General features: G+C 39.6%; 248 protein-coding genes, 1 tRNA gene, 1 other RNA gene, 1 pseudogene and 2 riboswitches (2 of these 253 only partly in view). Of the genes and pseudogenes, 201 read left to right on the top strand and 50 right to left on the bottom strand.

Features of this window, described 5'->3' with window-relative positions:
- The 3 genes in view from DWZ33_RS06120 to DWZ33_RS06110 are tightly spaced (at most 35 nt apart) and all read left to right on the top strand, a layout consistent with a single transcriptional unit that may run on beyond the window.
- Nucleotides 1-1,068, top strand: the 3' portion of a protein-coding gene (locus DWZ33_RS06120) for a beta-glucoside-specific PTS transporter subunit IIABC (protein WP_022937198.1). Its footprint begins 756 nt before the window's first position; the window shows 1,068 of its 1,824 coding nt (coding positions 757-1,824); its start codon lies beyond the left edge, outside the window; its stop codon occupies nt 1,066-1,068.
- Between the two features lie 22 nt (nt 1,069-1,090).
- Nucleotides 1,091-2,578, top strand: coding sequence for a family 1 glycosylhydrolase (locus tag DWZ33_RS06115; RefSeq protein WP_118454181.1), 1,488 nt, complete (start codon nt 1,091-1,093; stop codon nt 2,576-2,578).
- Nucleotides 2,579-2,613: 35 nt separating this feature from the next.
- Nucleotides 2,614-4,086 (top strand): family 1 glycosylhydrolase, encoded by a 1,473-nt coding sequence (locus DWZ33_RS06110; RefSeq protein ID WP_118454180.1) that lies wholly within the window; start codon nt 2,614-2,616, stop codon nt 4,084-4,086.
- A 531-nt stretch (nt 4,087-4,617) separates the two neighbouring features.
- Here DWZ33_RS06110 and DWZ33_RS06105 read toward each other — a convergent pair.
- On the bottom strand, nt 4,618-6,195 hold the full coding sequence (locus DWZ33_RS06105) for a carbohydrate-binding domain-containing protein (RefSeq protein ID WP_118454179.1): 1,578 nt from the start codon (nt 6,193-6,195) through the stop codon (nt 4,618-4,620).
- 136 nt (nt 6,196-6,331) lie between these two features.
- Between DWZ33_RS06105 and DWZ33_RS06100 the strand changes: the two genes are divergently transcribed.
- The 8 genes from DWZ33_RS06100 to DWZ33_RS06065 all read left to right on the top strand — a co-directional run bounded on the left by DWZ33_RS06100 (nt 6,332) and on the right by DWZ33_RS06065 (nt 16,541).
- On the top strand, nt 6,332-6,553 hold the full coding sequence (locus DWZ33_RS06100; protein ID WP_022937193.1) for a hypothetical protein: 222 nt from the start codon (nt 6,332-6,334) through the stop codon (nt 6,551-6,553).
- 118 nt (nt 6,554-6,671) lie between these two features.
- Nucleotides 6,672-8,366, top strand: a complete 1,695-nt coding sequence (locus tag DWZ33_RS06095) for a phospho-sugar mutase (protein ID WP_022937192.1) — start codon at nt 6,672-6,674, stop codon at nt 8,364-8,366.
- Nucleotides 8,367-8,485: 119 nt separating this feature from the next.
- Nucleotides 8,486-10,366, top strand: coding sequence for a 1,4-alpha-glucan branching protein GlgB (gene glgB / locus DWZ33_RS06090; RefSeq protein WP_118454178.1), 1,881 nt, complete (start codon nt 8,486-8,488; stop codon nt 10,364-10,366).
- 108 nt (nt 10,367-10,474) lie between these two features.
- Nucleotides 10,475-12,892 carry a glycogen/starch/alpha-glucan phosphorylase gene (locus tag DWZ33_RS06085; protein WP_118454177.1) on the top strand — a complete coding sequence of 806 codons (2,418 nt, stop codon included), beginning with the start codon at nt 10,475-10,477 and terminating at the stop codon, nt 12,890-12,892.
- A gap of 167 nt (nt 12,893-13,059) precedes the next feature.
- A complete protein-coding gene (locus tag DWZ33_RS06080) occupies nt 13,060-13,443 on the top strand; it encodes a hypothetical protein (RefSeq protein WP_022937189.1) in 384 nt (127 codons plus the stop codon).
- Between the two features lie 242 nt (nt 13,444-13,685).
- Nucleotides 13,686-15,800, top strand: a complete 2,115-nt coding sequence (pulA, locus tag DWZ33_RS06075; RefSeq protein ID WP_118454176.1) for a type I pullulanase — start codon at nt 13,686-13,688, stop codon at nt 15,798-15,800.
- Nucleotides 15,801-15,802: 2 nt separating this feature from the next.
- A complete protein-coding gene (locus DWZ33_RS06070; RefSeq protein ID WP_118454175.1) occupies nt 15,803-16,159 on the top strand; it encodes a DUF4234 domain-containing protein in 357 nt (118 codons plus the stop codon).
- Nucleotides 16,143-16,541: a DUF2752 domain-containing protein gene (locus DWZ33_RS06065; RefSeq protein WP_118454174.1), complete on the top strand. Its 399-nt coding sequence runs from the start codon at nt 16,143-16,145 to the stop codon at nt 16,539-16,541. Before DWZ33_RS06070 ends, DWZ33_RS06065 begins: the two co-directional genes overlap by 17 nt.
- A gap of 51 nt (nt 16,542-16,592) precedes the next feature.
- Here DWZ33_RS06065 and DWZ33_RS06060 read toward each other — a convergent pair whose 3' ends face one another.
- Complete coding sequence (locus tag DWZ33_RS06060; RefSeq protein WP_118454173.1) at nt 16,593-17,255, bottom strand: site-2 protease family protein; 663 nt, start codon at nt 17,253-17,255, stop codon at nt 16,593-16,595.
- Nucleotides 17,256-17,377: 122 nt separating this feature from the next.
- On the opposite strand from DWZ33_RS06060, the gene DWZ33_RS06055 reads away from it, so the two are divergent.
- Nucleotides 17,378-18,577, top strand: coding sequence for a hypothetical protein (locus DWZ33_RS06055; protein WP_118454172.1), 1,200 nt, complete (start codon nt 17,378-17,380; stop codon nt 18,575-18,577).
- A gap of 61 nt (nt 18,578-18,638) precedes the next feature.
- On the opposite strand, the gene DWZ33_RS06050 is transcribed toward DWZ33_RS06055, so the two are convergent.
- Nucleotides 18,639-19,310: a uracil-DNA glycosylase gene (locus tag DWZ33_RS06050; RefSeq protein ID WP_118454171.1), complete on the bottom strand. Its 672-nt coding sequence runs from the start codon at nt 19,308-19,310 to the stop codon at nt 18,639-18,641.
- Between the two features lie 194 nt (nt 19,311-19,504).
- Here DWZ33_RS06050 and DWZ33_RS06045 point away from each other — a divergent pair, with 194 nt between their 5' ends.
- The 37 genes and pseudogenes from DWZ33_RS06045 to ssrA all read left to right on the top strand — a co-directional run bounded on the left by DWZ33_RS06045 (nt 19,505) and on the right by ssrA (nt 60,662).
- Nucleotides 19,505-20,746 (top strand): bifunctional folylpolyglutamate synthase/dihydrofolate synthase, encoded by a 1,242-nt coding sequence (locus DWZ33_RS06045; RefSeq protein WP_118454170.1) that lies wholly within the window; start codon nt 19,505-19,507, stop codon nt 20,744-20,746.
- A gap of 125 nt (nt 20,747-20,871) precedes the next feature.
- A complete protein-coding gene (locus tag DWZ33_RS06040; protein WP_022937181.1) occupies nt 20,872-21,696 on the top strand; it encodes a folate family ECF transporter S component in 825 nt (274 codons plus the stop codon).
- Between the two features lie 80 nt (nt 21,697-21,776).
- Nucleotides 21,777-22,742: a phosphate acetyltransferase gene (pta, locus tag DWZ33_RS06035; protein ID WP_022937180.1), complete on the top strand. Its 966-nt coding sequence runs from the start codon at nt 21,777-21,779 to the stop codon at nt 22,740-22,742.
- A 331-nt stretch (nt 22,743-23,073) separates the two neighbouring features.
- The gene (locus DWZ33_RS06030; protein ID WP_118454169.1) at nt 23,074-23,478 is read left to right on the top strand and encodes a hypothetical protein; all 405 of its coding nucleotides are present in this window, start codon (nt 23,074-23,076) and stop codon (nt 23,476-23,478) included.
- 269 nt (nt 23,479-23,747) lie between these two features.
- Nucleotides 23,748-25,037, top strand: a complete 1,290-nt coding sequence (locus DWZ33_RS06025) for a helix-turn-helix domain-containing protein (protein ID WP_118454168.1) — start codon at nt 23,748-23,750, stop codon at nt 25,035-25,037.
- A 92-nt stretch (nt 25,038-25,129) separates the two neighbouring features.
- Nucleotides 25,130-25,342 (top strand): annotated as a pseudogene (locus tag DWZ33_RS06020) (phosphate acyltransferase); the annotation flags it as partial.
- Between the two features lie 1,150 nt (nt 25,343-26,492).
- On the top strand, nt 26,493-27,623 hold the full coding sequence (locus DWZ33_RS06015; RefSeq protein ID WP_118454167.1) for a glucose-1-phosphate adenylyltransferase: 1,131 nt from the start codon (nt 26,493-26,495) through the stop codon (nt 27,621-27,623).
- Nucleotides 27,624-27,630: 7 nt separating this feature from the next.
- Entirely contained in the window at nt 27,631-28,746 is a 1,116-nt protein-coding gene (gene glgD / locus DWZ33_RS06010; protein ID WP_022937175.1) for a glucose-1-phosphate adenylyltransferase subunit GlgD, read from the top strand.
- Nucleotides 28,746-30,185, top strand: a complete 1,440-nt coding sequence (gene glgA / locus DWZ33_RS06005) for a glycogen synthase GlgA (RefSeq protein WP_022937174.1) — start codon at nt 28,746-28,748, stop codon at nt 30,183-30,185. The genes glgD and glgA overlap by 1 nt, the downstream gene beginning before the upstream one ends.
- A 124-nt stretch (nt 30,186-30,309) precedes the next feature.
- On the top strand, nt 30,310-31,059 hold the full coding sequence (srtB, locus tag DWZ33_RS06000; RefSeq protein ID WP_118454166.1) for a class B sortase: 750 nt from the start codon (nt 30,310-30,312) through the stop codon (nt 31,057-31,059).
- Between the two features lie 389 nt (nt 31,060-31,448).
- Nucleotides 31,449-34,817, top strand: a complete 3,369-nt coding sequence (locus tag DWZ33_RS05995; protein WP_118454165.1) for an MSCRAMM family protein — start codon at nt 31,449-31,451, stop codon at nt 34,815-34,817.
- A gap of 191 nt (nt 34,818-35,008) precedes the next feature.
- Nucleotides 35,009-35,956: a transglutaminase-like domain-containing protein gene (locus tag DWZ33_RS05990; RefSeq protein ID WP_022937171.1), complete on the top strand. Its 948-nt coding sequence runs from the start codon at nt 35,009-35,011 to the stop codon at nt 35,954-35,956.
- Nucleotides 35,957-35,971: 15 nt separating this feature from the next.
- Nucleotides 35,972-37,021, top strand: a complete 1,050-nt coding sequence (locus DWZ33_RS05985; protein WP_118454164.1) for a type II secretion system F family protein — start codon at nt 35,972-35,974, stop codon at nt 37,019-37,021.
- Between the two features lies 1 nt (nt 37,022).
- Nucleotides 37,023-37,325: a hypothetical protein gene (locus DWZ33_RS05980; protein ID WP_022937169.1), complete on the top strand. Its 303-nt coding sequence runs from the start codon at nt 37,023-37,025 to the stop codon at nt 37,323-37,325.
- Nucleotides 37,325-37,795, top strand: coding sequence for a DUF4860 domain-containing protein (locus DWZ33_RS05975; protein ID WP_118454163.1), 471 nt, complete (start codon nt 37,325-37,327; stop codon nt 37,793-37,795). Before DWZ33_RS05980 ends, DWZ33_RS05975 begins: the two co-directional genes overlap by 1 nt.
- A gap of 1 nt (nt 37,796) precedes the next feature.
- The gene (locus DWZ33_RS05970; protein ID WP_022937167.1) at nt 37,797-38,165 is read left to right on the top strand and encodes a hypothetical protein; all 369 of its coding nucleotides are present in this window, start codon (nt 37,797-37,799) and stop codon (nt 38,163-38,165) included.
- Nucleotides 38,162-38,587, top strand: coding sequence for a hypothetical protein (locus DWZ33_RS05965; RefSeq protein ID WP_118454162.1), 426 nt, complete (start codon nt 38,162-38,164; stop codon nt 38,585-38,587). Before DWZ33_RS05970 ends, DWZ33_RS05965 begins: the two co-directional genes overlap by 4 nt.
- Before the next feature lies 1 nt (nt 38,588).
- Nucleotides 38,589-39,647, top strand: a complete 1,059-nt coding sequence (locus DWZ33_RS05960) for a type IV pilus twitching motility protein PilT (RefSeq protein WP_118454161.1) — start codon at nt 38,589-38,591, stop codon at nt 39,645-39,647.
- Nucleotides 39,648-39,763: 116 nt separating this feature from the next.
- Nucleotides 39,764-40,960, top strand: a complete 1,197-nt coding sequence (locus DWZ33_RS05955) for a phosphoglycerate kinase (protein ID WP_022937164.1) — start codon at nt 39,764-39,766, stop codon at nt 40,958-40,960.
- 2 nt (nt 40,961-40,962) lie between these two features.
- On the top strand, nt 40,963-41,706 hold the full coding sequence (tpiA, locus tag DWZ33_RS05950; RefSeq protein WP_118454160.1) for a triose-phosphate isomerase: 744 nt from the start codon (nt 40,963-40,965) through the stop codon (nt 41,704-41,706).
- A gap of 400 nt (nt 41,707-42,106) precedes the next feature.
- A complete protein-coding gene (locus DWZ33_RS05945) occupies nt 42,107-46,513 on the top strand; it encodes an S-layer homology domain-containing protein (RefSeq protein ID WP_118454159.1) in 4,407 nt (1,468 codons plus the stop codon).
- Nucleotides 46,514-46,745: 232 nt separating this feature from the next.
- A complete protein-coding gene (locus DWZ33_RS05940) occupies nt 46,746-47,948 on the top strand; it encodes an ABC transporter substrate-binding protein (RefSeq protein ID WP_022937161.1) in 1,203 nt (400 codons plus the stop codon).
- A gap of 81 nt (nt 47,949-48,029) precedes the next feature.
- Entirely contained in the window at nt 48,030-48,908 is an 879-nt protein-coding gene (locus DWZ33_RS05935; protein WP_022937160.1) for a branched-chain amino acid ABC transporter permease, read from the top strand.
- Nucleotides 48,909-48,912: 4 nt separating this feature from the next.
- On the top strand, nt 48,913-49,872 hold the full coding sequence (locus DWZ33_RS05930) for a branched-chain amino acid ABC transporter permease (protein WP_022937159.1): 960 nt from the start codon (nt 48,913-48,915) through the stop codon (nt 49,870-49,872).
- A complete protein-coding gene (locus tag DWZ33_RS05925) occupies nt 49,869-50,645 on the top strand; it encodes an ABC transporter ATP-binding protein (RefSeq protein WP_118454158.1) in 777 nt (258 codons plus the stop codon). Before DWZ33_RS05930 ends, DWZ33_RS05925 begins: the two co-directional genes overlap by 4 nt.
- A 7-nt stretch (nt 50,646-50,652) precedes the next feature.
- Nucleotides 50,653-51,357, top strand: a complete 705-nt coding sequence (locus DWZ33_RS05920) for an ABC transporter ATP-binding protein (protein ID WP_026880814.1) — start codon at nt 50,653-50,655, stop codon at nt 51,355-51,357.
- 2 nt (nt 51,358-51,359) lie between these two features.
- Nucleotides 51,360-52,016 carry a CBS and ACT domain-containing protein gene (locus tag DWZ33_RS05915; protein WP_118454157.1) on the top strand — a complete coding sequence of 219 codons (657 nt, stop codon included), beginning with the start codon at nt 51,360-51,362 and terminating at the stop codon, nt 52,014-52,016.
- Nucleotides 52,017-52,191: 175 nt separating this feature from the next.
- Nucleotides 52,192-52,695 (top strand): CarD family transcriptional regulator, encoded by a 504-nt coding sequence (locus tag DWZ33_RS05910; RefSeq protein WP_022937155.1) that lies wholly within the window; start codon nt 52,192-52,194, stop codon nt 52,693-52,695.
- A gap of 5 nt (nt 52,696-52,700) precedes the next feature.
- Nucleotides 52,701-53,162 carry a hypothetical protein gene (locus DWZ33_RS05905; RefSeq protein ID WP_022937154.1) on the top strand — a complete coding sequence of 154 codons (462 nt, stop codon included), beginning with the start codon at nt 52,701-52,703 and terminating at the stop codon, nt 53,160-53,162.
- Between the two features lie 65 nt (nt 53,163-53,227).
- Nucleotides 53,228-53,410 carry a LiaF transmembrane domain-containing protein gene (locus DWZ33_RS05900; RefSeq protein WP_022937153.1) on the top strand — a complete coding sequence of 61 codons (183 nt, stop codon included), beginning with the start codon at nt 53,228-53,230 and terminating at the stop codon, nt 53,408-53,410.
- Nucleotides 53,411-53,475: 65 nt separating this feature from the next.
- On the top strand, nt 53,476-54,774 hold the full coding sequence (eno, locus tag DWZ33_RS05895) for a phosphopyruvate hydratase (protein WP_022937152.1): 1,299 nt from the start codon (nt 53,476-53,478) through the stop codon (nt 54,772-54,774).
- A gap of 345 nt (nt 54,775-55,119) precedes the next feature.
- A complete protein-coding gene (locus DWZ33_RS05890; protein ID WP_118454156.1) occupies nt 55,120-55,929 on the top strand; it encodes a class I SAM-dependent methyltransferase in 810 nt (269 codons plus the stop codon).
- A gap of 190 nt (nt 55,930-56,119) precedes the next feature.
- Nucleotides 56,120-56,341 carry a preprotein translocase subunit SecG gene (secG, locus tag DWZ33_RS05885; protein ID WP_022937150.1) on the top strand — a complete coding sequence of 74 codons (222 nt, stop codon included), beginning with the start codon at nt 56,120-56,122 and terminating at the stop codon, nt 56,339-56,341.
- Between the two features lie 49 nt (nt 56,342-56,390).
- Nucleotides 56,391-58,613: a ribonuclease R gene (gene rnr, locus DWZ33_RS05880; protein ID WP_118454155.1), complete on the top strand. Its 2,223-nt coding sequence runs from the start codon at nt 56,391-56,393 to the stop codon at nt 58,611-58,613.
- Nucleotides 58,610-59,773: a CapA family protein gene (locus tag DWZ33_RS05875; RefSeq protein ID WP_118454154.1), complete on the top strand. Its 1,164-nt coding sequence runs from the start codon at nt 58,610-58,612 to the stop codon at nt 59,771-59,773. Before rnr ends, DWZ33_RS05875 begins: the two co-directional genes overlap by 4 nt.
- 14 nt (nt 59,774-59,787) lie before the next feature.
- Nucleotides 59,788-60,237 (top strand): SsrA-binding protein SmpB, encoded by a 450-nt coding sequence (smpB, locus tag DWZ33_RS05870; protein WP_022937147.1) that lies wholly within the window; start codon nt 59,788-59,790, stop codon nt 60,235-60,237.
- Between the two features lie 45 nt (nt 60,238-60,282).
- Nucleotides 60,283-60,662: a transfer-messenger RNA gene (gene ssrA / locus DWZ33_RS05865) on the top strand.
- Nucleotides 60,663-60,763: 101 nt separating this feature from the next.
- Here the strand turns inward: ssrA and DWZ33_RS05860 are convergent.
- The 3 genes from DWZ33_RS05860 to DWZ33_RS05850 form a co-directional block, all read right to left on the bottom strand.
- Entirely contained in the window at nt 60,764-61,981 is a 1,218-nt protein-coding gene (locus DWZ33_RS05860; RefSeq protein WP_118454153.1) for a site-specific integrase, read from the bottom strand.
- A 156-nt stretch (nt 61,982-62,137) separates the two neighbouring features.
- The gene (locus tag DWZ33_RS05855) at nt 62,138-62,593 is read right to left on the bottom strand and encodes an ImmA/IrrE family metallo-endopeptidase (protein WP_182425548.1); all 456 of its coding nucleotides are present in this window, start codon (nt 62,591-62,593) and stop codon (nt 62,138-62,140) included.
- Nucleotides 62,594-62,657: 64 nt separating this feature from the next.
- On the bottom strand, nt 62,658-63,026 hold the full coding sequence (locus DWZ33_RS05850) for a helix-turn-helix transcriptional regulator (protein ID WP_118454151.1): 369 nt from the start codon (nt 63,024-63,026) through the stop codon (nt 62,658-62,660).
- Nucleotides 63,027-63,166: 140 nt separating this feature from the next.
- Between DWZ33_RS05850 and DWZ33_RS05845 the strand changes: the two genes are divergently transcribed.
- Nucleotides 63,167-63,379, top strand: a complete 213-nt coding sequence (locus tag DWZ33_RS05845; RefSeq protein WP_182425546.1) for a helix-turn-helix transcriptional regulator — start codon at nt 63,167-63,169, stop codon at nt 63,377-63,379.
- 154 nt (nt 63,380-63,533) lie between these two features.
- Here DWZ33_RS05845 and DWZ33_RS17945 read toward each other — a convergent pair whose 3' ends face one another.
- Nucleotides 63,534-63,710, bottom strand: coding sequence for a hypothetical protein (locus DWZ33_RS17945; RefSeq protein ID WP_182425544.1), 177 nt, complete (start codon nt 63,708-63,710; stop codon nt 63,534-63,536).
- Between the two features lie 164 nt (nt 63,711-63,874).
- Nucleotides 63,875-64,216, bottom strand: a complete 342-nt coding sequence (locus DWZ33_RS05840) for a hypothetical protein (protein ID WP_118454149.1) — start codon at nt 64,214-64,216, stop codon at nt 63,875-63,877.
- A 48-nt stretch (nt 64,217-64,264) separates the two neighbouring features.
- On the opposite strand from DWZ33_RS05840, the gene DWZ33_RS05835 reads away from it, so the two are divergent.
- Nucleotides 64,265-64,684 carry a hypothetical protein gene (locus DWZ33_RS05835; protein ID WP_118454148.1) on the top strand — a complete coding sequence of 140 codons (420 nt, stop codon included), beginning with the start codon at nt 64,265-64,267 and terminating at the stop codon, nt 64,682-64,684.
- Nucleotides 64,685-64,700: 16 nt separating this feature from the next.
- Nucleotides 64,701-64,856 carry a hypothetical protein gene (locus tag DWZ33_RS17940; RefSeq protein ID WP_182425542.1) on the top strand — a complete coding sequence of 52 codons (156 nt, stop codon included), beginning with the start codon at nt 64,701-64,703 and terminating at the stop codon, nt 64,854-64,856.
- Here DWZ33_RS17940 and DWZ33_RS05830 read toward each other — a convergent pair.
- Nucleotides 64,853-65,065, bottom strand: a complete 213-nt coding sequence (locus DWZ33_RS05830; protein ID WP_220452406.1) for a DUF3892 domain-containing protein — start codon at nt 65,063-65,065, stop codon at nt 64,853-64,855. The genes DWZ33_RS17940 and DWZ33_RS05830 overlap by 4 nt on opposite strands.
- Nucleotides 65,066-65,152: 87 nt before the next feature.
- Between DWZ33_RS05830 and DWZ33_RS17890 the strand changes: the two genes are divergently transcribed.
- Complete coding sequence (locus DWZ33_RS17890) at nt 65,153-65,398, top strand: hypothetical protein (protein WP_147352871.1); 246 nt, start codon at nt 65,153-65,155, stop codon at nt 65,396-65,398.
- Here DWZ33_RS17890 and DWZ33_RS05825 read toward each other — a convergent pair.
- On the bottom strand, nt 65,361-65,786 hold the full coding sequence (locus DWZ33_RS05825; RefSeq protein ID WP_118454147.1) for a hypothetical protein: 426 nt from the start codon (nt 65,784-65,786) through the stop codon (nt 65,361-65,363). The genes DWZ33_RS17890 and DWZ33_RS05825 overlap by 38 nt on opposite strands.
- Nucleotides 65,787-65,883: 97 nt before the next feature.
- Between DWZ33_RS05825 and DWZ33_RS17935 the strand changes: the two genes are divergently transcribed.
- The 48 genes from DWZ33_RS17935 to DWZ33_RS05580 all read left to right on the top strand — a co-directional run bounded on the left by DWZ33_RS17935 (nt 65,884) and on the right by DWZ33_RS05580 (nt 97,752).
- Nucleotides 65,884-66,039: a hypothetical protein gene (locus DWZ33_RS17935; protein ID WP_182425540.1), complete on the top strand. Its 156-nt coding sequence runs from the start codon at nt 65,884-65,886 to the stop codon at nt 66,037-66,039.
- Between the two features lie 32 nt (nt 66,040-66,071).
- Nucleotides 66,072-66,371 (top strand): hypothetical protein, encoded by a 300-nt coding sequence (locus DWZ33_RS05820; protein ID WP_118454146.1) that lies wholly within the window; start codon nt 66,072-66,074, stop codon nt 66,369-66,371.
- A 77-nt stretch (nt 66,372-66,448) separates the two neighbouring features.
- The gene (locus tag DWZ33_RS05815) at nt 66,449-66,661 is read left to right on the top strand and encodes a hypothetical protein (protein WP_118454145.1); all 213 of its coding nucleotides are present in this window, start codon (nt 66,449-66,451) and stop codon (nt 66,659-66,661) included.
- Nucleotide 66,662: 1 nt separating this feature from the next.
- Nucleotides 66,663-66,908 carry a hypothetical protein gene (locus DWZ33_RS05810; RefSeq protein ID WP_118454144.1) on the top strand — a complete coding sequence of 82 codons (246 nt, stop codon included), beginning with the start codon at nt 66,663-66,665 and terminating at the stop codon, nt 66,906-66,908.
- Nucleotides 66,909-66,944: 36 nt separating this feature from the next.
- Complete coding sequence (locus DWZ33_RS05805) at nt 66,945-67,322, top strand: glucosaminidase domain-containing protein (RefSeq protein WP_118454143.1); 378 nt, start codon at nt 66,945-66,947, stop codon at nt 67,320-67,322.
- Complete coding sequence (locus DWZ33_RS05800) at nt 67,297-67,539, top strand: hypothetical protein (RefSeq protein ID WP_118454142.1); 243 nt, start codon at nt 67,297-67,299, stop codon at nt 67,537-67,539. The genes DWZ33_RS05805 and DWZ33_RS05800 overlap by 26 nt, the downstream gene beginning before the upstream one ends.
- Complete coding sequence (locus tag DWZ33_RS05795; RefSeq protein WP_118454141.1) at nt 67,536-68,489, top strand: Sak single strand annealing protein; 954 nt, start codon at nt 67,536-67,538, stop codon at nt 68,487-68,489. Before DWZ33_RS05800 ends, DWZ33_RS05795 begins: the two co-directional genes overlap by 4 nt.
- A 282-nt stretch (nt 68,490-68,771) precedes the next feature.
- The gene (locus tag DWZ33_RS05785; RefSeq protein ID WP_118454139.1) at nt 68,772-69,281 is read left to right on the top strand and encodes a hypothetical protein; all 510 of its coding nucleotides are present in this window, start codon (nt 68,772-68,774) and stop codon (nt 69,279-69,281) included.
- Nucleotides 69,282-69,284: 3 nt separating this feature from the next.
- Nucleotides 69,285-69,650 (top strand): hypothetical protein, encoded by a 366-nt coding sequence (locus tag DWZ33_RS05780; RefSeq protein WP_118454138.1) that lies wholly within the window; start codon nt 69,285-69,287, stop codon nt 69,648-69,650.
- Nucleotides 69,644-70,009 (top strand): RusA family crossover junction endodeoxyribonuclease, encoded by a 366-nt coding sequence (locus DWZ33_RS05775; protein WP_118454137.1) that lies wholly within the window; start codon nt 69,644-69,646, stop codon nt 70,007-70,009. The genes DWZ33_RS05780 and DWZ33_RS05775 overlap by 7 nt, the downstream gene beginning before the upstream one ends.
- A 1-nt stretch (nt 70,010) precedes the next feature.
- The gene (locus DWZ33_RS18250) at nt 70,011-70,748 is read left to right on the top strand and encodes a DnaD domain-containing protein (RefSeq protein ID WP_244925856.1); all 738 of its coding nucleotides are present in this window, start codon (nt 70,011-70,013) and stop codon (nt 70,746-70,748) included.
- On the top strand, nt 70,735-70,932 hold the full coding sequence (locus tag DWZ33_RS05765; protein WP_118454136.1) for a hypothetical protein: 198 nt from the start codon (nt 70,735-70,737) through the stop codon (nt 70,930-70,932). The genes DWZ33_RS18250 and DWZ33_RS05765 overlap by 14 nt, the downstream gene beginning before the upstream one ends.
- Nucleotides 70,929-72,425, top strand: coding sequence for a DNA (cytosine-5-)-methyltransferase (dcm, locus tag DWZ33_RS05760; protein WP_118454135.1), 1,497 nt, complete (start codon nt 70,929-70,931; stop codon nt 72,423-72,425). The genes DWZ33_RS05765 and dcm overlap by 4 nt, the downstream gene beginning before the upstream one ends.
- A gap of 20 nt (nt 72,426-72,445) precedes the next feature.
- Nucleotides 72,446-73,336 carry a DNA-methyltransferase gene (locus DWZ33_RS05755; RefSeq protein ID WP_118454134.1) on the top strand — a complete coding sequence of 297 codons (891 nt, stop codon included), beginning with the start codon at nt 72,446-72,448 and terminating at the stop codon, nt 73,334-73,336.
- Complete coding sequence (locus DWZ33_RS05750; protein ID WP_118454133.1) at nt 73,333-74,721, top strand: SNF2-related protein; 1,389 nt, start codon at nt 73,333-73,335, stop codon at nt 74,719-74,721. The genes DWZ33_RS05755 and DWZ33_RS05750 overlap by 4 nt, the downstream gene beginning before the upstream one ends.
- Before the next feature lie 11 nt (nt 74,722-74,732).
- Nucleotides 74,733-75,173 (top strand): single-stranded DNA-binding protein, encoded by a 441-nt coding sequence (ssb, locus tag DWZ33_RS05745; protein ID WP_118454132.1) that lies wholly within the window; start codon nt 74,733-74,735, stop codon nt 75,171-75,173.
- A gap of 9 nt (nt 75,174-75,182) precedes the next feature.
- Nucleotides 75,183-75,608 carry a hypothetical protein gene (locus DWZ33_RS05740; protein WP_118454131.1) on the top strand — a complete coding sequence of 142 codons (426 nt, stop codon included), beginning with the start codon at nt 75,183-75,185 and terminating at the stop codon, nt 75,606-75,608.
- The gene (locus tag DWZ33_RS05735; RefSeq protein WP_118454130.1) at nt 75,598-75,837 is read left to right on the top strand and encodes a hypothetical protein; all 240 of its coding nucleotides are present in this window, start codon (nt 75,598-75,600) and stop codon (nt 75,835-75,837) included. The genes DWZ33_RS05740 and DWZ33_RS05735 overlap by 11 nt, the downstream gene beginning before the upstream one ends.
- Complete coding sequence (locus DWZ33_RS05730) at nt 75,824-76,216, top strand: hypothetical protein (protein WP_118454129.1); 393 nt, start codon at nt 75,824-75,826, stop codon at nt 76,214-76,216. The genes DWZ33_RS05735 and DWZ33_RS05730 overlap by 14 nt, the downstream gene beginning before the upstream one ends.
- A 149-nt stretch (nt 76,217-76,365) precedes the next feature.
- Entirely contained in the window at nt 76,366-76,584 is a 219-nt protein-coding gene (locus tag DWZ33_RS17930; RefSeq protein WP_118454128.1) for a hypothetical protein, read from the top strand.
- The gene (locus DWZ33_RS05720; RefSeq protein ID WP_118454127.1) at nt 76,562-76,993 is read left to right on the top strand and encodes a hypothetical protein; all 432 of its coding nucleotides are present in this window, start codon (nt 76,562-76,564) and stop codon (nt 76,991-76,993) included. Before DWZ33_RS17930 ends, DWZ33_RS05720 begins: the two co-directional genes overlap by 23 nt.
- Before the next feature lie 159 nt (nt 76,994-77,152).
- Nucleotides 77,153-78,181: a DUF4417 domain-containing protein gene (locus DWZ33_RS05715; protein WP_118454126.1), complete on the top strand. Its 1,029-nt coding sequence runs from the start codon at nt 77,153-77,155 to the stop codon at nt 78,179-78,181.
- Entirely contained in the window at nt 78,182-78,577 is a 396-nt protein-coding gene (locus DWZ33_RS05710) for a hypothetical protein (RefSeq protein ID WP_118454125.1), read from the top strand.
- Nucleotides 78,578-78,973: 396 nt separating this feature from the next.
- Entirely contained in the window at nt 78,974-79,720 is a 747-nt protein-coding gene (locus tag DWZ33_RS05705) for a hypothetical protein (protein ID WP_118454124.1), read from the top strand.
- A gap of 16 nt (nt 79,721-79,736) precedes the next feature.
- On the top strand, nt 79,737-80,198 hold the full coding sequence (locus DWZ33_RS05700) for a KGG domain-containing protein (protein WP_118454123.1): 462 nt from the start codon (nt 79,737-79,739) through the stop codon (nt 80,196-80,198).
- Entirely contained in the window at nt 80,185-81,477 is a 1,293-nt protein-coding gene (locus DWZ33_RS05695) for a PBSX family phage terminase large subunit (protein ID WP_244925855.1), read from the top strand. The genes DWZ33_RS05700 and DWZ33_RS05695 overlap by 14 nt, the downstream gene beginning before the upstream one ends.
- Nucleotides 81,478-81,488: 11 nt before the next feature.
- Nucleotides 81,489-82,916 (top strand): phage portal protein, encoded by a 1,428-nt coding sequence (locus tag DWZ33_RS05690; protein WP_118454121.1) that lies wholly within the window; start codon nt 81,489-81,491, stop codon nt 82,914-82,916.
- Nucleotides 82,916-84,565, top strand: coding sequence for a phage minor capsid protein (locus tag DWZ33_RS05685; RefSeq protein WP_118454120.1), 1,650 nt, complete (start codon nt 82,916-82,918; stop codon nt 84,563-84,565). The genes DWZ33_RS05690 and DWZ33_RS05685 overlap by 1 nt, the downstream gene beginning before the upstream one ends.
- Entirely contained in the window at nt 84,562-84,759 is a 198-nt protein-coding gene (locus DWZ33_RS05680) for a hypothetical protein (protein ID WP_118454119.1), read from the top strand. The genes DWZ33_RS05685 and DWZ33_RS05680 overlap by 4 nt, the downstream gene beginning before the upstream one ends.
- Before the next feature lie 332 nt (nt 84,760-85,091).
- A complete protein-coding gene (locus DWZ33_RS05670; RefSeq protein ID WP_118454117.1) occupies nt 85,092-85,661 on the top strand; it encodes a phage scaffolding protein in 570 nt (189 codons plus the stop codon).
- 14 nt (nt 85,662-85,675) lie between these two features.
- Nucleotides 85,676-86,644, top strand: a complete 969-nt coding sequence (locus tag DWZ33_RS05665) for a major capsid protein (RefSeq protein WP_118454116.1) — start codon at nt 85,676-85,678, stop codon at nt 86,642-86,644.
- A gap of 11 nt (nt 86,645-86,655) precedes the next feature.
- Entirely contained in the window at nt 86,656-86,874 is a 219-nt protein-coding gene (locus DWZ33_RS05660) for a hypothetical protein (protein ID WP_118454115.1), read from the top strand.
- Nucleotides 86,875-86,876: 2 nt separating this feature from the next.
- Complete coding sequence (locus DWZ33_RS05655) at nt 86,877-87,266, top strand: hypothetical protein (RefSeq protein WP_118454114.1); 390 nt, start codon at nt 86,877-86,879, stop codon at nt 87,264-87,266.
- Nucleotides 87,263-87,631, top strand: coding sequence for a hypothetical protein (locus tag DWZ33_RS05650; protein WP_118454113.1), 369 nt, complete (start codon nt 87,263-87,265; stop codon nt 87,629-87,631). The genes DWZ33_RS05655 and DWZ33_RS05650 overlap by 4 nt, the downstream gene beginning before the upstream one ends.
- Complete coding sequence (locus DWZ33_RS05645) at nt 87,628-88,035, top strand: minor capsid protein (protein WP_118454112.1); 408 nt, start codon at nt 87,628-87,630, stop codon at nt 88,033-88,035. Before DWZ33_RS05650 ends, DWZ33_RS05645 begins: the two co-directional genes overlap by 4 nt.
- On the top strand, nt 88,032-88,484 hold the full coding sequence (locus tag DWZ33_RS05640) for a hypothetical protein (protein ID WP_118454111.1): 453 nt from the start codon (nt 88,032-88,034) through the stop codon (nt 88,482-88,484). Before DWZ33_RS05645 ends, DWZ33_RS05640 begins: the two co-directional genes overlap by 4 nt.
- Nucleotides 88,485-88,970, top strand: coding sequence for a hypothetical protein (locus tag DWZ33_RS05635; RefSeq protein ID WP_118454110.1), 486 nt, complete (start codon nt 88,485-88,487; stop codon nt 88,968-88,970).
- A gap of 9 nt (nt 88,971-88,979) precedes the next feature.
- Complete coding sequence (locus DWZ33_RS05630) at nt 88,980-89,429, top strand: hypothetical protein (RefSeq protein ID WP_118454109.1); 450 nt, start codon at nt 88,980-88,982, stop codon at nt 89,427-89,429.
- The gene (locus DWZ33_RS05625; RefSeq protein ID WP_118454108.1) at nt 89,429-90,007 is read left to right on the top strand and encodes a bacteriophage Gp15 family protein; all 579 of its coding nucleotides are present in this window, start codon (nt 89,429-89,431) and stop codon (nt 90,005-90,007) included. The genes DWZ33_RS05630 and DWZ33_RS05625 overlap by 1 nt, the downstream gene beginning before the upstream one ends.
- Entirely contained in the window at nt 90,000-92,906 is a 2,907-nt protein-coding gene (locus tag DWZ33_RS05620; RefSeq protein ID WP_118454107.1) for a cell envelope integrity TolA family protein, read from the top strand. The genes DWZ33_RS05625 and DWZ33_RS05620 overlap by 8 nt, the downstream gene beginning before the upstream one ends.
- Entirely contained in the window at nt 92,906-93,298 is a 393-nt protein-coding gene (locus DWZ33_RS05615; RefSeq protein ID WP_118454106.1) for a hypothetical protein, read from the top strand. The genes DWZ33_RS05620 and DWZ33_RS05615 overlap by 1 nt, the downstream gene beginning before the upstream one ends.
- On the top strand, nt 93,295-94,905 hold the full coding sequence (locus DWZ33_RS05610) for a hypothetical protein (protein ID WP_118454105.1): 1,611 nt from the start codon (nt 93,295-93,297) through the stop codon (nt 94,903-94,905). The genes DWZ33_RS05615 and DWZ33_RS05610 overlap by 4 nt, the downstream gene beginning before the upstream one ends.
- Nucleotides 94,895-95,371 carry a hypothetical protein gene (locus DWZ33_RS05605; protein WP_118454104.1) on the top strand — a complete coding sequence of 159 codons (477 nt, stop codon included), beginning with the start codon at nt 94,895-94,897 and terminating at the stop codon, nt 95,369-95,371. The genes DWZ33_RS05610 and DWZ33_RS05605 overlap by 11 nt, the downstream gene beginning before the upstream one ends.
- Complete coding sequence (locus DWZ33_RS05600; RefSeq protein WP_118454103.1) at nt 95,368-95,766, top strand: hypothetical protein; 399 nt, start codon at nt 95,368-95,370, stop codon at nt 95,764-95,766. The genes DWZ33_RS05605 and DWZ33_RS05600 overlap by 4 nt, the downstream gene beginning before the upstream one ends.
- A 51-nt stretch (nt 95,767-95,817) precedes the next feature.
- A complete protein-coding gene (locus DWZ33_RS05595; RefSeq protein WP_118454102.1) occupies nt 95,818-96,654 on the top strand; it encodes a hypothetical protein in 837 nt (278 codons plus the stop codon).
- Nucleotides 96,655-96,663: 9 nt separating this feature from the next.
- The gene (locus DWZ33_RS05590) at nt 96,664-96,984 is read left to right on the top strand and encodes a hypothetical protein (RefSeq protein WP_118454101.1); all 321 of its coding nucleotides are present in this window, start codon (nt 96,664-96,666) and stop codon (nt 96,982-96,984) included.
- Between the two features lie 136 nt (nt 96,985-97,120).
- Nucleotides 97,121-97,486 (top strand): hypothetical protein, encoded by a 366-nt coding sequence (locus DWZ33_RS05585; RefSeq protein ID WP_118454100.1) that lies wholly within the window; start codon nt 97,121-97,123, stop codon nt 97,484-97,486.
- 17 nt (nt 97,487-97,503) lie between these two features.
- Nucleotides 97,504-97,752 carry a hypothetical protein gene (locus DWZ33_RS05580; protein WP_118454099.1) on the top strand — a complete coding sequence of 83 codons (249 nt, stop codon included), beginning with the start codon at nt 97,504-97,506 and terminating at the stop codon, nt 97,750-97,752.
- On the opposite strand, the gene DWZ33_RS05575 is transcribed toward DWZ33_RS05580, so the two are convergent.
- The gene (locus DWZ33_RS05575) at nt 97,741-98,013 is read right to left on the bottom strand and encodes a hypothetical protein (RefSeq protein ID WP_118454098.1); all 273 of its coding nucleotides are present in this window, start codon (nt 98,011-98,013) and stop codon (nt 97,741-97,743) included. The genes DWZ33_RS05580 and DWZ33_RS05575 overlap by 12 nt on opposite strands.
- Nucleotides 98,010-98,789, bottom strand: coding sequence for a glycine-rich domain-containing protein (locus DWZ33_RS05570; RefSeq protein ID WP_118454097.1), 780 nt, complete (start codon nt 98,787-98,789; stop codon nt 98,010-98,012). Before DWZ33_RS05570 ends, DWZ33_RS05575 begins: the two co-directional genes overlap by 4 nt.
- A 54-nt stretch (nt 98,790-98,843) precedes the next feature.
- Between DWZ33_RS05570 and DWZ33_RS05565 the strand changes: the two genes are divergently transcribed.
- The 6 genes from DWZ33_RS05565 (at nt 98,844) to DWZ33_RS05540 (ending at nt 102,638) form a co-directional block, all read left to right on the top strand.
- Complete coding sequence (locus DWZ33_RS05565; RefSeq protein ID WP_118454096.1) at nt 98,844-99,023, top strand: hypothetical protein; 180 nt, start codon at nt 98,844-98,846, stop codon at nt 99,021-99,023.
- Complete coding sequence (locus DWZ33_RS05560) at nt 99,020-99,430, top strand: carbohydrate-binding protein (protein WP_118454095.1); 411 nt, start codon at nt 99,020-99,022, stop codon at nt 99,428-99,430. The genes DWZ33_RS05565 and DWZ33_RS05560 overlap by 4 nt, the downstream gene beginning before the upstream one ends.
- A gap of 2 nt (nt 99,431-99,432) precedes the next feature.
- Nucleotides 99,433-99,933: a phage holin family protein gene (locus DWZ33_RS05555; protein WP_182425538.1), complete on the top strand. Its 501-nt coding sequence runs from the start codon at nt 99,433-99,435 to the stop codon at nt 99,931-99,933.
- An 81-nt stretch (nt 99,934-100,014) separates the two neighbouring features.
- Nucleotides 100,015-100,851: an LptM family lipoprotein gene (locus DWZ33_RS05550; RefSeq protein WP_118454093.1), complete on the top strand. Its 837-nt coding sequence runs from the start codon at nt 100,015-100,017 to the stop codon at nt 100,849-100,851.
- Between the two features lie 12 nt (nt 100,852-100,863).
- A complete protein-coding gene (locus tag DWZ33_RS05545) occupies nt 100,864-101,931 on the top strand; it encodes an N-acetylmuramoyl-L-alanine amidase family protein (protein WP_118454092.1) in 1,068 nt (355 codons plus the stop codon).
- Nucleotides 101,932-102,305: 374 nt separating this feature from the next.
- Complete coding sequence (locus DWZ33_RS05540; RefSeq protein WP_022937087.1) at nt 102,306-102,638, top strand: hypothetical protein; 333 nt, start codon at nt 102,306-102,308, stop codon at nt 102,636-102,638.
- A gap of 49 nt (nt 102,639-102,687) precedes the next feature.
- On the opposite strand, the gene DWZ33_RS18245 is transcribed toward DWZ33_RS05540, so the two are convergent.
- From DWZ33_RS18245 to DWZ33_RS05530, 3 genes are read right to left on the bottom strand one after another with little or no spacing between them, the layout of a single operon-like run.
- Nucleotides 102,688-102,882 (bottom strand): LbetaH domain-containing protein, encoded by a 195-nt coding sequence (locus DWZ33_RS18245; protein WP_244925854.1) that lies wholly within the window; start codon nt 102,880-102,882, stop codon nt 102,688-102,690.
- Nucleotides 102,883-103,314 (bottom strand): PglD-related sugar-binding protein, encoded by a 432-nt coding sequence (locus tag DWZ33_RS05535; RefSeq protein WP_244925853.1) that lies wholly within the window; start codon nt 103,312-103,314, stop codon nt 102,883-102,885.
- Nucleotides 103,315-103,323: 9 nt separating this feature from the next.
- Nucleotides 103,324-104,115, bottom strand: coding sequence for a PHP domain-containing protein (locus DWZ33_RS05530; protein WP_118454091.1), 792 nt, complete (start codon nt 104,113-104,115; stop codon nt 103,324-103,326).
- 461 nt (nt 104,116-104,576) lie between these two features.
- On the opposite strand from DWZ33_RS05530, the gene DWZ33_RS05525 reads away from it, so the two are divergent.
- The 14 genes from DWZ33_RS05525 to DWZ33_RS05460 all read left to right on the top strand — a co-directional run bounded on the left by DWZ33_RS05525 (nt 104,577) and on the right by DWZ33_RS05460 (nt 118,551).
- The gene (locus tag DWZ33_RS05525; protein ID WP_118454090.1) at nt 104,577-106,352 is read left to right on the top strand and encodes a flavocytochrome c; all 1,776 of its coding nucleotides are present in this window, start codon (nt 104,577-104,579) and stop codon (nt 106,350-106,352) included.
- Between the two features lie 174 nt (nt 106,353-106,526).
- Nucleotides 106,527-108,110 carry an ATP-binding protein gene (locus tag DWZ33_RS05520; protein ID WP_118454089.1) on the top strand — a complete coding sequence of 528 codons (1,584 nt, stop codon included), beginning with the start codon at nt 106,527-106,529 and terminating at the stop codon, nt 108,108-108,110.
- Nucleotides 108,107-108,775 (top strand): response regulator, encoded by a 669-nt coding sequence (locus DWZ33_RS05515; protein WP_118454088.1) that lies wholly within the window; start codon nt 108,107-108,109, stop codon nt 108,773-108,775. Before DWZ33_RS05520 ends, DWZ33_RS05515 begins: the two co-directional genes overlap by 4 nt.
- Nucleotides 108,776-109,281: 506 nt before the next feature.
- Complete coding sequence (locus tag DWZ33_RS05510) at nt 109,282-109,977, top strand: hypothetical protein (RefSeq protein WP_147352870.1); 696 nt, start codon at nt 109,282-109,284, stop codon at nt 109,975-109,977.
- 88 nt (nt 109,978-110,065) lie between these two features.
- Nucleotides 110,066-110,263 (top strand): DUF4177 domain-containing protein, encoded by a 198-nt coding sequence (locus tag DWZ33_RS05505; RefSeq protein WP_022937079.1) that lies wholly within the window; start codon nt 110,066-110,068, stop codon nt 110,261-110,263.
- 409 nt (nt 110,264-110,672) lie between these two features.
- Nucleotides 110,673-111,440: a sulfite exporter TauE/SafE family protein gene (locus DWZ33_RS05500; RefSeq protein WP_118454086.1), complete on the top strand. Its 768-nt coding sequence runs from the start codon at nt 110,673-110,675 to the stop codon at nt 111,438-111,440.
- Nucleotides 111,441-111,683: 243 nt separating this feature from the next.
- Nucleotides 111,684-113,204: a BglG family transcription antiterminator gene (locus tag DWZ33_RS05495; protein ID WP_118454085.1), complete on the top strand. Its 1,521-nt coding sequence runs from the start codon at nt 111,684-111,686 to the stop codon at nt 113,202-113,204.
- Between the two features lie 15 nt (nt 113,205-113,219).
- Complete coding sequence (locus tag DWZ33_RS05490; RefSeq protein WP_118454084.1) at nt 113,220-113,690, top strand: PTS sugar transporter subunit IIA; 471 nt, start codon at nt 113,220-113,222, stop codon at nt 113,688-113,690.
- A complete protein-coding gene (locus DWZ33_RS05485) occupies nt 113,687-114,004 on the top strand; it encodes a PTS fructose transporter subunit IIB (RefSeq protein ID WP_022937075.1) in 318 nt (105 codons plus the stop codon). Before DWZ33_RS05490 ends, DWZ33_RS05485 begins: the two co-directional genes overlap by 4 nt.
- A gap of 11 nt (nt 114,005-114,015) precedes the next feature.
- Nucleotides 114,016-115,113 carry a PTS fructose transporter subunit IIC gene (locus DWZ33_RS05480; RefSeq protein ID WP_244925852.1) on the top strand — a complete coding sequence of 366 codons (1,098 nt, stop codon included), beginning with the start codon at nt 114,016-114,018 and terminating at the stop codon, nt 115,111-115,113.
- A 57-nt stretch (nt 115,114-115,170) separates the two neighbouring features.
- A complete protein-coding gene (locus DWZ33_RS05475; protein WP_118454083.1) occupies nt 115,171-116,058 on the top strand; it encodes a ketose-bisphosphate aldolase in 888 nt (295 codons plus the stop codon).
- Nucleotides 116,055-116,717, top strand: coding sequence for an aspartate/glutamate racemase family protein (locus DWZ33_RS05470; RefSeq protein WP_022937072.1), 663 nt, complete (start codon nt 116,055-116,057; stop codon nt 116,715-116,717). The genes DWZ33_RS05475 and DWZ33_RS05470 overlap by 4 nt, the downstream gene beginning before the upstream one ends.
- Complete coding sequence (locus tag DWZ33_RS05465) at nt 116,714-117,754, top strand: transaldolase family protein (protein ID WP_118454082.1); 1,041 nt, start codon at nt 116,714-116,716, stop codon at nt 117,752-117,754. Before DWZ33_RS05470 ends, DWZ33_RS05465 begins: the two co-directional genes overlap by 4 nt.
- The gene (locus DWZ33_RS05460; RefSeq protein WP_118454081.1) at nt 117,751-118,551 is read left to right on the top strand and encodes an HAD family hydrolase; all 801 of its coding nucleotides are present in this window, start codon (nt 117,751-117,753) and stop codon (nt 118,549-118,551) included. The genes DWZ33_RS05465 and DWZ33_RS05460 overlap by 4 nt, the downstream gene beginning before the upstream one ends.
- 26 nt (nt 118,552-118,577) lie before the next feature.
- Here the strand turns inward: DWZ33_RS05460 and DWZ33_RS05455 are convergent, their stop codons facing one another.
- Together DWZ33_RS05455 and DWZ33_RS05450 are read right to left on the bottom strand one after the other, a co-directional pair.
- Nucleotides 118,578-119,159: a TetR/AcrR family transcriptional regulator gene (locus tag DWZ33_RS05455; protein WP_118454080.1), complete on the bottom strand. Its 582-nt coding sequence runs from the start codon at nt 119,157-119,159 to the stop codon at nt 118,578-118,580.
- 38 nt (nt 119,160-119,197) lie between these two features.
- Nucleotides 119,198-119,800 (bottom strand): hypothetical protein, encoded by a 603-nt coding sequence (locus DWZ33_RS05450; RefSeq protein WP_118454079.1) that lies wholly within the window; start codon nt 119,798-119,800, stop codon nt 119,198-119,200.
- A gap of 204 nt (nt 119,801-120,004) precedes the next feature.
- Here DWZ33_RS05450 and malQ point away from each other — a divergent pair, with 204 nt between their 5' ends.
- Complete coding sequence (gene malQ, locus DWZ33_RS05445; RefSeq protein ID WP_118454078.1) at nt 120,005-121,444, top strand: 4-alpha-glucanotransferase; 1,440 nt, start codon at nt 120,005-120,007, stop codon at nt 121,442-121,444.
- Nucleotides 121,441-123,069, top strand: a complete 1,629-nt coding sequence (locus tag DWZ33_RS05440) for a GGDEF domain-containing protein (RefSeq protein ID WP_118454077.1) — start codon at nt 121,441-121,443, stop codon at nt 123,067-123,069. Before malQ ends, DWZ33_RS05440 begins: the two co-directional genes overlap by 4 nt.
- 65 nt (nt 123,070-123,134) lie before the next feature.
- Here the strand turns inward: DWZ33_RS05440 and DWZ33_RS05435 are convergent, their stop codons facing one another.
- The 3 genes from DWZ33_RS05435 to DWZ33_RS05425 form a co-directional block, all read right to left on the bottom strand.
- The gene (locus tag DWZ33_RS05435; RefSeq protein ID WP_118454076.1) at nt 123,135-125,396 is read right to left on the bottom strand and encodes a glycogen/starch/alpha-glucan phosphorylase; all 2,262 of its coding nucleotides are present in this window, start codon (nt 125,394-125,396) and stop codon (nt 123,135-123,137) included.
- Nucleotides 125,397-125,475: 79 nt separating this feature from the next.
- A complete protein-coding gene (locus DWZ33_RS05430; protein WP_118454075.1) occupies nt 125,476-125,901 on the bottom strand; it encodes a DMT family transporter in 426 nt (141 codons plus the stop codon).
- A 10-nt stretch (nt 125,902-125,911) separates the two neighbouring features.
- Nucleotides 125,912-126,331: a DMT family transporter gene (locus tag DWZ33_RS05425; protein WP_118454074.1), complete on the bottom strand. Its 420-nt coding sequence runs from the start codon at nt 126,329-126,331 to the stop codon at nt 125,912-125,914.
- 90 nt (nt 126,332-126,421) lie between these two features.
- Between DWZ33_RS05425 and DWZ33_RS05420 the strand changes: the two genes are divergently transcribed.
- From DWZ33_RS05420 to DWZ33_RS05305, 24 genes are all read left to right on the top strand, one after another.
- Nucleotides 126,422-127,129, top strand: coding sequence for a cyclic nucleotide-binding domain-containing protein (locus DWZ33_RS05420; RefSeq protein WP_118454073.1), 708 nt, complete (start codon nt 126,422-126,424; stop codon nt 127,127-127,129).
- 308 nt (nt 127,130-127,437) lie between these two features.
- Nucleotides 127,438-127,938, top strand: coding sequence for a PTS sugar transporter subunit IIB (locus tag DWZ33_RS05415; protein WP_022937062.1), 501 nt, complete (start codon nt 127,438-127,440; stop codon nt 127,936-127,938).
- Nucleotides 127,939-127,953: 15 nt separating this feature from the next.
- The gene (locus DWZ33_RS05410; RefSeq protein ID WP_022937061.1) at nt 127,954-128,742 is read left to right on the top strand and encodes a PTS sugar transporter subunit IIC; all 789 of its coding nucleotides are present in this window, start codon (nt 127,954-127,956) and stop codon (nt 128,740-128,742) included.
- Nucleotides 128,742-129,560 carry a PTS system mannose/fructose/sorbose family transporter subunit IID gene (locus DWZ33_RS05405; protein ID WP_022937060.1) on the top strand — a complete coding sequence of 273 codons (819 nt, stop codon included), beginning with the start codon at nt 128,742-128,744 and terminating at the stop codon, nt 129,558-129,560. The genes DWZ33_RS05410 and DWZ33_RS05405 overlap by 1 nt, the downstream gene beginning before the upstream one ends.
- A gap of 21 nt (nt 129,561-129,581) precedes the next feature.
- Nucleotides 129,582-130,517: a class I mannose-6-phosphate isomerase gene (locus tag DWZ33_RS05400; protein ID WP_118454072.1), complete on the top strand. Its 936-nt coding sequence runs from the start codon at nt 129,582-129,584 to the stop codon at nt 130,515-130,517.
- 1 nt (nt 130,518) lies between these two features.
- Nucleotides 130,519-131,475: a phosphotriesterase family protein gene (locus tag DWZ33_RS05395; protein WP_118454071.1), complete on the top strand. Its 957-nt coding sequence runs from the start codon at nt 130,519-130,521 to the stop codon at nt 131,473-131,475.
- 44 nt (nt 131,476-131,519) lie between these two features.
- The gene (locus DWZ33_RS05390) at nt 131,520-132,734 is read left to right on the top strand and encodes a mannitol dehydrogenase family protein (protein WP_182425536.1); all 1,215 of its coding nucleotides are present in this window, start codon (nt 131,520-131,522) and stop codon (nt 132,732-132,734) included.
- Between the two features lie 8 nt (nt 132,735-132,742).
- Nucleotides 132,743-133,159 (top strand): PTS sugar transporter subunit IIA, encoded by a 417-nt coding sequence (locus DWZ33_RS05385; protein WP_118454069.1) that lies wholly within the window; start codon nt 132,743-132,745, stop codon nt 133,157-133,159.
- Between the two features lie 74 nt (nt 133,160-133,233).
- Nucleotides 133,234-134,076: a MurR/RpiR family transcriptional regulator gene (locus DWZ33_RS05380; protein WP_022937055.1), complete on the top strand. Its 843-nt coding sequence runs from the start codon at nt 133,234-133,236 to the stop codon at nt 134,074-134,076.
- Nucleotides 134,077-134,279: 203 nt separating this feature from the next.
- Entirely contained in the window at nt 134,280-135,791 is a 1,512-nt protein-coding gene (locus DWZ33_RS05375; protein WP_118454068.1) for a hypothetical protein, read from the top strand.
- Nucleotides 135,788-137,206 carry a hypothetical protein gene (locus DWZ33_RS05370; RefSeq protein WP_118454067.1) on the top strand — a complete coding sequence of 473 codons (1,419 nt, stop codon included), beginning with the start codon at nt 135,788-135,790 and terminating at the stop codon, nt 137,204-137,206. Before DWZ33_RS05375 ends, DWZ33_RS05370 begins: the two co-directional genes overlap by 4 nt.
- Nucleotides 137,207-137,235: 29 nt before the next feature.
- Nucleotides 137,236-137,994, top strand: coding sequence for a DeoR/GlpR family DNA-binding transcription regulator (locus tag DWZ33_RS05365; RefSeq protein WP_022937051.1), 759 nt, complete (start codon nt 137,236-137,238; stop codon nt 137,992-137,994).
- 296 nt (nt 137,995-138,290) lie between these two features.
- Nucleotides 138,291-138,869: a hypothetical protein gene (locus DWZ33_RS05360; RefSeq protein WP_118454066.1), complete on the top strand. Its 579-nt coding sequence runs from the start codon at nt 138,291-138,293 to the stop codon at nt 138,867-138,869.
- Nucleotides 138,866-139,264, top strand: coding sequence for a PTS sugar transporter subunit IIA (locus tag DWZ33_RS05355; protein ID WP_118454065.1), 399 nt, complete (start codon nt 138,866-138,868; stop codon nt 139,262-139,264). Before DWZ33_RS05360 ends, DWZ33_RS05355 begins: the two co-directional genes overlap by 4 nt.
- Before the next feature lie 57 nt (nt 139,265-139,321).
- Nucleotides 139,322-140,950 (top strand): PTS system mannose/fructose/sorbose family transporter subunit IID, encoded by a 1,629-nt coding sequence (locus DWZ33_RS05350; RefSeq protein ID WP_022937047.1) that lies wholly within the window; start codon nt 139,322-139,324, stop codon nt 140,948-140,950.
- Between the two features lie 21 nt (nt 140,951-140,971).
- Nucleotides 140,972-141,991 carry a dihydroxyacetone kinase subunit DhaK gene (locus DWZ33_RS05345; protein ID WP_244925851.1) on the top strand — a complete coding sequence of 340 codons (1,020 nt, stop codon included), beginning with the start codon at nt 140,972-140,974 and terminating at the stop codon, nt 141,989-141,991.
- Between the two features lie 4 nt (nt 141,992-141,995).
- Entirely contained in the window at nt 141,996-142,628 is a 633-nt protein-coding gene (locus DWZ33_RS05340) for a dihydroxyacetone kinase subunit L (protein WP_118454064.1), read from the top strand.
- Nucleotides 142,625-142,867, top strand: coding sequence for a hypothetical protein (locus tag DWZ33_RS05335; protein WP_118454063.1), 243 nt, complete (start codon nt 142,625-142,627; stop codon nt 142,865-142,867). The genes DWZ33_RS05340 and DWZ33_RS05335 overlap by 4 nt, the downstream gene beginning before the upstream one ends.
- 19 nt (nt 142,868-142,886) lie before the next feature.
- Entirely contained in the window at nt 142,887-143,912 is a 1,026-nt protein-coding gene (locus DWZ33_RS05330; RefSeq protein ID WP_118454062.1) for a serine aminopeptidase domain-containing protein, read from the top strand.
- Between the two features lie 12 nt (nt 143,913-143,924).
- Nucleotides 143,925-144,785, top strand: a complete 861-nt coding sequence (locus DWZ33_RS05325; protein ID WP_022937042.1) for a class II fructose-bisphosphate aldolase — start codon at nt 143,925-143,927, stop codon at nt 144,783-144,785.
- A 15-nt stretch (nt 144,786-144,800) separates the two neighbouring features.
- Nucleotides 144,801-145,301, top strand: a complete 501-nt coding sequence (locus tag DWZ33_RS05320) for a PTS sugar transporter subunit IIB (protein ID WP_022937041.1) — start codon at nt 144,801-144,803, stop codon at nt 145,299-145,301.
- Nucleotides 145,302-145,319: 18 nt separating this feature from the next.
- Nucleotides 145,320-145,595, top strand: coding sequence for a cupin domain-containing protein (locus tag DWZ33_RS05315; RefSeq protein WP_022937040.1), 276 nt, complete (start codon nt 145,320-145,322; stop codon nt 145,593-145,595).
- Between the two features lie 98 nt (nt 145,596-145,693).
- Nucleotides 145,694-146,587: a glycoside hydrolase family 43 protein gene (locus DWZ33_RS05310; RefSeq protein ID WP_022937039.1), complete on the top strand. Its 894-nt coding sequence runs from the start codon at nt 145,694-145,696 to the stop codon at nt 146,585-146,587.
- Nucleotides 146,588-146,657: 70 nt separating this feature from the next.
- Complete coding sequence (locus tag DWZ33_RS05305; protein WP_022937038.1) at nt 146,658-147,539, top strand: ribokinase; 882 nt, start codon at nt 146,658-146,660, stop codon at nt 147,537-147,539.
- Nucleotides 147,540-147,689: 150 nt separating this feature from the next.
- Here the strand turns inward: DWZ33_RS05305 and DWZ33_RS05300 are convergent, their stop codons facing one another.
- The gene (locus DWZ33_RS05300; protein ID WP_118454061.1) at nt 147,690-148,181 is read right to left on the bottom strand and encodes a PTS sugar transporter subunit IIA; all 492 of its coding nucleotides are present in this window, start codon (nt 148,179-148,181) and stop codon (nt 147,690-147,692) included.
- A gap of 291 nt (nt 148,182-148,472) precedes the next feature.
- Between DWZ33_RS05300 and DWZ33_RS05295 the strand changes: the two genes are divergently transcribed.
- From DWZ33_RS05295 to DWZ33_RS05285, 3 genes are all read left to right on the top strand, one after another.
- Entirely contained in the window at nt 148,473-149,300 is an 828-nt protein-coding gene (locus DWZ33_RS05295; protein ID WP_118454060.1) for a PRD domain-containing protein, read from the top strand.
- 106 nt (nt 149,301-149,406) lie between these two features.
- Nucleotides 149,407-150,963, top strand: coding sequence for a PTS transporter subunit EIIC (locus DWZ33_RS05290; RefSeq protein ID WP_118454059.1), 1,557 nt, complete (start codon nt 149,407-149,409; stop codon nt 150,961-150,963).
- Between the two features lie 21 nt (nt 150,964-150,984).
- The gene (locus tag DWZ33_RS05285; protein WP_118454058.1) at nt 150,985-152,334 is read left to right on the top strand and encodes a family 4 glycosyl hydrolase; all 1,350 of its coding nucleotides are present in this window, start codon (nt 150,985-150,987) and stop codon (nt 152,332-152,334) included.
- A gap of 63 nt (nt 152,335-152,397) precedes the next feature.
- Here the strand turns inward: DWZ33_RS05285 and DWZ33_RS05280 are convergent, their stop codons facing one another.
- Complete coding sequence (locus tag DWZ33_RS05280; RefSeq protein WP_118454057.1) at nt 152,398-153,906, bottom strand: hypothetical protein; 1,509 nt, start codon at nt 153,904-153,906, stop codon at nt 152,398-152,400.
- A 297-nt stretch (nt 153,907-154,203) separates the two neighbouring features.
- Between DWZ33_RS05280 and DWZ33_RS05275 the strand changes: the two genes are divergently transcribed.
- Entirely contained in the window at nt 154,204-155,964 is a 1,761-nt protein-coding gene (locus DWZ33_RS05275; RefSeq protein ID WP_118454056.1) for an FAD-dependent oxidoreductase, read from the top strand.
- 81 nt (nt 155,965-156,045) lie between these two features.
- Nucleotides 156,046-156,630: a TetR/AcrR family transcriptional regulator gene (locus DWZ33_RS05270; protein WP_118454055.1), complete on the top strand. Its 585-nt coding sequence runs from the start codon at nt 156,046-156,048 to the stop codon at nt 156,628-156,630.
- A 61-nt stretch (nt 156,631-156,691) separates the two neighbouring features.
- Here the strand turns inward: DWZ33_RS05270 and DWZ33_RS18125 are convergent, their stop codons facing one another.
- The 6 genes from DWZ33_RS18125 to DWZ33_RS05240 all read right to left on the bottom strand — a co-directional run bounded on the left by DWZ33_RS18125 (nt 156,692) and on the right by DWZ33_RS05240 (nt 159,843).
- Nucleotides 156,692-156,862 carry a P-loop NTPase family protein gene (locus tag DWZ33_RS18125; protein ID WP_220452403.1) on the bottom strand — a complete coding sequence of 57 codons (171 nt, stop codon included), beginning with the start codon at nt 156,860-156,862 and terminating at the stop codon, nt 156,692-156,694.
- 180 nt (nt 156,863-157,042) lie between these two features.
- The gene (locus DWZ33_RS05260; protein WP_118454054.1) at nt 157,043-157,453 is read right to left on the bottom strand and encodes an arsenate reductase ArsC; all 411 of its coding nucleotides are present in this window, start codon (nt 157,451-157,453) and stop codon (nt 157,043-157,045) included.
- A 2-nt stretch (nt 157,454-157,455) separates the two neighbouring features.
- Entirely contained in the window at nt 157,456-157,782 is a 327-nt protein-coding gene (locus DWZ33_RS05255) for a thioredoxin family protein (protein WP_118454053.1), read from the bottom strand.
- Nucleotides 157,783-157,801: 19 nt separating this feature from the next.
- Nucleotides 157,802-158,815 (bottom strand): permease, encoded by a 1,014-nt coding sequence (locus DWZ33_RS05250; protein WP_118454052.1) that lies wholly within the window; start codon nt 158,813-158,815, stop codon nt 157,802-157,804.
- Between the two features lie 71 nt (nt 158,816-158,886).
- Nucleotides 158,887-159,192: an ArsR/SmtB family transcription factor gene (locus DWZ33_RS05245; RefSeq protein WP_118454051.1), complete on the bottom strand. Its 306-nt coding sequence runs from the start codon at nt 159,190-159,192 to the stop codon at nt 158,887-158,889.
- A gap of 285 nt (nt 159,193-159,477) precedes the next feature.
- Entirely contained in the window at nt 159,478-159,843 is a 366-nt protein-coding gene (locus tag DWZ33_RS05240; protein ID WP_118454050.1) for a type II toxin-antitoxin system HicB family antitoxin, read from the bottom strand.
- Between the two features lie 211 nt (nt 159,844-160,054).
- Between DWZ33_RS05240 and DWZ33_RS05235 the strand changes: the two genes are divergently transcribed.
- The 7 genes from DWZ33_RS05235 (at nt 160,055) to lpdA (ending at nt 167,357) form a co-directional block, all read left to right on the top strand.
- Nucleotides 160,055-160,531, top strand: coding sequence for a signal peptidase II (locus DWZ33_RS05235; protein ID WP_022937024.1), 477 nt, complete (start codon nt 160,055-160,057; stop codon nt 160,529-160,531).
- Between the two features lie 81 nt (nt 160,532-160,612).
- Nucleotides 160,613-160,693: riboswitch (glycine riboswitch) on the top strand.
- A gap of 122 nt (nt 160,694-160,815) precedes the next feature.
- On the top strand, nt 160,816-161,889 hold the full coding sequence (gcvT, locus tag DWZ33_RS05230) for a glycine cleavage system aminomethyltransferase GcvT (protein WP_118454049.1): 1,074 nt from the start codon (nt 160,816-160,818) through the stop codon (nt 161,887-161,889).
- 22 nt (nt 161,890-161,911) lie between these two features.
- Nucleotides 161,912-162,295 (top strand): glycine cleavage system protein GcvH, encoded by a 384-nt coding sequence (gene gcvH, locus DWZ33_RS05225; RefSeq protein WP_022937022.1) that lies wholly within the window; start codon nt 161,912-161,914, stop codon nt 162,293-162,295.
- 7 nt (nt 162,296-162,302) lie between these two features.
- On the top strand, nt 162,303-163,631 hold the full coding sequence (gene gcvPA / locus DWZ33_RS05220; RefSeq protein WP_118454048.1) for an aminomethyl-transferring glycine dehydrogenase subunit GcvPA: 1,329 nt from the start codon (nt 162,303-162,305) through the stop codon (nt 163,629-163,631).
- Nucleotides 163,615-165,051 (top strand): aminomethyl-transferring glycine dehydrogenase subunit GcvPB, encoded by a 1,437-nt coding sequence (gcvPB, locus tag DWZ33_RS05215; protein ID WP_118454047.1) that lies wholly within the window; start codon nt 163,615-163,617, stop codon nt 165,049-165,051. The genes gcvPA and gcvPB overlap by 17 nt, the downstream gene beginning before the upstream one ends.
- Nucleotides 165,044-166,018 (top strand): lipoate--protein ligase, encoded by a 975-nt coding sequence (locus DWZ33_RS05210; protein WP_220452401.1) that lies wholly within the window; start codon nt 165,044-165,046, stop codon nt 166,016-166,018. The genes gcvPB and DWZ33_RS05210 overlap by 8 nt, the downstream gene beginning before the upstream one ends.
- 1 nt (nt 166,019) lies before the next feature.
- Nucleotides 166,020-167,357, top strand: a complete 1,338-nt coding sequence (gene lpdA / locus DWZ33_RS05205) for a dihydrolipoyl dehydrogenase (RefSeq protein WP_118454046.1) — start codon at nt 166,020-166,022, stop codon at nt 167,355-167,357.
- A 460-nt stretch (nt 167,358-167,817) separates the two neighbouring features.
- On the opposite strand, the gene DWZ33_RS18415 is transcribed toward lpdA, so the two are convergent.
- Nucleotides 167,818-167,940, bottom strand: coding sequence for a hypothetical protein (locus DWZ33_RS18415; protein WP_276330528.1), 123 nt, complete (start codon nt 167,938-167,940; stop codon nt 167,818-167,820).
- Nucleotides 167,941-168,404: 464 nt separating this feature from the next.
- On the opposite strand from DWZ33_RS18415, the gene DWZ33_RS05195 reads away from it, so the two are divergent.
- The 8 genes from DWZ33_RS05195 (at nt 168,405) to mcrC (ending at nt 178,403) form a co-directional block, all read left to right on the top strand.
- Nucleotides 168,405-169,367: an outer membrane protein assembly factor BamD gene (locus DWZ33_RS05195; protein ID WP_118454044.1), complete on the top strand. Its 963-nt coding sequence runs from the start codon at nt 168,405-168,407 to the stop codon at nt 169,365-169,367.
- Nucleotides 169,368-169,457: 90 nt separating this feature from the next.
- Nucleotides 169,458-170,321, top strand: coding sequence for an aminoglycoside 6-adenylyltransferase (locus DWZ33_RS05190; RefSeq protein ID WP_118454043.1), 864 nt, complete (start codon nt 169,458-169,460; stop codon nt 170,319-170,321).
- Between the two features lie 64 nt (nt 170,322-170,385).
- Nucleotides 170,386-171,453, top strand: coding sequence for a CobW family GTP-binding protein (locus DWZ33_RS05185; protein WP_118454042.1), 1,068 nt, complete (start codon nt 170,386-170,388; stop codon nt 171,451-171,453).
- A 2-nt stretch (nt 171,454-171,455) separates the two neighbouring features.
- The gene (locus DWZ33_RS05180; protein WP_118454041.1) at nt 171,456-172,397 is read left to right on the top strand and encodes a TIGR03943 family putative permease subunit; all 942 of its coding nucleotides are present in this window, start codon (nt 171,456-171,458) and stop codon (nt 172,395-172,397) included.
- An 11-nt stretch (nt 172,398-172,408) separates the two neighbouring features.
- Nucleotides 172,409-173,737, top strand: a complete 1,329-nt coding sequence (locus DWZ33_RS05175; RefSeq protein ID WP_118454040.1) for an MATE family efflux transporter — start codon at nt 172,409-172,411, stop codon at nt 173,735-173,737.
- 10 nt (nt 173,738-173,747) lie between these two features.
- Entirely contained in the window at nt 173,748-175,076 is a 1,329-nt protein-coding gene (locus DWZ33_RS05170; protein ID WP_118454039.1) for an RsmB/NOP family class I SAM-dependent RNA methyltransferase, read from the top strand.
- Between the two features lie 133 nt (nt 175,077-175,209).
- Complete coding sequence (locus tag DWZ33_RS05165; protein ID WP_118454038.1) at nt 175,210-177,384, top strand: AAA family ATPase; 2,175 nt, start codon at nt 175,210-175,212, stop codon at nt 177,382-177,384.
- Complete coding sequence (mcrC, locus tag DWZ33_RS05160; RefSeq protein ID WP_118454037.1) at nt 177,381-178,403, top strand: 5-methylcytosine-specific restriction endonuclease system specificity protein McrC; 1,023 nt, start codon at nt 177,381-177,383, stop codon at nt 178,401-178,403. The genes DWZ33_RS05165 and mcrC overlap by 4 nt, the downstream gene beginning before the upstream one ends.
- 117 nt (nt 178,404-178,520) lie before the next feature.
- Here mcrC and DWZ33_RS05155 read toward each other — a convergent pair whose 3' ends face one another.
- Nucleotides 178,521-178,979: a GNAT family N-acetyltransferase gene (locus DWZ33_RS05155; RefSeq protein WP_118454036.1), complete on the bottom strand. Its 459-nt coding sequence runs from the start codon at nt 178,977-178,979 to the stop codon at nt 178,521-178,523.
- Between the two features lie 173 nt (nt 178,980-179,152).
- Here DWZ33_RS05155 and DWZ33_RS05150 point away from each other — a divergent pair, with 173 nt between their 5' ends.
- On the top strand, nt 179,153-179,821 hold the full coding sequence (locus tag DWZ33_RS05150) for a TlpA family protein disulfide reductase (protein ID WP_022937001.1): 669 nt from the start codon (nt 179,153-179,155) through the stop codon (nt 179,819-179,821).
- A 35-nt stretch (nt 179,822-179,856) separates the two neighbouring features.
- Here the strand turns inward: DWZ33_RS05150 and DWZ33_RS05145 are convergent, their stop codons facing one another.
- Nucleotides 179,857-181,485, bottom strand: a complete 1,629-nt coding sequence (locus tag DWZ33_RS05145; RefSeq protein ID WP_118454035.1) for a putative manganese-dependent inorganic diphosphatase — start codon at nt 181,483-181,485, stop codon at nt 179,857-179,859.
- Between the two features lie 221 nt (nt 181,486-181,706).
- Between DWZ33_RS05145 and DWZ33_RS05140 the strand changes: the two genes are divergently transcribed.
- The 9 genes from DWZ33_RS05140 to DWZ33_RS05100 all read left to right on the top strand — a co-directional run bounded on the left by DWZ33_RS05140 (nt 181,707) and on the right by DWZ33_RS05100 (nt 192,158).
- Nucleotides 181,707-183,293, top strand: a complete 1,587-nt coding sequence (locus DWZ33_RS05140) for an ABC transporter ATP-binding protein (protein WP_118454034.1) — start codon at nt 181,707-181,709, stop codon at nt 183,291-183,293.
- A gap of 115 nt (nt 183,294-183,408) precedes the next feature.
- On the top strand, nt 183,409-183,966 hold the full coding sequence (locus tag DWZ33_RS05135) for a GNAT family N-acetyltransferase (RefSeq protein ID WP_118454033.1): 558 nt from the start codon (nt 183,409-183,411) through the stop codon (nt 183,964-183,966).
- The gene (locus tag DWZ33_RS05130) at nt 183,959-185,293 is read left to right on the top strand and encodes a TldD/PmbA family protein (RefSeq protein WP_118454032.1); all 1,335 of its coding nucleotides are present in this window, start codon (nt 183,959-183,961) and stop codon (nt 185,291-185,293) included. Before DWZ33_RS05135 ends, DWZ33_RS05130 begins: the two co-directional genes overlap by 8 nt.
- A gap of 42 nt (nt 185,294-185,335) precedes the next feature.
- Nucleotides 185,336-186,547 carry a metallopeptidase TldD-related protein gene (locus DWZ33_RS05125; RefSeq protein ID WP_118454031.1) on the top strand — a complete coding sequence of 404 codons (1,212 nt, stop codon included), beginning with the start codon at nt 185,336-185,338 and terminating at the stop codon, nt 186,545-186,547.
- 81 nt (nt 186,548-186,628) lie between these two features.
- Nucleotides 186,629-186,991, top strand: a complete 363-nt coding sequence (locus tag DWZ33_RS05120) for an FMN-binding protein (protein WP_118454030.1) — start codon at nt 186,629-186,631, stop codon at nt 186,989-186,991.
- Nucleotides 186,992-187,261: 270 nt separating this feature from the next.
- Nucleotides 187,262-188,734 (top strand): IS200/IS605 family accessory protein TnpB-related protein, encoded by a 1,473-nt coding sequence (locus DWZ33_RS05115; RefSeq protein ID WP_118454029.1) that lies wholly within the window; start codon nt 187,262-187,264, stop codon nt 188,732-188,734.
- Between the two features lie 349 nt (nt 188,735-189,083).
- Complete coding sequence (locus DWZ33_RS05110) at nt 189,084-189,899, top strand: hypothetical protein (protein WP_147352869.1); 816 nt, start codon at nt 189,084-189,086, stop codon at nt 189,897-189,899.
- Between the two features lie 195 nt (nt 189,900-190,094).
- Nucleotides 190,095-190,949, top strand: a complete 855-nt coding sequence (locus DWZ33_RS05105) for a DegV family protein (RefSeq protein WP_118454027.1) — start codon at nt 190,095-190,097, stop codon at nt 190,947-190,949.
- A 150-nt stretch (nt 190,950-191,099) separates the two neighbouring features.
- The gene (locus tag DWZ33_RS05100) at nt 191,100-192,158 is read left to right on the top strand and encodes a DUF6709 family protein (protein WP_118454026.1); all 1,059 of its coding nucleotides are present in this window, start codon (nt 191,100-191,102) and stop codon (nt 192,156-192,158) included.
- Nucleotides 192,159-192,247: 89 nt separating this feature from the next.
- On the opposite strand, the gene DWZ33_RS05095 is transcribed toward DWZ33_RS05100, so the two are convergent.
- Entirely contained in the window at nt 192,248-192,970 is a 723-nt protein-coding gene (locus DWZ33_RS05095) for an AAA family ATPase (RefSeq protein ID WP_022936991.1), read from the bottom strand.
- A 72-nt stretch (nt 192,971-193,042) separates the two neighbouring features.
- Between DWZ33_RS05095 and map the strand changes: the two genes are divergently transcribed.
- From map to DWZ33_RS05035, 12 genes are all read left to right on the top strand, one after another.
- The gene (gene map / locus DWZ33_RS05090; RefSeq protein WP_022936990.1) at nt 193,043-193,912 is read left to right on the top strand and encodes a type I methionyl aminopeptidase; all 870 of its coding nucleotides are present in this window, start codon (nt 193,043-193,045) and stop codon (nt 193,910-193,912) included.
- A gap of 15 nt (nt 193,913-193,927) precedes the next feature.
- A complete protein-coding gene (locus DWZ33_RS05085) occupies nt 193,928-194,449 on the top strand; it encodes a cysteine hydrolase family protein (RefSeq protein ID WP_118454025.1) in 522 nt (173 codons plus the stop codon).
- Between the two features lie 82 nt (nt 194,450-194,531).
- Entirely contained in the window at nt 194,532-195,347 is an 816-nt protein-coding gene (locus tag DWZ33_RS05080) for a DUF1835 domain-containing protein (protein ID WP_118454024.1), read from the top strand.
- 143 nt (nt 195,348-195,490) lie between these two features.
- The gene (locus tag DWZ33_RS05075) at nt 195,491-196,108 is read left to right on the top strand and encodes a hypothetical protein (RefSeq protein ID WP_118454023.1); all 618 of its coding nucleotides are present in this window, start codon (nt 195,491-195,493) and stop codon (nt 196,106-196,108) included.
- Between the two features lie 12 nt (nt 196,109-196,120).
- Complete coding sequence (locus tag DWZ33_RS05070; RefSeq protein WP_118454022.1) at nt 196,121-196,732, top strand: hypothetical protein; 612 nt, start codon at nt 196,121-196,123, stop codon at nt 196,730-196,732.
- A 1-nt stretch (nt 196,733) separates the two neighbouring features.
- Nucleotides 196,734-196,940 (top strand): helix-turn-helix domain-containing protein, encoded by a 207-nt coding sequence (locus tag DWZ33_RS05065; protein WP_118454021.1) that lies wholly within the window; start codon nt 196,734-196,736, stop codon nt 196,938-196,940.
- Nucleotides 196,941-197,161: 221 nt separating this feature from the next.
- Nucleotides 197,162-197,659, top strand: coding sequence for a helix-turn-helix transcriptional regulator (locus DWZ33_RS05060; RefSeq protein WP_118454020.1), 498 nt, complete (start codon nt 197,162-197,164; stop codon nt 197,657-197,659).
- Nucleotides 197,660-197,661: 2 nt separating this feature from the next.
- Entirely contained in the window at nt 197,662-197,913 is a 252-nt protein-coding gene (locus DWZ33_RS05055) for a hypothetical protein (RefSeq protein WP_118454019.1), read from the top strand.
- 104 nt (nt 197,914-198,017) lie between these two features.
- Nucleotides 198,018-198,186, top strand: a riboswitch (Lysine riboswitch).
- Between the two features lie 66 nt (nt 198,187-198,252).
- Nucleotides 198,253-199,095 (top strand): transporter substrate-binding domain-containing protein, encoded by an 843-nt coding sequence (locus DWZ33_RS05050; protein ID WP_118454018.1) that lies wholly within the window; start codon nt 198,253-198,255, stop codon nt 199,093-199,095.
- Between the two features lie 12 nt (nt 199,096-199,107).
- Nucleotides 199,108-200,223 carry an amino acid ABC transporter permease gene (locus tag DWZ33_RS05045; RefSeq protein ID WP_118454017.1) on the top strand — a complete coding sequence of 372 codons (1,116 nt, stop codon included), beginning with the start codon at nt 199,108-199,110 and terminating at the stop codon, nt 200,221-200,223.
- A gap of 9 nt (nt 200,224-200,232) precedes the next feature.
- Nucleotides 200,233-200,964, top strand: a complete 732-nt coding sequence (locus DWZ33_RS05040; RefSeq protein WP_022936983.1) for an amino acid ABC transporter ATP-binding protein — start codon at nt 200,233-200,235, stop codon at nt 200,962-200,964.
- A gap of 9 nt (nt 200,965-200,973) precedes the next feature.
- Complete coding sequence (locus tag DWZ33_RS05035; RefSeq protein WP_118454016.1) at nt 200,974-202,365, top strand: M20/M25/M40 family metallo-hydrolase; 1,392 nt, start codon at nt 200,974-200,976, stop codon at nt 202,363-202,365.
- Nucleotides 202,366-202,391: 26 nt separating this feature from the next.
- On the opposite strand, the gene DWZ33_RS05030 is transcribed toward DWZ33_RS05035, so the two are convergent.
- The 7 genes from DWZ33_RS05030 to DWZ33_RS05000 form a co-directional block, all read right to left on the bottom strand.
- Nucleotides 202,392-204,095: a GNAT family N-acetyltransferase gene (locus tag DWZ33_RS05030; protein WP_118454015.1), complete on the bottom strand. Its 1,704-nt coding sequence runs from the start codon at nt 204,093-204,095 to the stop codon at nt 202,392-202,394.
- 48 nt (nt 204,096-204,143) lie between these two features.
- Nucleotides 204,144-205,016, bottom strand: a complete 873-nt coding sequence (locus DWZ33_RS05025; RefSeq protein ID WP_118454014.1) for an NAD(P)/FAD-dependent oxidoreductase — start codon at nt 205,014-205,016, stop codon at nt 204,144-204,146.
- Between the two features lie 94 nt (nt 205,017-205,110).
- Nucleotides 205,111-205,386 carry a DUF3795 domain-containing protein gene (locus DWZ33_RS05020; RefSeq protein ID WP_118454013.1) on the bottom strand — a complete coding sequence of 92 codons (276 nt, stop codon included), beginning with the start codon at nt 205,384-205,386 and terminating at the stop codon, nt 205,111-205,113.
- Between the two features lie 59 nt (nt 205,387-205,445).
- Nucleotides 205,446-206,351: a helix-turn-helix transcriptional regulator gene (locus DWZ33_RS05015; protein ID WP_118454012.1), complete on the bottom strand. Its 906-nt coding sequence runs from the start codon at nt 206,349-206,351 to the stop codon at nt 205,446-205,448.
- Between the two features lie 70 nt (nt 206,352-206,421).
- Nucleotides 206,422-207,216, bottom strand: coding sequence for an ABC transporter ATP-binding protein (locus tag DWZ33_RS05010; RefSeq protein ID WP_118454011.1), 795 nt, complete (start codon nt 207,214-207,216; stop codon nt 206,422-206,424).
- A complete protein-coding gene (locus DWZ33_RS05005) occupies nt 207,209-208,105 on the bottom strand; it encodes an ABC transporter permease (protein WP_022936976.1) in 897 nt (298 codons plus the stop codon). The genes DWZ33_RS05010 and DWZ33_RS05005 overlap by 8 nt, the downstream gene beginning before the upstream one ends.
- Before the next feature lie 23 nt (nt 208,106-208,128).
- On the bottom strand, nt 208,129-209,130 hold the full coding sequence (locus DWZ33_RS05000) for an ABC transporter substrate-binding protein (RefSeq protein WP_022936975.1): 1,002 nt from the start codon (nt 209,128-209,130) through the stop codon (nt 208,129-208,131).
- Nucleotides 209,131-209,677: 547 nt separating this feature from the next.
- On the opposite strand from DWZ33_RS05000, the gene DWZ33_RS04995 reads away from it, so the two are divergent.
- From DWZ33_RS04995 to DWZ33_RS04975, 5 genes are all read left to right on the top strand, one after another.
- Nucleotides 209,678-210,853, top strand: a complete 1,176-nt coding sequence (locus DWZ33_RS04995) for a GGDEF domain-containing protein (RefSeq protein ID WP_118454010.1) — start codon at nt 209,678-209,680, stop codon at nt 210,851-210,853.
- Nucleotides 210,854-210,923: 70 nt separating this feature from the next.
- Nucleotides 210,924-211,241, top strand: a complete 318-nt coding sequence (locus tag DWZ33_RS04990) for a PadR family transcriptional regulator (RefSeq protein WP_118454009.1) — start codon at nt 210,924-210,926, stop codon at nt 211,239-211,241.
- Nucleotides 211,234-211,815, top strand: coding sequence for a DUF1700 domain-containing protein (locus tag DWZ33_RS04985; RefSeq protein ID WP_182425534.1), 582 nt, complete (start codon nt 211,234-211,236; stop codon nt 211,813-211,815). The genes DWZ33_RS04990 and DWZ33_RS04985 overlap by 8 nt, the downstream gene beginning before the upstream one ends.
- Nucleotides 211,812-212,858: a DUF4097 family beta strand repeat-containing protein gene (locus tag DWZ33_RS04980; protein ID WP_182425532.1), complete on the top strand. Its 1,047-nt coding sequence runs from the start codon at nt 211,812-211,814 to the stop codon at nt 212,856-212,858. The genes DWZ33_RS04985 and DWZ33_RS04980 overlap by 4 nt, the downstream gene beginning before the upstream one ends.
- A 405-nt stretch (nt 212,859-213,263) precedes the next feature.
- Nucleotides 213,264-213,782 carry a CpXC domain-containing protein gene (locus DWZ33_RS04975; RefSeq protein WP_118454006.1) on the top strand — a complete coding sequence of 173 codons (519 nt, stop codon included), beginning with the start codon at nt 213,264-213,266 and terminating at the stop codon, nt 213,780-213,782.
- Between the two features lie 36 nt (nt 213,783-213,818).
- Here the strand turns inward: DWZ33_RS04975 and DWZ33_RS04970 are convergent, their stop codons facing one another.
- The 7 genes from DWZ33_RS04970 to DWZ33_RS04940 all read right to left on the bottom strand — a co-directional run bounded on the left by DWZ33_RS04970 (nt 213,819) and on the right by DWZ33_RS04940 (nt 218,954).
- A complete protein-coding gene (locus DWZ33_RS04970) occupies nt 213,819-214,562 on the bottom strand; it encodes an ATP-binding cassette domain-containing protein (protein WP_118454005.1) in 744 nt (247 codons plus the stop codon).
- An 11-nt stretch (nt 214,563-214,573) separates the two neighbouring features.
- Nucleotides 214,574-216,112 carry an ABC transporter permease/substrate-binding protein gene (locus tag DWZ33_RS04965; RefSeq protein ID WP_118454004.1) on the bottom strand — a complete coding sequence of 513 codons (1,539 nt, stop codon included), beginning with the start codon at nt 216,110-216,112 and terminating at the stop codon, nt 214,574-214,576.
- On the bottom strand, nt 216,109-216,723 hold the full coding sequence (locus DWZ33_RS04960; protein WP_118454003.1) for a 4Fe-4S binding protein: 615 nt from the start codon (nt 216,721-216,723) through the stop codon (nt 216,109-216,111). The genes DWZ33_RS04965 and DWZ33_RS04960 overlap by 4 nt, the downstream gene beginning before the upstream one ends.
- A gap of 225 nt (nt 216,724-216,948) precedes the next feature.
- Complete coding sequence (locus DWZ33_RS04955) at nt 216,949-217,278, bottom strand: hypothetical protein (protein WP_118454002.1); 330 nt, start codon at nt 217,276-217,278, stop codon at nt 216,949-216,951.
- Nucleotides 217,271-217,786: a flavodoxin family protein BilS gene (gene bilS, locus DWZ33_RS04950; RefSeq protein WP_118454001.1), complete on the bottom strand. Its 516-nt coding sequence runs from the start codon at nt 217,784-217,786 to the stop codon at nt 217,271-217,273. Before bilS ends, DWZ33_RS04955 begins: the two co-directional genes overlap by 8 nt.
- A gap of 25 nt (nt 217,787-217,811) precedes the next feature.
- Complete coding sequence (bilQ, locus tag DWZ33_RS04945) at nt 217,812-218,252, bottom strand: bilirubin utilization transcriptional regulator BilQ (protein ID WP_118454000.1); 441 nt, start codon at nt 218,250-218,252, stop codon at nt 217,812-217,814.
- 105 nt (nt 218,253-218,357) lie between these two features.
- Nucleotides 218,358-218,954 carry a TetR/AcrR family transcriptional regulator gene (locus tag DWZ33_RS04940; protein ID WP_022936963.1) on the bottom strand — a complete coding sequence of 199 codons (597 nt, stop codon included), beginning with the start codon at nt 218,952-218,954 and terminating at the stop codon, nt 218,358-218,360.
- 304 nt (nt 218,955-219,258) lie between these two features.
- Between DWZ33_RS04940 and DWZ33_RS04935 the strand changes: the two genes are divergently transcribed.
- Genes DWZ33_RS04935 through DWZ33_RS04920 form a run of 4 tightly spaced genes read left to right on the top strand, consistent with a single transcriptional unit; the run spans nt 219,259 to nt 224,119 of the window.
- On the top strand, nt 219,259-220,047 hold the full coding sequence (locus DWZ33_RS04935) for a histidine phosphatase family protein (protein ID WP_118453999.1): 789 nt from the start codon (nt 219,259-219,261) through the stop codon (nt 220,045-220,047).
- Nucleotides 220,048-220,066: 19 nt separating this feature from the next.
- Nucleotides 220,067-221,869, top strand: coding sequence for a PTS transporter subunit EIIC (locus tag DWZ33_RS04930; RefSeq protein ID WP_118453998.1), 1,803 nt, complete (start codon nt 220,067-220,069; stop codon nt 221,867-221,869).
- 9 nt (nt 221,870-221,878) lie between these two features.
- Nucleotides 221,879-223,267, top strand: a complete 1,389-nt coding sequence (locus tag DWZ33_RS04925; RefSeq protein ID WP_118453997.1) for a glycoside hydrolase family 1 protein — start codon at nt 221,879-221,881, stop codon at nt 223,265-223,267.
- Between the two features lie 15 nt (nt 223,268-223,282).
- Nucleotides 223,283-224,119: a PRD domain-containing protein gene (locus DWZ33_RS04920; RefSeq protein WP_118453996.1), complete on the top strand. Its 837-nt coding sequence runs from the start codon at nt 223,283-223,285 to the stop codon at nt 224,117-224,119.
- Nucleotides 224,120-224,123: 4 nt separating this feature from the next.
- On the opposite strand, the gene DWZ33_RS04915 is transcribed toward DWZ33_RS04920, so the two are convergent.
- The gene (locus DWZ33_RS04915; RefSeq protein ID WP_118453995.1) at nt 224,124-224,582 is read right to left on the bottom strand and encodes a hypothetical protein; all 459 of its coding nucleotides are present in this window, start codon (nt 224,580-224,582) and stop codon (nt 224,124-224,126) included.
- 10 nt (nt 224,583-224,592) lie between these two features.
- A complete protein-coding gene (locus tag DWZ33_RS04910; RefSeq protein ID WP_118453994.1) occupies nt 224,593-225,030 on the bottom strand; it encodes a LytTR family DNA-binding domain-containing protein in 438 nt (145 codons plus the stop codon).
- A gap of 201 nt (nt 225,031-225,231) precedes the next feature.
- Here DWZ33_RS04910 and DWZ33_RS04905 point away from each other — a divergent pair.
- Nucleotides 225,232-225,307: transfer RNA gene (locus DWZ33_RS04905), tRNA-Ala, on the top strand.
- Between the two features lie 148 nt (nt 225,308-225,455).
- On the opposite strand, the gene DWZ33_RS04900 is transcribed toward DWZ33_RS04905, so the two are convergent.
- Nucleotides 225,456-226,415: a helix-turn-helix transcriptional regulator gene (locus tag DWZ33_RS04900; RefSeq protein WP_022936962.1), complete on the bottom strand. Its 960-nt coding sequence runs from the start codon at nt 226,413-226,415 to the stop codon at nt 225,456-225,458.
- Nucleotides 226,408-227,124 carry an SDR family oxidoreductase gene (locus DWZ33_RS04895; RefSeq protein ID WP_118453993.1) on the bottom strand — a complete coding sequence of 239 codons (717 nt, stop codon included), beginning with the start codon at nt 227,122-227,124 and terminating at the stop codon, nt 226,408-226,410. The genes DWZ33_RS04900 and DWZ33_RS04895 overlap by 8 nt, the downstream gene beginning before the upstream one ends.
- Nucleotides 227,125-227,187: 63 nt before the next feature.
- Between DWZ33_RS04895 and DWZ33_RS04890 the strand changes: the two genes are divergently transcribed.
- Both DWZ33_RS04890 and DWZ33_RS04885 read left to right on the top strand, forming a co-directional pair.
- The gene (locus tag DWZ33_RS04890) at nt 227,188-228,645 is read left to right on the top strand and encodes an MATE family efflux transporter (RefSeq protein ID WP_338067199.1); all 1,458 of its coding nucleotides are present in this window, start codon (nt 227,188-227,190) and stop codon (nt 228,643-228,645) included.
- Nucleotides 228,646-228,793: 148 nt separating this feature from the next.
- Nucleotides 228,794-230,686, top strand: partial view of an excinuclease ABC subunit UvrA gene (locus DWZ33_RS04885; protein ID WP_118453991.1) — the 5' portion only. 639 nt of this gene lie beyond the right edge of the window; only the first 1,893 of its 2,532 coding nucleotides appear in the window; it begins with the start codon at nt 228,794-228,796; its stop codon lies beyond the right edge, outside the window.

Raw genomic sequence — 230,686 nt, 5'->3', positions numbered from 1 at the left:
ATTGGGCCGGTTTCTAATTTACTGGGTGATTTCATCAATCAATGCATCCAAGGTGTTTATGGCTTCAGTCCGATCATTGCCGCGGCTTTATTGGCTTTCTTATGGCAGATCTTAGTTATGATGGGCTGTCATATGTTGGTTATTCTGCCAATTTTGATGGGTTTGATGGCCGGTGTCGAACAGCCTTTAATGGCCGTTATCGGTGTATGTTCATTCGTTCAGACTGGTTCTGTATTTGCAATCTGGCTGAAAACAAAGAATAAAAAATTAAAACAAATCGCATTGCCTGCATGGATTTCTGGCATCTTTGGTGTTACTGAACCAGCTATTTATGGTGTCACACTGCCAAACGGCAAACAGTTCCTGCTGACTTGCTTCGGATCAGCTGTTGCCGGTGCGTTATCTGTAATTCTTGGTGTTTCTGCTTATACGATGGCAGGCATGGGTGTTTTCCAGATCCCAGGTCAAATTAATTCAGCTAACGCTGGCGGTTCATTAACTGTTTCATTAATTCTAACGGTTGCCGCAACCGTTATCGGTTTTGTGATTGCCTTTGTGACTTATAAAGATAAAGCTGAAGCAGCTAAACCAGAAGTTAAAAAAGTAAGTGCAGAAAAAGAAGTTATCAGTTCACCAGTTAAGGGCAATGTTGTTCCTTTGGAAAAAGTTGAAGATGCTGCTTTCTCAGCCGGTGCTTTAGGTAAAGGGATTGCTGTTGATCCAACTGAGGGTAAGGTAGTAGCTCCATGTGATGGTACTGTAATGACCTTATTCCCTACAAAACATGCCATCGGAATTGTTTCAGATAATGGCTGCGAAGTTTTAATTCATATCGGTATGAATACGGTTAAATTAGAAGGTAAAGGGTTTGAAGCGCATATTAAACAAGGCGATAAAGTAAAAAAAGGTGATGTCTTAGTTACTTTTGATATAGAGAGTTTGAAGAAAGAAGGTTATTCATTAGTTACACCAATTATTGTTACGAATACAGCTGATTATTTAGATGTTGTGGAAGTGGCTAACGGATCTGTAAAATTGGGTGATGATTTATTGACTTTATTGAATTAATCAAACGAAAAGGAGCGTAATTATGAGTTTTCCAAAAAATTTCTTATGGGGCGGCGCAACGGCTGCTAATCAATACGAAGGTGGTTATAAGGATGGCGGTAAGGGTGTCAATACAAGTGATGTATTGACGGCTGGAAGCCATACAACACCAAGAAGAATCACATGGATTAAACCGGATACTAAGGAAACAGGCTCTATCAATATGGATTTAGGTTCAGGTTCACCTATGGTATTTCCTGAAGGGGCTGTTCCGGCAATTGTAGAGGGTGAATATTATCCTAGTCATGTGGCAACCGATTTTTATCATCATTTTAAAGAAGATATCGCTTTGATGGGTGAAATGGGCTTTAAGACATTCCGTTTATCAATGAACTGGGCGCGTATTTTCCCAAATGGCGATGATGAGACACCGAATGCAGAGGGTTTAAAATTTTATGATGAGGTTTTTGATGAATGTAAAAAGTATGGTATTGAACCGCTGGTTACATTATCACATTATGAAACACCATTAAATTTGACTATAAAATATGGCGGTTGGAAAAGCCGTAAGCTGATTGATTTCTTTGTACGTTATTCCACAACCGTAATGAAGCATTATCAGGGCAAGGTTAAATATTGGCTGACCTTTAATGAGATTAATATTATGCAGTGGGGCTGCTTTATGGCTGGTGGTCTGATTGATGATAGTGATCAGGCTAAAGCACAGGGTGCTCATAACCAATTTGTCGCCAGTGCGTTAACCGTTAAGGCGGCTCATGAAATCAGTGATGAAATTAAAGTTGGACAGATGCTGGCTTATCAGCCGATGTATGCTTATACATGTGATCCAGCGGATCAATTGTATGTATTGAAAAACGCTCAAAATACATTGTGGTTCTCAGATGTACAGACAGGCGGTAAATATCCGGCATATAAATTAAAGGAATATGAAAGAAAAGGTATTGTTTTAGAAACTGAAGCTGATGATTTTGAATTATTGGAGAAATATTCCGCAGACTTTTTAAGTTTCTCTTGTTATGGCTCTTCTACTTTCACAACTCATGAGAATGTAGAAGCAGGCAGCGGTAATATGATTATGGGAATTAAAAATCCTTATCTGCAGACAAATGCATGGGGTTGGGGAACTGATCCTAACTGCTTAAGAATTGCATTAAATACATTGTATGATCGTTATCATAAACCTTTATGGATTGTTGAAAATGGTATTGGCTGGGATGATCAAAAGGAAGCAGACGGTTCTGTGCATGACAGCTACCGCATCGATTATCTGCGTCAAAATATTCAATCCATGAGTGATGCAATTAATCTGGATGGTGTAGATTTAATGGGTTATACAATGTGGGGATGCATTGACCTTGTCAGTGCCGGTACCGGTGAAATGAAGAAGCGTTATGGTTTTGTTTATGTAGATCGTGACGATAAAGGGAATGGTACATTAGCAAGAAGCAAGAAAGACAGCTTCTACTGGTATAAGAAAGTGATTGCCAGCGATGGGGCAGATTTAGATTAATTAGATTATAAAAAATCATAAAGGAGGTATTGTTTATGAGTTTTCCAAAAGATTTTTACTGGGGCGGCGCAACCGCTGCTAATCAGTGTGAGGGTGCATGGAACGCAGATGGCCGCGGCATGGCTTTGACGGATGTCACTACCGGCGGTTCAGTCAAGGAACCAAGAATGATCACTTATATCGGTGCTGACGGCAAACCGGGAAAGATCAGAAGTATGGGTGAAGCGCTCCCTGAGGGTGCCAAATATGCCGTGCTTGATGATTGCTATTATCCAAATCATGAGGGCATCGATTTCTATCACCGCTATAAAGAGGATATCGCTTTGTTTGCGGAAATGGGCTTTAAAATGTTCAGAATGTCAATCTCATGGTCTCGCCTCTATCCTAACGGCGATGAATTAGAGCCTAATCAAAAGGGGATTGAATTCTATCGTTCAGTATTTGAAGAATGTAAAAAGTACAACATCGAACCGTTGGTTACGATCCACCACTTTGATACGCCGTTATATTTAGAGGAGCATTATGATGGCTGGAACAATCGTAAACTGATCGAATTCTATGACCGTTTTGCGGAAACGTGCTTTAAGGAATACAAAGGGTTAGTAAAATACTGGCTGACGTTCAATGAAATCAATAACACGGTCATGTTCCTTGAAATGTTTGGCAATACAGCAAGTGATGAAATGTATCAGCGAGCTTATCAGCAGCTGCATTATCAGTTTGTAGCAAGCGCGCATGCGGTAAAGAAGGCACATGAAATCGATCCGGACTATGTGGTAGGCTGCATGATCTGCGGCATCACGTTCTATCCGGGAACATGTGATCCTGAAGATATCCTGCTGAACCGTCATACATGGGAAAAGGGAATCTTCTATTGCGGCGATGTGCAGTGCAAGGGAAAATATCCAACCTTTGCGAAACGTTTGTGGGATGAGCATGATGTGCATTTAGATATCACGGATCAGGACTTGATCGATTTGCAAGAAGGTAAAGTAGATCTGTATACGTTCTCTTACTACATGTCAACCGTGGTAACGAGCCATGAAGTAAAGGAAACAGTAAGCGGCAATTTCTCAGCCGGAGCAAAGAATCCATATCTGACGTATTCAGACTGGGGCTGGGCCTTAGATCCAAAGGGACTGCGCTATTATCTGGAAATGATCTATGACCGCTATGAGCTGCCGTTAATGGTGGTAGAGAATGGTTTGGGAGCTTATGATGAAGTGGAAAGTGACGGAGCGATCCATGATCCATACCGCATCGACTATATCCGAGAACATATCCTCGACATGGATAAGGCAATCGAAGCGGGAGTCAACCTGATCGGGTATACGACATGGGGCTGTATCGATCTGGTATCCGCAGGAACCGGCGAGATGCGGAAGCGATATGGATTCATATATGTAGATAAAGATGATGAAGGCAAGGGAAGCTTTGACCGCAGCAGAAAAGACAGCTTCTATTGGTATAAAAAGGTTATCGCCAGCAATGGTAAGGATTTAGATTAAAACATACAGGTGTCTGAAAAGGCACCTTTTTTGCATATTATAAAAGACTTCTCGTTAAAGAAGTCTTTGTTTTACTATTGTCAGTATTAGAGGTGCACAGTTTCTGTTTATCTCAGCAGAAAATAACCAAACAATATATAAATAACAGAAAAAAATAATTGATATGATTTTTTTGTGTTGGACTGTATCGTTAAAGCAATCGATAAACACAGTGCCGCTAAAATATTTTGATACTGCGGTAATAGACGATTGCCAATAATAAAACCAGCAATGCAGAAATGAAAACTATGGCTCTACTTAACTCTTTCATTTTTAAATGAGATAAACAATTATATCTACCTCCTCCGTGTCGCCATTATAGAGAGGTATCTTGAATTTATCAATCAATGAAATGATGAAAAATCATCAAAATTATGATTATCTATATGATTCATTTTTATATAAAAGTATTTTCTGTGTTTGAGGTAGAGTAAATAAAATTGTCACCGTGCTTATTGAAAAAGGCTTCTCGCTAAAGAAGCCTTCATTTATTTATTTTTGTTCCGCCACTGAGTAGAGAAAAGTACCGCCTTTACTTAGCGTGAAGCTTGTCAGTTTTTCACTATCATCATCCTGACCATTGAAGTCAGGCAACCCTTGCGGCATTTCACCTCCGTTTTCAGGCGGTTCTTTCATATCGCCTTCCGGTTTGCCCATTCGATTTTCATCCTTTTCACCATCTGGCTTTTTCAAGTCGTCCTCATTCATGCCCTCTGGTTTCATACCAAAGCCGCCATGTCCCATGCCGCGTCCGCCGCTTGTACTGTATTCAAGCTGGGCAGTAATGTCTGCGTCACTGATTTTCGTATAAATGCTGCCATTTAATTCACCGGTAACCGAAGCTGCTTTCGCAGCAGTATAATCACCCTCGGCAAGCTGATCTGAAGAATAGACTAAGACTGTGTAATCATTAACTGCATAGAAGGCCGCAATAGCTTCATCATCACTGTTTTTTAAAACAATGAGATCTTCTTCATGCTGTTTTTCAGTGAAATTTAATACAATAAAATTTTGTGCTGACTCTGCCGCTATTTCATCGTACATATTGCCGCTTGCCAGTAAAGTACCGCCATTGATATAAATACCTAAATCTGAATCAACCCCGCTGTCCATGCTTGATGGATTAGCGGATGCGATAATTGTACCGCCGTTAATTACAATCCAGCCGTTTGAATCAATGCCGTCACCCTCTTCGCCATTACCCGCATCACAGGTAATTGTACCGCCATTGATTGTGATAACAGAAATATTGTCTTCATTGGCATTCAGGGAATCGTCCGCTGAGTTGACAGTAAGTACACCACCATTAATGGTAAGATGCATGTAAGTTTCAATACCTTCATTATCCGCATTGACAGTCAGCTGACCATTGCCCTTTTCTTCACCATTAATATTCATAGAAACCTTAGATTCAATGGCACCGTCAAATTTATATTTTTTCTTAGTAGTTCCTTCTTTGTAAATCTTTGCGACATGTGAACCATTAATTACATTGACTGAATCATCTGCCAGTATCAAATTAAAACCGGCATCCGCAGTATCGACATCCTTACTTGGTTCAGCTGCTGACTCTGCGCTGCATTCATAAGCATTCAAAGCAACAATTGCACTGCTGACTGTACTGGTAAGATTAACATTGTTTAACGTCAGATTTACAACTGCCTCTGGATTCTCGTTCGCATCCTCACCCAAGTCAATCAAAATCTGGCCATAGCTGAGCGATCCGCTGACAGAATAATTACCCGGCTCCGTAATATTAACGACCGTATGCTTAGCTGCTTCTTCAGCACTATGTTCATCAGCCGTTGATCCTTCACCATAGCTGTCATCCTTGCCTTCCTCATAATAAATAATATCATTGCTGACATAGACCTTGCTGCTGCTGTCAGTTGAGGCGGCTTGACCATCTACCAGCACCCCCTCATCAGCAAGCGTGATAACCGTGCCATCAAAGCTGTTATCAGTTTGGCTCAAATCTGTATTGGTATTTGCTGAGCTGCAGCCGCTGAGCGTACCGGCTAATGCACCGGCAATCAGCCATGCTGTCAGTCTTTGTTTTGTTGAATTCATGAAATTTCATCCTTTCTTGCATTTAACTGAAGTATAGCGAAGCAATATGTGCAACAGGTGATGAATAAATGAAAATTATGTGGTATTGACAATAAAATAAGCATAACAGGGAAGGCTAAAGACAAGGAGGTAAACTATGCAACATAAAACTAATCAACATAAAGGATTTAATAAGCAGCAAAAGACAGGCTTGCTTGGTTTCATTTTAGGAGCTTTCATTCTCAGCCCTTTAGTCAAGGATGCGGCGTCGGCTCTTCTTGGCATGCGTAATTATCCGGTTTTCGCCTTTGTTTTAGGCTGCGTCGGTCTATTCATGCTGCCGCTTTTGGTTAATACTTTCAGTCCATCACAGCACTGATTTCAGTTGTTTTTATCATTCATTATAAGATTTCGTAAGCTCTTACAAAAAAGTGCATTTTCAACAGATTTTTTATGTGGTTTGTTGTATAATTGATGTAGATTGAGGAGGAAATCTTATGATTGAAGAAAAGTATAATAAGTGGGTGAATCATCCAAATATCGATCCGGCATTAAAAGCTGAACTGCTGGCTATGGATGAAAAACAGAAAGTGGATGCTTTCTATACAAACATTGAATTTGGTACAGCGGGTATGCGCGGTCTGCTGGGGGCTGGAACGAATCGCATTAATTTACATACGATCCGTAAGGCAAACGCCGGTTTTGCTCAATATATCACAGCTAATGGTGAAGCGGCTATGCAGCGCGGGGTAGCCATCGGCTATGATAATCGTCATATGTCTTATGAGTTTGCGATGGATTCCGCTAAGGTTTTGGCTTCTTATAACATTCGTTCTTATGTTTTTGAAAGTCTGCGGCCAACCCCGGAGTTAAGCTTTGCAGTTCGTACTTTAAACTGCTTTGGCGGCATCATGGTAACAGCTTCTCATAATCCTAAAGAATATAATGGCTATAAGCTGTATGATGAAAAAGGCTGCCAATTGATTCCTGATTTAGCGAAACAGGTTATTGACCGTGTTAATGCTGTTGAGGATGAGCTGGCAATCAGAGTGGATCTGACACCGGAACAGGAAAAGCTGATTACGGTGATCGGCAAAGAAATCGATGAACAATATTATGCCAAGGTATTAGGCATTCAATTAAATCCAGAGGTTAAGAAAACTGATGTGAAAATTATTTTCACGCCGCAGCACGGCACAGCGAATATTCCTGTGAAGGAAGTATTTACCCGCGCTGGTTATCAGTTTGTACCGGTTGAGGAACAATGCACACCTGATCCTGATTTTTCTAACACACCAACGCCGAATCCTGAAGAAACCGCTTCTTATAATTTAGCGTTAGAGTATGCGAAACGTGAAGACGCTGATATCGTACTTAGCTGCGATCCAGACGCTGACCGCATGGGGGTAGCCGTGAAGCATCATGGCGAATATGTTTTACTGACTGGTAATCAAAGCGGTTCAGTATTGATTGAGTACATCTTATCACAATTAAAGGCCAAGGGAAAAATGCCTGCAAATCCAGTGATGTTTAATACGGTTGTTACGAGTGATCTCGGTGAAAAAATTGCGGCTAAGTATGGTGTTGAAACAGAAAAAACGCTGACTGGTTTCAAATTCATCGGTGAAAAGGTAGCTAAATATGAGCTTACTCATGAAAAAGAATATGTATTTGGTTATGAGGAAAGCTATGGTTCACTGATTTCACCGTTTGTCCGCGATAAAGATGCGCCGCAGGCTTGTCTGATGCTTGCGGAAGCTGCCTGCTTCTATAAGGCACAGGGCAAGACCTTAGTGGATGTTCTGGATGGTTTGTATGACGAACTGGGAACTTATCAGGAGAGTCAGACATCAATTACACTGGCAGGCAAAGAGGGTGCTGAGCGAATCAAAGAAATCATCGCTACCTTCAGAAATGAAGCGCCAAAAGAAATCGGCGGCTTAAAGGTTATTGCCAGTGAAGACTACGGCTGTCTGAAACGCTATGAGAATGGTAGTGAACAGGCATTGATCGGCTTTACGAAGTCAGACGTATTAAAATTCTATCTTGAAGACGGCAGCTGGATTGCAGTGCGGCCAAGCGGTACTGAACCAAAGTGTAAATTCTACTATTGTGTCCGCGGTACCAGCAAAGAGAACGCGAAGGAAAAGACAGAGATTCTGCAGGCTGCCATGAAAAAAGCCATCGAATAGCTGACTAATTATGACTGATAGTCAAAGCCTGAATTATTCAGGCTTTTTCTTTTTTAAAAGGCTTTCAGAATAGTCTGAAATAGAGTAAAATAAGGATATATGAAATGGGGTAAATGATTATGAAAAAATCATCATTAGAACAATTTTATAACGGCATGAGCTTAACCGCTTATGAGTATTTTGGCGCGCATTGTATTGAAAAAGGCGGACAGAAGGGTGTTATGTTCCGTACTTATGCGCCGCATGCAAGAGATATTTCTGTCATTGGCGAATTTAATGAATGGCAGGGTACCAAAATGAAACGCGTTGATGCCAAGGGTGTCTATGAAGTCTTCATTCCACACGCAAAACGCGGTCAAATGTATAAGCTGCGTGTTCATCAGGCCACTGGCCGCATTGTTGATAAGGCAGATCCTTATGCTTTTTACAGTGAACTCAGACCAAATACGGCAAGTATTATTGAAGAGGTTCACCGCAATCTATTCACTGATGATGAATGGATGAAAAACCGCACGAAGAATTTTGATCAGCCAGTCAGCATCTATGAGGTACATATCGGATCATGGAAAAAACCAGATGAAGACAATGTTTGGTATACCTATGATGAAATCGGTGATGATTTGATTAAATATGCCAAGAAGGTTGGTTATACTCATCTTGAACTGATGCCGCTGAATGAATATCCTTTTGATGGATCATGGGGTTATCAGTGCAGCGGTTATTTCTCAGCGACGAGCCGCTATGGAACAGTGGAACAGCTGATGCGTTTTATCAATAAATGCCATCGGCATAATCTGGGTGTCATTATCGATTTTGTACCGGTACATTTTGTAAAGGATGACTATACACTCGGCTATTTTGACGGCACACCGCTTTATGAATATGAAAAGGGTGAAGATGCCAACAGTCAGTGGGGTACCAGTAACTTTAACCTCAGCCGTGAAGAGGTGCGTTCTTTCCTGATGTCAGCAGCTAATTTCTGGTTAGAGGTATATCATGTAGACGGTTTGCGCATGGATGCTATCAGCAATATCATTTATTGGCATGGCAATAAGGATAAGGGTGAAAATAAAGGTGCTTTGGATTTCATTAAACGTCTGAATTACCATTTGTCAGAAAAGCATCCAACTTGTATGCTGATCGCGGAGGATTCAAGTGATTTTCCTAAGGTTACCAAACCAACGGTTGACGGCGGCTTGGGCTTTGATTATAAATGGGATCTTGGCTGGATGCATGATACATTGAAATATTTTGAACTTGATCCGATTTATCGTCAGTATCATCACAATCAGCTGACTTTCTCAATGGCTTATTTTTATTCAGAAAAATTTATGATGCCATTCTCACATGATGAAGTAGTCCATGGCAAGCATACGATTATTGATAAAATTTGGGGAACTTATGAACAGAAATTCGCGCAATGCAGGGCTTTATACACCTACATGTTTACGCATCCGGGCAAAAAGCTGAATTTCATGGGAAATGAAATTGCGCAATTCAGAGAATGGGATGAGAATCGTGAAAATGACTGGTTCCTTCTTGATTATCCGATTCATGATGCATTCTTAAAATTCTTTACTGATCTGCATAAGCTGATGCGCAAATATCCGGCGATGTATGAGCTGGATTATCAAGGTGAAGGCTTCAGATGGATTGATGCTGATAATAAATCACAGAATGTTTTTGTTTATACCCGACGCAATAAGAATCAGAAATTCCTTGTCGTACTGAATCTGTCACCGAATCATTATGACAATTTCTGTATCGGTTTGGAAAATAAGGGAAGCATTAAGGAGATCTTAAATAGTGATCAGGATATTTACGGCGGCAGCGGAATTGTAAATCCAAAGGCTATCCGTACGCATAATGAACCGTATAACTTCCTGCCTTATTCAGTAAGGATTGATCTGGCTCCGTTTGCCGGTGCTGTTTTTGAGATCAAGGAAAGTGCTGTAAAGAGCGAAAAGGCGAAAGCAGCCGGCACCAAAGCGGCAAAATAAGAATAAAATAGTGTAAATAATAGCATGTTAAGGGTTACATTGGCTACTATTATTAGGTTATTTATGCTAAAATCTATGTGGCTTTATGGAAAAAGAGGGAACTAAAAAATGTATATTGATAAATTTAAGAACAAAGAAGAGTTCAAAGAAGAGTTTAAACGAAGAATTATTGAGAAATATGGCCGTTCAATCGAACAAGCCCATGTTACTGAAAAATACATGGTGCTGGGTACGATGGTTCGTGACTATGCGTCAGTTAACTGGAAGGCGAGCAAGGAGGAGATTGCCCGTGTTGAAGGAAAACAGATGTACTATTTCTCCATGGAGTTTTTGATTGGCAGACTGCTGACAAGCAATCTGATGAATCTGGGCATTTATGATATCGTTAAAGAAGGTCTGGCTGATCTGGGTCTTGATATTAATAAGCTTGAAGATATGGAAAGCGATGCTGGTTTAGGAAACGGCGGTCTTGGCCGTCTTGCGGCTTGCTTCCTCGATTCACTGGCCTCATTAAACTATGCTGGCCACGGAAACTGTATCCGTTATGAATATGGTTTATTTAAGCAGAAAATTATTGATGGCAAGCAGGTAGAGGTACCTGATCAGTGGCTGCGTTTAGGAAATGTTTGGGAAGTCCGCAAACCAAAGCACAGCGTGGATGTGAAATTCTGGGGACATATTGAAATGTCAATGGATGAACATGGCAAAGCGCGTATTAATCATGCCGACGCGCATATCATCAGAGCTGTGCCTTACGATATGGAAGTTATCGGCTATGATACGAAGCTGACAAATACACTGCGTCTGTGGAGTGCAGAGCCGGCTGAGGATGCCAGCAATTCTCAGGGCTTCTCTGAATATATTCGTGAAGTTAATGAAATCAATCAGAATGTATATCCTGATGATTCAACGGAAGCTGGCCGTTATCTGCGTTTAAAACAGCAATATTTCTTTGTATCAGCGGGTTTAACAGCAATGATCAAGGCACATCTGCGCGTATATCCTACCTTGGATAATCTGGCGGATAAGAATTGTGTTCAGCTGAATGATACCCATCCAGTATTGGCTATCCCTGAAATGATGCATCTTTTAATGGACGATTATCTGTATGAATGGGATGACGCATGGCGGATTACGACGGAAACTATGGCTTATACCAATCATACGGTACTTGCGGAAGCCCTTGAAAAATGGCCGATTCAGTTTATTCAGACGATGCTGCCGCGTATTTATATGATTATTGAGGAAATCAATAAGCGTTATATCTATGCATTAAATCATGTATATTACCGCCCGGATCTGATTAATGATACAGCAATTATTAAAGATGGTCAGGTGCATATGGCAAATCTTGCAATCATTGGTTCTCATTCAATTAATGGTGTTGCGAAGCTGCATACACAGATTTTAGTTAAGGATGTATTTAAGAACTATTATGCAATTATGCCAGAGAAGTTTAATAATAAGACAAACGGTATTACACACCGCCGCTGGCTTGTTTATTCTAACCCGCAGCTGACAGAGCTTTTAAAGGATACAATTGGTGATTCCTTCATCAAGCATCCGCAGGATTTAGTTAAGCTGATGGATCATATCGATGATGCGAAGCTTCAGCAGCGTTTCTTAGATGTGAAGATGGAAAGAAAACAGATTCTGGCTGATTATATCAAAAAGAATGTCGGCATTGAGGTTGACGTTAATTCGATTTTTGATGTGCAGGCAAAACGTCTGCATGCCTATAAGCGTCAGCTTTTGAATGTAATGCATATTATTTATCTGTATCAGCGAATGAAGGCAGACAGCAGCTTCAGAATTTATCCGCGTACATTTATTTTCGCGGCTAAGGCAGCACCGGCTTATCACTTTGCGAAGAAGGTCATCGAATTGATTAATTCAATCGCAGCTGTGGTAAATAACGATCCGGAAATCAACCGCTATATGAAGGTTGTCTTTATTCCTAATTACAGTGTATCTATCGCGGAAATTCTGATGAATGCCGCTGATGTATCGGAACAAATCTCAACGGCTGGCAAGGAAGCCAGCGGTACCGGCAATATGAAATTCATGATGAACGGAGCAATTACGCTGGGAACGCTTGATGGCGCGAATGTGGAAATTGTTGAACGTGTCGGTTATGAAAATGCGGAAATCTTCGGTTTGCGTGCTGAAGAGGTTGAAGAGATCAAACGTGCTAATTCATACCATGTTTGGGACTACTACAATACTCATGAAACACTGAAGCGAATCGTTGACAGCTTTATTGATGGTACATGGTCACAGAATAAGGATGAATTTAAACTGATTTATGATGAATTAATGTTTAAAAATGATGAATATCTGCTGTTGGCGGATTTTGATGAATATGAAAAAGCTCAGGCTAATATCCGCAAGCGTTATGAAGACCGCAGCGGCTGGGCTAGAATGTGTCTGCTGAACATTGCTCAGTCAGGCTATTTCTCATCAGACCGTACAATTGAAGAATATGTCAGAGATATTTGGCATATTGAAAAAATCAACGTTAAATAATCGAAAAAGCGATGTTTCAGATAAGCTGAGACACGCTTTTTATTATATTATGCGGCCTTGACATCAGAATTCTAAGCAAGATAAAATATGAATGAAGGAACTATGCTGCAGCTTTTTGTTTTTGGGTTGGCTTATGAACGATTTTATTCATAAAAAGGAGGGCACAGATGAAGAAAAAACTATGCTTGTTTGTTATATGGGTTATAATCGGTTCTGGTATTGAGGCAGCTGTTAATCCAATTGGCAGTACATGGTCAGGCTTAGGACATCTTTTTGTCAATTATATTGTACTGCTTTCACTGTTTCCATTTGGGGCAGGCTTGATCCTATTCTATGATGAAACAAAAAAGGATGAACCTATTCCTTGTCTAATTTTAACAATTCTATTATTATTGCTTGCTAACGCATCAATACTTCTCTTATGGATCATTCCTAATTTATTCAATCTTGAGTTCAATCTTCCCCTATTAAGCAGCTTCACTCAATGCTATCGTTATATTCCGGTACTATCATTTGGAGCCGCATATTTCGCATCAAAGATTAGAAAATAATACAAAAAAGGCTCGTTTCAATTGAATGAAATGTGCCTTTTTTCTGTTTTCACCACTTTTCTTATTAAACTAAGTAAGATAAAATTGGTCCCAGTGCCATCATTGCGCAAACAATCAGCACGAGAATAATCACTATTTTCTTTTTCATGACATTATCATAACAGGAAAAAATCAATTCGTAAAGCTAAGGTACGACTGGTACAACCTCTAAAAATAGTTTATACTATAAATTAGGTGATAATATGCGAGCTGTTGATTATTTTGAAGCTTATTTAGACGATTTTGATAAAATCGTAATTTTTTTCTCAAAAGAAAGCTATGACGGGGTCAGCCGTCAATTTTATCTGCGTGATGATTTCGGCAATATTGATGAATTGCAGATTCTGTCCGTGGAGCCTTTAACGACTCACATCAAATATACATGCCGTGTGCTGCATGAAATTGAAATTGGCAGAGAGTATCAGGTACTTCATCAATTTGCCCGGTCGACGATTCTGCAATACTCTTATATCGTAAAGCGGCCGCGCTTTGATGCGATGTTTGCTTATGATGGAAATGATCTTGGGGCTAATTATACGCCGGCTGCTACAACCTTTGTGATATGGGCGCCGACGGCAGCTAAGGTCTGCTTGGAAATTCAGCGCAAGGATCAGCCAGAAATACATATGATGGAGAAGAGTGAAAAGGGTACGTTCAGATTAACCTTAAAGGGTGATTATGAACTTGCTAAATACGTTTACCATGTTCGTGTTAATGGCATATGGAATGAATCTATTGATCCTTATGGTAAATCATCAACTATTAACTCTACACGTTCTATCGTAGTAGATTTATCTAAAATTAAAATGGCTGAGGGTCAGCTGCCAATCATGCATGGTAATACAGAAGCTATTATTTATGAAACCAGTGTCCGTGATTTTACGATGAAACCGAATATCGGTGTCAGTCATCCAGGCAAATTTAAAGGTTTTGTGGAAGAAAATGAAACAACCAAGTCATTAAATACTGGGTTTAGTTATTTAAAAACATTAGGGATTACCCATGTTCAGCTGATGCCGGTGCTGGATTTTGGTTCGGTAGATGAATACAACCAGCGTTTGTTCTATAATTGGGGTTATGATCCTTTGCAATATATGACATTAGAAGGCAGCTATGCCAGCAATTCATTTGATCCGATGTCCAGAATCAATGATTTTTGTGAGCTTGTTGATAAGCTGCATGAAAATGGAATGCGTATTGTGCTTGATGTGGTATTCAATCATGTTTTTGATCTGCCGACCAGTTCTTTTCAGAAAATTGTGCCTGGTTATTATTTTCAAATGAATGAGCTGGGTCATTATTCTAATGGCACATGGTGCGGCAATGATTTTGATTCCACCGGCTTTATGGCGAGAAAATTTATCGTTGATGCCTGTGTTTATCTGGCAAAAACTTTCCGAATTGATGGCTTCCGCTTTGATTTGATGGGAATTCTTGATGTGGATACGGTGAATGAGGTGTATCGCCGCTGCCGTGAAATTAATCGAGATTTTATCATTTATGGTGAGGGCTGGGATATGCCTTCCTACCTTGATCCAAATCGCCGCGCGTCGATTGCCAATCATGATAAAATGCCGATGATCGCGCATTTCTCTGATCGTTTCCGCGACGTTATCAAGGGACGAACCAGTGTTGAAGAAATTGATGTGAAAGGCTACTGTTCCAATGATCTGTCACTGATCCAGGTAGCCAAAGATGTGTTAAGCGCCAGTGTAACAAATAAGAATAATATCACGGCTTATTTCTCAAGCCCTCAGCAGGCGGTAAACTATGTCGAATGCCATGATAATATGACATGCTGGGATAAGCTGAAAAGCTGCTGCCGTGAAGATACCCGTGAAACAAGAATAAAACGTCAGCAATTATGTCTGGCGGCCGTACTTTTTGCGCAAGGCATACCGTTTATTCACAGCGGTCAGGAATTTGCGAGAACAAAGCATGGCAAACCAAATACATATTGTGATTCTGATTCGATTAACCGTATTGACTATGAGCGCCGCAACCGGTATCTGTCGATTGTGGAATTTGCCAAAGACTGTATTGCTTTGCGAAAGTCACTGCCTTGTTTCTCCTATGCTACAACTCAGGATATACTTGAATATGTAAGCTTTGAGGAAATCAATCACAGCGCGCTGGTTTATCGTATGAAGGATGAAATCAATGATGTGGCGGTTATTTTTAACCCAACTCAGAATTATTACGAATATGATATGAAGAATAATTATCAGCTGATATTTAAAGATGGTAAAATAACACCTGAAGAGCAGCGGATTGTTAAAGTTGAACCATTATCTGTTTTGGTATTGAAAAGAGGTTAATTATGAATGTTAGAAAAAGAAGTGTAGGGGCAGTCCTCTGTTTAAGTATATTTACATGCGGTATATATTATATTTATCTGATTTATAAGCTTGGTGAAGAATTAAATGAAGTCAGCTGTTCCAATTCCAATAACGGCGTCATCGATGTTTTGCTGACCTTCTTTACTTGCGGCTTATATGGAATCTACTGGCACTATAAAATTGCCCGTCAGATTGAAGATATGGAATATAATCTGGGAATGCGGGTTGGTTCAATATCTATTATCTGTCTGATTTTGGCTGTTTTAATGCTGCCGCTGATTTCGATGGCAATTAATCAAAGCGAATTAAATCACGTATTGGATGAAGTCACTTACTAAACAGCTGCTGCCGATTCTGCTGATCGTAGGATGTATAGCAGTTATTGGCTGGTACTGCCCGATTCAGGAAATTACCGGTATTCCCTGTCCGGGCTGCGGCATGAGTACCGCATTCTATTATTTTGTGCAGGGCAGGTTTCAAGAAGCCTATTTCTTTAACCCAGCTTTTTATGTGCTGCTGGTATTTGCTTTAATCAGCGGTGTTGGCTGGCTTAAAAACCGACAGTTTTTACAATCAACGCTTTGGCGATGGTTATTCTGGTTGGTGATGCTGATTTGGTTTAGTATCTGGCTGCTGCGGATGATTTATATCTATCCTAACTGGCCGATGATTTATATGGAAGATAATCTGCTTCAAAGATTCATTTTGTGGATGCACTGACAAAGGGCTTTATGCCCTTTTTATTTGTAATAAAAAAAGCCGCATAGCAGCTTAAAGTCGAAGAATTGTCAGACTGATATTCTTCATAAGATTAAATAACGCGTCATTCACAAAATCTAATGGAATATTAAGAATCCCTGTATAAAGCAGTAGAATCAAGATCGGCGCAAAGTAACGTTCATAACGCATAATGCCGAAATAAAGCTGTTCAGGAAGCAGGGCATTTAAAAATTTAGAACCATCAAGCGGCGGAATCGGAATAAGGTTAAAGATACCTAAACCTAAATTATAGCTAAGCAGGAAAGGCAAAAATTCTAACAGATAATCAAAGATTGAAGTGATTATGCCGCTATGCATTGGAATCAGCCCGATACGCAGCATTTTTATAATCCCATAATAGGCAAAAATACTGATAAAGGCTAGCAGGAAATTCATCATCGGCCCTGCCATTGCTACATTTACCATACCTTGTTTTTTATTCTGGTAATAATTTGGATTCACCATCACCGGCTTTGCCCATCCGAAGTGAAACAGAAACAGCGACAGGGTGCCGAGCGGATCAAGATGACGCAGAGGATTTAATGATAAGCGGCCATTACGTCTAGGTGTTGGATCACCCAGTTTATCCGATACCCAGCCATGGGCAAACTCATGCAGTGTCAGCGCAATCAATAAAGCCGGAATGGAATAGATGAGTGTTGATAACTGATCCATATAGCTCCTCCTTAAATTCACATATCTTAATTATGGCAAAATATCTCTGCTTGTCAATGGTAAATCCCTGAATATCAATTGCCAATCGGCAGAAAAATGTGTACAATTACAACGGTGATAACGTGAAAAAATGGATCTTACTCGCGATGACATGCCTGCTTACTGCATGTTCAGCAGAGATAAAAATAGAAGAATCCGCGGTTTTAAAGGTTGCGGTAGAAAATGAGGCATATGGTGAAGGCTTAAAAGCATTATGGAATGAGACATATCCAGAAAATGCCGATGCACTTGAAATCAGTGTAATCAATGAGTATGAAATTCTTGAGGACGTACTAAGCTTTAAAGGGATTCCTTATGATGTGTTTTTAATCAAGGATGAAGATGTAGCAACAGCATTATCCCATTTATATGAAATACCTTCATCATTTCATGAGAATTTTGAAGCTGGTATCCGTGAGGACTTTGCATCAACAATCAATACGGTAAAGAATTGCTACTATCCAATGATTGCGGATGGCTTTCTTTATGCGCTGAATTTGACTGCGATTGAGGAACAGGGGCTAAAGCCTGAAGTATTTGAAAGCTTTGAATCAATGGCAGCTGCGGATGTCGATAATTTATTTTATTATTATGATAACCCGCTCTTTCTTTTGCCGCTGTTAAGCAGTGATGGTAGTTATTTCCCGGGAAAAGAAGAAGCCGTAGTTAATTTTAAAAGTGAAGCATTTCTTCACTCACTGAATGATTACATAACCATTAAAAAAAGTCTGAAGCTTGAAAGTGATCCGGCGCAGTTTGACCAATGGTTTATTTCACAGTCTTATCTAAGCGGTTTGATTGGACCTTGGATGCAGTATGAAAAAAGTGAGGAAATCAATGAGATTACTCTGCGTTTTCAAAAACTGCCGCTGATCGATGGTCAGCAGCTGAAGACGCTTGCTGTTTCCTATGGTTATAGTATTAATGCTGATACAATCTATCCCAATGCATCTTTAAAATTATTGGAATTGATGCATTCAGTTAAAGGTATGCAGCTATTGTTAGACACAACAGATTTAGTTCCGTTAATCCTTGAGGAAGAAATGGAAAATTTCAATTATTCAAAGGGACATCAGAAAGAAAAAGTAACTGCAATGAATGGTGCTATGCAGCAGGATCTTGTCGGCTTGAAAGAGAATGCCAATGTCATTGCCATGGGTATCTTTGATGAAGAAAGCGTGCGCGCGCTTATTGATCATGAGTGTATGAAGGATGCAGAGACTTGTACGGATTTATTAAGTGAGAAAAACGCCGAGTGGATCAAGGCACAGGCTGGACATTAAAATTTGTCAAATAAAAAGGAACTGAGTGAAGGCTTCCCCTCAAATCAGTTCCTTATTAATTTTAATTTTCAATCTGCCAGTCAATTTCTTTTAAACCATGTTCCTTCAAAAAGGCATTGGTCATTTTAAAATGGTTACAGCCAAAGAAGCCGTTGTATGCAGAAAATGGACTTGGATGAGCGCATTTCAATATTAGATGCTGAGGGTTGGTAATTAGTTTTTCCTTGCTTTGCGCATTGCGCCCCCAAAGCAGGAATACAACAGGATCTTCTTTATCATTAATCAGCGATATAATTTTATCCGTAAGAATTTCCCAGCCCTTACCCGCATGAGAATTTGGCTGACCACGGCGAACCGTCAAACAAGTGTTCAGCATCAGTACCCCTTGGCTTGTCCATTTAGTTAATTCACCATGCTCTGGTATGGTACAGCCAAGCTCATTTGCTAATTCTTGATAGATATTTCTTAATGAAGGCGGCGGTGTTACACCTTTTTTTACTGAAAAACAAAGCCCGTGTGCCTGATTAGGGCCATGATAGGGGTCTTGACCTAATAATAAGACATGGGTGTTTTGATAAGAGGTATAACGCAATGCATTAAAAATGTCATGCATGTTTGGATATACCGTATTATGATTATATTCTTCAACTAAAAACTTACGCAGCTGAAGATAATAGTCCTTTGAAAATTCTTCTTTTAATAATTCATCCCAGTCATTGCCGATATTTACCATAGCTGCTTCCTCACTTTTATTTCTGAATCTATTGTAGCATAAAACTGATTAAGAGCGAAGATGCAGCTTCTATTACACAGTGACTTATGATTAATATATTTGTTTTACAGTTCTTGTATGATACAATAGAGTGCGGAGTTTGTAAGGCAGCAAATAAGTTTTACGGTTCATTATGAAAGAGATGAGGATGTTTTATGCGTAAATTTCAGAGTGCTGATGAAGTCATTGAATTAATTGAGGGACGAAAAAACAACCATAAAGGATTGGTGAAGTTTTCTTCTGCGTTGCATATTCTTGATGATCCCCAGCTAAAGCTGAAATGCGTGCATATCGGCGGTACAAATGGTAAAGGCAGTACCACTGATTATCTGCGCAGTATTCTTCAGCAGGCAGGCTATCGGGTTGGAACATTCACATCCCCTTATCTTGAAGTTCATAATGATCGCATCCGAATCGATAATGAATTTATCAGTGATGATGAACTGCTGGCCTTGGCAAATGAAACAGCTGATTTATGGGAGCAATATGATTTAAGTATGTTTGAAATCGATATGCTGCTTGCCAGCTTATATTTCCTGCGCCATGATGTTGATATTGCGCTCTTTGAGGTAGGCATGGGCGGCCGTCTTGATGCTACAAATGTGGTTGATCCGCTGTTCAGTATTATTACCAGTATCGGTCTTGATCATATGCAGTATCTTGGCAATACTCACGCGCTGATTGCGAAAGAAAAGGCGGGAATTATCAAGGCTGAGAAGGATTGTATAACTGCTGAGACTAGAGAGGATTGTCTGAATGTCTTTAAACAAACATGTGATTCATTAGGATCACAATTAATCCGCTGTCAGGAAGTCATGAATTTACATGTTGATCAAGGAGTTGTTTTTGATTATCGAAATTTTAAAGGCATCAAGCTTTTGTCTAAGGCAAGTTATCAGGCAAAGAATGCTTCGCTGGCGATTGAAGCCGCGTACAAGTTAAGAAGTCTAGGTTATGAAATCAGTGATGAAATGATTACTGAAGGTTTGGCCGCTACATTCTGGAAGGGGCGCTTTGAACAAGTGCATACTCATCCGGATGTTTATATAGATGGCGCCCACAATGAGCAGGGTATTAAAGCACTTGTGGATGCCGCCAGAATTTTTCCGAAGGTCAGGATTATCTTTAGTGCCCTGAAGGATAAGAATACAAAGAGTATGATTGAACAGCTGCTGACGTTAAGCGATGATCTGACAATCTGCGAATTTGATTTTTATCGGGCACAGGATGCGGAAAAATTAGCGGAAGGGTATCCGGTTAAAATCATTAAGGATTATCGCAAGGCAATTTATGATTGTCTTGAAGGCGACGATATCGTTTTGATTACCGGCAGCCTGTATTTTATCTCGCTGGTGCGGGAAATGTTTCAAAAAATGAAAGGAGCGTCTACTCAATAGACATTCTGGCTTAGCATGTACGGGTGCATCTACACTCGGAATTAACGCCTATGGAGTACCGAAAGGTACGTTTGAAGTAGGAAGAGTTCTTCATGTGACCATGAGAGTAGCAAGTAGGTAAGTTTATGGATATGAATGCAATCATTGCACAGGTAGTAGCAGGAATTTTGATTATCTTGCTGGGTATTTTTATTTATCGTCATTTTCCTTTAAGGGCAGATGGCAAAACTATGATACTGGGAGCGTTGTTTATTATTCTCAGTTTAATTGTATCAATGTTTACAGTTCGAATTCCCCTGTTTGGAATTGATTCCCTCAGGATCGGATTCACTCAGGTAATGCTTGTTGTCGGCGGATCTTTGATTGCGCCTGGCTGGGCATTTATTATGGGAATTGTCTATGATTTATTGGGATTGCTGGTCAATCCGACATCTTTTCCATTTCTTGGTTTTACGCTGGGAAATATTCTGGTGTGTGTGATTCCTTCGCTTTGGTATCACAGCAGCAAAACGAAAAAACTAACGGATCATAATATGATGATGGCGGTGGATATAAGTCTTGTCATCTTATGTATCCTGTCAATACTATTTATTGTAGTAAATGATGAAGTGAACATTAATTCGTCTGCGGTTCCTTTTGAGTTATGGATGAAATTTACCGCTGGTTTCATTTGTATAGCGGTGTCTTCCATATTAATTCTGGTGCTACATTTTATTAAAAATAAGATGCCCCAAGCAAATCTGCATGAATTGACTAATTGGATGATGGTCGTATTGCTGATTGAGGTATGTATCCAGTTTGGCTGTACGCCGATTTGGCTGCAGGTGATGTATGGAATTCCATGGGCAGCTTCACTGTTTGTAAGAATTGTGAAAGCATGTGTCATGATTCCGCTTAATGTGTTGATCGGCTACAATATCCTGAAGGTAGTTCGCAGAATTAAGGCATAAACATTGGCTTTTCTAACAAAAAAGCCTTTTTTTATTAGGCAAACGGCGCTATAATTATACAGTGAAAGTGAGGCTGCAATATGTTAACAGAAATGATTAATAAAATTAAAGGCAAGGGGACTAAAATTGTATTCCCAGAAGGTAATGATGCCCGTGTATTAGAAGCTGCGATTCGTTTGAAGAATGATGGAATCCTGGCTCCGATCCTGCTTGGCAATATTGAGGAGATCAATGCGCTGGCTGCATCAAAGGGATGGAGTACAGACGGCCTTGAAATGATTGATATCGCTCAAGATCCACGGATGGATGAATTTGTTGCGAAAATGGTTGAATTAAGAAAAGGTAAAATGGATGAAGAAGCATGCCGTAAAGCATTATCTAAATCTAATTACTTTGGTACTATGTTAGTAAAAATGGGCTTTGCTGACGGCTTAGTTGGCGGTGCTACTTATTCTACAGCGGATACAGTTCGTCCGGCTTTACAGTTGGTTAAGACGAAACCAGGCAGTAAGCTGGTATCAAGCTGCTTCATTCTGTTTAAGGATGATCAGAAACTGGCTATGGGTGACTGTGCGATCAACATTGATCCAAGTGATGAGGATTTAGTTGAGATTGCAGTTGAAACTGCTAAGACGGCAAGAGTCTTTGGCATTGAACCTAAGGTTGGTTTATTGTCATATTCTACAAAAGGCTCTGGCAAGGGACCAGCTGTTGATAAGGTAGTCAGCGCATGTGAAAAGCTGGCAGCGATGGATTTAGATTTCGATGTTGACGGTGAATTCCAATTTGATGCGGCTGTATCACCAGTTGTAGCTGCACAGAAGGCTCCGAACTCTAAAGTTGCCGGACACTGCAATACATTTGTATTCCCTAATATTGAAGCAGGTAACATCGGATATAAGATTGCTGCTCGTTTAGGCGGATATGAGGCGGTAGGACCAATTCTGCAGGGATTAAACGCGCCAATCAACGATCTGTCACGCGGCTGTAATACTGAGGAAGTATATAAGCTGGCAATTATTACTGCGGCACAGAAATACATTTAATAGAGAATTTAAGAAACTGCTTTGGGTTTGAGGATCTGAGGCGGTTTTTTTGTTAGTACAAAAGAAAATGAATTATTTTTAAATACTTAAGAGTGAATTTAACGTTATAAGCATTAGTGCTGTAAAATTATGCTGTAATTAATATCTGATATAAGGTTTACATTGAGTATATGTGTGGGAAAAAGAGAAATTTAATTAAAAAAAAGTGTTTGTGTCGTTACATGAGCTATAGACAATATCAATAATTTCATTTATGATATCATACAAAAGATATCTTTATGATAGTGTGAGATTTATATCTAGAAGTATAATTCTCAATGAAAGGGAAAAAATGAAAAAATCAATTAAACAAATGTTCATTGCAATGTTAACTTTAGCTTTATGTGTTCAAGCCTTGCCTATCAATGCGGTCGAACTTCCTTCTGATGTACAAAATAGAGATGTTAGTAAAAAGGTGGAATATCAAGTAAACGAAAATGAATACTTCTATTATCCTGATAGTTTTTCAGAGTTAACAGATAATTCGTCCAATATAGAAAACGCGTTAACAGGAATTACTTATTATCAAAAAACCGCTTCGGTTAATTGTAAGGAGCATTATTTCTTTGATAATATAGAATACACAGAATATAAAAATGGTTTTTGGTATTCGGGTATCTTAAATCTTCAGGATATTGTAAGAACATCTGAAGGATGGCAAGCATATTACACTGGCATTTTATTTGCACGCGGTTAATTTCACGTTTAAAGTGATGAGCAGTTATAAAGGGCTTATTTAATATAGGCTCTTTCTTTATTTTTAACGTTACAAGGCAAATGGACAATTCATGAATAAATATATATAATGGCAGGCGTAAGGGAGGGAAGGGCAATGAAAAAACTGATTATTAGAGCGATGACTCTTGAATTGTGCTTGGATTTAATACCTTATCTACACACGCATAATGAGGATTGCAGCTATAATGATAAACGTTGTATCCATATTTGTATTAAACAAATGCAAATATGGAAACGATATTAACAGAATTAATTTCGTTGCCAATATTTATGAATGAGTTTGGGAAACAATTATACATTGTACGTAAACATAAAAATCTAACGCTAAGACAATTAGATGAATTAAGTGGTGTTAAGTTTGTGCGCATAGGGCGTTTTGAAAATGATAAGGAGCAGCCTACTTTAGAAATTATTAGAAAACTAGAAAATGCTTTAGGTGTAAGTTTTGAACAATTAGAAAATGTATCAAGAGAAATCAAAGAATTATATGCAAGATTTGTAGATACCTTAATTTATGATCGTAATGATTTGAATCAATATATAGAATTGATTAGTAAAAATAGGGGGATTTATTTAGTTAATAGCCATTATCCGATAATCTTATTGATATTGTATATTATAGACATTCATAAAAATAATTTGGCAGAAGCAGAAAAAATTGAAGAGGAATTAGAAAAATTATTACTAGCTAATTCTGAATACTGTCAATTATATTATGAATATAAAGGTGTTAGGTTTTACTTACAAGAGCACTATGAAGAAGCTGCCAATATTCTGACATACGCCATGACTATTGCGAATAATTATAAACAAAATACAATGATTTGCTATCACCTCAGCATGGTAAATATGAGCAGAAATATATATATTGAGGCACTAAGCTATGCTGACATGGCAAAAAAAGGATTTGTTGAATTTGCTTCATTTAAAAGAATTCTATATATTGAAGGACAGATAGGAAGCATATATTCTCAAATGCGAAGATTTGACCTTGCAATCAATAAGTATACTACATGCCTTACTGTTTGTGAAACTTTAGATGTATCCCCAACTACTAAAGCATTATTTTATAGGAATCTAAGCTGGATCCACATTAAAAGCGGGAATTATTTTCAATCGCTTGCCTATTTAGAAAAAGCTGAAATCCTTGACCCAGAAAATATATATTTAAGAATGTATAAAATTTGGTGTAATTATAAACTAGGTAGGTATAATACGGCAAGGAGTCTAACGATTCAATATAAAGCGATAGAAGAAAATAAGAGCTTCAAAAAAAGGTTTAAATTGTTTTGTGAACTAGTATATAAAGAAGGCACAATGCCGACGCTGCCTCTTTTAAAGAGTGCCATCGATGTCTATGACGAGTTTGCGGCAAAATGTAATTTTGAACTTATGAATTTTTATATTGATATAGTTATTGATTTGCTGAAACAAAGAAATGATGATAAAAGGTTAATTCAATATCTTGAGACGAAGATCAAAATCAATAATGAAATCAATCAGCAAAGGAATTATTGAAATAATAGGGAAGATTCATTTGAACATGAAAAAAAGCCTTATTTGACACGGCTGTACCATCAGTTGCAGCTGCTTAGAAGACTTCGAACTTTAAACTTGCCAGACACTGCAATACATTTGTATTCCCTAATATTGAAGCAGGTAACATCGGATATAAGATTGCTGCTCGTTTAGGCGGATATGAGGCGGTAGGACCAATTCTGCAGGGATTAAACGCGCCAATCAACGATCTGTCACGCGGCTGTAATACTGAGGAAGTATATAAGCTGGCAATTATTACTGCGGCACAGAAATACATTCAGTAGAGAATTTAAGAAACGGCTTTGGGTCTGAGGATCTGAAGCGGTTTTTTTATAAAATAATTTAGGGAATTTAGATTATAATAATCGTAATTCCCTAAAGTGAGGCGCTTTATTTAGATGTTAATCACTCAGTTATGAATTTAAAATCGTATTACTCGGTTTGTGATGTCGATAACTAAAATTGTATAAAATTATGTGTAATTGCAAAATCGGTAAATACAATACCGTGAAAAAATGATTAATCAATACAATGATATACAGAAAATAAACGGTTTTAAGAAAAGATTTAAACTTTTTAGTGAACTTGTATTTAGGATAGATATTAGACAAACTCTTGTATTGATAAAGATTTCTGTTGAATTATATGAGGAATTTTAGACTAAACGTGATTATAAACTTATGAATTTCTACATTGATTTGCTGAAACATAGAGGCAATAATAAAACATTGATTCAATATATTAAAACGAAGTTGACAAGCTTTTTGATAGAAGTTTTATGTGGCTGCACGCAGGTGATACTGTGTATTTGACTATGAAGAATATCGTATAGGGGATCGAAACGATGATATTCTTGATATATAAATTTTGAATCCGGAGAATGAACAGAAATCGTATATTCTATATTATTCAAATGATATTTTCCGTGAAAAAGCAGAAGATTTAATTGCTTATTTAAGTGAATATGATGAGAGAAGGTATTTGCATTTTCAAACAATGAGAATGGATGGGAAGAAAGATGGCAATGTATAACCTTGATGTTATTGAATACCATCTTTTTATTTTATTAAGAAGCCGTTGAATGACAAAACTTTAATATTGATGAATTAATTTATTGTTCTTTCTAGTTCTTAAAATAAAATTTTGGGCATATCTTAGAATGATCCGATATTTCTTCTTTACATATCTCATGGGAATAAAATCCTCATGAAAATTTTGGAAATTTTCTGATAAAAAGATAATAAGCCCATTAAATCAGTCGTTTTGAGAATTGAAAAAATTAGGCGTAGGAAATATTAGGATTTAATGCATTCTTTTAATTATCGCTTTTTTATGTAAGGGTTTACAAATTTTCCACTTTTGGCGTGAAAAGGGTAGAAATCTTTGCACAAATTAGCTATACTATATCTAAGAAAGATCCGGGGGGATTTAATTATGAGACAACAAAATATGTTAGCTATGATCCTGGCAGGCGGGCGTGGAACACGCTTGGAAGCTCTGACTAAGAAAGTAGCAAAGCCAGCTGTTTTCTACGGCGGTAAATATCGAATTATCGATTTCCCGTTAAGCAACTGTGCTAACTCAGGCATCGACATCGTCGGTGTACTGACGCAATATGAATCAGTTCTTCTTAATTCATATGTTGCAGGCGGAACGCACTGGGGCCTTGATGCCAAAGACAGTGGCGTATTTGTACTGCCGCCGCGTGAAAAAGATCAGACTGAATTCAATGTTTATCGAGGAACAGCTGATGCGATTACACAAAATATCGATTTTATCGATGGTTACAATCCAGAATATGTACTGATTTTATCAGGTGACCATATTTACAAGATGAATTATGCTAAAATGCTGGCTCATCATAAAGCCTGCAATGCAGATTGTACGATTGCTGTATTGCCGGTGCCGATGAAGGAAGCAAGCCGATTTGGTATCATGAATACGGATGAAACTGACCGTATTATTGAGTTTGAGGAAAAACCGGCTCAGACTAAGAGCAACCTTGCTTCAATGGGTATTTACATCTTTAATTGGAAGCTGCTTCGCAAAATGTTAGTAGCTGATGACGCAAATCCTAATTCAAAGCATGACTTTGGTAAAGATATTATTCCTACAATGCTGAATGACGGTAAACGTTTGTTTGCTTGGAGCTTCAGTGGCTATTGGAAGGATGTTGGAACGATTGACAGCCTTTGGGAAGCCAATATGGACTTGCTCAATAAAAATAATGAATTGGATCTGAATGATCCTGACTGGAAAATTTATACACAGGATTCTGCAGCGCGTCCGCATACGATCTGTGATCATGGATCAGTTTCACGAGCCTTTATTAACCAAGGCTGTGTGATTGACGGTAAAGTGAAGAATTCAGTATTATTTACAAATGTTACGGTTGAAAAAGATGCGGTTGTAAATGATGCTGTTGTATTCCCTAACGTCGAAATCGGCGAAGGGGCAGTAATTAACCGAGTTATTATTGCGGAAGGTATTAAGATTGCTGCCGGTGCCGTTGTTGGTGATCCGAAGAGCGATAAGATTGAATTAATCGCTAAAAATGTGAGGTGAGCAGGATATGTGTAACGCTTTAGGTATTGTCACCTTTCCAGGTGCTAATGTTCAGGTAAATGGTTTAGAAGAATATCGTCCGGTGGGAGCTTTCTCATTCCTGGGACGTTATCGTATGCTTGATTTCCCGATTTCTAATATGACGAATTCAGGTATTGAACAAATTCAAGTTTATTTAAAAGAAAAGCCTCGTTCTGTAATTGAACATTTAGGAACAGGCCGTCATTACAATATTAATTCAAAACGCGGTGGTTTAAGAATTTTGTATGGTGAAAACAAACCAGAATCAAGTTTCTATAATCATGATATCGCAAGCTTTAAGGCTAATTTGAGTTATATTGAAGGTGCTAATTTCCAATATGTTATTTTGGCGCCAAGCTATATGGTTTACAGCATGGATTATGATAAGCTGCTGAATGAGCATATTGAGAGCGGTGCTGATGTTACTGTTGTATATAAGAGTGTTGATAATGCTAAGACTAACTTTATCAATTGCGATACATTGAATTTGAATAAGCAAAGAGGTGTATTGTCTATTGATAAGAATCGCGGTAATTATAAAGCACGTAATATTTCAATGGAAACATATGTATTATCTAAAGAATTGTTTATTGATTTAATTCAGAAAGCTGTTAAAACCAGTTCTCTGTATTGGTTCAGAGATATTCTGAATGATGAATGTTCTGAATTGGATGTACGAGGTTATTCATTCCGTGGTTATCTGGCGGCAATTACTGATCTTACTGCTTATTATGAAGCAAATATGGAATTGATCAATATTGATACAGCAAATCAGATTTTCATGGAAGACTGGCCAATCTATACACGTACTAATGATTCTGCGCCTACTCACTATACGGATACTTCTTCTGTAATGCACGCGGTTATTTCTAATGGCTGCCGCATTGAGGGAACGGTAGAGAATAGTGTTATCGGACGCGGCTGTACAATCAAAGCGGGTGCTATTGTGAAGAACAGCGTTGTTCTGCCAGGCTGCTACATCGGTGAAGATGTTATCCTGGATAACGTTGTTGTAGATAAGAAAGCAAGAATCACACGTATGAAAGAAGTAGTAGGTATCTGCGGCTCTCCTGCGTATGTTCGGAGAGGAGATAAAATCTAATGGAAAGAATTCTGCTTGTAGCTGCTGAGGGACTGCCTTTTGTTAAGAGCGGCGGATTGGCGGATGTAATTGGTTCGCTGCCCTATGAGTTTAAGAAAAAAGGGTATGATGTTCGGGTAGTTTTACCGATGTATCGTAAAATCGCGTTGAATTGGCGCGATAAGATGACACATTTGCGTTCATATACGGTTAGTATCAATTATTCAGAAACACCGGTTAATTTGTATTATTACATCCTTGATGGTGTAACATTCTACTTTATTGAGAATGCTGGTTATTTTGAAAGAGAAGGACTGTATGGCTACATTGATGATGGTGAGCGTTTTGCTTACTATCAGAAGGCTGTTCTTGAAATGTGCAATCAGTTGGATTATTTCCCTGATATTATGCACACTCATGACTGGCATACAGGTATGATTCCTGCAATGTGCAAAGAAAATTACAATCACGATCCTAGATATCGTCATATTAAACATGTTTATACGATTCATAATCTAGCCTATCAGGGTAATTTCCCGGTTGAAATGCTGGAACCTTGTTTAGGATTAGGACATTATGTATTTGATAACGGTAATGTTCGTTTTGACGGCGGTATCAGCTTCATGAAATCAGGTATTGTTTATGCTGATAAAGTAACAACAGTATCACCATCTTATGCACAGGAAATCAAGACTCCGCAGTATGGCGAGCATCTTGAGACGGTTTTACGTTATCGTGAACCAGATCTGTGCGGTATTGTAAATGGTATCGATATTAATCTGTGGAATCCTAAAACAGACAATCTGATTGCATCTAATTATTCCCTGACAACTTATAAAAAAGGTAAGGGTAAGAATAAGACAGAATTGCAAAAGGAACTTGGTTTAACGGTTGATGAGAATGTAATGCTGATCAGTGTAGTATCACGTCTGACATGGCAAAAGGGTATTTATTTGATGATTGAACAATTATTTAATATTTGCTCACAGCCAATTCAGTTAGTTGTTCTGGGCAGCGGTGAAGCAGGCCTTGAGGAAAAACTGCGTGAAGCAGAAAATGCTAATAAGGGCAAGGTATGCTTCTATTGCGGATATAATGAGGCATTATCTCATAAAATCTATGCAGCTTCAGATTTATTCCTGATGCCGTCACTGTTTGAACCATGCGGTATTTCTCAGTTAATTTCAATGCGTTATGGTACATTGCCGCTGGTTAGAGAAACAGGCGGTCTTCGTGATACAGTACATGCTTATAATGAGTATACTCAGGAAGGTAATGGCTTCAGTTTTACGAATTATAACAGCAATGATATGATGCATGTTTTGTGGGAGGCAATTGATGTCTACTACAACCGTCCGGATATGTGGAAACAGATTGTTAAGAATGCGATGAAGACAGATGTATCTTGGTCTACATCAGCTGAATTCTATCTTGGTGTATTCCGCGAAATCGCTGGCTAAAAATGATCGATTTAAAGGGTCTCACTGAAAAGTGGGATCTTTTTGTATATTAGCTAAAGGATTGACTAAATTCATTTAACAAGTAATAATGATAATTAGATAATGAATCAGAGAGGAATGGCTCATGAAAAAGAAAATATTAATAATGTTGGAATTACTGCTGGCAGGATTGTTTATTTTCAGTGCTTATAAAATTATGGTAATGAGTCAGAAAAGCAATGATTCTGAGGCTTATTATAATGAAATCAGAAATATCCAGAATAATGAACAGATTCATGATCAAGTATCACCTGTCGAAGAAATTCCATATAAAAAAGTATTGAAGGATCTGAAGGTAAGGAATGAAGATGTTTTAGGATGGATCAAAATTGACGAAACAAAAGTAGATTATCCGTTTGCTGCCGGTATAGATAATGCTTATTATTTGAGTCACTTAATTGATAAAACGGAAAACGAATATGGTTCGATTTTTATGGATATGCGTAATAGTTCAGATTTCAGTGATCGTCACACGGTGCTTTATGGACATAATGCACTTAATGGCACGATGTTTGGCTCATTAAAAAAATATAATGATGATGCTTATTTAAAAGAACATTCTTTTATAACTATTCATCAAGAGAATCAAACGCTTGTTTATGAAATATTTGGCGCTGGAGAGATAAAGGTAACATCAGATATATATAAATTTGATTTCATTAATGATGCTGCGTTTACTGAATTTACTCAAGCATTATGCACACAGTTAAATGTTGAAGCAGAACTGGATAGTGAGGATCAGATTTTAACACTCTCAACATGTACAGACTTTAATGATTCAAAACGATTTATTGTCAGCGCAAAGCTTATTGAAGTAAAATCAAATAATAATTAAGGCATGCCTGCTGAATTCGGCATGTCTTTTTATTTGTTAAGGGATGAGCAAATGATTTGAAGATTGCTTGATTGTGAGCTATAATCAACCGTTTATGCTTATTTTGATGCTGAAAATGGAGGGATTTGAAGCTTAAATCAGCGTTTTACCGATAAAGCGGAAAATACTCAAAAAGCTGCAAATAACGGCTTTTAAACGGTATTTATAGGAAAAACATGGGAATGAAAATTTAGTATAATATAGATGTAATCAAAAGAAACAATAAATATAAAAAAAGGAGGTATATCATGAAGCAGAACAGAATAACAAAAAGAATTTTAGCAGTTATGATGTCATTTCTCATGGCCTTCTCATCTATATAGGGTTATGTAAAAGCGGAAACTGAATCAATGAATACAGAAAATGAAGAAGAAGTAATAAATGTTAATGATTCAGAAGAAGAGTTAGACCCAGATTTTAATGTTGAATCAGAAGATGAGGAAGAGAGTAATAAAGATTTTGAAGATGAAATCATCGATGATTCAGCAACCAGCAGTGACACTGAAGAAAAAGAACCAGCTGCTACTGATACTGATGTCATTGATCCGGCAACCGGCAGTGATGCTGAGGCAAACACAGAAGAAATAATTACACCTGATACAGATATCGTATGGGAAGATGTAGAAGGTGCTCAGATTTATGGCTTGTTAGGAATGCAATATTACATGCGAAGCAATTTTGCGCTTTCAAATGGCGGCAATGATATTTCAGATATGATTGACGTACCATCGGCGAAGGCATCATTGAATGGTGTGACAATTCAGGAAGGAAATGATTATACCGTTAAGGGTGGTTCTACCTTTGAATTTAAATTTGAATGGCAGCCAGCCAGCGCAGATCAGACAATCCAGGCCAATGATTATTTCACAATAGATATCGCAACAATTTCTGGATTAAAGTACGACAGGCAAACTGATAGGGCGGCATTGCGAATCTCTGGTATTGAAGTCGGTAATTATTATTTAACGTATGTGAATAGTGAATTAAAGTTTCATATTGAATTCAATGAAAACATTGTATATTTTCAGGATATCAGCGGTTTCTTTAAAGGCAGTTCAACATTTAAAGATGTAACTGAAGCAACCGTAAATGAATTCTCTTTTATGGACAGATATGACGGTCAACTGACTGTTGAGAAAAAACCAGAAGTTGTAACTCCGCCAAGTACACCAAGCGGTACGGCGTGGAAGCCAAGCTTACCAAATAATTTTAATAAAGATGAAAAACCTTCATTAAAGAAAGATGTCAAATGGTTTGGCAATGATGCGCATCAAATTGAATATCGTGCAGGCTTTTTTGATTTAATTAAACAATATGAAGATGGAAATCCATTTGAAGGTCAAACTTATGAGAATGTGATTCTTGTTGATGAGTTAGATGCTAATCAGAAATATGTTAACGTCTACGGCAACGCACCTTTCTTTATTGAAATACCGATTTTCTATTACGGAACTAAAAATGCCGTTGGTTATCAAGGTACAAGCAATGAAGAGGTTGTGTTCAAATCTGGTACACAAGCTACTAATCAGCCTGGCATAGCAAGAAGTATTATAGATATTAATAGTGAAAATTTCCAGAATCTTACGAATAGTGATGGTGATGTAGCAGCATTAGTTGAACAGACACCAAGAAGCTGGGCAGTTATTACAACTGCGGCTAATACTCAACAGCTGATTATTAACTTTGGTAAGCTTGGATCATCAGAACCAAGTGAGGCTATCACAATGAATGATATAAATAGTGGTTGGAAACTGACTGACTATTATAAAACTTTGCAAAATAAGATAAAGACAGCTGAGAAAAACATTGAAGATTATAAAAATGATTCAAATTCACCATTGGCATTGCTTCGGACAAGATTAGTTAGTCTTAAGACTAATTATGAAAAAAAAGATTCATTGCTTACTTATCATGAGGAGCTTGATACATTTTTGAAAGCGGTTGAGGATTATATCAATGATCCTTCAATCTTAATAGTGCCGGTCTTAGACGCCAACATTCAAGGTATAGTACCTGATGCATCAGCTAATGTATTAGCGTCTTTGAATAATTATCGTAAAGATATCACTGTATACAACAATAACAAAGCTGCTTATATTCAAAAATGGCAGGATAGTCTTGATATTTATGAAAAAACGATAAAGTTTTATATCCCTGAAGAGATTCAGAATGATACAAATAAAAATGCAGATGCGCCAGTATATGGATTTATTATTAAATATCGTACTGAAGTTACAAATTTATCACAGGAAACCGTAACAAATAATGTTATGGTTAAGACGGGAACTGTGGAATATGAAAGCAGTATTATCGCAAAGCATAACTTCACAGCCGGTATCAAAGGTAATTATATTAATGGTGATGTTGTTTTAGTTAAAGCAGACAGTAAGTACGGATATAAAGAAGAGAATTTAGGTAATACGGCAGTTAAGGGTATGGCGGATGTCGAGTTTGAAGTTTATGAAATCGGATCTGATACACCACTGCAGTTAATGCGTGCTTCTGATGGACACTATGTTTATATCGCTGGAAACCATACAGGTGCTGCGAAATTTACACAGACTTTGATTACCGATGCTAACGGAGCTATTGCTATTAGTTCATTACCATCAATGGGTAATTACTATTTCAAAGAAGTAAGTAATCCAAATGGATATTATACTGGTCAAAATACAATGATTCCTTTCATGGTTGATAAAAATCAAATAACTTATAAGCTTGCGGAAAATGTTGCCCGTGCAATTACATTAAGAAAAGTTGACGGTGATACTAACGAAGCTTTAGAAAAAGTTGAATTTGCATTGTATGATCAAACGACTGGCAGTGAATTAACCGGCTTCACTAAATCTGAAGGGGCATATATCTATGACCAAAAAGGCAACGCAAAACTGCTTACTGATGCAAAGGGGTTGCTTCAGATTCGCAATCTTCCAGCTGGCAGCTTCTACTTAAAAGAAATTAAGCCTTTGGATGATTATAAGCCATTAGAAGATACAAGCAATTATTTCCCATTTGAGTTATCCTTAGGTTTGCCTGAGGATGGCGGTAAAATTATTGAAATCAACAATGGCAATGCAATCAAAAATTATAAAGAAGATGTTGAAGAACAGCTGTATGACCTAAAGGTTATTAAAAAGGGCAGTGATGATGCTGTACTGCCAACTGTAAAATTCGATTTATATACAGCTGCTGACAATCAATTAGTAGGCAGTTATGTAACAGATGCGGATGGTACATTTACAGTCAGCAATTTATCAGCCGGCAGTTATTACCTTGTTGAGACACAGGGAGCTGACGGATATGATTATGATTCAAGCATTCATTATAATGTAACACTTAGCGGTGATGAAACAGTGATTACTAAAACGATCATCAACGAAAAGAAGAAGGCACCGGTTGATCCAACTGATCCAACAGACCCAGTTGATCCAGGCAGACCTTCACGGCCTGATCCAGATAAACCAACGGTAGATATTCCTGAGGAGGATGTACCTCTAGGCCCTGGTGAAGAAATCGTCGATATTATTGATGAGGATGTACCTCTATCTGACGGCGGCGCCAATGCTTTTGTTGAAATAGAAGATGAAGAAGTACCGCTGGGGGCAGGTGTTGAAGTTCCAAATACAAAAGACAGTTTGTATTTTTGGATTCCAGTTCTGGCTCTGTCAGCTTTAGGCATTTTGCTGTTAAATGTATTGCGCAGAAAATGTGCAGAATAGAAATTGAAGGACAGGTCTAAGATCTTGTCCTTTTCTTTTTATGCAATCTAATTAAAACAATTCACAATACCTGCATATTATAAAAAGAGCATTGGCTGTGATAATTTTAATTGTTGTAAAATGATTGAAAAATGAACAGGATATTGTATAATTAAAATAAATGGTAAGGATAGAAGAAAGGACGGTCTGTGATGAAAGAATTTATGCAATTAAAAAAAGTAGGCGTCGTATTGCTTTCAGCGCTGCTAATGGCAGGCTGTACCTCAGGTAACATTGATAACACTGATCAAACGGTGGTAAATATCACTGATGAAGAAGTGCCGTTGTCAGGACGTGCAGGCAAGGTTGAAGTGCTTGTACCGACAGCTTCTAATCAGTCAGTAAAGAAAAATGATTATGCATTGCTGGATTATTCAAATAGTTCTCAGGGATATGTAATGCTTAAATATCTGAAAGCAGTTGATAAGAAAATTAAAGTTCAGGTAAGCTTGAATGAAGGAACGGTATATACTTATAATTTGAATTCCAGATCTGAATATGAGGTTTTCCCGTTAACGCAGGGAGATGGCTCGTATAAGATTCAGGTGTTTGAAAATATATCGGGTACTAAATATATTCAGGTTTTTTCAGAGACGGTCGATGTGAAGCTTACAGATGAATTTTCTCCATTCCTTTATCCAAATCAGTATGTAAATTTCTCAGCTTCAAGTGAGGCGGTTAAGCTTTCTAATACAATGAATAAACAGGCGGTAACTGATCTTGATGTAATTAAGAATGTATTTGATTATGTAACAGATACGATCAGTTATGACTATGATAAAGCTAAAACAGTTCAATCTGGTTATCTGCCTGATGTGGATAAGGTCTTAAAAGATAAAACCGGCATCTGTTTTGATTATGCGGCTTTAATGACAGCTATGCTGCGCAGTCAGGGCATTCCAACTAAACTGGTAATTGGTTACAATAAGGATGTTTATCATGCATGGATTTCTGCCTATACGAAGGATAATGGCTGGATTGACAGTGTAATTAGTTTTGATGGTAATAAGTGGACGATGATGGACCCAACTACGGCTTCTACCATCGGTAAAAATAAGCCGATTGACCCAAATAATTATCAGGGTAAATATACTTACTAGGAGGGTGGTGCTGCTATGCAGTCACAATGCAGGCTTAGTTCTGAGCGGCTGGCAGTTTTCTGCCTTGAAATGGGGATGCTGGTGCGTTCAGGAGTAGATTTGTCAGCGGCATTAAATGCATTAGGGGCTGATGCCGCATCATCACTTGAACGTGATTTATATCAGTCAATTCATCAACAAATGGAAGCGGGTGCTTCCTTTTCTGAGGCACTGGCAGCAGCCGGTGCTTTTCCTGATACGTTGGTATGGATGATTCAGCTCGGTGTTGAGAGCGGTGATTTGAGTCTGATTTTAGATTCAATGTATGATTATTATACGCGTGAAGCTGAATTGGAAAAAGAAATAAAAAATGCCTGTGTGTATCCGCTGATCATGCTGGCGATTATGACGGCTGTATTATTCTTAGTCGTATATAAGGTTCTGCCAGTATTTAACGGTGTATTTCTACAAATGGGAATCAGCTCACCGGCTTGGCTTGTACTCTTGATGGAGATCTTCCATGTCGTTGTTAGCCTGCTGATCATTTTGTGTGTGCTTTTAGGAGCTGGATTGCTCATTGTGGGTTTTGAATCAAAAATGGGCGGCAGACAGCTATTGACCTCATGGATCAAACGAGTTTTTATCCGGTCAAAAATTAATAAATGGTCGGATATCGGTCGTTTTTATTCTATTATGGAGCTGTGTGTACGCTGTGGCTTACCAATGGAAAAGGCATTTACTTTTATGCTGCAGCTGATTACGCATCCTCAGCTTCAAGAGAAAGTGAAGCAGTGCCAGATTGAGTACAGTCAGGGTAAATCAATCAGTGATTGTGTTGATGAAATGCAGCTGCTTACGCATGCGGAAAGCTGTCTGCTGCATCTGGGTGAACAGAGCGGTGAGGCGGCAATGGTATATCGCCGGATTTCTGACACATATATGAAAAAAGCAGAAGAAAAGATTAATGAGACAGTGAATCTGCTTGAACCATTGCTGGTTGGCCTTATGTGTTTCATGGCAGGGTCAATTTTGATTGCTTTAATGCTGCCGCTGATGAATGCCATGCTTGTAATAGGCGGTGCTTAAGATGTTTTCTAAAAGAGTGATGCTGGCTGTTGCTTCCGCATGTTTAATCATTGGTTTATTTGGATTTGAATTTAACATGTTTTCTAAGCAGCAGAAAGCTGAGAGTAAGCAAAATCTGATTCATTCACTAAATGACGCGGCAATCCACTGTTATGCGGTAGAAGGAAGATTTCCGCCGTCTCTGGATTATTTGTGTGAAACATATGGCATTTATTATGATCATGAGGCTTATACTGTTTTTTATGAAATATTTGCCTCAAACATGATGCCGGATATTACCGTGATTGACCGGGAGGCACAATAATGAAAAAGCAGCGAACCAGTACACAGTTTATGTCTCTGCTTTTGTATTGCCTTTTTGCGGTGTGCGCGTGTCTGATGGTTGCGTTAAGCGCTCAGGCATATCAGCAGCTGCAGAAAAACAGACAGAATGATTTAAATACAATGAATGTATTTTCTTATATTAATAATAAATTAAGGGAAAATGATGTTGAAAAGGGAGTTACTGTTTTAAATATTGATCAATGCAGCGTACTCAAGCTGACAAGTGTTGAAGGTGATTTTGAAACAGCGACATATATTTATAGCAAAGACGGCATGCTTTATGAAATATATGCGGCAGCTGATATTGAAGTAAGTCTTGATGACGGACAGCCTTTGCTGGCGTGCAGTCAGCTGTCTTTTGAATTATCTGAGTCATCGGTGATTATTTATTATGAAACCGCGGATCAGAATGTGCAGACAATGACTAAATATTTAAGGGCAGGTGAATGAGATGCGGAAATTCCTGCGTGAACATCTGCAGCTGATGGAGCTGCTCATTTGTATCTTATTTTTTATGGCTGGTTCATTGATGGCCGTTTCACTGTTTCTCCGTGCCTCACAAGTTGAGAAGCAGAGTCAGGAATTGCAGTCAGCGGTAAATGCAGCCCAACAACAGGCAGAGCTATTAAGAATCAGCGATGAGTTAACTGAACCGCATCTTTATTATGATGCAGGCTGGCAGCCATGCGATGCCGATGATGCAGTGTATCGGCTGGATATTAGTTCACAGCGTGAGCATGTCTTGTCTTTATCGGTATATCGGCTGACCCATGAGGAAGCTGAATTAATTTATTCAATGGAGACAGGGGGACGGTTATGAAAAAGCATCGCATTACCCTTGTTGGCAGTTCATGTCTGCTGTTGGTATTTACAATTTTGATTTTAGATGTAATGGCGATGTCGGCTTATCTGAATGCTGTCAGTGATCAGCGTATGAGTCAGCGTTACGCGGCATCCATCAGTGCTTACTACGCGGCAGATGCCAAGGCGTCTGAGCTGTATCAGCAAATCATCAAAGAAACTCAAGCGCTGCCAGAGGCATGCGGTCTGCTGCAGAATCAGGGAATTGAGTGTCAGGCTGATGATGAAAGCTTGACATATTATATCGATATTGACGCGTCACGGCTGTTGAAGGCACAAGTCAAAATGGAGCTTACAGATAAACGGATCATCGGCTGGCAGGTCATCGTTAAGGATGAAGAGCTGGATCAGGATTATCCGCTTTGGCAAGGAGAGAATTAATATGGAACTTATTGATATTTTAACAGCGGCAGTTAATCAGGGGGCTTCAGATATTTTCTGTGTAGCCGGTTCACAAATCAGATTAAAAATCAGTGAACAAATGGTTATATACAGTGATGAATTGCTGAAAGCATCGGATTGTTCGGAATTAGTTAAGATAGTGTATCAGTTGGCAGACCGTAACCTTAATCTATTATTTGAAAAGCAGGAGGATGATTTTTCCTTTTCCTTATCAAATTTGGCTCGTTTCCGCATTAATGCTTATCTGCAGCGTGGTTCACAGGCTTTGGTTATTCGTGTCATTCGATATAACTTACCAGATTATCGTGAAATAGGTATCCCTGAGCGAGTTATGGAGCTTACTCAGCTGCATAAGGGGCTGGTGCTGATTACAGGAACCGCTGGCAGCGGCAAATCGACTACCTTAGCTTGTATGATTGATGCTATCAATGCTCAGCGCAGCGGTCACATCATCACCCTTGAAGATCCTATTGAATATTTGCATCATCATAAAAAAAGCCTTGTCAGTCAGCGTGAAATTGGTGTTGATACAGGCAATTACGCTTCAGCATTGGCAGCGGCTATGAGGCAGGCTCCAGATGTGATTCTGCTTGGTGAAATGCGTGATTATGAAACGATTAAATACGCAATGACAGCAGCTGAGACCGGACATTTAATTTTCTCAACTTTGCATACCTTTGGAGCTGTTAATGCCATTGACCGCATCATTGATGTATTTCCGCCTCAGCAGCAAGCACAGATACGCGTTCAGCTTTCCATGTCCTTAAAGGCAATCATCTCACAGCAGCTGATTCCTTGCCTTCAAGGCGGAGTCATTCCAGTATTTGAAATCCTGCCGATCAATACAGCAGTCGCAAACTTAATTCGTGATGGCCGTACTAATCAAATTCAGACAATTCTGACATCAGCGGGCACAGCCAATGGCGGTACGATGGACAGTAATCTATATCAATATTACAAAGCGGGAAAAATCAGTCTTGAGGACTGTCTGCGCTGCTGTGAAAATATCGATCAGATGAAAAAGCGGATTGGTGAATAATCCAAGGGTATTTCACTTAAATTATCTTGTGATTGAATTGACATATTGATTTTACTTATTGCCCGGTAGGTGGGTTAGTGTTATAATAAGCGTGTAAATTAAGGAGGATTTTTGTTATGGCAAAAAGAACTGTAAGAGATTTAGATGTTGCAGGCAAACGCGTAATCGTTCGTGTCGATTTCAACGTACCTAGAAAAGACGGCGTGATTACAAACGACAACCGAATCGTTCAAGCATTACCTACAATCAAGTATCTAGTTGAAAATAAGGCAAGAGTCATTTTGATGTCTCACTTAGGCAAAGTAGATCATAAAGATCCTGAAAAATGCGAAGCTGACAAGAAGAAAAACAACATGGAAGTTGTGGGCAAGCGCCTTGCGGAATTAGTTGATACAAAGGTTACTTTTGTACCAGTTACCCGCGGTGAAGAATTAGAAAAAGCAGTTGCTGATCTGAAAGACGGCGAAATCGTATTGATGCAGAATACCCGTTATGAAAAGGGTGAAAGCAAGAATGATCCTGAATTAGCTAAATATTGGGCTTCATTAGGTGATTTATTTGTTGAAGATGCATTTGGTTCAGTTCACCGTGCCCATGCGTCTACGGCAGGTATTCCTTCAATTCTGCCATCAGCATTAGGTTTCTTAGTAGAAAAAGAAGTTAAAATGCTGGGTGCTGCTGTTGATACACCAGTACATCCTTTCGTTGCTATCATCGGCGGTGCAAAAGTATCTGATAAGATCGCTGTTGTTGACAACCTGCTGAAAATCGCTGATAAAGTTATCATCGGCGGCGGTATGGCTTATACTTTCTTAAAGGCTCAGGGTCTTGAAGTTGGTAAATCATTAGTTGAAGAAGATAAGATTGAATTAGCAAAAGAATACTTGGCTAAGGGCGGAGATAAGCTGGTTCTGCCAGTTGACCACGTATGCGCAGATGCATTTGCTGAAGATGCAAATACAAAGGTTGCTGATAATGATGCAATCCCTGCAGATATGATGGGTCTGGATATCGGTCCTAAGACAATTGCGCTTTATAAAGAAACACTGGCTGGTGCTAAGACTGTTGTATGGAATGGCCCAATGGGTGTATTTGAAATGAAACCATTTGCTAAAGGTACATTAGAAGTATGTACAGCAATCTCTGAATTACCTGGCGCTACAACTGTAATCGGCGGCGGTGATTCTGCGGCAGCTGCTATCCAATTGGGATTTGCTGAAAAATTCTCACACATCTCTACTGGCGGCGGTGCATCACTTGAATATATGGAAGGAAAAGAATTACCGGGTATTGCGGTAATCGCGGAAGCTTAATTATGAGAAAACCTATTATTGTCGGAAACTGGAAGATGAATAAAACAATCGCGGAAGCAGTTGAATTCATCAATGCCGTTGATCCTTTTTGCCATGATGGCGCTACATATGGTGTAGCAACTTCATTCCTTGCGTTGAACGACGCTAACAAAGCAGCTAAAAACTTAATCGTTGCTGCTGAAAACTGCCACTTTGAAGACAATGGTGCATTCACTGGTGAAGTTTCAGTTCCTATGCTGGAAGAAATCGGTGTTAAATACTGCATCATCGGTCACTCAGAACGTCGTCAAATGTTTGGCGATACTGATGAAACAGTAAATAAAAAAGCTAAGAGACTGATTAAAGCTGATATTACACCTATCGTTTGTATCGGTGAAACAGAAGCTCAGTTTGATGCTGGTGAAACTGAAAAAGTTATCCGTGATCAATTAACTGGCAGTTTAGCTGATTTATGCCCTAAATGTGTAGAAAATCTGGTAATTGCTTATGAACCAATCTGGGCTATCGGCACAGGTAAATCAGCAACTAAAGAAATCGCTCAAAACTGCTGTCACATCGTGCGTGATCAAGTAGCTAAAATGTATGGCGATGAATGTGCTTCTAAAGTACGTATTCAATATGGCGGTTCAGTTAAACCTGAAAACATTAAAGAATACATGGCAATGGAAGACATCGATGGTGCATTAATCGGCGGTGCTTCATTAAAGGTTGATTCATTTAAAGAATTAATTGAAAAAACTCGCTAATTGAAATACTTAAAGGATCGTGAAAACTCATGATCCTTTTTTTGCGGCCTTAAATGGCTCACTTAACATGATTAGCTTATGTAAAATTAGTCTATTATAATTCTTAACCAAACTATTTAGGAAGATAAATGTCCCACTTAGGAAGAGTTCATTTTTAAACAATACGTCTTTTGTTAAAATTTACATAAAGTGGTGTATCTAAAGTAAATATCATAATCGGCAGGCAGAACCGGCAATTAAATTGCAGCGGTGAAACATTAAAATTGATTCAGATTAAAGGAGGGGTTAGAGTAGCATTGTTCACTGATTGTTGATGGTTTCTGTTAGTGCGGAATGATTTTTCACACCCTTGCAAAAAGGCGTAAATCCTTAAAAAACTATTCTGTGAGGAGGCTCTGATATGTTTGAAAAAATAGTAGATATGTTTATCAGCTTTGGACAGCGGCATAAGCGGCTGCGTTTTATGGCTGTCATTGTGTTGTTTTTAGTATGTTGTGGGAATACCCTATACACTTATGTTCAGGGAATTCAGAAAAAATTAAGGGAAAGCTTTTTAATTAAAGAAAGGGAGGAGATATCAATTATCAATCGAAGAAGCTATCGTTTAACGGCAGCAGCATTAAGTCTCTGTATGTGTTTGAGTCTGATGCCAACGGTATTAGCTAATCAAGAGGAATTGCCTTTAGACCAAGATAACACTTCAGAAACAGAGTTAGCCGAATCTAATCGGGGGGGGGGTATTAATCCCTTAGAAAATACTGAAAATGGTTTACATACAGTATCAACAGCTTATGAAGATGCGGTATCACGCTTCATGGCATTGCCTGCAAGTGAAAGTATTGCAGAGATAACGTCAGAGGAAGAAATCAATGTTATACTCAAACAAATTGATGCAGCTATGACAGCCTTTGAGGCTTTAAGTGAGGAAGAAGCAAAACAATTTAGTGAGGAGCACAGCGATCTGCTTATGGCTGTCACTTCGCTGAATGAAGCAATTATTGGTACGCGTCCGGTAATATTGAACGAGAATGAAATTGCTGTTAATAATGCTGAGGGATTTCAATCAGCAATTTCATCAGCAAATGATGGAGATACGTTAAAGCTTACGCAAGATATTGATCTTGGGAATATAAGTATTGTAATTAACAAACCATTGATTATTGATTTAAATGGACAGACGATCTCTCAGAGCAGGGGTAATACAATCACATTTTCTGCTGATTCAACGCTAACTATCACTGATACAGCCACAGGCGGAAAAATAACTTCAACCGGAGCTTCAGGACGGGCTGTTTATAATGGAGGCTCAGGTACTATTTTAATAGAGGGTGGTACATTAGAAGCAACAGGCGACAGCAGCAGAGTTATTTACAACAGCAGCACTGGCACTATAATAATTAATGGAGGTATAGTGTCATCAAATGCTCAATATGAAGGCATAGCGGTCTATAATTATGATGATGGTGAAATTGAAGTAAATGGCGGTACAGTAGAAAATCTTTCTACGATGGGGCCAACTGCAATCTATAATTATGCTGATGGCAAAGTCACTGTTACAGGCGGCAAGGTTGAATCAAAGGGTAATCCAACTAGCGCGATTTATAACCACTCCAACGGAAGTATTAAAGTATCCGGCGGGGAAGTAATTACGACAGATGGAATCAGTAGTTATACAATCACTAATTATTCTTCAGGTTCAGTAGAAATCAGCGGCGGCATTATTTCGGCTTTGAAGGGTACTGCAATTCTTAATTCAACAGATGGCAATATTAAAATTTCAAGTGGTACAGTATCAGCAAGTGCTGGTTATGCAATTTACAATGGATCTCTTGGTACGGTTAATATCAGCGGCGGTACAGTATCAGCCAATATAAAACATACAATCTATAATGTTTCTACCGGTAAAATAACTATCAGCGATGTGGCAAAAGTTACCAATGCTTCTAATGGCAGCAGTGCGATTTATCTTAATGCCGTGCCGTCACCAGCGGCAATAATTCTTGAAGTAAATGGTGGTACAGTAGAAAATACATCAGTTCCTCAAGGCTACTCAGTATATTTCAATACAAATGGCACAGGGGTAACCTATGATAATCTAAATAATTATTATAATAAAACAAGTGGTACAGTTGGCAAGGTTTTCCCAACTCAACAAATTGCTGGTGCTGTTGACGTTATTTCGAGTGAAGGTCTTATAAAAGATTCTTATGCTAGTCTTGCTGATGCGATTGAAAATGCAAATTCCGGCGATACGTTAAAAATTAATTCAAACATTGATCTTGGCAACGCTGGCGTAACGATTTCTGGCAAGACCCTTACAATTGATTTAAACGGACAAACCGTAGCTAGCAGTGGGGGAATCTCTGCAATTCAACTTGAAAATAATGCGAATCTTACAATGACAGATAACACTACAAACAAGACAGGCATGTTAATGACTACATCGAGTGGTACTGCTTCTATTTATAATACTTCTAATGGAAGTATTGTTATAAATGGTGGTACGGTCTTAACGACAGCATCAGGCTATGGAATCATTAATGTCTCAGGTACAATTGTAGTAAATGGTGGTACTGTTTGGGCAAAGACTAGCGGTGGTTATGCAATCTTTGACTTGTCATCTAATGATATCGAGATTAACGGTGGTACAATAAATGGCAACTTACAGCCTTCAATATCTCCGGCAATTGTCTCAGTGAGCGTTTTACCTGAGACTGTAAGATTAAAAGCTGGTAAAACACAACAATTTAATGCTCTTGTCAGCAGTATAAATAAACCTAATTTAGCGGTGACTTGGTCTGTTTCCGGCAGCACGAATCCCGGTACAACGATCAGTAATACTGGCCTTTTAACCATTGCAGAAGATGAGACTGCATCAACACTGACCGTAAAAGCCACCTCAAATGCCGATTCAAGTAAATCTGGCAGCGCAAAAGTGACAATTCCACCTGATACTACTGCACTTGATACGGCAATTACCGCAGCAATTCAAGCAAAGAATAACGTAACTGTCAGCAATCAGCCTGCTTCGTCGGTTTCAAGTGGTACTAAGTTTGTCACAACAGCTGAAATGAAGGCACTCACCGATGCAATTAGCGAAGCTGAGGATGCAATAGACACAGTGACAACTTTATCAGAAGTTCAAGATGCGATAGATGCGCTGAACACGGCTGTTGATACTTTTAAGGCGGCAATTAAAACAGGAACCCATACTACATCGAGCGGCGGCAGCAGACCTTCAAGCAAACCATCCACAGATGAAACACCAAGCACCATTACAGAAGGTGAGATTAAGGTGGAAGGTAATGTTGACGAGAGCGGCAATACAATTGTTACACTCCCTGAACAGATTATTAAAGATGCTGTAAAACAAGCTGAAGCAGAAGCAAAGGAAAATGGCGATCCAAAAAGCGGTATCTCGCTTGTGATACATGTTGATACCAATAATTTGACAGGCAGCGGTGTTACTGTCAATTTACCTAAGGTTACGCAGGAAACGATAATTAATAAAAAAATTGTGAATACTGTGCTTGTATTAGATAATCCGGATATTCAGATAGATATGAATCTAGTGGCAATAAAAGAAATTTATCGTCAGGCAAAGGCAGATGTGAATATTACTGTTGTCAAACAAGATAATAATAAGCTCACAGCCAGTATTAAGCATTTAATTGGTGAGCGTCCGGTATTTAGTTTGACTGCTTCATATGGCAGCAAACGTGTGTCAGATTTTGGTACTGGCTTGGTTTCAGTTACTATACCGTATACTTTACAAGCTGGCGAAAAAGCAAGTGATTTATTTGCTGTATATATTGATGAAGTGGAGAATGCGGCGGCAATTGCAAATTCTGTATATGATGCAGAAAATAAACTATTGCGTTTCACTACCAATCATTTCTCATTATATGGAGTGGGTTATAATGCAGCGGCTAACTTTAATGATATCTTAAATCATTGGGCCAAGGATGACATTCAGTTTATGGTGAACCGCGGTTTATTAGCGGGCACGAATGATGTTAGCTTTAGTCCTGATGCCGCTGTAAGCAGGGGAACACTTGCTGCTATATTGGGCAGAATGGCTAATGCGGATATCAGCGGTTATACAAAGAGCAGTTTTACCGATGTAAAGAAGGATGCCTATTACATGGGTTATGTGGAATGGGTAAATACAAAAGATATAATGAACGGTAAAACATCAGCTGCCTTTGCTCCTGATTCAGCAATAACCCGTGAAGAAATGGCATTGATCTTATTCAATTACACGAAGGCAATGAAAATGAATTTACCAGCTATCTATGCTGAAAATATCTTCGCTGATGCTTCAAAAATTTCTGCTGAGGCAGCAGATGCAGTAAAGCAGCTGCAGATGGCCGGTATCCTGGCTGGTAAATCAGAGAATAGGTTTGATCCGCAGGGAATCGTGACTAGAGCTGAAGTATCCGCTATAATTCATCGTTTTATTAAGCTGACAATGAATGGAACGCTTGATCAGGGCTGGACTCAAAATGATGCCGGTCAGTGGATGTACTTTGAAAACGGTGCTGCTGTAAAAAATCAGATTAAGAACATTGATGGAAAAGACTACAAGTTTGATATTTTTGGTATAGCAACAGACATATCAGCTTCAAAACCACAGGCAGATACACCTGAAAAGAATAAAGAGACATATACAGTTAAATCTGGTGATTGTTTCTGGAGTATCGCAAGAATGTTTAATGTGGATATGTATACATTGGCTGTTAGCAATGGAAAAACACTTTCAGCCATAATTTATCCAGGCGAAATTTTGATTATCCCCCAACAATAATAAGCAGAAAAGATTTTTATAGGAAGGTGTCATAGCACTTATGCCCTTCCTTTTTACTGGCTTTAAGTATTATTTCAGCATGGATGTTCGAAAATAGAACGAAAAATGACGCTGCTTGCTATGAAAACATGAAAATTATCAAAAAAATATGTAAAAAGATGTAATAAGCTATTGAAAAAAACTGAAAATGTAATATACTAATAACTATCAAATGACAAAGGAGATAGTTCATATGAAAAAATTAATGAAAGTGTTTGCCGTTGCCTGCCTTTCCGCAATGACATTAACGGCATGCAGTAATGACTCTGGTTCCGGTACTCCGGATACACCTAACGATTCCGGTACCGCAGGTACTGATGCAGTCAAGATTGGTCTGCACTATGAATTGACTGGCGATGTTGCTGATTACGGCACAGCTGAAAGCAAGGGTTCTCATCTTGCAATCAAATTGGCCAATGAAGCAGCCGGCAGTGATAAGTATGTAGCTGTTGAATATGATGACAAGTCAGATCCGACTGAATCTGTCAGCTTGTCTACAAAGCTTGTATCAGACGGCGTTGCTGGCGTGGTAGGTCCTGCGACTTCTGGTGCATCTGCAGCTAGTTATCCGATTTTGAATGATGCGAAAGTGCCGGTAATTTCACCAAGCGCTACCGCTAATAATCAAACATTAGTTAATCCTGATGATCCTACATCAGCTGTATATGATTATGTATTCCGTGTTTGCTTTGAAGATTCTTATCAGGGTGCTGCTATGGCTCAATATGCTGTTGATAACCTGTCAGCTCAGAAAGCAGCAATTTATGGTTCATCTTCAAGTGATTACGCTTTAGGTTTAAAAGAAGCCTTTACAGAACAATTTGAAAAACTTGGTGGTACAATTGTTGCCAGTGAATCTTATCAGGATAAAGATACTGATTTCTCTTCTGTTTTAACTACATTAGCTTCTAAAGAATTTGACGTATTATACATCCCGGGTTATTATAATGAAGCTGGGCTGATCATCAAACAAGCAAGAGATATGGGCATTAATGTTCCAATTATCGGTGCTGATGGTTTTGACTCAACGACTTTAGTAGAATTAGCAGGTGCATCTGCACTGAATGATGTTTTCTTTACAACTGCTTATACAACAGTTGGCGCTTCTGATAAATTACAGGCATTCATCGATGCATTTAAAGCTGAATATGGTGAAGAACCGGCAATGTTTGCAGCGCTTGCCTTTGATGCTACTAATCTTTTGATCCAAGCAATTGAAACAGCCGGCTCAACTGATACTGCAGCAATTCAAAAAGCATTGACTGAAGTTAATTTCTCAGGTGTTACTGGTGACTTTACATTTGATGAAACACATACTCCAATTAAATCAGTATTAGTTGTTGAACTGGTTGACGGCGTTCAATCTACAGCTGTATCTGTCAGTCCTACTGAATAAGATCATCTTAAAGTGAAAATTCGCTGAATAGGAGAAAGAAATCTTTCTCCTATTTTACCAATTTTAAAGGGAGGTAGAATCATGACAGTATTTTTCCAACAATTGATTAACGGACTGTCGCTGGGAAGTATCTATGCGCTGATCGCATTAGGATATACGATGGTTTATGGAATTATTAAATTAATCAACTTTGCTCATGGCGATATTTATATGCTGGGAGCTTACATCGGATTTATGGCCATTACGGTACTAGGAGTAGGTTTCTTTCCGGCACTGCTTATCGCAATGGTTGGCTGCGCTATTTTAGGTGTAGTTATTGAACGCATCGCTTATAAGCCGCTGCGTAATGCAACTAGAATCGCGGCGCTGATTACCGCTATTGGTGTTTCCTATTTCATCGAGGCGATGACACAGCGGTTTATGGGTACTAATGTACGTGCTTTTCCTAATGTGCTGAGTACAGAAGTCATTCAGTTTGCGGGACTGCGCATTTCTTATCAACAGATTTATATCTTTGTTACAACGATCGTATTGATGCTGATTCTGCAGACGATTGTTAAGAAGACAAAGGTTGGCCGTGCGATGCGCGCGGTATCGGTTGATGCGGATGCAGCTCGTTTAATGGGTATTAATGTTGACGCGACAATATCCTACACTTTTGCAATCGGGTCAGCACTTGCCGGCGCGGCAGGTGTATTAGTTGGTATTTATTATAATTCCATCAATCCATTAATGGGTATGGTACCAGGTGTAAAAGCTTTTATCGCGGCGGTATTTGGCGGTATCGGCATTGTTCCGGGCGCGATGTTCGGCGGTTTCTTTATCGGTATCGCGGAAGCGTTGGTCAGCGGTTACGGCGGTTCTCTGTATAAAGACGCCGTTGTATATATCATTTTAATTGTTATCCTGATTATTAAGCCGGCAGGTCTGCTTGGTAAGAATGTAAAGGAAAAGGTATAAGCTTATGAAAAAAATGTTTAATAAATATAACTTATGCTGGATTCTGAGTATGATTGGTTCCTATGTATTGCTTAGTGTATTAATGTCTGCGGGAATCATTGATTCTGTATATCAGACCGTTGTTACAACGATCATCATTAATATCATTCTGGCCACCTCATTGAATTTAATCATTGGTATTACCGGACAGTTCTCATTAGGTCATGCTGGTTTTATGTGTATCGGTGCATATAGTGCCGGTGTTATGGTAAAACAGATGCCTTCAATGACTGGTTTTATGCTGGGAATTCTGATTGGTGTAATTATCAGTGCTATTGTAGCGATGATTGTAGCGATTCCAACTCTGCGGTTAAAGGGTGACTATTTAGCAATTGCCACTTTAGGCTTTGGTGAAATCATCCGTATCGTTGTGCTGAATATGAAAATCACAAATGGCGCGGCGGGTTTAGTATTACCTAAGATGCTGAACTTTCCGTTTATGTATGGAGTGCTGATGCTTTGCTTGATTGTGATTATCAACTTTGTACGCAGTGCGCCGGGGCGTGCCTGTATTTCAGTGCGTGAGGATGAAATCGCATCAGAAGCAATGGGTATCAATACAACTAAATATAAGGTTTACGCATTTATTATCGGCGCGGTGATCGCTTCAATAGCCGGCGCGATGTATGCGGGTAATTTCTATGTAATTAAACCGGAAATGTTTACCTTTAATAAATCAATTGATATACTTGTAATGGTAGTATTTGGCGGTATGGGCAGTATGACTGGATCAGTGATTGCGGCAATTGTTATTGGACTGCTGAATTCATTCCTGCAGAACTTCTCAAGTGTGCGGATGATTGTTTATGGCATTGCTTTAGTCTGCATTATGATCTTCAGACCTAGCGGCTTGCTGGGCACCAAAGAATTTACTTTCTCCGGAATTGGCAATTTCTTTAAGAAGAGAAAGGAGGTTAAAAAATGAATGTTTTAAAAGTGAGCGGACTGACTAAAAATTTTGGCGGTCTATGCGCGGTATCCAATGTTAACATGGAACTGAATGAACGAGAATTAATTGGTTTGATTGGTCCTAACGGCGCTGGTAAAACGACATTGTTTAACCTATTAACAGGTGTTTATGAACCAAGCAGCGGTAAAATTGAATTGAATGTCGATGGTAAAATGAAAAGTATCGGCGGCTTAAAACCTTATGTTGTAACAGCGATGGGCCTAGCCCGTACATTTCAGAATATCCGTCTGTTTAAAAGTCAAAGCGTTTTGGATAATGTAAAGATTGCGATGCATAAAAATATTAAATATGGCACCGCGGCGGCGATTCTTCGTCTGCCTAAATTCTATGCTGAGGAAGAGCGTGTTCAGCGCGAGGCTGAGGAATTGCTGAAGGTAGTTCATCTATATGATAAAAAGGATGAACTGGCTAAGAATCTGCCTTATGGCGAACAGCGCCGTCTTGAAATTGCCCGTGCGCTGGCAACCTCACCTAAAATCTTATTCCTGGATGAACCGGCTGCCGGTATGAATCCGCAGGAAACTGCTGAATTGACAGAATTGATTCATAAAATCAAAGAGGATTTTAATTTAACCGTTATTCTGATTGAACATGATATGTCCTTAGTTATGACTATTTGTGAACGTATCTATGTTCTGGACTATGGCAAGCTGATTGCTCATGGCAATCCTGAAGAAATTAAAAACAACCCTCGCGTAATTGAAGCTTATCTGGGGGAGGAGATTTAATATGGCTATGCTTGAGATAAAGGGTTTAAATGTCCATTATGGTGTTATTCATGCTTTAAAGGATGTTGATATTGAAGTAAATGAAGGTGAGATCGTTTCGCTTATTGGTGCCAACGGCGCTGGTAAAACGACACTTTTACACGCAATCAGCGGATTGATTAAAAAAACGAGTGGGGAAGTTGTTTTCCTCGGCAAGAACATCACGAAGATGAATGCTAAGGATATTGTAAACGCGGGAATTACTCAGGTTCCTGAGGGACGCCGCATTTTTCCTGGCATGAGCGTCTATGAGAATTTAATCATGGGTGCCTATCTGCGTAAGGATAAAGAAGGAATAAAAGCGGATATAGAAGATGTCTATGAGCGCTTTCCAATCCTGAAGCAGCGCAGCAATCAAGATGCTTCAACCTTGTCCGGCGGTGAACAGCAGATGCTGGCAATGGGCCGTGCTTTAATGGCTAAGCCGAAGATTTTGCTGCTGGATGAGCCAAGCATGGGTCTGGCACCGATTCTGGTTAAGGAAATCTTCAATATTGTTGAGGATATTAATAAAAAAGGTACGACGGTCTTGCTGATCGAACAAAACGCGCGTATGGCATTATCCGTAGCACATCGGGCTTATGTTATGGAAACCGGCAAAATCGTGCTGAGCGGTACTGGCAAAGAGCTGTCAGAGAGTGAAGAAATTCAGAAAGCCTATCTGGGAGGTTAATTATGATAGTAAAAGATAGAATGACTAGAAATCCAATCGTAGTTGATGTGAATGCCACTATGTCAGAAGCTGCAGATACAATGACTGAAAAAAATCTTCATCGTCTGCCGGTAATTGAAAACGGCAAGTTAGCCGGTTTGGTTACCAAGAGTCTGATCTCTTCCAAGGGTGCCAACGGTGCTACGAGCTTGAGTATTTTTGAATTGAATTATCTGCTGAATAAAACACCGGTAAAGACGGTAATGATAAAATTAAAGGATTTGATTACGATTCGTGAGGATAATCTGCTTGAAGAAGCGGCTTTATTAATGCTGAAATATGATATCGGCTGTTTGCCGGTTGTAAGCGATGATGATAAAATTGTCGGCATTCTGACTCAGAATGATTTATTTAAAGCATTTTTGGATCTGCTTGGTTATAATGAAAAAGGCAGCCGTGTTGCGGTTGAGGTGGAAGATGGCATCGGTGTGATTGGAACTATCTCCAAAATATTTGTCAATAACAACGCGAACATCTCCCATCTCGGCGTTTACCGTGATCATGCGGATGATCCAAAGTGCGAAGTTGTACTGCGGACTAATCTGATGGAAACGGATGAATTAGCAAAGGATCTTGAAGCTAATAATTTCAAGGTTAAATCCATCATCAGAAATAAGTAAAAAGCGGTTAAATCCGCTTTTTTGCTTGATGGACATGCATTTTTCGCTGATTTGTGGTATACTAATAGAGAACTCAACGTGTAGTTTGCTTTGCGGAACGTAAGTCCAGTTAGAGCATGCTGCACGCTTTTTATTTAAAGCAGGTTGAGCAGCAGTAAAAGAAAGAGGTGAAGGTATGTATAGAGTAGATGATCTTGTATTATACAGCGCACAGGGAGTTTGTAAAATAACCGATATTACAACCAAAAAAATAAATGGTGAAGTGAATGAATACTATATTCTGAAACCGGTTTATAATGAAAATGCAGTAATTTCGGTTCCTGTTCATAATGAAAAAGCAATGGCTAAAATGCGTAAGGCTTTGTCATCTGATGAAATTTACAGATTGATTCGTACAATGCCGGATAAAGCATTGATCTGGATTGATAATGATAATCTGCGTAAAGAGAAGTACCGGAACATTTTAAAGGGCAGTGATCGGACTGAATTAATCAGCTTGATTAAAACCTTATATCTGCATCAGCAGGAGCAGCAGCAAAAGGGCAGAAAGCTGCATAATGCGGATGAACAAATCTTTGCGGAAGCGGAGAAAATTCTATATGAAGAATTTGCCTATGTTCTGCACATTGACCGCGATCAGGTACTGCCGTTTATTTTAAAACAGATTGAGGCAGCCTAACCGATATGACAGAAAAGCAATTCCAGAATCTGTTGGCAGCTGAGGCAGTCGTTCATCGCGAGGGCGGTATCTGGTTTAAGACAAATGAAGGCCGTTTTCAATGCGTCAGCGATGGTACACTTGCTGAGCTGAAGGCTTCGGATATCGTAAGAAAAATATGCTCAAAGGATAAAATAATCGAAATGATTGACCGTGTCGGTTTTATTACGGTAATTCAGGCACCGAATGAAAAGGTAAGAAAAGAATTTTATCAGCAGGCGATGGACAAGTATGATGAGCTGGAATGGATCAGAGTGATTAAAACAGCCTATCTGCATGGTCAGGATCAGCGTCTGCAGCCCTATGAGGAAGCATATGCAAAACAGGCAGCTAACTATTTTCACGGTGAAGCGGCTTATCTGCTGAATCTTCCGTTTTCATCCATAGAAGCTTATATCGGTGAAAAAGTTACCAGCGATGATTGGTAAACGATCCTTATATCGACAGCATTTTTAAATCATTGCCTCTATACTATGTATAAGGAGTGAAAATTATGCGCCGTCGCATCGGAATTATTTTAATCAGTACGGGCTTTATCCTGCTGCTGAAACCGAATTTTGACTTGGAACAAATCGTGTATACGCTTTCTTTTGCCTTTATTCAATATTGGCCTGCGATCCTTGTTATTTTCGGCTTTTATTTACTTAAGAATAAGCAAATTAAGAAGCATAAATAGCTTTATTTATAGATAAAACTGTGGTATACTTCTTGTGTAAAAATGATCAAGGAGGACTTATATTTATGTCAACTATTATTGATGTTTACGCTCGCGAAATTTTAGACTCACGTGGTAATCCTACTATCGAAGTAGAAGTAACTACTGAATCTGGTGCTTTTGGACGCGCAATGGTTCCGTCTGGTGCTTCAACTGGTGAACGTGAAGCTCTTGAATTACGTGATGGTGATAAATCACGCTTCTTAGGCAAAGGTGTATTAAAGGCTGTTGCCAACGTTAATGACATTATTGCTGAAGAAGTAATCGGTATGGATGTTACTGATCAAGTTGCTATTGACAACAAGATGATCGAATTGGATGGTACTAAAGATAAATCTAAATTAGGTGCTAATGCAATCTTAGGTGTATCACTGGCTTGCGCACATGCAGCTGCTGATTACTATGGTATGCCTTTATACAGATATTTAGGCGGATTCAACGGTAAGAAACTTCCTTTACCAATGATGAACGTATTAAACGGCGGCAGCCATGCTGATTCTTCAGTTGACTTCCAGGAATTCATGATTATGCCGGTTGGTGCTGGTTCAATCAAGGAAGCTGTAAGAATGGGTGCTGAAGTATTCCACAATCTGAAAAAAGTATTAAAAGCTAAAGGTCACATCACTGCTGTTGGTGATGAAGGCGGATATGCTCCTAACTTAGGAAGCAATGAAGAACCTCTGGAAGTAATCATGGAAGCTATCAATGCTGCTGGTTACAAACCTGGTGAAGATTTCATGATCGCAATGGACGTTGCTGCTTCTGAATTCTACAACACTGAAACTAAGATGTATGAATTAAAGAAATCAGGTCAAGGCAACAAGACTACTGATGAAATGATCGCTTGGTACAAAGACATTGTTGCTAAGTATCCAATTATTTCTATCGAAGACGGCTTAGGTGAAAGAGACTGGGACGGCTGGAGAAAACTGACTGCTGAATTAGGCGACAAAGTTCAATTAGTTGGTGATGACCTGTTCGTAACTAACCCTGCTATCTTAAAAGAAGGTATTGAAACAAATACTGCTAACTCTATCCTGATCAAAGTTAACCAAATCGGTACATTGACAGAAACTTTCGATGCCATGCAAATGGCTAAAGAAGCTGGTTATACTGCAGTTGTTTCTCACCGTTCAGGTGAAACTGAAGATACTACGATTTCTCATATCGCAGTTGCATTCAATGCAGGTCAAATTAAGACTGGTTCAATGTCAAGAACAGACCGTATTGCTAAATACAATGAGTTAATCAGAATTGAAGACGAATTAGGTGCTTCAGCTGAATTCCCATCTGGCAAAACAGCATTCTATAACATTGCTAAATAGTTGATTTAATCATAAATGAATCCACGTTCTCATAAAACGTGGATTTTTTATATTGTAGGAAATTGCATTCTTAGGCATAAAGCAGCCGTATTTATTAAAAAAATAGTTCTAAAAATGGTGATAAATGAATCTGCTGTATGCATGTCAAAGCAATTGAACTCGTAAAATTTTTGCGTATTGCCGCCATTTTTCAACGAGATTATATGCTCTGCCTGCATATATTATCGCAAGCTGATGTTTTTTAATTTCAGAATTGTCATAAAGGAGATGGATGGGTGCGTTTGCATTGTTTTAATGCTATACTGAAGATAATAATAAGCGGTTAGCCGAAGGGATTGAAAAGTGATGAAAAAACTGACAAAGGAAAGTGAAACGTTGTTTATTCCATTATATAGTAAGGCGGAAGTACATCAATATGGTGATATTTTAAAAGATGAAAAGGCGGCTGAAATTGTCAGCAGTGTTGACTATGATTTTGACCATGCGTTTAAGTCCAGATTTCTTACAATATACATGGGTATCAGAGCAGCGATTTTAGATGAGTATGTCAGAACCTTTATCCAAACTCATGAGCATGCGATCATCATTACGCTTGGTTGCGGCTTAGATGCCCGCTGTCTGCGTGTGAGTGGTGATTATGAGCAATGGTATGATTTGGATCTTACAGATGTGATTGCTGTGCGTAAGAATTATTATCAGGAGGATGAGCGTTATCATATGATTGCATCATCGGTGCTGTCTTTCGAGTGGCTGAATCAGATTCAAATCAGTGATCAAAGCTTTGTGCTGATTGTGGCTGAAGGATTAACGATGTATCTGAGTGAAGAAGAAAATAAAGCCCTGATTTTAGCTTTAAAGCAAAAGTTTAAGAGAGCTGACTATGTATTTGATGCTTACTCGAAGTCAGCGTTATGGTGGTCTAAATATAAGAATCCAGTGAATGCAATGGGGGCTGTGATCCGCTGGGGGATGGATGATCCAAACGTGTTTGAGAGCTTGACTGCCGGTATAGGCTGTACAGCCATCCGCTCCTTTACAGAAAAGCAATGGTCAGATAAACTATCCGGCTTAACAAAATGGGCATTTCGCTTATTTTATGCCAATAGCTGGGCTGATAAACTTTATCGTATTTATTATTTTCAGCTTCGTTCATAAAAATTTAGGTATTATGCGTTTTAATGGATATATAATAAGTAGATAATAAGGCTTTTCCTTGCTGTTTCAGCCTGATTGTTAAAAATTGCTTGTAAATATAGAGAAGTTTTGATATAATCTACCGGTATGTGTTGCAATTTTTAATTAATATTGGTATACTTAAAAAGTACGTAGGAAAGGAGGGCTTATTATGTTAGACATTTTATTAATGATTGTATCGGTCGTATTAATAATTCTCTCTTTAATGCAAAGTGGTAAGAACGATGGTTTGTCTGGAGCATTTACAGGCGCTGAGGGGTTGAACCTCTTCTCAAATGTAAAAGAAAGAGGACCGGAAAAAGTGATTTCCAACATGACAATGGTTGCTGGAATTCTGTTCTTCATTATTGTAATAGTAATGAGTATTAAATAAAGACCGACCATGGTCTTTTTTATTTTTATCAAGGAAAGAAGGTGAGCTTATGGATATTAAGCAATTATGTCTGGATATGATGTCCAGCAGTAAGTATCGGAATAAAGGGATAAGTGTTGACAAGTATCAGGAATTATTAAATATACAGGGAGCCAATCAATTTAAAGAATTAATGAAGGCTCTGAATGAATTGGAGGATGAGTGCGTATTTGTTCGAGATGCGCGTGACCGTTATTTTCTGGCAGAGGAGCTTGGCTATGTCAAGGGTGTATTAAAGGTCAATCCAAAAGGGTTTGGCTTTATTGACACGGATGAGGGCAGCTGGTATGTTAATCGGGAAAGCATGAATCTTGCTTTAAATAATGATGTTGTTTTTGCTCAGACAAAGTCTTTTCCTGATGGCAGCAGCGAAGCTGTGGTAGTGCGTATTCTTGAAAGGAATACAAAAAATGTCATCGGTACGATTAAAGTTCGTGATGGCCGAAAGTATTTTCTGCCGGACAGTAATTTTAATGATCATACGTTTACGATCACGAATATGGAGGATTTTAAGGTTGTTAATGATTCCAAGGTATTGGTTGTTATTACGAAATATGGCAAAACTTTAAAAGCCAAAATTGAACGGGTCATCGGCTACAAGTATGATCCGGGCGTGGATATCTTGTCGGTACTGCTGGAGCATAACATTGAACCGGAATTCCCGCAGGCGGTGCTGGATGAATTAAAGAATATACCGGAAAGTGTTCAGGAAAAGGATAAGGCTGGCCGTGTAGATTGTACTGATGAGCTGATTATTACGATTGACGGCGAGGATGCCAGAGATCTTGATGATGCGGTAAGTGTGAGTAAAATAGAAAACGGTTATCGTTTGAGTGTACATATTGCCGATGTCAGCTATTATGTAAGAGAAGGCAGTGAAATCAATGCGGAAGCCTATCAGCGCGGAACTTCGGTTTATGTCGCGGATCGGGTGGTGCCGATGCTGCCGCATTATTTATCAAATGGTATTTGTTCCTTAAATCCTAAGGTTGAACGCTGTGCGATGACATGTGATATGAATATTGATACTAGCGGTACAATAATCTCATATAAAATTTATCCTTCGATTATTAAGACTACGGAGCGTATGACTTATACCGCAGTCAATAAAATTATCGATGGTGATGAAGAAACTTGCGCTCAATATCCGCACCTGCTTGAAATGGTAAAAGATATGCTGGCTTTAAGTCAGATTATCCGTACCCGCCGTGAAGGTCTGGGAGCTATTGATTTTGATACCCGTGAGGGAAAGGTGATCCTTGATGAACAGGGAAAACCGATTGACGTAGTATTGCGTGAGAGGGGTATCGCTGAGCGAATTATTGAAGATTTCATGATTCAGGCCAATGAGTGTGTAGCCGCTCATGTGAAATGGATGGAAATACCGTCTGTTTATAGAATTCATGAACAGCCGGAACCTAAGAAAATGCGTGATTTTGTGAAAATTGCTAATATCATGGGTTATAAGTTTAAAGGCAATGTAATGAATCTGCGGCCTAAGCAGTGTCAGCAGATGCTGGAGGATGCTAAGAATACTCCTGAATATCCTGTATTGTCTGTATATCTTTTGCGCTGTATGGCTAAGGCCCGCTATGATGCTAAACCAATCGGACATTTTGGTTTGGCATTGAATGACTATACGCACTTTACTTCACCAATCCGCCGTTATCCGGATTTGATCGTTCATCGTATGCTGAGAAAGTATTACATTAACGGTTTAACGGATGCCGGTATTATGGAGAAGGATGAAAAATGGGTGGAAAAAGCGGCGATTCAGTGCAGTGACACGGAAGTGAATGCGGTCATGGCAGAACGTGATGTTGATGATATGAAGAAAGCTGAGTACATGGAAAAGCATATCGGTGAAGAATATCCAGGCATCATCAGCAGTGTGACTAAGTTTGGTATCTTTGTGGAATTAGCAAATACTATTGAGGGCTTGGTTCATGTCTCCAACCTTGAAGATCATTATGATTATGATGAGGATAGCCGTTCATTGATCGGCCGCGGCAGCGGTACGGTTTTGAAAATGGGGATGCCGGTCATGGTGAAGGTTCTTGATGCTTCCCGTTTTAAAAAGCAGGTTGATTTTCAGCTGGTAAATGAAAAGGGTATAAAGAGCAAAAAGGATAAGGATAAAAAGAGCAAGGATAAAAAAGATAAGAAGCTGAAAAAGCCGGAGCATAAGCCTAAGAAGAGTAAGAAGGAATTTGAAAAGAGGAAGCGGAAATGAAGAAGCTTATTGTAATTCTTTCAGCGTTCTTGATGCTGAGTGGCTGCAGCAAGGCTGAGGAACCCATAGATGTTCCTGAAATAAAGGAACCTGAGGCAGAGACGCCAATAGTAGAACCAAAGCCTGATCGTGTTGTTGATTTTATAGCGGTAGGGGACAATCTGATTCATGGCGCTATTTATTATGATTCTGAGGTTCGGCATCAGGGCTATGAATTTGATGAACTGTATGAGGAAATCAAGTCCTATGTACAGGCGGCTGATGTTGCTTATATCAATCAGGAAACGATATTGGGCGGCACTGAGCTGGGATTAAGTCATTATCCGATGTTTAACTCACCGCAGGAGATTGGTACGGCGCTGGTTAATACCGGCTTTGACTGGATTGCCTCCAGCAGTAATCATTCACTGGATAAATTCGAGGAAGGTATCATCAGTTCTGAAAATTTTTGGGAACAGTATCCTGAAATTGTAACAACGGGTTTGAATCGGACTGAAGAGGAGCGTTATCAGGATAAATTCATCGAAAGAAATGGTGTAAAATTTGGTGTTTTAGGTTATACTTATGGTACCAATGGCATACCCTTGCCTGAGGGTAAAGACTATTTAGTGAATATTTACAGTGAAGAGCGGCTTCGTGAGGATGTTGAGGCTCTGCAAGGCAAATGTGACGCGATTCTTGTTTCAATGCATTGGGGAATCGAATATTCTACGATACCCAGTGAGGAGCAAAGATATTTCGCACAGCTGCTTGCTGATCTAGGGGTTGCTGTGGTGATTGGTGAGCATCCGCATGTCATTCAGCCAATGGAGTGGGTTGAAGGTAAGAATGGCAATCAGACGCTGGTGATTTATTCACTGGGAAATTTTATGTCGGCTCAGGATGGTGATTTAAATATGCTGGGCGGTATGGCATCCTGGTCAATCAGAAAAAATGGTGAGACAGGTGCAATCAGCATTGAAAATGTGAAATTCTATCCGACAGTCACGCATTTTGAACCGGTTTTTACCAAGTTTAAGTCTTATTTATTAAAAGATTATACAGATGAACTGGCTTCCCAGCATGGTTTAAATGGCTATGCAGGACAGACGATAACCCGTCAGCTGTTCATAGATGCTGTGAATGAGATCATGAATGATCAGTTCGAAATTATTTATTAAAAGGAGTTGAGAGTATGGGGAAATTAATTGCAGAGAATCGTAAGGCACGTCATGATTATTTCATTGAGGATCGCTATGAGGCCGGCATTGTGCTGCAGGGAACGGAAATTAAATCGGTAAGACTGGGCCATGTCCAGCTGAAGGATTCATATATCAGTTTTTCCGGCAATGAAGCATTTGTTAAGGAAATGCATATTTCCCCTTACGAATATGGCAATCGTTTCAATCATGATGAAACAAGGGTGCGTAAGTTATTGCTTCATAAAACGGAAATTCGTAAGCTTCAGGATAAGGTTAAACTGAAGGGGTATACGATCGTGCCATTGTCCGTATACTTGAGTAAAGGGCGCTTGAAAGTGGAAATTGCCCTTGCGAAAGGTAAGGATCTGCATGATAAGCGCAACAGTGAGAAAGAACGAGATGCCAAGCGTGAAATTGAGAAAGCATTAAGAAGTCATTATTAAGTTGAAAATACCCTTGCCTATGTTATAATATGTAGGCAACAACATGGGGCTGTCATGGTTTCGACAGGGATATGTTTGGTGCAGACTGCAGTCGTGTCGCTACGTAAAGGCTTAAAAAATAACTGGAAAAAATTTCTTAGCAAACTTATTCGGTGGAAACCGTCAAGTTGCTTTTGCTGCTTAATTAACCTAACAACTGGTTTGCAGCCGTCCAATCAGGTTTTGCCTTTAGGCTTGGTTTGGGTGTAAGAGATAAAGGATAGGGGTGTACCTTTGTTTGAGAAGTGCATCATGAAAATTCCATCAAACGCCTCAGGAAGAGTTTGTTCATCGCTACTTGCTGAGTAACTAGTATGAAATAAACTGTAGACGTCTGTACGAGGAACTATTTTTGGACGCGGGTTCGACTCCCGCCAGCTCCACCAAAATACCAATAAACGCCTGTTACTGGGCGTTTTTCTTATGCCAATATGATTTATGCCTTATTTATGCCTTAAAAATAAAATAATCGTATAAAAATAGAAAGCTAATTGTTGCTTTTTTTTTGATTGCTCAAAGCATTTAGATAAGATACACAAACATCTCGTTGCTCAGGGAACATGTGCGTATATGTATCCAAAGTTTCAGTGACACTAGAGTGCCCTAACCGCTCGGATATTAGTTTAATATTTAGATTACCATTAATCAAAAGAGAGGCATGAGAGTGCCTGAACCCATGTATAGTGATGTGTTTTAGACCAGCGGCAGCCATAGCCTTGTCAGCTTTTCTTCGCATGGTTGTCTCTGTGATGGGAGTCATACTTCCAAAAATAAACCAGTCATCAGTAAATCCTTCTTTGCGTTGTTCATATTCTTTGCGCTTGTTAAGAATGTCAATTAGCTTATTCGGTAAATCAATAATTCTGCTTGATGATAAAGTTTTTGTAGATTTAATTAAATACGATCCTTTTTTAGTTTTGCGTGTTAACGATTTATTGATATTGATGCTTTTTTCATCATAATCTTTCCATGTTATAGCTATTGCCTCGCCGCAACGGCAGCCAGTATAATACAAAAAATTGAAGAAATCTTTCCATTCGTCATCGACAAATTTGATGAATCTATTAAATTCTTCTAATGTATAGAAGTTTTCAAAATCATTTATTTTCTCTGCTCGTTTCATTTTAAAGTTTCCTTGTAACTTGGCCGGATTATTAACTAACCCATAATACTTGATACCATATTCAAGTATTGAAGTCAAAAGGGTATGAAGTTCTAATAAATAAGTTTTAGAATACTTCTTTTTTTGCTCTGGAATGTTTTTCTTCTTATCTTCTTTTTGGATGATATATCCGCTATTAAGCATTGACATCTGCCACTGTCTGACGGTTAATGGGGTTATTTTTTCGATTTCCATGTCTTTAAAGTAATCACGGATATGTTTGTCGGTTTTACTTAATTTTGTAATTGCTGTTGATTCTTCAGTATTGTTTTCCAAATCAGTTTTAAACATCTTGTAAAGATCGCTGAATTTAACACCATGAAAATGTACTTGGTTCTCACATTCCAATAAGAACTTATCTTCAGCTGCCTTTGCTTTAGGTCTGCTTGGATAATACTTGCTGCATTTCTGTTTCCTTTCACCCGTTGCTGTGGTGTAATAGCACTTAAAGCGGTACTTCTTGACTTCTTTTTCTTTGTAGGTGATATTTCCCGCAGTATCTTTTTTTTTAGTTCTCACAATCACATTGCATTCCTGTATCATAATAACCCTCCTTGTCTAAATTGAAAATGTGTAGTACAATTTGGGTACAATAAAAACCACGTGTCTCAAACGTTATTTATTGTACCTGTCACTCACTGGTTGCCGCCGGTGGGTGATTTTTTATATGTGTCTCGTCTTATGACGTAAATACCATTCCTAACATTCTAATATTCTCCAGCAATCACCAAATAACTCAGTTTGCTTGTATTGATAAATAGCCTCATGAAAGTCGAGTGCAATTTTTTGTGGAACACCCTGACTAATCAAATACATGGAATAGTAGTCAGCAGATAAATCAGCGTGTACTAAACAGAGACACGCAAACATATTAGCCTCATACTCTAAGCGTCGATTGTTGAATAGTTTATTAATGCCTTGATCACTATGCAGTACATAGTGCCCAATCTCGTGGTAAATTAGATATTCTTCTTTAGTTCCTAATGTTTCATTAAGATAGAGCATGGTATGTTCAGGCAAACAGATTAATTTAGCTGGTTCATTTTGTAACATATCGTTGTCGTAAACCAAGTCAATACCAAGCCGATCAGCTAAGCAATAAGCATCAAAGCAATCGAGTTCTAATACTGTGTTAATAATATCTTTGAATTTCATAAAATTCCCTCCCATTTTATGGAAAAAGAATATCATATAATATAACACTATCTATGTAAGAAGTTTATTTCTTATATTTTTGTGCTGCATATTTCATATAGTCTACGGTTTGGTTAGCAAATTCAATGATTTCTTCATCGCTCATTTTATTTATATCATAACCACCATAGTTCATCATGATGGGGTTTTTAAAAATGAATAGTAGAGCTTTATCCGGATCGTCAAAGCTACCTTGTTCTTCGTCAATAATATCAGATTTTTTACATCCGAAGATATGAGCCATTTTTTCAACCATTCCCATTTTAGGCTCACTTCTGCCGTTCTCCCACGATGAAACAGTTTTTCCGCTGATACCTAATCTATCACCAAGTTCATCTTGAGTTAATTTATGATTTTCTCTTAATTTTTTTATATTATCACTTAATGTAGTCATGTTAATTACCTCTTCTATGAATATAATATAAGAAACTTAGAAAAAAATCAATATAAATCGTGATAAATTCTAAAAAACTAAGAAGATAATATTGACATTCTAAGAAACTTAGAGTATATTTTTATTAGGAGGTGATGGAAATGGAAGATTTGCTTGAAAGCATTACACTTGAAAAAGCTAGATTATTAAATGGGATGACGATGGAACAAGTGGCAAATGATTTGAATATTCATCCTCAAACATATGCCAAAATTGAAAAAGAGCCAGATAAGGCATCCATTCGCCAAGCAAAGATGCTTTCAAAATTATTTGGCATTTCGGTTAATATTCTTTTTTTTGGACACCGACTCTAAGAAACTTAGAGTGAAAAGTGGAAAGGAGGAAATGAAGTGAATAAAAGGAAAAAGAAAAAGGCTTTATCCAAATCTGCCAATTTGAAAAAGCCTATAAAAATTGAACTATTGCTTGATGGTAAAAAAATACAGGTGACCACATGCAACAGGTGTTCTATTTAAAATCTTCATTTACTGATTTTAAAGCGATCTCATAAGCGTTTTTATAAGTAGTATAAAAATCTACCGAGATGCTAGCATCACCGTTTTTTATGGCTTCATCTATTTTAAGTTTAAAAGCTAATTTGGCTGTGACTAAAGCAATGTCATGTGCACGTTCTTCATTAGTCATCGTTTCACCCCCCTTTCACTTACATTATAAGTGCTAGGGCGTTAAAGTCAATGAGCTATTCAAATCTGAAGATTAGAAAGGAGGAAGTGAATTGAAAGATAAAGACTATTATGTCCTGTCATGTATTCTAAGCACATTAGCACTTGGCATATCAATTTGGGTTCTTATTTGTAAATAGCAACTAGGATTGAAACTATGAGAGCGATAGTAGAAACTACGATTGGATACCACTTTAAAAATTGAGTGGTTCTATTTGAAATCAAGTAGTCTTCACATTTTGAAGTTATTGAGTAACTATGCCCAAGTTCAATTAACTTGCCATTTGAACTAGGTGTGTACCCTGTTGGTTGTGAGTTAACAAAATTCTCTTTAATCAATAATTCAATTTCGTTAAATGCTTCATCTTCAGTTATGTTCAATTCATTCGCTAAAAGTTTTACAGTTAATTCGACGTTATTTTCTTTTAAGCGATTCAGTAAAGTAATGATTCTAGTCTTATTTAGCATATGATTAGCCTCCTTATCTTTAATTATATCACAGGGAGATAGTAGCCAATGTTTAAAAAATTGTTTTGTGAACATGAATACGGAAAGGTACTAGGCGAACTAATTGGAGGAAATGCACCCTTTATTAAGCGTGATTATGTTACCACGCTGGTTTGCAAGAAATGCGGGAAAAAGGTGTACTTATCATCAAATGAAATAGAAGTCGCAATAGCTAAATTCAAAAGAAAGCTTAAAAAGCGGATAGCAGACGATGATGACCCTAAATTGAATATCCCAGTTGTAAGAGGGTGTTTCACTCAAACCATTTTTGTAAAAGGCCTGATAGCTCAGCAGCTTATTACTTACCTTGATGACATGTACAAAATTGACTTTGCCGATTTATTTAAGGCTGAACAGCAATTTAGCACTACTTATTTTACTAATGCTTTAGGTGTTGAAGTCAATGAGCTATTCAAATCTGAGGATTAGAAAGGAGGTGACTCAAATGGAAATTACAGAGATTACTGTTTTTAGAAAATTTGATAAAAAACTTGTTGTAAAAGTATTTAAGGATAGGGAGGATATTAAACAAATAGTCTCAGACGAATACGAAGTAATTGTTGAAACAAAAGACCCGCAATATTGCGAGCCTAATGTTTAATGGTCAAGGTTATTATTCTTGTTTCCATCAGGATTGCTTCTAATGAATTTAGTACCATCAGAATTTTTTACACCATGATAGCCTGGAACTTCGCCTCTTACTGCTTTGTTATAAGCTTGATTATTGGTGTATTGCGTACCATTTATTGAAACACGGTTATTCAATCCTGTAGGAGTTTCTGAAATAACCTTAACTTTTGCTTTTGGCAATGTCTCACCCCCTTTCACTTACATTATAAGACTTTGGGTGTGAATGTAAATTAAGTTATTCAAATATGAGTAGAGAGGAGGCGATGTATGATTATCGAATTTATGTATTTTATAGCATTGGCACTTTCGGTACTTTTAATTCTTGCCAATTTGATAATGATGCGCAAAAGAAAAGAAGCCATGAGAAATTTTGGCAGAAAATGCTCTAATGTGAAGAATTGCGGAATTTTAAAGCGACCGCCGTATGCTAAGTTTGACGCTTTCGGTTGTCCGTATTACAAAACATGTGACAAGTTTAGTGATGCTTATTGTAGAACTCATGAAGATAAATAAATTTGTCATTGTTGATGATATGTGCATATGACTTGTCATTAAACAAATTCAAAATATCTTCTCGGTAAATCGTTAAAAAGCGTTTTTTATGAACCGCATTAATGGAAAATTTATAGCAGGCATCGTTATATGCTTCTAAAACGCCAATCAAAGCTGACTGGAAAGCGTCTTGAATTGATGTTCCTAGTGGAGAATCATCATCTTCAAAAACACTCATACTTTTGTTTGATTCAGATAAATGATTTAGGGCGTTAGAAATCGTATTTAATAACTCTGTTTCAGTTGATGTTTTCTTAAACACTTGGTCTTTGTGAAAATTAAACAAAGAAAAAGCAAGAGCAGCAAGTGAAAGTATGATTGTAATGAAGTTAAAAGTTGCGTTATCCATAAATAAATCTCCTTTAAATGATTATATCATGATGGAATGGAAATTTAGCAAACAAGTCAACGAATTATTTAAATCTGAATAGAAAGGAGGTTATGGTATGAATGATATTTTACTATCAAAAAACTCAAATAGAAAAAGAAGATTTGACAAGGATAATGAAAAGTTTTGGGGAATTTTATGCTTTTCAATGTTATTTCTACTTTTTGGAGTTTTAATTGCAATTATTTTGATATTTGCTTTTTGCTTTAATTAACTATTCAAAATGATTAGAAAGGAGGTGACATAATGTCAAAATTAACAAAGCCATCTAGCGCAACTGAAAAACTGAGAGAATTGCAGCGGCTAGAATTAGGCACTAAGTCTATCGCTATCTTAAAGGATTGTGGCATGAGAAAAGCTGGGCAATTAAAAAAGCAGGTACAGCAGAAAATCATTGAATCAGGCAAGATACTGCCAAGCGAGTTAAGAGTGCCAACTGCATCAGCTATCAAATATTTAATGATTGATGAGGCACGAATCAGGAAACTTGCCGCGATTGAAGCGGCAGAGCAAGAAAAAAGAGATACCTGCGCCAACCAAAGCTAGTATCTCAAGGTTGATAACTCTGATAAATTATCAACTAAATTATAACATTTATGCCTAAAAAGGCAAGTGGAGGGAATATGAAATATTATGCAGTAGTCAGCTGCTATTACGGTGATGGCAAAGTATCGGCAAATATGGTAGATACAGTTGAAGCAGATAAAAAACCTAAAAACAGTTGCACAGGATCGCAATACTGTGACAGTTACGTTAATTGGTTTGACAGTGTGGAAGAAGCTGAAGAGTTCGTCAAACAAACCTTAGCGTATGATGAAAGCAGTAAAGGTGAATGAAATGTATAAGTACGTCAAGCCAAACAATAAGGCACTGATTTTAATTGTGGTTCTAGTGCTATGTAATGTACTGTTGCTTATTTGTAACCAAAGCCAGCGCAGAGAAATAGTTGGTTACCAAGAAACAAATTATCAGCTTGAACTGACTGCACAGAGAGCAATCAGTGACTTAGCGGATAGTAATGAGCATATTCGAGCTTATGAAATCAGAATTTCACAACTAGAAGTAGAACTGAAAGAAAAATGAATTGCATCGGGTGTCAATCGCAGAATTGATGTGAATATGACACCGTTTGATAAAATCAGTAGTTATCTCACTCCTCTCAATAGTACAAGATTTTACGAGATGGCTACTGATTATGGTATAGATGCATCATTCGCTCTTGCTACCTTTGCGTGGGAAACCGGCTATGGTAGCAGCGAGTTATGGAATAGTTGCAACAACCCAGCAGGGATAACTTGTGGGGAAGAATACTGCTCATATGACAGCCAAGAACAAGGCTTACACGCTATGTTTAATTTGATGAGTTATTACATCAGAGAATTAAACAGATGTACTGTGGCAAGTGTGCGTGAGCTGTGGAGCGAGACAGAAGATGCTCAACAAATCGTTGAGATTATGGAGGAAATACAAAATGGACTTAACAAGTCTAGTGAGTGATTTTTTTGACACTCAAAGAGAGATGTCGAAAGCAGCATTAAAGGCTGAAAAGGAAGTTGAAGATTATCGCGACAGTCTCATCGATACCGACACTTATCCAACTTGTGATTGGTGCGGTGAAGCTATCACTGATGATTGGTATGAAATAGATACAGGTAAAACGATTGATATTGTTTGTCCTGATTGCATCGAAATGTGCAGAAAGGAAAGAAAATGAGCGATAAAACATTAAAGGATATCAGTGCTGAAGCTAATACACTGACTGATTACAGTAACGTTTTCGCAGTTTTAAATGCTATCAATGTTAATGACAAAAAAGAAGAAAAGAACGGTTTATCTTATTTATCATGGGCATGGGCTTGGGGTGAAGTTAAAAAAATTTATCCTAATGCAACATATACGATTTATGAGAATGCTGCAGGGTGGTGTTATCACACAGACAACCTGACTTGCTGGGTTAAAACAGGGGTTACTATAAATGGCTTAGAACATATCGAATATTTACCAGTTATGGACTTTAAAAACAAATCAATACCAGCAGATAAAGTAACGTCGTTTGATGTTAACAAGGCAATACAGAGATCATTGACTAAAGCGCTGGCAAGACATGGTTTAGGGCTTTATATCTATGCCGGTGAGGATTTACCTGAGATTGATAAAAGCAAAGAACTAGAAAAACGTCAAAATGAACAGATGATAAAGTGGAGTGAATATAGGTCCAAGTTATCTGATTTAAAAGTTGACTTTAGAGGTGATGAGCAGACTGTCAATTACATACTCAAAACAGCAAAAGTAAAAAGTCAAGACTTAGATAAGCTTTCAGTTGATGAGGCTGATAGACTTCTTACTACTTATTTAGGCATTATTCAAAACAAAGAAAAAAAGTCAGCAAGCAAAGTATCGGAAGTCACAACTAATCATGATGAACGTGATAGACAAGATAATATCAAGGCGTGTATGGGGTACCGTGAAGAACTTAAAAAAATTGGTGTCGATTATCAGGATTCAAGTGTTGTCGTTTGGTGTAAAAAGAACTCAAGAACAGGTATCACAACTATGGATCTACAAAAGCTTACAAGCGAGCAAATTGTAGATTTGTGTAACATGTACGCAATACTATACAACAATAAAAAGGCTGCGATTGATCATGAAAAGCAAGCGAAGTAAAGCCTGCGACATAAGTCAGGCAGTAAAGGAGCGAGTATGGGAGCGAGACGGCCACAGATGTATCTTCTGTGGCTCGTCATCGGCCATGCCCAATGCTCATTACATACCACGGTCAAAAGGCGGACTAGGAATTGAGCAGAACATCGTGACGGCTTGCATTTACTGTCATCAGTTAATGGATCAAGGCACATTTAGCCGACGCCACGAAAAACAGGTACAAGCTAAAGAGTACCTTGATAATAAGTATCCTGGATTTGATCATAATAAGAGGTTTTATAAGAAATGAAATTTATCGGAACTTATAAACGAAAAGTAACCGATGAAGATGGTAATCTTGAAATAACTTTTGCATTATCAGGATACGATTATAAGCAACAGTGCAATGAACTTGAAAAGGATACGAAATACAAGCTTGAAATAGGAAAGTTTAAAGAGAAAAGGTCATTAAATCAGAATGCCTACTTCTGGAAGCTTGTTGATGAGATTGATATTAAAATTAATGGTCACCGCAAGGATAAAGACAATCTGTATATCCAATTACTAGAAATGGCAGACATTAAATCGACTTATCTTCAAGTTCTTGAAGAAGCGTTAGAAATAGTCACAAACAACTTCCGCACCTACAAAATCATTGAGCATCGCACAGTTAATGGCAAGGATACAGTGATGATTAAAGTATGGGATGGGCAGTCAAAGTTTAATACAGCAGAAATGGCAGCCTTAATTGATGTGACGCTTGATTATGCGGAACAAGTAGGTGTGCCGACTGCATTTTATAGGGAGGTGCTTTAAATTATGGAATGGTATGACAGCATCTATGATATAGGATTGCCAATTGATTTAAGGCAATGGAAAAAGAAGTCAGAAATTGTTAAAGAGCTTCGTGAAAAGGGAGTAAAGGTATCTGATGACGCCAGAGAATTTAGGGTCCATGTTGAGAAATTTAATGAAGGTTTTTATAACCATCAGCAGACCACTTACATAGCCCATAGCAACGCAAAAGGATATATCGTTACCCAAGATAAAGAGCTTATTAAAAAGTCGTTAGAGGACTACGGAAAGCGTTCATTCAATCAGCTTAGGAAACGTGCAAAGGGTATGAAAGCAATTGAGGAGAACTATAACTTGCGGGCTGATCTCGAAAGGGAAAGCTTATGGTAATGTTTACGATACCGGGGCGGTTAGCTGGATTGAATGAGTATACCGAGAGCAACCGCTCCAATCCCAGAAAGGGAAACAGAGTAAAACACCGTGAGCAGCTGATAGTCAATATGGCCATCAGAAACGCATGTTTAACGCCGATTGATAAGCCAGTAATAGTGTGTATCAGATGGTATGAAAAAGACAACAGGCGAGACATTGACAACGTCACAGCTGCTAAGAAATTTATCATGGATAGTTTGGTAGAAATGAAAGTGTTGAAAGACGATAGCAGACGATACGTTAAGCAGATTTATGACTGCGTTAAAACCGATACCAAAAACCCAAGAATTGAAGTTGAATTGATCGAGGTACAGTGATATGGGATATATAAAATTGGACCATGAATTGAGACATTGGCAATATTACACCGATAGAAACATGTTGCTTGTTTGGATTGATTTGCTGCTTAGGGCTCGTTATACCGATGGATATTACAACGGTATTTTAATCAAAAGAGGTCAATGTTTGGTTGGAAGGTCAGCGACAGGTCGCGAGCTGGTCATGACAGAGTCAGAGTATAGAGGGTGCTTAAAGCGGTTAAAATTAAGCCAGCAAATAACCACCGAAAAAACCAACAAAGGAACGCTTGTAACCATAATAAATTGGGATAAATATCAAGGAGGTGCTGAATTAATTAACCAACAAATTAACCAAGAATTAAGCCAGCGATTAACCAACGACTCACCAAGCGTTAACCAACCATTAACCAAGCAAGAACCAATGGTTAACCACAAAGAAGAATATAAAGAATTAAAAGAATATAAGAATTCTTTATCTTTAAAAGAAAATAAACAAATAAATAATCAAGAGCTGCCGCCAGATCTTTTTGAACTCTTTGAGAATGAATTTAAAAGACCGCTAACACAAATAGAGCTGCAAAGGCTAAGCGACTGGTCTAGGGAGTATGACCAGCAGTTGATTGTTTACTCGTTGAGAGAGGCATCAATCAACAATGCGTACAGCTTCAATTACATCGACAAGATTTTGTGTGAATGGCAGCGCAAGGGCATGACGGCAGAAAAATATGAGGAGCGTGAAATATATGCTGATGAGTAAAGAAACAGCCACACATATAATCATTAAGCATTTTGGCAGCTTTACTGATGAGATAGTAACTACAAGGCAAAACAAGCGCACTGGCGATGTTGTTGAGATAATAGAACCGCTTGCTAGATACTCAGCTCATCCGACAGGATATCGGCACCAATTAGAGCTACAAGGGTATGAGGTTGTGAAATGAACCAGCTTGATATATTCGGTCAATTATACCAGCCATACAAATTTACTAAAAAAGTGCGATTGATTGAATTGTTCGCTGGTGTTGGAAGTCAAGCGATGGCACTTAGGGATTTAGGTGTACCATTTGAGCATCATCGTGTCATTGAGTTTGATAAATACGCAATCAAAAGCTATAACGCCATTCACGGCACTGATTTTCCAACTTCTGACATTAGGGACATACACGCTAGTGATTTAGATATGACATGCCGAGATTATCAATACATAATGACTTATTCTTTTCCATGTCAGGACTTAAGCAAGGCTGGCAAGCAAAAAGGTATGAGCAAAGGCAGTGGCACACGATCTGGCTTGTTGTGGGAGGTAGAACGGATTATTGGAGAATGCTGGAGATATGGACGCCTGCCTGATGTGTTGCTGATGGAGAATGTGCCTGAGGTTATCGGAACTAAAAACATAAAAGACTTCTTACAATGGCAAGCGGTGCTAGAAGCTTGCGGATATCAAAATTATGTAAAGATTATTAATGCAAAGGATCAAGGCATACCGCAAAAACGTAAGCGCTGCTTTATGGTTTCAATCTTGGGTGATTACAGTTATTCATTCCCCGAGAGTGTACCACTTAAATTAAGATTAAGGGATATGTTGGAATTAGAAGTCGATGAGAAATATTATCTAAAGTCTGAGGTGGTTGAACGATTCATATCAAATGGTAATACAAACCCATCAGGGCGCGGAATGAATGGCAAAGTAAATTTAAAAGATGTGGCTGATACTATCACTACAAATAAAGGTGAAGGTCCTAAAATAATGCTTCCTAACGATATTGCTAAGACAGTGCGAACATCTGAAAGAGGATCGTTTGATAAGCATTCTTGGGATATCATTCAAGTAGGAAATTGCATGCCTTCAGCAACTAGAGATAATCCAAGTCAAGGAAGAGTATATGATCAAGATGGAATCAGCCCAACACTTGGGTGCATGCAAGGTGGTAATCGTCAGCCAATGGTGTTAATAGGGGGGGCATTAATTATCCCTGAAGCAACTAAAAGAGGTTATGCTGAAGCCCATGAAGGTGACAGTATCAATCTTGAGCAGCCTAACAGCAAAACAAGAAGAGGCAGAGCAGGTAAAGGGGTAGCACAAACATTGACTACATCGTGTAATCAAGCAGTAGTTGAACCAGCAAATATAATAAATCCGTTAAAAGGAAAATCAGAATATGGCTGGCACTTTGAACAACAAGTTTATGATAAAAACGGAATTACAAGAGCGCTAAAGGCTGGCGGTGGAAGTGGAAATATTCCAAAGGTTGTTGAGCTAACGGCAAGAGTACGCAAACTAACACCGCTTGAATGCTGGCGACTGATGGGATTTAGTGATGATGACTTCTATAAGGCTGCTAAGGTCAATAGTAATAGTCAACTATATAAGCAAGCCGGCAACAGCATTGTCAAGCAAGTTTTAATGGCTATATTTAAGCAGATGATTTGAGATTACGAAAGGAGAACGTCATGAATGTTTTGAATAAATTTATTACGGATCGATTTGCACTTTATAACGGTGATAGCGCAGAGATTATTCAAGTATTACCGGAAAACAGTATGGACTATTCGATATTTTCACCGCCGTTTGAAGATTTGTACACTTACAGCGATAGCCCTAGAGATTTGGGCAACTGTAGAAATACAGAAGAATTCTACGAACAATTTAAATTCATAGTTGCAGGCATTTTCAGAATTATCAAGCCAGGTAGATTGGTGAGCATTCACTGCATGGATTTACCAACAACCAAAAGCACTGATGGATTTATTGGACTTAAAGACTTCCCTGGTATTTTGATTAAGCTATTCCAAGATGAGGGCTTCATTTATCACAGCCGTGTGACGATTTGGAAAGATCCTGTGGTCGCAATGCAAAGAACTAAGGCACTAGGGCTACTGCATAAGCAAATCAAGAAAGACAGCACAATGTGCCGGCAAGGAATCGCCGACTATATCATTACGATGAGGAAGCCCGGAGAGAATGAGAAAAGGGTAACACATACAAATGAAACATTCCCAGTCGATAAATGGCAAGAATACGCTAGTCCGGTGTGGATGGGCATTAAGCAGAGTAACACGCTCAACCGAACTTCCGCAAGAGAAGAAAGAGATGAAAAGCATATCTGCCCATTGCAGCTTGATGTTATTGAAAGGTGCGTTGAGTTATGGACTGCTGAAGGAGATACAGTATTTACACCGTTTCTTGGCATTGGCAGTGAAGTATATCAGTCATTGCTAATGAACAGAAATGGAGTAGGCATCGAACTTAAAAAATCATATTATGATCAAGCGGTTAAAAACTGCAAAAAGGCAGTAGAAAAAGAAGTGCAGCTCGATTTGTTCGAGGGGTTAGATGCATGACATACGAAGAATTTCTAAGAAAAAAAGAATTTTATGTATCGCCTAGCGGATTTGTTGCTGATGATTTAAATTGCCATTTATTTGATTATCAGAAAGCAATCGTTAAATGGGCATTACGCAAAGGACAAGCGGCGTTATTTGAAGATACAGGACTTGGAAAGACTATCCAGCAACTCTCATGGGCTGATTCCGTAAACAAGCACACTCATCAGCCGGTGTTAATACTTGCGCCGTTAGCAGTAGCTGAACAGACAGCAAAAGAAGCCGCTAAGTTTGGCATTAGTTGTAAACTGTGTGAATCACATGATGACATTGTGAATGGCGTAAATATCACAAACTATGAAAAAATACATAAGTTTGATACAAGCGTATTTTCAGGTATTGTGCTTGATGAAAGTTCAATTATTAAATCGTATTCAGGTAAGACAACCAAAGACTTACAAGAAAGGTTTAAGAAAACACCGTTTAAATTATGCTGTACCGCTACACCTAGTCCTAACGATTATACGGAAATTGGAACTACTGCTGAATTTTTAGGAGTTATGCCAAGAAGTGAGATGCTGTCAACATTTTTCATCAATGACAGCATGGGTAAAAACAAGAATGGAAGAATCGGCTGGCGTTTAAAAGGACATGCAGAAAAAAACTTTTTCAAATGGATTTCTTCATGGGCTATGATGATAAAAAATCCTAGTGATATAGGTTTTGACGGAACCATGTTTGAATTGCCAAAACTTAATCTGAATGAAATCATCGTTGAAACCGAAACTGATGGATCAAGCTTATTTGTTGAGTACGCTGAAACTTTAGATGAGCGTAGAAAAGCAAGAAAAGAGAGTGTTTCTGAGCGTGTGCAATTAGCAAAGAAAATAGCCGAAAGTAGCGATCAGTTCTTAGTATGGTGTGATTACAATTACGAAAGCGAAGCATTGCATAAAGCGATATCAAATTCTGTAGAGGTAAAAGGATCTGATTTGCCTGAACACAAGAAGAATGCAATGATCGGATTCTCTAACGGTAATGTAAAGTGTCTTATTTCAAAGCCGTCTATTTGCGGTTTTGGAATGAACTGGCAGAACTGCCATGAAATGATTTTTTGTGGGCTGTCAGATAGTTATGAGCAGTTTTACCAAGCGATAAGAAGATGCTGGCGATTTGGGCAGAAAAACGATGTGAATGTTTATGTCATCATATCAGAAAAAGAAATGGAAGTATTACGCAATATCAAACGGAAACAATCAGAACATGAGCGCATGACTAGAGAAATGATTGCAATCATGAGTGAAAGACTAATCAGCGAAATAAACAATTATGTAATTGAAAAAAGCGAGTATAAACCGATGATAGCAATGACATTACCGCAATGGCTGCAAGCACATGTATAAAGGAGCATAAAATGATCAATCGTGTTGTATTAGTGGGCCGTATTACTAAGGACCCAGAATTAAGAAAGACTCAATCAGGACTTTCCACTGTTTCATTTACGGTTGCCTGCAACCGCCGTTTTACAAGTCAAGGACAGGAGCCGCAGGCTGATTTCATAAACTGTGTCGCATGGCGGCAGACCGCTGATTATATGGCTAACTATGTGAAAAAAGGTGCATTGTTGGGTGTTGAAGGAAGAATTCAGACACGCAATTATGAAGATCAGACAGGTAAACGCGTCTATGTGACAGAAGTTGTCTGTGACAGTGTTCAGACATTGGTAAGAGCAACAGAAACAAGCGCTGGTACCAATTACGGCGCAGCACAAACGAACACTTATGAAGCGCCAACAAGCGATCCATATAGCGATTATGAACAATTGGATATACAAGAGGATGACTTACCATTTTAGGAGGATAAAATGAAACAAATTGAAAAGTATACAGAAGCATTAGTGGAAGCTTTTGAAAAGGGACTTGACAATCATTGCGATGAAACTAGTTGCCATTTATGCGATTTTAAAAAACTATGCTCAATGAAAAAAGATGAATTAATAGCATATCTAAACAGCGAAGTACCTGAAAACTTTTTAACTGACGATGAGTACATCATACTTAAAAACCTTGATAAAAAATGGAAATTTATTGCAAGGGATATGGATTTGTTTTTATGTTTATATACGTTCAAGCCAACAAAAAAAACAAATTCATGGATTGAAGAAAATAAAGCATACAAAAGCATAAATTTATTTAATCACTTATTCCAATTTATCAAATGGTCAGATGACGAACCTTATGAAATTGAAAAGCTGTTAGCAACTTACGAGGAGAATAAACATGGAAATTAAAGAATTAATTAATAATAATACAGCGTTTCACTTGAAACCTAATGTTGGTGATACTATATGGTACATTGGGGCAAATGGGAATATTTGTCCTACGATTTATTTTGAGGTTGAAACTGACTTAGCTATGCTAAAAAATGGTTGGATTTTCCCTACACAAAAACAAGCCGAATCTAACAAAGAAAGAGTGATGGCTGAGTATAAAGAGGTAATGGACAATGGCACAAAATAAAGAAGAATGTATCGTAGCGCTAAATGCTATGAACTTGGGTGATTATGAAATTAATTGCACCATTGATGAAAAGCAAAGTGTATTTGTTAAAAAGACATATGACGAACTTTTTGAAGAAGAAATTGAGCTTTTAACTGAATTGATTAATGAGCATTTTGAGTTAAAAGAAGAGGTTGAATGTTTATATAAAAATGAAGAATCATTGCAAGATGTAATTGAAAAAGAATATCAAATTGGTTTATTTCTGTATGAGCTACTAGAAAAAAATGGCTATACAAAAAAGGAACTTAATGAATTAATTCATGATTTTCAAGTGAAAACATGGAAAGACATCGAAAAAAATATTGCAGATGGTTTTCGAGATGGCATAAATGAATGAAATCAAATTACTTTTATCCACGTTTGAAGCATACAAGAAAAAACCAAGATGGGAATTGATTCAAGCCATGTTCAGGCTGACGCTTAGGATTGGTTACGAAGCAGGTAGACAGTCGGTATTAAGTTGTAGAAACTTAGAGGAGGACGATTATGATTAATGCAAGGATCAAGAAAGGTGATTATGTCAACGGTAGATTAGTTGAGGATGTGATTAAGATTGGTCAGGAGACTAACTATCTAGTTACATACTTCTGTACAAAACACAACAAACCGCAAATTATATATGTGCCAGCGCACAAGGTACAAACTCATGTATCAGCCGAGGTGTTTAAGGGAGTTAACAAAAATGTCACTGACCGAAAAAGATAGGATTGAACAATTTAAGCGTGATTTGCGCAGTTATACTTATCATCAAAAAAAAGCAATGGAGATTGATGAGAAACTAGAGGAGTTGGCGGTGAAGCTGCTCGGTGTTTCTTCACCTTCAGCAAAAGAAATTGTTTTAGAAAACGGTGGCAATCCATATTGTGAAAGAAAGCTTGAATTGCTGATGGAAGAAGGTGAGCTTGTCAATGAACGCAGCAAGCATCTAACAGAAATACAGCGAATTGACGATGCTTTGAAATTGATTGATGATGAGGGAAAAAGTATTCTTGTATATGTTTTTGTAGAACATAACAGTTATATGAAATCGGCTGAAACGTATTCAAGATCAATCAGTAAATTGCGCAGGGACATGAATGAATATATCAAAATCATCCTAAAAAACGAAAGTTGAACATAATGTCGCAGTTTTCTGTGTTATTATGGTAGTGTGGATTTAGCAGGTATTACCCATTCCCCACCCATTAGGTCCTGCTAAGTCCCACATTAAATTAACATTAAGCATCTACAAAAAAAGTAGGTGCTTTTCTTTTACCCAAAAAGAGGTGATGACATGGAGATTATTGAGCTAGATATAAAAGAGTTACATCCTTATGCAGACAATCCACGTTGTAATGATGATGCTGTTGATTATGTAGCTAACTCTATCAAAGAATTTGGCTTCAAGGTTCCTCTTGTCATTGATAAAGATCATAACATCGTAACGGGTCATACAAGATATAAAGCTTGCCAGCAATTAGGTATCAAAAGTGTTCCCTGCGTGATTGCTGATGATTTAACTGAAAATCAGGTAAAGGCTTTTCGATTAGCTGATAACAAGGTTGCTGAATACTCAACATGGAATTTCAATTTACTGGACTTTGAGCTCGAATATATTCCGTTAGATATGGAACCTTTCGGGTTTGAAATAAAACTTCCTGATCAAGAAAATGAAAAGGAAAATGAGCGTATCAGAACAAACGAAGCTTATAACTTGGATATTTATGAGGAATCAGAAACAGCCGGCTATTATCAAATGCCAATTATCTATAACGATGGTATTGTGCCTGATGATATTATAGGATTCAATTATGCCAAGACATCCAAAGATAAAGATATCGGTATCCATATGTATGTTGATGATTACCAGTTTGAACGCCTATGGAATAAACCCCAAGATTATGTAGATATACTAAGTGAGTATCAATGCGTGTTTAGTCCTGACTTCAGCTTATACATGGATATGCCAATGGCCATGAAAGTATGGAATATCTACCGCAGCCGTATGATTGGTCAATATTTGCAGCGTCAAGGTGTTAAAGTAGTACCAACAATCAGTTGGGCAGAGTCGGATACCTTTGCATTCTGTTTTGATGGAATACCAGAGGGAAGTATAGTGACGGTATCAACGATAGGTGTTAAACGTGATGAATACGCATTAGAAATCTGGAAAGCTGGCATGGATGCTATGATTGATAAAATTAAGCCATCAATCATTTTAGTGTATGGTGGTGAGCTTGAATATGATTATGGAAACATACCAGTTAAATATTATGAGAATAAAGTAACTGAACGTATGAAAGCATCAAAGGAAGTGGGTTAGATGGGCGGTAGAGGTGCAAGCAGTGGGGTATCAAATAAAGGCAAAAAATATGGTACCGAATATACAACGCTTTTACAATCAGGTAATATAAAGTTTGTTAGATATAATGATGCAGGGTCAGCTAAATCCCCAATGGAAACAATGACAAAAGGTCGAGTTTATGTAACTGTAAACCATAAAAATGAATTGAAATCAATAACTTTATATGATGATGATGGAAAAAGAATAAAACAAGTTGATCTGAGAGGTACGGCGCATATGATAAATGGTGAAAAAGTATTACCTCATAGTCATGTAGGCTATGAGCATGATGAAAAAGGCACAAAAAAATTAACTAAAAAAGAAAATGCGCTTATTGCTAAAGTTAATAAAATATGGGAGAATAAAGGCGGATAGTGATTAGTATACGAGTGAGTACAGTCTGATATTTATAAGCTATACGGCGCCGAGCGTTAAAAATAAAGTAGCTAGCGAATGATGCTTATATCTTTCAATGTTTTGCATTGTACGGAAAGGGTTCGGTTGAAATCCGAAACGCTATCTGACATCTTGTCAAAGCAAGATGTCTTTCATTTGTAATTAACAACAAGCATATAGAATTGATAGGGTAAAAAAAGAATGGTATAATTATCTCGGTGGTAGAAGATAGTTTAGGCGGGCAGAACGTGTTGTTGTATGGAGCAATCCACTGACGAGGCATCGGTTCAATTCCGGTTGACTACCACTACTATTTTAATACAAGCAATCAATTAAATTTGGTTGCTTTTTATTTTACAAGAAAGGAGGCAAAGCATGGAATTAAATAAATTCTTAGAGTTGATGAAAAATAATAATGCAATTAGATTAAACAATGATTACATTTTATTTAATGATTTAGAATTATATAATTTTGTTACAAAGAAATCTGTCCAATTCAATAATGTTGATGAGCTAATGAAATACAATTTCAATAATCAACCAATGAAGGTGTTTATAGAAAACACTAATGAATTCTATAATCAAATAGATGGTGGTAGGGGGGCAACATCTTCAGCTATGGGTGGAGGCTTTAATCATGCAAGATCGAATGGAAAAGATGATATTCGTTCTATAAAGTTTCCTTCCGAATTTAATGTAGGAGGAAGATATCAAGATTACGATAAAACCCTCTCTCTTTTTAAAGAAAAGTATGCTAACTCAGATCATGAGTATGGCATTACAGTAGATGAACAAGGTTTTGTTCACAAGCATATTGAAGGCGGGAAAACATCAGTTGCAATATCAGGTGGAAAGGGTGAAATGATTATTCACAATCATCCAGGTGGAGGTAATTTTAGTGACAGCGATTTAATATCAGTAGCTTCAACAAGGGAAAGAGGCATAGTTGCAGTAAGTGGAAAAAGAACATATACTTTTACTAAAAATAAAAACTTTAATGCTAAAGGATTTATAAAAGCGGTTAAAAACGCAAAATGGCCGACAAAATACAGCTATGATAAAGGAGCCGATTGGTGGCTTAAAAAGAATGCATCAGTCTATGGTTATTCGTATAAATCATAATGAAGGAGTGAGGTGAATGGCTAATGAAAATAACTTAATACCCGTTACAGAGCGAAGCAAGGAGGAAGCAAGAGCATTATCATCAAAAGGTGGTAAGGCATCAGGAGTAACAAGACGACGTAAAAAGACAATGAAAGATGCTATGAACCTACTGCTTGCATTGCCTGTTGATGATGCCAATAGAGCTAAAATGGAACGATTAGGTATTGATCCGTCAATAGCTGACAATCAAATGCTGATGTTGATTGCAGCCTTTCAGCAAGCCATCAAGGGAAATGTCAGAGCGATGGAATTTATAAAAGAAATAACTGGTTCTTCAGCTATGACAGAACTTGACAAGACAAGGCTGAAGCTTGAAAAGGAAAAGGTTAAGCTGGCACGGGATAAGATACAGGATGATGTCGAGGAAATGGAAAACGATGGTTTCTTGGAAGCATTAAACGGTACCGCTAAGGATGATTGGCATGAAGAAGGCTAAGTTCAACTTCCAGCCATTCAGCTTGAAGCAGCGAAAGGTGCTTAATTGGTGGTGTCCTGACAGTCCGGCAAAGGATATGGACGGCATCATTGCTGATGGAGCTATCCGATCAGGAAAGACGGTATCAATGTCGCTTTCATTTGTCCTATGGGCTATGACATGCTTTGATGCTCAAAACTTCGGCATGTGTGGGAAGACGATTGGCAGCTTCCGGCGCAACGTATTATTTTGGCTGAAGCTGATGCTGCTCAGCCGCGGTTACAGAGTCAAAGATCATCGGGCAGATAATCTGCTTATTGTTAGCCGTAACGGTATTGAAAATTACTTTTACATCTTTGGCGGTAAGGACGAACGTTCACAGGATCTCATACAGGGTATTACTCTGGCTGGGATCTTTTTTGATGAAGTAGCCTTGATGCCAGAGAGCTTCGTTAACCAAGCAACGGGCCGATGTTCTGTGGCAGGCTCGAAGTTTTGGTTCAACTGTAATCCTGATGGACCGAAACACTGGTTCAAACTCAACTGGATCGACAAGCAAGAGGAGAAACATCTTATCTACCTGCACTTCACAATGGATGACAATCTGTCCTTGTCCGAAGCCATCAAAAACAGATACAAGGCAATGTATGTGGGTGTCTTTTATCAGCGCTATATTCTAGGTCTTTGGGTAGCTGCTGAAGGAGTCATCTTTAAACAGCTTGCTGAGGATCCTCAGGCATGGGAATACATTGGTGTGCTGCCGGCATTTCGCTTTGTCAATATCGGTATCGATATTGGTGGTACACGATCCCATTCAACGCTGATTGCAACAGGAATCACTCATGATTGGAAGGTGCTTACGTTCAGGGCCGAGAAGATTGAGCATGCGAAAGGTATCGTTTCACCAGATATGATTTATCAAAGGCTGGAAGCTTTTGTCCAGCTGATCCAAGCTGAGGATAAAGTCAATGTTGATTATATCTTCGTGGACTGTGCTGAGCAGGTTATCCTTAATGGTATCCGTGTGTATATGCGTGATGCCGGCTTTATGGTTGAAGTAAGAGACAGCCGCAAGGTGGAAGGCAAGACAAGAATCCTTGCTTATCATGTGCTGCTGAACACTCACCGTATGAGCTTCAGGCAAGTACCGCTTGTTGTGGATGCCTTATCAACAGCATTGTATGACGAGAAAAAGCATGAGGATACGATATTAGACGATTTTACGACTGACGTCGATACATTCGATGGCCACTTTTATAGCTGGTCATTTTTTATTGATTACTTTGGCGCATTTAAATAGGAGGTGATGAGATGGACGCAATACTACAGATTTTAAGAGACGAAGGGTACAGCGTATCGAATGAGCTGGCAAGCTATTATTCATATGTTGATTTGTGGCAAAAATGGTGGGAAGGTTATGTGCCTTCAGTTCATGACTATTCACAGGTTATCCTTGATGGCAGCATTCGGACATTCAAGCGATACCGAATGAACATGGCTAAGAAGGTCAGTGAGGACTGGGCTAATTTATTGCTCACCAACAAGACACTCATCAATGTGGACGATGAGGTATCTCAGCAGTATCTAGCTGGAGATGCTGTGGAACAGAATGAGGGCGTATTGGGTGATAATCATTTCTGGGAGAATGCCAATTTGCTAGTAGAGAACGCCTATGCTGCCGGCACCGGCGCTTTTGTACTAAGAGTAAAGGATGCACAGTTGAAAGGAAATACCTTGACTGGCGGTAAAGTTAAAATCACCTATATTGATGATGCTGCTATGATCTATCCGCTGTCATGGGATAAGGGAGAGATTACGGAGTGCGCGTTTGGCTCAGTGAAGTATATTGAAGGTAAAAGACATTTGTATCTGGAAAAGCACTTACTCACAGCAACCGGATATAAAGTGGTGAATGAGTATTACAACTACGAGCAGGAGAAGCCGGTCAAGGTTGCGGTTCCTGAAGGACTTATAGAAGAATTTCAAATTGATTGCAAGCTGTTCTATGTTGTAAAGCCTAACTTAGCCAATAACATCTACAAGAACAGCCCTTTAGGTTTGTCAGTATATGCGAATTCACTAGATCAGTTGGCTGCTTGTGATATTGCTTATGATAACTTTGTTTATGACTTTGTATTAGGGCGTAAGAGAGTATTCATGAATCAAGACATTATCTCAATGAAGGACGGTAAGCCTAATCTATCAGAAACGATGGAGACAAGGCTCTTTTATTCAATGGGCCAGAAGATGCCCAATGAGAATCAGCTCTTCCAAGAATACAACCCAGCTCTTAGGATCACTGAAAACAAGGAAGGAATCCAGACAGCTTTAGACATCCTTTCTGCGAATGTTGGCTTCGGGCAGTCACGATACTCTTTTAATGACAGGACTATGACGACTGCCACCCAGTCAAAACTATCTAACAAGGATTTGACTGAATCGGTTGCAAAACAACGCGTCATGATCGAAGAAGTCCTGAAGGGTTTGGTTAAATCGATCTTATGGCTTGGACGGAATATCATTGGTGAGAAGGTCAACGAAGAAGCTAAGGTAACGATCACCTTCGATGATTCCATGTTTCAGGATATTGATGCTGAAAAGGCGCAGTTCCTTCAGGAGATACGCGATGGTATCCGGCAGAAGTGGGAGTATCGTGTTAAATACTTTGGCGAAGATGAGGAAACGGCTAAAGGCATGGTACAGCAAGATGAGGAAATCGAGTTTCCTGAGGCTGAATAATGCTTGATCCTGTCAAACTGCAGAAAGTGCCAGATGAACTGGTGCGGCTTTTCTATGACTTAGAAACAGACATTTTGAAAGATATTGCTGAGCGATTAGTGATGAATGACTTCAAGCTGTCACCTACCTCAGCGTATCGACTGAAGAAGCTTGATGAGTTAGGCTTGCATCAAGATGCCGTTGTTAGAAAGATAGCAGCCATTCTGAAAGAGAGTGAGAAAAAGGTCAAAAAGGCAATCAATGATACTTCTTACCTAAATATCAACTCAGACAATGAAATGTTGAAGCAGCATGATCTCTTCAGCAATGCTAATTATGACACCGGAGAGCTGCGGGATATCATGCTGAAGGGTATTCGGCAAACGAATGGTGAACTGAGAAACATCACTAAATCAATGGCAGGCGCTGCCAGCAAGACATACGAGCGGGCGTTAGACAATGCTTATCTTAAAGTACGATCAGGTGCCTACTCTTACACAGAAGCTATAAAATCAGTGGTTGACGACTTAGCCAGTAAAGGCATGGAGACATTCACCTATAAGTCAGGCAAGCATGAGCAGGTATCTACCGTAGTCCGCAGGGCGGTTTTAACTGGTGTAAACAAGACAGCTATCGAAACACAGCTGGCAAATCTATCTAAGATGGGAATGAACCTTGTGAGAACTACCCAGCACTTAGGTTCAAGACCTACCCATGAGGTGTGGCAAGGTAAAACATTCTATGTGGGTGAACCAGTCGAGGGCTATTTAAGCCTTGAAGAAGGTACAGGCTATGGCACCGGTGAAGGACTTGGTGGCTGGAACTGCCGGCATGGTATTAGGATCGCCCTTGAAGAGATGGGCATTGAATACACTGAGCAGCCCATTGACACTGAAGAGAACAACCGCATTTATGAATTAGAACAGCAGCAGCGTTACAATGAACGTATGATCCGCGAATGGAAGCGGCGGCGAGATATTAAGAAAGCTGGCGGTCAAGACCATTCAAAAGAAAGTCGAAAGGTGAAGGAGTGGAATGCTCGGCAGGATAGTTTTGTTAAAGCACACCCAGAGCTTAAGCGGCAGATGAATAGGGAGATTATTTCAAAGCAAGTTAGCAAAGGACTTTCATCAGGCAAAAACAATAGTCTAGAACAAGGAGGCACCGAAATCATACAGCGAGGCAAGTTGACAAAGACTGATTCTGATACTAAGATAAAGGTGTTGGAAGCTTATGAGGAACGCCTCGTTACTTATGACCATGAGCGAGCGGTTGTAATTACGAAAGATGGCATTGTGTATGAAGTGATTGGGCATAATTCTATTGTTGATATAAGTGTTATTGATGATTTAAAAGGCGCATTTGTTACCCATAATCATCCTGATAAAGTAACTAATTATTCATTTAGTGGGGAAGATGTGGAGTTGTTCATCAAACAGGAAATTGGTATTTTAAGAGGCATTGATAATAAGTTTGTGTATTCAATGCAAAGAACAGAGAAAACATTCTCACCATTCGATGATATAAAAAACCGATTTAAGCATTCTTATTTTAATAAGGTGATTGAAAATAATGATTGGCAAGCGTTAGATGATGAAGAATATCATGAAATAGTTAAATTATTAAGCAATGATATAAATTTCATTTATGAAAGGTCGGGTAGAAAATGACATTTGAAGAAGAATGGGAAAAATTAAAAGAAGAAGACATGAAACGAATACAGCCTATTTTGGATGAATGGGATAAAAATGTTGATAAGGGTATTCTTGACGGAGGTTACGAATATGATAAGCGCATAAAAGAACTTAGAAAACAACATTTCTATCCAAAACTTGAGAAATTAAAAAAGAAATATGGAAGATAAGCACCGATAAGGTGTTTTTCATTTAGTCAAGGAAGGTGATGAGGTGTGTAATCATGCCTATATAAAAACGATTGATAAGACCTATTATGACCATGAATTAAAATGCAGGGTTCTCATTGAAGAGAGTACCTGCATTTTTTGTGGTCGCAAAGAAACAGAAAGGAGCATCTATATGGACCCGCCCAAACGGAAACTTCCGAAATTTATCAAAGATGATCTATCAAATTTCTAGCCCTGAGCATGGCATATAAACTGCTGCTGGTCCTGCATATGACATTTAAACTATGCCCCTACCGGAGAGAACCGGATATAAAAAACACAGGAGAAAACATATGGAATGGTTAAAAGAATTTTTAGGTGATGAATTATATGCGCAGGTATCTGTGAAGCTGCAAGGTAACAATAAAGTGAAACTCGCTAACTTGGCCAGTGGTGAGTATGTTGCCAAGCAAAAATACACAGATAAGGAGTCAGAGGTTGCTACCCTTAATACTGAGCTTGCAGCGCTGAAAGAAGCAGCTAAAAAGTTTGAGGGTATCGATGTTGATGCGCTGAATCAGAAAATCAAAGATCTAGAAGCAAATTCCGCAAAAGAGATTGAAAAGGTGAAGCGTGAATCAGTAGCTAAGGAACTCTTATCTGGATATAAATTCACATCAAAATTAGCGCAGGAGTCAGCACTCAATAAGCTGCTATCCAAAGAACTGAAACTGGAAGGAGACAAGTTACTGGGAGCTGATGATTTCATGAAATCTTTACAAACCGAATGCCCTGAAGCATTCGCAAATGATGATGGTGGTACTAAACCGCCAGTAGTCGTAAACACAGGCGGAAGCCATGAAGGCGGACAGCCGGCACAGACACCTTCATTGGAATCCGCTATCTCAGATTTTTATAAATAAAGGAGGGCAAATAAATGCCATTAACATTAGCACAAGCAAAAGTCGGCATGGCCGACAAGGTCGATCAGGCCGTCATTGATGAGTTCAGACGCTCATCGTTATTATTAGATCGTTTAGTATTTGATAACGCCGTATCACCCGGCACAGGCGGTTCCACGCTGACCTATGGATACATCAGATTAAAGACGCCTTCTGTTGCCGCCGGTCGTGCATTAAATAGTGAGTATGTACCAGGTGAGGCCATCAAGGAAAAAGCAACCACAGATTTAAAGATCATGGGTGGCAGCTTCCAGGTTGACCGTGTACTAGAAGACACTGCAGCACAGTCAGAGATCGCATTCCAAGTATCTGAGAAGACGAAGGCCACAGCCAATCAGTTCCACAATGAAGTAATCAATGGCGATTCCACTTCAAAGGAAACAGACTTTGATGGCTTAGATAAAATTCTTACAGGTACAGATACTGAATTCAAACCAACTTCAGGCGTTGATTTATCAACATCAGCAGCCATGACCACAAACTTTGATGAGTTCTTAGATAACATGCTGACTTTTATTTCAAAATTGGATGGTAAACCGGATATGTTGCTGATGAACTCAACGATGTTAGTCAAGATGAAATCAGTGGCACGCCGTGCAGGTTATTATAGCCGCACAGAGAATGCATTTGGCGCATCAGTAGATAACTGGGATGGTATCCCTATGGTGGATTTAGAAAACTATTATGACGGTACTAAAACAAACCCTATCGTTGCAATCGCTGCGGACGGCACAACAGATGTCTATGCAGTGCGCATCGGTTTAGATGGTTTCCACGGTGTATCACCAACCGGTAATAAGATCATTAAGACCTATCTTCCTCGCAAGGATGAACCGGGCGCTGTCAAAAAGGGTGAAGTTGAATTAGTTGCCGGCATTGCACTAAAGAATTCAAAACGCGCGGGTGTGTTCAGAGGAATCAAAGTGGCACCGGCATCTAACTAGGAGGAACAAACATGGATAAATATATCGTTAAGACACCAGTGAAGAACTTTACTGGTGTTTCATGGGGATTAGCTTTTGTGGGCGGTAAGTCTGTCGAGTTTGCAGATAAGGTTCTGTTTGATAAGCTAGTAAAAAAAGGGTATAAAGGCGAGGTCATCAAAGAGAAGAAACCTGCAAAGAAAGATTCTGATCAGCAAAATGATCCTGATAATAAATCGGAAACAAAATAGCTATGAATTACAATGAGTACAAGCAGCTAGGAGGCATCATTAGCGAGAATGAATTTAATCAGCTACTGCCTTTGGTAAAAGAATTGCTGCTTGATTATACGGCAACGGTTCTAGTGCCTCACTGGCGTATGCTTCCGACACTTGATGAAATGGTTGACACAGACATGATCTATTTTTATCAGCTTGATATGATTGCAGCGAACGGCGGTGTGAATGCTTTTTATGGGCAGAATGACCTTGATCTAAAACAGGTATCAACTGGTGGCTTTACTTATTCAATCGGTGCAGGGAATAAGATGGAATTCTTCAATGGGGTTCCTCTTTCACCATTAGCTGTATCGAATCTAAAACGGCAGTTAAGAGCTAAGGGCTATTTGCAGAGGTGCTTATGAGAGCTTCACCGCGCCGAGTAAGGCAGGATAAAATCACACTGTTTACACCGATTGATAAGGAGTTTGACGTAACCTATCAAACTACATTTGTTGATTATGTTCGAGTGGATGAAAACTATGGCATCAATCAGTCAGCGAAAGGCATTGAGGATACTAATTCAGTGCTTGTGGTAATTGACCTAAACGACCTCCAGGCATATGGTGCTGAACCAGTAAAGGATTTGATGCCATTACTTATCAAGGGCAGAACTTTAGTCAGGCTTGAACATACGGATGATTTGCAGAATGCTTTTACTTTAAATGATATAAAAAAAGATAAGCCGGCGGATAACAAACCGGCTTTTTTAGAATTGTTACTGCGATGAAATACAACATAGATATTTATCTTGATAGTAAAGCGTTAATCAAGAAGTATGAAGCTAAAAGAGAAGCTGCTCAGATGAGGTTGAAGCAGATAGTTGTAGAAGATACAGATCCCTTTGTACCCTTTGAAAGTGGCTATCTAAAGAATTCGGTGGCTGATTCATTGAATGACGCACTGCCAAGAATCATTTATCAAGGGCCCTATGCTCATTACCTTTATACCGGTTATGTCATGGTGGACCCTGATACTAAAAATCCGTGGGCTAAAAAAGGTGCAATCAAGGAGTACAAGGATCCAATGCAGGCGCTGCAGTTTAAGAGAGGTATGTCAGAGTGGTTTGAACACTCAAAGAACCTCTACACAAAGCGCTGGATCAAGGAAGTGGAGAAGGTGATCAAGTCATGAAATCATTAGCAATCGAAGAAACTCGTCAGATCGTTGACGTTCTGTTTAAAGAATTCATATCAAAAATCAATATTAACGGGATTTCATGGGAGCTGGAATTTATCACTCATGAGATGCCGAATCTATGTTTTAAGCAGCTTACCGGCTCAATGGTAAAGCAATATATTACAGGTGATTATGTGGCTGAATTGCCCTTTGCAGTGTATTACCGCGCAAGGGCAGCTTCAGTCAATGATGTGTTGGCCTTAAGCCAGCCATTGAATGACATCGCAACCCTTTTTTACAAAGAGGAACGAAGCAATTTTGGTTATTTAAAGACCGTACTGCCTGAAGGCGTTGAACCTCAGAAGCTGCGAATGACATCAACGCCCACTCTGGAAGATGGTCTGAAGAATAATACAGCTGTATTTAAAGCAATATATACCTTCAGGTATAGGAAAGGAAAATAGATGGAAAAGATTAAGAGAGAACTATGGCAGACGTTTGTTAAGCCAGGTACGGAAAGTGCAAAATATGCCGTCATTGGTGAAGATTTAGAAGAATTTGCGCTTGAAATGAATGCCGATATCGAAAAGAAAAAGAACATTCTCGGTACGACATCGATCAACCTTAAAGGCTATGAGAAACAATCAACGGTTGCCCCTTATGTATGCCGTAAAGGGGATCCTGTATTTGAGTGGCTGAAGGGCATCGTAGACAATGAAAAGACACTTGATGATGTTAAGGCAACTGTATGCAATGTGGATTTGTTTGAGACTGCAACAGGCGGAGCGTATCCGGCAATTGAGGAAGATGCCTATATTGAAGTGACTTCTTTTGGTGGAGACACAGAGGCATTAAAGATTGAATACAATATTCACTACACCGGCATCAAGCGTTCAGGAACTTTCAATCCAACGACTAAGACATTCACACCGACTGGCAGCGCGGCATAAGGAGGGAATATGGCAAGCATTCAATTATTAAATCAAGATGTCATTGTATTGGACATTTTGGATGGTAAAGGTAATAAAGTTGATGAGTTTGAATTTGATCCATTTGATGCGGAATTTGCTGCTAACTTTTATGATTTTCTGAACGAACTGCATAAAAAAGACCAAGTCATAAAAGGGAAAGTGCAGGCACTTACCAAGCAAGACAAAACAGCTAATTCGTTTGGTCTTTCAAAGGCAAATGAATTGTACTTTAAAGAGAATCTTGAATTGGTGAATTTTGTACGAGCTAAGTTTGATCTTCTTTTTGGCGCAGGGACTTGTGAGCGATTATTTGGTAAGTCAAAAAATGCTGTTCTGTATATTGATTTTATTGAACAGTTAACACCTTATTTCGATAAAGCTCGCGAAAAGAAAGTATCAAAGTACACCCAAGCAGAGGAAACTGAAGGCCTCAACTAATGAATATTTTAGTCGATCAGTTCCCAAGCAAGGTGAAGATAGACGGCAAGGACTATGGCTTGAATACCGATTTCAGGATCGGATTAAAAATCATGTTCGCAATGCAGGATGATGGGCTGACGATGCAGGAGAAAATGATTGTAATGCTGCAGTTATTGTATAAAGAAATCCCTAATGATTTAGAAAAGGCGGTTGAATATGCGATCGCCTTTTTAAATTGTAATGAACACGGAAAGGAAAAGACAGGCATTTCGGTCACTTTGTTTTCGTGGGAAAAGGATGCAAAGTATATCTATTCCGCAATCAGACAATCCCACGGGATCGATCTTGATAATGAGAAAATCCACTGGTGGAAATTCATGTATATGTTTTTAGATTTGAATCCTGATTGCTTTTTTAACCGCCTTGTTGGTGTACGTGATCGCAAGGCAAAGGGTAAGATGGACAAGGCGGATAAAGAATTTTACAGGCAAAATAAAGATATCATAGATTTGCCGCCTAAATTAAGTCCAGAAGAGAAACTGAAAATAGAGCAGTTCCGGAAGTTGCTCGGTAAGGCAGGTGATGAGAGTGGCTAGAAAATCAGATGGATCGGTTGTGATTGATACTGAGTTAAATATTGATGATCTTAAAAAGGATGTGATCAATGCGGAGCGTGAGCTAAAGAAGCTTCAGGCAACTCAGGATAAGCTCAATAAAAAAGCTGAAGCAGCTCAAGCAAAGTCAAATAAGATACGTGCTAAGTACGATACTGACGCAACTAATGCGGCCTTTAGAAAAAAGTTTGAAAACCAATACGGAAGTTATGAAGCAGCAAAGGATAAAGAAGCCTGGGGAGCCAAGTTTGATAAAGGTTATACTTTATCACTTGCTAAAGATCACGACGATTTTGCGGCTTCATTACGCCTTGTGAAAGAGGCATATAACGAATTGACCGTTGCTGAAAAGGATACACAATCAGCCCAAGAAGACTTGAATACCGCTCAACAGAAATATGACAGCTATGTAAAGAGGATGAATAATCCTCTGACAGTCTTTATAGATAGCACACAGAAAGCCGTGTTAGGGTTAACCAAGCTCTTAGGTAAAGGTCTAGTAGCAGCGGTCAAGAAGACTGGCAGGGCATTTGTTAGTGGTGCAAAGAGTATCGTGAGCTTTGGAACCAAAACGGCAAAGGCCGTCAATCCAATTGATGGCATGATGAAGAAAGTATCAAGATTGGGCACGATGATGAAGCTCATGGTCACACGCAGGTTGATTATGGCCATGATCAATCAGGCGAAAGAAGGTATCAGCAATCTAGCTGCTTATTCTTCCACATTCAACGATACGATGTCCGGCCTTAAAAGCAATGTTACCTATGTTGGTAATGCCTTAGCTACAGCCTTTGCACCTATCTTATCAGCGATCGCTCCAATCGTGGATATGGTCACAGGCTCAATCGTGAATCTGATCAATATGATCGCACAGCTGACAGCCAGGTTAACGGGCACAGCGACCATTTTCACTAAAGCTAAGAAAGCTCAGGTGGACTATGGAAAGGCAACCGCCGGTAGTACAAAAGCACAGGAAAAACAGGTTGCCTCTTTTGACACGTTGCAAAAGCTGAGCAGCAGTTCTTCAACTAGTGGTGGTACAGATGCAAGTGATATGTTTGAGGAAGCACAAATCAGCTCAGAGATTATCAATTTAGCGGATAAGATAAAAGAAAACATCAGCAATGGTGATTGGTATTCAATAGGAACTATCATTGGTGAGCAGTTATCTAAAGCTTTAGATAGTATCAAATGGGGTCCTATTCAGAACCAAGCTAGTTTGATTGGTACTAATCTGGCTAACTTGATCAATGGCTTTGTCGAATTTCCAGATTTAGGCTATAAAATAGGCAATTCGATCGCTCAGGGGTTGAATACTGCATTTTTCTTTGCTTATAGTTTCGTAACGAACTTACACTGGGATTCCATCGGTATTTTTATTGGTGAAGCCATAACAGGAGCAGTACAAAATTTCAACTGGGGCATGGCGGGTACTGCTTTAGGTACATTTATTGGTGGTCTTATTCAGATGTTTGGCAATATGGTTGCTACTGTTGATCTAGGCGCGCTGGCAGCAGGATTGAGCGTGTTTGTGATTAACTTTATCAATTCGATCAGCCAGAAAATACGGGATACGCCGTGGGATCAAGTAGGTGCTTCTATCGCAGATGCTTTTCTTAATCTTGACTATCTGGGTATAGCCGCCGCCTTTGCAGGTCTGATATTATCTGCCATCAATGCTGCATGGGATACCATTGTCGGGTTCTTTAGTGAGCTTGGTAAAAACAGTGGCGATGGTTTCTTAGGCGGGCTATTACAAACGATTTCTGACATTGTTCGCTGGATTGATGAAAATATCGTCAGACCGATTGTTGATGCGTTTAAGTACCTTTTAGGGATCCATTCACCGAGCACTGTATTTGCTGAAATCGGGGTTAATGTCATGCAAGGCCTTTTAAATGGATTAGGCAGCCGGCTTGGTGATGTTGGCAAATTCTTCACGGATATGTGGCACTCTATTACTGATTCGATAGGACAGTTTGCTTCTGATTGGGGTTCGGCAGTAGGATCATGGTGGCAAAATGATGTGTCACCGTGGTTTACTCTAGATAAATGGTCTGAACTTGGCAGCAATATTGTCAAAGGTATCAAAAATGGTGTCGCTGGTGTAGGAAAAGTAGCGGCAGGAATCGGCAGCCAGCTATTAGATAGTGCCAGATCTGCTTTAGATATCCACTCCCCATCAGGCGAGTTTGAATACTTAGGTTCATTCATCATGCCAGGTCTTGCACAAGGTATCAATGATACATTACAGATAGCGCTAGATGCTTTATCAAATGCTGTTAAAAAGATCAAAGAGTTATGGCAAAAAGGGTTTAAAACTGAAGGCTCTTATTCACTCTATTTCTTTGATGAAGGTAAAAAGATGATGACTGGATTGATCAATGCGTTTAAAGCGATGATGAATGCTTTAGATGAACAATTAAAGGTAATGCTGCAGTTAGTGCAGAATACGATGAATGCAGCGGCAGCAGCTGCAAGAAGTGCAGCATCTTCAATTCAAAGTTCAGTGTCAAGTGCAATATCAGCAATGGAACGATTAGAATCAATGGACAGCGGATCAATTAGCTCAAGAATGTCACGTTATTCTGCAATGCCTAAAACATTCAGTATTCCGCATCTTGCAACCGGTTCGGTCGTATCGCCTAATAACCCATTCATGGCTGTACTTGGTGATAACAAGTCTGAAGAAGAAGTCGTTTCACCATTATCAACAATGAAGCAGGCACTTCAAGAAGTTTTAGACAATACGGGCAGTAATCGTAATATCACCGTTGTTTTGGAAATGGACGGCATTGAGTTTGCTAGAGCAGTTTATAAAGCAAACAACCAAGAGAAGCAGCGTGTCGGTGTGCAGTTAGCAAAAGGAGGCAGATTTTAATGTTTAGTGTTGATGGTGTTACTTATGACGTAGATGCTGTGTTTCTGGCTGAGGATTCAATCAAACGTAAATTTACGATTCTTGACGGTGAGAATGCAGGACGATTATTAAATGGATCCATGACAAGGGATATCATTGGTACTTATTACAATTATACATTGGCAATCGATACCAATAAGCTATCCCCGGCAGATTATGATAATCTTTATGAAATCTTATCGGCACCAGTAGATAGTCATTCTTTCGCGTTCCCCTATGGGCAATCTGAATTGCAGTTTGATGGCTATGTGTCTAGCGGATCTGATACATTAAAGTATGTAAGACATGGGATAAGATACTGGGGCGATCTGTCTATTGAAATAGTCTGCATGGAGCCAATAAGAAGACCATGAGTGAAACAAAATTAATTTATAAAGATGTATCACCCACTGCTAAGTTGTTTTGTAATCCAACCGCAGAGGATAAGCAGCCGTTCAATGATTTAACACAGCTGAATAGAGATACAGGCAACTTTCAAGGTTATGCGACTTGCGAACATAACAGTCGAGTCCTTGATGGTACTTCAGCTGACTTTAATTATAATGGTGATTTAGGTTATTGGAGCTTGACTAAAAGTGGTGCGGATTGCAGCTTTACCACACCAGTTAAGCTTACTTTAACATACAGTACGCCCGTATCATTTGTCGGACTTACCATTACCTTTGATCAAAATCATTATGAGTATGCTAGGAAGTTCAGTATGAAGGCATACTTTTTAAATGAATTGGTATCGGATGAAACCTATCATATCAATAAACCGCAATTCTTCACGAATAAGCAGCTTACTAATGTTGATAAAATCGAATTCATTTTTTATGAGACTTCACTGCCGGAACGTTACTTGAAATTGAATCTGATCGATTATGGCATCACTAGAGTATTCACTAATGACGAATTGATGAATGTGAAGGTGGCGGAGGAAGTTAATCTAGTAAGTTCAGAGCTTTCAGTGAACAATATGAATTTCACATTAGTTTCTGAAGATCCTATTGCCTTTCTATTTCAAAAGAAGCAACCATTAGAGTTATATTACAACGGTAAGCTGATTGGTGTTTTCTTCATCGACAAAGCACGTCAGAAGGCAGAGACGACTTGGGATATCACGACTTCTGACTATATCGGCGTATTAACGAAAGCTTCCTATAATGGAGGCCTTTTTACTGGCGAAATGGCAAGCGTGATTATTAAAGATATTATGGATACGTGCCATGTACCTTATCTGCTGGATGTCGATTCGTTCGTGGATATCCCTTTATATGGATATTTACCGATTGGCACAGCTAGAGAAGCACTGCAGCAGGTCTTGTTTGCATGCAGTGCAACAGCGGATACATCAAGATCAAGTGTCATTGATATGTATAAGATGCCGATTTCAGTAAGTGGTGAATATACGCAGATCATGGAAAATTCAACCTTTGATCAAGAAGAAAAGGTTACAGAAGTAAGACTCACTGTGCATGACTATGTTAAGAAAATAGAACCAGATGAGATAGCAAAAGGAAATGCAACAGGAACAGTTGAAATCACGTTCTCCGGGGCTTATTCAGACTTATCTATAACTGGTGGCAGCATTACATTAAGTGGTGCTAATTACGCTATTATCGAAGCTGCCGGCGACTACGTTTTGAGTGGTTATGGCTATGAGGACAACATGACGATCATGAGTAAGAAAAATCCAACAACAGCGGCCAATGAGCTTCAGAACATCATGGAAGTTTCTTCAGCTACATTAGTTTCTAAATATAATGCTGCTACTGTATTGAATAATCTATATGCTTTTTTCATTCGAACTTCGATTGCAAATGTGAAAATCGTGAGTGATGAGTTATCAGTAGGGGACTTGATCAATTATTCAACAAAGTATCTGGGGGAAAAGAGAGGGCATGTGATCTCAAATACATTCAATTTAAATTCATCAAAGATCGTAGCTGATTGTGAGGTGCTTGATTATGATTCTTGATAGACTGATTTATGACCGTACAGCTGCGGATGTTAACCGAGCGATTTATTTACGCAATAAAGGTTATGAAAACCTAACGGATGCAGAAAAGCAGGAATGGTCTTCCGATTTAAAAGGCTGCCTTAATTGTAGTGATCTGAATCGCGTCGCTGAAGCATGTCGATATATCAATGCAATGTATCGACAGTGGGGATATGATGTAACGATTCCTGTTAAAACAGATTTTACGATGGATGACTTTCAAGACCTGCAGCTGATGAGTGATTATTGTTTGAGTGTGTTGAATTTAATGGGTTCCATCAAAAACGGCAGAATGGGAGAAGTACCACGGAGGATGACTGGGGCCACTCATGTTACACAAAACAACATCGAGCGAAACCTCTATCTGATGCCACATGTATTAAAAAGCGTGCAAGAAGGAATGCAAGTGCTTAAATGCACATTGGGAGGAGATGAGTTTGAATGAGACCTACATTTTTAGATGAACAAGTTGGTAATGATGGAAAACGTTACTATAACATTGTGCAGAACGGTGCAGTGCTATATGAAAAGGTACTGCTGGAAAAGGATTACATTAGGCTTCAGGATGGTACAAAACTATCAGCAAACATACTGATTAATATGCTTACTGAGGATAATATCTTAAATTACAAGGGTGTTAAAAAACTTGATGAATTTGGTGATCAGATTGTATCAATAATCGTGGACACAGAGAATAATGATGATATTATTCTGAAAAAGACAACAACTTTTGGAGATACCATAACTGAACAGGTCGATTATTATCAGGCAGGAGTAGTCATTTATTCAATAACAAAAGACACTGGATTTGGCGTAAACATCGTTACTTCCGTGGTTTAGAAAGGAGAAATTGATTATGAGATATTGTTTTCCAAAGACGGAGGAGTTTTTATGAGTTGGGCTGAAATAGCATATGCGATAAATAGTTCCATCAAGAAAAAGGAACTAACACGCCCACTTAATATAATGCTGATTCAACTCACACTTGCTGAAGCGTTCAATGAGGAAACATGCGCTTGGGCACTGAAGCAATACGACATTGGCTATGTCATTGACGCTTATCTGCGGATTAATTCTGATAAATTGCGAAAATTAGCTAGCTTTGAAGATGTGTGCAATGACTGGACCTATGTATCTAATATAGTTAATTCGCCTCTCTACGATAAGATCATCAAATACTGCGATTGGCCAATGGCTAAGATCATGGCGGGTGCCAGCGGCGCAGCCGCTGACTTTGAGAATGTGACTGCGGTAATCAATAGTGAAACTGCCATGACTGCGGTAATCAATAGTGAAACTGCCATGACTGCGGTAATCAATAGTGAAACTGCCATAGCTGGCATTTCTAAAGTTACTAACAGTAGCACTTTATTTAATTGGTTGAAGAAAGTAAATGAAACTACAGCTTATATTACAGCTATTGCTAATACGATGCAGAAATCAACACTATTTACTAATTCATACAATGGCGGTCATGATAGTGTAAGTGGTGCAAATAATTATTTTTCATCAGGCAATGTTATCGGCTTATGTTGTTGTGGTTATTACAGCTCATCTAGTGACAAGGTGAACATGGCTCTAAACAATACCACTGTATTTACAGGTAAAACAGGTTATAGCAGACCATCAACAGGTAGTACAAATACTAACGCTATCGCAATTAGAGGCTGTACATTTACGGAAACTAACGATGCTTATCTAGGTATATCTGTTTATACGTTGAAATGAGGTGATTAAATGTTCACAGAAAATTTAGATAAAAAATTAAATGAAATGACGGAAAAAATCAATGCGGTACAGTCTGTAAAATCAGTGCAAAGAGGCACATGTTCGCTAGGAACGAGCGGTAATGATATAGTAGTCAAAATGAACAAAATAGACATTAATAAGTCAATGATTTTATTACAAGGTGATGGCTACCAATATAGTAGAGGTGCTTATGATTGTTCTACAAGTCTTTATATTTCAAACATAACTGATACATCATTTACTATTAGCCAACACACATCTTCAAGTAGTTCAAAAAACGTATCTTGGCAAGTTATCGAGTTTTATTAGGAGGTAAAAAAATGAAACAAGAAAACAAAAATGTAACAATTTTCATGGGGGGGGGGGTATGAAGTTGCCTATATAGGTAGTGAAGTATCCCTAGAGTCTATTGAAGCTGTTAAGAAAATTATTCTAGGTGGCAACAATGTTCACTAAAGACTTATACGATAAGATAGAAGCCATCGGTGCTGTTAAAAGTGTACAACGAGGTACCATCGATCAAGAATTTGGTGATTATTCTGGTGACAATGAGCCATACGATTGGGGATATCAAGATTATAAAATAAGTCCAGTTAACCTTGAGAAATCAGTGCTGATAGTAAAAGGTATAAACCCAACATTTGGAACTCCAAGCACCGAAAGCAAAGAATATCGATATTTTGTTGATCCACGCGCAGAGTTTATTAATAACTCTACGATAAGGATATATATGACAGCTCCAGGAGGTAGATATTCTAGCCGATGGTATAGTCAGATAAAATGCCAATGGCAAGTAATAGAATTTTATTAAAAGAAAGGACAGATTAAATGTACATATACGCACAATTAGATGCAGACGGATATTGCATCGCAATCTCTCAATTAAGTGGTAAAGTAAATCAATCAAACCTTGTTGAATTAAGCAGTTTCGATACTGCTTATATGAAACGTAAGTATGATGTTGAAGCTATGCAATGGACTGATGAATATATGCCAGAGCAGCCAATGGTTGATCCTGTGCAAGAAGCGATAGATGCTTATACTCTTAGTCTTGTCGAGAGTGATTTACTTAAGTAAGTCACTCTGTATTAAGGTCAAGGTGTATTTGTCTATTACCTCCGTCATAGGGTCAGTTGGTTCAGCTTCGGGAACAGGATTAGGATAAGCAAAGGTATTAGTGGAAGCATCATAAACCATATACAGTTCTATGGTGTCGGTTCTATCGGTTATATCAATACAGTAAACAAGAGGGTGGTCATGGACTGGCAAACCAAGTTCAGCACCACCAATTAAGTTTACTGTATTGTCTGATTTTAGGATTTGAGCGTATTTTCTCATCGTCTTAGTCCTCCCCACTCAATAAATACCATGCCAGGAGAACCCTTTCCGCCTATTCGGCTACTTCCACCAGCACCGCCACCACCTGCTCCATATCCTCCTGCGGCTTCACCATTAGAACCTCCTGACGAACTTCTACTGTTTATTGAATCACCGCCACACATTAAGCTAGCTTTTCTGAGAGGAGATGTATCAGGATAATTACTTTGAATTAAGCTGACGCTTGAACCTCCTAATGAAGGGTAGTTTTTATATCCACTTAAATCATAGCAATAATTTCCCCCAGCTCCTCCATATCCAAAAGCCCCTCCATTGCCACCTTTTCCAGAAGTAGAATTAACACTAATTTTGCCATCTGAGTTTGTATAATAACTATCCAGAGCACTATACCCCGTCCAATATCCTAATACATCATTAGGGGCACAGCCACTTACAGAATTTGCAATTAATGTTTTGGAATATTTATCGCTAGTTATTACAGTATTCCCGTCACCAATAGTAAAATTAAACTTTTCACCAGGTAATGTACGTACTCTCTCACGAATGATAAATTGTCCGGCTTTTCCTGCTACTCCTCCTGAACCATTCCCACCACTTCCACCAGCTGCACAAGCGCTGATGTAAATTTCACTAATGCCAGCGGGTACGGTAAAAGTTCCGCTTTCAGTAAATAGCTCATGACCACCAAATGAATTTATGAGCACTTGGTCGAGTGATGTGAATTCTTCTGTTCCAAGTGTCGAATTTATCGCATATTTAACCTCACCCCAACTCATAAAAACTCCTCCGTCTTTGGAAGACTGAGGAATTAAAGAAAGGAGAGTGACCTTATGTCACAACTAACTGAATCACTAAAAAGATTATACAAATCAGGTCAGGTGACCGCTGATTATATCAATGCACGAACTAGTCTGACCAAAGAAGAAAAGACATACATTTTATCTGAAGAACCTGTGATTGAAGATAACTACGAAAATGCATTTAAGGTATTGGTAGGTGAAATGGCATGAGCTTAGTTGAACAAGCACGACTGCTGCGTAAGCAATGGCAGCAGCTTTTACCAGCCAACGATGACACAAAGATTATTGACTGCGAAGATTTGGTTGACAACTGGGATATTGGCATTGATTACGCAGTCAATGACATTAGAAAGTTTGATGGTCAAGTTTACAGATGCGTACAAGCACATACGAGTCAAGACGGCTGGGAGCCATCACAGACACCCGCATTGTGGGCAATTAAGCATACGAAGAATAAGGATAACCCAAAACCTTATGTGCAGCCAACCGGTGCGCATGATGCTTATATGATGGATGAGGTTGTGCTGTTTGATGATGCTGTATATATTAGTAAGGTAAATAATAACGCATATTCGCCAGTTGATTATCCAGCCAACTGGCAGAAACAAGGAGAATGAAAATGAAAAACTTATTTGATAAAGCGGACCCGGTCATCGTCAAGACTGGGTTTGTTGGTTTTATGACGATTATAGCAGCGCAGCTAGGAATCCTATTTCCTGTGCTTGTGCTGCTTTTATTATGCATGGTGGTAGATTATATCACCGGTATCATATCAGCCGGCTATCACGGTAAAATCAAGTCCTCCGTGGGTTTGTGGGGAATCGTAAAGAAACTGCTTTATGCTGTCATAGTTGCGGTAGCCATTGCTTGTGATTGGGTGATCATTAATGTAGCAGAACAAGTAGGTATCATTATACCAGCTGATACATTCTTCGGCTTGCTGGTGAGTCTTTGGCTGATCTTCAATGAGCTGATCAGTATTCTGGAGAACCTGATCGAGATGGAAATGACACTGCCGGGCTTCCTGATCGCATTGGTCGATAAGTTTAAGCATCTCATTGAGAACCAGGGATCAGCAGCTGTTGACGCTGTAAACGTTAAGGATAGAGAAAATGAATAAATCAAAACCGTGGAGTCATCCGCCGTAACCTAGAAATATCCTGAAAAATCTCGTATACTTATAGTAACGAGGTGGGATATTATGAAAAAAATACTAACAAGTTTCTTATTGATGGCAATGATAGCGGGATGTGTTCAGCAAGGCCCGACGGAGGCAGAGAAGCCAGAAGAACCGCCGGTAGTTGAACAGCCTGAAAAGCCTGTGGAACAGGAGAAGCCGGAAGAAACTAAGTATGTTAAGAAAATTGATGAAACTAAGGATTGGGTGTATGTAGAAACTGAATATACAAGAGATCTATCTGATGTATTCTCTGTAACTTATGGCGATGAAACCCTTAATAAAGAACTAGAATTATATTCAGGTGTAGATAATTATACTTTGTTTTTTGATTATCATTTCCCTTTAAAACCAGTAATTCAAGATATTGTGATCAATATTGATAGTGAAGAGGCAAAAGAATTGAACTTTCAGCTTCATGAAGACTTTATCAACTATTACAATTTAATTTCTTATAATGATGGTCTTATCCAAGCTGCATTTTATAATGTATACGATGACGTATTATCAATATTTCTTAGAAGTGGAAAATATAGATTTGGCGCTGGAGTAAATACCCAACAGATTTTAATCTATAATTTCGATCTTACTACTGGTAATATTATTACTAATGCAGAATTGTTGGATAGACTAAATATACATGATATAGATCAATTGAAGAATATTACAAATACCTATTATGAAACTATTGGTTATCCTGATGCATGCGATGGGTATAATTATAATTGTAATTTTGATAATTTAATTAAGAATATTGATGATTATCTGATAGGAACTTTTAATGATAATTATGTTGTTAAAGGATCTGCTCAAATAATGGGAAATGATTTTTCTACTACATTTCTAATTCCTTTAAAATAGGAGGAAAATTATATGAATTATTGTATGTTCCCAGCTACAAAGGGAGTAATTAATCAAACTGAAGGAATTGATAGAAATGGAAATGTAATTTCAATTTCTTCTTCCCATAAAGGATATAAAGCAATCGATATATCTCCAGATGGAAATAAATTCTATGCCCCATGTAAATTGAAATGTGTTTATCATCAGAGAGACAACGATGGGAAATCTGCATGTCTATCTGTTTTTGAGTCATTAGAAGAGGTGAAATGCCCAGCTTATTCGGGAACGACAAAGATTACTATTTTCTGTACTCATGGTGGACCTAATGTTTCAACAGAAAAAGGAGCATTGAGAGTTGGTTTTGAATTTGAAAAAGGAATGCATTTTTATTCTCCCGGGACGGATGCAGGAATAGATGCAACAGTTGGTCCTCATATTCATATGAGCGTTAAAAGAGGTTCATTTACAGGTATGTCATTAACTGATCCTGCTGTGTCTGGTGATTATTATTATTGCCTTGATAATGATGAGTTTATTAACGATATTTTCTATTTTGATAAAAATCATGAAGTCACTTTTGGAAATTACATTGATGCAATTCCTTTTGATTTTGTTACAGCTGACGGTCAATGGAATGGCTGGATTGCTGACGGCTCTGAATGGTACTATTACGAAAACGGTGTAAAAGTATCAGGATGGATCAAGACAAGTGATGGTTGGTTCTATTTAGATCCTACTAACGGTAATGCAATGGCTACCGGCTGGATCAAGATTGGAAATTCATGGTTCTACTTGAACCCAAAACAAGGTGCACCTGATCATAATACAGATTATGCAGGTGGGGCAATGAGAACAGGTTGGGTTAAGTCTGGAAATGATTGGTATTATATGTCACCATCTAGCGGTGTTATGCAAACATCATTATGGGTAGCTAGTGGTAGCGTGTGGTACTATGTTCTATCTAGTGGTAAAATGGCTACGAATTGTCAGATTTTAGATGGTGGCAAATATTATGCTTTTGATAGCGAAGGTAAATGTTTAAATGGTGCAGGTCAATCCTCTCCATATAATACAACTACATATCCTTTGAAATCTTAATCTAAAAATTGGCTTACTCTCTTAATTGAGGGTAAGCCGTTTTTTTTATGCCTTAATTTATGCCTTAAATTTATAAACAAACATGAAATACTATTTTCATGAATTGCGTTTGAATGCTTATTTTATGCAATTATTGATGATTATAGCCATGTTAAAAATGCTATAAATTGACTCCCGCCAGCTCCACCAAGTTACAAATAAACGCCTGTTACTGGGCGTTTTTCTTATATAATACATTGACATCTGATACATTGTAAAACGGCATTCTATGGTTTAATATATACATATATTAAATAAAGCTTGTAAGGTGTATGCTGAAGATAGAAATAGTGTCGAGTCTGCTTAAAAACACACATTAAGAGAGGATGTGCAATATGAATACGATTTTCCTAATCTGCCGGGCAATCACCGTCGGCATCATCGTTGGCTTTTTTTGCGGAGGCTTGAAATTAATCTTCAAAAAGAAGCCTTCAGAAACAAACAACGCGGCTGCCCGCAAATTTATAAATCAACTGTCAGTTATACTTAAATATATCACTTTTCTGGTGCTTGCCATTGGTCTGGTGTGGTGCTGTTACTTCTTGCTTCTTGGTATTGCAAATCCAGAATTGGCTGAATATGCGAATAACATGTCTTCATTGATCGTCGCCATCCTTACCGTTATTTCTATCATTTTTGCTTTTGTAGAATTTATGCGGCGTACATAATTAAAAAGGTGTCATGCTATCTGTGTTAATCAGAAAGCCGACACCTATTTTATTTAATGGATCGTGCTGGCACACCAGCTACTACTGTGTATGAGGGGATATCATGAATCACTGCAGCACCGGCTCCTATTATCACACCTTTTCCTATCACAATTCCATCAATAATTGACGCTCCTATGCCAATGAATGACTTTCTGCCGATTCGGGTGTGGCCTGCAATAGCTGCATGAGGTGAAATATTCACTTAATCACCTATTATACAGTCATGTTCAACTATAGCCCCATTATTAATTATACAGCCTTGTCCAATCGCTGCGTTAATATTGATGACAGCATTAGCTAATATCGTACATCCCGTTCCGACTTCTGTGAAAGGACTAATCACGGCCGTCGGATGAACAATAGTTGCTATTGGTATCGTCAGCAAAGTTAAAATTGATAATTTGTATTCGCGTAAATCATTGTCGCCAGTAGCTACAATAACTTCATCATAAGCTGTAAGAAATTGATTAAGCATAATATCCTGCTCCTTATAAAGCTGAAATCCAGAAATCTTTTGATATTCTTTTTCTTTAAAAGCAAGAAAGTTGATTTCTTTATAAACCCCCATTGCCAAAGCACATTCAAGCGTCACCAAACCTTGATCACCAGCACCCCATATTAATAACCGTTTCATAACATTCACCTATTTAAAACTGACCGAATCTATAAAATTCAAAGGGACTCCCTTTAAGATTTCATCTGCTTTGTCAAGTCTGTCTGTTTCTAAGAATGCAATAGGCGTATGAGCATCATAACCATAAAGGACTTTGCAGCCATATTCACTGATAATTTCCCAGAATTCTCTAAATGGATAAGGATAACGTTCAACGATTTGACTGCCCATCTGATAAAACTTCTTACCATAATGAAAGCCATTCAGATTAATTTCTAAAGGCACATCATAGTCAATGCTTGCTTTGGCAATCCGGTGTGCCGCTTCAGCACATACCAAATTAAAATTGCGTCTGCCAAGCATATAATAATCTGGATGAGCAACATAAGTAATAAAACCTTTTGCAAGAGCTTTTTCAATCTGCATAGCATAAATTAAAACATCTTCATCAGTGCAGCAGCAATCGTATTCATACCCTATATATTTACAATGCTGTCCCAAAATCATGTAATCGCAATCTTTTTTCATTTGCATCAAATATTCATAATGATTTTCGAGATATTCGATTTCATAGCCAACTTTGATATCAATCCAGCCATGTAATTCATTTTGAAGTCTTCTGATTGAATTGATGTATTCCTCTTTCTGTTCATAAAACATACGGCATTCCGGCAGTCTCATTTCTACATAAGGAATATGTTCGCTAAATCCCAGTAAATCAATGCCGGCTTCTTTAGCACAGCTAATATATTGTATATCCAAGCCGCAGGCATGCCCGCATCGTGCTGTATGTGTATGCAGATTAAAGTTTTGCTTTTTCATTTTGTTCTCCTCGCTTTCAGCTAACAATAATTCAATATAAACTGCTAATTATTAATTACTACATACAGCACCCCGCCTTTCAAATAAAAAAAACACATTCCAAACAGGAACGTGTTTAAACGCGGTACCATCCTGATTCGCACTATAAAAAGTACGCATCTTACTTAAGGTATAACGCCCCAGCGAAGTCATCTACTTATTTTCAATGACTCTACTAAACAAGTGGAATCCATGATAACCAATGTACCCAACTTTCACCGCCATGGGTTCGCTTTCCATTTTCATTATCACTTAATCTTGTCTCTCTGTATTTAATTTTATTATAAGCATGAACGGCAGGCTTGTCAATCATGCATGGCAGCTTCACTTTATTTATTTGAAAAACTCCTCATTAACTTATAAAACATTTATTTCACAAAAGGATATGTTATATTGTTAACAAACAGGAGGGAAATGTGATTATGAAAAAATTATTTATGGGCTTTTTAGCTTTAATGCTCGTTAGCGGGTGTACATCAAAACCAGCTGAAAATCCACAACAGCCAGAAGTCAATGAACCATCAGATACCGTATATTCTGCTGACATCGTGATTATTGGTGCTGGCGGCGCGGGTATGGCGGCAGCCATTGAGGCATCTGATGCCGGCGCAAATGTGGTAATTCTGGAGAAAATGAGTTATGCAGGGGGAAATACGATTCGTTCTGAAGGTGGATTAAATGCCGCTGAAACAGTATTCCAAAAAGAAAAAAACATTGAGGACAGCGTACAGTCAATGATCGATGATACTTATATTGGCGGCAAAGAGATCAATAATATGGAGCTGGTTACCTATTTTGCTGAAAACAGCGCAGCAGCCATCGATTGGCTGACATCAATTAATATGGACGTCAGTGATGTTGCACAGGGCGCGGGCGCTGCTTATCCAAGAATGCATCGTCCGGCTGACGGTTCAAAAATCGGCGGCGTCTTAGTACCAGTATTAATGAAAAATTTAGAAGAACGTCAAATCACTATTCTATATAATACGACAGCTACGGAATTACTGAGTGAGAATGGTGAAGTAAATGGTGTTAAGGCAGTTGATAAGAATGGCGAGGAATTAGTCTTCAATGCCAATGCGGTGATTATTGCCACTGGCGGTTTCGGCGCTAATGAAGACCTTTATGTAAAATATCGTCCTGATTTAAAAGGCTTTACTACAACGAATCATCCAGGCGCTACGGGAGACGGTATCGTAATGGCAGAGGCAGTAGGTGCAGATACAGTAGATACGGATCAGATTCAGACAAATCCTACGGTTGAAGTTACGACCAATACCGTTATTTCGGAATCTGTTCGCGGTAAGGGAGCAATCTTTGTTAATCAAGACGGCAAACGCTTTATCTCTGAAATGCTGACTCGTGATGTGCTGTCTACTGCTATTTTGGAACAGCCAGGCAAATATGCGTATATGATTCTGGATCAGAATACGATGGATAGCATGAAGGCATTACAGGAAAATTATGAAAAGGGCATCATTACTAAAGGCGAAACCTTAGCAGATCTTGCTGGCGTACTTGAAATTGATGCTGATGTTCTTGAATCAACAATTGCTGTATGGAATGAAGCAGTAGCCAATAAGAATGATGCAGAGTTTGGCAGAGAGACTGGCTTAGACGTTGATTTATCACAGGCGCCTTATTATGCCATTAAAGTATCACCAGCTGTGCATTACACTATGGGCGGTATTAAAATCAATACATTAACTGAGGTAATCAATGTTGACGGCGATAGCATCAAGGGCTTATATGCCGCTGGTGAAGTTACCGGTGGTCTGCATGGCGGCAACCGCTTAGGCGGCAACGCTGTTGCGGATATCATGGTATTTGGCCGTCAGGCAGGCATCCAGGCCAGTGCCTATGCTGAAACTAAGGATAAAAAAGACTTAGTGCTGCCAGAAACTAAAGCAGCCCAACCGACAGTTAAAGGTGACTTCAAAGACGGAACTTATGAGGCATCAGCTAAAGGCCGCAACGGTGAGCTGAACGTACAGGTTATCGTGACTGACGGCAGTATCAGTGAAATCAATGTTTTACAGCATTCAGAAACTGCCGGTATCTTTGACGGTGTAGTTCGGGATATGCTGCCTGAAGTAATTCAGAAGCAATCGGTTGAAGTGGATACAATCGGCGGTGCTACAATCTCATCCAATGCGGTACTGGAAGCCATTGCTGCCGCGTTAGCACAGGCGAAATAAGCTTATCTTATAAGAATCTGTGGCAAAGAGGCAGGAGTTCAACTGTCTCTTTTTGCTTCTGTAAACCAAGAAAATGATTAAAAGACAAATTCTGGTTCTATCTTTTACAGCCAGTTCAGCTTATAATTAAAGTATTCACAAATCATTATAAATCGATAATCAGGGGGAGGCACTATGCGGTTAAAATTAAAACTGGCACAAAAAATATCTTTATTAGTTATCGTGCTGATCATCTTTTCGATTGGGATCTCGGTAACAATATCAGGACAATGGTATATCCAAAGAATGGAAGATAATTTAGAACAAAATACATTAAATGTGGTGAAAATCACCGCTCTTTCACCGATCATCATCGAAGGCATTGCATCAGGCAAAGATGACGGCTCCATTCAAACCTTTATTGAAAAGACCCAGCAGTCATTAGAACAAATCGATGTCATGGTTGTTGCGGATAAGAATGGGATACGTTATGGTCATACAAAATCAGATCGGGTAGGAGAGATGTTTTCGGCTGAAGATAACGATCGGGCGGTTTTATACGGCGAAACCTATGTATCAGTAGGTCCGGGTACACTGGGTGATTCGATGCGCGCCTTTACGCCGATTCTTGATGCGGACGGTACAATTTTAGGCTTTGTGATGGCTGGAACTCTTTTGGATTCTATTGTTGTCGCTAAACAAGTGATTTATTTTATGACGCTGTTATTCATCTTGGCGGGTTCAGGTGTCGGCATTTTAGGTGCTTTATTCCTGTCTCATTTTGTGAAAAAAAGCCTGCTGAATTATGAACCGGAAGACATAGCCCGCTTATACTTGGAAAATCAAGGTATCCTCGCGGCTGTTCATGAGGGGGTTATTGCCATTGATCAAAATGCTAAAATAACTTTAATTAATGATACTGCCAGACAATATTTGATGCTTAAGGAAAACTGCATCGGCCAGCCGATTCAGGAAGTATTTCCGCTATCGAAATTACCGGAAGTATTAGAAAGCGGTGAACCGGCATTAAATGTTCAATATGCATTAAATGAGCGCATCGTTGTATCGAATAACGTTCCGATTATCAATGATAAGCATATTCAGGTGGGCGGCGTCAGCTCATTCCGTGACCAGACGGAAATGACGAAGCTTGCCGAGGAAATGACCGGGGTAAAGAAAATTGTTGATTCACTACGTGCTACAACCCATGAATTTAAAAATAAGCTGCATGTCATTTTGGGTTTTATTGAAATGGATCAGAAGGCAGCGGCTAAGGAATACATCGGGAATATCAACAATGAACTGCAGGAAACCATCAGCGTAATTTTAAATAACATTCATGAACCAACCATTGCCGCTTTATTGATTGGCAAAAGTCAGCGCTGCCATGAGTTAAAAATTCAATGGACTCTTGATGAGAACAGCTTTTTCTCAAACAGCTTGGACATTAATGTTAATTCACTGGTTATCATGCTTGGTAATTTTATTGATAACGCTATGGATGAATTAGATACATGTTCGCAAAGCAATAAGCTGATTGAGGTTTTGATTAATGATGAAGCAGATCGGCTGATCCTGCAGGTTAAAGATAATGGCCGTGGGATTAAGGATAGTTCACCGCTCTTTGAAAAGGGCTTCACAAGTAAAGAAGGCAGCCGCGGCTATGGTCTTTATCTGGTAAAAGAACAAGTAGACGCGTATCAAGGGAAACTTATGGTGGATTCAGCATTTGGGAAAGGCAGCTGCTTTAGAATAGAAATTGAGGGGGCAAGAAAATGATTCGGGTAATGATTGTAGAAGATGATCCAATGGTCGCACATATCAACACTGAATATATAAATCGGGTTGAGAATTTTCAGGTTGTTAAGCATGTCAGCAATGGCATCGAAGCTTTAAATTATTTAAAAAGCGGTGCTAAGATTGATTTGATCATCCTTGATGTTTATATGCCAAAGATGGATGGTATTAAAATGCTTGAAGAACTGCGGCTTACTTATCATGAGGTTGATGTAATTTTTGTCACTGCCGCCAAGGAGAAGAAAATTATTCAGCGAGGACTGCAGCTGGGCGCGGTTGATTATTTAATTAAACCATTTACTGCAGAGCGGATTACCGCCGCTTTGGAAAAGTATATGAGCCGCTATGAGTTGTTTACCTTGGCAACCGATGTCAATCAAAGTGAAATTGACCGTCTGTTTGAAAGACCCTCCGTTCAGCAATTACCTAAAGGCATTCATCCTATTACGCTTGAACGGATTCAGACATATCTGGCAAACAGTGATGAAAAGGTGATTGATACACATAAAATGGTAAAGGAATTTGCTTTTTCTATGGTTACGTTAAGAGTCTATCTTGATTATTTAGTGACGCAGAATGAATTGGAAAAGGAAACACAATATGGGAATGTCGGCCGTCCTTCCTATGTGTATAAGAAATTAAAATAGCATTAAACCATTTTTGAATTTTACTTAACCATTGAAATTTCATTAAAGAGCTATTATTCTAAAGGAGAATATGAAAATTAGAGGATGATTTTATTTCGCGCAGCAGCACAATGGATTATTCTTATGTGCAAGTTGCCGATACGATTGTTAAGTAAAGAAATAGAAAATCGAGAGCCTATACTTCTGGAATTCATAAGGATAATTATCCTTAGTATGTAATGACAACTGATTGTCTTGTACAGAAAAGAAATGGTATTTGGCATGTGAAGAATATTGATTTTATTAATAAAAAAGAATTGTTTTAAAATATCAGATGAACTTATCTCTAGTGCGCATATTAACATATTTCACACAATATAAATATGCGCATAATAACATTGGAGGATGATTACATGATAGTAAAACATACTCATCGTACTAAGGCTAGTGATAAACTGAGACAGTTACTAATTAGCTGCTTGTTACCGGCACTGATAACAGGGTGTGCTCAAACGCCGAGTGAAACAGTGAAACCAGAAAATTTACCGGTTATTAATCAGCCTGAAAAGCCAGCAGAACCGGAACCATTTGAACCAATCGACATGGGTACGATACTCAGTATTACTAATGAGCCTATCGCGATTCAATTAGATGGTGAAAATAAAGCCCAATTGTTCATTCAAGAGCCGACATTGTTATGGGATAGCAATGATGCCCAACGGTTCAATGAGGAAATGAATTTGCTGGCACAAACATGCAGAGAAGAATTAACCTATCATGAAAATGGTGATTGGCATACGGCTAGTCTTTTAATCACCCAATACTATGTCAATGATGATATACTTTCCATCGTTGTGAAACTGGATCGTTTATTGGCTAATGCCGGAGTTGGTCCAAGTGTCTATAGAACCTATAACTTTTCTTTGACATCACATGAATTACTTTCTAATGCAGAGGTATTAAACCTGATTCATGTTTCTGCTGATGATTTTCAAGTAGCACTGGATCGACAACTTGAAAAAGATTACTTACCATGTTCCTCACCTGTTAATGAAGATGGTGTCAGAGCAAAGCCGTGTTATGGTGAGTATGTTGGCGGCTTGGGTAGTAAATACGGCGACACATCATTGATTTATATCAAAGATAAAGAGGTTCATATCATTATAAATGTTGTACAAGGAATGGCTCAGGAAAATGTAGATATAATCGTATATAAACTTTAATATTGATTGTCTGCCTATCCGAAATATAACAAGATGGTATTAAAGAAGGATGCATGGCGGCCTGAATAGATGGCGGAAGGAGCTTATCATGAAAAAATATGAATATGTTACTGTTGAGTATAATGTGAAGGAGCTGCGTGAATCACTAACCGTTAAACATCGTGAAATTATCGATTTGTATGCGTCAAAAGGCTACCGTTATGCAGGTATGATACCTATTGAGCTAGGAAATCCTACACACATTAGAAAGCTGGATTTGATTTTTGAAAAGGATGAACAAGAATAAGCTTCTATATCAAGTCTGCCGTGGTATTTCTGTTGGCATTTTAGGCGGTATGAAATTCATCATAAAAAAAAGAATATTTTGAGCAGCGCAATCAGATAACGTGAAAGTTAATCAATCAATTTACGGCTAACTAAAATACGTTACCTTTCTGGTACAGCTGCTATTTTGATCTGGGAGTTGTTGAACCGGAAATAGCAGAATATGCCAACAATATATCCGGATTGATTTTATCTTTTTCACCTTTATTTATTTTTACTTTTGTGGAATTTATGCGGTGAAGTTGATTTCAAACAGATGAAAGCTCTCTATCAATGAGCATTCCTTCATTTGTTTTTTTTGAGGCTTGCAATTTCTCACAAATAGCATATAATAGTTCATAAAAGAACTAATATTTAAAAGGAGAAATTTCATGTTAACAGCAATGATCGTATATATTATTGCCGGTCTGGGTGCTGGTATTGGTACCGGTCTGGCAGGCTTATCAGCGGCGGCGGTAATTTCACCGATGCTGATCACCTTCCTTGATTTTCCTGCTTATGAAGCTGTGGGTATCGCGCTAGCTTCCGATGTGCTGGCATCCGCGGTCTCAGCGTATACTTATGGCAAGAATAAAAATCTGGATATTAAAAATGGTTTAATCATGCTTGTCTCTGTCTTAATTTTCACGGTTATCGGCAGTTATATCGCTTCTTTAGTTCCAAATACGGCGATGGGTAATTTTTCTGTCTTTATGACCTTTTTATTAGGGGTTAAATTTATTGTCAGACCAGTCATGACGACGAAAGAGAAGCTGGCGAATAAGGATGCGAAAACTAAAGCGGTTCAATCCATCTTATGCGGTATCATGATTGGCTTTATCTGCGGCTTTATCGGTGCCGGCGGCGGTATGATGATGCTGCTGATCTTGACCAGTGTTCTTGGTTATGAACTTAAAACGGCGGTTGGTACCAGTGTCTTTATCATGGCTTTCACCGCGTTTACCGGGGCCGTTTCCCATATGGTTATCGATGGCCTGCCTGATCTGACAGCGCTGATTGCCTGTATCCTTGCGACCTTTATCGGCGCCAGAGTCGCGGCGGTCTTTGCCAATAAAGCTGATCCTAAGGTATTGAACCGCGTTACCGGCGTGGTGCTGGCAGTGCTTGGAATTGCCATGATTGCCGTAAAAGGCTTTTAATTAAATAACATCAGAATCATAAATTAACTCAGTGCAGCGCTGAGTTTTTTTGTCTTTACATTATTTGTAAATATTATAAAGGCGGGCCTTAGTGTATGATGCTTTACAGTAGGTGCTGGTTAAAATGTCTACAATATTATGGACAAGCCTTGGTACGCTTTTTTCATATTGATAATGGTATTATGAAATTGGCTAAAGAGGGCATTCAGCGAGCCAGGTAAAAACCTATTGGGAGGTGATTAAATGAAATTAAGTGACAGACAGAAAAGTATCATGAAAAGTTTATTGGAATCCCATGACTACCAAACGACTGAACAGATTGCCAGACAGCTGAATGTATCAAAGAAAACCATCTATCGGGAACTTGATGAGTTAAGGAATTTACTGCGGAATGAAAATATTGAATTTGATTCAAAGATCGGCGCTGGAGTACGGATTGATCTTGATCAGGCTACGCGGAATCAATTGACGCTGAAGCTTGCAACTGACAGCTCACTTCCCTTGGATCAGCGTCGGTATGAGATTTTAATAGATTTGCTTCAGAACGCTCCCCAGCTGACATCAATTAAAAAACTTTCAGAACACTACTTTGTTTCACGATCTTCCATTCAAAATGATTTGAAATACATTGAGGAATGGATTCACTGTTATGATCTGATCTTGATTAGAAACAGTTTGGGAACAGGCATTGACGGCAGGGAAATCGATATCCGAAAGGCGCTGACAACCGCAATTATTAAATATCATTCAGGGACAGCCACTATGCAGACCAGTGCTTCGGAACGCATTGATGCTGATACTCGTACCATCCTGGTTCAGCAATTCAGTGAACAGGTTGTGGTATATGTGGAAAATTTGATTCATGAAGCTGAGAATCAGCTGCACAGTGTGATTGGTGATCCTTATTATATCAACATTCTGACGCATATTCTGATTCTGATCAATCGCGTCCGCAGCGGTAAACAGCTGGATCATAAGCCGAATGGCATCAATGAGGTAGATTTGCATGTGTTCCGCATCGCTGTTGAGATGTCAACCAAGATTAAGCTGCATTTGAATTTGGAGATTCCGGATTCAGAAATCTATTATATTTATCAGCATTTGGATACAAGCGGATATGGGATTGAGCCATCAATCAGCAATAAGGATATTGAATTCACCAACATTAATTCAAAGGTAAAAGAATACTGTCATGATATTATCACCGCGATGAGTCAAGTGACTGATCCGCAGATTGTCAACGACAATTATTTAAAACGTTATTTACTGCTGCATCTGCATTCAATGATTGGCAGACAGAAATACCAGATTGAGATCAGCTGTCCGCTGCTTACGGCAGTAAAAAATGATTATCAGGAATTATTCGCCAAGACAGTTCAAGTCGTCAGTGAAATTACTCAGCGTTATTATCCGCAATATCATATCTCGGAAGATGAACTGGCTTATCTGACCTTATATATACAAGGTTCACTTGAGGTTGTGCAGCTTAAAAAACTGCGGGTGATCGTTGTCTGTTCCAGCGGCATAGGAACTTCGCATCTGCTGATGGCAAGGATCAAAAAGACCTTTCCGACTTGGGAGGTGGTAGATATGATTGCCGCTTCAAAGGTAAATACGCTGGATCAATTGCCGGAGAAGATTGATCTGATCGTATCAACGGTAAATATCGCGGATTATAAGCTGCATATTCCGCTGGCATTTGTTTCCGTATTATTTAATGAAAATGACATAAAGAATGTGAAATCGGTACTAGAGAATAGGTAACCAGGGAGGGAAAGCATGGAAGAGCTTAGTATTCGTTCAGTTTTAAATGAACAGCGCATTGACCTGCATCTTAAAGGTCAAACGAAGGATGAAGTATTGGATGAAATGGTTGATCTGCTGTTTAAGGATTCGGTTCTGTCATCCAAGGAACAATTTTTAAAGGATGTGTATTATCGTGAAGGAGAAGGGATTACGGGAATCGGTGATGGTATTGCGATACCGCATGGCAAATCTGATTCGGTGCTGCATACCGCGGTAGCCATTGGCCGCAGTGACCATGATCTAGAGTGGCGTTCAATTGATGATAAACCAGTTCGGTTAATTATCATGCTGGCGATTAAGTCAGTGGATAAGACTGTTCATATGAAGCTTTTGTCAAATGTGGCAACTTCATTGTGTCAGCGTGATGTGATTGAACAGATTTTCATCAGTGAGGATAAGCAAGAAATTATTGAGCTCTTCGAGCAGAAAGGAGGGAAAGAATGAGAATCGTTGGTATAACGGCATGTCCGACCGGTATTGCCCATACTTACATCACCAAGCAAAAAATTGTTGAGGCAGCGAAGGAATGTGGATTCCCATGCCATATTGAAACTCAGGGAACGATTGGCGTTGAGGATGAATTAACCGCCCAGCAGATTGCGGAAGCAGATGTGGTAATTCTGGCGGTGGATGTGAAGATATCAGGTGAAAATCGTTTCGCGGGTAAGCCGATCGTGCGCTGCCGTACTGAAGATGTGATGCGGAATACAGTGGGTTTTTTAAAGAAAATCGAAGCTAAATTAAATTCGAGAAAATGAGGAGAAACAATATGAAAATGAATTTTAAGGAGATTAAACGTCATGTGATGACCGGTATATCCTTTATGGTTCCGGTTGTTGTCGGCGCGGGCTTATGTCAGGCATTAGGGGTAATTCTAGGCGGTCCTAATATCGCGGATCAAACAGGTACGTTCATTTATTTTATTTATAAAGCCGGTAATATGGCAATGGGTACGATGATCATACCCGTTATCGCAGCTGCCATCGCCTATTCAATCGCTGATCGTCCAGGTATTGCGCCGGGCTTAGTCGTAGGTTTGGTCAGTGCTGAGGTAAAGGCAGGGTTCCTTGGCGGTATTTTGGGTGCGTTCTTTGTTGGCTGGCTCGTTAATTTGATGAAAAAGCATATCAAGCTGCCAAAAACGATGCAGGGCTTAATGCCGATACTGATTATTCCATTCTTTGCGTCATTGATTTCAGGGGTTGTGATGTTTACTGTTTTAGGTGTACCAATTGCGGCATTCATGAAGGCATTTACCGATTTCATTGCCAGTTTATCTTCCGGCTCTAAGTTTATTTACGGTGCTGTTATGTCAGCCGGCAGCGCGTTTGACTTCGGCGGTCCAGTGAATAAGACCGTTTCATTATATACGACCGGTATGCTGGCGGACGGCATCTTACAGCCAAAGGCATGTCACATGGTTGCCTGTATGATACCGCCGATGGGCGTATTGGTTGCCTGGGCATTATCTAAAATTTTCCATAAACCAATTTGGACGAATGATGAAAAAGAAAACCTAAAAGCATGCGGTCCAATGGGCATCTGTATGATTACGGAATGTGTCATTCCATTGGCAATGAATGATTTATGGCGGGTTGTTGTTTCATCAGTCATCGGCGGTTCAATTGCCGGCGGCTTATGTATGATGTGGGATGTACAGTCACCGGTAGCCCATGGCGGCTGGTTTGTTATTCCTTCCTTTACTCATGCTGATAAATTTGTCATCGCATTAGTTTTAGGCAGTCTGATTATGGGAACTGTATTATTCTTATTAAAACGCCGTCTGAGTGAGGAACAGGTAATCAATGGCAGTGATTATGATCCAAATGAAAATCAGGAAGCGGCAGATGTAAATATTGAATTCTAATTGACATGGCTGCCTGAAAAAAGGCAGCCGCTTTATTAAAGCAGAAAGGAAATAATCATGCTTATCACAATGAAAGAATTATTAAAAGTTGCTTCAGAACATCATTTTACGATTGGCGCCTTTAATGTTACCGAGGTCTCAAATTTCAAATGTGTTTTTGAAACGGCGGAAGAACTGCAGGCACCGACGATTATTGCAGTAGCTGCCAATGAGCTGGACTTCTGTGAAAAGGAATACTATCAGTATGTGCGGGAGAAATTGATGAACTCACAAGTACCCTACTGTCTGCATCTGGATCATGGCCGCTCATTGCAGGATTGTCTTCGCGCCATACAGGCCGGTTTTACATCAGTAATGTTTGATGGCTCACATCTGCCTTATGAGGAAAACGTAGCTCAGACTAAAGCGATTGCGCAAATTGCGCATTGTATCAATGTATCTGTCGAGGGTGAGCTTGGTACGATCGGCAATACCGGCAATAGTGATGAAGGCGGCGCGGATATTGTCTATACTCAGCCGGAAGAGGTTGTGGACTATGTCGCAAAAACCGGCGTTGATACACTGGCCATTGCCATTGGTACGTCTCATGGCTTATATCCGGAAGGCTTTAAACCAGTATTACAGCTTGATCTGCTTAAGCGCATCAGGGCGGTCAGCGATATCCCATTGGTGCTGCATGGCGGTTCTGGTCAAGATGATGAACAGGTGCGTCAGGCATCCAAGATCGGTATTCAGAAAATAAATGTTGCCAGTGAATATAAGGCAGCGTATTCATATGAATTAAACCGTATTATCACAGAAACAAAAGATTTTAAATTTGCAATTACTATGCCAAAAGCAATGGCAGCTGCCAAAGCGGTAGTCGCCCATAAGATGAATGTTTTTGGCTGCATCGATAAGGCTTATCTATATTATGAGAATTTAAGGCGGGGTGAAGAGGCATGAAAGTAGTAATGATTCATACAAGTCCGGTATCACTGAATGAATTAAAAGCATTATGCGCAGAAATCATACCGGATGTGGAATTAGTAAATATCATTGATGACAGTCTGCTTGATGAGGTGAAGAAGAATGGCGGTCTGACGCCTGCTATTATCAGCCGCATGTGTCAGTATGTGCAGATTGCTGATAAACTGGCACCGGATTTAATTTTCAATCAATGCTCCTCGGTAGGTGAAGCCTTTGACCTTGCGAAGCGATGCACATCAAGGATGACTTTAAAAATTGATGAAGCGATGGCTGAAAAAGCGGTATCCTTAGGTACGAAAATCGGTGTTATCGCCACTGTGGCATCAACGATGCTGCCAAGCTGTAATCTTGTGAAAACCAAGGCTGAGACTGCGGGGAAGAATGTGGAAGTAAGGGAATATTTGGTAGATGGTGCTTTGGACATTTTAATGAAAGAGAAAAATGTGGAAAAGCACAATCAGCTTGTTTTAGCACAGATTCAAAAAGCCGCAGAAGAGAATGATGTCGTGGTATTGGCACAGGGATCAATGACTTCCTTGCTGCCTTATCTTGACGGGATAGCCAAGCCAGTGCTGACCAGTCCGCGATTGGCAATTGAGCGAATTAAGCAAATGCTGGAAGGAGAAATAAAATGAGTGAAAAACATTATTTTCAGCGTGTAAAGGAACAGAGTGAAACCCGCTTCTGGATCAATAATGTGACTGAAAAAGAAGCGCATTGGGCGATTGATGAAGGAGCGGTGGGCTGCACTCAGAATCCATCATATGTCTATAAGATGATGAATCATCCGGATATGCAGGAAAAGGTTGAAGCCTTGATCAAAAAATATGTAGGTGCGGAATCCGATGCCAATGAAATTCTAATTAAGATTCAGCGTGATTTAGTTAAAGATATTGCGGCTGTCTTTTTGGATCAATATGAGACAAGTCAGGGCCGCAGCGGTTATGTGAGTATTCAGGGCGATCCTTTCCATGAGGATGCAGATACGATAATCAAACACGCGCTGTTTAATCGTCAGGCAGGTCCTAATATTATGGCCAAGGTACCGGTTACTGAGGAAGGCTTAAAGGCCATTGAGGTGTTAGCTGCGCAGGGTGTACCGATCAATGCGACTGAGGTTATGTCTGTCCGTCAGGCATTGGATGTCTGTGAGGTATATGAACGGGCAACTCAAGGCATGAAAAATAAGGCGCCGATTTATTATTCACACATTACCGGTATTCTTGATGAGTATTTAAAAAAGGTTGTCGAAACAGAAAAGATTGAGATATCAGCGGACACACTGTGGCACGCGGGAATCTGTGCGGCTAAGAAAACTTACTGGCTCTGCCGCCAGAAAAATAAGGAAGTTGGTTTTATCGGCGGCGGTGCGCGCGGTTTGCATCATTTTACGGAAATGGTGGGCGCGGATGCGAATATCACGATTAATTGGCAGGGGACAGCCGATAAGCTGATTGCCGAGAATCCAATGGTTGTGCAGCGCTTCTTTATGCCGACGCCGGATCGTGTGGTCGATGAGTTATGCACGAAGCTGCCTGATTTTAGAAAGGCTTATTTTGTGGAAGCTATCAAACCATCTGAATATGAAGATTTTGGTCCGGTAGTCTTGTTCAGAAGCAGCTTTGAAGATGCCTGGTCAAAGGCATTGGATAAAATCAGATCTTATCAATGAAGATAAGATGGATATTCATTGATCTTGACGGGACGCTGTTGGATCAGCATAAGCAGCCGGGCAGTAAAGGCTTATTGGCAATCAAGACTCTAAAGCAAAAAGGTCTGCATATCGGTTTAGCAACCGGGCGCAGTGTTGATATCGTGCTGAAACTGTTGAAATCGTGGCATCTGGTCAATCAGATTGATGTAATTATCGGCATGAATGGCGCCCAGATCTATTCGCTCAAAGAGGCGACCTGTTTCCGCCAGCATCTATTAAGCGCTGAACAGCTGAATGCGATTATCACTTTTTGTCTGCCCTATAATATTAATTATTATCTTTATGATATGATGAAGCAGAAGGCATACCTGCACAGGCTGGATGATTATGGTAAATACATCATCTCCATAAATCAGTCAGCATATGATATTCAAGCGCAGCCAATCATTAATAATTACGAAAAACTGCTTGTATTATGCGAGCCGTCAACAAGCAAAGCGGTTATTGATTCACTTCAATCGTTTACTGATTTGCGGATGATGCAGACACTGCCGTTTTGTCTGGAAATCGTCAGCATCGAAAACTCAAAATGTAACGCTGTCCGACAAATCTGTGAACATGAGGGCTGTTCCTTGCGTGAGGTAATGGCATTTGGTGATGAAATGAATGATTTAGATTTATTATTGGAGTGTGGTATTGGCGTGGCGATGCTTAACGGCAATGAGCAAATCAAAGCCAGTGCTGACTGCTGCACAGAATATGATAATAATCATGATGGTGTCGGTGAATTTTTATATCAATACTTCAATATCTGAAAAAAGGTCTGCTTTTGGGCAGATCTTTATCTTAATAGGGGTTCAATTTCTTGCTGATAGCACTGCCATCCTTTTTCGGTAAAATAGGGCATCAGCAGCTGCCAGTGGTCAAAAAGAAAGTTTTTTTGATCATTGCTGTCTGGATTATCACTGATCCATGCAAGATGGGCTAACAGACAAATACGCATGGTGCTGATCATACGGCTTTCATTAAAATCATTAAAAAAGCCTTCTGTCTGCAGATTACTTAATTGTTTTACGGCCAGCCGCAAAAACTTCTCATTCTTTACCAGCGGTGACACACTGCCTTCAATCGTTGCGAATAACTTGAAGTCACTAAAGAAAAAGCGATTTTTAACCATGCCCTCTAGCAGTTCTGCTATCAGTTTGTGGAAATCAAGTAGGGAAACTGCCAAGGCTTGAGGCTCAGCTAATTCAATTTCATTCATTAAAGCAAAGAATATATCATGCTTTTTCTTAAAATGGTAAGTTAGATTTCCAACGGTCATATTCAAGGCATTCGATATATCACGCATTGAAGTATTCGCATAGCCATATTCATTAAATAATTTTCGTGCTGTTTTCAGTATTTCTTTTTTTGTTTTCATAATGATATTATCATACGTTAACAAAGTGATTTAGTCAATTATTGAAACATATAAACCATTGAGCTTTCAATTGATAATACCTTAAAGGTAATCGAATATTCACTAAGCTGTGCATCTTTACCTGAATAAGCGGCATTAAACAACCCCTTTTCATAATTTTCATCGCTGTATTTAAGCTCCTCAACAGATGCTGTTTCAAGATGCAGAATATAGTAAGCCTTGCCATGGACAAGCAGGGTTCCTCGGTTGTTCACTGTGCTGAGATTTAATGCATTTTGACCATAGGTTAATTCGACAGTGACAGTATTGCTGTCGGCGTTATACTGCCATGCATGAATGGTAGATAAACCTGGCGTTCCATCGGGATTGACGGACATAATCTGGGCAATAACCGCACCTTCCGGTTCACTGTATCCCTCTGCAGCGGCTTGTGCAATACTGGCGAGATCACTGGAAAGTGATACTAATTCAGTCTGTACAGTTTTTAAATCATCGCCGCTAAGCTGACTGCGGGTGGGTGATGCAGAAGTGTAGGAATCAACATAAGTTTGCGGCTGGCTTGTCCCCTGATCAGTTTCTTTACTTTGATTTGAACAGGCACAGCATAAGATAAGCATTGATAAACAGATACATTTTTTCATAGTTCCTCCGTTTAGTACATATGTACTAATTTATAAATCAATTATAGTACAAATGTACTAAATGTCAATCGCTGAAGTTATCATAACTCAATAAGAGTAGAACTTTGAATGAATACTTTGCTTAAATTCACTTAATTTAATAGTAAAAAGTTCAGCTTTTTTGTATAATTAATCATATAATATCATAAGGAAGCAGGGGATTTTATGAGAAAAGCAGGAATATTGCTTGCCGTTTCATCATTGCCAAGTAAAACGGGTGTAGGCGATTTTGGACCGGCATGTTATCAATTTATAGATGATTTAAAGGCATGTGGAATGCGGTGCTGGCAGTTTTTGCCGCTGAATCCGCTCGGCTATGGTAATTCGCCCTATCAGCCTTATTCATCATTTGCCATTGACGATCTCTATTTGTCACTTGATTCTTTAAAAGCAGAAGGTCTGATAGCTGGTTTTAAGGAATACAATGCGCAGGCTGATCGTGTTGATTACGCGGCAGTGCGAGCTTTTAAGGAACCGTATATCTATGAGGCATATCAGAACTTTGAGCCGGATGATGGATATCGTGAGTTTATTAAAAATGCGTGGGTGCATAATTACGCGGTATTCAAAGCATTGAAAAAACACAATGATGATAAGCTTTGGATCGATTGGCCAAGCAAGCAGAAAAATTGGATCAAAAATCATGAATTTGATTTAGAACCGTTTAAAGAGGATATCCGTCTGGAGATGTTTGCGCAATACAAGCTGTATCAGCAATGGATGAGCGTTAAGGCTTATGCCAATAAACAGGGGATTCAATGTATCGGTGATATTCCCATTTATGTTGGTCTTGACAGTGAGGATGTGTGGAGTCATCAAGACAGCTTTTTGCTTGATGATGACGGCCGTCCGTTGTTTATTGCCGGAGTACCGCCTGATTATTTTTCCAAGACAGGTCAGCGTTGGGGAAATCCTATCTATGACTGGGACTATCTGAAAGCTCATGATTTTAAATTCTGGGAAAAGCGAATTGCTTATAATCTCAGCTTGTTTGATATTGTGCGTATCGATCATTTCAGGGCTTTTGATACGTATTGGAAAATCCCTGCGGACTGTCCGACCGCTGTTGTTGGCGAATGGATAGAAGCACCAGGCTATGAATTATTTGATCATTTACTGAAAACTCTGCCAAACTTTCATATTATTGCTGAGGATCTGGGCGATTTGCGTAAAGAAGTGCTGATTCTGCGTGACCACTACCATTTTCCTGGCATGAAGGTTATTGAGTTTACCTTTGATCCTTGGCATGAGGATCACAATGCACAAACAAATATGATTGTTTATCCAGGTACCCATGATAATCAGACACTGCGTTCATGGTATGAGGATCAAAACTGGCGCTTTAAGCTGCGCTGCCGCTGGTCACTGAGAAAATATCGGCATGCTTCAATGCTTGATCGGCTGCTTGAATATACATTCTGCGATGCTGCGGACACTGCCATCATTGCGATGCAGGATATTCTAAAACTTGATGATGCGGCACGTATGAATACACCCGGTACCATTGGTTCACCAAACTGGGAATGGAAAATGATTGATTTCTCTGCTTTTGAACAGCGTATTCCCGAGCTGCGAGACATGCTTGAAAAAGGGAATCGCCTATGAAGATAATTGTGAAATACTTTAAGATTCTCTGTGTTTTCACCGCATTTCTAATTGTTTTAAGCGCTTTTAATCAGTATCCGATTAAGCTGCGTACTGATGTGAAACAGGGATTCAGACCTTTTGAAAGCGGCTGGACCTGTGAGATGAATAGCATTGAAAGCTTTCCGTATATGATTGAAGGCAATGCAGATACCTTTTGGATATCCAATGAACTGCCTGACGTAACTGAAAATGATTCACTGATTATCCGTGATTCCTTTAAGGGGCTGCGTGTTTATGTTGATCAGCAGCTGATTTATGAATATATGCCTACCGTTACGGCATTCAATAAAATCCGCGGTGATATATATCTTTATATCCCTTTGCAGACAGCTTACAGCCATCAGAAAGTCAGCTTTGAAATAATTGGTGACACACAAATACCAGGCGGTATTTCAATGATTGCCATAGGTGATGAAGCCGCTCATATGCTGGCACTGCTTCAGGAAAATGCCATTAATATCGTTATTTTATTGATGATGCTGCTGTTTGGCTTAGGCCTTATAGCTGTGGCAGCATATTTGGATTTCAGGAAAAAGACATATGATTACCGTGTCTTTTTGTACCTCGGTGTCTTTGCGCTGATTTCGGCGGTTTGGCTTTGGACGGATTCACCAGCCTACCATGTCAATGAAGCGGATGCCGCCGCGGTTTCACTGCTTTCTTTTATCAGTTTTATGGCAATTCCTTTGCCGATTGTCGCTTTTGTTAATGTGATCTGTGTCAAGCAAAAGCGCCTGCTTCAAGTTTTGATCAATATTCTTTATTTGAATTTACTGATTCAGCCAGTGCTGTATATTTTGAATCTGACTAATTTTATAACACTGCTGCCGCTGACTCACGCGCTGATTGTCGGCTCCGTAGTATGTATGGTCTATGCCTTGATTCAAGAAATTAAAACCAGCAATTCAATGATGGCCAAAGGTATATTAATTGCCTTATCGATTCTGATCGTCTTTTCACTGGTCTCCTTAGTTCAGTTTTATATTAGACCAATCGTCACCGGCCGTACTTCATTCATGTTTGGTTTTATTGCCTTCATTATTTTACTGGTTTATTTTTGTATTAAACGAGTATGGCTGTTATATGAACAAAATACGAAGCTGGCACTTTATCATAAGCTGGCCTATAACGATATCATGACAAATGCGAAGAACCGCACCGCTTTTAATGAAAAGATGGCCCAGCTGATGAATCTGTCAACAGAAGCAATGGCTTTAATGATTTTGGATATCAACAATCTAAAACAGGTAAATGATCAGTATGGTCACCATGAAGGCGATGAGATGATAATTAATACATGTCACTGTATTCTTAATGCCTTTAGTGAAATAGGGGAAGTATACCGTATCGGCGGTGATGAATTTGTGGTTTTAATGCTTAATAAGCCTGAGAACCTTGATATTTATCTCAGCCGTTTAGAAATGGTAATACAACGATTTAACGCTGATCATCAGCATCCAATTTCACTGGCATACGGATGTGCAGTGGGAAGTGATCAGACAGATATTGAAAATCTATTTAAGCAGGCTGATAAGAATATGTATCAGTGCAAATTTAATCAGAAAGCGCATAGCGGTCAGTAAATAATCTAAAAGGGGAGTGTGTGTTCGCACTCCTTTTAATATAGAAAAAGCATCCCATAGGATGCTTAAAGTTTCCAGATATCTTGATTATACTGCGCAATAGTACGATCCGAAGAGAAGAATCCGGCTTTTGCGATATTAACAAGCATTTTCTTTGTCCATTCCTCATGCTTCTCATAATCAGCGAGGCAGCGGTCTTTTTCCGCAATATAGGCATTCAGATCAAGCAGTGTCATAAACCAGTCCTTATTGATCAATTCCTGCTGCAGCTGCCGTAAAATCTTTCTTGAACCGATGCTGCATAATTCTTTCGATACGATAAAGTCTACGCACTGTTTAATATGCGGATCCTGCTTGTAGATTTTCTTACTGATATAATCATGGTTCTGATAGTGAGCGATAACTTGTTCACTGCTTTCACCAAAGGTATAAATATTCTGTTCGCCAACCAGTTCAGCGATTTCCACATTCGCGCCATCCGCTGTGCCTAAGGTAACCGCGCCGTTCAGCATGAATTTCATGTTGCCGGTACCGCTGGCTTCCTTGCTTGCCAGTGAAATCTGTTCAGAAATATCGCAGGCAGGAATCAGTTTTTCAGCCAGTGTCACATTGTAGTTTTCAACCATAACAACCTTGAGATATGGAGCAACATCAGGGTCTTTGGCGATGAATTCAGAAAGACAGAGAATCAGATGAATAATATCCTTGGCAATGATATAGGCAGGCGCTGCCTTAGCACCAAAGATCATCGTAATTGGCCGGGCCGGTAATTTGCCGCCTTTAATTTCAAAATATTTATGAATAATATAAAGCGCGTTCAATTGCTGGCGTTTATATTCATGCAGACGCTTGATTTGAATACAGAAGACAGATTCTGGATCAAGATCAATATTTTGTGTAGATTTAAGCATCTGTGCCAGTTGCTTCTTTTTTAACTGTTTAATGGCGGCCAGCTCATCAAGGCATTGTTTATTATCCTTGAATGCCAGCAATTGTTCCAGCTTAGCGGCATCTTTCTTATAATCACTGCCAATCCATTGATTCAGCCATTGATCCAATTCAGGGTTGCAGGCATAAAGCCAGCGTCTGAAGGTAATACCGTTCGTCTTGTTATTGAACTTCTCAGGATAAATCTGATAGAAAGGCTTTAATTCAGTGTTCTTTAAGATTTCCGTATGAATGGCTGCTACCCCGTTGACTGAATATCCATAATGAATATCAATATGCGCCATATGCACTAAATCAGCTTCATCAATAATAGCAACGCTTGGATCATCATAATTAGCTTTAACTCTTTGATCCAATGCTTCAATGATCGGCATGAGATGCGGAACCGCTTCTTCTAAAAAGCGGCGCGGCCATGTTTCTAAAGCTTCTGCAAGTATCGTATGATTCGTATAGGCACATGTTTTAGAAGTAATCGCAATCGCTTCATCCAAGTCAATTCCCTCAAGCATCAGCAGGCGGATCAATTCCGGAATAACCAGTGTCGGATGAGTATCATTAATCTGAATCGTCACAAATTCGTTGAGTTTATGAAGATCAAGACCTTCCTTCTTGGCATTCATTAAAATATATTGAGCGCCGTTGCTGACCATGAAATACTGCTGATAAATACGCAGCATCCGGCCTGCCTCATCAGAATCATCAGGATAGAGGAAAAGTGTCAGATTGCGTAAGAGATTCCCCTTATCAAAGTCGATGCCGTCATGAACGATGCTTTCATCAGCTTTTTGTATATCAAAAAGATGCAGCTGATTTTTGCCATTATCATAACCGACAACATCAATGTCGTAAAGCTTGGAATCTAAAGAGAAGCCGCCAAAGGGTACAGTGAAAGTAACATCACGTTCACGCAGCCAGCTGTCTTTTTCAATCCATGGATTGATTTCTTCTTTTTGCTGATGATTAACAAATTGTTGCTTAAATAAGCCAAAATGGTAACAGAGACCGATACCGTCACCCGCTAAGCCAAGGGTAGCGATAGAGTCTAAAAAACAAGCGGCAAGCCGTCCCAAACCGCCGTTGCCAAGCGATGGTTCTGGTTCAATTTCCTCGATTTCAGCTAATGAACGGTCATGGCTTTCTAACAATGTCTTTGCTTCATCATAGAGATTCAGATTAATTAAATTATTAGAGAGCAGCTTGCCGATCAAAAATTCAGCGGATATATAATAAAGCTTTTTCTTGCCTTGAATGATTGGCGTGTCAGCTAATCGCTGTTTAAGCACACTCAGTAAGGCATAATAATATTGTTCATTACTGGCTTCTTCAAAGCTGGTAGAAGTCTTTTCAAATAGTTCATTTAATTGTTTTTCAAGTGTCATGTTCAACCCCTCTTACTGCAATCAGTATAACAAGAGCGGCCCTCTTTCGCAAGTAAATTAGGGGATAATCAGCCTTATCTCAATGCATGAGTACGCGTTTATCCCAGATGACACCAGCGGTAAGAATTAAAAGACCGCATAAGCGGAAAAAGGACAGAGATTGTAAAAGCAATAAATCCAGCAGGGCAGAACCAAAGAGCTGTCCGATCAGCAGCAGTGTTGTTGATTGAAACAGATTCATATGCTTGAGTGAGGTCACGTTGATAATCAGTGCCAGCAAACCGCAGACACCGCCCAGATAGAGCCAAAATGGGGCTGACAGAAGGCTTTCGGCATTCACATAAGCCGGATTTAAAAACAGAAAAAGCAGCAAGGAAAGCAGGGAGGCTGTGAGATAATTAATCAGCGACCCGCAGGCTGTCCCCAGATAGGTAGTTGCCTGATAATTGATTGTTTTCGATATGACATTGATACAGCCAAGCAGAAAAGCAAGTATGATATACATAAGGTACCTCCTAATTAATCAGCACAATTACCAGTCCGCAAAGAATCATCAGCAGGCATGGTATCCGTTTCTTATTAAAGCGTAGCTTCGGTAAATGGAAAGCGCCGGTATGATCAATCACTATGGAACAGAAAATCTGCCCGGTAATTGACAGACAGGTTGTTAATGCGGCGCCGATGACACTCACACTGACACTGGTAAAAGCCACCAGCACCAAGCCGAAGATGCCGGCGCTGTACAGATACCAAGGCATTGGATAAAGACGAATCCTTTCCTTTTTAATAAGCAGATAAACAAGCAGCATAACAGCGCCGATACAGTGAACAATCAGACTTGTCCCATAAGTTCCGATATAATTGCTTAACAGACCGTTAAAGCTTTGCATACATGCCAGCAGTAAGCCAGCGATAAATACTAAGAAATAAATCATGGCATAACCTCCACTTTAATGAGTCTAATTTAACATAAGGGACTTGCAACTAACTATGACATATGACATAGTTAAAGAAAGAGGTGTTTTATGATAATTATAAATGATGAGAAATTGAAGCAGCAGCTGATTGAATCTGTGCATCTTGATCAAGCCTTGCCATCAGTTATCTTTGCGCAAATGAAGCTTTGTCAGTTTGATGCCCATGAATATATCTGTGTTGAATTTGAACCCTTAGCAAATCTTTATTTTATGCTTAAGGGAAAATGCATGGTTACTAAGCTGCTCAGCAATGGCAAACGAAATCTAATCAGCTTTTATGAAGGCTTTACTTTGTTTGGGGAGATTGAATTAATTGAAAATACGAAGGCATCATGCAGTGTGGAAGTGCTTGAATCAGCGTTATGCCTGATGATACCTCATGAACCATGCCGTAAAATATTACTCGCGGATATTCAATTCATGAATCGTTTATGCAGCTTTTTCACACAAAAAATGCGGCATAACGATCATAATGCCTCGATCACTCAGCACTGTACCACCGAGGAAAAGCTGGCCAGTTATATTATTTCTACGCAAAGAAATCATCAATTCAGAGAAAATCATACTCAGCTGGCAGAATATCTTGGCTGCAGTCACCGTCAGCTGCTGCGCGCGCTGAAGCAATTTTGTTTGCGGGGCTGGCTGAAAAAAACAGAAACTGGTTATCAGCTGATCTGCTTAGATGAATTAAAAGCGGCGGCGAATGATATTTATATGCTGGATAATGAGATGGCTAGAATATTTATAGGACAATGAAGCAAAAACGGCGCTCAGTGATGAGCGTTTTATTATGTGCGATATTCATCCTTTGATTAATGAATCATTATATTCAAAATATTCATCATAATTTGAATATTAATCGGCTGAAATCGGCATAAAAAGCATATTATAATTCAAATAATTCTATTTATTCAAAAATAAATAATAAAAAATGAATAAAATGGTTGACGTAACCATAAAACACGTTATAATGAAATTGTAAGTGATAACGCTTTCACAAAAGGAGGGCTGAGGACAAAGCGTTATGCCAGCAATCTATATTAGATAAAGAAAGGGGTTAATTTATGATAACTCATTATCGTGTTGACATGCGAGTGGTACATGGACAAACGACTACGATTTTAAAAAAATCTTTCCCATTGAATCGAATTATTGTAATCGATGATGAAATTGCGAAGGATAAATACATGGTCAGTCTTTATTCAAGTACCGTATCCAGTGATATTAAGGTGCATATTCTGGATCTTCAAAAGGGCTTTGACAATCTGAAGAAAGCTGAAGATTCACAGCTTAATTATTTCGTTATTTTTAAAACACCAATTACCGTTAAACGGCTGTTGGAAAAGGGGTATGTGTTTAAGGGACCGATTACGATCGGTCAGCAGTTTATCAGAGATAACGCGCCAAAGTATTTGAATTCTGTAGGCAGTACGGAAGAAGAATGGGCAGCGATTCAATATGCTCATGATGCTGGTGCAGAAATAATTTTTGATCCTAGCTGTAAGTTTGAAAATATTTCATTTGATGAAGCCAAAAAGAAGTACGAAAGCGTACATCAGGGCTAGAAAGGGAGTTCAATCATGTTTGTCATTCAATGTATCCTTATCGGTATATTAACTACGTTTGCTTCATCCGGGTCGGCACCAATTGGCGGCTATCCGCTCAAATATTTATTCCAGCGTCCGTTTATCGGCGGTCTGTTATGCGGTATTATCCTTGGTGATATTCAAAAGGGTGTTATTATCGGCTGTGCTATGCAGCTCGTTTATATCGGTTATTTCCAGGTCGGCGGTGTTGGTTCAATGGATATGGGTATTATCTCTTTCCCATGTGTAGCCATTGCTATTGCTTCAAATATTGATACGACAGCAGCTATCGCACTGGCAACTGGTCTGGCAACGGTTTTCACATCGATTGATTCAGTGGTACGGCTTGTCTGTGTACAGTTTGGTGAAATGATGAAAAATGCGGCTGCGGAAGGTAACTGGAAGAAGTTTACATGGGGTTATGTAGGTCTGCCGACTATTTTCTATCTGTTGGAACGCGGCGTGCCAAGCTTTTTATTAGTTTACTTCGGTACGGCTGCCGTTGATGCTTTATTAGCATTCATGCCGGCATCTTTAATGACTGCCTTCGCGGCTGTCGCAACCGTCCTGCCTGCCATTGGTATGGCGGCTTTGATGGGCTATCTGGTAGAAGATATCTGGGGTATTGTTTTCTTCCTGTTTGGCTTTGCCTGCTATGTATATTTAGGTTTAAGCACAACGGCCATCATTTTCCCGGCCATTGTTGTGGCTTACTTATATTATCGAACGATGAATAAGGGCGCTAAGCCATCAGAAATCGATGAAAGCGAGGAAATCATATAATGGCAACAATCAGAAAAGAAGCGCTCAGTAAGAAAGAGCAGAATCAATTATATACACGTTATTTATTATATGGCTGCCCAGGTGTTGATGCGGTATACCTGCAAGGTAAGAGCTGGCCTTGGTGGCTGCTGCCGTTCTATAAAAAGTTTTATGATCAAGAGGGAATTACCGAGAATATCATGCGTCATTTCACATGGTACAACACTGAGCCAATTGCCGGATCACTGATCTTTGGTATCGTATTGGGTCTTGAAGAAGAAAAAGCAATCACCGGGGATGTCGATCCTGAAATGATTACCGCCATTAAATCTGGTTTGATGGGGCCGGTTGCCGGTATTGGTGATTCATTGATTCAGGCGACGTTAATTCCGATTCTGATTACTTTGACGATTGCCATCAGCGGTGAAAGCGGCAGTCCATTGGGACCTATTTTCTATACCGTTGCGTTGCTGGCGATTATTCTGGTATTTGGTAAAGTGCTTTTCAATAATGGTTATCGATTAGGAAAAAAATCACTGGAATTCTTCGGCAATGCCGGTATCAGTGATATTACAAAGGCAGTCGGTGTATTTGGTTTAATTGTTGTTGGCTGTCTGTCAGCATCAAGAGTTAAATTCGCGCTGAAGCTGGCATTTGAAAATAATGGTGAACAAGTATTATTCTCTGATATGCTGAATCAGATATTCCCTAATTTGTTAAGTCTTTTGTTGATCCTGCTGTTCTATTATCTGCTTAAAATAAAGAAAGTTAAAATGCAGACACTTTTCTATGTGGTCATGGCAGCGGTGATTGCCCTTTCATTGCTGGGTATTGTCTAAGCTTGATTCGAGGGTGAGGAAATGAAAAAAATCTATCACGTCGAGCCTGTGCTGGAATCCTTTGTCTGGGCAGGTGATAAAATTACTGAATATTATGGCTATCAGACGAAGATGACAAAGGTGGGGCAGGCATATCATGTCATTGCCCTGCCTGATCATCTTGACAATATAATCAGTGAAACCAAGGAGCATTTGTCCGAGTTCTTTGAGCGTCACCCTGAACTGTTTGACTGCCAATACCCTATTTTCCCAATCCGTATGGCTACCTCATGCGGACAGGGACTGATGTCTTATCATCTGCATCCCAATGATGAATATGCGTGGCAGCATGAACATTGCCGCGGTAAGGTATCCGGTGGGGTTGCTATTTTAGATAAGCCAAATGAAACGGTTTATAAACGCATGGGGCATACCGCTAAAACAATTGAGGAATTTAAAGAGCTGTTTGAAAAGCGGGATTTTGATAATTTGCTTCAGCGTGTAGAAGTGAAACCAAATCAGTTTTTAAATACACCGGCTGGGGTAATTCACAGCGGCGGCGGTTCTGAAACGATGAGTGTGGTATTCTCAACCAATTCAGACATCACTTACCGCATGTATGATTATGAACGTGATGATCCCAAAAGACCCTTGCATCTGAAACAAGCTTTTGAATGCTTGAATATGCCGGAAACAGATTTAAAACCGCATGATATCATTGATGAAAAACAGCCGGGTATGATCATTCATCATTATTATTCCAAGCCCAATGAATATACTGCCAAAGGCTTTAGCGTCAACGGTGAAGGGACTTATGAATGTGATCAATTCCTTTTCATCCTTTGTGTTAAAGGACAGGGTATGATTCATGATACAGCCATTCACAAAGGGGAAACCTTATTTATTCCTGCTCATTTCGGACCTTTTGTATTAAAAGGAGAAATGGAATGTATGAGTATTTCTTATATTGAGGAATAATATGGAACCAATCAATACCGTATTGGGATCACTTGCGTTAAAGGATTTAGGTTTTACTTTAATGCATGAGCATTTATTGCTGAGTGATTGGAATCTGAGAATGGCTGATCCACAATTTTTTGATCAAGAGCAGGCGATGCAGATGATTGAGGAAGTAATCGCTGATGCCAAGGCGCATGGCGTGAAAACGCTGGTTGATGTTACACCGATCAATTATGGCCGTGATGTCTTGCTGATGCAGGCCATCGCTAAACGCACCGGCATGCAGATCATTGCGGCAACCGGTGTGCTGGGCTGTGAAGATGTCTGGCTTAGAGATATGCCTGAAGAACTTTTAGTAAAGCTGTTTGTTCGTGAATTGAGTGAGGGTTGTCAGGGCAGTGACATCAAGTGCGGTGTTATTAAATGCGGAACTACTGAACTAGGCTTTACCCCAAACACAATCAAGGTCTTGCGGGCTGCCGGCAAAGCGCAGCGGCTTACCGGTGCTCCCATCATAACTCACTGCCGGCCGGCCAATACGCGTCAGGGTCTATTTCAGCTGGATCTGTTTGAAGAACAGGGGGCAGATTTAAGTAAAGTAGTCATCGGTCATTTCCGCAAGGGTGATCCGCTTGATTACGCGTTTAATGTTATGCAGCGCGGCGCCTATATCGCTGTCGATCAGATGAATTTTAACGCTCATCAGTTAGCGCATAATTTAAAGGTGATTAAAACGATCTGCCAGCACGGCTGGGCTAAGCGGCTCATTCTCTCCCATGATGCCGTCATCTGTTTCAATTCAGCGCGCTTTGCGGAGTATGATCATAAATCATACGTTAATTATGCACCGGATTCTTTAAGCTATTTGATCAGAGAGGTGATTCCTCTCTTGCGTGAAGAGGGGCTTACGGAAGCGGAGCTTCATCAGATTTTTATTGAGAATCCAAAACATATTTTTGAATCATCAGGCATTTAAGCGCTCCCTAAATGCCTGTTTCCCTAACAGAAAAGAGGATGACTATGGATAAAAAAGGATGCGTGCTGATTATCGGTGCTGGCCGCAGCGGCCGTGGGATGCTTGGTGAATTGTTTGACCGCGATGGCTGGCAGCTGATTTTTGCGGATAATGACACACAGTTAGTTGAAGGATTGCGGAAACAGAACTATTACACGGTACAGATGACTGACCTGTCAACCAATGAAAATCAGGAACGGCGAATCGAAAATTTTAAGGTACTGGATACGGTCAACGATTATGAGGAATATATCGATGCGATAATTAACGCTGATTATGTAGCGACCGCCTTAAAACCCGATGCCTTTGAACAAGTTGCCAAGGATCTGGCGGCAGCCGTGGCAAGGCTTGCGGATTTAAAACTGAATAAAAAGGTGATAGTTACGCTGGGAGCCAATTATGTCGGTTTGTATCAAACCTTTGATACGCTGATCCGCAAGGCATTAAATACTGAATTAATTCCAGCTTATGAGGCATCCATGTGTTTGATTATGTCTATCGTAAACCGTAAGAATCTACTGCCGGACACAGCTCATAAAACAGAAGATCAATATCGAATCATCGGCGATAATAAGCCGGTACTGCGTGTGGAGGATCTGCCTGTACTGAGGGAAAAAGCAGAACTGCCTACGTTCTTTCGATTAGAAAAGAATCTTGATCTGGCGATGGTCTATAAGATTTGGACTGGTAACTTGGTACAATGTTCAATGGCCTTTGTAGCCTTAAAAGACGGCATTGAATATACCAATGAAGCGGCACATCATCCCAAGGCATCACTTTATGCCTATTATGCCGCAGTAGAGGGATATAACGGTGTAGCTGCCGAGTACCATTTACCGCCGCGCAGTGATGAAGAAGCAAAGAAAACGGTCACGATTTTCAGAAATGAAGAATTTCAGGACAGCCTGCACCGCATCGCGCGTGAACCGATTCGTAAATTTGGCCGCAATGACCGCTTCTTAGGACCTGCCTTCTGCTGCATCAAGCATGGTATTGTGCCTTATTATATAACTAAATGTCTCGCTTATGGATTTTTCTATTATAATGAACATGATCCACAGAGTGTTGAATTACGCAGGCGGATTGAAAATGAGGGCATTGAACAGGTGATTCAGTCATGCTGCTCCCTGCATTTAGAGGCAGAATATGACGCAATTATTTATCAATTGATTCTCAATGCATATTATGAAATATTGGGTAAAAATCCCTTAGATGAATAGGAGCTATTATGGATAAGAAAAAAGTAATCTTAATTTCACATGGCAATCTGTCAGCGGGTATGATGAATTCAGTTGGTATGATTATCGGTGAAACAAAGGATTTAAGCTGTTATGGCCTGCAGCCGGGTGAAATGCCTGAAACGATTGCTGGTGCTATTGAGGCTAAGATTGATGCACAACCTGATACACAATTTATTATTTTGGCGGATTTATTAGGCGGCAGTGTGTCCAATGCGGTTAGCCGTCTGAGTCTGCGTGAGAATGTGCATTTAGTAAATGGTATGAATATGGGACTGGTGATTGGTATTTTGCTGCATCAGGGCATTTTGTCACAGAGTGAATTGGATCAGTTGATTGACGAGGCTAAAAGCGGCATGATGGAGACCCATTTATGCTTTGATGAAAGTGATGATGAAATCATTTAGTTTACAATACTTTGCTTATTATGCTACACTAACCTTGATAAAAGCTTGATTTATAGGGAATGGAGGCAATTGCGATGTCCTCGTATACAAACAAATTAAAAATGGTTTTTGACGGTCTGACCTTCTCAGAGGAGAAGCTTTCAAACTACATTCAGGAACATCGGGAAGAAATCAGAAATCTTACCTCACAGGAGTTGGCTGATGCGGTAGGTGTCGGCCAGTCAACCGTGATTCGTTTTTCACAGAAGCTTGGTTACGGCAATTATAAAAAAATGATCGCCGATATCAGTATGGATAACCCAGATGCCTATGTAGATCTTGAAATTGATGATCAGGAAAGTACCGTTGAAACAATGGAAAAGCTGCGGGAACAGTATAATCTGATTCTCGACATGACCTTTGATATGAATAAGAGTGATGATGTTGATCTGGCGGTGGATTTCCTTTATAATGCACGTAAGATTATCATCGCCGGTTTCTCTGTCCGCAATAATTGTTTCGCTGATTACTTTGCGCACCGGCTGAGTTATATTGGTTTGGATGCCTATCATCATGACCATACAACAATGATCTATTCAGCATTGAATCAGTGTAATGATCAGGATGTCATCATCGTATTGTCAGAATCCGGGGAAACCAGGGATATGGTAAACTTTGCGAAGCTGGCTAAAAAGCGGGGTATGAAGGTAATATCAATTACTAAAGTATCTGAAAATACAATTAAGGCACTCTCTGATATTAATTTCAAATTAGTAGAGTACGGCAATCGCACTTTCCTAAGAACTAATTTGATCCGTTCTTCCTTGCTGGCAGTTTTTGATATGATTTATCTGAATCTATTGAAGAAGGATTTTGAGCGTTTTGAAATGCATTCTACAATGATGAAGATCCAGACAAAATTAAACTATAAGGCATAGGGTATCGGTTAAAAGCTGACTGCATATTGCCAACATTCTTAATGAATTTATTAAATGATTAGGAAGCTGAGTCACAATGATTCGGCTTCTTTTGTTTATGGTTATTCAAAATATTAAATCTTCATAATATTATCGGCAGCAACGATCTTTATGTGGACATTCAATCAAATAAAAAATAAAATGATAGTAAAGGGGGCATCACAATGAGAAAAGCAAAATTAATCTTACTTGTGTTGATTTTATTTGGCTGTACCAAACAAAGTGAGCCAGAGCAGCCTGATGTAATCAAACCGGAAATATCCACCATGTTTATCAAAAATGGGTGTTCTAAACGTTTTGGTGATACGTATGCAATCCGCAATCGAATCGATAATCTGCGCGTTAATGAACTTGTCAGCCTGCGCTTTATTCTTAATGATGAACAAAATGAAACAGCGATGGAGTATTCGATTAGTGATCAATCCATTCTTAATGAGTTTAAACAGCTGCTGGATACAATTAAGGTTGATGTGAATAAAGATCATATTGAAACCCTTCCTGATGGACAGCTTTTTGCCTTTGAGGTTACCGTGAAGGATAAAGAGCCTATTGTATTTAAAGGGAATGATTATGGCTTTTGTCTTACGAAGAACGCATGCGCACTCACTGAAGAAAAGATGGTTTTGCTTGATTTCTTTAAAAAGCATACCGATTCCGGGTTGCCGGTTTTACCCATCGATTTAGATGAAATTACGGTTGATATGGGCACATGGGCAGAAACACCAGCCGCTGAATTTGAAGATACTTATCAGGAAGAATACACTTTTGGAAATGAGGAATATCTTTCACCAACAGTTTACAATACATGGTACTTTGAGAATGATCCATGGCTGCAGGCACTAAAAATGGCATTCTACATTAATGATGAATTTACAGATTATCATGATATTCAAGATTGGAATAAGGTTGTGGCAGGCTTAGCGATGCAGCAGATTCAGAATGGTTATCGGCGTAATAATTATGGGTCTGATATGAATTCTTATTATGGACCACAGGGGGATAGTGTTACCATTAACATGGATGAAGATGTACTGCCTGTTCATTCCCTTCAGCCGGATCGCTTTGTGACTTATTCAATGATAGAAAAGGCAGGCAAAGTTTTATTCGGTCAGGACTTTACAATGCCGGTTATTACTGAAAAACATCTTGCTGATTATCCGATGTTTACCGTCAATCACAGTCCGCAATTAAAGCTCTGTGATATTCATACACCTTATGAGTATTTTTTCGCAACTTTGGAAACCGGCTGGATATTTGAAGAAGCGGTCAATGGTAATCAGCGTACTTATGATTTATTGATTTATACAGGCAGTATAAAGTCACCTGATGATGGTAAAAATTCTCATTCCTTTAATGAACTATTTTATGTTTATAAAAATGATTTAGGTGAAGCTTATGATAACGTTATAGGGAATGAAGAACATTTTAAACAAGTCAGAATTGTATTAGAGGAAACTGATGAGGGTATCCGCATTAATTCATTTAAATATTTAAACAAGTTGGCAGCGCCTGAAGAAGAGCCGGCAACGGATAGTGATGCTGCGAGCGAAGAGGATTCATCGCCAGCTGCTGATACAGATCTTGATTTAGAATCTGAATCTTCGACAATGAGTGATGCTTCAACTAATACAGATGTCAGTACGCCTGCGGATATCGGCGAGGAGGGTGCAGAATGAAAAAGTTATGTCTTTGTATCCTATTAGTTATCGGGGGCTGTAAGGCAGAACCAAAGCTGGAAGAACCTGCGATTACCTATGATTATGATCATTCAACCCCTGATGAAATATTTGATTTCTATCAGACCTTAGCGTTGAGTGAAGTGGTTGCGGATGTGATGAATAGTGATGGTATTGTCGAATATAGACTCAACGATTCTGAGCATTTAAATATGGTTATGACAACTTTACAAGGGATGGATACTGGTTATTTTTATCAACGGCCGGAAGATTGTTTGTATATTATTTATCAGCTGACGGATAAGAATGGTGAAACATATATCATGGAAAGCTATATAGATGTTTCTGATGACGATGCTGTTTATTATAGTGTTAATGAGTACAACCTAGCCTTTAAGGTTGAGGAAGATACCCTTTATAATTATGTAATAGAAAATGCTGATGAAATTATTGATACAGGTTATAAGCTAACTAGCATGGAAGAATGGCATGGCAGAAGAGGTTTGATTGATGGCCCGATCGAAGAAGGATTAGTGAAATATGCGGATGCTGATCATTGGCTGAGCGAGGCTGAGTTATTAAAAAATACCCAGCAATATGATGAAATTTATACGGATGCTGAATTCCTTGAAAATGATTATTTCGCAGTTGCGGAAAAAAATGGCATTGTATGTTGTCTGCGGTTTAAATCGAATTCATTAGGCAATACCCAGCTGCTGCCGCAAATGTATAGAAAAAAAGATCGGCATCAATCTTTGCGGGGCTTGGAAGTTTTATCCTTTATGCTTTATCATATGGATGAAGCCGAACTAGTTGAAGTAAATAAAAATGAAATGACGAGCAAGGTAATCAAAGAAGCTAATTCTAACTATGTAAAAACATCACCGATTACAGTGGATCAGTTTATTGAAGTACATGATGATCGGGCGTATCATTTGGCATTAGATGCAGAGCATGCTGCCGCTAAATTGTTTAATGAGGTTATGTTTTTTAAATTTAATTGGACAGAGGTACACCGCGATTATCAGCTCAGAGAAAATAATCAATTGATTTCACTAGTGTTTCCATTTGCGGACAGTAAACCAAAACAGTTTATCTTTGTAAAGGAAACGGGCCTTACCTTGTCTGATAATGATATTAATGCTGTGGCATTTAACGGCGATCCCAACCAAACCATCAGACAATATATGGCACAGAAAAATATTGGTGTTTGTATTGGTGTCTATGAGGAAATGATGAATGAGGGTGACTGCTATGTGGAAATGGAATGGAGTATTGATTCACATATACAACCTGAATACAGGGTCACAACCACGCACTACACAATTAATGATCAAGGACAGCTAGTCTTGCCAATCCTGATTAAAAATCAAGGTGTGTTTGATCGCTATGATGAATTTGTGGTAGATTATTAAATTTCTTTTAAAATGAAAAGAGGCAGCTTATGGAAAAAAGTACAGAACGCAGACATGAGGAAATCAGAAAATATTTGCTGGCTTATGAGCGGGCAAGTGTGAATGAAATTGCCAGAGTATTAGATGTGACACCGGAAACGATTCGCAAAGATTTCAGCTTTTTGGAGAATAAAGGTTTTCTCTTTCGAACCCATGGCGGAGCCGTACTCAGAAATTCTAATGTCGATATTCCGCTGAATATCAGAACCCAGGAGAAAATGGATATTAAACGATTGATCTGTTCCAAGGTGATCAATTATATAGATAATGATAATGTTGTCTTTATTGATCCAAGCTCTACCGCATTGCCATTGGGAAGGCTGATCTGCCTGAAGAAAAACCTGCTGCTGATCACGAACTGTTTCGATATGGTTAGCATTGCTGCTGAAAGCAAGCATGAAATCATCATGCTGGGCGGTTCCTATTCAAAAACAGGAAAACGAACTCAGGGTCATTTTGTAACGGATATGATCAGTAAATTCTCCTTTGATGTAGCTATTTTCGGCTTAGATGGCAGCGAGGGACTTGATGGGCCGGGAACCCAAACTGAGGATGCAGTGTTTACCAACATGGCGGTGATGAAGCGCAGCAAGCGTAATATTTTGATAATGGATTCCAGTAAATTTACAAGACCGGCTAGATTTCAGTATGCGCAATTTTCCGATTTTGATTTACTGGTTACGGATAAGGTGCCTGATCAGCTTAAAGGCAAGATCAATACTACGGTGATTGAAGTTGGCAGTGAGTAGATAAGAGTAGGATAGGATGTACAGCGAATGTACATTCTTTTTTTATGTTTTCGTTTTGGCAGCATCAGGCTGAAAGCTGGTTATCATTTATCAGTAATGGTGTTAATATTAACCATATTAATGTTCTGATAATATTTTTGAAACAAAACAAACAAAAGGATAAAACTGATTGAAATAGGATAAAAATGTTTTGAACTATCGATTTATAGGAGAAGTATTGCTTTAATAGTTTTGAAATGATATTACTAAGGCAGGAGGAAGTAAAGCGCTTACAGATGGGTGCTTAAAATAAGCTCATGAAACAAAAAATGCAAAGCCGTTTAACCAATATCGGACGTAATCTTTATAAGGATAATGCAGGTAAGGTTTATATCTATGATAAGCGTAAAAATCTGGCTTACACATTGGATAAAAATAATCAGCTTAAATTCCAGCTGGTTCGCTGCCGTTTCATTATTCCGATTACCGTTGGTTTTCTGATTTATTATTATTTGCCGAATTATCCATTGTCTGTCAGCATTGGGCTTATCTGCTTTGTGCTGCTGCAGTTTTATTATCATCAGCGTTTCCTGCCGGAACTGCCGATGACCAATCGGTTTGAATTGCCGGCAAAGGAATCAATGATGTGCAGGCTCAGCAACAATGATTCACCAGTGCTCATGAAGAGAATCATTGGTGCGATTCTTATTGGCTCTTTGTTCATTTGGAATTTATTTGAGATGCAAATCAGCATTGATGATTTCCGTATGATCACTGATTGGAACCGCACATTAATGCTTCTGCTTTCACTAGCAATGATTTTGGTTACCTTTACTTCATCAGTAATGGTTGGAATCATTTTGGTTCAAAAAAACAGAAAGGGAAATAACAAATGACACATTTAATACTGGCAACGCATGGAACGCTCGCCGAAAGCTATAAGCAGACTATCGCAATGATCGCCGGACACAGTGCCGCGGAAAGTCTTGAAACATTATGTATGAGCGCGGAGAAGTCGATGGCGGAGTTTGTCGAGGAGGCCAAAGCGGTATTGGCAAAAGATCCTGACGGCGATTATCTGATTCTGGCGGATATGTACGGTGCGAGTCCATGCAATTCAAGTATTCTGGCATTCAGGGAAGCGCATTATCGGGTTGTGACAGGTTTGAATTTAGGGATGGTTTTAGAGTTATTGCTTACCATGGAGAACGCTTCGTTGGAAGAACTAAGCAAGAAAGCAGCGGAAATCGGGAAAAACGGGATACAGGAGGTATATATTCCAAACTGCTAGTTTAGTTAGTCAAATGAAGTTCTTATAGAATAGGTGTTATGAAAGGAGAGGAATAAAATGACACTAGTTCAAGCAATACTGATTGCGGCATTGTATTGGCTCGACGCAGGGGAAATATTTGTACCTTTTACGTACTGTTTCTGTGATCTGATGTTCGTATCAATGCTGACGGGTCTCATCTTGGGAGACATTACGACAGGCGTTATCGTCGGCGGTACGATTCAGCCATTATATCTGGCATTAACGGCAGTAGGCGGGGCATTGCCGGTCGACAAGGTCGCGGCGGGGGTTGTGACGACCTCCATGGTTATTACACAGGGTATCAGTCTTGAAGAAGGTCTGGTTATCTCATCGGCTGCCGCTTTAATCTGTGCTCAGCTTCATACAGTAAAACGTGTTGCGATGCTGTGGACGGTTCACCATGCGGATAAATGTGCCGAACAAGGCGATATCAGCGGTTTACAGCGCACATCATTAATTTACGGACCATTAATCAGAGCCGTTATCTTCTTGATTCCAATGACTTTAATTTTGAAATATGGAACGGTCAGCTTAGGTATTTTATTAAATGGTCTGCCGGCCTGGGCAGAAAATATGTTTACGGTTGCCGGCGGCATGATGCCGGCGCTGGGCTTTGCGATGACGATTATGGTTATCGGTAAGGGTAATTTGATTCCTTTCTTTATTGCTGGTTTCTTCTTCGCGCAATATTCAGGATTGAGTTCAATTCCAGGCTGTCTGTTAGGTATTTTCCTGGCATGGCTGTATATGACATTCACGAAGGATGCCAATGATTCAGGCAATGTATTTGCGGATTTAATGAGTCTGAATAACACTGAATCACAGGGTGAACGGCTGTTAAGTAAGAAGACATTAAATAAGGTTTGGTTTAACTGGCGGATGCATATCTGTCATGTGGATAATGTTGAACGTCTTCAGGCATTAGGTATGTGCTTAACTATGGCACCGGCACTTGAGGAATTATACCCAAATGATAAGGACGCGCAGATTGATGGTTTAAAACGTCATATGCAGTTCTTTATTACTGAGAATATGATCGGCGGTATTATTCCGGGTGTAGTTGTATCAATGGAGGAAGAAAGAGCCCGTGCATTGCGTGAGGGTGATGATGAAACACAGGTAATCAGCGGTGAATTAATTAACTCAGTAAAAACCGGTATGATGGGGCCTTTTGCCGGTATCGGTGATACGCTGAATTACGCTACGATTAAACCGCTGATGGCAGCCTTCTTTATGGGCTTTGCGCAAAAGGGGTATATCTGGGCGCCGATCGTCTATGATTTACTGCTTTATATCATTTTAACTTCAGAAGGCAAGTTCATGTTTAATCTGGGCTATAAGCTGGGTACTAAATCAGCTACCAGCATCTTGCAGAACCGTGCCGTTCAAAAGATTGTGACTTTCTTCAGTATTATTGGTTTATTTGTGATGGGTGTCATGGCTGCTGAGAATGTCAGTGTCGCGTTAGGCTTAAATGTTCCTTATGGCGGTGAATTCTTAAGTCTTCAGGAAACATTGATTGACGGCATCGCGCCGGGACTGCTTTCATTATGCGCGGTATTTGGTATTTATAAATATCTGCAAAAAGGCGGCAATATCTTAAAGGCTACACTGATTCTGCTGGGACTTTCTATCGTATTAGGCGGTTTAGGTATTTTGGCATAGCAAATTGTTAAGGAGGTGTAAATGATGAAAAAGTTTATGAATAAGGCTGAGGATTTCATACCAGAAATGCTGGCGGGATATTATGCGGCGCATTCTGATTATGTAAAACCAGTCGACGGCAATCTGCGCTGTTTATGCGCGGTTCATAAAAAGCCGGGCAAGGTTGCATTAGCTACCGGCGGCGGCAGCGGTCATCTGCCATTGTTTCTCGGTTATGTGGGCAAGGGCATGCTTGACGGCTGTGCCATCGGCGGTGTTTTTCAATCACCAAGCGCTGATGAAATGCTGAATGTGACGAAGGCAATCGATCAAGGCAGCGGTGTGCTTTATATTTATGGAAATTATAACGGTGATATTTTTAATTTCACAATGGCTGCGGAAATGGCTGACATGGAAGACGACATTGAGGTTCGATCGATCATTGCCGGTGAAGATGCAGCTTCCGGGCCTAGAGCGGCAGCGGGTGAAAAGAATGTGCGCCGCGGAGTAGCCGGTATCTTCTTTGTCTACAAAATCGCCGGGGCGGCAGCCGATCAGCTGCTGCCGTTGGATGAGGTTGAACGGCTGGCTAAAAAAGCCAGTGAGCGGGTATCTACCATGGGAGCGGCATTGACCCCCTGCACGGTACCGCGAATCGGTCATCCAAGCTTTACCATTGGTGATGATGAGATGGAAATCGGCATGGGTATCCATGGTGAAGCCGGTCTTCGACGCGGACCTTTGCTGAGTGCGGATGCCATTGTTGAGGAAATTCTGCCGGCACTGATCGATGATTTAAAACTGAATGCTGAGGATGAGGCCGCGGTTTTGATCAACGGCTTGGGCGCTACACCTTTAGAAGAACAATATCTGATCAACCGCAAGGTAAATGAATTGTTAACGAAAGCAGGGATATCGGTTTATAGAACATATGTCGGTGAATATGCCACATCATTGGAAATGGCAGGTATGTCGATCACACTGTTTAAACTGGATGATGAGCTGAAGCCGCTGCTTGATGCTCAGGCGGATACACCGCTGTTTAAACAATTTGGACGGTGAGCTTATGCTAGATAAAACATTTATTGAAAAGCTGTTTACACAATGGGATCTGATTTTTCAGGCCAATATTGAAACGCTGACCGAGCTTGATTCAGTTGGCGGTGACGGTGATTTAGGGATTGTAATGGGTGACGGGTTTAAGGCTGCCGATCAATTTGTTCATGACAGCATGGAGACTGATTTAGGCAAGCTGTTTTATCAGGCAGGCAAATGCTTCAATAATGCGGCTTCTTCCTCGATGGGTACCTTGTTATCATCAGGATTTATGAATATAGGCAAAAAGCTTAAGGGCAAAACAGCTTTAGCTAATGAGGAACTGCTGCTATTGGTGCGTGAGATGGCGGCCGGAGTCAAACAGACAGGTAAAGCTGAAGAAGGTGAAAAAACCTTCCTCGACGCGATTTATCCGGCTGCTAGGAGTATCGAAGCTAACTTAACATCAGCACCTATTGATTTTCTGACTGCCGGCTACCAAGCGGCTTGTCAGGGAGTTGATGATGCGGCCAAGATGGAAGCGAAGCATGGCCGTCTGGCTTTTCGAAAAGCGGACAGCATCGGCATCATTGATCCCGGTACCGTCGTTGCCAAGCTCTATGTTGAGGGGCTGTTGAAAACAATAGCCAGTGAACAGCAATGATCAGAAAGAAACAAATAATCTGGCTCATGAAGCTGGCAGGATTGACGCTAGCAATCTACTGGTTCATGACCCAAGGTTTAACCACAACGCTGGGACAGAGCGTCAGCCAATCTTCGCCGAATCAGAACACCTTTACTGAGAATGGCTTAATGCTTGGCAGTTTGCTGCTGTTCTTCGCCCTTCTGCTGATTCATGATATTAAAGAACACCGGGCTAAGCGGCCAAAAGCAAACCGCTGATTCATAAGGAGGCAAGATCATGTTTAAAGAATATCGCTATCCAAGCGCTAATCAGACGGATACGGTTTATGGTCTTGTCTGCTATCCAGATTCACCGATCCGCGGCTACATACAGATTATTCATGATCGCTATGACCATATTTCGCGTTATTGTGATCTAATGAAACAGCTAGCCAATGATGGTTATCTATCATTTGGCTGCGATTTGCTCGGTCATGGGAAAACAGCAGCATTATTGGGTGTCATTGAGGTGAATCATTCATGGCAGCTTATTGAGGATATTCACCAGCTGTTTCTCTATGTATTCAATGATTTCAAAAAAATACCGGCAACGATCGCGGTCAATCAGTCAGATAAAAAAGGCAGCCAGACGGTTACTCATGCCGTAGAACCGATTCTGCATGGCATGCTGGGCATTGGCTTTGGCTGTGTGCTGGCTAGGAATTACATGATGAAATACAAAGATGTCAATGCGCTGATTTTATGCAGTGATGAAGGTTTTCCCGCTCACCCGCGCAGATCAGCCATGGCATGTAGGAAAGCAATGAAGGAAAAGGGCAAGAACTCTTACGCATCAGAATTAAAAGCACTGCTTGAAGAAAATAAGCAAATTTATCTTGAAGGTGAAAAGGACACACACGCCTACCGCAGCAGCAAACGTCAGGAATTACGGAAAATCAATAACGACAGTGCCTGTAATTTTGAGTATACAGTACAGGCTTATACTGAACTGCTGAATCAGCAGATGCTGATTGATCTTGAAACATGGACGGCTGCTTTTCCTAAGTATCTGCCTTTGTATATCATGGCGGGTATGCTTGATCCTATTTCTAATTATACGAAGAATATTGATTCGATGCTGATCAAATTAAAAGCATCTTCGGCTCAGAATATTTTCTATAAATATTATGCCGACAGCCGTCATGATTTATTTTTTGACAAGGATTCATCGGCTGCCATTAAAGATCTGCTGCTGTTTTTGAATAACTGTGTCAGAGCGCAGCGGGAACCATTTGAACGATTAAAAAAGCTAAACAGCAATTAGGAGGAAATCAAAATGTTAGTATCAATGCTTGAGATTATGAAGAAAGCCAAAGAAGGCGGTTATGGGGTTCTAGCCCCAAATGTATTTAATGAGGATTCAGTCAGAGCCTGCCTTGAAGCAGCAGTAGAATTAGATTCACCGGTAATTATCGATGTACTGCCAGGCAATCACAAGGATCTGGTTTCATTCGGCCGAATCGTTACCCAGTTAGCCAATGAGGTTCGTATCCCGGTAGCCTTGAATCTTGATCATGGCGATACATTTGAGGCATGCGTAAAAGCTATATACGGCGGTTTTACCGGTATCATGGTGGATCGTTCAGCATTGCCGTTTGAGGAAAATGCGAAAGAGGTCGCTTATTTTAAACGAATCTGTGAACCATTGGGAATTACAGTTGAGGCAGAATTTGGACAGATCGCTGATGGCTGTGATTATGAAGAAAAACGTGAGGAATTTTTGACCGATCCTGAGAAGGCAAAAGCTTTTGTGGAAGCCTCTGGCTGTGACTGCTTAGCGGTATCAATTGGTGAAGCTCATGGTGAATATACGAATAAGGGACCAGAAATTGACTTTGAGCGGCTTGCGAAAATTAAAGAACTGGTTGATGTACCATTAGTATTCCATGGCGGTTCGTTCTCCGGCTTTGATAATATCGCGAAATGCTGTCAGATTGGCACCCAAAAAGTAAATATGGGAACTGATGCTTATAATTATGGCTTACAGCTGCTGATGGAGGACGGCCGTTATCCGGAAGAAAATATCGGCGCTCGTATGGCGGGTGATATTATGTGGGCTGGTTATAAAGAAAGAGTGATGGACTATATGAAAGTGACTGGTTCGGTAGGGAAGAACTGGCTCAAAATCACTGACTAAAAAGGAGGCATTATTATGGCAAAGATCGGATTAGTTAGAATCGACAGCCGATTAATTCACGGGCAGGTATGTACACAATGGCTGTACCGTACAAAGAGTAAAAAAGTATATATTATTGATGATCAGTCTGCGAAAGATCCATTTCTCTCTCAGCTATTCTCGATGGCATGTCCGGTAGGTGTTGAACTAGAAACAATATCCTGTGAAGAAGCCGGCAGACGCTGGCAGGCGAATCAGCTTGGGGAGGTTGAACCGATTTTCATTCTTTTTAAAGATGTTCCCAATGCTTACCGCGCTTATATGGCAGGCTTTAATTATCCTGAGCTGCAGGTTGGCGGCATCGGCGGCGGTTTTGGCCGCAAGATTGTCATGGGTCCGATTTCCTTTGACGATGAGGATGCGCGAATGATGAACGAAATGGCCAAAGCAGGCTTAAAGGCATATTTTCAGCCGGTTCCTGATGATAAGGAAGTTTCGTGGCAGGATGTTAAGGCGAAGCATTATCCGAATTTATAAGGAAAGAAAGGAAACTATATGAAACCTGTATTTGTTAGAAAACCCACTGAGGAACAAAAGGCATTGCTGCTGGCACAGCCGACATGGGAACATGAGCCGGAAACATGGGAAGCCAGCTATGATGAGCGTGAAGAAACTTGTTTAGTCATTGAAGGGGAAGCCTATGTGCAGACTCAAGATGGCATCCGCTATCACTTCGCAGCCGGGGATTTGGTTACTTTCCAGCCGAATATGGACTGCATCTGGTGTGTTGAAAAGAAAATTAAAAAGCATTATATCTTTGATATGAAATAAGCTAAAAGACAGTTCTATCGCTGATCAGCGCAAGGACTGTTTTTCTTTTCGGAGGCTGTCACATATGATAAAATAATAAAAAAGTAGGAGGATCTTATATGCATAATGGAACGCTTTGGCTGGATCAGGACGGCAACCCAATTCAGGCGCATGGAGGCATGATCGCAAAGTTTAAAGACCGTTATTATTGGTATGGTGAGCATAAGGGAGCTGATAACTGCCCTCATCAAACACGCGTTGATGTCATTGGCATTGCCTGTTACTCATCGACTGATCTGCATACGTGGAAATATGAGGGATTGGCATTATCCGCTGATGAGCAGGCTGACAATTATCTTCATCCAAGCTGTGTTTGTGAGCGTCCCAAGGTCATCTATAATGAATTAAATGATGAATATCTGCTTTGGTTTCATGCGGATGATGCACAGTATTATTACGCGGGTGTAGGTGTTGCCCGTTCTAAGCATCCGCAGGGACCTTTTCATGATGTCAGATTTATGCAGCCCAATCGCCTTGACAGCCGGGATATGACATTGTTTAAAGATCAAAATGGCAAAGCGGTATTAATTCACAGCTCCAATTACAATAAAACAATGGTACTGGCAGAATTAAATGACGCTTATGATGATGTCACCGGTTTTTATACTTCGGCGCTCATCGATCAGGAACGCGAGGCGCCGATACTCTTTAAGAAAGCCGATACCTATTACATGATTACCTCAGGCTGTACTGGCTGGCATCCCAACGCAGCGCTTTATGCTAAATCAAACCATCTGTACAGCGGCTGGAAGCTGATTGACAATCCATGCTCAGGCAAGAATTACCGCAAAACATTTAATGCTCAGGCATCTTATGTGTTTGAAAGCGATGGGCAGTACATACTTATGCTTGATCATTGGCAGCCTGATGATTTGCAGCATTCAGGGTACAGCTTTTTGCCAATCACTTTTACTGAAGATGGCATTGAGGTAATCTGGCAGGATCAATTTTAAATAAATCATTTGCGCTTTTTCATTAAATATAGGGTATAATCAAGTTATAGAACGTAGGAGAGTAAGAATCATGAAAGTACTTGTATTTGGATCATTAAACATTGATACTATTTATAAGCTGGAGCATATCGTGCAGCCAAACGAGACAATCTGCGCTTCCGGCTGTGAAATCTCAGCAGGCGGCAAGGGATTGAATCAGGCAATGGCATTTGCCAAAACCGGACTGCCAGTCTATATTGCCAGCAATCTTGGAAGAAATGGACAGGTATTAGCTGATACGCTGAAAAGCGGCAATGTTGATATATCACTGCTGAACCATGTCGATGAAGACAGCGGTCAGGCAATTATCCAGGTGGATAAGGCAGGCAATAATGCAATCATTGTCAGCGGCAACTGCAATGAGCATATCAGTGAAGCATATATTGATTCAGTGCTGCCGCATTTTGAAAAGGGAGATATTCTGGTTATTCAAAATGAAATCAACAACCTTCATTTAATTATTGAAAAAGCTAAGGCTGCCGGTTTGATCATTGTGTTTAATCCTTCACCGTATAATCATGTGATTGAGACATTGCCGATGGATAAGATTGATTATTTGTTTATCAATGAGGTAGAGGGCAGACAGCTGAGCGGTTCTGATAATGAAAAAGAGATTCCACGGCTGATTTTGGAAAGATACCCGGCAATCAAGGTGATTCTGACATTGGGAGAACGCGGGGCTGTCTATGCTGATGAAAATCAATATGTCTATGAACCGGCGATTAAAACAGAGGTCGTGGATACTGTGGGTGCCGGCGATACATTTACCGGTTACTTTATCTATGGCATCATGAGCCGTAAGTCAGTAAAGGAATGCCTGAACATGGCATCGACTGCCAGCTCAATCGTTATCGGCAGACATGGTGCGGGTAATTCGATTCCAACCTTGGATGAGGTAGAAAAGGCGCTGTAATAGAAACAAAAAGGTTTCAACCTGTTATATGGCTGAAACCTTCTTTTTGATTATTCAATCATTTCACCTTTTGCGTTAAAGCTTACCTTGAATAGTAACATTCTGTTGATTCTTAATCAATAAAAGCCTCACATTCATGAGGCCTAGGCTTTATTTACTTGTATATTCAATCAGCACAGTTTCTCCCATTTTGGCTTGGCCGCCGGTATGAAATGCTGTCAGTTCATAATCATTGTGATTCATGATAATCATCGGCGTCGTTAGTGAGATACCCTTTGACTTAACAAAATCAGTGTCAACCTTGATGATTGGATCACCAGCTTTTACTTCTGTATTTACATCCACAAGTGCGCTGAAGCCTTCACCGCCCAGATTTACTGTATCCAAACCAATATGCACAAGCAATTCCAAGCCGTCTGCCAGCTTCATACCAAATGCGTGTCTTGTTTCCGGTATTAATACGATTGTGCCATCCGCTGGTGCCGCAACGATATTGCCTTCTGGAATGATCGCAATCCCTTCACCCATCATCTTCTGCGCAAAGACTGGATCATCAACCTCGCTTAAATCAATCACCTTGCCATCTACCGGCGCTGTCAGCGTCTTAACCGTATTCTTTTCTTTTTTTAAAAAGTTGAACATATTTTCCTCCTAGGGTTAAAAAAGGCATGAGCGCTATCAAAGAAATAGAACTCATGCCTGATTTAACAGTAACATTGTTGCCACTATCTTAAATTTTTCAAACGTGTTTGTCAACCCCTAAAAGCTTAAAATCAAAAAAATAAATATTTTTCCTGAAAGCGTTGACAAACGAGATTGGATTGGCTATAATCAAACCGTAATCAAGGATTGTTACTGTTAAGCAGGCAAGACCGAACATGAAGGTATATCACTTTTTTGTTTGGTTTTTTTATTTATCGGAGGGAGATTTGTATGAAAGTACTTCGTGTATTCAATAACAACATAGTGGCCACTAGAACCGACGATAATAAAGATGCGATCGCTCAAGGTGCCGGCATTGGTTTTCAAAAGAAACCCGGTGATACGATTGATGCGGAAAAGATTGAACGGATGTATTATATCCTTGATGAACATATGAGTAAGTTTAATGAATTATTTGATCAGACACCGATTGAGTATTTCCAAATTGCTGAAATGATTATGGAAGAGGTTAAGAAACAGCTGCATGTGAATCTCAGCAATCAGATTGTAATCGCGCTCACTGATCATATCTACTTCGCTGTTCAGCGTCAGCAGGAGGGAGTACAGCTTCCCAATCTGATGATCAGTGAAATCAGAACGATGTATCGGGATGAATATAAGCTTGCACTTTGGTCATTGGATATTATCGAACAGATTACCGGCATCCGCCTTGATGAAGATGAAGCGGGTTATATTACGATGCATATCGTCAATGCGACAATGCAGAGTACAACCGATAAAACTACAAGTATTCTGCTGTTTACTAAAGGTGTGCTTGATGTGATTCGTCAGGAATTTAATATTAAGCTTAATCCGGATCAGCTGGATGCGGCTAGATTGATGACGCATTTAAAGTTTTTGGCTCAGCGTATCTTTCAGGGTGAAAGCAGTGAACTGAATGAGGTTGAGGATATGTATGATCTGCTGATAAAAAAGGATGACCGATTAAAGAACTGTATCATTAATGTCACTACTTATATCGAACAGACATTTAATTATACATTATCAAGACAGGAGCAGGTGTATCTGATGATTCATTTGCTTAAAGTAGTAAAATAGAAGGATTGTTACTGATAAGCAGGCAAGACCTATAAGATGAACCTTTATAAAAGGGGATTTTATAGGTCTTTATTTTATTTATAACATTATTTAAAGGAGAAAAATGATGAAAGACAAAATTATGGGAGTAATGGAGAAATTCTCCAAAGCAATGGTTCAGCCGCTCAGCTATATCTCAGTAGCGGGTATGATTCTGGTTATCGGCGTATTGCTGACCAACACAACAATTACCGGCATGCTGACATTCTTACAGGCAGCGCCGATTCAGTTAGCAGGTAATTTACTATATCAATGTATCATGGCAATTATCAATAACCTCGGTTTAATCTTTGCCGTAGGTATTGGAGCAGCATTGGCTAAAAAGGAAAAGCATCAGGCGGCTATGGTTGGTCTGCTTGCATATATCATGTTCCTGACAGCTAATAATGTAACCTTGTCAACCAATGGCTTGTTGGCTGAACCAAGTGCGATGCTTGGCCTTTACGGTACTGGTCAATCAACGGTATTGGGAATGCAGGTTACCGATATGGGTGTATTCAGCGGTATCATTCTTGGCTGTCTGACTGGTTATGTATTTAATAAAACATGTGAAGCCCGCTTCAAAGGCTATTGGGCGATGTATTCAGGAACTCGTTTCAGTTTTGCATGCATGGTTGGTGTTTCAATTCTGTTTGGTTTTGGCTGTACTTATGTTTGGCCATTTGTACAAAGTGTGATCACAGCCTTGGCACAGGTTATCGCTAATTCAGGTGAATTTGGTTTATTCTTATATGGTATGCTTGAACGTCTGTTGATTCCTACCGGTCTTCATCATTTAGTCTACGCGCCATTCCAGTTTGGTGATCTTGGCGGTACGCTGGCATTAGGTGAAACAACAGTCGTTGGTGCTTATCCGATCGTTATGACTGAACTGCAGATGGGTGTGCCATTCTCTGATTCAATCTATTACATGGGTACGGGTCTTGCGAAGACATTCGGTTATATCGGTATCTGCGCAGCCTTCTACTTTACCGCTTATCCGGAGAATAAAAAGAATATTAAAAATATATTGATTCCATTAGTAATGACGGCTTCACTGGCTGGTATTACGGAACCGATCGATTTCATGTTTGCCTTCACCGCGCCGCTCTTATTCCTTGTGCATTCAGTAATTGCCGGTACATTCTTAGCCTTGCTGAAAGTATTTAATGTTCACGCGATGAGCACTGGTTTAATCAATGGCTTTGTCATGAATCTGGCTGCCGGTATGGAAAGAACAAACTGGCCGGTATTCTATCTCATCGCTGCGGCTGAAATTGTTGTCTATTTCTTAGTCTTTGTTTTCCTGATTAAGAAATTCAAGCTGCATACACCAGGCCGTGAGGAAAAGGTGCTGGAGAATAATGAACAAGCATCAGCATCAGCTGCCGGCAGTGCGATGGCTGAAGCACAGATCATGGCGATTATTGAAGGCTTAGGCGGCAAAGCGAATATCAAGGGTGTAGAAAACTGCTTCACACGTCTGCGTGTTGATGTGGCAGATATGGCATTAGTGAATGAAGCGAAAATTAATGAAACAAAAAACAGCGGCATTGTGAAACGCGGCAATAATGTACAGATTATCTATGGTTTGGAAGTACCGCAGATCCGCAAGGCTGTTGATGAAAAGCTTGCGTCATTATAAAAAAGAAAGGTGGAAATTAAAATGATTATTACTATTGTAGGCGGCGGCAGTACATTTACGCCGGGTATTGTTACTTCGATTGCATTAAGACAAAAAGAATTAGGTGTTACAGAAGTTCGTTTATATGATATTGACGGAGAACGTCAAAGCAAGGTGGGTGTTGTTGTTGACTGGATTTTAAAGGATATGAAATCTCCGATCAAATTAACGGTTACCACAGACAAAAAAGAAGCTTATACAGACGCGAAATTTATCTTTGCGCAAATGCGTGTCGGCAAATATGCAATGCGTGAACAGGATGAAAAAATTTCCTTGCGTCATGGTGTTGTAGGACAGGAAACATGTGGCTGCGGCGGTATGGCTTATGGTCTGCGTACTATTTTCCCAATGATTGAAATGATTGATGATGTAGAGAAATATGCCGCAAAGGATCATTGGATTTTAAACTATTCCAACCCGGCAGCTATTGTGGCAATCGCTTGCCAGAAGCTGAGACCTAATGCACGGATTATCAATATCTGTGATATGCCGATCGCAATTATTGAAATGATCGGTAAATGCGTTGGTATTAAGGATTACACAAACATTGATGTTGATTACTTTGGTTTAAATCACTTTGGCTGGTTTACCCGCATGGAATATGAAGGCCGTGATGTAGCGGCAGAAATCCGTGCTTATGCGAAGGAACATGGTATCCTGCTGCCTAAGGAGCATATTGAGGCGCTTAAGAAGCATGAAGCAACAGGGGATCGTCATGCCAATCAGTCTTGGATCAAGGTATGGACAAACGCAGCCCGTTTGATGGAATTATGTCCGGAATATATTCCTAATACTTATTTGACTTACTATTTATTCCCGAAGGAAAATGTTGAACATTCAGATTCGAATCACACACGCGCTAACGAAGTAATGGAAACTCGTGAAAAGGCATTGTTTGAAGGAGTTGATCGTTATCTGGCAACGGGTGAAATTGATAAAAAGGTATTCTATGCCGGTGCGCACGGAAACTTCATCGCTGATTTAGCCGTAGCACTCTTAGGTGATGAGAAGAAGAAATTCATCATCATTGAACCAAATAACGGTAAGGTGCCAAATCTGCCGGATGACACGATGATTGAATTACCGGCATGGATCACTAAGAACGGTCCTGAATTGATTGGTATTGAACCAATTTCCACTTTCTACAAAGGCATGATTGAACAGCAGAACGCTTGTGAGCATCTGCTTGTGGAAGGTGCGATTGAAGGTTTTTATACAAAAGTGCTTCAGGCGTTTGCATTGAATAAAACAGTGCCGTCAATTGAAGTGGCTAAAGAAGTGCTTGATGAAATGATTGAAGCAAACAAGGCTTACTGGCCTGAATTAAAATAAGCGAAAAGGTTGGTTTTAGGAGATATACTCTTAAAATCAACCTTTTGTTTAGTATAAAAATAGTTAACTCAGAAGTTTGCTGCTGGTTGGCGCTGAGTCTTCATCCGCCTTTTCTTTATCAACTAAGGAAATCGTTTGGGCATCTCTGCGGTAAACGTGGAAGTTTGCCCATGAAATTGGGCTGGCTTCAAATTCTGCCTGCGCAGCATCAAGGACAGCAGGCAGATCCCAAGCGATAAAATCAAGATAACCGCAGTATATGCCGGTCGCACCGCCGGTAAAGGTAACCGCATGTTCACCAGCACTTTTTAAAATAGCGGCTTCAATCATATCTCTGAAATCAAGTACAGCATTCTTTGGCGCATCATTAAAGGCATCCAGTGAGTAACAGAAGAAGCCAGGTACCGCACCATCCTTATGGAAAGCATCCATCGTCTGATGTTCATGATTCAGATATTCATTGATCAAATTCGGACAGCGGGTGGACCCAACATAGATATCCATGCGCCAATCCGCCTTCATGTCATTATCCGGATCAAGCTGATAACCAATATAGCTTCTTTCTAAATAGGCTTCAGCACTGAACTGTAAATCAAAACCTTTTTCAGTCAGTAAATCCGGCAGCTTGGCAAGGGAATGAGCCGCCTCTGCTTTTGGTTTGCCGATTACTTCAAACTCATCAATCAGCATCATAGCATTAATTTCACCCAGCGTCTGATCGGTGAGTACAGATAAAAACCACCAAGCCCGGCCTTCATCCGCTTCAAGCAATTTTACTAAAGCTTCACAATATAAAGTCAGGTCAATTTTTCTTTTATCTGTGACATTAATCCAAACCTGTACATCATCGGCGCTGATTTGAATATCTTCATAACGCAGGGCAAAACCATTGGAAGCCTGTCTGCCTACCCATATATTCCATTGCGGCAAAGATGGTGCTTGACGCTTAAAATAGACTAGCTTGAATAAGGTACTGAAATTACCTTCCGGTGAGAGAATTAATTCATATTGCTTTCCATTAAAACCTAGTTCAAATGCGATATCCTCAAATGCTAATGAGAGAATGGCATGACATTTTTCCATTAATTGTTCACTGACCTCATCTCGATTACGCACATCCATCAGACTGCGCAGTTCAGCCTCACCTTCTATAAATGCCTGCCAGCATTCAGCCGTGCGTTGACTGAAATTCTTGCGGAAGCGGGGCATCGTCAAACATTTGCGGCAGCTTCGGATAAAGGCCAGCGTATCCTCATCATTTGGACGGGCTGCCAGCGCCTGTTCAAAATAAGGCAGTGCATTATATTCCTGATCTAAGTAATAATAGGCATAACCTATGCGAAAATTCCAAAAGTGATCGCCTTTAAAATATTCTTCATGCGGTTTCAGCAGCGCAATCGCTTTCTTAAAAAGAGAACGGTCTTCAGTGGACGCTAAATTATTGTAGGCTCGGGCTAATTCACTGTCTAATTCGGGTGTGCGTTCATTTGATGGCAAGGCTTCAATCGCTTCAATGATTTTATTATATTCATCGTTTTCATGCCAAATCTGGCACTGTTCTAAGATGTTCATAGTTTTTTCTCCCAGCTGTGTGCTTGATAAACATAGTCGATTGATTTCATTCTAATATTCATATCACGGATTGTCAAGGGTTGCGCAAAGGCTGTCGACAGTACCTGAATACCTCCAAAATTGCTGCTGATTTATGACAAAATACAAAATAATGGCTGATTATTTGAAGGTTAATGCAAGATTAAAAGCAAATGGATAAAAAATTGACAAAACTATCACAAAAGGTCTTGTTTTTTTATTAACAACTGCTATAATAATATTACAGTGAACGTGTTCACTTAAATTCAGGAGGGACATATGAAGAAAGGTATATTAGTTGGTATCTCGGCATTGATGGCCTTAAGTTTAGGCGCTTGTTCAACACCGGCAGAGAAACCGGAAGAACCGAAAACAGGTTATACGGCAGGTACTTTTACAGGTACATCCAGAGGTATGAAGGGCGACATGAATGTTGATGTAACCTTCAGCGATTCCGAAATTACGAAGATTGAAATTACGACAACCAATGATACATATGGTGTTGGTTATGGATTAGACATGACACCTTATGAAACATTGCCAGGCAAGATTCTTGAAACACAATCCTTAAATATTGATGCAATTACTGGTGCGACGATTACGAGTAATGCAATTTTGAGTGCTGTCGGCGATGCGGTAAAACAAGCTGGCGGTGATGTTGACGCGTTAAAGGCAGTGGAAGTTGAAAAGGCAGGGGCAAAGGATGAAACATTAGATGCTGATGTTGTTATCGTAGGTGCCGGCGCAGCGGGTATGAGTGCGGCTTTAGAAGCATCCAATGCCGGTGCGAAGGTTATTATTCTTGAAAAACAAGGAATCCCAGGCGGTGCGACTACACTGAGCGGCGGTAAATTACTGGCAGCAGGTACTGAATTCCAGGAAGCTGCTGGTTTTGAAGGTGATACACCGGAAGCATTATATGATTATCTAAAAGGTGTCGGCGGTGATCTGATCGATGATGAAAAGCTTCATGAATTTACAGATAATGCGCTGGGTGATTTTAATTGGCTGATTGATAACGGCGTAGTTGTTAAGGATGTGGAACCAATTCATTCATCAATTACTCCTTGGCGTGTACACAATACGCTTGAAAAAGCGGGCATGACAAACGGCAACGGCGGTTTGATTACTGTACCATTAGTGAAGGCTGTTCAGGCTACTGATGCTGAAATTAAATATAATGTATCAGCAAATGAATTATTAACAAATGAAAATGGTGATGTTGTAGGTGTTGTTGGGGTTAAGCCTGACGGATCAAAGGTAACGGTTAACGCGAAGTCAGTAATTATCGCAACTGGCGGTTATGCGCAGAATAAAGAAATGATTTCTCGTTATCCATCAGCTGAAGGCTATGTAACTTCAGTTCCTAGAGGTAATGTCGGTGATGGTCTTACTATGAGTGAAGCTGTCGGTGCGCAGATTTTCAATGCACCAAGCACACAAATCGTATTTACAAGCTTTACAAGCGGTGTCGGCATCAATGAAGAAGCAGGCTTAATCGTAAATGAAAAAGGCGAACGTGTTGTTGATGAATTCACTTATCAATATCATGTAGCTGAAGCGTTAGTTAACTCTGGCAGCAAGATCGGCTGGTATATCGCAAGTGCAAATGATCCAGCGCCAACAGTACAATACGCAATGACTTTAGATTCAACATTAAAAGCTGAATCAGCAGAAGAATTAGCGGCACTGATGGGTGTTGATCCTACAACATTCGCATCAGCAGTAGCACGTTACAATGAATTATGCGCGGCTGGCAATGATGAAGATTTCGGCAAACCAGCTGATAAAATGAATGCTCTTGAAGGTACAATTTATGCTATTGAAATGAAACCGGTTGTTACGGTAACTTACGGCGGTCTGGTAACTGATGTGGAAGCTCAGGTACTTGATACAAACAATACGCCGATCAAGGGTCTGTATGCGGCAGGTGAGGTTGCCTTTACTGGCTTATTCGGTACTGAATATCCTTGCTGCGGTATGGCTATCGGATCAGCTGTGCGTTTTGGACGGATTGCGGGTATCAATGCTGCAAAATAGTTAAAAATAAGGTATAATAAATCTGCTAAAGAAAAGCTGTCGGCATCGGCAGCTTTTACTTCTAAGGATAGGAGTGATTTTATGGGTATCCGAGATGAACAGAAAAAAGAAACTTACCGAAAAATTCATCAGGCAATTACTGAATTGGTAAAAGAAAAGAATTATGATTCAATCACAATCAGAGAGATTTGTCAGAAGGCGGATATTTCGATTGGTTCTTATTATAAGCATTTTAATTCCAAGGATGATATCATTGTCCAGCAGTCAATGAAAAGCTCACTGCATACCCGTGAAGAAATTGCACCGAGGCTGAATCGTGAAACTGGCTTGGCTAACCTTGAGGTCTATCTTGAGATGCAGAATGAATTGCTGAATGGCAATGATGTCGAATGGCTGCGTGAAATTTTCCGAATCTATCTCTATCACCGCGCGGATACAATGCCGGATAAAAACAGCATTAACTATCAGGTATTGAAAAAGGTTGTCAGCGCCGGTCAAAAAGACGGCAGCATCCGCAACGATATACCCGCTGATGAGTTGGCATGGATTGTATTAAAAATGATTATCGCTAACTATTTCTGTTACTGCATGCAGGAAGGGGATTTCAATTTGGGTGAGGTTATGATTAAGGAGATACTTGCATTGTGCAGAGGAAGCAAGTATTAGGTTAAGCTTCCACTTCATAAAAATGTGCATATGCACATAAAATTTAAATGAACATTGGAATTCAGAGCAGCAAGCTGTTTAATACTTCCACAAATCGCGGCATGAATTGTACTTCATCAAGAAGCAGATAATTAATAAACTTGAAGCACACCTTGGGATCTCTTAATTCCTCATTCTCAATGCCGTTTAGGGCAATCTCGATGATATGACCGGCATCAACATCATTCTCCAATATCTCTTAAATATAGTAAACAGCAAAAAAATTTGCCGCATCTGCAAATACCGGTAAATTCTTTAATCGTTCCGTTATCTTATCTATCAATCAGCTGCTGCAAGTAAGATGCTGAAGGTTACTGATAGCGGCCTTTTTTCTATATGAAAGCCCATTAATGAATGGGCTAAATTACACACTTTATATGAGTTGACTGCATTTTGCGGCTAATGCCACAATTTTCTCATAGATTGTATCAATCACTTTATTAAATTCTTCATCATTTTTATCTGTTGGATCATCAAGTCCCCAATCTTCCTGATATTTGCATGGAATAGCAGGACATTCAACATTGCATCCCATAGTAATAACAATATCGATAGGCGGCAGTTCTTCGATGAGCTTTGAATATTGTGTTGCCTCCATATCAATCTGATATCTTTCTTTCATCAGACGTACTGCATCCTGATTGATCTGCGGCTTGGTTTCTGTACCGGCAGAGTAACTTTCAAAAGCATCAGCAGCCAGCTGTTTGCCAAGTGCTTCAGCGATTTGACTGCGGCAGGAATTATGCACACAAATAAATGCTACCTTTGGTAAATGTTCTTTCATTACTAGATACCTTTTAAAATATCTTTTACTTCTGTCACGGATAATACTTTGCCATAAGCTACGACTTTGCCATCAACTACTAAAGCTGGTGTGGACATAACTCCATAGCTGGCAATTTGCGCAAAATCAGTAATGTGATCAATCGAATAATCCAACGCTAATTCTTCAACCGCTGTACGGACAGCTTTCTCTAAGGCTTGGCATTTTGCGCAGCCAGAGCCTAAGATTTTAATACCCTTATCCGATTTCAGCTTCTCCGCCTCCGCAATAGCATCAACATTACAATTACAGCAAGTTTTTTTTTCTTCTTTCTTTTTAAATAATTTCATTTTAACTACCTCCGATTTATTAAATTAAGAACCCATGAAACAGATTAAATAGATAACCAACAGCAATAATGCCTAACGTGCAAATCACGATAAATAAAGTTAATAGTTTAGGCTTTACGGCTTTCTTGAGCATAATTATTGATGGCAGGCTTAATGTTGTTACCGCCATCATAAATGCCAAAATTGTACCTAACTGCGCGCCTTTGGCAAGCAATGCCTCTGCCACTGGTATCGTACCGAAAATATCGGCATACATCGGGATACCCACCAGTGCAGCTAATACAACACCCAAGGGGTTATTGCTTCCCAAGACGGTTTCAATCCAGCTCTCTGGTATCCAGTTATGGATAATAGCGCCAATACCTACACCTACTAATATATAAGGAAATACCTTTTTAAATGTTTCCGCAACCTGTTCTTTGGCATATTGCACCCGCTCCTTTTTGGTAAGCGCCGGTGAACTGATGTCTACATTACTAGCATGGTATACAAAATCCTCGACGTACTTTTCCATGTGCATCTTTTCAATCAAGGTACCGCCAACTACCGCAATGACCAAGCCGATAAGGACGTAGGCAATCGCAATCTTTACGCCAAAAATGCTCATCAGTAAGACAAGACTTCCTAAATCAACCATTGGCGAAGATATAAGAAACGAAAAGGTAACGCCTAATGGCAATCCTGCACTTGTAAAGCCAATAAACAAGGGAATTGATGAACATGAACAAAAGGGTGTGACGGTACCCAGCAGGGCAGATAAGATATTTGCCTTAATGCCATGAAATTTACCGAGTATTTTCTTACTTCTTTCCGGTGGAAAATAACTCTGGATATAAGAGATAAAGAAAATTAACAGGCATAATAAGACGGTAATCTTAATCACATCATAGATAAAGAACTGCACACTGCCGCCTAATTGACTGTTGATATCCAATCCCATTGCTGATAAAACGTCATTGAGCAAGGTGTTTAACCATTTCATGCCTAATAGCTGATCTTGAAGAAACAGCCAGATAGTTTTGATTGTTTCCAAAATAATCACTTCCTTCATATCAAAATATTTTGATATATATTAGTTTTATAAAAGCCATCCGAAGATGACCTCTATTCACCACATTTTAAATATGTTTTTGATTCAGGCATTGTCAGCTCTATAAGACGCTTTGCGGCATACTCACTGCCAGCTTGACTAAGACTGTAATGAGTCCATTTACCATCTTGTCTGCTGGTTACAATACCAGAGTCACAAAGTATTTTCATATGATAGGATAAAGCCGATTGTCCAATGTTCATGGCCTGAATTAAAACACATGCGCACTTTTCACCGCTTTTTAAATGATTTATAATTGCCAACCGTTTTTCATCACAGAGTGCTTTAAATATTTTGGCGTCACTTGAATAATCAGTCATTTTATCACTCCTCAAATCAAATTATTTTGATATAAGAATCATAACTGATGTTAAAAGCTTTGTCAATGACATATCAAAAATAATTGATGTGAAAAAGTATATAGATCAAATTATATACATAAATAAACGTAGTTCTTGAAAGCTTCATAAAGCACTGGTCAATGTGAATGATCATTCTAAGAATTAAAAAGGATTCATTTTAACATTCATTGAATCCTTTCTGTGTAATCTAAATTTTATAAATAACAGCAGATTAACTGCTTTTACATTCTGATTATTATATTCTTATTTTGATGTGAAAAAAGCGTCATTTTTGGTAAGCAGATACAAACAATATTGATTCATACTTATGCCTTCTTTCTTAGAATGTTCTGCAAGTGATTTATGCAAACTGCGAGGTATACGCAATTTAAACTGTCCTGAATAATCTTCAAGTGAATCTGGTTCATAAATTTCTATTCCTTCTTCCAACGCAGCTTCAAGCCATGCTTTCTTAGCATCTTGAGCATTGATTATAGCATCTTGCACAGTATCACCACAGGTAATACATCCAGGTAAATCAGGATAGGATAATACATATCCTCCTTCATCCTTATTTTCTACAATTTCCATGCGATAGGACAATGCCATGTAATCATTTAACTTCTTCATTATTCCTCCTATTTATCCTATTTATATTATATGTGGTATCAATTATTATTTGATTATAGGGAAAATTAAATACCAATCAGCTAATTTAAGTCATTCTATCAGCCATTGATGTATTAGCTGGTTCAATGAATACCATCATCAGCCTCCATAGATTTTCCTTTTATCGCCATTTATGTTAAAATAATTAATACATAATAAAAGGGGGAGTTAAATGCGAAAGGTTTGTCGTTATGGCTTATCAATCAGCCTGCTGGTACTGATTGATCAATGCATTAAATTATTTATTGACCGCTACTGGTTTAACTCTACGTTTACCATCATCAACAACTTGCTGCGTTTTCGTCCGATTATCAATGTGAATTTATCGTGGGGCGGCAATTATTTCACCTTTCTCAGCAATCCATGGGTCGCGAATATCCTCAATATCATCGTCATCATAATTGTACTGGTAAGTTTTTATCATTATAAACAGACATTGAATAAATATGAGCCGTGGGCAACAATTGTATTTGTACTTTTAATGGCCGGCAGTATTTGTTCATTAATTGACAAATTATTTTGGGGCGGCAGTCTTGATTTTATCCAGATTCCTTTATTTTTTACCTTTGATTTAAAGGATTGCTACTTAAGCTTGGCGGTGTTGATTTTTGTATTTTTGAGTATGTATCACGAACGCTGCAAACGGTAAGAAAACGCTTTCAATTTTGGTTGACCGCATATCTTCATCATGGTAAGATTATACTAGAAAAGAAGCTAACCAACATATCGGATGAAGGATATGGGAGAGACCGTAGGGCGCCGAAGGGGCAGTTGCAAATAAACTCTCAGGCAAAAGGACCATATCCAGACGAAACTCTGGAAAGATAAAAACACCGACGAAGCAACTTCTAAGGAAGGAAATCTTTCAGGTAAAAAGACAGAGATGCATAGTTTTTCTATGTGTCTTTTTTTGTTGGAGCGGAAAGGTGAGCTATGGAATTAAAAACTCCGTTATATGAAACACATTTAAGCATTAAAGGTAAGATGGTTCCTTTTGCCGGTTATTTGATGCCGGTGCAGTATGAGCATGGCATTCTGGCAGAGCATAAAGCGGTCAGAGAACAATGCGGTTTATTTGATGTATCCCATATGGGAGAAATAGTTTGCAGCGGTAAAGATGCTTTGCTTAATATCAATTATCTGCTGAGTAATGATTTCACAGAAATGGAAGCCGGCAGCTGCCGGTATTCACCGATGTGTAATGAACAGGGCGGTGTCGTTGATGATTTGATTGTTTATAAGCTGAATGATGAAGCTTATTTTATCGTTGTTAATGCATCGAATAAGGATAAGGATTATGCATGGATGAAGGCCCATCAGCAGGGTAATGTGGAATTTAAGGATTTATCAGGAGATATTGCTCAGCTGGCATTACAGGGTCCAAAGGCGGAGGCCATTTTGAGCCGGTTATGCACAGAGTTGCCGGATAAGTATTACAGCTTTAAAGCTAATGTGGATGTCGGCGGGCTGAAGGCGCTGGTATCACGGACAGGATATACGGGTGAAGATGGTTTTGAGATTTATCTGGCGAATAAGGATGCGGCAGCTTTATGGGAAATGCTGATGCAAGAAGGGCAAGCAGATGGTTTGCTGCCATGTGGCTTGGGAGCTCGTGATACACTGCGGCTGGAAGCGGCGATGCCATTATATGGGCATGAGATGAATGATGAGATTACCCCATTAGAAACTAATTTAAAGTTTGCGGTTAAATTAAATAAAGCAGCTTTCATCGGCAAAGAGGCTTTGCTGGCACAGACGGTTAAACGGACAAGAGTGGGTTTAAAGGTTATTGGCCGCGGTATTGTGCGGGAAGCCATGCCGGTGTATAAAGAAGATCAAAAGATTGGGGTTACAACATCTGGAACCATGTCGCCGACCTTAAATGCCGCAATTGCTATGGCATTGATTGATAAGGAATATAAAGAAATGGGTACAAAAGTGGAAGTTGAGGTAAGGGGACGCCGTGTAGAAGCGGAAATTGTCCGTCTGCCTTTTTATAAAAAATAACAAGTCCAAGGAGGAACTAACAATGAAGGTTATTGAAAATTATTTTTACACAAAATCACATGAATGGATTCAATTGCTTGAGGATGGCACTGCTTTAATCGGATTAAGTGATTATGCCCAAAATGAATTAGGCGATCTGGTTTTTGTAAATCTGCCGGAAGTCGGCGATGATTTAATTGTCGGTGAAATGTTTGCGGATGTAGAATCAGTAAAAGCCGTTTCTGATGTATTTGCACCTATTAACGGTAAGGTTTTAGAAATTAATGAGGAGCTTTTAGACGCACCGCAGAAAATTAATGAAGATCCATACGGCGCTTGGTTTGTTAAAGTGGAGGGTGATGTTAAGCCTGAAACATTATTGGATGCAACCGCTTATCAGGAATATCTAACTGAGTTGGAGGCATAGGCGTTTTATGGGTAATTATGTACCTAATACAGCACAGCAGCAAAAGGCGATGCTTGAAGCAATCGGCATGGCAAGCTATGATGAATTGTTTTCAGTTATTCCTGATTCTGTCAAGCTGGATCACCTCGATCTGCCTGAAGGTCTCAGTGAATTAGAGGTTCAGCGCTTGATTACTGCGTTAGCTGCTAAGAATACGGTATATCCAACAATTTTTAGAGGTGCTGGTGCTTATCGTCATTATATTCCGGCAATTGTTAAGAATGTAATCAGCAAAGAGGAGTTCATTACTGCTTATACGCCTTATCAGGCTGAAATCAGTCAAGGGATTCTGCAGTCAATCTTTGAGTATCAGACAATGATCTGTGAACTGACCGGTATGGATGTCAGCAATGCTTCTGTTTATGATGGCGCCAGCGCGGCAGCTGAGGCAGTGGGTATGTGCTGTGAGCGTAAACGTCAGAAAGTAGTTGTTTCCGCAGCGATTCATCCGCAGACACTGGCAGCGGTTAAAACTTATTGCTGGGGCAAGGATCGTGAGGTTGTGGTAATTCCAGAACGTGACGGCATTACTGATTTAGCGGCATTGTCAAACTTGCTTGATGAAGCATGTGCCTGTGTTTTGATTCAGCAGCCCAATTATTATGGTCATTTAGAACCTTGTGAAGAGATATCAGCGCTTGCTCATCAGGCGGGTGCTAAGAGTATTATGAGCTGTAATCCAATCATGCTTTCCATCTTGCCGACACCAAGAGAATGCGGTGCTGATATTGCTGTTGGTGAAGGACAGCCTTTGGGTATGTCTTTGGCTTTTGGCGGACCCTATCTTGGATTTATGAGTACGGTTGAAGCCATGGGCCGCAAGCTGCCGGGACGAATTGTCGGTGAAACGGTGGATGTCGAGGGTAAACGGGCTTATGTGTTAACACTGCAGGCTCGTGAACAGCATATCCGGCGTGAAAAAGCATCCAGTAATATTTGTTCCAATCAAGCATACTGCGCATTGAACGCGGCTGTTTATATGGCGGCGATGGGTGCTTCTGGTATGCAGGAAGCTGCCAGTCAGTGTATTTCTAAAGCTCATTATCTGATGAAACAGTTGGTGAATAGTGGTCTTGAACGTGTTTATCCGCAGGAATTCTGTCATGAATTTGTACTGCGTTCACCAATACCATGTACGATACTTTTAAAGGCATTAAAGGAAAAAGGCATTTTGGGCGGTTTGCCGCTGAATGAATTTGATCTGCTATGGTGCGCTACGGAAATGAATACCAAGGAAGAAATGGATCTATGCGCAGAGACGGTGAAGGAGGTGCTGAATCATGCGTTTACTCTTTGATTATGAAAATCAGCAGAAACAAAGCACTTATCTTCCTAAATGCGATGTTGAGAGGACGGAGTTATCACTTAAACGCAAGCAGAAGCTGCATCTTCCGGTTTTGTGTGAAAATGAAATCAGCCGTCATTATACCGAATTAGCAAAGCAGACACATGGCGTCAATGATGGCTTCTATCCGCTTGGCTCGTGTACGATGAAGTACAATCCTAAAATTAATGATGCCCTGGCAAGTCTTGGCGGTTTTACTGAAATTCATCCGCTGCAGGATCTTGAAAGTGTGCAGGGCTGTCTGGAATTAATGAAGCAGACGGAAAAAGCACTTTGTACGATTACTGGTATGGACGCGATGACTTTTCAGCCCGCGGCCGGTGCGCATGGTGAATTCTGCGGCTTGCTGCTGATTAAGAAATATCATGAAATGCGCAATGACTTAAAACGTAATAAAATTATTATTCCCGATTCGGCTCATGGCACCAATCCGGCGAGTGCAAGTATGGCGGGCTTTAAGGTTGTCACGATTGCTTCTAAAGAAGACGGCTGTGTAGATCTTGATGCATTGCGTCAGGCAGTCGGTGAGGATACCGCTGGTTTAATGCTGACTAATCCGAATACGGTGGGTTTATTTGATAAGCATATTCTTGAAATTACGCAGATTATTCATGATGCCGGCGGTTTAAATTACTATGACGGTGCCAATCTGAATGCAATCATGGGTATAGCACGGCCAGGCGATATGGGCTTTGATGTTATCCATCTGAATCTGCATAAGACATTCTCAACCCCTCATGGTGGCGGCGGACCGGGCAGCGGCCCATGCGGATGCAAGCAATTTCTCGCGGACTATCTGCCGGGTGTACTGCCATGTCTTACTGAAGAGGGGTATGCATGGCATCAGCCAAAACAGAGTGTTGGGGCAATCAAAGCGTTTTATGGCAATTTCCTAGTTGTTGTGAAAACATGGGCCTATTTGCTGACACTGGGCAGTGAAGGAATTCGTGAAACAGCACAAAATGCGGTATTAAATGCTAATTATATGATGCATCAGCTTAAGGATACTTATGATCTTGCTTATGATCAGACTTGTATGCATGAGTTTGTCATCAGTTTAAATAAGGAAAAGCATGACTGCAATGTATCAGCGATGGATATTGCGAAGGCATTGCTGGATTATGGCATTCATCCGCCTACGATGTATTTTCCGCTGATTGTTCATGAAGCATTGATGATTGAGCCGACAGAAACTGAAACCTTAGAAACGCTGGATCGCGCCGTCGATGTATTTAAGAAAATCATGGCAGACGCGATGGAAAATCCGGAAAATGTTCATCAGGCACCGCTTTTGACACCAGTCAGACGGCTTGATGAAGTGAAAGCAGCCCGTGAGCCGCATCTGCGCTATATTTGGCCTGATGATGAATAAATGTTCACTCTGTTTCAGCGATAGCTTCGATCCTTATTATAATTTAGGCTTAGAAGCCTTGCTGTTGGAAACCGTTAAAGAAAATGAGTGCATTTTATATCTTTGGCAGAATCAGCGCACAGTGGTTATCGGCCGAAATCAAAATGCCTGGCAGGAACTGAAGGTAGAGCAGCTGAATAAGGAAGAGGGACATGTGGCGCGGCGTTATTCAGGCGGCGGTGCAGTCTTTCAGGATTTAGGCAATTTAAACTTTACGTTTCTTGTTCATGAGTCGGTGTATGATGTTGATAAACAGCTTTCTGTGATTTTAAAGGCATTGGCGAAACTTGGTATACATGGTGAAAAAAATGGCCGCAATGATTTAACGGTGGAAAACCGTAAATTCAGCGGCAACGCATATTACAAGAAGCATCAGCAATGCTACCATCACGGAACTCTGTTGGTGAATGCTAATATGGATGATCTGTCACGCTATCTGAATGTATCTGAAGAAAAACTGCAGTCAAAAGGAGTTGCTTCGGTGCGTTCAAGAGTCGTGAATTTATGTGAGTTTCAGCCATCCTTAACGGTTGAAAAGCTGAAAGAAAAATTGGTAGAAGCCTATGCGGATGTATATGGTGGATATTCGTTAATCGAACCTAAGCAGTTGAATCAGCAGCGGCTTGATGAATTGAAAGCACAATTCGCGTCTTGGGATTGGCTGTATGGCCGCAGCATTCAGTTTGATCATCAGCTTAAAAGACGTTTTAGCTGGGGCTCTGTTGATTTGCAGCTGCATGTTGATAAAGGCTTGATACAAAGTTTAAACTGTTATTCAGACGCGATGGATCAGGATTTTATACTGGCATTAAAAAAGCAGCTGCTTGGCTGCCGTTATACAGAGGCGGATATGTGCTCGGCGGTGCCGATTCATGCGGCTGCGGATGAGGTGAAGGAATTGATTCATGATTCTTTCTGGAGGGATTAAAATGAATGATGTGATTATCATCGGTGCTGGGCCGGGCGGTTATGAAACGGCGATCCTGGCTGCTGAGAAGGGATTAAAAACTAAATTGATAGAAAAGCGTGAGTTAGGCGGGACATGCCTGAATCGGGGCTGTATTCCAACCAAAACCCTGCTGCACGCTTCCGAATTTTTGAATATAGAGGAATATGCAAAGCTGGGACTTTCAGGCAATCGTCCGCAGCTTGATTTGAAACAGCTTCAGGCTTATAAAAATGAAGTGATTGAAAAGCTCAGATCAGGCATTGAGCTGCAGCTGAAAAAAGCCAAAGTTGAGCTGATTCATGGCAATGCGCAGATTGTCGGTGCTCATCAGGTAGCGGTCAATGGTGAAATTTTAGAGGCGGAGCATATTATTTTGGCTTCCGGTTCTCGGCCATCGATGCCTTCCTTCATTCCGCGGCTGAAAAATGTTATGACCAGCGATGAATTGCTTGAGTATGATCAGCCGATCAGACACTTAGTAATTATTGGCGGCGGCGTTATCGGTATGGAATTTGCCTCTATCTATCATGCGATGGGTTCAAAGGTCAGCGTTATTGAAGCACAGGATCAGCTGCTGCCAGCTATGGATAAGGAAATCGCGTTGAAACTGAAAATGCTGATGAATAAACGGGGCATCGATATTCATACGGCAGCGAAGGTAGCCGGCATTGAACCGGGGCTTAAAATCACTTATTTTGAAAAAGAATGTGAGCATACTATTGAATGTGATGCTATTTTGGCCGCGGTTGGCAGACAGGCAAATGTTGATTCACTATGGACCAATGTCGATCTTGAGGTCATGAATGGCCGGCTGACAGTCAATGAGTATTATCAAACCTCAGTGCCGTCGATCTATGCGATTGGCGATGTAAACAAGGAAATGATGCTGGCTCATGCGGCAGTAGCTCAAGGTAAAAAAGTGCTTGAACATATTCTGCATGAATCACCAAAGGTTGATTTGACATTGGTACCATCATGTGTCTATACCAAACCGGAAATTGCCAGTGTTGGACTAACCTTAGAGATGGCAAAGAGTAAAGGAATTTCAGCCGTTGCGATGAAAGCGCTGATGTCCGCAAATGGCAAATCTGTCTTGTCACAGCAGGAAAGCGGTTTTGTGAAGCTGATTGTTGATGAAGAAAGCGGCAGACTCTTAGGCGCTCATTTATTCTGCGAGCGAGCCAGTGATATGATCAGTGAGCTGACATTAGCTATCAGTGCAGGACTTACTGTTGATCAGCTGGCATCAGTCATTCACCCGCATCCTACATTTAGTGAAGCGATTGCCTCAGCGGCGATGCAGAAGAAACGCAAATGATAAAAAAAGGGAGCATCAATTTCATTGATTAGAACTCAATGATAAATGCTTCCTTGTTTTTTTGCTGCGGACTTTTGATAATGAGTATTATTCATTCTTGGATATTGGCAGCTTCATCCAAAATTTGTTGGGAATTAAAACATATATCAAGATTAAATTTGTTAATATACCGAAAACGGGGGTTGCTAGATAATATTTTTTTAAAGGCTCATAGGTTGAGCATATTAACATAAACATCGGAATGGAGATACAACAAAAATATCTTAAAAAGCCTGACATTATAAGCAGATATTTGGATTTGACATAAGTTATGCCGTCTATGCTGACCGTTTTTATTGAACTTTTGCTAAATACTAATTTTATTTTTTCAATCATATAGTTGAATGGATAACATGGTGCAGATGGTGCAGTTTGTGAATAGTCAAATGGATACAACACATATATCCTCCACCTGCTGCACCTATAAGTCCGGTGTGTTTAATAAATTAGCAAAAGTTTTGGTCAGCATATCCCAGTCTGAATTAATTATAAAGGAAGTTCCATTTAAAGTATGATCTTTCAATACAGCTGCAATTTCATTCATTGTTAATACCACCCTTTCAGTACAATGCAATCAGACAGCTAAATAGCTTTGCTGTCTGTACTATATCTCTATTTAAACGTTACCATTATTTGAGTAGTTTTAACAGCCTATATTGTTTGGAGATATTATGTTATTATTTATTTGTTAGGGTATTAAAAAGTCATTAAGTGATGAACTTATTTTCGTAATATAGTTTATCACTCTTATAACTAATTTATATGAGAAATCTCGTTGAATGTATAGAAAATGATTAAATGCGGCAAAAAGTGAAATAAGAATATCATTGGACTATTTCTTGTATTTTTAAATATTGTATCAACAGCTGCCCTGACAGCTGTTTTTATGTCTAATTTCGACTTTATAATGGCTTTTGTCAGACTGTACAATATAAATTAGCATGTTATAATATTGTCAAAGGGATTGATGAAGCATATTACGCTTTATCTTGTGAAAAGGAGAAGTATATGATCATTAAAATGAAAAGAATTGTTATCATGATGATGACACTGTTTTTATGTCTGAGCATCAGCGGCTGTGCATTGGTTCCCCAAAAAGAAGAATTATCCGATGAAGAGGTAGTGAATACTTTTCTTCAGGCTTATCAAAATGGCGATTATGAAGCAATTAAGCCATTCATTTCTGATGATAATAAGCTGCATACATTCTTCAGTGTATTGACGGAGGGCAACGGCAATGGCATGGAAGAAGTTTTTAAACGGGTTCATGAACTGACAAAAGATTTCACGTTTACAGCCAAGGCAGTAGAGGGAAAAGAACGTTGGGGCGAAGTCAGTGTTAAAATTCAAACGAAAGATATTTCCGGCAATATCTTAACTGCGATGAGTGAAGCAATTGCTTCTGAGGTAGCAAATAACGATGACAGTTTTAAAAATATGCCGGCATGGATGCTGAAGGCAATAGAGACAGCTGAACCTGTCGAAAAGGAAATGACGGTTTATGTCGGAAACCGCGACGGTGAGAATGTTATGGATACGAATACCAACCGTGAATTCTTTGATTTGCTGAATGGCGGCTTTTATTACTATATTTATAGTACAATGACAACATGCTCAAATAAATATGATGCCTTTGAAATATTTGCTAAAGGGGATGAAATATTAGGCATGGTTGAAACTGCTCAATTAATTGATATGAGCGATGATGAACTTCAGGCTTATTTAGCGCCTTTCCAGTTCCCGGGCGTTAATGCGCAGGCGATGCGTGATGATGAGGGTATTACTATGAAACTAGGTGTTGATTTTGAAACAGCAAGCAGTAAACGGCTGGCTGATTTGAATATTATCAGTAATCGTATCACAGCCAGCGGCGGTTATTTAAGTCTTAGAACAACGGTTAAAGATTTCTATGACAGCGCGATGGATTGTGAAACGGTTTATGGTTTATCTCAAGCAAATAAAAGTGAATAATAATGAAGGAAGTATTCTTAGGAATGCTTCTTTTCATATAAATGGGGCTGAATATTTGATATAATAATTATTTAGGAAAGAAGGGGTTTTATGCGCACTGAACAGGAGATGCTGACGCTGATCACGCAAACCGCCATTGAAGATCCGCGGATACGTGCCGCATATCTGGAAGGGTCTAGGGTGAATCCCAAGGTACCTGCTGATATGTTTCAGGATTATGATGTGGTCTATATAGTAAATGAAACGAAATCGTTTCGTGAAGATAAAACATGGATTGACCGCTTTGGCGAACGATTGTTTATGCAGCTGCCGGAAGAAAATGTTTATTACCCATCCGATGTAGATCAAAGCTATGGCTGGCTGATCCAGTTTGCTGACGGCAGCAGGCTGGATCTTCATGTCTCACTGATAGCAAGTGTTCAAAATCGAATGGATTTATATCGTGTATTGGTTGATAAGGATGGATACTTCCCTCAGACAGAACAGTTAAGTGATGAAATATACTGGATTCAAAAACCCACTGAAGAAGAATTTTTATGTACTTGCAATGAATTCTGGTGGTGCTTCGATAATGCTGCAAAAGGGCTGTGGCGCGATGAAATGCCATATGTCATGGATATGCTTGATTTTAATATTCGGCCAATGCTGAAACGATTGTTGATTTGGAAAATCGGCATCGATTATGATTTTTCAATCAGCGCAGGCAAAGCGGGTAAATATATGAAAAAATATCTGCCTGACGATATTTATCAGCGTTTCTTAGATACTTATGCGCGGCCTGAAAAAACAGCTGTCTGGACAGCTATATTTAAGATGTGTGAGCTTGGTGATGCTGTCGCAAAAGAAGTGAGCGATGCTTTATACTTTAATTATAATGAAGCTGAAGCCATAAACTGCATGAGCTATTTGAAAAAGGTTCAAAAATTGCCGGCTGATGCTCAAACCTTTGATTGAAGCATTTGCATGAGTCAATCGTTCAGTGTTATACTAATTTCATTGAGTAGAAAGAAGGATGAAAATGACTAAAGTTGATTTATTTTCTGGATTTCTCGGTGCCGGTAAGACAACGGTGATCCGCAAGCTTTTAAAAGAAGCGATGCAAGGTGAAAAATGTGTGCTGATTGAAAACGAGTTTGGTGAAATCGGCATTGATGGCGGTTTTTTAAAGGAAGCAGGTGTGGAAATCACTGAAATGAATTCGGGATGTATCTGCTGCTCCTTAGTAGGTGATTTTGAAGAAGCTTTAAAGAAGGTTCTGGAACAGTTTGAGCCTGACCGGATTTTAATTGAGCCATCGGGTGTCGGCAAGCTGTCAGATGTTTTGCGGGCTGTGGAAAATGTAAAAGATGAACGTTTAGTAATTAACGGTGTAGTTACGGTAGTAGACGGAACTAAGGTTAAAATGTATAAAAAGAATTTTGGTGAGTTTTATAATGATCAGCTGCATTATGCGAAAACAATTCTGATCAGCCGCGCTCAGAAGCTGAGTCATGAAAAATTAGATGAAGTGATCAAGCTGATTCAGGAAGAAAACAGTGAAGCATCATTAGTCAGCACACCGTGGGATGAATTGAGCGGTGACCAGATTCTTAATGTCATGGAAAACGGCAATCAAATGCTTAAAGAATTAATCGCGGAAACAGCCTGCCCGCAATGCGGACATATTCATGATCATGAGCATGAATGTGAAGATCATCACCATGAGCATCATCATGAAGAGCATGAGCATCATCATGAACATGAGGAACATCATCACGACCATGAATGCAGCTGCGGTCATGATCACCATGATCATCACGAACATGGACAACATCACGCGGATGATGTATTTGAAAGCTGGGGTATTGAAACAGCTCATGTATATACGGAAGCAGAGCTTAAAGCAATTCTTGATGAGTTATGTGAAAATGAAAATATCTTACGGGCTAAGGGAATGGTTGCCGGTGAAGAGGATTGGTATTATTTTGACTTAGTTCCTCATGAGGCAGAAATCCGCAAGGGCAGTAAGGATGTTATCGGCAAGCTGTGTGTTATTGGTACACATATTGATAAAGAGGCGGTTAAGCAGCTCTTTAGGCTGGTATAAGCATGGCAGTACCTGTTTATCTATTTACTGGCTTTTTAGAAAGCGGCAAAACTACGCTGATCAGCAATACCTTGCTGGATGAAGGTTTTAACGATGGTGAAAAAACCTTGTTGATCCGCTGTGAGGAAGGGATTGAGGAATATGAAGAGCGAATGCTTAAACAAACACGTACTACCTTAGTTACCGTGGAGAATGAGCAGGACTTATGTTCCGATTTATTAGTAGAATTTGACCGCCGTTATGAACCGGATCGGGTTATGATTGAATTCAACGGTATGTGGTCTGTCAATCAATTCTTAGAAATGGATATGCCGCTGGATTGGTTATTAGTACAAATTCTGACTACCATTGACGCGCAGACTTTTACTTCTTATATGAGCAATATGCGATCTTTGATGTATGATCAGATTTTTGCCAGTGAGGTTGTGATTTTTAACCGCTGTGAGCCGGAAATGAAAAAGTCATTTCTGCGCAGTAATATCAAGGCAATCAATAAGTCAGCCCAGCTGATCTATGAAATGAGTGACGGCTCAATCAATGATCTGAAGGATGATGAATTGCCTTTTGATGTAAAAGCAGATTTCATTGATCTTGAGGATGATGATTATGGCTTGTGGTATATGGATGCTTTAGAGAATCCAGGCAAGTATAAAGGGAAAACCATACGCTTTAAGGGTAAGGTAATGCGCCGGCCTGAGGATGATGAGGATATTTATGTCATTGGCCGTTTAGCCATGGTTTGCTGTGCTGAGGATATGCAGCTGATTGGCTTGATGGTAAAGAGTGATCATGCTGAACAGATGGTTGACGGTGACTGGCTGACGCTGAGCGCGCAAATTGAAGTAATCTTTGATGAGGAATATGGTGCTAATGTGCCGTTCTTGATTGAAGAGAGCTATGAACGCTGCCGCCCGATGAAAGATGAAATAGTTAGTTTCTCATAAGTGGAGGGAATATGGAAAATGAAAAGGGATTGATGACAAAGGGCGTTATCTGGAAACAGATACTATGGTTTTCGCTCCCTTTGCTGCTGGGCAATTTGTTCCAGCAATTATATAATACCGTTGACTCCATCGTGGTAGGGCAGACGATTGGCAGCAACGCATTGGCGGCAGTAGGTTCCAGCAATCCGATTATTAATCTGCTGGTCAGCTTTTTTATGGGCTTATCCGTAGGTGCCAGTGTTATTATTTCACAGTCATTCGGTGCTCAGGATAAGGATCGTTTGCATAAGGCTGTGCATACTTCAATCGCTTTAGCGATTGTCGGCGGTCTGATCTTAATGGTTGTCGGAATTTTATTAACACCGCTGATCTTAACATGGGTAGGTACACCGCCAGAGGTTATGGATGGTTCAAAATTATATCTGAGAATTTATTTCGCAGGTATTTTAGGTGTTGTTATCTATAATATCGGCAGCGGAATTTTGAGAGCCATCGGTGATTCTAAAACACCGCTCTATTTTTTGATTGCCAGTGCATTAACGAATATTGTTTTAGACTTGGTTTTTGTTATTGCTTTGCAGATGGGTGTTGCGGGGGTTGCCTGGGCTACTACGATTTCACAGGCATTAAGCGGTATACTGATCTTAATTGTACTTTCGAGGACTGATGAGGCGTATCGGTTGGTGTTTAGAGAGATTCGTTTTGATTCAAGCAGTCTGAAGCAGATTATTAAAATTGGTTTGCCAAGCGGTTTACAAAACGCGGTAATCTCTTTTTCTAATGTTATTGTCCAAAGCAATATCAACAGTTTCGGCCCATCGGCTATGGCAGGCTGCGGATCGTATACGAAGATCGACGGCTTTGCGATTCTGCCAATCATGAGCTTCTCCATGGCGATGACAACGTTTATTGGTCAGAATATGGGGGCTAATGAATATGAACGAGTCAATAAAGGCGCGAAGATCGGGCTTTTGATGTGCTGCGGTACAGCGGTTGTTATTTCTGGCATTCTGCTCTTATTTGCGCCAAATTTCTTAAGAGTATTCTCCAATGAAGAGGATGTCATTTATTATGGCACGTATATGCTGCGCTCTGTTGCGCCGGGATATATTTTCCTGGCTGTCTCCCATGCGTTAAGCGGTACTTTGCGCGGTGCCGGTAAGACCATGGTGCCGATGGTGATCATGATTGCGACTTGGTGTATCATGCGAATGACTTGGATCATAACGTTAATGCCGGTATATCAAGATATTTATGTGGTATTTTCTGGTTATGTCGTAACTTGGTTTTCAAGCGCGCTGATTATTTTTATCTATTATAAAAAAGGACATTGGCTGTAGGAGGTTTAGGATGAAACAGGATTTTTTAGACCGGATGAAGGAAATGCTGAACGATGAGTACGCGCTGTATCTGGAAACTTTACAGCAGCCGCCGTATCGGGGACTGCGTATCAATACATTAAAAATCGGCATCGATGAATTTCAGAAGCTGGATTTATATGCGCTGAAACCAACACCCTTTGCTAAAGATTCTTTCTATCTTGATGCGGCTGTCAGCGGGGTAGGCAACCATCCATCGCATTTAAGCGGCATGATTTATCTTCAGGAGCCCTCGGCAGCCAGTGCTGTCAGTGTCCTTGATCCGCAGGAAAATGATTGGGTGCTTGATTTATGCGCGGCACCGGGCGGCAAGAGTACCCAAATTGCCGCAAGGCTGAATAATACCGGTTTTTTACTGAGTAATGAAATAGAAAACAGCCGTGCTAATATTTTGTTATCCAATATGGAACGCTGCGGGGTCAGTGAAATGATGGTAAGCAATGCAACACCTGCAGCTTTATGTGAACAGGTTAAGGGCTGGTTTGATAAGGTTTTAGTTGATGCGCCATGCAGCGGTGAGGGCATGTTTAAAAAGAATGCCAAAGCCTTAGAGGATTGGTCGATTGAACATGTGAAAGCATGTCAAAGCCGTCAGCTGCATATTCTTGACAGCGCTTATCAGGCATTGAAACAGGAGGGTATACTTGTATATTCGACATGTACCTACGCGCCTGAAGAAAATGAATTAGTGATTCAAAAATTCTTGGCAGCCCATAAGGATATGGAGCTAGTTGACTGTAATGTAAAATTTGGCCGGGCTGGGTTAAGCGGGTATGGTATTAATGAAGCCTATGTCAGAAGAATTTTCCCAATGGATCAGGGTGAAGGTCATTTCATTGCGAAAATGGTCAAGCACGGTGAACAGGAACTTTCGCCGATTAAAGAAATAAAAGCATTAAAGCTGAATGAAGCCGTACAGGATTTTATGAATAAACAAGGCTGTGCACCTTTGCATTTTTATGAACAGCAAGGCAAGGTGTATGGCCGCATCGCACCTTTTATCAAGCTGGATAAGATTCGTATCTTAAGGCAGGGAATTGAATGCGGAGAAATCATCAAGAATCGTTTTGAACCGCATCATGCCTTCTATCTGGCCAGTGTCAATCAGCCTTATTTTAAACAAAGCTATGAATTAAAGCCGGATGAAATCAAGACTTATCTGCATGGTGATGTAATAAACGCTGAGCTGAAAGGCTATACGGCAATCCTCTATCAAGGGGTAGGCATTGGCTTTGCGAAAGGTGACGGCCGCATTCTAAAGAATAAATTTCCCAAAGGTCTGCGGGTAAACAGCTTTTAATAAAGTTGATTGTATGTGAATGAGCATGTGCAGTTGGAATGGTAAGGGATAAAGTGCATATCAATGTGATTTATATTAGGCTAGCTAAATAGCTATTTACGAACAAGTAATTAATAACTAGAGAGGGTATAATATGGAAACGAAAACGTATCTTGGTTGGGTGGATTTTTACATGAAATTGGCTGATAAACTCGTGCCATACAAAAATGATAGAAAAATCCTGATAGAAAAGATCAAAACTATTTATGCTTCTATCAATATACGTTTACCCAAATTAGAAGCAAATAATAATATCATTGATATTGACCCATTTACAATATTTGGGCTTTTTAACAAAGGTATAACTGATGCGAATAGAATATCAATTTTACATGGTTTCGCGCAGGAATTTTCAATAGATGTACCTATTCCGGACTCTTTTGATGGCATTCCTGTCTTAAATAATATGGCGGCAACCTTTTATTATTTCATTGGAGATCGTCAAGAAGATGATATCGAGAATTTATGGCGAGTTTTTATTTCTGCGTTAGAATATGCAGACACACATTCTGAAAGTAGCAAAAAGGCATTTATACTTGCTTATGATGCGGCATTAAAGCAGAAAGGTGTTAAATGGAATTTAACAATGGCACTGTATTGGATACGTCCATATGAATTTATTAATTTAGATTCTCGTAATCGCTGGTATATATGTAATCCGGAAAATATGCCTGAAAATTATATTAAAAGTATTGGTGCTTTAGAAAAGGTTCCCAATGGTGAAGAATATCTAAACATTATAAGTAAAAGCCATACTGCTCTTGAAAAAGGTAATTATCGTTATCAGAATTTTCCAGAACTATCCTATTATGCGTGGATTGTTTCTGAACAAGTTAACGAAGAAAAGCGGATAACAATTCTTGAAAATACTCGGCCTAATGCTGGAGAAGCAATCGGAGATAAAGACGTTCATACGATTCACTATTGGGTATTTACACCCGGTTATGGAGCTGAGAAATGGGATGAATTTTATGAACAGGGAATCATTGGAATTGCAAGAGGATGCATCGGTGATTTAAATTTGTATGCTTCAAGAACTGAAATGCAGAAAGCAATGCAAAAATATTATTTGGAGAATCCAGATCCCACAGTGGAAGCAACCAGTTTCAAAAGTGCTTCATTGGAAACTTGGCAATTTGTTCATGACATTAAACCAGGAGATGTTATTTTTGCGAAGAAAGGTAAAAAAACTATAATTGGCAGAGGGGTAGTTACCTCAGATTATACTTATGCGCCAGATCTCTGTTCCGAATATCCCAATATTCGAAAGGTAATATGGACTCATAAGGGGGAGTGGGAACATCCTGGTAATGCAATAACTAAAGTATTAACCGATATTACTCCATATACTGACTATGTCAAAGCAATTTCAGAATTGTTTGATGATGAAGCTATTGAAGAAATTGATATTGAATGCCCGATTTATACTACAGAAAATTTTCTTAGTGAAGTTTATATGAACAAGGCTAATTACGATATTCTTACCAATCTTCTCATTAATAAAAAAAATATTATTCTACAGGGAGCGCCAGGTGTTGGAAAAACTTATGCTGCTAAGCGACTTGCTTATTCAATGATGGGTGTTAAAGATCCGAATAGAGTGATGATGATACAATTTCATCAAAGCTATAGCTATGAAGATTTTATTATGGGATTTAGACCTGCATCTACGGGTTTTGAACTAAGGAAAGGGCCTTTTTACAACTTTTGCAAGAAAGCAGAGAAAGATCCTGAAAACGATTATTATTTTATTATCGATGAAATTAACAGAGGTAATATAAGCAAGATTTTTGGTGAACTCTTTATGCTTATCGAGAGCGATAAGCGAGGAGCGACTTTACAGCTTCTTTATTCTGATGAACAATTTTCTGTGCCAAAGAACATTTATATTATTGGTATGATGAATACTGCAGACAGAAGTCTTGCAATGTTAGATTATGCTCTGAGACGGCGGTTTGCTTTTTTTGAGCTTTCTCCAGCATTTCAAACTGATGGTTTTCTCCAGTACCGACAGGAAAAAAACAATAAAAAATTTGACAGTCTTATTGCGATTATTGAAAAATTAAATATGTCTATTGAAAATGATGAATCGCTAGGCAAAGGGTTCCGCATTGGTCATAGCTATTTTTGTACAGAAAAAGAGATTGATGATATGTGGCTGAATGCTGTAATTACATATGAAATTATTCCACTCTTGAATGAATATTGGTTTGATGAGCCAAGCAAAGTTAGTGATTGGGAGTATGTTATGCATGAGGCAATTCGATGATTTGTGTTCAAAATATTTACCATATGCTTGCATATGCATTTCAAATTTTACAGGAAAAAGGATATGCAAGTTTTGCAACTGAAGAATTTGAAAATACTGCGGAACTATTATCTGCAATTATTGTTAAAGGCGTATCAATTCAAATAAAACGTGGACTTGGTCAGATATATATTGAAAAAACAACACCTCTAAGTAGTCTGCGTGGTAAAATGAATATAGCTGAGTCTATTAAGCAGCAAACAATTATAAAGCAACAGCTTGTATGTACTTATGATGATTTTTCAGTAGATTCATATATGAATCGTGTGCTGAAAGCAACAATGGAACTGCTTCTACGATATGATATAACCAAAGCAAGGAAAAAGGAATTGCGGAATTTACTTTTTTATTTTAAAGATGTTAAAACAATTGATGTTTATAGTATTAATTGGAGGTTTCAATATAATCGAAATAATTGTAGCTATCAAATGCTGATGTTTGTTTGTTACCTTATTATTAAAGGGTTATTGCAGACAACAGCTGACGGCTCTATGAAATTGATGCAATTTTTAGATGAACAAAGAATGTGTCGATTATATGAAAAATTTATACTTGAATATTATCGAAGACATTATCCTCAAATCAAAACAACTGCATCACAAATAGGGTGGGCTTTAGATGATGGCATGAGTGCCATGTTGCCAATTATGCAGTCTGATATTATGTTGAATTATGGCAATAAAACACTCATTATTGATGCTAAATATTATGGACATATAATGCAACAACAGTATGGTGTTTACACGCTTCATTCAAATAATCTCTATCAGATTTTTACTTATGTTAAAAACAAAGCAGTGTGTGGAGGAGAAGTATCAGGCATGCTTTTGTATGCTCAGACTGACGAAAAAATATTGCCAGATAATACTTACATGATGAGTGGCAATAGCATTAGCGTAAAAACTTTGAACTTGAATTGTGCGTTTTCTGAAATTGCTTTTCATTTAAATGAAATAGCAGATAACTTCATGGGGAATTGATCAACATAAGATGTTCTAAAGCTGATGATATATAAGTAAAGGTTTCAAAGATAATTTGAAGCTTTTTATATATAGGTTTATTTTATCTACTCGTTTTTCAGATTTTAAGTTGAACTTTTATTTTAGTGCCATTACATAAATTTGACATGGATTATGCTTATCCCATAGTGTTGGCAATACTTCAAATTCTTTAAAGCCAAGGCTTAAATAAAAGCGATTCGTGTCATCATAAATCTTGTAACAGCCCAGTTTCACCGTTTTTACCTGCATGAACGAATAACCCTTCTTGAGTGCGGTTTCTTTTGCGGCGGTAAATAAGGCACGGCCAATACCTTGATGGTGCAAATCTTTTAAGATTCCCATCACTGCCAGTTCAACCGTATCCCTGCCGGTTTCCTTTAAACATAGAAAGCCTGCCGCTTTGCCATCGATGAAAGCAGCAAAGAACAATTGTTCAGCACTCTCCATGATATATTCCTCAGTAGCTTCAGGAATACCGAACCATTCAGGCAGTGCTTCAAGAATCATGCGTGCTATCATTTGTTTATCCTCATTATTTAGAATTTGTTTAATCATAAGTTTGCTCCCTGTGTATATATGAATTTTAGGACTATAACTTATCGTTGTCAAATTATAACTGCCTTTGATTTTAAATATTGAGGATGCATGGGAACAATTTGCCATAAATTTCTTGTCTAAGAATTTTACGAAATAAAAAAAGCATGTTATAATGTGCGCGAGGTGACGAAATGAAAAAATTACTTTCTGGATTTCTTGCCCTTACCTTGCTGGCTGGCTGTACAACAGCTAAAGAACCTGAAGCAAGCGGAGACGGTGCAAAGTTCAAAGAAGAATATGAAGCATTAAACAATCAGAAAAATGATAATGACAAGGAATATCTTTCTATGTCGATCGATGCTGATAACCCTATCGTCTATGTAACCATTGATGAATTAATGGAAGTATTAGATGACAGCGGTATTGTTTATTTTGGCTTTCCGGAATGTCCATGGTGCCGTAATGCCGTACCGGTACTTTTAGAAGCTGCGAAAGCGCTGAATGTAGAAAAAATCTATTATTTTAACGCACAGCCATATCGTGATACATTAAGCTTAAATGAAGATGGCAGCGTGAATGAGGAAAAAGCTAAAGATCCTGAATATCAGAAAATCTACGATAAGCTGTATGATTCACTGCCTGTTTATGATGGCTTAAATGATGAGACAATTAAGCGTCTCTATTTCCCAACAGTGTTCTTTATTAAAGACGGTGAAGTGATCGGTATGCATGAAAGCACTGTTGATTCACAAAGTGATCCTTATGCGGGAATGAGTGAAGAAGAGCATCAGGAGCTTTATGATATTTATGCTGAATATATCAAAAAGGTACAGTCAGCAGTTTGTGATTTAAAATGTTAATTAAATAGGAAGTCCGCTGCGGACTTCCTTTGTTTCTATATTACCTTTAACTCATCCTGAAGATGCGGTACGATTTGTTTCTTTCTTGAAATAATGGATTTCACAAAATCATGATCACCATAATATTGCCGGAAAGCCTCTTTAACGACCCAAGCTAATTTACCTAAGGATACAAAGTAACTGCCGCTGCCGTCGACATTGGTAAATACCATCAGCAGAATATCATAGTTATTAATGCTGTTGATTTTGCCCATATAAGACTCAAACTCACGGCGCAGTACCTCAAGCTCTAAGCTGTCTACGATGTTAATCTGACCGATTGCCACCTTGTGTCCATCCATGTTGTATTCCTTAAAATCATTATATAAGATTTCAGAGAAGGTTTTACCCTTTAAGGTTGCGACGGCTTCAAACATTTCCCTTGACAGATCATCGAGATCAAGACGGGCGATTCTCGCTAATTCTTCCCCAATCTGACGATCAACATCGGTGGTGGTCGGTGAGTTGAAATTCATCGTATCTGAAATGATAGCGCAGCACATTAAGGCTGCCATCGTTCTTGTTGGTACGATGTTTTTTTCTTTATAGATCATCGCTATAATGGTTGATGTACTGCCTAATGTTTGATTACGGAAATTAATTGGATTTAAAGTTTCAATATCACCGATGCGGTGATGGTCGATAATTTCCACAATGTCTGCGTCATGAATGTTTTCAAGACTTTGTGACATTTCGTTATGGTCAACCAATACGATTTGTTTTTTACGATAATTAAATAAATGGAAACGTGAAACTGCCCCCAGAACATGACGGTCATCATCAAGGATCGGATAAGAACGATAACGGCTCTTTGACATCCGCTTGCTGACTTCGTCTACCATATCGCTGATTTTAAATGAGACAGGATTCTTCGTCATAATCAAATGAATCGGTGAGGATTGATAAATCAATCTGGCTACATAAATCGTGCTTAATGACGTTTGAATCAGCGCGCAGTCATTTTCTTTCGCAAGCTGCGCAATCTCCGGCAGAACCATATTGTCTTCAACTAAAACAAGACATGTCGCACCGCCTTCAATCACTCGGCGCTGCAAATTAATGTCATTGCCTAATACAACGGTTGACGTTCTGAAATCAATATCGGTATTCAGATATTCACTGTTGACAAGGATATGCACCTGACCATTGCTTTTATAATTCTCAGAATCATTTACCAAGGTTCCTTCAAGGGTATCCACAATGTTTTGAACACTTGTCTCAGCCATCAGCTTGCGGATATCCACACATTCCTTCATCAGCACATTGGATAGATTCGACATGGTTACAACACCCATCAGTTTTTCTTCTTCATCAACTACAAACAAGCTTTTATTTTTTGTGCCTGCGATGCTGTTCCATGCCTGTTTAATCGTATAAGAAGGCTTGACCAGGATAACCTCATCAATTTCAATATCACGCAGTGAACAGGTTGCGGTATTCATATAGATTGGCTGTGGAACATTGAATTTTTTTAATACAAAGGCTGTTTCAGCATTGATATCGCCATTCCTTGAAGCGATTGCGTCAATACCCAGCTGACGTTTTAAATCAGCGTATGCGATAGATGAGCATATGGAGTCCGTATCAGGATTTTTATGCCCTGTAATATAAAGATTGTTTTTCATGATTGCTCCCATTCTACAAGTAATTACTACTTGCGTCCTATACTAATATAGTATCATAAATCAATGCTTTATAGGACAACAAACCGAAAGAAATAAACCGCTTGCATAAAATATAAGAATCAGAAAAAATAAAATGAACAAGCTGTGATGATTTATAAGTAATTCATTGTAATGAAAGATTTTGCAGGATATAATGGATGAATAAAAAGGGGGAAGATTGAATGAAAAAGCTGGTTTTGAAACATTGGGCTTTGAATATACAGGTGTTGATTTTGGGAGCTTTGGCATCAATGCTGATGGTTGTTTCTTCATTAATATTAGCTAAGGTATTAGATACATTATTACTTGGTGATTTTATCAATGCTTTAATTCAAGTGGGGATTATGCTTCTGCTTTGGGCCCTATGCAATTGCTGCGGATATCTGAAAACAAAAAGCAAGGCTAGAGCCTATGAAAAGATGCAGCGGGATATTTATGAAGAACTTGTATATACTTTTTTTAATATGCAGCTGAGTGAATTTGATGCTAAGAAAACAGGTGATTACATTTCGATATTTACCAATGATATGAATCAAATTACAACGAATGTGTTTGATTCATTTTATGCAATTGTTGATAATCTTACGCTTTTGATTTTTTCCTTTACAGCCCTTGCTAATATTCATATCTATTTAGCTTTTTATACCATCATTGCATTCCTCGTCCTATATTTTGCACCTAAGTTATTTGATAAGCAAAATGAAAAATATAATCTTGCTTTATCAAAAGAGAATGCGGTATTCACTGATCAGATTAAAGATCAGCTGGCAGGCTATCCGGTTTATGAGTTATACCAAAAGAAGCATATCTTTAAGAAACGGGTCATGTGTTATGTTGATAAGCTATTAAACTTTAAATGCCGCTATTCATATTTTCAGGCCTTAATTTCTTATCTTGTTGATTATCTGGGAATACTCTGTCAGCTTGGTTCAACATTTGTGACGGCTGTTTTGATTGGTATGAAATATGTTTCGGCGGGTGTGCTGCTTTCACAGGGGAATCTGACGGGTATGTTTTATAGCTCGGCAATTACCGTTGTATCCTCTACATTAAAATTCCGTGCTTCTAAGTCACTTTTAAAACATGCGGATAAGCAAAGAGAAGTGTTAATTAAAACAGATACTCAGAAGCGGATACAGGAAGGAATTGTTATTCAGCATTTAGCGTTTACTTATGGAGAAAAAACAGTATTTAAGGATTTCTCTGCTGAATTTAAAATTGGCAATAAATATGCTGTTTTGGGTGAAAGCGGCTGCGGGAAAACAACTATTTTGAAAATCCTGTTAAAAATTCTGCCTTGTGAAAAGGGTCATGTGTTTGTTGACCATGAAGATATTTGTGATTGGGATGCAGAAGATTTATTAAAAAATATAGCTTATATTGAACAATCACCCTATTTGTTTCAGGCTTCAATAAAAGATAATATTACTTTATTTGAAGATGTATCAGAAACATTGCTGAAGGAAGTATTAGAACGCTGTAACCTTTCAGCATTTATTCAGGGATTGGATGCGGGTCTTGAAACAATGATTGGGGAAAGCGCTAAGACAATTTCCGGCGGTCAAAAACAAAGGATTGCTATTGCCAGGGCTTTGATTCAGAATAAAAAGATTATCGTTATGGATGAAGCAACCTCAGCTTTAGATCAAAAAAATTCAATTGAAATTGAAAAGCGGTTATTGTCAGATCCAGAATTAACCGTGATTTTAGTCAGTCATCATTTATCTGATGAAATCGTTCCTTTATTAACTCAATGCTATTATTTATAAGTGTCAGTGAACCAAGGTTACACTGGCTTTTCTTTAAGCATGCAAGGTTTGCTTGCATAAGTTATAACATAGATATATAATAAATATTAGATAAATATCTAATATAGGAGGGAATATGGAAATTGAAACGGATCGCTGCTTTCAATTGCGGCTGCTGAATGAAAAGGATGCGGCAGAGCTGCTGGCGTTGGATATGCACAACCGTGCTTTTTTTGAAAAGACATTAGCGACACGGGAAAGTGAATACTATACGCTGCAGCAGCATGTGAAAATGCTTGCTGATTTAAGTGTTAAAGCAGAGCATGGCAGTGCTTATATGTTTGGTATCTTCGTAGATGGTGAACTGAATGGCTGTATCAGCATTACGGATATTGTTTATGGCCCGCTGTGTTCAGGGATGCTTGGCTATTATCTGGATGAGCGTTATAATGGATGTGGAATCATGAGTGCCGCTGTTTCGCTGGTGCTGAAATTTGGCTTTGAAAAGCTGAAGCTGCACCGTATAGAAGCAGGCGCCATGGAACGCAATGCAGGTTCGGTTCATGTGCTTAAGAAAAATGGCTTCATTGTTGAAGGCACTAACCGAAAAAATGTTAATATCAATCATCAATGGGAAGATCATCTCATGCTGGCGGTATTAAAAGAAGAATGGGAGGAACAATTTAATGTTTAATTATCCGAAGAATTTGTATACTGATGTGCGTATTGAAACCGTTATGACTACGAATATCGTGATTGAAAATGACCAGCTTAAAGCGAATAAAAGCAAGCGTGAAAAAGGAGCGTTGATTCGTATTTATGATGGCCGGCGCTGGTATTATAAGGCGAGCAGTGAGGTTGAAAAGCTTCAGGAGGCCATTGATGAGCTGGCTTTGATGGCAGAACCTAATGAACAGGTGATGGATACGCCAATCGTAAAGAAGCTGGAAGTAAATAAGGATACGCTGATGGTTTTTGACGGTGAGGCTTTCTTAAATACAGCGAATGATGAAAAAATGGCTTTGGTTAAGCATTGTGCTTCACTGATCGATGCTGATGAAATTAAAATGTGGCAGTCCATTTATCAGGATCGCCGCATTGTTAAGGACTTCTATTCAAGCAAAGGCAGTGAGCTTCATTTTGATACCCAGTCGTACGCGATGTGTCTGCGTTATGTGATAGAAGCAAATGGTCAAAGTCATGGCGGCTCTTATGATGTCATGGGACAAACCTTTGATCAATTATTGAATCATGATGATGAGTATAAGCGTGAAATCGCAAAGGATATTGAATATATCAAGCATGCTGTACCGGTTAAGCCGGGCATGTATACAGTGGTTATGGCACCGAGTGTTACAGGTGTGTTTGCTCATGAAAGCTTTGGTCATAAGAGTGAATCTGATTTTATGGTGGGAGATGAAACGATGCTTAAGGAATGGGAGCTTGGCCGTCAGGTAGGCTGTGCCGAATTGTCGATTGAAGACCGCGGTGATTGGTTCGGCAACGGATATGTGCCTTATGATGATGAAGGAACGAAAGCTAAATCAACACAGATTATCACTCATGGAATTCTGAGCGGACGTCTGCACAGTGCCGCAACGGCAGCTGCCTTAAATGAGGAGGTCAGCGGCAACGCTCGGGCGATGAATTTTCAGTTTGAACCGCTTGTCCGTATGACCGGTACCTATATTAAACCGGGTAAAGAAACGATTGAGGAAGTATTTGCACCTATCAAGGAAGGTGTTTATATTGAATGCATTAATCATGGTTCAGGCATGTCAACCTTTACCATTGCCCCGCGGAGAGCTTATATGATTCGTGACGGTAAGATTGCTGAGCCGGTTCAGGTTTCAGTCATAACCGGCAATGTGATGGAAACACTCTATCATATTGAAGCACTCTCAACTCATTTTGAGGCGCTTTCCTTTGCTTTAGGCGGCTGCGGCAAGATGGAACAATGGCCGCTGCCAGTAGCCTTTGGCGGGCCTTATATGCGGGTCAGTGGAATTAATGTTCAATAGAAAGGAGCCAGGATTATCAGGAATTGATGATCATACAGAACTATGAAAGAAAAATATAAGATTAAAACGGAGGAATATTCATTTAATATCGTAGCGAGCCAGCTGGAATCTGTACGCTGTAAAAATATAGAGAAAACCGGCTACCGCATCTATGAAAATAATTTTCTGGGAGTCAGCGGCATATTGGGTGAAGGCAGTGATGAAGAGGGTTTTCGTCAGGCCAGAGAGAACCTGAAGCTGCAGATTCCTTATCCTTTTGAACCAACCAAGGGAATCAAAAAGATACGTGATTTAACGAGCGAGAAAATAAATCCAAAACAGATGATTCAGGATCTTGAGGCTTATTTAAGCGAATGCCGTCAGCTTTATCCGGAATTTATCTTCTCCAATAAGGTAAATTGGACAGTCATAACTATCGAATTAACAAATGAAAGCGGCACTCAGCTGATTAACAGTGACCAATATCTGGCGGCAAGCATCCTGCTTAAGCATGTTGATTCCGCGGATATCTTTGAATCAGCGATTGAATTCGCAAGCCGCAGCTGGGATATGGCGTTATTAAGGAAAGAAACCAAAGCGATGCTGACTGGTATGCGTACCGCTGTGGACTTGCCGGAAGATGCTGTTATCTTAACAAACTGGGGCTTACCGGCACAGAAAATCATCACGGATTTAAGCGGCAAGGCCATGGGCTATCAGACTTCCTTGTTTAAAGATAAAATGGGTGAACAAGTATTTAACCCTGAATTCTCATTGATTCAGACATCGGCAGACAGTCAGTTGATGGCACCATTTTTTGATGCGGAGGGAACGGTTCCGGAAACGGATCTGCCAATAATTGATCAAGGCAGGATCGTTCGCTGTTATACAGATAAACAATGTGCGCAGCAGTTTGGCTATGAATGCAGCGGGGCGGCAGACGGCAATTATGATGATGTGCCAACGCTTGGCTGTCCGAATCTTGACCTGCTTCCAAATGGCAAGACTGTTAAAGAACTTCTTGACGGCCGTTTAGGTATTATCATCGTGGCAGCCAGCGGCGGTGATACATCACCGGCCGGCAATTTCGCGACACCGGTACAGTACGCCCTGTTAACCGACGGTGAGCAGATGCTTGGACATTTGCCTGAATTCCAAATCAGCGGCAGTATCTATGATTTATTTGGTAAAGATTATATCGGTTATTCTTCTGATAAGTTAATATTTAATCAAAATCTTTTAGCAATTCGCGCTAAGATCCAAAAGTTAAATTGAATTTTATCTGAACAAACTTTACAATAAGTCATGAATTGTTTATAATTGACTTGACGCAAGGGTCAAAAGAGGTAAAGAAAAATGAAAAAGTTAAATAAAAGTGTAATTGCAGTATTAATGTTAAGTGTTGCTTTATTCGGCTGTTCAAGTAATGGTAACGGCGGTGACGCTGAAGGCAGTAAGGGCGGAACTTTCTCTGCTACTGAAAAAGGTTTCGGCGGCGACGTAACAGTTAATGTAACTGTTGACGGTGACGGTAAGATCACAGATGTTACTTATACTGCTGATGAAGAAACAGAAGGCTTAGGTAAAGATGCCGCTGCTAAATTAGCGGAAGCTATGAAGGAAGCTGGTTCAGCTGAAGTTGATGCAGTTTCAGGTTCAACTGTAACTTCTGAAGCATTCATCAAAGCTGCAAAAGCTGCGATTGAACAAGCTAAATAGTTTATGCAACAAGACAGCTGAGGTAAAACTCAGTTGTTTTTTTGTTATATAGGAAATTTCATTTTCAAGCATCAAAGCACCAATATCTCATTATGAAAAGGTATCTAAAAAATAATAAAAACAGATGAAATCTTCTTGTGAATATGGTATACTATAAGTAATAAAAAACAATCTATTTAATCATTAAATTTCTTATAAGCATCACCTAGTTTCCTTTGTATCAATCGAATCTCAGTGGATGCTTTTTTGTTCAAAGGGGGGGGAACATCCATGAAGTGTTTATCTTATTCAAATCGTTTCTATTATAATGAGTTATCAGAAGAGGATGCGAATTGTATTAAGAAGGATTTGATCCTGTATAACTCAATGCTTCATACAGCTTATAAGAAACTCTATTTAACTTGTTTTCATGGTTTCAAAGAAACTGTCTCTTTAGAAAAACAGTTAAAAGCAAGATATGGTACGAATGATTACTTTCCTTTATCTGCAATACATGAAGCCAGAGCCCTGCTTAAAAGTAATATTGAAATCAATCAGCGATTGAAGAAAGAATGTACTAAACGGATTGAAAGAATCAAAGAGAAGATTCGTAAGGAAAACAAAACTTTACAGAACTGGCAGAAACAGAAAGAACAATTAATTCAAAAAAGCAAGGCACATGAAACTAGTGAAGCAGACTATTTGTATGAGGTACAGATCGTCAGTCCAAATATCAAACAGCTAAAGTATAGAATTGGATTGTTGACCTTTAAATTAAACCGAGAAACGGATAAACTGAATCATTTGAATTTAGGCGTAAGAGCCGCTTGCTTTGGTTCAAGGAAGAAGCTTCATCATGATCTTGAAGCTTATCGGTATGAAAGAAGAAAACGGATGCTGATACCTGGCAGACGGCAGGGAAAATACAGCAACAATCTCTTCAAATATCATCTTGAATCCGGGATCATGGTTTATCGAGGCACAGAGAAAGAAGTTCATTTACCGATTCGTTTTTATCATCATGCAGAGAAATTAGAAAGAGCAGTCAGATTACCGCATAATACTGCTGGTAAAGCCGTAGCTTATGAACTCTATGACCATGGTGAATATTTCATTATCAAAGCAATCATTGAGGTGGAACCCAAAATGATTATAACCAAAAAGGAAGAAGGCAGTATCGGTATCGATATCAATGTTAACCATATCGCGGTTTCCCACATCGATCGGCAAGGCAATCTGTGCAGACAGCAGATCATGCCGATGAAGCTAAAGGGAAAGACAAGGAATCAGCGAAAGCATGAGATTGCGGAAACAGCAAGCAAGATCATTCATGAATGTGTACATACCCATAAACCATTAGTGATGGAAGCCTTGGACTTTAGTGATAAAAAGCGGAAGCAGCGTTATCAGCCAAAAGGACTGAATCGAATGCTGAGTGAGTTTGCTTATGCACAGATCAGTGAAGCCATCGAGCGAAAAGCAGCTTATGAAGGAGTTGAAGTGATCAAAGTTGATCCAGCGTATACGTCACTGATTGGAAAATTGAAGTATGTACGGGATAAGGGAATGAGTGTGCATCAGGCAGCAAGTTATGTAATCGCAAGAAAAGGGATCGGCTACAAAGAGAAGATATTAAGAGAATATCGAGTATTCGTAAAAGAAAAGCAAACGCAAACAGAGAAGTGGGCAGCGGTTGGTAAAAAAATAGGAAAAGCGAGTATCAAAGAATGTCAGCTAACCGCCATATTAGCATTATTTAGATAACATAAAAAAATCAGTTCAATGAATCAAGGGAAACAGACCCAAACTAGAAGAAAAGGCTGTTTACTTGATGGAAATCATTGAACTGATCAAAAGAGTTCCTGTATGGATTTGCTCGGGTGCGACTCCAATACCGATAGGTAGAAAGAGAGAGACATTGAAATACAGGAAGGAACAGCGCCGCGAGGAAGGCAGCTGGTTGTCATCATTGATGGCATGATTTTCTGAATTGATTGATGAAGGAAATCATTTTCTTGTAAGTTATCTTTCAAATCAAGCATCTTATTCATGATATATAGATAAATCTTCCAGTATCTGTCATAATAAGACCAGGAAGAGAGGATTGATGGTTATGAAAATAATTAAAAAATTCTTTAGTTTAGTTTTAGCCTTTAGTTTTATGCTTACAGCTATGCCAGTACAGGCAGAGAATGTGGATGAATTGCCAACTCCAGAAACAAAGGTTTTTGTATGGGGAAAGGTTGAAGCGGTGGGTACTAACCGGATTCAAATCATTAACAGCACTGAGGCAGGCAATGACTGCATCTTAAACATCGGTGAAGATACAGTGATAATTGATGCTCTTACCGGTGATCCGGTAGAATTGACCAGCTTAAAACGTCTGGATCGGATTGCGGCTTATGTATCACCAATTATGACTAAGAGTCTGCCGCCGATCACTAATGCGTCTGTTGTGTTTGTGAATGTAGACAAAGATTATCGTGTGCCTCGTTATATCAAGGCTGGCGAGATTATTGAGACAGAGGATGAATTTGTCAGAGTGCTGAGTGCGGATCAGACATTGATTGCTACTTTTATGAAGGAAGACACGGAATTATTTGCTTATAAAACAAAGAATATTCTAGGTCTTGATGATATTCATCAGAATGATGAGTTCATTGTTTGGTATGAAGTTGAAATGCTGTCAATGCCAGGTCAGGCTGTGATGGTAAAAGCGATGAAGCTGCCTGAAAAGAAACAAGGCTGGCATCTTGAAAACGACAGCTGGTATTATTATCGTGACGGTATTAAAGTGATTGAAACTTGGATCGCGTCTACCGGCGGCCGCTGGTATTATGTCGGTATTGACGGCAAAATGGCTGTGAATACGGAAGTCGACGGCTGTGCTATTGATGCTGATGGTGTTTATCATTCTACAGCTGAATAATTGAATTTGACCCTCTTTTTGATGAGGGTTTTTTTCTTTTTCAGTGGCATAAAATGGATATGTAGTGCGGAAGCGTATATCTCATATTTGCTGATCCTGTCAGAGCAGATATGAAAAAAAGCAGCGCATCAGATAGAATTACTTGAACTAGACAGCCGATTAATGGTATATTTAGGTATAAAAAGGAGGAAGAAGATGGAAAGTAAATATATATTAGTCGCCGAATCAGGCTCCGATATTACTAGGGAACTAGCTGAAAAGTATGGGATTGTCATTGTGCCGATGCATGTATCCTTTGGTGAAACTACTTTGGATGATGGCTCATTTCCAATTCAAAAGATCTTTGACCATTACGAAACAACCGGGGAGCTTCCAAAAACAAGCGCATGCAATCCAATGGATTTTGAAAAGGTCTTTGATGAGCTTCATGAACGGTATCCAGAGAAGCACATCCTGCATCTAGCTTATTCAGCAGTAACGACATGTTCGTTTCAGAATGCGCTGATTGCCGGTGAAAATCGTCCTTATATCACAAGCGTTGATACCGAGAATGTTTCCGTAGGACAGGGAATGATCGTGATGCGTACCGCTGAATATCTGAATGATCATCCAGAGGCTTCTTTAACAGAAGTGCTGGCGGAAGTAGAACGTTTAAAAAAGAAAATTCATATGTGCTTCTTCCCGGATACTTTAGTTTATCTTAAGGCCGGCGGCAGAGTCAGCAACGCGGCTTATCTTGGCGCTAAGGTGCTTAACTTAAAACCGATGATTGAGATTATTGAAGGAAAGCTGGTCAGCACCCAGAAGAAGCGCGGATCGATGCTGTTTATAGCACCTAGAATTGTGGAGAAATATTCCGAGCAATATAATCTCAGCAAAGAGGAAATCATTCTGCTGTGGTCAGAAGGAATTGATCCGGCAGTAAAAGAAAAGGCTGAAAAGGCAGCGGTTGATTATGGTTTTAAATCAATCAAGTGGATGGAAACCGGCGGTGTTGTTTCAACTCATGGCGGTCCTGGCTGCTTTGGAATTGTCGCTTTTTCAGAATAGTAATAAGAGATTTGTCAGCGATGGCAAATCTTTTTGTTTGGCGTGGATTTGTTTGTACTTTTAATTCCGATTTATGATTTAGAATTGTCGATATCAGTCATATATGTTAGAATAATGAACATATAAAGGAATAGTAAAGGGGATATTACAATGAATATGCTTAAGGAATTAAAAAAAGTCAGCCTGAAAAAAGTGCTGCCGTTGCTTTTGATTTGTTTTGTAGTGGGACTGGTGCTGTTGGGGATCGGTGCTCCCAGCGCAATTACTGTCTTATCAGGCGGTACGGATATCAACCGTGTGCCGGTAAATGAATTAGAGGGAAAATATGTAAGTGCTGAGATTACCTTTATCATGAATTCATACGCTTATACGGAAAGAAGAAGCAGCGGTAAAAGTAAAGTAACGGCAAAGGAGTATATCATTCCGGTTGGTCAGGCTGAATACATGGGGATTGAAGTACCGGCTAAGTTTGTAGATCAAGCTGATGCCTTGCTGAGAGCTACAAATGATTATATTATCAATGAAAATGAATTTACCGGTGAATCGTTCACCATTCATGGTACGGTTAAAGCGATGAGCAGTCAGTCTAAAAAGTATTATCATGAGGTTGTCGGTTATGATGAAATGACACTGGAAACCCAGAAGCTGATGCTTCCTTTGGTACTTGAAGAAGGTCAAGTCGGTGATAAGAGTCAGACTGAGGTATGGATGTATACCGGCGGCGGTTTGCTTTTAACAGCGCTTGGATTGTTCTTTTTAATTCGTGTAATGAGCGGCAGTTATCAGAAATCAATTACTCAATATTGCGCGGCACAGTTAGATGCAGATTCAGCGCTTGCTAAGGTTGAGGACTTTTACCAAATGGCTGATCAGGTAAGCGGCATTCGCATGGATCGTAATTTTATGATGTTTCAGGTAGGGGCAAAGACTTGGCTGCTGCCTGCATCTTCGGTTGTATGGGCATATCAGCAGACAACCCAGCACCGCACGAATGGTATCCCAACCGGTAAAAGCTATTCACTGATGATCTGTCAGGAAAATGGCAAGCAGATTGCTTTGGGGATGAAGGAAAAGCAGGCTCAGGAAGTATTGGCAGCCTTTATTGAACATTATCCGCGTATGTTTATTGGTTACAGTCAGGAACGGGCTAATATGTATAAAAAAGATCGTGAGACTTTCTGCAAAGCAGCTCATGAACTAGGCGCATAAAAATAAGGGAGTGTTAATTTCATTTTAATAAATGCGATTAATACTCCCTTTAATATTGCAATCTATGAAAATTTAAGACTTATCTTTATTTAATCTTCTAACAGAAATCGCAGATAACGTTTTGGATCTTGCAGAAAGCTCTTGGTTACCTGATAATTATCGGTATCCTGATAGGCTGTCAGCGTCAGGCCTTCATCACTGCAGACATAAATATCAGCCTCTGGATAAGCCATCAGTATCGGTGAATGAGTAGCAATGATAAACTGTGAACCTTCTTTAATCAGATCATGCATTAAGGTCAGCATCGATAATTGACGGTTTGGCGAGAGCGCGGCCTCCGGTTCATCAAGGATGTAAAGACCATGACCATAGAAACGATTGCACATAAGGGCAAAGAAGCTTTCACCGTGTGACTGCGCGTGCAGACTTTTGCCGCCATAGCTTCTTAACAAACCTGATCGTTCACGTTCATTCTCATCAATGCTGGTCGCAACATTATAGAAGCTTTCTGCCCGCAGAAAGAAGCCGTCTTTAGCCTGTTCAAAGCCTTTTACCATCCGCAGGTTATCAGCTAACGGGGAATGTGTATCACAGGTTGAAAACATCAGGTTGCGGCTGCCGCCCTCTGGATTAAAACCATAAGCAATGGCAATCGCTTCCAGCAAAGTTGATTTGCCGGTACCATTTTCTCCGCAAAGAAAAGTAACCGGTTTATTAAAAGACAAGCTGTTAAAGGCTTGAATCATTGGAATATCATAGACATATGAATTATTGATTGTCTTATCTTTAATCGATACTTCACGCAGAAACATAGTATCACCTCAAGAACATTATACACGCTTTTTTTTAGAATTGATGTATAATAGATAAGGTGAGGTGAATCTATGCGATATACAAGAAATGGTGAATGCTGGTGCGGAAGCGGCAAAAAATATAAACATTGTCATTTTGAATTTGATCAGAAGATTGTTGATCTGCGTTTAAATGGCTGTCTGTGCCCATCCCATGAGTTAATAAAGAATGAAAAAGAAATTCGGGCAATCAAGGAAAGTGCTAAGATCAATACAGGTGTCTTAGATGCGGTGGCTGAAAAAATCGGCCCGGGAATGAGTACCGCTGAGATAGATAAAATCGTCTATGATTATACGACAGCTCATCACGCGATTCCGGCGCCTTTGAATTATGAAGGATTTCCAAAGAGTGTCTGCACATCAATCAATGATGAAGTATGTCATGGAATCCCTGATGAAAAGCGAATTCTTAAAGAAGGCGATATTGTTAATGTAGACGTATCGACCATCTATAAGGGGTATTTTTCCGATGCTTCAAGGATGTTTATGATCGGGAAGGTATCTGCCGAAGCTGAGAAGCTTGTCCGGGTGACTCAGGAAGCGGTTGAAGCGGGGTTAGCAGCGATAAAACCATGGGGATACCTTGGTGATATGTCGGCGGCAGTCCAGCAGGTTGCTGAAAAGAATGGGTACAGCGTGGTAAGAATGTTAGGCGGACATGGTGTCGGCAAGGCATTCCATGAGGACCCCTTTGTGCCGCATGTAGGAACGCCGGGTACAGGCATGATTTTAGCGCCGGGCATGATTTTTACGATTGAACCTATGATTAATGAGGGAACTCATGAAGTCTATGTGGATAAGGAGAATGGCTGGACGATCTATACTCAGGATCACAAACTGTCAGCGCAGTGGGAAAACATGGTGCTGATTACTGAAAAAGGCTATGAGATTCTGACTAAATAAAGCGGGGTAAAAAACATGAAAGCACTGTTTGTTATTGATATGGTTAATGGCTTTGTGAAAGAGGGCGCGATGCATGATATAAAAATTATGAGCATCGTACCATGCATTGAAAATCTTGTTCGTGAATTTGACGGTGACTGTTATTTCATCCGTGATGCGCATGATCGTGATGCTGTTGAGTTTAAAAGCTTTCCTTCTCATTGTGTTAAAGGAACAAGTGAATCAGAGGTCATTGATGAACTGCGTCCTTATGTGAAAAAGGAAATTCTAAAGAATTCAACGAATGCTTTTCATGCGATTGATCCGCATCTCTATGATGGCTATGATGAATTTGTGCTGTGCGGCTGCTGTACCGATATCTGTGTGCTGCAGTTCGCATTGTCATTGAAAACCTATCTGAATCAGATTGACAGCAATCATAAGGTAAAGATTGTCAAAGCGGGGGTTGCCACTTATGACGCGCAGCATCATAAGGCTGAGGGGTATCACAGCATGGCACTGAAGCTGATGGAACAGTCAGGCATTGAATTAATTTAAAATAATGTGGCTCTTCTGACTTGGAAGAGTTTTGTTTTATGATGCTATAAGTGAGAGTCTTCATTTAGGAAAGCAGGCGGCTATGGGTAAAAAACAATTAAGCGATTTCTATAATGCAAAGCATTTCTGTTTTGATGAAAGTACACGTGCCTGCTTGCGGACATGTGGTTTTCACTCTTCCTTTTGTTATACTGATGATCTAAGCATTGGTCCGCTGATTCCTTATGATTCTTCAGACCGCATGAATTATTTCTTAGCTTATGCATTTATTGGCGATTCAGCGTATAAGTATAACAGGGCTTATATAAGGAATCATATTCAAAACAATGCTGACTTCTTAAATGCGATAACTAAGAAGAATGATTCAATGGTTATTTGGTTTAGTAACGCTTCATGGGAATATATAGGCGCTTTATTTGCATTATCTCTAATTGATGATGCTAATGATATTTGCTTAATTAATTGTTCTGAGCATATTCATCCACAGACGGGTAAGCCCTTTGTTACATCTGCTCAAGCCGGCTTCATAAGTGATGAGCCTGAATGTGATAATGATTTTATTAAGCTGATAAAAGAATGTGATAAATCTGATCAGAAGATTGCAAGAATGAAGCATGAATGGATCAGTGTTAAAAAGGAACCTGAAAAGGTTCGGCTGATCAAAAATGGGCAGCTCCTATTAAGGGATGAGGAATCCATGATTAAAATAATTAAGACTTTTGTACAGGAAGAAGCTGATTATGATATAGATACACTCTTATATAAGGTGCAAAGTAAAATGATTTCAAACGAAAAGATTTCGGTTTCACCTAAATTTATATTCACCTTTATTTTGAAACATTATCAACATTTTATAGGTAGGAATGATATTTTCAAATGCCGGCAGCCAAAGCTATGATGAACATGTCATAGCTTTTATTCTGACCGTAAGTTAAGATGGGAGATAACTTGATTTTTATCCGATAATTATTGTTTTTCGATAATTTCATGATATAATTTAATTATAAATTATTGTTTTTCAATAATACTGGAGGTGAATTTATGAACTTTATACTCGCTGATCAATATCCGCTGATTATGCTGATACTTACTGCCGCGGCTATTCTGTTTGTCTTGCAGTATCGGCGCAATGAATCACGCATAAGTTTTCAAAAACGTGTGCAATGGCTGAAATACGCTGCTTATTTCGCATTATCGCTGTTGATTATCGGTTACGGTATTCGCATAATTTTAACTTTTATCTTTTCAATTGAATACTTTAAAATCAAATTCAGCGGCGGCCTGCTTATTTTGTATGATCCTATTGTCCGTTTGTTCTATGCGTTCATGATATTGAAAATTTTTAAAGCCGGTCTGATAATGCTTAATAATTTTTCCAAGGCAAGAATTTTTGATGCTGAAAATCTGATGGCTATGTCAAAGGTAAATCAAGGTATCATGAAGCTCTTGATTGTTCGCATAATAGCCAATATAGGATATTGTTTATGTATGATGGGTATTGATTTTTCAAGTAATCATGCATATCCATCTTTATATTACAGCTTTGATTCGGTTTATGGCATCTTATCACTCTTTATATTGATGCTGGTTATCAGTGTAATAACGGTTATTTATGAAAAAGCTGCAGAACAATATAATGAGAACTGCCTGATTGTCTAGGAGGTAAAATGAATGATAGTAAATAAGGAAACAATTTCAAACCATCCATGGCTTTTACTTAGTCTGCTGGTGACTGCATTATTATTACTGCTGATTTATATGAAAAAGGAGAAACAAATGAATTTTCATAAAAAGTTAGCCCTGCTTAGATTGTTGATTGTACTGGCAATGGGTTCTATTGCCTTAATGCTGATTTGTGTTGTCTTTATCCTTCTGTCAATCGCGGGGACACTAACTTCTATAAGCTTGGCAAGCGGTGTTTTGTTTATCCTAGCTATATTTGCTTTTCTTATGCTTTATCTGCCGGCTGTCTTCCGTTTCATTAAGGCCTATCATTGTCTGATGGTGAATTTAAGCAAGGAAGAACTATTTGTGAAGGATAATGCGGATGCTGTTCAGCAAATGGCTAAATGCACTTTTCGGCTGTTAATTACCAATTTGTTTTTTATGCTGATTAATTGTTTAATGACATTAAGCATTGGCAGCAGTGCTGTGATTGCAGTGTATGATTATGGTTTTGAATCATGGACAGGCCAGTTTTTAGCTGCGCTTCTTTTGAATCTGACTGCGGTGATTTTTGTGAAAAGCATTGAGCTTTATAATGAGAATAGGTTGACGATCTGATATGAGTATTCAAATACATTTAAAGGAAATTCTGCTGGAAAGAGGCATGACCGCAAAGGAACTGGCAGAAATTATAGATATTACAGAAGCTAATTTGAGCATTTTATGCAGCGGCAAGGCTAAGGCAGTGCGATTTTCCACATTGGAAAAGATCTGCAAGGTATTGTCATGTGATGTAGGGGATATCTTGAATTATAAGGAAGATTGAATTTTTGTTTACCAACCCTTTCTTATACATAAAAATGGCTATACTTCAAATACTAAGCGTAAAATACGGGATTTTTCATAAACTCAACCAGCCGTTGGGAGAAATCCAACGAAGCGTTGTTTTATTCAACCATGCGTCTGTTCATTCCTGACGGCTCGGCATTTATAATAAACGTGTAAGAAAGGATGGGGTGAAGAGCATTTCGGCCCCAAGGTATTGTAATGAAAACATTAGGAACTAAAATAAGTGAATATCGTAAAATGAAAGGCATGACACAGGATGAATTGGCTGAAAAACTGAATGTTTCAGGACAGGCGGTGTCAAAGTGGGAGAATGATTTATCAATTCCGGATCTGCCGCTGTTAATTGAACTGGCGAAATTTTTCCATGTTACCCTTGATGAATTGATTCTGCCTGAGGAAAAGATTCAGCCAGTGCTGCTGCCGGCCGGTGAGCGCAAGGATATCAATCAGATGTTTCTCAGGATGACCGTTGACAGTGTTAAGGGAGATCGGGTCAGAATGAATCTGCCGATGTCTTTAGTGAAGGCGGCGGCTGAGATTGGCTTGGATATTTCCAAGGTTTCCGGCAATGGCTCCCATGGTTTTGAAAATATTGATCTTTCCGCAATCATTCAGTTAGTTGAAAATGGTATGATCGGCCGCTTAATGGAAGTTGACAGTGCGGAAGGCGATCATGTGGAAATCTATGTGGAATAATTATGCTGATTAAAGTACGCACAAAGAAGCTGGCGTTAACCATCCCGGTTCCTAACTGGTTGCTGCTGAATCCCTTTTGCACATCTTATGTGCTGCGCAGGGTTAATCAAGAACAAGTCGCTGTACCGGTAATCAGTTCGCATCAAATGCAGGCTTTTGGCCGACTGATTCATGATATCAAAAGAACACATGGATCTTTGACACTGCTTGAGGTAGAAGCGGCGGATGGAACATATGTCGAAATAAGGTTATAGGATTCATTGATTGAAAATGATTATCGCTTACATAGAAAATGATATAAATATTTTCAGAAAACTATTTACAAATATTTCATAATGAAGTAAACTTGTTTCATAAATAAAAAACAAGAGGTAGCGATGTAGAAGAGTACATTTGTGAGGAGGCATCCTGTGATCAAATGGAAAGGCAGCCATCGCCGAACATGAGGATAAGGCATTATGCTTGTGTGAGACTATGGGAAATACTCATAGGATTCCTACATTTATTGTAGAGGCGCTTTGTTTTACGATAGAAACTATTGTGAAGCGTCTTTTACCAAAGACGTTTTTTATTTTATACAGGAGGATCAGAATATGAAATATTTTAGAAGTTTTATTGGATTTGGTTTATTATCCATGATGCTGTGTACGCTTGCCGCCTGCGGCAGTAATGATGCACCGGCTAATGACATGGATAATCAGAATGTATTGCGGGTAGGAATGGAATGTGCCTATGCGCCGAATAACTGGCAGGAGGATCAGGCCAGTGATACAAATCTGCCGATTGAAAATGTGTCAGGCTTTTATGCGGAGGGTTATGATGTGCAGATGGCAAAACAGATCGGCTCGGCATTGGATGCGGAAATCGTAATTGTTAAGCTGAGCTGGGACGGTTTGATTGATTCATTAAAAAGCGGTCAGATCGACATGGTCATTGCAGGTATGGCAGATACCGAGGATCGCCGTCAATCAGTGAATTTCTCTGATTTCTATTCAGTTCGTAAAACTGAATATGTGATTGTGGTTGATGAAAATTCATCCTATGCGGATGCTGATTCACTCAGTGATTTTGCCGGTGCCAGTCTTTTAGGTCAGAAAAATACCAAATATGATGAAGTAATCGATCAAATCGAGGGTGTCGATCATCTGCCGCCGGTCACTGATGTGGCAAATATGATTGCCCGTCTGAATCAGGGAGCGGCTGACGGTATTGTTTTAGATACTGAATCAGCGGTTGCTTATACAAATGTCTATCCTAATTTAGTAACGATTTCTTTTCCTGATGGACAGGGGTTTGAGTTAGGCTTTAATGGTGCCTGCATCGGATTACGCAAAGAAGACACGGCATTGCTGGATCAGGTAAATGCCGCGCTGGCTGAAATACCAACGGAAACACGTCAGGAAATGCTGACGCAGGCACAAGCCAAAATGCCGTAGTAGGGTTTGCTTATGCAACTGAAAATAAATGACGCTGCCACGCTGCGTGCTTATCCCCAGCATGCCTGGTTTCTGGGCTGGCTGTTTGCTTTGCTGGATGCATGGCTGCTGTTAATATGTAAGGGGAGTTTTACACTATCAATCTATAACCGGATTCCGATGATTTTGTGGTATTTGCTTTTGGCAGCCGCATTTGCTTATATACCTTTTTCAGCCTATGCGCATAAGAAAAAAGCGTTACAGAAATGGCTGCATCGATATTTTATCTTTACCCTTGTTTTCTTTGGTATCGTACTGCTTGACTGCGGTATTGCCAGATTCATTCAGCTCTTTGTTCAGTCAATCCATGCTGAAAGCAATCCGGAAGGCTTTGTGCCATCGATGATTTATATGGCCTATCAATCAAGAGCGACTTACCTTAGAGGCATCAGCGGTACGCTGCAGGTATCGTTGATTGGAACTTTATGCGGCTTTCTTTTGGCAATCCTGCTTTCCTTTCTGCGGATACAGGTTCCTGATCGCCGTGATGCTGACAGCATACAGATTTTAAAACTGATAGGTCAAAGCTTTGCGAAAACCTATACGACGATTATCCGCGGTACACCAATGATGGTTCAGGTCTTGATTATCAATGCTATCGGTTTTACATTAGCCCGTATGGCAATGCCAAACGCGCCCATCTCCGAGGTTAATAAAATTTGGTCTTTCTTCTTGGCTTCGGCAATTACCGTTTCATTAAATTCAGCAGCTTATCTGGCTGAGGTACTGCGCGGCGGTGTGGAATCTTTGGATAAGGGGCAGAAGGAAGCGGCCCGCTCCTTGGGCATGACTCAGTGGCAGGCGATGATGAAGGTTTTATTTCCACAGGCGGTTAAAAACAGTATACCGGCAATCGGCAATGAATTTATCATTAATATTAAAGATACTTCGGTACTTACCACCATTGGTTTTTTTGAACTGATGTTTGCGAATAGTACAATTTCAGGTACTTATTATAAAGGCTTGGAAGTTTATTTGGTTACAGCACTGATTTATTTGCTGCTGACCTATAGCATTACCCGACTGCTTAATTATGCGGCCCGCCGTTTAGATATGCCGGCATCACGCGGTATTCCAAGCAGTAATTAGGAGGCATTTATGGAAGAAATTATCCGTATTGAAAATCTTGAGAAGTCTTTTGATCAGCTGCGTGTATTAAAGAATATTAATTTGAATGTGAAAAAGGGTGAGGTGGTCTGTATTATCGGAGCCAGCGGCAGCGGTAAAAGTACGCTGTTGAGATGTATTAACCTGCTTGAAGAACCAGATGCCGGTCATATTTATTTTAAAGACCAAGACCTGACGGATCTGAGTACCGATATCAACGTATTGCGGGAAAACATCGGCATGGTTTTTCAGGGCTTCAATTTATTTAATAATAAAAATGTATTGGATAACTGTACGCTGGCAATGACGGCGGTAAAGAAAATGAAGCAAGCAGAAGCTGAAGCAATTGCCATCCGGCATTTAACGGCTGTGGGTTTAAAGGAATTTATTTATGCTGATTCACGAACCTTATCCGGCGGTCAGAAGCAGCGTGTCGCCATTGCCAGAGCCTTGTGTATGAATCCGGAAATTATGCTGTTTGATGAACCGACAAGTGCCCTTGATCCGGAAATTGTCAAGGAAGTGCTGGATGTTATGCAGCGGCTGGCTAATGAGGGCATGACAATGGTTGTTGTTACCCATGAAATGCAGTTTGCCAGAGAAGTCAGTGACCGTGTGGTGTTTATGGATCAGGGAGTAATCTTAGAGGAAGCATCGCCTGAACAAATCTTCACCCAGCCGCAAATGCCGCGGACAAGAGAATTTTTAAGCCGCTATTTATAGGAGAAAAATATGAAAACTGTTTATGAAACATATCAAAATGAAACGATGTATCCAGATTTAGATATTCACCAGGCATGCCGTCGGCTGAGTCAGGCAATCCAATGCAGGACAACCTCTTATGTTGATGTCAGCAAGGTTGATGATGCTCAGTTTAAACGCCTGCATGATGTAATCCGCACATCTTTTCCGCAAGTGATGCATCATGGTGAGGTAAGCATGCATGGCAACAGTATGCTGATTAAGCTGACAGGCAGTGATCAAACGTTAAAGCCAATCCTGCTGATGTCACATCTTGATGTTGTACCGGTTGTTAAGGGTACTGAAAAAGATTGGACCTATGGGCCTTATTCCGGAGCGATTGCCGATGGTATGATCTGGGGGCGAGGAGCTTTAGATATCAAAAATATGGTATTTGCCATCTTGGAAGCGGCGGAATATTGCCTGAACCATGCGATGAATTTGAAACGTACTATTTATTGTGCTTTTGGCGAGGATGAGGAAACGTGCAACACCGGTTCCGCGAGAATAGCTGCTTATTTGAAAAAGCAGGGCGTTCAGCTTGAATTTGTATTGGATGAAGGCGGCGGTGAAATCATTGAAGGAGATGTCTATGGCGCAAAAGGGTCACTGGTTTCTTCCATCTGCCTAAGTGAAAAGGGCTATGCAGATCTTTTACTTGAAGCGAAGAGTGTTGGCGGTCATTCTTCCAATCCGGTGCATGGAACGTCTTTAGGTCATCTTGCGAAGGCAATCACAGCCATTGCAGAGCATCCGCTGCCTGCGCGGTTAAGCGAATTAAACAAAGCGGCATTGAGAACATTGGCTCCTAAAATTAATCAGGAACCGATGAAGACATATGTCAGTAGCATTGAGGCTCATGAAAATGCAATATTAGATTATTATTTAAACAGTGAAGAATTATACAATCAAGTATCAACAACAATAGCACCGACAATGATCTGTGAGGGTGCGCAGGCAGGCAATGTTATGCCGCAGAATATGTGGGCTGTCATCAACTTCCGTCTGGCCTGTCACGACAGCATTGATACGCTGCTTGAAGCTTGTTTAAAATTGGTTGGTGATGAAATTAAATGCAGCTTTATCCAGGCCAATGATGCATCTGCCATTTCCCGTTATGACAGTTACGGTTATCAAAAACTGACAGAAACATTGCAGACCTTCTTTGGCGGCGTGAGCTTTATTCCCAATCTGGTTACCGGCAGTACCGACGCTCGTAATTATGAGTGCATCTGTGATACCGTTCTGCGTTACGGCCCTTTTATTGAAGAAGCGGAAATTGTATCAAAGGGCGTTCACGGTACGAATGAGCGAATCAGTATCCGAGCCTATGCGCAGGGTATTCGTTCATTAATTCATTTGATTCAGCAGACATGTAAATAAAAGATGGCGCGCCGCGCCATCTTTCTTTATAAACTTTCAGATATAAAATTATTCTCATGAATCGGCAGATGCAGACTCATCATTGAAGGCTCTTCAATCGTATCACCGACAATTTCATCATCGACATGATAAACGATGATTTCTTTATCACTGTCACAGATACAGCACATCATCGCATTGGCTGTTTTCTGTGAACGGCAGATTAATTCATTGACAATTAACTGATCTTCATTTTCATCATATACCAAGTAACCGTCAATTTCATCTTGTGAGCGGTGAATTAAGATTCGTCCGCTGCATTTCGCATAGGGTATCAGATAATCTTGATAATAGCTCAGATCACGGATGCGGTAACCATTCTTGTCCTGTACATATTCATTATACAAGCTAAGCAAGGCCGCGGCGTCTTCACAGCAGTCACAATGCTTCTCCAATCCCTCATAGGCCACTTTGCGAAGGATGGTTTTGCGCCGTTTATAACTTGTTTCAAACCCGAAAGGCTTATACAGCTCCCAATCATAGGCTTGAATCAATAAAGGTATCTGAGTATTCTTATCAAGCACATGAGTAAGCAGCTGGCGCATATATCCGCATTCCTGATATTCAGGATCGGTGGCAATTCCTAAAATTAATTTAGCCGCTGTCACTTTACCATCCATCATCAGTTCCATATCCCGCAGATGCAGCATACAGACAAGCTGATCATCATGAAGCAGACACTGTGTTTGTTTAGGGTCATAGAGCTTATCAAAATAAAAGGCAGTAGTTAATGGGTTCTCATCAGGGAAGCTGTTCAGCCAAAGATTTTTAATCTGTGGCAGCAGATTATCATTGGCGGGTACGATCTCTGCCTTGCCGGGTAAGATTCTGAAACGTTTAATCCGATAAATTGGATGCATATCAAGCTTAGCCTTTCTAAGCTCCGGCAAGCCTAAATCATCCTCCCTATCCATTTTGGTATAGGCAGCAGGCAAGGATTCCAGGAAGCATTTTAAGATGGCGACACTTAACCCGCGGTATTCATGATTCACCTTTTCCACATGGATCTGAATCAGCTCATCATCAATCGGCGATGCGAGAATGAAGCCTTCAATCTGACCATGAATTCTCAATATTCCGCCTAATAATGGCAGCTGATCAAAATTCGCAAGCATGCGTCGGATACCGATCAATTCATTTTCAATATCCTGAATATGACTGTGGTTATTTTTCCATGTATCTAAGAAAACGTATAATTCATCAAATTGTGAGGGAGCTAAAGGTTCAAAGCTATAATCACTGCCATTTTCCTTTATAAAGGCATTGTAATGATTGCGCCTTTTCTGCATCTTTTTACCAGTTAAATCACGATGCTGGGCAATATCATAGACATAATCATCTCTTTCTCTTTCCCGCTGATAGACAAATGGATAGTGTGCTTGCTGGCACCAGCGTTTGAAATCATCTAATACTTCACAGAGAACAAAAGGGAAGTGATGCTCATTACTATAACGCTGCATGGCATCCATCGCTTCATGGCGGTATCGTTCATCACATAAAGGGGTCAGCCATTCCCATGTGTCATGCATATGAATCAGCAATAATGTATAGTTTTCGTGCATTTCCATATACAGCTCATAAACATGATCCCACATGATCCATGAACAGATATTGGAATTAAAATCATGATTGTTGTATTGCTTAAACAGCGCTGCCAGCTGTTTATAATCTTGAGGATTGAATTTTATCATAACACACCTGCTTTTTTATTAATCAAGAGAAAATCCGGCTGAACCGGATTATTGAATACCTGCATTTTCTTTGTCAATCTGATCAACGGCGCTTAAGCCTGCGACATGACCTTCACCAGCTGCTTTCATATACTGATAAGGCTTGCCTGTGCAGTCGCCAGCCGCAAATAAACCATGGAAATTAGTTTCCATCTGACGGTTTACTTTAATGTGACCGTCTTCAATTTCAAGTCCGTTAACGAGCTGAGAAGGCTCAACACTGTCTCTGAGTACAAAGATACCATCGGTATTCAATGTCTGATTTTTTAATACGAGACGGGTTGCTGACTGCTCACCTTCAATGCGCAAAGGCACATCCTTGACTATATTGATTGAACTTTTCAAATCATCAGTCTTAACATTAACCGGTACAAAATCAACATGTTCAGCGATTTCCGCAATGTAATTTGCTTCATGGATACTTTCTTCACTATAACCGACAACCACTACAGAGCGGCCTTTATAAAGCGGCGCGTCACAGGTAGCACAGTAGGAAACACCCATGCCTAAGAAATCAGCTTCATTTTCAATGGAACGTGTCAGTTCCACGCCGCTGGCCAGTATGACCTTGCGGGCTTCATACATATTACCGGCACCAGCCAGCATAAAACTGTCGCCATTTGGATAAACGGCGGTAATCTTTTCTTCGGTAATTTCAATATTCATTGCCTGAATATGTTCTTGAAATGCTTGGGCAATTTCACTGCCGCTCTTACCATAAAAACCAAGATAATTATCAATGCGGTGGGCTTTGACTAACTTGGTTGATAAATTTTTATTACCAAATACAATGATGTTCTTTTTCCGGATCGTTGCATTGATGGCGGCCTGAAGACCGGCTACCCCGCTGCCAATGATCGCAATATCGTATAATTCGTTCATGCTGCACCCTCTTTTCCTTATTAGTATAGCCGATTCTTTGCTTAACGTCATCTCTTTTGCATAAGAATATAAAAAAAACCGGACACCGGTTTTCTTAATCATGGATGGCTGTCAGCTGACACCAGCATCGGCATTGGGTAATCCGCTTGCCGTTATCACCCTGATCGGTATCATAGGCAAATTGCTGAAGCAGGGCGCAGGGAAAATCATGACATAACCCACAATGAGCCAATGCCTTATCCTCACAGCACGTTTTTACCGGACATGCCTCACCCCAAAACGGTTTCTTAATGTTTGTGCATCCCTGACAATTCATCGAACTTCTAAACTCACACTCGCTGCATAACAAGCCGCATCTTGATTCAATCATCATTCCACTCTCCTTTATAGGATAGAGTGTAACATAGGCATGATGACAGCTGTATGTCACTATTCAAAATATTTATTATATAATGCCAGTGCCCGTGCTTTTAATTCCTGGCGATATTCTGCCGGTTCAATCAATTCAGCCTGATCATGAAAGCTCAGCACCCATTCAAGCAGATATTCTTTATTGGTAAAATCAAATTCAAAACGCAGCAAATGATCATTCAGTTCGGTGCAGGAATCAATGCCATACTCTTCAATTACTCGGTATTTAACATTCTTATTAAAATGGATGACGGCATGAATCGTATCGGTAAAATAAGTGTTAAAGGCTAGCTTTTCCTGAGGGATATCCATTAGCTCAAAGGGTTGTTCACTCAGCTTTAAATTCCACAGGCGATTTAATTTAAAGAGCTTGAATTGTTCAGCGTCTGCTTCATAGCCTAACACATACCAGCTCGACCATTGAAAAACAATTAAATAGGGATTGAGCTGCACTTGATGCTCACCCTTTGAACCGCAGTAATCAAAACCGATTACACAGCTTGTCTCAATCGCTTTGCGGATCAGTTCAATCTTGGGAGCCAAGGTGTTTTTGTAATGGGAAGACAAGTCAATCAAAATGTGCTGATCGGCATAGATGCCATGTTTATCAGATAAAAATTTATCCATGATTTGTTGATAGCGATTATCGGCAGCAATGCTGTCCAAACTTAAAAGGCCGGTAAATATCGCCTGCAGTTCTTTTTTGGTAAACAGTGTTTTATCAAGCTTATAATTTTCATCCATCATGATGCCGCCATTGCTGCCGGTGTTACTTATGATAGGAATGCCTGCCAAGGTTAGATCATTAAGATCGCGGTATATCGTGCGTTTCGATACATTAAATTTCTGTGCCAGCATAGCTGCTGTGACTTTCTTGTTTTGCAGCAAGATTATAATTATTGCCATCAGCCGTTCAATTTTCATCGGTATCCCTCAGCTTTCATTTGATATTTTACCACAGAACAAAAAATAAGACACTTTTTCAAGTGCCTGTTTATTCAAGAATCATGCGGTCAGAAAATTCATTTTCAGTCTTACTGCTGTATAAGCTGATTAATTTTTCCACCGTCATATTTTTTCTTTCTTCACCCTCTAAGATGAAAGCAATCTGTCCGTCATTCATGACCAGTGTTTTATTGCCATATTCAAGGGCATTGGAGATATTATGGGTAATCATCAACGTCGTAATGTGATGTTCAGCAATAATATCATCGGTAATCGTCATTACTTTTTCACTGGTTTTCGGATCAAGGGCTGCTGTATGTTCATCAAGCAGCAGCAGCTTTGGCGTGACAATCGTTGCCATCAGCAAGGTTAATGCCTGACGCTGACCGCCGGAGAGTAAGCCGACTTCTGTTTTCATCCGATCCTCTAAGCCGAGGTTTAATGCCTTTAATGTTTCATAGAAGAATTCTCTTTCTTTCTTTCGGATACCCAATGACAGCGGTCCATGTCCACTGGCGCGGCAGTAGGCAAGACCGAGGTTTTCCTCAATCGTCATATTGGGGGCCGTTCCTTTCATAGGGTCCTGAAAGAGATGACCGATCACATTGGCCCGCTTATGTTCTTTGGTGAAGGTCATATCCTGACCATCGATAAAGATGCTTCCCTCATCTGGCTCATACGTACCGGCAATCACGTTCAGAAGCGTCGATTTACCAGCGCCGTTGCTGCCGATGACGGTCACAAAATCACCATCATCAAGATGCAGATTCAGATGGGATAAAGCCTTGCGTTCATTAACGGTATGGGCATTAAAGGTAATACTGATATCTTTTAAATCAAGCATGATTGCGGCCTCCTTTGCGGCGTCTGAAAGCGATGGCTGACTGGATAGAAGGGATAGAAATAGCAGCCGTAACGAGAATGGCAGAGAGCAGTTTTAAATCACTGGCCTCAATGCCGAACTGCAGGGCAATCGTTAAAATATAACGATAAATAATTGCCCCGGCAGCAACGCTGATCAGACGCACAAGCAGAGGTTTGCGGTTAATCAGACTTTCGCCGATAATAATTGAGGCGAGTCCGATTACCATCATGCCGATGCCGCTTGATAGATCCGCAAAGCTCTGGTGCTGAGCAAAGACGGCGCCGGATAAGGCAACAAGGGCATTCGCTAAAGCTAAACCAAGAATTTTCATTCGGTCAGTATTGATTGAAGACGCGCGAACCATGACTTCATTATCGCCGGTAGCCCGCAAAGCAAGACCGCTTTGCGTTTTGAGAAACAGCAGCATGAAGACGATGATTAATACGACCAGCAGAAAGAGCACAATCGTTTTCGCATAAGCACTGCCAAATAGCTGATTAAATGGAGTGAAAATTGAATCAAAGCCAAACAGTGAAATCGTTGGCCGCTTATCCATGATCCGCAGATTAATGGAATACAGACCAGTCATTGTTAAAATGCCGGATAAAATGTATTGAACTTTTAATTTAGTCTGCAGGATACCGGTTACAGCACCTGCCAAACCACCGCAGCCAAGCGCCGCAGCCAAGCCTAAAAAAGGATGGCCGGCCAGCGTCAGCATGGCAGAAACGGCAGCTCCAAGGGTAAAGGAGCCATCGACTGTCAGATCGGGGATATTCAAAATTTTAAAGGAGATGAATAAACCGAGGGAAAGGATCGTAAAGATACACCCCAGTTCAAAACCGCCTTGAATGATAAATAGATTCATGTTCTCACTCCTGTTGTTATCGTTTATTCAAAAATTACTGTCGTATCGCTGTTCTTTAATGCGTCAGGAATTGTAATACCTAAAGCATCAGCGGTTGTCTGATTGAAATATGTGTAAAGATTCGTATCAAATACTTTTACCGGAATCTCTGAAATATCACTGCCCTCAATTACCTTGGCAATCATTCTTGCTGTTTCTTTGCCTAAATCTTCATAATTGATACCGATACTTGCAAAGCCGCCGTCCTGAACCATGCTGTCAGCGCCGACATATACCGGACATTGTACTTGCTGAGCTGCCATATTCAATGCGTCAATGCTGCTGGCAATCGTATTGTCATTTGGGGCAAAGATAGCGTCTACCTTACTGGCAAGCACTTGTGCAGTCTGCTGAATCTCAGCGGCTGCGGAAATCGTAGCTTCAACCAATGTCAGATCATTTTCTTCACAATATGCTTTTACTTTATCGAGATTGGATACGGAATTTGCTTCACCGGCATTATAGATATAGCCTAAGGTTTTTAATTCAGGATCGATGGTACGTGCTAAATCAAGAATCTGAGCAACCTGAATCTCATCACTGGTACCGGTAATATTCTTATCCGGCTTATTTGGATCAGTGATTAAACCGGCACCTACCGGGTCAGATACAGCTGAGAAGATCACCGGAATATTTTCGGCATACGGGGCAGCCGCCGCCGCTGTTGGTGTAGCAATCGCTACGATAAGATCCTTATTATCACCGGCAAAAGTCTGCATGATTGAATTCAGTGTTGATTGTTCACCCTGAGCATTCTTGGCATCTACCTGAATATTCTCGCCGTCCTTATAGCCTAAGACCGCAAGCTCTGCAAGCATACTTTCACGAATCGTATTCAAAGACGTATGTTCTATGATCTGTGCTAAACCAATCTTATAAACATGATCCGCAGTTGACGGGTTTTCAGTTGGCGCTGTTTCATTAGCACAGCCTGCCAGCATGCAGGTCATTAAGCCTGCCAATAAGTAAGTCGATATTTTTCTCATTTTCAATTTCCTCTCTTTCATGAAATGAATCGCTACTTATGTTTGTATTGAGAAGGGAACTAATAAAAAAAGCACCCGTCCTGAAAGAATCTCTTTCATAAGGACAAGTGCGTTGAAATCGCTCCTGCGGTACCACCTTAATTGATGTATAACATCCACTCTTCAAAATGCAAACACATTTCTGTTCGATAACGGGAACTTCCGTACTCAGATACTTGGACTTTCATCCTTTCACCTGTCCCTCCAGGGTCCATTTACAAGACCGCATTTCTGTCAGGCTTCCACCAATGCCTAACTCTCTATCAGCGCGTATCAGGTTTTATCTCCCTGTCTTAGGTTTGTATATAGAATACTCCTGATGAAAGAGTTTGTCAATATGAAAATGAAAATTTACAATACATATTCATGCTCTTTCATAGTTTACATCTTTTATACATCCGTGAAATTATAATAAAATTGTAAATTTAATCCGGAAAAGCAATTTCTATATTTCTTAATTTCTTATATCTGTTAAAATAATATATATAGTCTTAAAGGGGCACATCATATGGATACAGAGCACAGCAAAATAAAAAAACGTAAAAGCCGGGTTGATTGGCAGGTTTCGGTTTTAACTGCGGCCATTGTAATCGTTTCCTGTTCTCTGATCTTTTTTATTAATTATCGGCTTTCTTATAATAATATGATTGACGAGCTTCAAAGCCGGGCGTCTACGATTAGAGATACGCTGGAAGATGAGATGATCCGTGAAATGTTCACTGAACTAAATGTGCGTGAGGATGATCAAAGTGAGCTCTATCAGATTGCTAAGGATAAAATGGAAGATATCCGCAAAGTAACCAGTGTGCGTTATCTATATACGGCGAAGAAAACAACAGACGGTGATTTTATATATTTAGTTGATGGCTTGCCAAGTGACAATGATGATTTCCGTTATATCGGTGATTTGATCGAACCTGAGTGTATCCCTGATCTGCAGCGGGCGCTGAATGGCGAGACGGTTTTACCTAATGAAATCAATCATACGACGTGGGGAAATGTATTTATCTCGTATTTTCCAATTGTTGAGGATGATGAGATTGCGTGTGTTTTAGGCATTGAATTTGATGCTAACCGCCAGTATGCTACCTTCCGTACAATGCGGATCGTAACTCCCTTGGTAATTTTGGCTGCTTGTTTTGTTGCGGCATTTATTGCGATAAAGCTATTTAAGCGAATCTCCAATCCTACTTATCAGGATTTGGCAAACACCGACTTTTTAACGGGTTTAAAGAACCGCAATGCCCTGGAGGTAGATTTGAGTAATTTTGAGTTTGCCGGTGAATATCCATTCTCGGTACTGATGTTAGATCTTGATGGATTGAAGCAGGTAAATGACAACTACGGTCACTCTGCCGGTGATCAGTATATTAAACGCTGCTGTGATATTATCAGAAGCTGTATTCCTGATGACAGTGCTGTTTATCGCATGGGCGGTGATGAATTTATCGTAATTCTTAAAAACTATACGCCGGATTATCTAAAGGATATGGTTCATATAATGGTTCATAAAGTCAAAGAGGAAAATGAAAAACAGGCATATCTTTTCAGTATTTCAATCGGTTATGCCGTTTATGACACGACTGTGGATAAGAATATTTTAGATACAATTAAGCGGGCTGATTCATCTATGTATGAATATAAGAAAAAGCATAAAATAAGCAACAGTGATAAGGATGTCTGATCCTTATCTTTTTTTTGATTGACACTATATACTATGCAATGTATAATATATTGCATAAGGAGGTATTTAGATGGACATACAATTAAAAAAAGGCTTGATTGAGATTTGTGTACTTGCCTCTTTGAAAAAGAATGATTCCTATGGGTATCAAATCATTAAAGATTTATCTGTCTGTGTTGCCATTTCTGAATCGACTTTGTATCCGATTCTAAGACGGCTTGAGAGCAGTGAATGTCTGAAGGTTTATACTATGGAACATAATGGCAGATTAAGAAAGTATTATCATCTGACCGTAAAGGGAAGGAAACGCATCGATGAATTTCTTGAAGACTGGGATCAGATTATGAATATTTATGAGTACATCAAAGGAGGAAATGAAAATGAATAAGCAGGAATTTATGCAGCTGCTTGAGCAGCGGATCAAACTGCTTCCCTTATCGGAAAGACATCGTCTCATTAACTTTTATAATGAAGCGTTAGAGGATCGTATCGAAGAGGGAATGAGTGAGGAGGATGCAGTGGCAAGTCTGGATGGCTTGGATGAACTGTCGCTGAATCTATATGATGAAATTAAAGAGGAGCCGATTGAGAAAGATAAACGTACAAATATCATACCTTGTGCTGTGAAATGGTTTCTGATCGTCTTAACATCACCAATCTGGCTGATGATTCCCGTTATTCTTTTGATTCTCTTGTTGGTATGGGGCTTATTGCTGGTGATCTTGCTTGTTTTTGGCCTTTGCTTTTTGATTATGGCGGTCTGCGGATTCTTCTTAATGCCAAGTGTATATAGTGCCAATTTCCCATCTTTTGTTGTTTTGGTTGGGACAGTGCTGCTCAGCATCGGGTTGGCCCCATGGTGCTGGTTTGGCTTTAAAGCATGGACGCCAACCTTTGTGAATTGTTGTAAAAGCATGCCTGGCTGGTGTTTGAGCCAATGGCAGAAGGCGGTGAAAGCATGATTAAAATGATAAAACAAATCAGTTTAATGCTGATTTCAGCAGGGCTGCTGCTGATCCTGGGCGGTTTTGCGTCGGTGGATTTTGATGTATACAAGCTGAGTACAGTGATTGATGAAGAGGTTGTTTATCGGACGGAAACCATACCGTTGGATGAAATCAGAAAATTGACGGTTTCTGTATCATACAGCGATTTAGTGATTGAAACTTCGCCGACGGATGATTTTGTTATTACTTATCCGGAAAGTGAATCCTTGCAATATAATTTAAATGTTACAAGTAATCGAATTGATCTTGAAAAGAAATCAGTGCTGAAGCTGATGAATTGGTTTACCATTACAGATCGCGAGGATACGGTTGTTACGATACAGGTGCCTAAAGCTTTTAAAGGCGTGCTTGCGGTTAATGGCAGTCATGGTGATGCACAAATTAAGGATTTACAATCATTAAGTATGTTTACGGTAGATTATAAATATGGTGATTGTTGGCTGACGTCAATTGATGCTGAGAGTGTTAGTCTGCAATTCGCACATGGCAAATCATATCTGGAAAACTTTCAAAGCAGATCATTGAGTATCGAGGATGGGTATATGGAAAGTGAATATGATACGCTAAAGATTAGTGAAGACTTAAGGATTAGCAGCAGCCATGGCAGTGTTGAGATGTCAAATGTAGAAGCTGATTTAATGAGAAATGATTTTAATTACAGCTCCTTAACGATCGCGGATAGTAAGTTTGCCGAACAGGTCAATATCATTATGGCTCATGAAGATGCCAAAATCAAAACCTCATCCATGGCGGGTCTTTGCGTAGATGGCAACTATGTCAATCTGCAGCTGCAGGATAATGATGTTCAGTCAATTTATGTGGATCTGCGCCATGGTGATGTTGAAGGTACATTAAAGGGTGCTGAGGATGAATATTCAACCAATGCTGTGGTAACTCATGGTGATGCCAATATAAGTTCACAGTATAGAGAAGGTGCAGAATATGAGCTTGATTTGATGCTTGACTACAGCAACGCCAAACTGGCATTCACGAAATAATTGATTCACATAAAAAAACATAGTTTTCATGTATTTTATTGATAGACTTGGGGTATAGTATTATCAGGCAAGGAAAAGAACTTGCCGATGAAAATAGACAATCCCTAATCTAGTTTCATTCATATTCTATCCCCTTATAAATAATTTAGTAGAAGAAGCGTTTCCCCTGACGCTTCTTTTACTTTGCGGATTTTTTTTCATATCACATAAAAAAACATAGTTCTCATGTATTTTATTGATAGACTTAGGGTATAGTATTATCAGGCAAGGAAAAGAACTTGCCTAATGAAAATAGACAATCCCTAATCTAGTTTCATTCATATTCTATCCCCTTATAAATAATAATTAGCAAAAGAAGCGTTTCCCCTGACGCTTCTTTTGTTTTATAATGTCCATGGTGATACGATGAAACAGGTTTTATTACAATTAAAGTGTCCGCATTGTTTTCATGTGAATCTGAAAGTTGCGGAAACGATTGTCAATCCGAATATTGAATCTGATCTTAAGCGTCAGATTTTAAATGATGAGTTTTTTACGCTTCGCTGCCGATGCAACACGCCCATTCATTTTCTTTATCCATGTGTTTATGTAGATAAGAAGCAGCATTTGATTTTATTCATGAAGGAAGCAGAGGTTCTGCATGATGACCGCTGTATTCAGAGGCTGGTACATGACGCTGAGCAGTTTAAAGAAATGATCCGCATCGCAGATGCGCATTTAGATGATCGGGCAGTGTTTCAAATCAAGCGCCGGCTGCTGTCAAAGAATGGGAAGCAGCTTCTGTATTTTCTTGATTGTGACGGCGAGTATTTATGGTTTACCTGTGAGGGTCAAATCAGCGGTGTTGCGAAAGCTGATTATGATAAGCTTGCTGCCAAGCTGGCGCCGCCCACGCATGAGGTAATTGATGTAGATTTGTTATAGATAGAAAAGCGATAGCCGTCATGACTATCGCTGTTATTATTTTATGGGAATTGTTTTGCCGTTTAAGAGCCGCTCTACATATTCATTGGCCGGCTGCTCAACAATGGTCTGCGGTGGAGCGAATTGCTGGATTTGACCTTGATCAAGCACTAAGATTTTGGTACCAAGCGTTAAGGCTTCATTGATGTCATGGGTGACGAAAATAATCGTGATTCCTGTTTTTTGATGAATGTCCTTGATTTCCTTTTGCAGCTGTTTGCGGGTAATTTCATCGACAGCACCAAAGGGTTCATCCATCAGCAGGATATTCGGTGAAGCCGCCAAAGCACGGGCAATGCCAACCCGCTGCTGCTGACCGCCGGATAATTCAGAAGGGTAACGGGTACGCAGTTCATCAGAAAGCCCAACAATTTTCATCCACTTTGCGACTGCAGCTTTGGTTTTCTGTTTATCCCGCTTGTTCCAAAGGTTAGGCACATAGGATATATTTTCTTCTACATTCATATGCGGGAAAAGCACGCTGCCTTGAATGCAGTAGCCGATACTGCGGCGCAGGGTAATTAAATCCTCCTCCTGAATATTTTTGCCATTCACCAAGACGCTGCCGTGATCGGGCAGAATCAGACCGTTGATCATTTTCAGCAGTGTTGTCTTGCCGCTGCCTGAGGAGCCGATCATGCATAAAAATTCGCCTTGTTCAATTTCTAAATTAAAATCTTTAATGATTGCTTTATCGTTATATTTTTTCTCTATATTCTTAAATTGCAGTATTGCTGTCATAGTCACACCTCCTATATTAAACCTTTCTGCCGCAGAAATTTCGTGGCAATATCCCTTGGCTCAGCCCCCATGGTTTCAACCTCATAATTCATCTCAGCCATTTCCTTGTCGGTTAAAATTTGTTCCAGCTGTTTAAAGATTTCATTGAGTTCAGGATGCTGCTGCAGCACCTCAGAGCGGATTACGTTGCCGCATTGATAGGAAGGATAGAAATTAAAATTATCATTCAGCACGGTAATATCAGCAATGCTGTATTGACCATCTGTGGTAAAAATCGGCATAACATCAATTTTACCTTCATTGATTGCCTGATATTTTAAACCGATGTCAAGATCAACGGTACTTTTAAAATGCAGATTGTAGGCTGCGCACAATGGGTCATAGCCGTCCTCACGTTCAAAGAAGTCATATTCAGCACCAAAGATCAGCTGATCGGCAATTGCCTGCAAGTCCGATATATTCTCTAAATGATATTGATCAGCAATGGATTTTCTTACTGCCAGTGCATAGCTGTTCGCAAAACCGTACATGCCAACCCATTCCATTTGATATTGATCCTGATAGCCGCTTTGCAGCTGATCAAACATGTCTTCCGTATACAGCTTTGATTGTTTTAAAACCATGTTCCAGCCCGTACCGGTATATTCAGGATATAAGTCAAACTCACCGCTTTCCATCGCTGGCTGAATGTTTGATGTGCCGCCGCCGACACCTTGAGTAATTTCTACATTCAAATCAGTTTTTTCTTCAATCAGAATCTCAAGCATTTCGCCGAGAATATATTGCTCCGTCATAGGCTTGGTTGCGATATGGAGCGTATTGTCAGCGGGTTTACTGAAGAACATGAAGGCCGCAAGCAAGACTGCAAGGCCGGCGATACTGCCGCTGATGATCGTGATTTTTTGCTGATTGCGGCGGATGTGTTTAACCTGCAGCGATTTTTCAATAAAGCCTAAAACGGCATCAAAAACCAGGGCAAGAAGTGCAATGAGCAGACTGCCGGTAATTGTCATTGCCGCGTTATTAGTCGTAATGCCGCGATAAATGGCGACACCTAAGCCGCCGGCACCGATAAAGGATGCAATACCGGCTAAGGCGATTGTCATTGTTACCATGTTGCGGATACCGGACATGATTACCGGCAGGGCTAACGGCAGCTTGATTTTGGTAAGAATCTGAAAATCAGTGCTGCCCATGCCTCTTGATGCTTCGATGATATTCTCATCCACATTGCGGATGCCGGTATAAGTATTTCTGACCATTGGCAGCAAGGCATAGAGTGTAAGGGCAATGATCGCCGTCGTATTGCCGATGCCGCTTAGCGGAATTAAAAAGCCAAGCATGGATATAGAAGGAATCGTATAAAGAAAATTGATGATGCCCAGAACGGGCTTAGAGGTTTTGCTGTATTCACTGACGAAGATGCCAATGCAGCCGCCGATAATGATTGCAATACAAATGGCAATCATAGATATGGTTATATGCTGAATACAAAGATTAATGAAAAAAGCACTTCTTTCAGTAAGTAATGTCAGTATATCTTGAATCATAAGATCCTCCTTTTGATCGCATGGATCGGACATACTTCCATGCAGTATCCACAATGCAGACAGTGTGTCTGCTTGATTTCATAAATGTTGCCTTGCTGAATGCATTGCTGGGGACAGCCTTTTGCACATTTTCCACAGCTGATGCAGGCATCGCTGATTTCAAAACCCTCTGTTAATGGCTCAGCAGTTCCAATCGCTGATGATGCTCTGGTGATTGGCGTTTTACTTAAGTCAAAGTATTCAAGCGTACCGTTGCGGATACAAAAAGGCTCAAGCACGTAGCGGGATTGACCGGGATAAACGGTATTCATAACGGGATTCGCTTCAAAGATTTTATCAATCCAATATTTCTGATCGGATAAATGTTCTGCTTTGCCGGTAAGCCAAATCGTTTGGTATGTCTTAGTCATGCCTAGGATTGCGGTATTTGGATTTAAGCAGAGCTGGCGGTAAAACGCCTTGCCCCTAGCGGTACAGAATATCAGAGCATCATTCTCTACAAGCATGATATCGATGATTCGATTTTGCGGACAGCCGTTTTCATCAACCGTTGCGAACGCGGCACTTTTAATTTCTCTTAACATATTCAGATAGTGATTGTTTGTTTTCATCGGGGACCTCCTGTCGATTTTGATGATAAAATTGTTTATAGTTTATAGGATAAATAGGAAGTAGGTACAAAAATGTGAGTTAGCAGCTAAAAAGCAGTCAATGGGAGTTAGAGACAAAAAAGTGTGCAGATATAGAGTATCGCACACTTAAAGCTTTAATGAATGATATGGTAATGCTCCTATCCAAACTATACACGTTCTTAAGCTGACAGGCAAGCGAGATGATTATTTAAGCTTCTGCCAGTCTTTTCGCAAGAAGAGATAGGTAATGACAGGAATTAATGCGGAGCCAATGAATGACATGATAATGGCAGCTGCTGGATTTGTATCAGTGGTAAAGCCGCTGATTAAACCATTAATAAATGAACACAGATAGCAGACACACATGAAGAGATAGCCGGCTTTTCTTTCGGTAAACAGCAGGATGCACAGACCGGCCAAGGCAGCCAAGGCAATCACCACTGAAAGCATGCGGCCTGAAAAGGCGTTAAGTAGGGTGGTTGCAGCCGAGAGAGCCAGCGCACACCAAAGCCAGATTTTAGCGGCTTTACGCATGGCTGTTCACCTTCTTCCACATTGCTTCAGCAATCGCTTTGAAATTGTTTAAATCATTGTTATCCGGATGAGTTTGTCCCTGATCGAAATTGTCGATTAAGGATTGAAATTTTTCAGGTTCCTGATCCAGCATCGATTCATACCGTTTTCTGACAGTTATCGGCATCTTGCCCTGACATATGAACTGACCAACGAGGGTGTTGTCTGGTTCAAGCAGGTTGGTAACATTCGTTAATATACGGCTGAAATATTCATCGCTGCGGCCAAATCCGGCAGTGCCAAACAGAAAAATCTGTTTATGATGCACGGTCTTTAAAAATGCTGTCAGCGCTTCATCACAGCAGCCTTTATCCGTCCAGAAACCAATGCAGATCAAATCAGCTTCTAAGGCTTGCTGATCCGGCAGACCATAATAGATACATTCACTATCAGGCAGGGTGTTTTTTAATGTTTCAGCAAGCAGACGGGTGTTGCCGGTATGACTGCTGAATAGAATTGAAAATTTCATAAATCAAACCTCCTTCATCAACCAATTAGTATGATTTAGACCGGTGGACACAATGCTGATCACTCTGAATCAGTTTTTCAAGCAGCTTCATCAGCTGCTCCCTTTCTTCAGCAGAAAAGGCGGCAAGTACCTCATTGTCCCAGCTGTAAAATAATTCGTGGCTGAGCTTAAAAGCCTGTTCACCTTTTTCGGTTAAGGTCAGGATATGGGCGCGGCGGTCCAAAGGGTTCGTTTCCTGCAGCAGCAAATCAGCCTGCTCCAGCTTAACGATGGAACGGGTAGTGTGGCCAATGTCCATATGCAGTGCTTTTGCCAGATATTTAGGTGAACAGGCAGGGTGTTTGCCTACATATAAGATAAAAAATAGCATACCCTGTGAAAGTCCGAGTTCACCAAGCTTTTGATTGCAGTAATCAGTAAAATCCTTGCGCAGCAGCGTTGTAATATAAGCTAATGATGTCTGCATAAACATACCTCCTAAAGTTGACTAGGTCAAGTATAAAACTAATACATGACTTTGTCAACTATATTCAGCAATAAAAAACCGTCCTTCTCAATAGGACGGCTGCGGTTACTTAATCATTGAACGGATACTGGCATAAAGCATAGGTTTGATTTCAAGCAGTTCAAATGGTTTTTTTACAATGATAGAGGCATAGGCAACACTGGATACCAATTCAAAGATTACATATAATGTAGCAATGGCTTCTTTTTCAGTGTAATTTTTATTTGTCATAATTAGTTCGATATATTCTTTCATCATGATTTGAATCGAAAAGTTCTGATGATTTTTCATATCAGTTAGGATATCATCCCATGATAAATGATTGCGGACGACTTCAAGGATGTTCTGGTTCTGTTTGAAATAGTCAAGAATACAGTCTACCATGACAATGAATTGATCTAGTTTGTTATCCAGCTGCAGATAGTTTGCGTGGGATAGGGCATCCATTAAAATATCACCGCTTTTTTTCATGATAATGCGGTTCAGCAGCTGTGTCTTATCTTCAAAATAGAGATAAAAGGTGCCTTTTGCGACACCGGCCTTTTTTACGATTTGATCGATTGAGGTTTTATCAAAGGTGTTATTCATAAATAGTTCATAACCGGATTCCTCCAGTTTTTCTTTTTTTAACCGCTTATTGCGTTCTACTTTACTTTCAGCCATAGATACCTCCTGAAATGCTTCTGATGATATTTTACACTATTATTGATAATTAATCAAAAAACTGACTAATTTGATAATAAAGTTTCGATGATCAGCTGGCCAAAAAGCGTATAACACCTGCTTGTAAACGCTGACATTTAGTGCTATACTTTGTTTAGATAGATATCTATGTCATGTGACTGTTAAATCAGGCAGGGCTCAATGCAACAGTGAAAGCTGTTGGTGTTGTTCCTGCTTTTTTTGTTTCTGGCCAGACGAAAAAGCAATTTAATGTGTTTCTCTAAAAGAGAATGAAAGGAGAATAATGAAACTCAAAAAGTTGTTGCTGATATTGATTGCGTTTGGATTATGTGCTTGTTCATCACCTGTTTTACCTGATGAGGAGGCAGCTCAGCCAGTGGTAATATATTTGGTAAGGCATGGCAAAACATGGTTTAACACGACCGGACAGGTTCAAGGCTGGAGTGATACACCGCTGACTGAGGAGGGGCAGCTTCAGGCTGATGCCGTCGGCATTGGATTAAAAGATGTTGAATTTGTTGCTGCTTATACCAGTGATCTTGGCAGAGTGCGGGAAACGGCTGCAAGGATATTAGCCGAAAACACTCATGATACACCTGAATTATTCGAATTGACAGGTCTTCGGGAGTGGAATTTCGGAGGTTATGAGGGAAGAAATGATGCGGAAATGTGGGGTGCATTATTTGATACCCATGGACTTGGTGAGTTTAATCCTGCATTAATGGGTGAATTATTGGGAAGTATGACGAATCAGGAGCTCGCAGATGAAATTGCTGCTAATGATGAGCTTCATGCTGCTGAAACCTATGATGAGATAGCTTCTCGAACAGAAACGGCAATCAATCAGATTATTGAAGAGTGTAAGGCATTAGGCGGCGGTAATGTTTTAGTAGTATCCTCGGGTGGTGCGATACGTACAATTTTAAATAATATTGATCCTGAACGAACACAGCTGGATGATGTTAAGAACTGCAGTGTCACACAAATAATTATCGAAGGTGATCATATTACTTTAGCTGATATCAGTAATACAAGTTATCTTGAAACAGGCTTAGAAGCTTTAAATAAATAAGCAATGAAAGGAGATTTTTATGGATTATACATCAGTAGCAAAACAGATTCTGACACATATCGGCGGTGCTGAGAATATTATCAATCTTGGCAATTGCGCGACGCGCTTAAGAATCAATTTAAAGGATAATGGAAAAGTTGAGATGGAAGCGCTGAAACAGATTAAAGGGGTTGTCGGCGCGGTGCTGAATCCCGGTCAGCTTCAGGTAATCATCGGTCCGGATGTTGGTAATGTCTGCAAGACAATGCGTCAAATCGGCAATTTAAAAAATGAGAATGCAGCCGAAGAAGATGGTAAAAAACCGATTGTATCAAGGATATTAGATACTATTTCAGGCATATTTACACCTATTTTGCCAGCAATTGTGGCGGCTGGTATGATGCAGGCGGTAATCGCTCTGCTTACTAATTTCACAAGCATTGATGCTGGTGGCAGCACCATGGTGATTTTTAATGTAATAGCGAATGCGGCATTTTATTTCCTGCCGGTAATGATTGCTTTTTCGGCGGCTAAGAAATTTAACTGCAATCCTTTTATGGCTGTATTTTTGGCTGGTATTCTGCTGCATCCAGATCTGATTAATTTACTTGCTCAAGAAACTGCGGCAGATTTCTTTGGCATTCCTGTTATCTCAGCTTCCTATGCTTCTTCAGTTATTCCAATTATCTTGGGTGTCTGGCTGATGAGCTATGTGGAAAAGCTTGCAGATCGGGTTTCGCCGAATTGTCTTAAATTTTTAATGAAGCCATTATTAACGATTATTATTACGGCACCAATCACGCTGATCGTGTTGGGCCCATTGGGATCGATTCTTGGTGGTTATCTCGCGCAATTTATTCAATTCTTAAATGGTAAAGCAGGTTGGCTGGTAATTACCTTCATGGGATGTTTTACACCATTTATTGTTATGACCGGCATGCATTATTCATTATTCCCATTAGTATTTCAGTCACTGGCTACCTTCGGTTATGAAACAATCATGTCAGTGGGGTCATTACCTTCTAATATGGCACAAGGCGCAGCTTGTTTTGCGGTAGCATTAAAAACCAAAAATTCGGAAATGCGTCAGATTGCGTTATCAGCGGGTGTTACCGCAGTATTGGGTATCACTGAACCAGCTTTATATGGCGTTACTTTAAAACTAAAACGGCCTTTAGCGGCGGTTATGGCAGGCGGTGCTGCCGGTGGTTTGTATGCTGGTTTAGTCTCTTTGAAAGCCTTTGGTTTTGTAACACCGGGACTGACAGCTTTTCCGGTATACATTGGTCCAAATAACAATCTGCTTAATTTTGGTATCTGTTGTGTCATTGCCTTTGCGGTAGCTTTTGCACTGACCTGGATCTTAGGATTTGAAGATGATGTAGCTGCGCCGATTATACAAAGCAATGAAAATAAGCTAAACAAAAAAGCGGTTTATGCACCAGTCAGCGGACAAATAATTGAATTGAAGGCTTTAGATGATAAACTGGCAGCTAAAGGATTAATTGGTAAAGGAACAGCCATTCAGTTTGAAGATAAATATATCTATGCGCCGATTGATGGAACAGTGACAGCGGTTTTCCCTGAATCAAATGAATTAATTATGAAAGGTAAAGAGGGGATTGAGCTTTTAATCCATCTGCAGCAGCCGCAGGGCATGGAAATGTTGGCCGCGCTGAATCAGGAAGTGAAAAAGGGTGATCAGTTAGCTCAGCTTGCTGATTCACTGAGTGAACCGGCAATTATATCTGTATTGGTAAGTAATTCAGACGCCTATCTTGATGTGCTGGCAACGGCACAGGACCAAGTTACGATGGGTGATATTATATTGAATATTGTTTAGGAGCTGCTTATGATAAAATATCCATGTATGTGGGGCGCCGCTATTTCCGCAGGTCAATGTGAAGGCGGCAGCCATAAAGGAAACAAAGGTTATTCAATCGGCGATACTCAGCCGAATGAGCGTGAACGCTGTTTTAAACGTTATCCGCTGCCTGATGAGCATACATATTATGCGATGCAAAAAGGCGTGGAATTTTATGAGTATTATGAAGAAGATATTCAATTGCTTAAAGAACTTGGTGTGCAATGTTTCCGTATGTCAATCGCATGGAGCCGGATTTTTCCGCATGGTGATGATGAGGAACCTAACGAAGAAGGATTGGCTTTTTATGATCGTATCTTTGACTTGCTGGTGCAAGGCGGAATTGAGCCAATTGTGACACTTTCACATCTTGAAATACCTTACGCGCTTTTTGAGAAATACGATGGCTGGGAAAATAAGCATTGGATCGATGCCTATACACGTTATGCTAAGACATGTTTTTCCCGTTATTCAGATCGCGTACATTTATGGATTACCTTTAATGAAATAAATATGGCACTCTATTTGCCGCTGTCAGTGGGCGTTGGTGTTGACCGCAGTGAGCATAAGGAAGAGTGCTGCTGGCAGGCGGTGCATAATATGCTGGTTGCGAATGCTAAGGCTATACAGCTGGCCAAAGCCATAAATGCGCGCAATGAGGTAGGGGCAATGATTGCTTATTCACCAGTCTATCCTATGACCTGTCAACCTGAAGATGTATTGAAAGCTGATGAAATACGCAGTAATGCGCTGACCATTGCCGATGTTCTTGTGCATGGCGCTTATTCTGACATTGCCTTGAATCGTTTTGAAAAGGCAGGAATTGATCTAAAAATGAGTGAAGAAGAACAGATGCTGCTGTCAAAACAGCGTGTGGATTTTCTGGCAACTTCCTATTATAATTCAATTGTCGCAAGCAGTGATGATGCTGCAGCCAAAGCATCAGGTAACTTATTTGGCGGGGTGAAGAATCCTTATCTAACAGAAAGTGAATGGGGCTGGACCATTGATCCGCTCGGAATTCGCATCTGTCTAAAAGAGCTGTATGATCGCTACAACCTTCCTTTAATGATTGTGGAAAATGGTTTAGGGGCTATAGATGAGGTTGTCGATGGACAAATTCATGATGAGTATAGAATTGCTTATCTGCGTGAGCATATTAATGAAGTATTAAAAGCCATTGATGAAGGAATCAATCTAAAAGCTTATACAATGTGGAGCTTTCTTGATTTGGTTTCAGCCAGCAGCGGTGAAATGAAGAAACGATATGGATTGGTATATGTTGATCTTGATGATGAAGGTAAGGGAACTTTAAAGCGAATACCTAAAGACAGCTTTAAATGGTATCAAAAATTTTTAAAGAAACAGCGTATTTAAAAGTGAGGTGATAAGATGAAAATCGTTAAAATATTAAATAATTGTGTGGTGCTGGCAGAAGCAAATGGACAGGAATATGTCGTTATGGGTAATGCTCTTGGCTTTCATTATAAAAAAGGACAGGAGCTGCTTGAATCTGATATTGATAAGATTTTTGTCTTATCGGCTCATGAGGAAGTTACCCAGCTGCAGCAGCTGCTTACTGAAATCAGTGAGGATATTCTGTTTATAACATTACATTTGATTGAGCGGGCAAAAACTGAACTGCAGTGTGAATTTAATGCCAGTCTTGCATTGGCATTGATGGATCATCTGAATTATGCGTTCAAAAGATTTGAAGAAGGCATGAAAACAAGTAATGCTCTCTATTTTGAAATACAGAAGTTTTATCCTAAAGAATTTACCCTTGGTGAATATGCGCTTGCATATATTGAAGAACAAAAAGGGATACGTTTATGGCCGCAGGAAGCGGCAAATATTGCGCTTCATTTTGTGAATGCCCAGAATAATGCCGGCAGTATGCAGGATACACTTGTTTCTATTGATATGATTCGTGATATTCTTCGGCTGATTCAGCTGCATTATAAAATTACCTTTGATGTCAGTGATCTTAATTATCATCGATTGGTAACTCATCTGTCATATTTTATACAGCGTATGCTGCAGAATAAAGGCTATCAGGAGGAGGACGATTTCCTATATCAAAGTGTGATTGTCAAATATCCGAAGGAGATGGAGTGCGCATTAAAAATTGCGGAATATATTCGCGTCACGCTTGGCTGTGAGGCTACGCTTGATGAACTTGCATATTTGAGTATTCATCTGCATAGAGTGCTGCAGAGAAAAGAATAAATGCTCATAATACACTGTTATCTTTTAAGGCTATTTGATCCTGATATTGCTTTAGCGCATTTGCATAAAGTGATTTTTCTGACTGTTGATGATGAGCTTCAATAAGTATAATGACAACATCAATCAATAAAATAATCAATGCAAGAAGCCAAGGGGAATCATACCACTTTAACCAGTAGAAAAGCAGACATTCAAACGTCAGCACCGGCAGGATAAACAGCATATGACGAAATAGATAGCGGGTTTTAATCAGCATTTTCTCTTGAAAACAGAAGCTTTCATAAAGTGCAATACAAAGACTGATCAGCAGGATAGCAATCAGCATGGTACTGGTAATTTGATAGGTTTCTTGATGAAAAATCAAATCAGAGAATAGTAATCCGATAAAATGCAGTGCGAAATTTCTTAATGTATGATCAAAAACACATTTTCTGACCTCAGTATTTTTATAGATTGTAAACATAATCTGCCTCCTAAAGTGATAAACGCTTTCTTAACTCAGGCACATATTGCCTGGAAACAATTAAATATTCGCCATTGATTAAACGAAGCTTAAGCCGCCGGCCCATTTCCGGAATGATTTCACTAACCTTTGACAATGATAAAATTGTAGTTTTGCTGATGCGGATGAACCCGGCATCATTATATAAAGCCTCCAGTTCATATAGTTTTTTCTTAGTCTGACAAGTCAATGCATTTGTGTAAAAGAAGGTTTTGCCATCAACACTTTCAAAATAAAGAATTTCATTGATGTGAACCCGTTGATGCCGCTCATTCAGCCAGCCACCAACATTTTGTTCATAAGCAGTGAGATAGGCATAGAGTTCATTTACTTCTTGATTGACAGTCGGACACAGCAGATTGATCTGGAGGTCTTTTCTGTTGGATTCGAGTATAATTTCAATTTTCATGTGGTTTCTCCTTGGCTGAATTCATAGTAGCAGATTCATCTGAATAATGACAAGTTTTCATTGATAAGCAGTACAATTTAGATATCTAAGCGGTCAGTCCTGTTTTTATGAAAAAAATTAAAAAAATGATTGACAATGTTTTTTATTGATGATATATTTATTGAGCATTCGGTATTGAAAAATATCGAATTTAATATACATGGGGTTTTAGCTCAGCTGGGAGAGCGCCTGCCTTGCACGCAGGAGGTCAACGGTTCGATCCCGTTAAGCTCCACCATATTAAAAAGTAATGTCTAAGAAAAGTTCTTAGACATTTTTTATTTTCCGGTACGAATTTAGATAAAGTTATACAAATTCCTTTAAAAAGCATTGCTTAATAAATCAACCTTGCGTTGGTGTGCAATATACTGGTAGTTTTTCTTTGATTATACTTGTTTCTGGTGTAATACATACTCTTTTGGAGATACACCATAAAACTCTCGAAAAGCTTTATAAAAATTACTGCTGTTACTATATCCCAACATCAAGGCAATTTCTTCATTTGTCAAATTCGTCCCATTCAAAAGAATGGAAGCTCTTTCCATGCGCTGCTCAAGTAAAATTTCTGAGAAAGACTTACCGATTTCACGATGTAGTAAAGTTGAAATATAATTTGGATGATAAGAGAAACGCTTGGCGATATCTTTAAGTGTTACTGTGTCGAAATGTTCCCCTATAAAATTTATAATTTTATCTGAAAGACTCTCACTGATGAATTTTTGATTAACTAATGCATATTGCCGTGCAATCTGCATCAGAAATGATAATACCAAAGGCTTGAGTATTTGTTGTGAATCATCCTGCCGGTTTGCGAATTCAATTACCATCATTTCTAATAAAGTCCTTATATTGCAATCATCCTCAATCTTAAAATGAATGTATTCATCAGAAAATTGGTTTGTAGCAGGATCTAACAGGAAATGAAAAAAATGAGAATTAGCGGACAGCATAGGTAAAAAAGATCGAAAGAAAGTCTCTTTTTGAATCAATACACCAATAATTATTGTTTCTTTGTTATCATGGACGCAAAGGGCATGGCCGGCAAAGGGCTGACCGGCATAGATTTCTCCCTCTTTGATCGTTATACGATTATCATATTTGTAGCTGAGGGAATCATACTCTCCCATATAGGTATAATTGAAATAGAAAAAATCATGTCGATGAAACAATTCCTGTATGCCATTACTTTTATGTACGCAAATCAATATTTTATCTTCTGGATTGCCGGGCCAACGATACATTTTTTCTGATGGAGTACCTACGGGGGATTCATGATAAGTCCAATCCAATGTTAAAAATTGATTTTGAAGAGCTTCAATCGCAGCGCATAATTCCTTTTTACTCATTTTCTTCGTTCTCCAATGTCCACCCGAAATCATTATGATAGATCATTTGTTTTGTCATACCACCATCAATGCAGATATTCTCGGCAGTAATAAAACCCGCTTTATCTGAACAGAGAAACAAAACCATATTTGCTATATCAAGAGGATAACCAACTCGATGCACAGGGTGCTGTAAAGCATCAGGACCGGTATATTGAACTGATGATGTATCAATCCAACCGGGAGAAATCGAATTTACTCTAACTTTTCCAGCAAGACTTACAGCCAATGCGTGAGTTAGGGCAGAAATACCACCCTTAGCTGCTGTGTAACTTTCTGTGTTTGGCTGGCTCATGCGGTCACGGGAAGAGGATATATTGATAATACATGCATTAGGAGCAAAGTATGGTAAAAATAGTTTTGCTAAGTAAAAGGGTGCAGTGACGCCTACGCGCAGTGCATAATTAAATTCATCATAGGTACATGTATCAATACCTTTCATTAACGGAAGGGCATTATTGATTAAATAATCGATATGTCCATAGTCAGCGATTACTTTCTCTGAAAAACGAACAAGGGTATTTTCATCAGCAAGATCACCTGTAAAATAACCGCCGGGCTGTTTATCTATAATGCATACAACCGCACCTTCTTTTTGAAATTGTTTTGCTATGCATTTGCCAATCCCTTGCATACCGCCGGTAATGACAACAATTTTATTATGGAACATATCCGCTGCCTCCTTCATTTATTTTAACTTCATTATAGCAATGGATATTAGAAAAAGCCAGTGATGTTGTTAAGTTTTAGCGCTGCTTTGTCAGTCGCTTTTATTTATAATCAGATCATTAAGTTTAGGAGGTGTTTTATGAAATCTAAAACATTAAACAGTGAAAACACTGTCTTTTACCGAAAGCTGTTATCCCTCGTATTGCCAATTGCATTTCAACAGTTTATGTTAGCAGCTGTTAGTGCATCAGATGCATTGATGCTTGGCTTTGTTAATCAGGATTCACTTTCAGCAGTATCTCTGGCCGGTCAGATAACATTTGTATTCAATCTTTTTATGGGTGGCTTGACAATGGGAACAAGTATTTTAGCAGCACAATATTATGGTAAAAATGATATGAATTCAATTGAAAAAATATTTGCTTATGTTACAAAAGTATCGTTTTTAATCTCTTCAGCATTTTTCCTGATTTCTTTTTTTGCTCCGGAAATGCTGATGCGGATTTTCACACAGGAGCCACAATTAATAGCGGGTGGTGTCGTATATCTGCGACTTGTTGCAGTATCTTATATATTTACTGGAATATCACAAATTTATCTCTGCATATTGAAAAATACCGGTTTTGCTGTAAAAAGTATGGTTATTGGATCAACTTCTGTGATTATCAACATTTTCTTTAATGCAGCACTTATTTTTGGCTTGTATCTTTTCCCTGAAATGGGTATCGCCGGTGCCGCTCTTGCAACTTCTATATCAAAATTTATTGAATTGATATGGGCATTTGCTGAATCCTTGCGTAAGAAGCATGCGCGGCTTCATCTAAGACTGTGTTTTTCTGCAAATAAGCAATTAGTAAAAGATTATTGGCGATACAGTTTACCAATGCTGAGTGATTATCTTGTTTGGGGTGTTGGCTTTACAATGTATTCGGTTATTATGGGTCATTTGGGTAATGACGCAGTTGCTGCTAACTCGATTGCCAATATTGTAAAGAATTTAATTGTAAGCTTTTGTACAGGGCTTGCTAATGGCGGCGGTATCATTGTCGGCAATGAGCTCGGTATGGGAAATTTGCAGCAAGCAAAAAAATACGGCGGCATTCTTTGGAAAATGGCGGTAATCAGTGGTATTATATCGGGTTTGCTGTTAGTTGCCATTTCGCCATTGATTATACATGTGACAGTCTTAAGTCCGCAAGCAACTGATTATTTAAAATGGATGCTTTTGTTTTGTGCTTGTTACATGATTGCTAAATCAATAAATATGATGACAATTGCTGGTGTATTTCCCGCTGGCGGTGATTCTAAATTTGGTTTGATATGTGATACTGTCACGATGTGGGCATTTGCTGTTCCGGCAGGATTCTTAGCAGCTTTTTATTTTCAACTGCCCGTAGTCATTGTATTTCTTATCATCAATCTTGACGAGGTAGTGAAAGTTCCGGCTGCTATTCTACATTATAAAAAATATGGCTGGCTGAAAAATATCACAAGAGAGGAAACAATTTTGGTGATTGAGTAGCGAGGTATATTTGAAGCGACATGAAATAAAATGCGCTGCTGATCATATAAATAAAGCTTTTATCTGTGTGTGAATTGGCTATTCTGTCAATCAGCATTAAAAATGATATAATGAATAAGAAATAAAATAACTGGGCAGGTGACGCATAATGGGTGTACAAAAGGAAAATGAATTAATTAAAAATAAGATTCCTAACAAAATTCAAGTACGGAATGCTAGGGTGCATAATTTGAAAAATATTGATGTGGATATACCATTAAATCAGATTGTTGGTATTGCTGGCGTATCAGGTTCTGGGAAATCTTCGCTGGCACTGGGTGTTTTGTATGCGGAAGGTTCAAGACGCTATCTTGATGCTCTTTCAACTTATACTCGCCGCCGTATGACACAGGCAGCCAAGGCACAGGTAGATGAGGTACTTTATATTCCAGCAGCATTGGCATTACATCAGCGGCCGGGTGTACCAGGTATTCGCAGTACATTTGGGACTGGAACTGAACTTTTAAATAATCTGCGTCTGATGTTTTCACGACTTGCTAATCATTGCTGCCCCAATGGACACTATTTGCAGCCATCATTGGCAGTTGCGGCTGGGCAGGAGCTAGTCTGTCCCGAATGTAATCAGCGTTTTTTTGGTCTTTCGGCTGAAGAACTATCTTTTAACAGTCAGGGAGCTTGCCGTACCTGCGGCGGCACAGGTATTGTGCGTACAGTTGATCAAGAAACCCTTGTTCCTGATGAATCTTTGAGCATTGATGAGGGGGCGGTTGCACCTTGGAATACTTTAATGTGGTCGCTGATGACTGATGTATGCCGTGCAATGGGAGTTCGTACTGATGTCCCATTTAACCAATTAACTGAAAAGGAGCGCGATATAGTTTTTCACGGTCCAGCAATAAAAAAACATATTTTCTATAAACCTAAGAATGGCAGTAATCAAGCAGGGGAATTGGATTTCACTTATTTCAATGCTAATTATACGGTGGAGAATGCCCTTGCCAAAGTAAAAGATGAAAAGGGCATGAAGCGCGTAGAAAAGTTTTTAAAACAGGGAGTCTGTCCAGATTGCGGCGGTTCTCGGCTTTCAGCAGCGGCAAGAAAGCCTAAGCTGATGGGTATTTCCCTGGATGAAGCCTGTAAGATGACGCTTGATCAATTAGTATTATGGGTTGCTGAGGTGCCGCTATCATTGCCAAAGGAAATGCAGTCGATGGCTGAATCAATCTGCGAATCATTTCAGTCAGCGGCGAAACGACTGATAGATTTGGGTTTGGGATATCTTAGCCTTGACCGTGCGGCCGCAACACTTTCTACCGGCGAGCGGCAGCGGATGCAATTAGCACGGGCTGTTCGCAATCGTACTACAGGAGTTTTATATGTACTTGATGAACCATCGATTGGTCTGCACCCTTCAAATATTGTAGGACTTTCAGGTGTTATGCATGATTTGCTGGCCGATGGGAATTCCATTGTGCTAGTGGACCATGATACACAAATTTTGTCGGAAGCTGATTGGCTTGTGGAAATGGGGCCAGAAGCTGGTGCTGATGGCGGTCAGGTGATTGCGCAAGGAAAGATTTCAGAGATAAAAAAGAATCCTGCTTCTCAAATTGGACCATTTCTTTCAAATGAATATATACGGATAAGAAAAAGGACAGCACTCAATCATATCTTTGATTTTGGAAAAATTCATTTATTAACAGATACAATACATACCGTAAAGCCATTAACAGTTGATATTCCACAAGGCAGACTTACAGTCATAACCGGTGTGTCTGGATCTGGCAAAACAACCTTGATACTGGAAAGCTTGCTGCCTGGTTTGGAAGCTGTTATTGCAGGGAAAAGACTTCCTAAGCATGTAAAGGAAATTTCAGCAAAGCAGATACATCAAGTTAAGTTAATTGATGCGACACCAATTGGTATCAATGTACGCTCGACGGTAGCTACCTACGTCAATGTGCATGATGAATTGCGCAAGATTTACGCAAGAACATCAGATGCTAAAGCCTTGCAGTACAAGGCTGGTGATTTTTCATAT

It is taken from the genome of Dielma fastidiosa, from assembly GCF_003475485.1.
GTDB classification, from domain to species: Bacteria; Bacillota_I; Bacilli_A; order Erysipelotrichales; family Erysipelotrichaceae; genus Dielma; species Dielma fastidiosa.
The sequence above is the reverse complement of the archived record's forward strand: the minus strand, read 5'-3'. Positions and strand labels throughout refer to the sequence as shown.

Excerpts from the sequence above, each read along its gene's own strand:
- DWZ33_RS06115 (WP_118454181.1), top strand. The coding sequence starts at position 1,091 with ATGAGTTTTCCAAAAAATTTCTTATGGGGCGGCGCAACGGCTGCTAAT.
- DWZ33_RS06110 (WP_118454180.1), top strand. The coding sequence starts at position 2,614 with ATGAGTTTTCCAAAAGATTTTTACTGGGGCGGCGCAACCGCTGCTAAT.
- DWZ33_RS06105 (WP_118454179.1), bottom strand. The coding sequence starts at position 6,195 with ATGAATTCAACAAAACAAAGACTGACAGCATGGCTGATTGCCGGTGCA.
- DWZ33_RS06100 (WP_022937193.1), top strand. The coding sequence starts at position 6,332 with ATGCAACATAAAACTAATCAACATAAAGGATTTAATAAGCAGCAAAAG.
- DWZ33_RS06095 (WP_022937192.1), top strand. The coding sequence starts at position 6,672 with ATGATTGAAGAAAAGTATAATAAGTGGGTGAATCATCCAAATATCGAT.
- glgB (WP_118454178.1), top strand. The coding sequence starts at position 8,486 with ATGAAAAAATCATCATTAGAACAATTTTATAACGGCATGAGCTTAACC.
- DWZ33_RS06085 (WP_118454177.1), top strand. The coding sequence starts at position 10,475 with ATGTATATTGATAAATTTAAGAACAAAGAAGAGTTCAAAGAAGAGTTT.
- DWZ33_RS06080 (WP_022937189.1), top strand. The coding sequence starts at position 13,060 with ATGAAGAAAAAACTATGCTTGTTTGTTATATGGGTTATAATCGGTTCT.
- pulA (WP_118454176.1), top strand. The coding sequence starts at position 13,686 with ATGCGAGCTGTTGATTATTTTGAAGCTTATTTAGACGATTTTGATAAA.
- DWZ33_RS06070 (WP_118454175.1), top strand. The coding sequence starts at position 15,803 with ATGAATGTTAGAAAAAGAAGTGTAGGGGCAGTCCTCTGTTTAAGTATA.
- DWZ33_RS06065 (WP_118454174.1), top strand. The coding sequence starts at position 16,143 with ATGAAGTCACTTACTAAACAGCTGCTGCCGATTCTGCTGATCGTAGGA.
- DWZ33_RS06060 (WP_118454173.1), bottom strand. The coding sequence starts at position 17,255 with ATGGATCAGTTATCAACACTCATCTATTCCATTCCGGCTTTATTGATT.
- DWZ33_RS06050 (WP_118454171.1), bottom strand. The coding sequence starts at position 19,310 with ATGGTAAATATCGGCAATGACTGGGATGAATTATTAAAAGAAGAATTT.
- DWZ33_RS06045 (WP_118454170.1), top strand. The coding sequence starts at position 19,505 with ATGCGTAAATTTCAGAGTGCTGATGAAGTCATTGAATTAATTGAGGGA.
- DWZ33_RS06040 (WP_022937181.1), top strand. The coding sequence starts at position 20,872 with ATGGATATGAATGCAATCATTGCACAGGTAGTAGCAGGAATTTTGATT.
- pta (WP_022937180.1), top strand. The coding sequence starts at position 21,777 with ATGTTAACAGAAATGATTAATAAAATTAAAGGCAAGGGGACTAAAATT.
- DWZ33_RS06030 (WP_118454169.1), top strand. The coding sequence starts at position 23,074 with ATGAAAAAATCAATTAAACAAATGTTCATTGCAATGTTAACTTTAGCT.
- DWZ33_RS06025 (WP_118454168.1), top strand. The coding sequence starts at position 23,748 with ATGGAAACGATATTAACAGAATTAATTTCGTTGCCAATATTTATGAAT.
- DWZ33_RS06015 (WP_118454167.1), top strand. The coding sequence starts at position 26,493 with ATGAGACAACAAAATATGTTAGCTATGATCCTGGCAGGCGGGCGTGGA.
- glgD (WP_022937175.1), top strand. The coding sequence starts at position 27,631 with ATGTGTAACGCTTTAGGTATTGTCACCTTTCCAGGTGCTAATGTTCAG.
- glgA (WP_022937174.1), top strand. The coding sequence starts at position 28,746 with ATGGAAAGAATTCTGCTTGTAGCTGCTGAGGGACTGCCTTTTGTTAAG.
- srtB (WP_118454166.1), top strand. The coding sequence starts at position 30,310 with ATGAAAAAGAAAATATTAATAATGTTGGAATTACTGCTGGCAGGATTG.
- DWZ33_RS05995 (WP_118454165.1), top strand. The coding sequence starts at position 31,449 with ATGAATACAGAAAATGAAGAAGAAGTAATAAATGTTAATGATTCAGAA.
- DWZ33_RS05990 (WP_022937171.1), top strand. The coding sequence starts at position 35,009 with ATGAAAGAATTTATGCAATTAAAAAAAGTAGGCGTCGTATTGCTTTCA.
- DWZ33_RS05985 (WP_118454164.1), top strand. The coding sequence starts at position 35,972 with ATGCAGTCACAATGCAGGCTTAGTTCTGAGCGGCTGGCAGTTTTCTGC.
- DWZ33_RS05980 (WP_022937169.1), top strand. The coding sequence starts at position 37,023 with ATGTTTTCTAAAAGAGTGATGCTGGCTGTTGCTTCCGCATGTTTAATC.
- DWZ33_RS05975 (WP_118454163.1), top strand. The coding sequence starts at position 37,325 with ATGAAAAAGCAGCGAACCAGTACACAGTTTATGTCTCTGCTTTTGTAT.
- DWZ33_RS05970 (WP_022937167.1), top strand. The coding sequence starts at position 37,797 with ATGCGGAAATTCCTGCGTGAACATCTGCAGCTGATGGAGCTGCTCATT.
- DWZ33_RS05965 (WP_118454162.1), top strand. The coding sequence starts at position 38,162 with ATGAAAAAGCATCGCATTACCCTTGTTGGCAGTTCATGTCTGCTGTTG.
- DWZ33_RS05960 (WP_118454161.1), top strand. The coding sequence starts at position 38,589 with ATGGAACTTATTGATATTTTAACAGCGGCAGTTAATCAGGGGGCTTCA.
- DWZ33_RS05955 (WP_022937164.1), top strand. The coding sequence starts at position 39,764 with ATGGCAAAAAGAACTGTAAGAGATTTAGATGTTGCAGGCAAACGCGTA.
- tpiA (WP_118454160.1), top strand. The coding sequence starts at position 40,963 with ATGAGAAAACCTATTATTGTCGGAAACTGGAAGATGAATAAAACAATC.
- DWZ33_RS05945 (WP_118454159.1), top strand. The coding sequence starts at position 42,107 with ATGTTTGAAAAAATAGTAGATATGTTTATCAGCTTTGGACAGCGGCAT.
- DWZ33_RS05940 (WP_022937161.1), top strand. The coding sequence starts at position 46,746 with ATGAAAAAATTAATGAAAGTGTTTGCCGTTGCCTGCCTTTCCGCAATG.
- DWZ33_RS05935 (WP_022937160.1), top strand. The coding sequence starts at position 48,030 with ATGACAGTATTTTTCCAACAATTGATTAACGGACTGTCGCTGGGAAGT.
- DWZ33_RS05930 (WP_022937159.1), top strand. The coding sequence starts at position 48,913 with ATGAAAAAAATGTTTAATAAATATAACTTATGCTGGATTCTGAGTATG.
- DWZ33_RS05925 (WP_118454158.1), top strand. The coding sequence starts at position 49,869 with ATGAATGTTTTAAAAGTGAGCGGACTGACTAAAAATTTTGGCGGTCTA.
- DWZ33_RS05920 (WP_026880814.1), top strand. The coding sequence starts at position 50,653 with ATGCTTGAGATAAAGGGTTTAAATGTCCATTATGGTGTTATTCATGCT.
- DWZ33_RS05915 (WP_118454157.1), top strand. The coding sequence starts at position 51,360 with ATGATAGTAAAAGATAGAATGACTAGAAATCCAATCGTAGTTGATGTG.
- DWZ33_RS05910 (WP_022937155.1), top strand. The coding sequence starts at position 52,192 with ATGTATAGAGTAGATGATCTTGTATTATACAGCGCACAGGGAGTTTGT.
- DWZ33_RS05905 (WP_022937154.1), top strand. The coding sequence starts at position 52,701 with ATGACAGAAAAGCAATTCCAGAATCTGTTGGCAGCTGAGGCAGTCGTT.
- DWZ33_RS05900 (WP_022937153.1), top strand. The coding sequence starts at position 53,228 with ATGCGCCGTCGCATCGGAATTATTTTAATCAGTACGGGCTTTATCCTG.
- eno (WP_022937152.1), top strand. The coding sequence starts at position 53,476 with ATGTCAACTATTATTGATGTTTACGCTCGCGAAATTTTAGACTCACGT.
- DWZ33_RS05890 (WP_118454156.1), top strand. The coding sequence starts at position 55,120 with ATGAAAAAACTGACAAAGGAAAGTGAAACGTTGTTTATTCCATTATAT.
- secG (WP_022937150.1), top strand. The coding sequence starts at position 56,120 with ATGTTAGACATTTTATTAATGATTGTATCGGTCGTATTAATAATTCTC.
- rnr (WP_118454155.1), top strand. The coding sequence starts at position 56,391 with ATGGATATTAAGCAATTATGTCTGGATATGATGTCCAGCAGTAAGTAT.
- DWZ33_RS05875 (WP_118454154.1), top strand. The coding sequence starts at position 58,610 with ATGAAGAAGCTTATTGTAATTCTTTCAGCGTTCTTGATGCTGAGTGGC.
- smpB (WP_022937147.1), top strand. The coding sequence starts at position 59,788 with ATGGGGAAATTAATTGCAGAGAATCGTAAGGCACGTCATGATTATTTC.
- DWZ33_RS05860 (WP_118454153.1), bottom strand. The coding sequence starts at position 61,981 with ATGATACAGGAATGCAATGTGATTGTGAGAACTAAAAAAAAAGATACT.
- DWZ33_RS05855 (WP_182425548.1), bottom strand. The coding sequence starts at position 62,593 with ATGAAATTCAAAGATATTATTAACACAGTATTAGAACTCGATTGCTTT.
- DWZ33_RS05850 (WP_118454151.1), bottom strand. The coding sequence starts at position 63,026 with ATGACTACATTAAGTGATAATATAAAAAAATTAAGAGAAAATCATAAA.
- DWZ33_RS05845 (WP_182425546.1), top strand. The coding sequence starts at position 63,167 with ATGGAAGATTTGCTTGAAAGCATTACACTTGAAAAAGCTAGATTATTA.
- DWZ33_RS17945 (WP_182425544.1), bottom strand. The coding sequence starts at position 63,710 with ATGACTAATGAAGAACGTGCACATGACATTGCTTTAGTCACAGCCAAA.
- DWZ33_RS05840 (WP_118454149.1), bottom strand. The coding sequence starts at position 64,216 with ATGCTAAATAAGACTAGAATCATTACTTTACTGAATCGCTTAAAAGAA.
- DWZ33_RS05835 (WP_118454148.1), top strand. The coding sequence starts at position 64,265 with ATGTTTAAAAAATTGTTTTGTGAACATGAATACGGAAAGGTACTAGGC.
- DWZ33_RS17940 (WP_182425542.1), top strand. The coding sequence starts at position 64,701 with ATGGAAATTACAGAGATTACTGTTTTTAGAAAATTTGATAAAAAACTT.
- DWZ33_RS17890 (WP_147352871.1), top strand. The coding sequence starts at position 65,153 with ATGATTATCGAATTTATGTATTTTATAGCATTGGCACTTTCGGTACTT.
- DWZ33_RS05825 (WP_118454147.1), bottom strand. The coding sequence starts at position 65,786 with ATGGATAACGCAACTTTTAACTTCATTACAATCATACTTTCACTTGCT.
- DWZ33_RS17935 (WP_182425540.1), top strand. The coding sequence starts at position 65,884 with ATGAATGATATTTTACTATCAAAAAACTCAAATAGAAAAAGAAGATTT.
- DWZ33_RS05820 (WP_118454146.1), top strand. The coding sequence starts at position 66,072 with ATGTCAAAATTAACAAAGCCATCTAGCGCAACTGAAAAACTGAGAGAA.
- DWZ33_RS05815 (WP_118454145.1), top strand. The coding sequence starts at position 66,449 with ATGAAATATTATGCAGTAGTCAGCTGCTATTACGGTGATGGCAAAGTA.
- DWZ33_RS05810 (WP_118454144.1), top strand. The coding sequence starts at position 66,663 with ATGTATAAGTACGTCAAGCCAAACAATAAGGCACTGATTTTAATTGTG.
- DWZ33_RS05805 (WP_118454143.1), top strand. The coding sequence starts at position 66,945 with ATGACACCGTTTGATAAAATCAGTAGTTATCTCACTCCTCTCAATAGT.
- DWZ33_RS05800 (WP_118454142.1), top strand. The coding sequence starts at position 67,297 with ATGGACTTAACAAGTCTAGTGAGTGATTTTTTTGACACTCAAAGAGAG.
- DWZ33_RS05795 (WP_118454141.1), top strand. The coding sequence starts at position 67,536 with ATGAGCGATAAAACATTAAAGGATATCAGTGCTGAAGCTAATACACTG.
- DWZ33_RS05785 (WP_118454139.1), top strand. The coding sequence starts at position 68,772 with ATGAAATTTATCGGAACTTATAAACGAAAAGTAACCGATGAAGATGGT.
- DWZ33_RS05780 (WP_118454138.1), top strand. The coding sequence starts at position 69,285 with ATGGAATGGTATGACAGCATCTATGATATAGGATTGCCAATTGATTTA.
- DWZ33_RS05775 (WP_118454137.1), top strand. The coding sequence starts at position 69,644 with ATGGTAATGTTTACGATACCGGGGCGGTTAGCTGGATTGAATGAGTAT.
- DWZ33_RS18250 (WP_244925856.1), top strand. The coding sequence starts at position 70,011 with ATGGGATATATAAAATTGGACCATGAATTGAGACATTGGCAATATTAC.
- DWZ33_RS05765 (WP_118454136.1), top strand. The coding sequence starts at position 70,735 with ATGCTGATGAGTAAAGAAACAGCCACACATATAATCATTAAGCATTTT.
- dcm (WP_118454135.1), top strand. The coding sequence starts at position 70,929 with ATGAACCAGCTTGATATATTCGGTCAATTATACCAGCCATACAAATTT.
- DWZ33_RS05755 (WP_118454134.1), top strand. The coding sequence starts at position 72,446 with ATGAATGTTTTGAATAAATTTATTACGGATCGATTTGCACTTTATAAC.
- DWZ33_RS05750 (WP_118454133.1), top strand. The coding sequence starts at position 73,333 with ATGACATACGAAGAATTTCTAAGAAAAAAAGAATTTTATGTATCGCCT.
- ssb (WP_118454132.1), top strand. The coding sequence starts at position 74,733 with ATGATCAATCGTGTTGTATTAGTGGGCCGTATTACTAAGGACCCAGAA.
- DWZ33_RS05740 (WP_118454131.1), top strand. The coding sequence starts at position 75,183 with ATGAAACAAATTGAAAAGTATACAGAAGCATTAGTGGAAGCTTTTGAA.
- DWZ33_RS05735 (WP_118454130.1), top strand. The coding sequence starts at position 75,598 with ATGGAAATTAAAGAATTAATTAATAATAATACAGCGTTTCACTTGAAA.
- DWZ33_RS05730 (WP_118454129.1), top strand. The coding sequence starts at position 75,824 with ATGGCACAAAATAAAGAAGAATGTATCGTAGCGCTAAATGCTATGAAC.
- DWZ33_RS17930 (WP_118454128.1), top strand. The coding sequence starts at position 76,366 with ATGATTAATGCAAGGATCAAGAAAGGTGATTATGTCAACGGTAGATTA.
- DWZ33_RS05720 (WP_118454127.1), top strand. The coding sequence starts at position 76,562 with ATGTCACTGACCGAAAAAGATAGGATTGAACAATTTAAGCGTGATTTG.
- DWZ33_RS05715 (WP_118454126.1), top strand. The coding sequence starts at position 77,153 with ATGGAGATTATTGAGCTAGATATAAAAGAGTTACATCCTTATGCAGAC.
- DWZ33_RS05710 (WP_118454125.1), top strand. The coding sequence starts at position 78,182 with ATGGGCGGTAGAGGTGCAAGCAGTGGGGTATCAAATAAAGGCAAAAAA.
- DWZ33_RS05705 (WP_118454124.1), top strand. The coding sequence starts at position 78,974 with ATGGAATTAAATAAATTCTTAGAGTTGATGAAAAATAATAATGCAATT.
- DWZ33_RS05700 (WP_118454123.1), top strand. The coding sequence starts at position 79,737 with ATGGCTAATGAAAATAACTTAATACCCGTTACAGAGCGAAGCAAGGAG.
- DWZ33_RS05695 (WP_244925855.1), top strand. The coding sequence starts at position 80,185 with ATGAAGAAGGCTAAGTTCAACTTCCAGCCATTCAGCTTGAAGCAGCGA.
- DWZ33_RS05690 (WP_118454121.1), top strand. The coding sequence starts at position 81,489 with ATGGACGCAATACTACAGATTTTAAGAGACGAAGGGTACAGCGTATCG.
- DWZ33_RS05685 (WP_118454120.1), top strand. The coding sequence starts at position 82,916 with ATGCTTGATCCTGTCAAACTGCAGAAAGTGCCAGATGAACTGGTGCGG.
- DWZ33_RS05680 (WP_118454119.1), top strand. The coding sequence starts at position 84,562 with ATGACATTTGAAGAAGAATGGGAAAAATTAAAAGAAGAAGACATGAAA.
- DWZ33_RS05670 (WP_118454117.1), top strand. The coding sequence starts at position 85,092 with ATGGAATGGTTAAAAGAATTTTTAGGTGATGAATTATATGCGCAGGTA.
- DWZ33_RS05665 (WP_118454116.1), top strand. The coding sequence starts at position 85,676 with ATGCCATTAACATTAGCACAAGCAAAAGTCGGCATGGCCGACAAGGTC.
- DWZ33_RS05660 (WP_118454115.1), top strand. The coding sequence starts at position 86,656 with ATGGATAAATATATCGTTAAGACACCAGTGAAGAACTTTACTGGTGTT.
- DWZ33_RS05655 (WP_118454114.1), top strand. The coding sequence starts at position 86,877 with ATGAATTACAATGAGTACAAGCAGCTAGGAGGCATCATTAGCGAGAAT.
- DWZ33_RS05650 (WP_118454113.1), top strand. The coding sequence starts at position 87,263 with ATGAGAGCTTCACCGCGCCGAGTAAGGCAGGATAAAATCACACTGTTT.
- DWZ33_RS05645 (WP_118454112.1), top strand. The coding sequence starts at position 87,628 with ATGAAATACAACATAGATATTTATCTTGATAGTAAAGCGTTAATCAAG.
- DWZ33_RS05640 (WP_118454111.1), top strand. The coding sequence starts at position 88,032 with ATGAAATCATTAGCAATCGAAGAAACTCGTCAGATCGTTGACGTTCTG.
- DWZ33_RS05635 (WP_118454110.1), top strand. The coding sequence starts at position 88,485 with ATGGAAAAGATTAAGAGAGAACTATGGCAGACGTTTGTTAAGCCAGGT.
- DWZ33_RS05630 (WP_118454109.1), top strand. The coding sequence starts at position 88,980 with ATGGCAAGCATTCAATTATTAAATCAAGATGTCATTGTATTGGACATT.
- DWZ33_RS05625 (WP_118454108.1), top strand. The coding sequence starts at position 89,429 with ATGAATATTTTAGTCGATCAGTTCCCAAGCAAGGTGAAGATAGACGGC.
- DWZ33_RS05615 (WP_118454106.1), top strand. The coding sequence starts at position 92,906 with ATGTTTAGTGTTGATGGTGTTACTTATGACGTAGATGCTGTGTTTCTG.
- DWZ33_RS05610 (WP_118454105.1), top strand. The coding sequence starts at position 93,295 with ATGAGTGAAACAAAATTAATTTATAAAGATGTATCACCCACTGCTAAG.
- DWZ33_RS05605 (WP_118454104.1), top strand. The coding sequence starts at position 94,895 with ATGATTCTTGATAGACTGATTTATGACCGTACAGCTGCGGATGTTAAC.
- DWZ33_RS05600 (WP_118454103.1), top strand. The coding sequence starts at position 95,368 with ATGAGACCTACATTTTTAGATGAACAAGTTGGTAATGATGGAAAACGT.
- DWZ33_RS05595 (WP_118454102.1), top strand. The coding sequence starts at position 95,818 with ATGAGTTGGGCTGAAATAGCATATGCGATAAATAGTTCCATCAAGAAA.
- DWZ33_RS05590 (WP_118454101.1), top strand. The coding sequence starts at position 96,664 with ATGTTCACAGAAAATTTAGATAAAAAATTAAATGAAATGACGGAAAAA.
- DWZ33_RS05585 (WP_118454100.1), top strand. The coding sequence starts at position 97,121 with ATGTTCACTAAAGACTTATACGATAAGATAGAAGCCATCGGTGCTGTT.
- DWZ33_RS05580 (WP_118454099.1), top strand. The coding sequence starts at position 97,504 with ATGTACATATACGCACAATTAGATGCAGACGGATATTGCATCGCAATC.
- DWZ33_RS05575 (WP_118454098.1), bottom strand. The coding sequence starts at position 98,013 with ATGAGAAAATACGCTCAAATCCTAAAATCAGACAATACAGTAAACTTA.
- DWZ33_RS05570 (WP_118454097.1), bottom strand. The coding sequence starts at position 98,789 with ATGAGTTGGGGTGAGGTTAAATATGCGATAAATTCGACACTTGGAACA.
- DWZ33_RS05565 (WP_118454096.1), top strand. The coding sequence starts at position 98,844 with ATGTCACAACTAACTGAATCACTAAAAAGATTATACAAATCAGGTCAG.
- DWZ33_RS05560 (WP_118454095.1), top strand. The coding sequence starts at position 99,020 with ATGAGCTTAGTTGAACAAGCACGACTGCTGCGTAAGCAATGGCAGCAG.
- DWZ33_RS05555 (WP_182425538.1), top strand. The coding sequence starts at position 99,433 with ATGAAAAACTTATTTGATAAAGCGGACCCGGTCATCGTCAAGACTGGG.
- DWZ33_RS05550 (WP_118454093.1), top strand. The coding sequence starts at position 100,015 with ATGAAAAAAATACTAACAAGTTTCTTATTGATGGCAATGATAGCGGGA.
- DWZ33_RS05545 (WP_118454092.1), top strand. The coding sequence starts at position 100,864 with ATGAATTATTGTATGTTCCCAGCTACAAAGGGAGTAATTAATCAAACT.
- DWZ33_RS05540 (WP_022937087.1), top strand. The coding sequence starts at position 102,306 with ATGAATACGATTTTCCTAATCTGCCGGGCAATCACCGTCGGCATCATC.
- DWZ33_RS05535 (WP_244925853.1), bottom strand. The coding sequence starts at position 103,314 with ATGAAACGGTTATTAATATGGGGTGCTGGTGATCAAGGTTTGGTGACG.
- DWZ33_RS05530 (WP_118454091.1), bottom strand. The coding sequence starts at position 104,115 with ATGAAAAAGCAAAACTTTAATCTGCATACACATACAGCACGATGCGGG.
- DWZ33_RS05525 (WP_118454090.1), top strand. The coding sequence starts at position 104,577 with ATGAAAAAATTATTTATGGGCTTTTTAGCTTTAATGCTCGTTAGCGGG.
- DWZ33_RS05520 (WP_118454089.1), top strand. The coding sequence starts at position 106,527 with ATGCGGTTAAAATTAAAACTGGCACAAAAAATATCTTTATTAGTTATC.
- DWZ33_RS05515 (WP_118454088.1), top strand. The coding sequence starts at position 108,107 with ATGATTCGGGTAATGATTGTAGAAGATGATCCAATGGTCGCACATATC.
- DWZ33_RS05505 (WP_022937079.1), top strand. The coding sequence starts at position 110,066 with ATGAAAAAATATGAATATGTTACTGTTGAGTATAATGTGAAGGAGCTG.
- DWZ33_RS05500 (WP_118454086.1), top strand. The coding sequence starts at position 110,673 with ATGTTAACAGCAATGATCGTATATATTATTGCCGGTCTGGGTGCTGGT.
- DWZ33_RS05495 (WP_118454085.1), top strand. The coding sequence starts at position 111,684 with ATGAAATTAAGTGACAGACAGAAAAGTATCATGAAAAGTTTATTGGAA.
- DWZ33_RS05490 (WP_118454084.1), top strand. The coding sequence starts at position 113,220 with ATGGAAGAGCTTAGTATTCGTTCAGTTTTAAATGAACAGCGCATTGAC.
- DWZ33_RS05485 (WP_022937075.1), top strand. The coding sequence starts at position 113,687 with ATGAGAATCGTTGGTATAACGGCATGTCCGACCGGTATTGCCCATACT.
- DWZ33_RS05480 (WP_244925852.1), top strand. The coding sequence starts at position 114,016 with ATGAAAATGAATTTTAAGGAGATTAAACGTCATGTGATGACCGGTATA.
- DWZ33_RS05475 (WP_118454083.1), top strand. The coding sequence starts at position 115,171 with ATGCTTATCACAATGAAAGAATTATTAAAAGTTGCTTCAGAACATCAT.
- DWZ33_RS05470 (WP_022937072.1), top strand. The coding sequence starts at position 116,055 with ATGAAAGTAGTAATGATTCATACAAGTCCGGTATCACTGAATGAATTA.
- DWZ33_RS05465 (WP_118454082.1), top strand. The coding sequence starts at position 116,714 with ATGAGTGAAAAACATTATTTTCAGCGTGTAAAGGAACAGAGTGAAACC.
- DWZ33_RS05460 (WP_118454081.1), top strand. The coding sequence starts at position 117,751 with ATGAAGATAAGATGGATATTCATTGATCTTGACGGGACGCTGTTGGAT.
- DWZ33_RS05455 (WP_118454080.1), bottom strand. The coding sequence starts at position 119,159 with ATGAAAACAAAAAAAGAAATACTGAAAACAGCACGAAAATTATTTAAT.
- DWZ33_RS05450 (WP_118454079.1), bottom strand. The coding sequence starts at position 119,800 with ATGAAAAAATGTATCTGTTTATCAATGCTTATCTTATGCTGTGCCTGT.
- malQ (WP_118454078.1), top strand. The coding sequence starts at position 120,005 with ATGAGAAAAGCAGGAATATTGCTTGCCGTTTCATCATTGCCAAGTAAA.
- DWZ33_RS05440 (WP_118454077.1), top strand. The coding sequence starts at position 121,441 with ATGAAGATAATTGTGAAATACTTTAAGATTCTCTGTGTTTTCACCGCA.
- DWZ33_RS05435 (WP_118454076.1), bottom strand. The coding sequence starts at position 125,396 with ATGACACTTGAAAAACAATTAAATGAACTATTTGAAAAGACTTCTACC.
- DWZ33_RS05430 (WP_118454075.1), bottom strand. The coding sequence starts at position 125,901 with ATGTATATCATACTTGCTTTTCTGCTTGGCTGTATCAATGTCATATCG.
- DWZ33_RS05425 (WP_118454074.1), bottom strand. The coding sequence starts at position 126,331 with ATGATTTATTTCTTAGTATTTATCGCTGGCTTACTGCTGGCATGTATG.
- DWZ33_RS05420 (WP_118454073.1), top strand. The coding sequence starts at position 126,422 with ATGATAATTATAAATGATGAGAAATTGAAGCAGCAGCTGATTGAATCT.
- DWZ33_RS05415 (WP_022937062.1), top strand. The coding sequence starts at position 127,438 with ATGATAACTCATTATCGTGTTGACATGCGAGTGGTACATGGACAAACG.
- DWZ33_RS05410 (WP_022937061.1), top strand. The coding sequence starts at position 127,954 with ATGTTTGTCATTCAATGTATCCTTATCGGTATATTAACTACGTTTGCT.
- DWZ33_RS05405 (WP_022937060.1), top strand. The coding sequence starts at position 128,742 with ATGGCAACAATCAGAAAAGAAGCGCTCAGTAAGAAAGAGCAGAATCAA.
- DWZ33_RS05400 (WP_118454072.1), top strand. The coding sequence starts at position 129,582 with ATGAAAAAAATCTATCACGTCGAGCCTGTGCTGGAATCCTTTGTCTGG.
- DWZ33_RS05395 (WP_118454071.1), top strand. The coding sequence starts at position 130,519 with ATGGAACCAATCAATACCGTATTGGGATCACTTGCGTTAAAGGATTTA.
- DWZ33_RS05390 (WP_182425536.1), top strand. The coding sequence starts at position 131,520 with ATGGATAAAAAAGGATGCGTGCTGATTATCGGTGCTGGCCGCAGCGGC.
- DWZ33_RS05385 (WP_118454069.1), top strand. The coding sequence starts at position 132,743 with ATGGATAAGAAAAAAGTAATCTTAATTTCACATGGCAATCTGTCAGCG.
- DWZ33_RS05380 (WP_022937055.1), top strand. The coding sequence starts at position 133,234 with ATGTCCTCGTATACAAACAAATTAAAAATGGTTTTTGACGGTCTGACC.
- DWZ33_RS05375 (WP_118454068.1), top strand. The coding sequence starts at position 134,280 with ATGAGAAAAGCAAAATTAATCTTACTTGTGTTGATTTTATTTGGCTGT.
- DWZ33_RS05370 (WP_118454067.1), top strand. The coding sequence starts at position 135,788 with ATGAAAAAGTTATGTCTTTGTATCCTATTAGTTATCGGGGGCTGTAAG.
- DWZ33_RS05365 (WP_022937051.1), top strand. The coding sequence starts at position 137,236 with ATGGAAAAAAGTACAGAACGCAGACATGAGGAAATCAGAAAATATTTG.
- DWZ33_RS05360 (WP_118454066.1), top strand. The coding sequence starts at position 138,291 with ATGAAACAAAAAATGCAAAGCCGTTTAACCAATATCGGACGTAATCTT.
- DWZ33_RS05355 (WP_118454065.1), top strand. The coding sequence starts at position 138,866 with ATGACACATTTAATACTGGCAACGCATGGAACGCTCGCCGAAAGCTAT.
- DWZ33_RS05350 (WP_022937047.1), top strand. The coding sequence starts at position 139,322 with ATGACACTAGTTCAAGCAATACTGATTGCGGCATTGTATTGGCTCGAC.
- DWZ33_RS05345 (WP_244925851.1), top strand. The coding sequence starts at position 140,972 with ATGATGAAAAAGTTTATGAATAAGGCTGAGGATTTCATACCAGAAATG.
- DWZ33_RS05340 (WP_118454064.1), top strand. The coding sequence starts at position 141,996 with ATGCTAGATAAAACATTTATTGAAAAGCTGTTTACACAATGGGATCTG.
- DWZ33_RS05335 (WP_118454063.1), top strand. The coding sequence starts at position 142,625 with ATGATCAGAAAGAAACAAATAATCTGGCTCATGAAGCTGGCAGGATTG.
- DWZ33_RS05330 (WP_118454062.1), top strand. The coding sequence starts at position 142,887 with ATGTTTAAAGAATATCGCTATCCAAGCGCTAATCAGACGGATACGGTT.
- DWZ33_RS05325 (WP_022937042.1), top strand. The coding sequence starts at position 143,925 with ATGTTAGTATCAATGCTTGAGATTATGAAGAAAGCCAAAGAAGGCGGT.
- DWZ33_RS05320 (WP_022937041.1), top strand. The coding sequence starts at position 144,801 with ATGGCAAAGATCGGATTAGTTAGAATCGACAGCCGATTAATTCACGGG.
- DWZ33_RS05315 (WP_022937040.1), top strand. The coding sequence starts at position 145,320 with ATGAAACCTGTATTTGTTAGAAAACCCACTGAGGAACAAAAGGCATTG.
- DWZ33_RS05310 (WP_022937039.1), top strand. The coding sequence starts at position 145,694 with ATGCATAATGGAACGCTTTGGCTGGATCAGGACGGCAACCCAATTCAG.
- DWZ33_RS05305 (WP_022937038.1), top strand. The coding sequence starts at position 146,658 with ATGAAAGTACTTGTATTTGGATCATTAAACATTGATACTATTTATAAG.
- DWZ33_RS05300 (WP_118454061.1), bottom strand. The coding sequence starts at position 148,181 with ATGTTCAACTTTTTAAAAAAAGAAAAGAATACGGTTAAGACGCTGACA.
- DWZ33_RS05295 (WP_118454060.1), top strand. The coding sequence starts at position 148,473 with ATGAAAGTACTTCGTGTATTCAATAACAACATAGTGGCCACTAGAACC.
- DWZ33_RS05290 (WP_118454059.1), top strand. The coding sequence starts at position 149,407 with ATGAAAGACAAAATTATGGGAGTAATGGAGAAATTCTCCAAAGCAATG.
- DWZ33_RS05285 (WP_118454058.1), top strand. The coding sequence starts at position 150,985 with ATGATTATTACTATTGTAGGCGGCGGCAGTACATTTACGCCGGGTATT.
- DWZ33_RS05280 (WP_118454057.1), bottom strand. The coding sequence starts at position 153,906 with ATGAACATCTTAGAACAGTGCCAGATTTGGCATGAAAACGATGAATAT.
- DWZ33_RS05275 (WP_118454056.1), top strand. The coding sequence starts at position 154,204 with ATGAAGAAAGGTATATTAGTTGGTATCTCGGCATTGATGGCCTTAAGT.
- DWZ33_RS05270 (WP_118454055.1), top strand. The coding sequence starts at position 156,046 with ATGGGTATCCGAGATGAACAGAAAAAAGAAACTTACCGAAAAATTCAT.
- DWZ33_RS05260 (WP_118454054.1), bottom strand. The coding sequence starts at position 157,453 with ATGAAAGAACATTTACCAAAGGTAGCATTTATTTGTGTGCATAATTCC.
- DWZ33_RS05255 (WP_118454053.1), bottom strand. The coding sequence starts at position 157,782 with ATGAAATTATTTAAAAAGAAAGAAGAAAAAAAAACTTGCTGTAATTGT.
- DWZ33_RS05245 (WP_118454051.1), bottom strand. The coding sequence starts at position 159,192 with ATGACTGATTATTCAAGTGACGCCAAAATATTTAAAGCACTCTGTGAT.
- DWZ33_RS05240 (WP_118454050.1), bottom strand. The coding sequence starts at position 159,843 with ATGAAGAAGTTAAATGATTACATGGCATTGTCCTATCGCATGGAAATT.
- DWZ33_RS05235 (WP_022937024.1), top strand. The coding sequence starts at position 160,055 with ATGCGAAAGGTTTGTCGTTATGGCTTATCAATCAGCCTGCTGGTACTG.
- gcvT (WP_118454049.1), top strand. The coding sequence starts at position 160,816 with ATGGAATTAAAAACTCCGTTATATGAAACACATTTAAGCATTAAAGGT.
- gcvH (WP_022937022.1), top strand. The coding sequence starts at position 161,912 with ATGAAGGTTATTGAAAATTATTTTTACACAAAATCACATGAATGGATT.
- gcvPA (WP_118454048.1), top strand. The coding sequence starts at position 162,303 with ATGGGTAATTATGTACCTAATACAGCACAGCAGCAAAAGGCGATGCTT.
- gcvPB (WP_118454047.1), top strand. The coding sequence starts at position 163,615 with ATGCGTTTACTCTTTGATTATGAAAATCAGCAGAAACAAAGCACTTAT.
- DWZ33_RS05210 (WP_220452401.1), top strand. The coding sequence starts at position 165,044 with ATGAATAAATGTTCACTCTGTTTCAGCGATAGCTTCGATCCTTATTAT.
- lpdA (WP_118454046.1), top strand. The coding sequence starts at position 166,020 with ATGAATGATGTGATTATCATCGGTGCTGGGCCGGGCGGTTATGAAACG.
- DWZ33_RS18415 (WP_276330528.1), bottom strand. The coding sequence starts at position 167,940 with ATGAATGAAATTGCAGCTGTATTGAAAGATCATACTTTAAATGGAACT.
- DWZ33_RS05195 (WP_118454044.1), top strand. The coding sequence starts at position 168,405 with ATGATCATTAAAATGAAAAGAATTGTTATCATGATGATGACACTGTTT.
- DWZ33_RS05190 (WP_118454043.1), top strand. The coding sequence starts at position 169,458 with ATGCGCACTGAACAGGAGATGCTGACGCTGATCACGCAAACCGCCATT.
- DWZ33_RS05185 (WP_118454042.1), top strand. The coding sequence starts at position 170,386 with ATGACTAAAGTTGATTTATTTTCTGGATTTCTCGGTGCCGGTAAGACA.
- DWZ33_RS05180 (WP_118454041.1), top strand. The coding sequence starts at position 171,456 with ATGGCAGTACCTGTTTATCTATTTACTGGCTTTTTAGAAAGCGGCAAA.
- DWZ33_RS05175 (WP_118454040.1), top strand. The coding sequence starts at position 172,409 with ATGGAAAATGAAAAGGGATTGATGACAAAGGGCGTTATCTGGAAACAG.
- DWZ33_RS05170 (WP_118454039.1), top strand. The coding sequence starts at position 173,748 with ATGAAACAGGATTTTTTAGACCGGATGAAGGAAATGCTGAACGATGAG.
- DWZ33_RS05165 (WP_118454038.1), top strand. The coding sequence starts at position 175,210 with ATGGAAACGAAAACGTATCTTGGTTGGGTGGATTTTTACATGAAATTG.
- mcrC (WP_118454037.1), top strand. The coding sequence starts at position 177,381 with ATGATTTGTGTTCAAAATATTTACCATATGCTTGCATATGCATTTCAA.
- DWZ33_RS05155 (WP_118454036.1), bottom strand. The coding sequence starts at position 178,979 with ATGATTAAACAAATTCTAAATAATGAGGATAAACAAATGATAGCACGC.
- DWZ33_RS05150 (WP_022937001.1), top strand. The coding sequence starts at position 179,153 with ATGAAAAAATTACTTTCTGGATTTCTTGCCCTTACCTTGCTGGCTGGC.
- DWZ33_RS05145 (WP_118454035.1), bottom strand. The coding sequence starts at position 181,485 with ATGAAAAACAATCTTTATATTACAGGGCATAAAAATCCTGATACGGAC.
- DWZ33_RS05140 (WP_118454034.1), top strand. The coding sequence starts at position 181,707 with ATGAAAAAGCTGGTTTTGAAACATTGGGCTTTGAATATACAGGTGTTG.
- DWZ33_RS05135 (WP_118454033.1), top strand. The coding sequence starts at position 183,409 with ATGGAAATTGAAACGGATCGCTGCTTTCAATTGCGGCTGCTGAATGAA.
- DWZ33_RS05130 (WP_118454032.1), top strand. The coding sequence starts at position 183,959 with ATGTTTAATTATCCGAAGAATTTGTATACTGATGTGCGTATTGAAACC.
- DWZ33_RS05125 (WP_118454031.1), top strand. The coding sequence starts at position 185,336 with ATGAAAGAAAAATATAAGATTAAAACGGAGGAATATTCATTTAATATC.
- DWZ33_RS05120 (WP_118454030.1), top strand. The coding sequence starts at position 186,629 with ATGAAAAAGTTAAATAAAAGTGTAATTGCAGTATTAATGTTAAGTGTT.
- DWZ33_RS05115 (WP_118454029.1), top strand. The coding sequence starts at position 187,262 with ATGAAGTGTTTATCTTATTCAAATCGTTTCTATTATAATGAGTTATCA.
- DWZ33_RS05110 (WP_147352869.1), top strand. The coding sequence starts at position 189,084 with ATGAAAATAATTAAAAAATTCTTTAGTTTAGTTTTAGCCTTTAGTTTT.
- DWZ33_RS05105 (WP_118454027.1), top strand. The coding sequence starts at position 190,095 with ATGGAAAGTAAATATATATTAGTCGCCGAATCAGGCTCCGATATTACT.
- DWZ33_RS05100 (WP_118454026.1), top strand. The coding sequence starts at position 191,100 with ATGAATATGCTTAAGGAATTAAAAAAAGTCAGCCTGAAAAAAGTGCTG.
- DWZ33_RS05095 (WP_022936991.1), bottom strand. The coding sequence starts at position 192,970 with ATGTTTCTGCGTGAAGTATCGATTAAAGATAAGACAATCAATAATTCA.
- map (WP_022936990.1), top strand. The coding sequence starts at position 193,043 with ATGCGATATACAAGAAATGGTGAATGCTGGTGCGGAAGCGGCAAAAAA.
- DWZ33_RS05085 (WP_118454025.1), top strand. The coding sequence starts at position 193,928 with ATGAAAGCACTGTTTGTTATTGATATGGTTAATGGCTTTGTGAAAGAG.
- DWZ33_RS05080 (WP_118454024.1), top strand. The coding sequence starts at position 194,532 with ATGGGTAAAAAACAATTAAGCGATTTCTATAATGCAAAGCATTTCTGT.
- DWZ33_RS05075 (WP_118454023.1), top strand. The coding sequence starts at position 195,491 with ATGAACTTTATACTCGCTGATCAATATCCGCTGATTATGCTGATACTT.
- DWZ33_RS05070 (WP_118454022.1), top strand. The coding sequence starts at position 196,121 with ATGATAGTAAATAAGGAAACAATTTCAAACCATCCATGGCTTTTACTT.
- DWZ33_RS05065 (WP_118454021.1), top strand. The coding sequence starts at position 196,734 with ATGAGTATTCAAATACATTTAAAGGAAATTCTGCTGGAAAGAGGCATG.
- DWZ33_RS05060 (WP_118454020.1), top strand. The coding sequence starts at position 197,162 with ATGAAAACATTAGGAACTAAAATAAGTGAATATCGTAAAATGAAAGGC.
- DWZ33_RS05055 (WP_118454019.1), top strand. The coding sequence starts at position 197,662 with ATGCTGATTAAAGTACGCACAAAGAAGCTGGCGTTAACCATCCCGGTT.
- DWZ33_RS05050 (WP_118454018.1), top strand. The coding sequence starts at position 198,253 with ATGAAATATTTTAGAAGTTTTATTGGATTTGGTTTATTATCCATGATG.
- DWZ33_RS05045 (WP_118454017.1), top strand. The coding sequence starts at position 199,108 with ATGCAACTGAAAATAAATGACGCTGCCACGCTGCGTGCTTATCCCCAG.
- DWZ33_RS05040 (WP_022936983.1), top strand. The coding sequence starts at position 200,233 with ATGGAAGAAATTATCCGTATTGAAAATCTTGAGAAGTCTTTTGATCAG.
- DWZ33_RS05035 (WP_118454016.1), top strand. The coding sequence starts at position 200,974 with ATGAAAACTGTTTATGAAACATATCAAAATGAAACGATGTATCCAGAT.
- DWZ33_RS05030 (WP_118454015.1), bottom strand. The coding sequence starts at position 204,095 with ATGATAAAATTCAATCCTCAAGATTATAAACAGCTGGCAGCGCTGTTT.
- DWZ33_RS05025 (WP_118454014.1), bottom strand. The coding sequence starts at position 205,016 with ATGAACGAATTATACGATATTGCGATCATTGGCAGCGGGGTAGCCGGT.
- DWZ33_RS05020 (WP_118454013.1), bottom strand. The coding sequence starts at position 205,386 with ATGATTGAATCAAGATGCGGCTTGTTATGCAGCGAGTGTGAGTTTAGA.
- DWZ33_RS05015 (WP_118454012.1), bottom strand. The coding sequence starts at position 206,351 with ATGAAAATTGAACGGCTGATGGCAATAATTATAATCTTGCTGCAAAAC.
- DWZ33_RS05010 (WP_118454011.1), bottom strand. The coding sequence starts at position 207,216 with ATGCTTGATTTAAAAGATATCAGTATTACCTTTAATGCCCATACCGTT.
- DWZ33_RS05005 (WP_022936976.1), bottom strand. The coding sequence starts at position 208,105 with ATGAATCTATTTATCATTCAAGGCGGTTTTGAACTGGGGTGTATCTTT.
- DWZ33_RS05000 (WP_022936975.1), bottom strand. The coding sequence starts at position 209,130 with ATGAGAAAAATATCGACTTACTTATTGGCAGGCTTAATGACCTGCATG.
- DWZ33_RS04995 (WP_118454010.1), top strand. The coding sequence starts at position 209,678 with ATGGATACAGAGCACAGCAAAATAAAAAAACGTAAAAGCCGGGTTGAT.
- DWZ33_RS04990 (WP_118454009.1), top strand. The coding sequence starts at position 210,924 with ATGGACATACAATTAAAAAAAGGCTTGATTGAGATTTGTGTACTTGCC.
- DWZ33_RS04985 (WP_182425534.1), top strand. The coding sequence starts at position 211,234 with ATGAATAAGCAGGAATTTATGCAGCTGCTTGAGCAGCGGATCAAACTG.
- DWZ33_RS04980 (WP_182425532.1), top strand. The coding sequence starts at position 211,812 with ATGATTAAAATGATAAAACAAATCAGTTTAATGCTGATTTCAGCAGGG.
- DWZ33_RS04975 (WP_118454006.1), top strand. The coding sequence starts at position 213,264 with ATGAAACAGGTTTTATTACAATTAAAGTGTCCGCATTGTTTTCATGTG.
- DWZ33_RS04970 (WP_118454005.1), bottom strand. The coding sequence starts at position 214,562 with ATGACAGCAATACTGCAATTTAAGAATATAGAGAAAAAATATAACGAT.
- DWZ33_RS04965 (WP_118454004.1), bottom strand. The coding sequence starts at position 216,112 with ATGATTCAAGATATACTGACATTACTTACTGAAAGAAGTGCTTTTTTC.
- DWZ33_RS04960 (WP_118454003.1), bottom strand. The coding sequence starts at position 216,723 with ATGAAAACAAACAATCACTATCTGAATATGTTAAGAGAAATTAAAAGT.
- DWZ33_RS04955 (WP_118454002.1), bottom strand. The coding sequence starts at position 217,278 with ATGCGTAAAGCCGCTAAAATCTGGCTTTGGTGTGCGCTGGCTCTCTCG.
- bilS (WP_118454001.1), bottom strand. The coding sequence starts at position 217,786 with ATGAAATTTTCAATTCTATTCAGCAGTCATACCGGCAACACCCGTCTG.
- bilQ (WP_118454000.1), bottom strand. The coding sequence starts at position 218,252 with ATGCAGACATCATTAGCTTATATTACAACGCTGCTGCGCAAGGATTTT.
- DWZ33_RS04940 (WP_022936963.1), bottom strand. The coding sequence starts at position 218,954 with ATGGCTGAAAGTAAAGTAGAACGCAATAAGCGGTTAAAAAAAGAAAAA.
- DWZ33_RS04935 (WP_118453999.1), top strand. The coding sequence starts at position 219,259 with ATGAAACTCAAAAAGTTGTTGCTGATATTGATTGCGTTTGGATTATGT.
- DWZ33_RS04930 (WP_118453998.1), top strand. The coding sequence starts at position 220,067 with ATGGATTATACATCAGTAGCAAAACAGATTCTGACACATATCGGCGGT.
- DWZ33_RS04925 (WP_118453997.1), top strand. The coding sequence starts at position 221,879 with ATGATAAAATATCCATGTATGTGGGGCGCCGCTATTTCCGCAGGTCAA.
- DWZ33_RS04920 (WP_118453996.1), top strand. The coding sequence starts at position 223,283 with ATGAAAATCGTTAAAATATTAAATAATTGTGTGGTGCTGGCAGAAGCA.
- DWZ33_RS04915 (WP_118453995.1), bottom strand. The coding sequence starts at position 224,582 with ATGTTTACAATCTATAAAAATACTGAGGTCAGAAAATGTGTTTTTGAT.
- DWZ33_RS04910 (WP_118453994.1), bottom strand. The coding sequence starts at position 225,030 with ATGAAAATTGAAATTATACTCGAATCCAACAGAAAAGACCTCCAGATC.
- DWZ33_RS04900 (WP_022936962.1), bottom strand. The coding sequence starts at position 226,415 with ATGAGTAAAAAGGAATTATGCGCTGCGATTGAAGCTCTTCAAAATCAA.
- DWZ33_RS04895 (WP_118453993.1), bottom strand. The coding sequence starts at position 227,124 with ATGTTCCATAATAAAATTGTTGTCATTACCGGCGGTATGCAAGGGATT.
- DWZ33_RS04890 (WP_338067199.1), top strand. The coding sequence starts at position 227,188 with ATGTTGTTAAGTTTTAGCGCTGCTTTGTCAGTCGCTTTTATTTATAAT.